Raw genomic sequence first — 230,686 nt, 5'->3', positions numbered from 1 at the left:
ACGATAAATAAACTTTTGATTGGCTGTTAACACTAATCCATCCACTGTGATAAGTCTTGGTGTATTCTTTTTAGTATAGCCAATGTCTTTAATTTCTATTATCTCACCTATTTCAACATTAACATCTGCGCGTTCTTTAAACTCCAGATCTTTATATAAATTGACCTTTTTCGCTATACCAATCGTTATTGGATTATAGGTGAAATATTTATTAGGCGCCTCTGTCTTTCCAGTTTTTTTATCATTCACAATAAATTCAGATTTAAAATTTTGTCTATTAAGTTTGAGCGTCTGCGTTGCGTTAGGTAAATTCATGTTAATTGTATACTTCTTATAGTTATCGTGAATTAAATTAATGTTAAAGTCAAAATTGCACTTACTTAAATCTTCAGTTTTTACGTATAATCGATGCTCATCTTCAGAGAATTCAACTTCGATTGCGTTGAGCTCATAATTAATTTCAGTAAGTAACACTTGATTAATTGTAGTTTCTGAAGCTTTATATACTCTTATAACTTCTCTTAATTCATCATCAATAAGATGCGTGCCTTCATAAACAGCGAATAGTTCTTCTTTCATTGGTAAATAATCTTTTACAGATTCAGGCATTAAAAAGTGAATTTGATTATCTTTCACATATCTATCTGCTTTTCCACCTTTTAATAGCATGCCGATAAAGTCAAAAAGTTTCTCATATTCTTTATTTATAAGCATTTGATAAATATTTTTATATTTATCACCAATGATATAATCTTCAACATTTTTATCATGTTCATTTAAAGTATCTATCATTTGTTGAAATAGACTATAGAATACATCTTTATTTTCACTTTTTACAAATCTTCTATTATTAAATAATCTAGAAACGAAATCTACTTCTACAAGTCGACTTAATGATTGAAATTCTGCTGGCTTAGGTATATCCAATTTCAACACTTCTTGTAGAACCAATAAATTAAAATGTGTTTTTTCTATAATATTTGTTTCGCCTACAAGTGATTGATTATATGAATATCTATTCACATGATAAACAGGCGTTGAATTCATAGAAGCTGTTTTACATTTAGAAATTGCATTGATAAAGAACAATTTATCTTCACCAAATTTCATATGCTTGAATTCAATATTATTATCAATAATGATATCTCTTTTAATAATTTTACCTGGTGGTCCTACAGCTCTAAAAATCTTATTAATTTCATATGGTACTAAATTATTTGCAACTTTATATGAAGTAAATCTTCCTAATTTGCTAATTGCTTTATCTGTATGTTTAATACTGTGTCCAAACGCAACATCTGAATTATTCTCTTCAGCTTGGTTTAATAGCGTCGGCAAACCAGTTGAATCTAACCAATCATCTGCATCAAGAAAAGTTATGTATTTTCCATTCGCATTTTTAATGCCTACGTTTCTAGGTTCAGCAGGACTACCCGTGTTCTCTTCTAATTTAATGAGTTTTAAAAAACTATATTTATTTTTATATCCTTCAATTATTTTTAATGAGTTATCACTAGAACAATCGTCTACAAATATCGCTTCAATTTTATCTTCATTAATATTTAATGCCCCAATTGATTCTATACATTCATTAAGAAATAATTCTTTGTTGTACACTGGTACAATGATAGACAGCAATTTTTCCAATTCCTAATTCCCCTTTTAGATGATTTAGTAATCATTATATAGTATAAATGATTACTAAAGTATTTTTTATAAAAAACAATCCCTACTTATTTCTATAAGTCGTTAAATTCTTAAATATGTATAAAAATCGTTCGTTATGTATTTATTAATATTTTAAAAACTACTACCTAAAAATAACATAAAATGGTAATACACAACACTTTAAATGGAATTATTTTAAAATACTTATCATTCAAGTATTTAATGCAATGGAAATTATAATTGAAATACGCATCCCCCTTTATATTTATAGCGTCTATTATTGTTAATTACTTTACAATATCATCTCCATAATTTGTAAAAAATCCTTTCACTCCTATTTGTTTCAAGGACTTATAGTCATTCCCACTGTTTACAGTAAATGCGTGTACTTGCATAGCATTGTTTTCAACACTTTCTATAAGCTTACGATCTATTTTTTTATGCGAAACTCCAACTGCATAACTATAACTACTTATATTTTCTAACATATTATTATCTAATTTGCTTAATTCATTATCATAAATCAATTTGACCAATGGTATGTTTTCATTCTCATTTTTAATTGTTTTCAAAGCTTTATCATCGAACGCTTGTATAACGATGTATTTAGAGTTAAATAACTTTTTATTTTTTAATTTTTCTACCGTAATATGTGCCATATTAGGATTATCTTTAGCGTTTTTTAACTCAATATAGTATTTAACATTGTTACCATATTGATCTAAAACCTCATCAAAAGTTGGAACCTCCAAATTTCGATTTTTCTTATCTCTTAACTTCAACTTTTTTAACTCTTCAATTGTATAGTCTTCTACCTTGCCTTTTCCATTTGTAGTTCTATCTATTGATTCATCATGCATAACGACTAAATTATTATCCTTAGTTATTTGTAGATCCAGTTCCAAATAGTCAATATTCATTTCATGAATCGCTTTATTATATGCTCGGAAAGCTATGTTCCGGTTCATAACCACTAGCACCCCTATGAGCAATAATTAAAGGTTTCTTTTCAGTGCCTTCATACCCTTTAACTTTTGGTATGAATATTATTATAGATACTATAATAATCAGGATGATTCCAGGTAAAACATATGTATAAAATGATTCTCTCTTAATTGACATCGCCCCATTTTGTTTTAAAAAACTATAAAAAATACTTTTTTCTTAATTCTTTAATTATATTGTATTATCTATATATTTAATATACCATATCATACATTTTTACATTCATTTAGTTACATCTATAATAAATAGCCAATACAATGAGACGATTCATAAAAATTTGATTATTTATTTATATTATGGTAATTTATAGATAGAAAAAGGGCAACACACTATACGTGTATCGCCCTAGTGAGCCCGTTAAAAAGACGGTGGCTTTAAAATGATAATTTATATAAAAATAACCATTTAACCGGCCAAAGTTAGAGATGGTTATTTTTTATGTCTTAATTTAACAATTGTAATAACTAAACCTAATAAGGTAACGATGAAAGTACCGAAACCTAACATTAAGTGCGGCGCTTCTACAATTGAAACCACACAAGGCGTCTCCTTTCTAAAGATTTAAATGGCACTTTCATAAGCACCACCTCACTTTATACTGAGATTAGCCACCATCTACCCAACTCGCTCGCTCTAATTTTACTATATTTTTTATTCTACATACTATTACTTTTGTCGCCCTATAGAATTTGATTATATTTTTATATTGTGGTAATTTATAGATAGAAAAAGGGCAACACACCATACGTGTATCGCCCCAATGAGCCCGTTAAAAAGACGGTGACAGATTATTATAAGTTATTTTAAAAACAACCATCTAAACCGCCAAAGTTAGAGATGGTTATTTTTTATAGCTTAATTTAACAATTGTAATAACTAAACCTAACAAGGTAACGATGAACATACCGAAACCTAACATTAAGTGTAGCGCTTCTACAATTGAAACCACACAAGGCGTCTCCATTCTAAAGATTTTAACGGTACTTTCATAAGCACCACCTCATTTTATACTGAGATTAGCCACCATCTATCCAACTTGCTCGCTCTAATTTTACTATATTTTCTAATCACCTGACCATTACTTTTAATGACCTTTTTTCACTGCGTTATGTCAAAATATTTCAAACTGATAAGTATAGGATTAAAAAAAACCCTGTAGCAACTATCTATTTCAACAAGTTTTATAATACCTATCTTATCGAAAGTACAAAACTTTTAGTTACTATACAAAAATCAATGTGTGATTCTAATACAGTAAGTATAAAAACTGAAAATTTATATATAGAGTCTAAAAAATACAAAAATTATCGTAAAAACTAATTGAACCCATCTATTCAATTAGGTGAGTTTAAAATGATATTTGTCTAGTCATAATAGTAAAGAAAAGCACAAAATCACCAAGGAACAACGCCATTATTATTTGTAAAAGTTATATTTTTAATATTTTTACCTTTTTCTACTAAATCAATAACTCTTTTTATACCTACATCAATTGAGTTTGCTCCCATTTGTTTAGCAGTTTCTGGGTCTAGACCTCCAAATTCCGTGGCTACCATTCCAGGATCAACTAAATCTACAGTGATATCATAGCCTTCTTTTTCTAATTCTTTTGATAATTGAATAGAATACATATTTAAAGCTGCTTTTGATGATTGATAACCAGCGACACTTGCACCATATACGATTGATTCCTTATCTAAAGCTGAATTAAGAGACCCCATCATACTAGACATATTAATGATTTTTGCTTCTTTCACTTTTTTGAGTAACGGCAATATTGCTGAAGTTACATTCATAACTCCAAAAACATTAACATCAAACTCATTTTTCACTTTAGTGACATCAAGTTTAGATGGACTTGACGCTTCTAAAGCTATACCCGCATTATTAATTAAAACATCTAAAGAGTTTATTTCTCGAGCCGCATTCTGTACAGAGTTAATATCAGTAACATCTAGTTGAACTGTAGTCACGGACAAGCCTTTTAACTTTAATTCTTTCACAATAGATTGACCATCTTGTAAACTTCTAGCACCTATGATAACATGATACCCTTTCTCCGCTAATACTTTTGAAATTTCTTTTCCCATTCCTCTAGTAGCACCTGTTACTAGTACTTTCTTTGAGTTATCCATACTTTAAAATCCCCTTTTCATATTAACGTTACAAACATTTAATAATTTCCCTTTTGAACTAAATACAAACATTATCGATTTATTGGCTTTCAGACTAAAAACTACCAACTTATTTTGTTTAGATTTGTGTATTCTTATAGTTCTCAATTTCAATGAATTTATCTTTTCTGATATTTTATTTCCACAATATCTTTCAAATTAACCTTACTTAATACTATATCTTCATAAAAATGTAATATTTGTGTGTATGCATCTACTCTGTGCATATAACCTTCTTTAGTTTAAATATAGCCATCAACAAAATATGGTAATTCTATAGATGGATCATGATACATTTTAAATATTAAAGTATCGTTTAAATCGTTCCACTGCTCATCATTTAGTATATATCTATTTTGTTTTGATCTTGTTTAAAGTGATTTAACATTTCATATTGTTCAGGCATTGTAACGAATGGTGCCCACTTAACCATGTCTTGTCCTTTGGGTATACGTGGTTTGAGATATTCTCTAGATAGATTACAGTAGTTAGATTCATATTTATATTCACCAAGTGTGTTTTGGTTCATAATCATATAAGCACCTTATGAACACAATAGAGCTTATGTTTTATTGTGTAAACAAAAATTAAACTTAATACTCTTACGATTACTATTACTTTTGCATTCGTACTTTTTCCTCCTTAAAATAAAAAGCCGACATGACTATGCCGACTTAAACAATTGATAATATTTTTGTATTGTGGTAATTTATAGATAGAAAAAGGACAACACACCATACGTGTATCGCCCAACTGAGCCCGTTAAAAAGACGGTGGCCTCTGTATCTAGTTATAGTATAACCTTCTACTGCCGACCAAAGCGAATAGAAGGTTATTTTTTATGGCTTAATTTAACAATTGTAATAACTAAACCTAATAAGGTAACGATGAAAGTACCGAAACCTAACATTAAGTGCGGCGCTTCTACAATTGAAACCACACAAGGCGTCTCCTTTCTAAAGATTTAAATGGCACTTTCATAAGCACCACCTCACTTTATACTGAGATTAGCCACCATCTATCCAACTTGCTCGCTCTAATTTTACTATATTTTTAATCTATAGACTATTACTTTTGTCGACCTATAGAATTTGATTTAGATAAAATTTATAATTCCAGCCTTTATTTCATTATCTCGTTGCATTATTTAAAATTAAAATATACAATAAAAGTATAAAATACATTAAAATAATTAAGGAATATAAGTTGAATTAAATAGCTGGTCGTATGTTAGTTAATGAAGGACTTAATGTTGGATAAAGATAGCTACTCTTTTCATTAATAAGCAAAATCAAGTTATTAACAATACCATTGCTTTAGTCCTGTTAAATAATGCGGCATTAATTAACAAAGTCGTATTTAATAATAACACTAGAAATTGGTATCTTTTAATCCTTATTATGAGTACATCTATGTAAAAGATAATAACAACTTTAGAGTTATTGGGAGAATTGTTCTTTAATACTCAGCATATTTTATGCTTTAGTATATATTTTAGAAGCAAAGGAGCAACTTAGAATGAAACAACATCAAGAAAAAATATCTCAATCAGAATGGGAAAAATACCAAGCATTTCAGAAGTACACAGCTAGTAAAAAAAGAAAAAATTGGCTTATTGGTTGTGGAGGATCTCTAATTTTAATTGTTTTAATTATTATTGGAATTTCAGCATGTACAGCCATTTTTGTAAATAATGATGAAAAAACAACATCTAGTGATAATAGCGATAGCGATAAAAAACAAATATATAAATTAGGAGAAACTGTTAAAAATGGAAACTTAGAAGTAACAGTTAATAATGTTGAAACTGCTAAACAGGTCGGTCCTTCTATTTTACCTACAACACCTAAAGATACTTTTATCATTGTAGATGTGAAAATTAAGAATAAAGGGAATACTGCTTTAACTATTGATAGTAATATGTTTAAGTTAAAATCAGGTAAAAAATCATTAGAAGCAGATTCTCAAGCTTCTATCTCTGCCAATCAAAGCGAAGATGGATCTATACAAAATTCTTTCTTCCTTGAACAGGTAAATCCAGATAGTATCACAGAAGGAAAAGTAGTTTTTGATGTTTCTTCTGAAATTATTAAAGCTAAAAACAATAAATTAGAAGTCTCTTCTAGTTTCTTCAGTATTAAAAGCGTAATTTTTGATTTGGGTAATATTAAAGAAATCGCAATGAATAATCAAAATGAACAGGAATTAAATAATTCAGTTATGAATATATCTAATGAAAGAAATTCACTAGTCCAAACTACCAACAATAGAACCTTAGATTCTGATATAACCTCTGATAATAACTCACGTAGTCAAGTCGAAAGTCCTACCAAAAAAGAAAACAATAGTTTTAACTCAGAACTTAACTCAGAACTTAACTCACAATCAGAACAAGATAAAAATAAGACTGAAGTAGATGAACGCACAGATAATTTTTATAATCAAGAACTAGATGAAATTAACACATCATGGATTGACGAAGATACTAATTTTTATGATGATTTTCCTCAGTCGAATTATGAAAAAACAGATATGCAATCAAATGAATTAGAATAATATTTAAGGGAAGTTCTTAAATCCCTATATATTTTTATTAAAAAGCACCTAGTGATTTAAATATAAAATTAAATATGCTTGAAATATTTGATATATTATAAGTAACAATTCGTAATAACCATTCCACTTCTCACTCTATAAAGTAACTCATTTCAAATTAAATCCCACTATACCAGATGTTAATTCATCTGGTATTTTTTTGGTCATTTATCGTATCCCTATATATATATTATCTTTTTAGCTCTTTGAAAAAGAACCTAAAAAAGAACCCCGTCGCAACGGAGTTCTTTTTTGAATAATATGTAATTTATTCTCTTAGTGTCCTGGGAGACCAAAGTTAAACTTTAGAGGTTAGACGAAAAGCGCATAACTAAAGCATTTCGCTACCTTTACTTTCGGAGCAAACAGAAAGAAACCGAACTATTTTGACACGTATTTGACACGTGAGCCCATCCACCTATTCATATAAATGAGCGGGTGGGTTGTTTGTTAATATACTTTTTCATATAATTAGTATCAACATAAGAAGAACTCATTTACACGCTTTTCAAAAAAAGAAATTCGGGGGTACATAAATTTGAATAATTTAGGAACTTTATATTTTTTATCAGGGAAAATGGGAGCCGGAAAATCTACTAGATCTAAAGAAATAGAACAAACTGAAAATGCAGTTTTATTGTCTGAAGATGAATGGTTAGAAAAATTATATCCAAATCAAATAAATGATTTTGATGATTACTTAAGTTACTCAAAGTTAATAAAACCATTATTGAAAGAGCACATCCAGCCGAATTTTAAAAGTCGGTAGTAATGTAGTATTAGATTTTCCAGGTAACACTAAAACTCAAAGAAAATGGCTATTAAGTGTAGCTTCAGAAATTAATGCAAATCATCAATTAATTTTTCTCAATATAAGTGATGATAAATGTTTGAAACAAATTAATATAAGACGTAGTGAAGAACCAGAAAGAGAACAATTCGATACTAAAGAAACTTTCGAATATGTTTCTAGTTTCTTCGAACCCCCTGAATTTTCAGAAGGTTTAAATATTATAGAAATCAAATAGTTAACCCCATCTATTCATTTAGGTGGGCTACTTTATATCCACTATATCCTTTAAATTTATCTTACTTAAACTAGTTTCTTCATATAAATAGAGTAATTGTGTATGAACATCTACTTTGTGTATGTAACCTTCTATTGTTTGTATATACCCTTTCACAAAATACCTAACTTCTATCGTCGGATCGTTATACATTTTAAATATCAATGTATCATTTAATATATTTAATTGGTCATCGCTTAATTCGGGCTTTTCTATTTTATTTTGGTCTTGCATATATTCTTTCAAACGCTCATGTTGTTCAGGTATTGTGGAAAATGGTGCCCACTTAACTATGCCACGCCCTTCAGGTATACGTGGATTTAAATATTCACGTGGTATATTACGATAATCGGATTCATATTTATATTCATCTGGTGCATCTTGGTTAACAATCATTTTAATCACCTCATGAATATAATAGAACACTTGTTCGCATTAATCAATTTAATATCTATTTTTCTTAAAACCAATTATAATTAATCGTTACACAAATTCAGACAATCGAGGAGAATACATATGGATTATAAAAAAGAAATTGAAAAAATAGGTTGTAACACAAGAGAAGTAGCTAATCGAGTTGAAAAAGAAAATAATAACCCAATACTCAATGTGTTTTTAAATAAATAAAAACAGCCTATCTAATCAGATAGGCTGATTTATTAAACTTTGTTAAGCGTTCCACGTCGCTTGATAATTAAATACCCCAATTTTCTTATTGGAAACAAATTATAGATAAAAAACTTATATAAATTGTAGTTCATATATCTCTTTATTTTCATAAGTATTAAAACTATCAATATGACCTTTTAATACTACTTCTTGTTTCTTTCTACTCACATTGTGATAATATGTTAGCTTAATATTCATATCTGATTCGTAACCATTATTTTGAATAGTATCATCCAATTCATCGAATACAGTTTTATTAATAGGTAACATATAACTTTCCTTACTAGGTAACATATTTATATATTTCTTCTGAATTACATTATCTTTACCTAACATAACTTCAACAGTTATATTTTTAGCGAGCTCCTCCACCAAGGTTATATAACTTTAAATAATCCTCATGTTCCTCAGTGTTTGAAGTTGTATTTCTTAAATTCAAATTTTCATCTTCATCTTTCTCTAAAAGGATTTGATTAAACCCTAAAGCTGGTATAAAACTAATTTTCATTTGATAAAGTTGAACTGATACCGATACAAAATAAAATAACGCCATAATAAAAGTTCCTAGTGATCCAATTGCTGAAATAATATTTATCATATTAAATCTCCTTTTTTAATTTTTAGGAGACAGTAGTAGGGATTTAATTATAGCATTTAAGGTGACTTTTTTGTACATTTTTAACGTTTCGCCCTATCTTACGTATAAAATCATAAAAAACACCCAGTGACATGTGTGGGTGATTAGCTTAAGTATATATGAAAAAATAGGACTGATTATAGTTAATTCAAATGTTCTTGTACATGTTATTATATTATACCACAAAAAAACACCCACTAGTTGGTGAGTGTTAAGGGGATTATTCGGAAAGTAATTTTTCCATATAGTCATTTTTTATTTCATAAATCACTGGATTGCTCTTCAATTTAATAAATTTATCTTGATGATTTTTTATAACTTCGTTTATTTTATTCCTTGAGAATCCAACAATTTCTTGAAGCTCTTTTAAACTAATTCGTGAATATTTGCTACCGAACACTTTATCTTGCAATAATATAAATAATATCTTGAATTCGTATTTATTAAGTTTCTTAGATTCAAGTGAATTACCTAATCTTGTAATGACTTCAATATTATTTTCAAATGTCTCAATAACACTTTCTTGACCTTCGATAACAATACTTAGCATTTCTTCAATAAAATTAGTTAATTCACCCATATTATAAAAATTAGAAGCATTTTCAAACGCTTTGTAATATTTGTTTTTTTATTATTTACCACATAGGAAAACGTCAATGCTGTAAATGAATCTAAATGGTCATTTAATAATTTGGCTAAAATATATCTTCCTACCCTTCCATTACCATCATAAAATGGATGTAAGTATTCAAACATAAAATGACTTGCCATAATTTTATAAATTTCTGGAGCATTGTAATGTTTAATAAATTCTAATAATAGAGTTAGATATTCAAATATCTCTGCTTCGCTAAATTCGTTTCTATGGATCCATTTTGATTTAGTTTGGTCATATACGCCTATTGATTTTTTTCGAAACATATCTCCGTCTGGTAAATCTTTTTCCTTAATTTCGTCTGAAACCATTGTATCAAATATTCTACGTATATCAGAAATTTTATTAAATTCCATTTCATTGTTTTTCAACATTAAATATTGATTTACAAGTCCATCAAAACGTTTATTAGTACCTTTATGGCTATTGATTGATCTTGCTATTTCTTTCTTTGTACTTCTGATATTCTCTGTTTCGTTAGTGCTCTGCAATTCATTAATTAATAAATGCTTAATATATGCATCATTTGCTATTCCTGGCAAACTTGATGACATTTGTTGGATTTTCGCACTGTTTTTCAAGACAGTTTCAAGTTTCAATACAAGTTCTTTAGTTATAACAAAAAACAATGGATATTTAACATTACGGTGTTGTATTTCATTCTGTATAGGATTTATAACAATATCCGTAACAAAAGAAGAATAATTATTTCTTCGCATTTCGTATTCAGTTTCCATATTGTCCCAACCATACATATGAAATAGCTTTTTTAAAGGTTTATAATCCATAACACCACTCCTTATTCATCATATATTTAAATATGATGTCTATAATAAATAATTATAACTTATAAACAATATATATGGAAGTGGTATTATTTATAACAAAAATAGGGAAAGCACATGAGTGCCTACCCTACAAATATTAAAACGTAGCTACAATATGCCTAACAACAATTGTAAATATACATTACCACATTATATTATTTATTAAACAAAAAAATAACCACCCCGAAGGGTGGTTGTAATTAGAAATAAAATTTGATAGTTGTTAAACCATCTATTTCTAGGTTAACACAAAATACTACATGGACAGAGTAGTATTTTCACATAACAAAAGGAAGCGTTGGAATGTTACACTTCTATAATATTATTTCCCATTTTATTTATATTCAAACGTTATAAAGGCAAATAAAAAAGACACCTCTTAAAGAGATGCCATAATAACACTTGGTGGGTAAATTTATGACAGAAAATACCTATTACACATATTATCAAAATATTTTGTATACTACAACCAATAATAAAAAGCCACCTCAATAAGAGATGACCTACAGTGGTTAGAATGTTTGTAAATATTTTTGGCACAAAATATCTAAGTCAACGATATCATCTATTTCCACACAATGCTACCCCAATACTTTTCATACTTAATTCTTTCTTGTTTATCTGTAATCTTACATACAGCTAAATAGAAATAACCAGCATTAGGATTAGTAGGATATTTAAACTTAATCCACCAATATCCATCCTTTTTAGTAACACTCACAAAGTCTACCCATTCATTCGCATAAATCCATGAACTAGTATCAACAATCTCTCCACTTAAACTAGGAGTACGCCTTACTTTAATAGTTGTGTTAGCAGTAAAACGCCCTGCCCAATTCCATGTTATTTTCTGGGGAACTTTAAAATTAGGGCGCACAAAGTACATATTAGGATCATAAGGATGTGTACGTTGAGTTACAGTTTCCCAACCTGTGCCCCCTTGTTCTGGACCTTCTGTCCAACCGCCACCTAACCAATTCTGTTCTAAGATAGTTAGTTGATTTAAAGTAGCTGAAATGACATAACCTACATGACCCGCACCATCTCCAAATGTATATGGGAAAATAACCATATCACCAGGTTGAGCCAAAAAGTCTAGCGTATTTTTATAAACTGTAGCTTTGTCTTTCAACATTTCTTTATTATCTATGTGTATATCTTTGGCGTAATCCCCTTGTAAAGATGTACCAGGAAATAGTTTGACCCACCCTGCGTTTGCATAATCATAGCATTGATAACCATACCAACAATCAAAATCATATTGCTTACCTATTGTATTATTTAGCCAAACTAAAAATTCATTTTTTGTCATTTCTGCATTTGCCATTATATTACCTCCAATTAAATTAAAAAGCCGACACAATGTGCCGACTTAATTCATATTTATTTCCAAGTGATAGTTCCCCAGTATTTTTCATTCTTAATTTTTTCTTGTGGATCAGTAATTCGACATACTGCACAATAGAAATAATCATCGCTTGAACCTGGTGCTACGTATTTAAAACGAATCCACCAGTAACCATCAGCTTTTATAATTTGGTCAAATGGAACATAATCGTTTTTATCATATAACCATGAGTTTTTATCGACTAATGTTCCACTTGTAGTTGGTGATTTACGTACTTTAATCCCTTTATCATTTGTAGGTTGTGGGTAATAAGTACCTGCCCAATTCCACTTCGTTTTTTCATTTGGTAATTCAACTTTTTTATAATACTTAGCTACGATATTATCTAAATTAGATGTAGCTCTACTATATCCAGCTGCTTGTAAAACGTTACCAGGGTCTTGTTTATCTGCTTGGATATCTTGGTGTCCTGGCATCTCAGTTTTATAATCAATATCCCAATATTCAGCTAAGTAAGCTAATACGCGCGCCCCATTATCTAATGCTTTTTGTGAGCGTGTTTTATTTGTGAAATAGCAAATCTCAATGCCTGCGAGCACCATCATTTGCATTTACGCCATACCATGCATTGTCAGTTGGTGTACTTGGTAATACGTGATAAGCTACTTCATCTACAGGAATACAAATAATCGCTTCTTTTTCATCTACAAAAATATGCGCTGACGCAATACCTTGTTGAATGTTATGCGTATTTTCGTAATAATCTACATTATTCTGTGCTGTTGAATTTGGGTTCCCTGTATCATGGGCTACTAAAAATTCCGGTTTACCTTTTCTTAATTTCTTACCTGGGCGTCTTGTTCCTATTGTTAATAATTGGTATCTAACTGATACACCATTCCATGTTTCTGCCATATTAAATGACCTCCTAATATAATTTATGGCCATGACTACTCTGTCATGACCACATGTAATTATTGATTTGATTGTTTATTATTTTTATTTTTGAACGTTTCCCAAATACCTGTTGCCATTAAGCCACTAATTAACCCAGCTAGTAATCGACCAGCTATTGATAACTCTGTGACGATTTCAGGTATAAATATTGTGATGCCACCTATGACTATTCCAATTACCATTGAAACAATCGGTATAAAGTTCTTAGGTATTGTCTTCGTTCTTTTGATAACTTCTGTTAATGCGATTGTGATAACTGAGATAATCCCAGCAAATGCGATAATTTGTTCCATATAAAAACCTCCGTTAATTTAAAATAAAAAGCCGACTCAATGAGACGACTTAGTTGTTATTATCTTGTTTGTCATAAAATCTATTTTCAAAGTTTTCAAAACGTGAATTTAAAGTGTCAATCTTTGAACTAATTTGCAATATTATTTTAATTTCTTCTCTTTGTTGTCTTTGTTCGTCTTTCACTTCTTTAATATCTTCAGTATTTCTCGTCACTTCGGATTCAATTCGAGTAATACGATTTTCATTATCTTTCTTATCCTTACTTATCTTCCATGCAAAAGTCGCTATCGCTATAGCAATAGGCAGAACAGAGAAAATAAACCAAGTTGTTAATTCATTTTCATTCAACGTTGAACCCCCGCTTGTTATTCGTCGTTATAGTCTTGCTGATTTTTGTATGCCTCTAGCTCTCTGTAGGTTAGTTCTAAATCAGCCTGTAATTTAGTGCTACGTTGAATTTCTTCAAATAACCTACTTTGTAATACTGCTTTTTCGATATCTTCTTGATTATTGTTGTTCATTTATAATTACCTCCAATTTGTCATTTCTTTCAATTTGTTCTTTTAATGCTTTGCCTATGGTGGAAACTAGCTCATACATAGTCAATGAGTCACCATCTTGCGTGAGATGCTCAGGCGTTTCTCTTTCAAGAATGACCCCGTGACTTTTTTGAGTTACACCCTCCTCTATATCAGTTTTATAGTTATACTCATAAAACTCGGTATTCCTCAACATCTGTGTAGCGTCTGCGTTCCACGGCTCTATATTCGTTTTATATTTCTCAGAAGAATTCGACCTGTTTTCACCGTATAAAATTGATGCTCTTAAAGGCTTATAGCCATTGGTCAATAGATTATTAGTTACACGCACTTCACCTGTTGATGTACCTAAATATAGGTTGTAATCACCATTCACTCGAATAGAGTTAGCTTGAATTTTATCAGCCTGAATATCTTTATAGTTAGGATAGCCGTTGTTATAACCTCTTTTATCTGTAACTCGCAAAGCACCATCTACACAAGCGTAAACGTTCGTATTCTTGGCCAACCAATCCCCCTGAAAGCCCGCGCCGTAAAAGTAGCCACTGCCCATATCACCATTCTCGTTAGTGGCGTAAATTACTGGTAGCTCTTTGCTGAATCTGATACCTGACCCCATTCGAGTACCTGAGCCGGTCAAGTTACCATATAGCAACGCGCCGTCAGTCGCTAGTGCGCTTGGATTGTCCTTAACGTAAAATTGAAACTCATTTACGCCCATACGCGTTGATGTGAAAGGCCTCATATAAACTGAGTATTTGTTACTGCCTATGTTGACCGTATCATCTGCCTCAATGACCATTCTGTTTGCGTCTGACCTCAATGCCACTACACCTAAACCTGATTGCGGCGTCACACCACGCGCGCCACTGTCGTATGTGTAATCGAAAAACTCGAGTGTTCCTGACGCGTCGTGAGCATTACCGTCAATGTAGGTTGATATACCAAAGTCTGATACATAAATAGAGCGATTTTCATTATTATTTCTGAAACGTAAATGTCCATCTTTGAAACGGGTATACACGCCGTTTGTAGTAACATTGCCTTGCCAATCTCTTGTATAAGTACCGTATAGCGTCATTTCATCATTTTTCATAGTGATGTATTTGTCGCCATCGCCTCCGACCACATTGACAAGGTTAGCGTCTAATGTTCCACCTCTAATGTAATCAGCATTTAAGGAGCCGGCTGTAATCAAGTCAGCGTTTATCTGACCGCGTGTAATCGCGTTGTGGAACGTTTGGCCACCGTCCTTACTGACACCTAAACCACTTGAGTTTAGCAACGTCACATAGTTAGGATTGTCTTTATCCACGGCCATGATGCCTTGTTCGCTGAACGACAACTCACTTGCTGTATCCATTAACATTTGAGTTGACTCTTTGATTGCTGCAGGCAGCACTGATTCTTTTATTTTCGTACGGCCTGCCATCAAATCATTAATCGCTGACACTGCACCGGATTGATCTTTTTTATATCTGACTTCACGTCTAGGGTCGCCTACGACGATTGTCTGCTTAATGATTTTATGGTGAGCGTCACGCGTTGTTTTGATTTCTTGGATTCTTAACACTCGATTAAAATTGATAGTATCATCAATAACCGGAATCTCGTCACCAATCTCAGGTCTGCGCGAAAGGGTAATTATGTCCTAACGTTACGAAATCAAGCTCAATACTCATCTTGAGTGACTGCTCAACTTGTTTCTCAAGCATTTCGTCCATAAGTTCTTTATCTGTCACACGCCCGTCAGTAACTGGAGGCGCCTCTCTAACACCGAATAACTCAATCATTGGGCTAGATTTACCTTTCGGATATTCCCTCACATGATTGGCAGCATGAATGTTATCCGCACCGTCGTAATCAAAAAAGCCTCGAGCGTAAGTATAGAAACTTGTTGCGTCCTCCTCAAAACTTATATCGTTAGCGTTTAGCTTTTTAGAAATATAGTAAGCCGGACGACGCGAAATGCGCGCGCCCAACTTGAAAGTTTTTGAGGTTGGCTCATATTGAAATTCAAAACCATAACGCTCTAACCAATTTAGGAACATTTCAAAACGTGACTGGCCATCGCCTGCGTTTTCCCACTCTTTAGCATATACGCCCTCTAGCGAGCACATAACTGTAAGGTGTATCATCAAATATCAAGTTTAAGAAGTCTACGCCTGTACGGCTCCCTGTGATGTTCTCGTATACCCTGTGAGTTTCTAAATAGTCGAATTGCTCCTCTTTAGCTGTAACCTCGATATATTGTTTATGCTTAGTAGCTCTACGCTTAGCAATAACTACAACGTAAGCCTGTGATTCAGCCTGCCCTGTCACATTCTCAACACGCCACAATTTAGATATATCATTGATGAAGTGTGACGTTTGATCATTCTCAATCACATTAAATGTGAGCATACCGTCGCTGTTCATTCTGACAGTGTGGTTGGTTACTGTTTCCACTGGGTAGGCGTTACCGTCTAGGTCTTTAAGAATTAAAGCCATGTAATGCACCTCTTAACTGTATTTTTAAACTGTATCGACAATAGGCTTAAAGTTAGGGTTTTCTGATATAACATCATTTTTATAAAGAAAATAGCCTTTTTGAAAATCAGTCATAAAGTTCTCAGGCGCCACTTCGTAAGATACGAAAATACCATCGTCACCAACACCGCCCACAATTGCGAATGAAGTAATTTCATCATTCTCATTAATTCTAATGTTTAGCATGTCATTAACAACGCCGTCTGTGTCCATCTCCATTATTTAACACCTACAATCTTTGTGATACTTGCTGTCGCTGATTCTGCTGACTCATCTGTGTGGATTCTATAGAATAAGCTATTAAATATCTCATATTCCGTCGGTGTAGCACCTTGATGGCACTCTATCTCATACAACATGGCGCCGTCAGCACCTGCGAAAATACTTAAATCCTTAGCGAAAAAATGCCCGTCAATGTAAGGAGCAGCGGGGCTGATATATGTTCCGTCGCCATTTGTGCCATACACCACGAGGTATGTGTATTTTGACGGGTCATCATTTAAATTAAATTTTGAGCCGACACCTGATACTCCGCCCTCATACAGTATTATTTGAGACCCCTCTACCGGTTCCCAATCGCTCCACGTGTCATACAGTCTTTTAACAAATTTCTGTGTAGAGTTGTAAGGTCTGAACTCAATGCGTCTTAGCCCTGAATATGAATCTCTTTCTTCGACTGTTGTGAAACCTGCTGAGGAGGACGCCATTTCTATCGGTGTGCTTGTTGTGTAAAATCTACCGTTGGGCAGGCTGTGCGGCTGTTCAATATCATTATTTAGGCCAATAGTTTCACTTGCGCCTTTTTCATCTGTAAGCTTGTACTTTTGCCAATTAGATGTGTCGGTATTGTTGAAATCCTCAAGGGCTGTGATAGCTGCCTGTTTAGCACTGTCCACCTCAGCAAGTGCGGTATCTTGTTTGCTAGTAAGCTTATCCATTGAGTCGTTAAATAATGCTGTCAGCTCTGAGGCTTGTGTTGACATTTCATCACGAATAGCGCCTATGTTACTCTCAGCCTCTGTCTGCGTTTGGTTAATAGAATCATTAGCACTTTGTTTCGTCTGAGTAATACTCGCCTCAGATTGCGTCTGTGTACTTTGTATAGAGTCAATGGCTGAGGTCTTAGTATTCTGTACCTCAGTAGTGATACTCTGTATCTGCTTTTCATAAGCGGCAACGATTGCGGCTAGCTCATCTTTGAAAGGCTCGAACGGGTCGAGGTCTATCTCGCTGAAAGGTTGCCACTCACCATTTACAAAGACATAAACACGCTGCTCGTCAATGACTGTAATGAGTGACTTGTCAGCCGCCTCACTTGGCAGCTCAGCCGCTGTCTGTACTGGCTCAAGCATTTTCATCGTGTTGGCGTCTTTGATTTCTTCCCACATATCCTCGCTGATACGTCTGTCAGTTTCATCAATCAGCCCGTATAACTCATCATAGTTTTCGTTATGGTTTTCAAGGTTTTTCAGGTCTAATGGTGTTGTAATTTCTTTTCTTGCCATATTGTCTGACCTCCTATAGATAGTAAAAACGACACTCGACCTCAATTGTCAGGTCATACGTGCCGTTAAACATTAATTTATTTAATCCCTCTTGTAACTCGGGTATTTTGTAATTTGTTGCATTTAAGATACTTAAGCCATTATTGAAATAACCACCCGTTTCATAAGTGATAATGTCACCTGCGCTGATATTGGCTTTTGGGCCATCAAGGTGTATGTCAGTGTCGTTAAAACCAAATTTCAAAGTGTCGTCTAAGTCTTGATTGAATTTAAGCCTTAAAATTAAATGTTGATTAAATTGGTCAATAGGTACATCACCAAAATTGAATACTTCGAATGACTGCCCTGCGCTCACATCAAAGGTGTATTGTCTGGTTGCAGGGTCATTGTTTAGCCCCATGCCATAAGACCAAATAGGGTTTTCCGTATAGTGTAATCCGTCACGCTCTAAATCTGTTGATGTGCCAATACTTTCAGCAAATGGCAGCTCTGTCGTATGAAACGTTAGCTCGCCTTTGCCTTTAGAGGTATGAGCTGATTGCTCTATCTCAGTAGCGCCTGAAAGCCTTACAAGGTAGCGTTTTCCTGTGCTGACCTCGTTCTCTGATTGCGTTTCGTCGAATACTGTATCTCTACCGTACTGATCTTGGGATACTGCATTTGAGTTCTTCACATCTTTGAATGTATAGCCTGCTATTTGCGGCCTGCGTAATTCCTGAATGTAATAAGATTCAGTGCTGGTTGTGAGTTTATAAATTAAATCTCTGAAAAGTGGATAAGAGGCCAAATTCTGACCTTGAAATGAAAAAGGCACGGTTATTTCGCGCCCTTTGTATGTTGCGCCCATGTCAAAAGCACCGTTTAGGCCTTGAATGTCACGGGTTTGTTCCTCCATTTCAATACCACTAATCACAACGTCAGTGACGTCCACACCGTACTCACCTAGTGTGAATGATTCGCCATTCTGTCTTGTGATTTTTAGGTCGATAAGTCATACCTCCTAACTAAAATGATAGTACCTCGCCATCGCGTGCGTTTACGCCGTTTACCTTAGCTGTTAGAACTTCATCATCTGTATCAAGCTGTATACGTAAGTTCATTGTGCTTGGCTCGGCCTTAACTCTCGTCGAGTGGCTAGCTGTTACGTGTCCTCGGTTAGATAGGTTGTTCAATTCGCGATTGATACCTTGAACCATAGGGCGTGCTTGCAAGTCAGGTCTGAATCCTTGTGTCATTTGTTGTGCAATTCTTCCTGTATCGCGAACAACTTTCTTGCCGCGGTCGTTTAAGCCTATCTGCATACCTTGCATTGTGTATTGTCCGATTTCTTTAAACACTTTAGACGGTGAATGTATGCCTAGTAATGACTTAGCGCACTGCAACTGCGTCGCCTACAACGCCTTTAGCTGCACTTATCAATTTACCGGCCATCTGTTTAACACCGTTTATCATGCCTTGAATCAAGTAAACACCTGCTGACACCATGTCGCCAACGAATGACTTGGCCGCACTCACTGCGTTTGATACGCCTGATGTCACTGCACTGACCACACTGCTAAATCCTGATACGACGGCGCTGATAATGCCGCTCATAGCTGATGAGATAGCACTTAGAACATTATTCCAACCGTTTGACACTGTGCTGACGATATTTGAAATGAATGAGCTGATTGTGCTGACGATAGATGACCATATGCTCGAAACCGTTGAGGCTATTGAGCTTAGGATTGATGAAATCGTACTCATCACGTTATTCCAACCGCTCGAAACCGTACTGACGATATTAGATATAAAGGACGAAATCGCACTCACGATTGACGACCAAATACTCGAAACCGTTGAGGATATTGAGCTAAAGATTGATGATGTCGTGCTTGAAATGCTCGACCATGCCGAACTAACAAAACTGACAATACTATCAACAATTGAGCTTATAGTATCAACGATAGACCCCCATATGGAGGACGCTATGACCACCAATGATGACCACATGGACGACGCTGTGCTGACAATTGACGACCATATGGACGACAATATGCCAACGAGTCCTTGAACTACGGACTGTATTCCGGAAACAATACTCTGCCAAATACTAGACGCCTGACCTTTGAGCGCGTTCCACGCTGTGACGGCGTTTTGCTTGATTGAGTCCCACAAATTCGATAGCCATTCTTTTAAAATATTAAAAATATTCTTAGCTGCCTCAACGATAGCCTGCCAAATATTCTCGCCTGCTGATTTGATAGTCTGCCACGCGCCTGACCAATCGCCTGATAAGACTTGAAGTAGCGCCGTTATAGTGCTGACGACGACCTCCATTGCGACTGTGATGACTAGTTTGATAAGCTCCCACGCAACCTGCGTCGCTGCCTTGATGGTATTCCACGCCTGCTGCACGATTGGTGAAATTAAATTTACCGCTGTTTCCACTACTGAAACTATATCGTTCCACGTTTGTTGGAAAATCGGAACTAAAGGCGCTACAATTTCTTGAATTCTAGTGATGAGCTGAGATATAAATTGAATGATTGCTTGAACGGCTTGCATCACTGCCTGCTTAATTGCCTCCCATGCTCGCAATCATTTGCGTTCTTAATTGCTCTGAGCTGTTCCATAATGCAACGAAAAAGCCTATCAAAGCGACGACTACGCCAATAACTGCCCACACTGGAGCCGTCACTGCGCCAAATGCACCTGCAAGGGCTGATAACGCACCCTGAACTAATGTGCCTATACCTAGAAAAATAGAAAATTGAGAAACTAACGGAATGATCACCTGTATCACGAACTGGATTGCAGGCCATAATGCCATGAACATGCCCGCAAGTGATGCCACAACACCGATTAATATTCCGACTATAGGGTGAGTCGCTGTCAATTGTGCAAGCCACTCAGCAAATGCGTTTGCGACTTGTAGCACCTTAGCCCCTAGTGGAGCCAACGCTATGCCTATGTTGACTAATACGCTTATGATATTGCCTATCAAGCTGATAAGAATTGGCCCATTTTCTTGCACGTATTTCACGAATTGTTGGAAACCGTCCGACTCAGCGATAGTGGCGCTCCATTGCTCGAATCTGTTTGCCATTTGTGCCAATGACTCAAATATTACTTGTGAGTTAGGTGCAAATGCTTTCATCAAGTTGAAGATGCCTCTAAATGTTGAACCGAATATCTCACCTATGAGAGGTAAGTTCGTTTTTACATAGTCCGTGAAATCCTGAATGGCTGTGCTGCCCTCAACACTAGTTGCCCACTCATTGAATGATTTGCCCATGTTCTCGAAACCTTTAGACACCCATTCAGTCAGTGGTGCAAGGTTGGTAATTAAAGCAATTAAACCACTACCAAAGTTGCCTGCTGCACTTAGCATATTGTTGAAGATTCGCACGCCTGTAGTTCCCATCATGTCAAAGAAGTCTGTCGCCACTTGTGAGTTTTTAGCCCAATTCAAAGTAGCTTTACTTGCTGATTCCATGCCTTGAGCCACACCATCAAGAAAAGGCGTAAGCCCTGCAAGTGCGACCTTTGCCGTATTCACTGCATTGGCTAGCGTGTTGAATATCTCTGACTGATTCTGAGCGACAACACCCTGCCATGCTGATTTGAGGCTATTTACTGCTGAGCGGTAGCTTTCGACCTCACTCGTCACTGCAAGTGTGCCGTCCTCGACCATCTGCAATGCGCTCATCGCCATTGCTCCGAATCCCACAACACCTGCGCCTGCTGTAGCGAACGCGCCAACCATTCCGATTGCTCCGCCGCCTACTACTGCCGTTGCGTTGAGTACGGCCATAAGTGCAGGTACAACTGCGGCAATTGCAGGAACTAATGCTGTGATGCCTGAAAGCATCGAGCCTTTGAACACGTTACCTGCTACAGTTCCAACCGTTCTGATATTGCCTGCTATTGTACTTAATGTACTTTTAAAGTTATTCATTGCTCGCTGTAATAGACCTAAAAGCACTGAGTGCGGGTCTGCTGTCTACGTCTAGCCGTGTACGGTGTTTGTTCGGAATTGATTTCAACATGGCTTTGAAACGAGCAATTTTAGCTGATGCTCGCTGAGCTGTTCACGTCTAGTGTCGACTTAGCTCTCATGCGGCTGAATGAGTCCATTGTGTTGCTTGTCTGCTCTCATCTTGGCTCTAAATCCTGACGTGTCAGCATCGACCTCTGTGTCTTTCATACTCTCAGTAGAGGCTTTGAAACGTTCAGCTATACGTTTAGCCTTATTAAAGGCGTTTCTGAATTTTGAGGTTTTAGCATCAATACTTGTACTAATCTTATAATCTGCCATGAATTCCCTCCTCTACTTTGATTTATTGTGATTTCTGATTTGTCTCAACACATCAATTGGCGGCTTGTCATCTTCTTGCTTGTCTGAGTCGCCCATCTGAACGGATTCACCTCTGTTGAGTCTTTCGAGGTTTTCCTTATAGTTGATAATGTCGTCTGCACCGTTATATTTGAATTCGTTCTCGCCTTTTTTGCCGCCTTTTTTCTTTTGCTCAGCTTTAGCATCACGAATCGCAAAGGCTAAACGGTAAATGTCATATTCTTCCTTGAGCATTTCGTATTCTCGGGCGTACATGCGATAGTTGAATTCAGTCAGTGTCATGACCTCTATTTCTTTCAGATCATATATGCCTAGCTCACTCATGCACAACACGATAACGCGGTCATAAGTGAGCGGCGGCTGCTTTTCTATTTCTTGGCTTTCTTCACTTCTCTGTATTCTTCCGGTACGAGGTTTCGGGTCATAGGTCGCTTTCCCAACTCCGTGATAACTTGTTCGGCAAACTCATCGAAACCTTGTTCGTCAGCGATTTCGTCCAATACTGCTGAGATTTCTTCGTCTGATTTAGGGGCTTTCTTGTTATGAGAAGTTGCGGCAATAATTGTGTGACCAATTGCCACTGGGTTGCCGTCTTGCAAGTTAGGTATTAACATTTGAATACCTTGACCAATGCTCATCTGTTCCATTTCCATGCCTAGTTTCTTATCAACGTCGTTCATAAATTTAAAGCCGAATGATAGCTCGATATCTTTGCCGTTATGTTTAATTTCCATATTGTGAATACCTCCGATTTTTTATAAAGAAAAAGACGGGCTATTTGCCCGCCTATGATGTTTTTCCGTCCCCTATTCAGCCGAAATCTGTACACTATTTTGAGTAGTTACTGTTTCAACATTTTGGGGCGTACTAGGGTGTAGTCTGTTCTGTGCCATCGCCTGTGCTGTCGTCAGGTTGAGGGATTGATACAAGACCATCGTCTGCAACGTCCTCAGCTGTAGTGTCATGGAATCCGTAAGCTGTTTTATTTTCTTCAACGATTGTTGGTAGCGTTGCATAGCCGCGTACTTTCTTAGCGTAAACTGCAAATTCAGTCTCGAATTCTGCAATAGAGTCAGCCTCATTTGTACGTGTAATGCTGTTCCATGTACCTTGACGGTATTCAGCTTTATACTGCCCTTGTTCATTTTTAACTTTTTTATTAATAACCCATAGCTCGTATGCCTCGCCATCTTCGGCGAGCATCTTCAATCTCGTCACTTAACTCGTCATCAACGTCCATATAAGATGTGATAGTTACAGTTGACTCTAATGTGCCGCCTGAGCTAACCGAGCCGTCAATTGTTGCCTCTTGGTCTGAGTCGCGTTCTGTTTCACGCTCAAGCTCAGTAATCCACATGATTTTATTTGCCTCTACGGCCTCGCCTGCTTTACGAACTAATGCAAGTTCGTCAGTACCTTGTTTAATTGCCATAATGTCATGACCTCCTGATTGAAATATAAAAAGGCACACCTGCTATGAGGCACGCCTAGAGTGTTTGAAATTCTGAATCAATGATGCTGTGCTTGCAAATGTGTGTTTGTCGTATCGTCATTTATGTCATTTGTATTGATGCTGTCCAATGAAACATGATAGGAGGGTAGCTGCTCAGTTTTCATGAGAATATCTTGAATCTGAATATAAAGCCTGTCATGCGTCTGTAGATCGTCCGCGTCGCTCCATAAGTGAATACGTGCTTTTGGCTCACCGCCATAATTGTCGAATGATTGAACTGATACAAGGTCTTGTATTTCTTCAATTGCAATGAACGGATAGCCTAACTCTGTGTATTGGTCAACTCGTCTAACGACTGGAACGCCTAGCTCGCTGAACGCTTTATAAAGATAATTAAATAGTTCATATTTTATTGATTGCTTAGCCACTGTCTTGCCTCCTAACTGTTTATGAGTCGCTCAATATCTGCTTGAATTTGTTTATCGTATTTCTGATAAATCTGATACATGAAAGTTTCAGGCTCCATGAAACGCGTTCCGTACTCAAGAAAGCCTGAGTAGTGTGCGTTAGAGGTGATGAGATAACTCAGTTTACCCTCTTTGGTGTCTTTGACCATACGGGCTAGATTGCCCGTCCAATATCCTTTGGTCATGACACGGCGTGCCTCTTTCACAGTATCAACGCGAAATTGCTCACTTCTTTTCTTGAGAATGAAATCCACATCGTCGTCAATGCTATCCTCAGCATCACTCAACGCCGCTATTAGCTTGCCTAGCCCTTTAACCTTTGCCATCGTTTACCTGCTCTAAATACATTACTGTGGCGTGTCTGTAGTAGGTGTGGCGTACGACGATATATTTGCGGCCATTCATATAGGCATGGCTGACGTTATCCATTATTTGGCCTCTCAGCCTTATGATGCTTACATCACGCCGCACATTACCGAATTCAACGGCTGTGCGCTCAGGTGATAGCGGCGACTTGTGACAAGGTATGCCTGTGTAGAAAATTTGCTCATCTTTTTCGGTCTTACCTGTGTCAGGGTTGTACCGCTTATCACCCTCATACACAAGTTTAGCGCGTTGGTCGTACCTCAATAGAATGTCACACTGCCTGTGCGGCCTTTGCCTTGTTCCGGTGGATATAGACGCTTAATGAAACTCAGGAACTCATCAAAGTCATCATCTTGAAACTTTGTCGAATGTCCGTCGAGCGTTTCTGAGGTCATACCCTCAGCACCGACACGGTTATATCTTTTGACCGCTACCTCCTCGACAATGAAATCAAGCCTTTGCGGTATAGCTTGTTCATTGAGAGGTAGGAAAGTAAGCAAACGCTTTTCAGTGTTATCTATAATTTTCTTGAGCAATTCGTCCTGCTCATTATCCGTGATGGATAACAAGGTCTTAACATCTTCAAGGTTAGCCATTCGCTATGCCTCCTTATTCAGCGTTTACGTCTGCTGTGTTCTCAGTTGTTTCAGTAGTCACGTTTTGAGGCTCAACCGGTGCGCTTTCCTTAGTAGTGAAAGCAGGAACATCAACTTTTTGTGACTCGCCCGCATCATTACTGAAAGCAGCTTGATAAGTACCTGCTGCATATTCAGTGCCTGCCTCTAGGCTGTCAATCGTAACTGACGCTGTGCCGTCTGTTGCACGTTCTGCTTGTCCTACAACTGTTTCACCTTGATAAACTTTTAAAATGTCTGCCATTATATAGCCTCCTATTTAGCTGTTATTCTGACCGATTTGATATTTGGTCTCACGGTTATGCCCTCAGGCTTAACTGGGTGTAGTTTCGCCGCCATCTGCTGCAGGTTCTTCAATAGATACTGATACAACTGCGTCAACGTTTTCAGGGAACATTGAGATTGCTGATGCGAATACTGTATCTGCTGTTAAACGGTTTGCTTGGATATCATGCAATACGCCTACAAAACCTGTTTGGTCTGATGCAAAGTTGAACGCTCTGCCCATTTCGCCTTGAGGGTTTGCGTACGCTACGTTTAAGTTTTCTGCTGTAGTCATGTACACGCTGCCTTGAGGTACGTCTGCGAATTCGATTACTTGCACACCTACATATGGTGTTAATAAGTTTAATCCGAATTGAGAACCATTTGAGTTGATGAAACCATCTGCTAAATGACCCGCTACATCGTTAGGGTTTGCTAATGCGATTGGTGTTACTTCATCATCTAATAATACTGATAAGTTAGCACGGCCTCTTGATAACGCACCTTGTAAATTCTTGCCTGTTAACACTTCTGTATTCGTGCGGTCAGGGTTGTTTACTGCGTCCTCAATAGTGTTGAAGAAGTCTGTACGGAATTTCTTCTGCACATAGCGGATAAGCTCAGCGTCTGTGCGGTTAATTGCTAGATCATAACCGTGTGACTGAATAGACTCTGCTGATGTTGATTTACGGAACTTACGGAATTGCAATTCTGTGATGTTCACAAGTTCACGTTCAACTTTAGTTAATGGAATGATGTCGCCCTCAGCAACGTCACCGTTTGGCGCCTCTGATTCAATAACGTTAAAGCGGTATTGTTTTAATGCCGAACCAACGTTCATAGGAATTTTATTCGTGATGCCTAATGCTGTGAATAATTTATTTAAGCGTTCGCCCATTTTGTTTGCGAAATCAATCGACTTTGCCTCACCTAATGCCTCAACATCAATCAAGTTAGGTTCTGCTCGCAAAGTGTTGTAAGTTTAATTTAAGTTTGTTGCCGTCTGTATGTTTAATATTCATATAGATATACCTCCGAAATTTTAGTTAAAATAAATGCCTGTTCTGCGCAATGGCTTGCTGTCTTTGTGAATCATCTGCAATATTCATGATTGATTCACGTGTAACGCCGCCACTGCCGTTTGAGTAATTCTTTGGTGTGCCTTGATACAATTTAGCCTGTACCTGCTCTTTGACCATGTTATTAAGCACATCATTGAAAGCCTGCACATTGGCTTGAGTTTGGTCTGCTGTATCTGCTGTGACTAACTCAAGCGGCTCGTCATTTGGTGTAATTTCATTTTGTTTGAACACATCATCTGCATGCTTTTTCATTTCGTTGCGTGCCTCTTTAGCTTTGTATGAATCAAGCTCTTTTTGCATTTGCTCGCGTTCGTACTCAGCTTTTTGGTCTTTGTTCATCTTGGCCAATTTCTCAGCCTCTTTTACTGCGTCCTCTTTGCTTTTCTTCTCACGCGCCACACGGTCTTTTATAATTTGGTCAACATCTGCCTGTGTGAACGTTTTTTCGTTGTCGCCCTCAGGGTTTTCATTGTCTCCCTCAGGGTTTTCATTGTCGCCCTCAGGATTCTCAGCAAAGTGTTGTAATCTTAATCTTAATTTCTCTGGCATAATAAGTACCTCCGTTTAGAGTCTGTCGACTGTCGTTTTCCATACATGCTTTTAACGCCCTCAGCACGTTTTAGGCATAAAAAATAGCCACTCACAAATTAATGTGAATAGCTTAAATGAAACCTTTTGGGTCTAACTCTCTTGTGTTTTTGGGTTTATCTTCTTTTTTGGCTTGTTGGCTCGGGTTTGATTTGTTCAATATTATCAGTTCTCTGTGTATGCCGTGTAGGCTCTCAGCAATACTGGCCATATATTTAATCATTCTATTCATGAAAGGGAATCCTCCTTATAAGCCTATTTGTTTAAGCATTTGTTTTAATAAGTCAATTTTGATTGAGTAACTTTTAGGTAATGATTTTCTGTTGATATATTTTTGCTGTTTGTCTAGTAAATCATAAAACTTCGATGCTGACTTATTATCTTTGACTTTATCAAAAGTTTTCTTAAGCTTTTTAGCTCTACGTTTGCCTATGCCATCTTCGAGACTGACGATAATATTATTCACGTCAGTTCTCAGGTCTTCTAGGCTTTCAGTATCAATACTCTCATCGGTGTTCGTTGATTGCTCAAGGTTTTCATTTATATACTTACCCTCACGCTCTTTGAAGAAAGCCTCTAGCTCGTCCTCAATCTCATCAACTGCGGGCACTGTTGTCGACCTGCAATAAGGGTGGAGCGGTGGAACGTTCACGCCTACAACCATTTCAGATACTTTAATCTTATTGCCGTCAGCGTGTCTGCACTCATCGGACGTGCGGTCGTCTAGCTTAGCCACAAACTCAATTGTAGCATCACCGCCGATTGTTTCCATATAGTGCAGCTTTTGTGCCTCTGTCTGAACTCTAGCCGTTTCTGTGATAAGCAATCGTTTAGCATCTGAGGTCGTAACACCTAATTTCTTTTTAAGCTCAGGAACAAATTCATTTGGGTGGCGTCCACGTAAAAGCGTATTTTGTACTGTCTTGAGTACGGTCTTTCGTGTCTGTTCCATATCTGCCCAAAGTCTATTGCTCCACGTTTCACCGTGGAAATCAGCGTTTACGATAGCCCTCACACCATTCGGATTGATGAGTGCTGATTCGCCTAATATGCCGGCTTGTCGTTCGACTTCTCTATCAACTGATTTACTCAGATATTTGTTCAACTCGACCTCAGTGAGTGCTGTGCCGTTCACCATGATGGCTGAAAGCTGCTGCAATAACATGCGTTCACGGCTTACATACATTTTAGTGTTGTACTGTCTGAGTTCAGCATTGGCTTTCTCGCTGAAATCTTTATTCTTAACATACTGAGCGACTCTATCCTCAAACTCTTTAATATCAGTCTTTTGTATTTTCTTCTTAGCCTCAGCAACAGTTAAGCCCTCAGCTTTTGCGTATTTAGCATAGAAACTGTATATCTCATTTGCTAACTGGCTCATCGTCGAGCTTGTAATCTTACGGACTTCTTCAATGACTTCATCATCTTTTTTAGCCTCAACTGCTATGATGCGCTCTGCACGTTCACGCCAATATTTTTTACTTGTTAGGTCTGCCATTTAATCACTCTTTCGGTTCGTCGTCGAAACTGTATTCGCGATTGTCCGCACGTGTGAGCTGTTCGTCCTCCTCTTGCTGCAGGCGTTCAATCTCAGCATCAGGGTCGTCAATGAAGTCCAATAATCCTAAACGTGTTTTTTCTGATACCGTACCTGCTAGCAAGTTGACTACTTCCACATTATCTTTCATGGATTTAGGCAGGTTAGGCGTAAAGGCTATGTCTATTTCTTCATGATCATGCGTCTTAGTGCCTAGAATGTTTAAGTTATTGAATAGCAGCTTGTAGCGTTTAGATAATCCTTTTTTAAATAAGCGCTCCTTAACAGCTCTAGCTTGTTCTAATCCGAATAACTTATATTTCATAGCCTCACCGGATTGCGTACCTGTGAAATTCTCATCTGTCAGGTCAGGCGTGTTGGTGAACTTGTGAATATCATTCTGCAATCTTGTTTTATAGGCCTCTGAGCCTTGTACATCGTATTGCTTGTAGATGTATTTCACATCGGCTTTGCCCTCGCCACCGTTTGCATTCATTTCAGGCTTAACGTGAATCATGTTTGCGTCTTTAAATTTCTGTGCATCGTCGCCGTCCATTTCAACATTACCGACCACTGCAAGCATTGCATCGTTCGTATCAGTCATATAGTTCGCTGTGTCTGACTGTGCGACATCATACAAATCAATTAAGCTGAGGACGTTCTCGAAATCACCTTGCTTAAATTTGTTATTCAGATACTCAATGATTGGCACATCGTTGTAATGATGCTCAATGTCCTGTACGCTGCTTAGCTCACCTTTACGGATTACATAGCTGTGCAAGTGTGTTGCTGTGTACAACTCAATATGATTGACTCTGTACCCCTCAGCGTCCACTGTGTCGTAATATCGTACGCCTGCAATGATTTTCTTATCAATGTCATGATTGTAAATTACAAATGTGTTCTTAGGGTCGAGTGTCAGGAATCTATCTCTGTTGAACTCGTCTCTGAATACAATCTCATATGCACGGCCATATATGCTTAAGTCAAGCGCAATATCGCTATTGACTGCATCTGCATCGTTTAAATCGTTTAAGTCGTATATGGCTTGCTGTGTGCTCGCTGTCATCGTGTGTGAATGTCAGCGGATTGCCTGTCAGGTATCCGACAATAAACTGTGAAATGTATTTCGCAAAGTTATGCACTGCACGGTGGTCAGCTTTCTCAGCATCTTTTCTGCGCTCACCGGTTAATATGTTTGTGTTATCACTTAGGAAATACTGCTCTAACATTATAAGGCGTGATGCCTCGCTCTGTTTTATGCTGATTAACTAAATTCTGTAGCTTAGTATAGTCGCCAACAATCTCGTCTGCATCTTCCGCCAATATATCAGCATTTGCCCTCGGGCTAAACTTCTTTTTCATTTCACTCAAGTGCTACACCTCCTAGAATAATCGTCTCATTTTGCGTAAATCGTTCGCATCTTTTTTATCTTCACGGTTCTGAATCATAAGCTCCTCAACTGCATATCTTAGTGAGTCAATACAGTGATTGTAGGTATCAACTGGCTCGTTGTAATACTCATCTGTTTGCTTATCCTTTTTCCACGTGTAATTGTCTAGCTCCTCAATTGTCTTGTAGCGACGCTCATCAACTATGATGTCAAACTGGCTTATGAACTGTATGCCGGCCATGATGCTGTCCTTGCCTTTCATTGATGGCTTGATGCGCTCAATGCCCTCACGTTTCATTTCAGCAATGGATTTCTTCTCAGCACTGTCTGCTGTGATGCGTTCCTTAGCATAGCCTAGCTGCTTGATGACATTTGCTAGCTCATCGTTTAACATGCCTGTCTTAACATATTCTTCTAATATATAGAGTTTCTTATTTTTCTTATCTACTTTGACATGTATAAATGCACTCGGGTCATTCACATAACCATAATCAAGCGCAAAATAAGAGGGTATGTACCTTAAATCTTCTTTATTGAGAATCCCAACTTCATATTTAGGTAATACGCGCTTGTCGAGTGTCGCAAACTCACCTAATGCGTATATTTTGTAATAGGCAGGGTTCCTGTTTGCTAGATCTTCAAGGTTATCTCTTGTCATTTCATCAAGAAACTTATTATCTTTATAACTTGATTGCTTAATTAATGTATTTTTGTGTGGCTCGCCCGCAAAGAAATATTTGTATACCCAATTCAATTTGCTCACTGGGTTAAACATCAAATAAATCTGTTTGTAGAGGTGTTTCTTCTCTCTCAGACGTAAAGTAAGCTGTGTGTAGTCATTCAGATTGAACTCTGATGCCTCCTCCATCACAACGTCACTGATGCCTTTGATTGATTTAATCTTCTCTGAGTTATCCATGCCCTTGAATAGGAACACGGCACCATTTGGCAGTGTCACACGATTGTCTGTCTTGTTCCATTCGCAAAGCTCCCACACCTTAAAGTCGATTAAGGAACCTTTCACATCTTGGAACAAACTATCTGCAATCGTTGCACCAACTTTTCTGAGCCACAATATCTTTCGGGGGTGGTTCCAATCCTGCGGCGCTTTGAGTACCACCTTTTGCACAACGCCGTGTGACTTGCCACTTGAGCCGCCACCATAATGCACCTCTGTAAAATGGCTATAATCTGTCAGCACCTCAAATATGTTGCGGTTAAATACTCTGTGAGGCTTTGAGATGTTCAGATTAACTGTCGCTGTCGTCATCATACTCACCTATATTTATATCAATATTGCGCTGTGTTACCTCTTGTTTATCGGTCCACATTGTATGTCGCTTACCTAATAATTCAGCAGCTTTAGTTCTTGCGGTAGTATCAGAACGTTTCTCTATTTCTTCTACTTCCATTTCGCCACGTCCTACTTGTATAGGTATCAACTCTTGGTCTGATACTTCACCACGCATTACAGAAGTTAGATATTGAAGTATCTCATCTTGGTCTGCAATTGTAGCTTTCCTATGTTCTTCCAGTCGCTTATCTAAAGCTTGTTTCAAACTAGGTTTGACTAGGGCTTTATGAACATCTACTTTTGCATAACTATCACTATAACCTGCGTTTTTTGCAGATTGATAAGCATTTCCTGTTTTAATGTATTCATCTACTAATCTCTGCTGTTTCAATGTAAGTTTCATCGTATATTACCACCTCATTATGCTAATAGCTTGTTAAATTTGTGTATAAAAATAGCACCTCAACGGGAATGGGTGCTTGGGTAAAGATTTCTAATTAATGCTTATATTCTAATTCTTTATCAAAATTTTTAATATAAGATTCTACTTGGTTCTCAATATTTTCATCTTTGTCTAACGGAAACATAATTTGATTTTTATTTTCTATGATAATAGCGTACTTTTTGCCACAAAAGCGACTATATTCCTCTGGATTGATAATAAACACGTGATATAATCTGTTTTCGTACAATTTAAAATAATCTTCGTTAATATCTAATCTATCCATAACAATCCCCCATTTTTATTTTGATTAATATTTTATCATAAAAATAGCCGACTGAGTTAGCTCTCAGCCGACCTAAAGGAGTAAAAATGCGTCAATACTAATTGTAGAAAAGGAAAATTCCATGCACTAAAGAATTGTAACCACCAGTAAAAGAAACGTATGTTGTTCAATTAAGAACATAATATCATATTACATCGGTTTCACGTGGACTTCAACAGCAGTAAAAGTCCAAATTTAAACGTAATTAATTTCTTGTGACAATTTTTCTAATTGAACATCTCTGTATCTCAACATACTAGATTTACTTGTGTAATATCTATCTGCCACCTCATTCCATGTATTACAATCATATGGTTTATCCCAATATATCAGTCTAAATATTTCAAGAGTTTCATTATCACATTGCTTTAAGAACCTTTGTGTCCCTTCAACAATATCTTTTAATTTCTTATACTTAGGATCTTGTTCACACTTTATGACTTGTCGTTCAACTGGATTGCTAATTAGATTTGCTTTTCCACCTTCTTGATTTTCAGAATCATGATTGCTTAACAGTTCATACTCTCTGAATTTCAAATCTTTTTTATATTTATTGATATGCTCAAGATAATCTTCTAATTTAGCATAATCTATTCGCTTCAACTCTTGCATGTTCATCCCCCTATAATATTAATGAATATATATTTTGTATACCTAAGATCATTAAACCTAATATGATTGTGCTTATACCTACTACAATAGCTGTGAACACAGTATAAATAATAAATTCGATTACTTTTCTATATGCTTTCATTCTTTACGATACGCTCCTTTAAAAATGACATCCTGTGACACCATAATGACTTCATCATAGGAATATATTATACTTTGATATATTTCTTCTATATCTTCTTGGCTTGCTTTCTTCTGAGGTGCAATAAAAGCTATTTTGTTTGTTTCATCTACATACACTTTGATTTGTTTATTGCGTTCTTTCTTTAAAAGAAATCCATCTATAACTGGATGCAAAAGAAACAGAAAACTTATCGCGTAAATACTTATCATTGCAGTTATCATTACAAACCAACCTCCTTAACGTTTTTTAGCTACCTTTTCAGCTTCTTCCTTACTATCCGCACTCACAATCTCGTAACACTCATTCTCACGTGGCTTAATAACTTCTACAAACGGATGACCTGTAGAGTCGGTTATGTGTCGGATTAAATAATTAGTCACGCTGTAACACCTCTTTAACTTTTTGTAAAATGTCTATATCTTTACAAGTCTGATTCTTTGATGAACGTTCCATTGATTGTCTTTCCTTTTCTTCCTTTGATTTCGTCATACGCGTACTGTAAACACTCCTCTAATGTCATTCCATGTTGTTGTGCCAATATAATTAAAGTTACGACTGTATCGCCTATACCGTCTTTTAGATCATCCATCTTGTTACGTGATAATGCTTGCACCAACTTCGCCAGACCTCTTCATAGAATTTCAATGCTTGTCTATCTGAATTACCTTTGTGTAAGTTTTTACCTATACTCCATTGTTCTACCAATTTGATTAGTTCATTCATGTTATTTGTCCTCCCTGATTTTCGTTTTTATAATATTATTGACTTCATTGCTCGGACTATTTTAAAATTACTTTCTTGATTCTATAAAAGGGGTTGAATCTATGAGTGACGAAATTAAGGGATTTATTTATGTGTTATTTACAATATTATGCTTCATGGCTTATCTTGCACCTTTCATTTCAGCTATTTTCGGTTAATAAACTGATTTAGCTTTTTTCTCTTTTCTCATCAATGTTCATCCCATGATGTTGTCATCATCTAATCTATCTATATATTTTATTGTGGAATCATTGTTACATTCAGTATTTTTTATAGCTTTACAAATATGATTAGTTCCTAATGTTATCGGCGCAACTATCAGTAAAGTATCGAATTTAAAATCGTGAAATTTACTCATTCCTTCTTTGAGGCTGGCATATACATTTTCAAGTTCTAATAAAGAATACATTTACTCGTCCTCCTTAATTTCCAACGCGTCCAACTTCGCTCTAAAATACTTATACGTCGTTGCTCGATGGTTTGTTGCCGATGTGTTGGGAGAATTCGGATAGAAGGGTTTTATATTCATCACTGTCTCCCTTGTACATGTCCGCATATCCTTTTAATTCCCAATTGAGTGTCAATTTATTAGCGTTCTCAATTTCCAAAGTCTTTACACCATCTGTCAACCTATCGTTATTTTCTTCCAACCTACTAACCTTTGCTTTATACCAAGATAGATCGTCGATTAAAGTATCTCGTTGTTTTGTCATATCATGCAATTGACCTTCCAATTTATAGCCACATTCGCATTCTTTATTGAGCATTTTTTCGAATTTGTCACGTTCTGCTTTTAGCTTTTTATTTTCTTGTTCTAAATTATTGCAAGTAACTGCCCAAGCTAAAACATCATCTTTCAATGTATCTCGTTCTGCTTTGTAATCACGTTGTTCTCCGAAGTCTACATATTCATAACTCACTCGCCATCACTCCTCATAATTTCTTGAGTTCCAAATATTAACTAGTTTATTTACACTATCTGTTTTTACATATAACCATGTAGAAGGTTGTAGTTTACACTTTGTATTTGTACACTCAATCAAAGCTTTGTCAAAACTATATCTCATATCTGCTTGACCACCACAAAACGGACAGGGTTTTAATAATTTCACTCGCCATCACTCCTTATTGATTTAAAATACGTTCATACTACCCCGCATCATAATGGTTATCTTCTATATCAGATTCTACTTTTTCCCAATCTACATCTGCTTTAAATTTAGGTCGAAAATCTCCATCACCATCTGAGTAGATAGAAACATCTCTGGAAGCTCCTAAATTACCGAGGTGTTCCATTTTATTTAACATCGACATAAAACAATCAATCCATCTTTCTTCCATTTCAACTTCAATTGTAAATTTCTTCTTCACCCTCACCACTCCCTTACATAGTTGTCCACATTATCAATAGCACGATTGTCAGTATGATTACGACTGCTAGCCAAACTGTGAATTGTTTCATATGCGCAAATCCTCCATTATCTTCCTGTTCCGTTTTATATCCTCACGTGGTACTGCTACGATTACATTTCTATCATTCGAAGATATTACGAATCCTTTAACACCTTTATCACGTAGTAACTTTGCAATTTCATGTGTCTGTAGCCCACATGTATTTAATTTATATTTAGCTTTTATAGTATCTGATAGGATCATATCGCTAGCTCTTTCTCTATCTCAGATATCAATACTTTCTCTGCTATTAACCTAATGCTATTCGGTCTGTTACTATTCGCCGCACGTCTCTTATTTACACCAGAAGATAAGAAACCAACTGTCTGTTCACTAACCTCTAGCTTCTCGGCACATTCTTTACGTGTGCCAGCACATATAATTTCATCACCCTTGTATATCACGTATTCATAAAGTTGTTTCTGCCCCATACTGTTCACCTCTTAACACGTTCAGTCTTATTAGCAATGTAATCTTTCCATAGTTCAAAATTGTTATCTTCTGTAATTTCATATTGATGTTCAGGTATAGATTCTATAATTGCACTCTCAATCTCTTTGTCGAAGTTGTAACGTAATTCAATCACTTTACCTATCACTCTCATACCATAGCTATATTCACTTTTACCTAAGTCATGTACAATAATGTATTGTGCTTTGTTAGGATCTAATTCTCTAATCTTCATCTACTTCACCACTTTCGGAAATATACTTGTATTCATTAAATACTTGCACCACTTCCCTCTATTGTGTTTTTGTGGGGTTCCATCATAAAGCCAAGGTCTATCATTTCTATGTTTCTCTTCCGAATATTTTTCTCTACCTAAATCAGTATCATAATTAATAGCTTTCAATTTTTGTTCAGTTCTGAAATCATCTAATCTACCACCTTTCGGAACTTGACAAGCTTCATGCAATGTCCAACCTTTAGTTAATCGATTTCTCAAAGTAGTGTGATTTAATCCGTATCTCTCAACGCATTTTAAATTTTCTCCTAATATGTCGTAATCTTTACCAAATACATGTATTGTTATCATCGTTATGTCCTCCTAGAATCCTCTATCTATAATTGTCGGTTCTTCAAATCTAATCACTTTTGCATCTGTATATTCATCTTCTTTAGTCGGCATTTCATAGTAGATCTGTTCCTCTATCTGACAATCCTCATGATTAGCATGTGCTAGAACTTTTAACGACTTCTCGTATGTCACGTTGTATCTAATCTTGATTGTTTCTTCATTCATCGGGATCACCTTCTATATCTAAATGCATGATTATCTTTGGTTCTTCTGCATACTTCTTAAAGCTTGTAATCTCTACTATTTGATTATCGTCATTCCATAAGTGACCATTAGCGAGCATCTAACACTGTTTTGATTAAGTTATCTATATCTGGTTTCGTACGTTTATACTGTCCAACCATCGCCACATGTTTCTTCTTACTCCATGACTTCAACAATGGGAAGTGAAACTCTATTGTTAGTTTGATTGGTTCATCTATCATTAACATTGGCATTTGCCACTGTAAGTCTTTTTTATGGTCTGTATACTTCTTAGGCATGTATGTCTGTACAAACTTGCCAGTGTTCCTAAATCGTGGTCTAGGTGATGACATAGGCGCATCAACTTTTAACTCGATTGTTTCCATGTCCTCACTCCTGTATGAAATCAAATATACTTGTTTGATCTACTCTAGTTAAATTGAAATGTTTCTTTATTTTTTTAACCTGTTATCTGTAACGATGAATTCATCTAATCCATATCGTTTATACAATCCAAATAACCTATTCGTTTTATTGTTAAGTGGTATAACAGAACCAACTACTTTACTTGTACTATCTTTCAAATCATATTCAGTGCTTAATCCCAATTACCTTACCTCCACAATAGCCACTCGTCTTTGGCGTTCATTCAACTTTTGGATAAATAGGTTATACAATGTATTATTGTCTCCCTGTGACGCTTCAATAAGTTTCTGAGCATATATATCAGAACACTCAAGTTTTTGTTTGATAAATTTCTTAGTTATCAAAATTTGATACCTCTCATTCGATAATCTTCACCGTTCATTTTGATTAATGTTGTGTTAGACATCATTCGGCTAAATATACGTTGTGCGTCTTTATTCTTGCTTAGTTCCTGTGCATTTAAATTAGTAGTATATATGTTATGTTTGCCAACTCTTGATTCAATAAGTTCAAACATCTTACCTGTAGCAAACTCATTCATGTTAATCCCGAAATCATCAAACACCATTAAATCTACTTCACTAATAATTCTGTTTAAGTCTTGTTCGGTTAGATTAGTATTTTTGTTATAAGTTCCTTTGATAGTTGATATTAATTGTGGAACGTTCATGTAAAGGACTGAGTATCCTTTTTCTCTCACCGTCTTGATAATAGACATGGATAAATGTGATTTACCTGTACCAAAGGAACCTTGCGACAGTAGTGACTGTTTATTATCAAGTGTGAAGTTTTCTACATATCTTTCACATAATGCTTTAGCTCGTGCTAATTCTTCATTAATTGCTTTATAGTTATCAAAGGTACATTGTGATAGATCATCATTGATAATTGATTTCTTGAATATGCTATTAGCTTTAGCTAATTTGTTACGCTTATCAAACTCTGCTTTCTTTTGTTTAGCTAGAGCAATCATTTCGCAGTCACAACCATCTTTAACTATTTGGCCATTATCAAATTCATAGTAATCATAAGTACGTCCACACTTTTCACATTTCAACTCATTCTCTTGTTTAACTATCTTGTTCTTAAATCCTACTTTACTTGCGATATTCTCAAAGGGATTCATTTACTCACTCCCTAAAATAGATTTGCATAAGGGTTATCATTTGATTCCTTATTGCTTACTTGTTGATTACGGTAACCTTCGAATTTAGTTCCGAATAGTGTTTCTGGTCTTAAGTACTTATCTTGTTCGGTACCTTTCCATTCTGCTACTTTTACATCAACAACTTTTTTAAAGTCATCTTCTCTAAAATCTTCATTCCATCTAGCTTCTATAAATGACTTCGTTTTTTTAGTTGTATGTTTGTAATGTTTACCAGTCTTTTCGTTTAGATATTTAACGATTGATTGATAAGGTATAGTCGGGTTGCCCGACAATGTATTATCATTATTAGTATTGTTATTATTAGTTAAATCATTCTTAGTTCTATTATTATTAGTAGGGACGGATTCTCCGTTACCGGTTTTTCCGATGTTGGATTTTCCGTTGTCGGATAATCCTAGGTAGGAATTTCCGCTCTGGATAGGGTGCTCATATACTAAGTATTCGTAACCGTTAAGATGCCCTTTATCATTACGTTTTCTAGTTCTTACTACATATCCTATTTCTTCAAGTTCTTTAATGCCTGATTTCAAGCTATCCTTACCATCATTAGTATGTTTTAATATTTCAGATTCATATATCTGCCAATCATCCGGTCGACTCAATAAATAAAGTAGAATCCCTTTAGATTTGAACGTAAGATTGCTATCGTGAATAAAGTTTTTGTGTACTGTTACGAAATTGCCACTTTCTTTTATAGCTCTAAATGTTGCCATTCTTCTCACCTTCTCCATATAACAGCCATTTAAGTGTTATATTGAATATTTGTTCCATCTGTCTCAACCTGTCCATACTAGGTAAATGAATACCTCTTTCCCATTTGCTTACAATACTTTTATTTGCTTTGAATATATTTGCGAATTCTTCTTGGGACCAATCATCACCTGCTCTAAGTGATGCGATTCTATATCCTATAGCTTTTCTGTCTATTGGTTTAATCATTCTAGGCATCATCATTGTTTTTCACCTCGTAACATACTGTTTAACTTGTCATCTACTGATATCCAACTATTGTGTAAGTGATATAAATCATCGAATGATTTAACACCTATCGAGTGCTGTTGATTGTGGTGGCGCCCGCATAATGCAAGAACATGTTTACCGTGATGATCCATTGTTTTACGGTTCATGCCACGACCTACTGATTCATAATGTGCGAGGTCTGCTTTCTGCTCCCCACAAATTACACAGTTGCGATTAACAGTTGCCCAATACAACATCGCTTTATCACCTTGTAATAGTTTGCTTGTTTCAATTCTCATTGGTATTTGATTGTGGAATATGAAAGTTATGATTAGTTCGATTAATTCACCAGCTATCTTCCTTGTGCAGTCACTTAAACTAATACGTTCATAGCCATTCATAATTTCTAATTCACTTTGAAATCTTTGTCTCAATGCTTCAACTGGTTCTCCCCAGTGCAATTCAATATCTCTACACATCGCAAATATCTTTTTACGTTGGTCAATTGAAATCAATTTATTGTCTGGTACAGTTACATCAGCGTTTAGATTGTATCCATTTTCGATTAATTCAATATGGCTATTTTCTAATTCAACACCAGTGGCAACGACGGAATAAGTGCCGTCGTTATCCAATTGGTATCTAGTAATTTGTTGCATTTCATCACACCCTAGAATGGAAGGTCATCATCATTTATATCAATAGGACCATTAGCATTTGCGAAAGGATTACTTTGATCACTTAATGAATCTTTTTGTTGTCCTTGTCCGTTCGCTTGTTGTTCTTCACGTTTCATTTCGTCAGTTTTAGGTACTGGTTTATTAACTACTTCATCGCCTTTATTCCAAACTTTTACGAATGAAAGTCTTACAAAATATTTACCTTGATCTTCATTTAATTTACGTTTTAAAACTATAGTTCCTGCCTTATTAATTAATTCATCTGTGTTAAAAGATAAGTCTGGTAAGTTTAATTTGATACCTAGTCTACTTAGGAACTCTACATATTGTTTTTCTTGGAAATCTTGTTGGAATGGTGGTACAAACTGATTGTGTTTATATTGCTTACCTTCAGCATTTTCAAATACAACTGTAAAATATCTGTTTTGACTATCATTAAATTCAACGTCTTTAACTTTAACTGTGAACTCTCCGGCTCCTAAGAAGTCGCCGCCTTTTAAAAATGCCTCTTGGTTAGTTTCTTTAATGTGTTTAGCTTGTCCTGTAATATTCATAATTTATATACCGTCCTTTTAATTTTTAGTTTAGTTTCCGTTTCTAATTGCTTGTACAACATCGTTAATACTTGGGTTAATAAATCGTTTGTCACTTATTGTCACGTTTTGTGAATGTCTAATTTTTGTTTCATATAAGCTTGATGGTTCTGCATTCAGTACATAATCAAATTGCTTTTGACCATCTTGTTCAGTTTCTTCTATAGTCATCCTTGCTAGTACATCTGATTGGCTTACTACTGCTTTTTTAATCTGTTCTTGCGCTTCAATTGTGATAGTAGGATTAATTGTTCCACCCTCATCATCTTTGTCCTTATTGATGCCTTCATGACCACTAATAGCTAAATGGAATTGGTATTGTTCTTGTAGCTTAGAAATGTATCTATACATACTTACTATTCGAGTAGCTGTTTCACCCCAATCATTGAATGTGGCTTTACGTGTCTTACCAGCCATTACATCGTCCATTGTTATATCTCTAAGTTTTTGTATTGTTTCAATAACTACTACATCAATTTGCTTACCATTATTTCTAAGCTGTTCTAATATCTGGGGAATCATTCTTATTACATAAGAGAAATGTTTATAATTCTTAACCGCCACTACTGCACCATCCTCTGAAACTGTCGTACCATCTTCGTTAATATCAAGTACAAGTGCGTTGTTATCTTTAGTTAAAAAAGTAGTTTTCCCAGTTCCAAACTTTCCGTATATCGCAAACTTATAAAACTTATTCGCATTCTGTTGGCTAATATCCTTAACACCTAGTTGAGTTAAAAGATCTACTTGTTCATTGTTTTGTTCAGTCATTTATCTCAACCTTAAACTTTGAGTTTGTTTAATTTCCACACCATCAACATCGTTGTTTTCTTTAATGTGTTTCAATAATGATTTTTTATCTAACTTAGGCGCTTGTGAAAGCCAAAAGTCACTTGGTATGTGTTTTTCTTCAATTACATTTAAAGAAGGTGGATTGTTTTGAATGTTGTAACTGTTCAATGCTGTTTTAAATTTAGTCTTACCTGTTGATTCCATAGACTCTTTCAATGATTTTTTCAAGCGATCAATACCATTCTTGTTAGTTGTCTTACGTTGTTGTAGCCTTTTGATTTCGTCATCTATGGCTTTGTTGTCACTCTCTAGTGATTTAACAACTGATACATAACCATCTGCCTTATCTTCTAAAGCGTCGTTTATGCTATCTAGTGTGTCGTTTAATAGTTGTTCATCACCTTGTTCTGCTATTAAGTCGTAAACTTGTTTATAATTGTCAGTTAGATTAAATAATGTACTCATTTATATTCCTCCTACCATGTCATCACAGCGCTCATTACTCTATCTGCTTCATCTGTGTTCTCATCTATCCATTTGAATACGGATTGTTCTAAGATTTCTCTTGCAGTGTTTAAGCCTAGTTCTTCATCAGATACTAAAATTTCATCTATAAATAAGTTGTCTAATGTTTCAACAGATATATTCGCTTCAAATTGAGTCTTCTTTCTAACACGTAAGACGAATTGGAATCCTTGAACATTGATTACCTTCTTGTTTTCATCATTGATTCTGTAATACATTTGACTACCTCCGTTATTTAGGTGTATATTTAAGTTGTATATTTTGTTAATCGTTCCTGACTGTTACTTGCTGGTACAAGTTTCAGTCTTTTTTTCTGTCTTTAGATAGTTAATCCAACTGTCCCAAGCCATGTAGCTAAAGCAAACGGCTATCCAATAGATTAGAAACAAGTGGATAAAGTCTTTCGTGAATATCAAAGCTATGAAGAATACGACTATAGCAGTTGACAATGCTAGTAAACCTCTCATTTAATCCCTCCTTATAAATTAGTTTCTTTAATGAATATTTTCTGTTCTATAAAATCGATTGTTGGTCTTACTTTGATGTAACGTTTGTTTCCTTTTCCAAATCGGTACATACATGCTTCTTGGAACTCTTTGTTTGGATATACTTTATCTTCAAGGTCGTCCCTAGAAATACCACTGATATTTATAAACTCTTTTGCATCTGCAAATCCGATATATTCCATTTAAATCGACTCCTTTCTGGTATAATTTATTTATCTGTGTGCAAAGGTGGTGAGAAATATGAAAGCAAAAGATAAAGTTTCTGCATTTGGTGAATTTTTTTAGAAGCTTACGAAAGTGATAGTGATTTGTTTTTAATTGTTAATGGTTCATTTGTTACAGGTGCACCTTACCTGACAACCGAATCTGATAATTCGCTTCAACGTGAATTACATTCATTAACAGATGATTTAGTTAATGATGAAGAACCGTTTCAAGGTTTACATTTAAAAATGTAACTGTAACCTCTGGTTCTACAACATTCCCATTAGATCACTTGTTTGTTTATTTCGATTCGATTGATGCTTTTTCTTTGATGGAAAAAGAAAGTTAATATTCACTTCACGTTCAAGCAATTGTTCTATTATTGTTACGGCAGTATATAGTATGATTGCTGTTTTTATTGTGTTTAATGTGTTCATTCCGTTTCCTCCTATTGTTCGATTGTTGGTAATACGTCATTTTCTTTTAGCAAGTTGTAAATGAACAAACGCCCTTTTTGCGTCCACTTAGTATTCATTCTCACTGATGTACTTCCATCTTTATGTTCAATTTCTGTAGTAGATGAATGTGTATAACCTTTATCATGTAAATTTGAGTAAAGCGACCACTGTCCAGATTGTTTGTACTGTACTTTTAAATCGTGAAGTAGTTTGTTCAATCCTTGTGCAGACATGCCATAATCCTTAGCTATCTGTCCTACTGTTACTAAACTCTTATTTTGTAAAATTGAATCAAGGTATGATGCTTTAGGTTCAAATTCTGCAATTTTTTGTTTACTCATATTGTTTTCAAGTTGTAACTTTTCGTTTTCTTCAACTTTCACCAGTAATTCAGTTAAAGCTTCTTTATAAGATCCTGGCAATTTGTTTTGAATTTGTTCTTCCATTTCGTTAAAACGACTAACGTAAGCCAACTTGAAATCGTTATGACCTTGAATGTTAAACATATATATTGTGAAACCATCTTTAGTTAAAAGGTATTCTTTATAACTTCTTCTTTGTCCCTCAACTTTGTAGTCGCTTGGTATAATTAGAGAACGAACATTTCCGTTTTCTAAAATCATTGTTTCCAAACTGTCTATTACATCACCGTGTCTTCTTCCTAATTCTTCTGCTACTGTTCTACTTGAAACTACTGGACCTAATTCTGAATTACTTTCGATATTGATTGTTTGTAATTCTTGCATTTGTTTTCCTCCTATTAAGTTGATTGTTTTTCTTTTGAAAACAGGTATTCTATTTCGTACTCTGGAAAAAATTGGTTCTTAATAAGTAACGCCTCTCCAAACTTAAAATCTGAAATTCCGTTAATCTTATCTGAAACTGTTTGATATCTTACTTCTAATAAATCAGCGATATCTACCAGAGATACTTTTTTTGTTTTCTGACATCTTCTAAGTTCGACAACATAGTACCTCCTCCTTAATACGAATTTTCGTACTAAAGTTTAAAAATTTTAGCAACCTTGTCGATTGCTTAATTACAATATATACGAATTTTCGTACTAGGTCAATACTAATTTTCATATTTTTATTCAAAAATTGACTTGATATACGATTTTTCGCATGTTATTATATAGGTACAAATTAGAAATGAGGTAAACGAATATGACTAAAGAAAAAGATTTGAAACGTCTAATGGAAATAAAATCAGGTAGTGTGAAGGCTTTTTCAGAAGAAGTCGGTTTAGCTTATACAACAGTTAGATCTATTTTAGAAAGAGGAGTATTTAACGCTAAAGTAGAAAACGTCATCAAAATTTGTAAAGGATTAGATATTAAACCAGAAGATTTAATGGGAATTGAAAAACCTAAAGCAGAGTCTTCAATAGAAACTTTACCAGTTAAGAAAATTCCAGTTGTATCTCAAATTTCTGCTGGACTTCCAATATATAGTGAAGAAAATCTAATTGATTACATATACTTTGCAAAAGATAAAATCAGTTTAGATAAAGAAGAATTTGGATTGAAAGTTTCTGGAGATAGTATGAATAAGATTTTCGATGAAGGAGACGTTGTAGTAATCGAAAAAGATTCAATTGTAGAAAATGGTCAGCTAGGAGTAGTAATGATTAACGGATATAACGCGACGGTTAAAAGAATAAGATATAACAAAGATCAAATTATCTTAATACCTGAATCTAACAACCCCAATCATTACCCACAAGTATATAGCGCAAAAGATGAAGTTAAAATAGTTGGTAGAGTTGTAGCGAGTCAAAAATTATTCTAATACTAGCGACCTTCGTGGCGCTTTTATATAAAAGTTATTATTAAGGAGAGTGTATGATGGACAAAGATTTGAAAAATTTAAATAGTTTGAATAATTCGAGTTATAAAATTAAATGGTATGAACGTAATTGGGTAATAATTTTAGCGCTCATATTCATCTATCCAGTAGGTATTGCTTTAATGTGGAACTTTAAAAAATGGTCATTTTGGTTAAGAGTGCCTATTACCGCTTTATTTGTAATAATTTATTTTGTTAGTTTTGGAGGTGCCGATGAAACCAATGATGAAACTAACGATGAAGATTTAAAGACAGAACTAGAAGCAACTAAATCTGAAAACAGAGATTTAAAGAGTGATATAAAAGATTTAGAAGATAAAGAAAATGATACAACTAATATAGATGAAGAAACTAGTGAAGAACATAGTCAGCAAGAAGAAGTAACAACGACTGAAGAATCAAAAAATGAAAATGATACAGAAAAAGATACAGGCAAAGCTAGTCGTGAAGAAAAAGCAGCTTTGAATTCTGCTGAAACATATTCAGATATGATGCATATGTCAAAAGCAGGTATCTATGACCAATTAACTTCTTCTGCTTGGTGATAAATATCCTAGTGATGCGGCGCAATATGCAGTTGATAATTTAGAAACAGATTATGAAGAAAACGCATTGAAATCTGCTGAAAACTATATTGATATGATGGATATGTCAGATGATGAATTATATAATCAACTTACTTCAGATGCTTGGAGACAAATTCACAGAGGAAGAAGCACAATATGCAATTGATAATATAGAAGATTAACTTCACGGGCAGTCACCACTGCGCTATATATTTTTGTCTAAAATTTGATATTGTTTTTTATAAACTGAAGTTATTATTTAGAATTTCAATATAAATGATTAGGAGAAAGTAAAGTGAAGAATAAAGATAACAGTGCAAAAGCTCTTCTTATCATATTACTACTTGGTATTATAACTGCTTTTTTTGTATAAAGAATATTTAATATTAATAGATCGACTATTAAAAATCATCCTATAAAATCTTTAATTTAAAAATTACGCTAGACGTGCAAACTACCTTATTACGCATAATTATAGAAACATATCATTATAAAATAAGTAATTCACATAAATTATCAAAACATGTCGAGTTAGTTGAAAAGTAAGTATTTAAAGTTATAAAGTATTATAAAAAGCAGTATGTAATCAAATTCTAACTATTGGAATTTTTCAACATCATAATGTAGTTTGATACAGCTTAAATTATAATAATTATTAAGGAGAATGTATGATGAGAAGAAATGAAAAGGAATATTTGAAAGAGCATTTTTCAGAAGCAGATGAATTCATTGAAATATCTATGCAAAATGGAAAAGAAACTGTATTAATTATTGAAGATAAGGCATTTAAAATCTTTAATTTATTCATAAAAAAAGATAAAATAAAACAAAAATATGTTGAAACACACGAAATAATCGATGAATTTATATTAATCCCTAATGAGAAAGTTGTAAAAGATGATTTTGTCTTATCTAGCAAATATAATTCAAACGGAAAAATAATTCGTATTACTAGCAAAGAAAGCCAAAAAAATTCGAAGAAATTTTAGAAAAAAATGGAAATATTATTGAAAATACAAACAGAAGTTTCTTTAATAAAATTATTGGGTTTAGAACTAAAAATATTGGAAGATAGTTATTACTAGTATCACATATTTAATATTAATAAAAAACAAGAAACTGCTACTAAATAAGAAAAAATAGTTAAAGAAGACGATTTAGACAAGTCAAAATTCGGTTTAGATATGGCTAACTTAGGGCATTTAACTATGCCCTATATATTTTTATCTTTTTTAGGAGGAAAGTAATGAAAAAGTCCATAAATATAAACTTTGAATTGCCAGATGATTATTTAATAATAACTAAAGATGAATATGATTATCTATTAGGGAAAAATAAAATTACAAATAAAACTTGGTGGAATATGGAAGACTTGATGTACGAAACCAATGAGAGTAGAAAGTGGCTTATGAACAACTTAATCAAAAACGAGGTTATTTGGCCAGAAATAGAACCATTCACTTATCTACCAAAGCACAACAATGAGGAATACAGGTTTATAAGTCGTGAGATGCAAACTTACTTAATAGAAAATTTCAAAAGATTAAAGGAGGATTAAGTAAAATGGCAACTTTTACAGTGACAAAACGAAAAAATAAAACGTCTACTTCGTGGCAATACGATGTGAAAGATTCAAGTTTTAAGTCGGGTAAAAAACGTAAGTCTGGCTTTAAGACCAAGGCAGAAGCTACTTATGCGGCGCAACAATTGATTAGAGATATTGAAGACGGGAATAATATAGAGGATAACAAAAGGTTTGAAGAATATTATAGAGATTGGTTGTTAGCGAATGGGAAAAATAAACTTGGTGAGAAACAACAATATTGGTATGATCATGCACTTGATTTATTTCTAACTCATTTTGGTGAAGATATTCTAATTAAAAACATTACTAGAAATGAATATCAAAAGTTTATTTCTAATTATGCAAATGGCAGAACATCAGAAACAGTTAGAAAAGTACATTTGTATATATCTAGTTGTATTAAAGATGCTATATATGATGGCTATTTGAAGAAAGACCCAACTTATAAAGTGAATTACAAAGGTACTAAATTACCTAAAAAAGAAAGTGTTAAGTTTCTTACAATATTAGAGTATGAGCAGTTAAGAAAATATTTCAAAAGGAAAGATGATAAAAGCACACTTGTGTTATATATTCTTTTGATAACTGGTGCGAGGTTTTCAGAAGTAAATAGAATGACTTATAAGGACTTATATTATAAACCTGGTTTAATTCATTTGCCTGGAACTAAAACAGAAAACGCAGATAGAGAAATAGAAATATCTGACATTGATTTAAGCTACATTAAAAAAGCAATTTCAAAACAACCACAAAAGATTAATGGTGATTTATTTGGATTATCTCAAACTGCTATATCTAAAGTGTTTAAAAAAGCAAAAAACGAATTTAATATCAAAGATGAAATCACACCTTATTCATTAAGACATACGCATGCTAGTTACCTTATTAGTAAAGGAATATCGATTGAATATATTAGTAAAAGATTAGGACACGCAAGCATAGCCATTACACTTGATGTTTATACACATTTACTTGATGAACATAAAAAAGAGCAAGGTCAACGTGTCAGAGAATTATTCTCTTGACACATATTTGACACTCACTCTCTTGAAACGTTGTCACAACAACGGGTTATAGTGTCCTGGGAGGGATTCGAACCCCCGACCGATGGCTTAGAAGGCCATTGCTCTATCCAACTGAGCTACCAGGACATAATCTTTTTGAACACAAGAATAATTATATCTAACTTAGCCTAATAAAGCAATACTCCAAGCATTAAAAATAAATATGATTTTTCACTATAATAAACCTTTTATCTCATTTTCATACTTTTTTTGAAATTTAAATTAAAACAACCGCTGAAACTGCCATATTAATTATTTATTCTTTTTAATAATATATAGGAGCGCATATCCATAATGACTCGAATATGCGCTAATCATATTATATACTAAATGTTTCACTATCAATTATATCGTGATTTCGATTACGGAAATTTAATTTTGCGCTTTGTTCTTCTTCATTGATCAATAGCTCTGCATAAGTTTCTTCAACTCGGCTTCGTGATTGTGAAATACTACCAGGATTGATAACATGAACGCCGCCAATATTTTCATATTTTGCTACATGTGTATGACCATAAAAAGCAAATTTACAACCTAGCGCCGTAGCCTTTTCAGCTAATTTCATTCTTGTACGATTAACGCTATATAGATGACCATGCGTGGAGAAAGCATGAATGCCATTTTTTTCTATTTTTTCTTCATTTGGAAATTCTGGAGAAAAATCTGTGTTTCCTTTCACTCTATGAAAATGACTTAGTTCACTATCATCATAAGCAAATTCAGAATCGCCTAAATGCAATGCAACATCTGCATCTTCATGATGATTGATGACATCAAAAAGCACGCCTTGTTCAGTGTGATTGTCACTGACTATAATCCATTTTGTCATTAAGCATCACCTTCTAAATAGTGTCGTAACTTCTCTATTGCTCTACCTCTATGACTTATTTCACTTTTTTCCTCAACAGTGAGTTGAGCCATTGTTTTATTCTTGTCATCTATATAAAATATCGGATCGTAACCAAATCCATTTTCTCCAATTTTATTTAATGTGATTTCTCCTTGTACTGTGCCTTTAAATTGAACTGTTTCTTCATTCGGCGTACTCATGCTAATTACACATACGAACTGTGCACTACGATCTGTTTCCCCGCCTAATTTGGAAAGCACTTTCTCTATATTAGCATCATCATCTTTAGCTGTGCCGGCATATCGAGCCGAATATACACCTGGCTCTCCATTTAAACTAAATACTTCAAGTCCACTGTCGTCTGCAATCACACGTTTGTTTAATGCTTTTGCCGCTGCTTCTGATTTTAATTTTGCATTGGCTTCAAAAGTATCGCCAGTTTCTTCTACATCAAAATCTTCAATAATTTCAGAAATACCTATGACATTAAAATCTGGGAAAATAACTTTAAAATCATTTATCTTACCTTTATTATTTGATGCAATTACAATATCTTCCACTATGATGTTCCCTCTTTCTATACTTCTATTTTTTCTACTTTCGTTTCCATATTTAACCATTCTTCAATTATACGCTCGATATGCTCTGTTTCACCAGTAGCAAAAAATCTATGCTCTGGGTGGGCTGTATAAGCGACATGTTCATTACTAAACGTTAATAGTGCACTTACTTCACGTGCTGTCTCTAAACCAGAAGAAATTACCACTTTTTCGCCACCAAAATAATCGTTTATTGGCTGATAGAGTAACGGATAATGCGTACAACCTAATATAACAGTATCTGCATTACTATTTCTCCAATGTTTCAATGTTTGATGCACGATAATACTTGTTATTGTAGGATCTTTATAACGCATTTCTTCAACTAAAGGAACAAAGCCAGGACATGCGATACCAGAAACCTCTACATTAGGATTAATATTTTTAATATGATATCTATAAGCCTCAGATTTAATTGTACCTTCTGTACCTAAGATTAAAACATCATTATTTTTCGTTGTCATAATTGCCGTTCTCGCACCAGGCTCAATGACACCAATGACTGGAATAGCTAATAATTTTTGTAAATGTTTTAAAGCAACTGCAGTAGCAGTATTACAAGCAATAACAAGCATTTTTATATCAAATTCCATCAGCTTTTCAGCTAATTCTGTTGTGAATTTCCTAACTTCTGCGCCTTCTCTTGGGCCATAAGGGCAACGTTTAATATCACCCAAATAATAAATTGTTTCGTGTGGTAGTTGGCGCATGATTTCTTTTGCTACTGTTAATCCACCGACACCCGAGTCTATTACACCAATTGGTTTCTCCATATTCAATTACATCCTTATTCATTTGCTTGTCCTTTATTGTAGCATAGCCTTGATTTCAAAATCATTTATCAAGACTGAAATACAATATTATTTTTTGTTATACAGATATAATTATAAGATTAGTAATGATCTGACCACTCGTAGAATAATATGAACGAGAGATAAAAGACTCTAGCCATATTCCATGTTTTTTCAAAATCCGAAGATTCTTAAAATAAAAAAGACTTAACATCTGTTTTAAATAGATGCTAAGTCTCTTGTTTATATTATATGTTATTAATTGACTTGGTGATCTGAACCAAAGAATGATTTAAACATATGGAATGATGTTTCTCTATTTAATGCTGCAATCGATGTTGTTAAAGGAATACCTTTAGGACATGCATTTACACAGTTTTGAGAGTTACCACATGCTTGTAAGCCACCGCCACCCATTAAGGCTTCAAGACGTTCATCTTTTGTCATTGAGCCTGTTGGATGTAAATTAAATAATCTAACTTGTGAAATTGCTTGTGCGCCAACGAAATCATTACTACTTGTAACGTTAGGACAAACTTCTAAACATACACCACATGTCATACATTTTGATAATTCATAAGCTGTTTGACGTTTTTTCTCAGGCATACGAGGTCCAGGACCTAAATCGTAAGTGCCATCAATTGGAACCCAAGCTTTCATACGTTTCAAGTTATCGAACATTCTAGTACGGTCAACTTGTAAGTCACGAACAACTGGGAAAGTACTCATTGGTTCTAATTTAATAGGTTGTTCTAATTGATCAACAATTGCAGAACATGATTGTCTTGCTTGTCCGTTAATCACCATTGAACAAGCACCACATACTTCTTCCAAACAGTTCATATCCCAGATAACCGGTGTTGTTTTTTCACCTTTACTGTTAATTGGGTTACGTCTGATTTCCATTAAACATGCTATAACGTTTAAGTTTTCTCTATAAGGAATTTCAAACTCTTCCTCATAAGGTTTTGATTCTTCTGTATCTTGACGTTTGATAATTAATTTGATTGATTTTTGGCTTGGTTGTTGGTTTTGTTCTTCTTGCGTTGCTGTTTCATTTACTTCTTTTGTATCTGCCATAATTATTTACCTCCTTTAGACGTCGTAGAGTAGTCTCGTTTACGAGGTGGAATTAAGCTTATATCAACATCTTCGTAAGTGAATTTAGGCGCTTCTGTTTTTCCTTGATATGTTGCTAAAGTAGTTTTTAACCATTCTTCATCATTTCTATCAGGGAATTCTGGTTTGTAATGTGCACCACGAGATTCATTTCGGTTGTATGCACCGATTGTAATTACACGGGCAAGTACAAGCATGTTCCATAATTGACGAGTGAAGAATACTGCTTGGTTACTCCAAGTTTGAGTATCTTCGATATCAATATTGTTATAACGCTCCATTAATTCTAAAATCTTTTTATCAGTTTCTAATAAAGTTTTATTTTCACGAACAACGGTTACGTTGGCTGTCATAACTTCTCCGAGCTCTCTATGCAATTTGTACGCATTTTCTGAACCTTGCATATTGAGTAATTTATCAAATTTCTCTTGTTCTTCTTTCACGCGTTTTTCAAAGATACTATCATCTAAATCAGTGTAAGAAGATTCGATATTAGAAATATATTCGATAGCATTTGGACCTGCAACTGTGCCACCATAAATTGCTGACAATAATGAGTTGGCACCTAAACGGTTACCACCATGTTGTGAATAATCACATTCACCGGCTGCGAACAAGCCTTTGATGTTTGTCATTTGGTCGTAATCTACATAAAGTCCTCCCATTGAGTAATGTACCGCTGGGAAGATTTTCATTGGAACTTTACGAGGATCATCACCTGTGAATTTCTCGTAAATCTCAATGATACCACCTAATTTTACATCTAATTCATGTGGATCTTTATGTGATAAATCAAGGTATACCATGTTTTCACCGTTGATACCTAATTTTTGGTTAACACAGACATCAAAGATTTCACGTGTAGCAATATCACGCGGAACAAGGTTACCATAATCCGGATATTTCTCTTCTAAGAAGTACCAAGGTTTACCATCTTTATAAGTCCAAATACGTCCACCTTCACCACGTGCTGACTCACTCATTAATCTGAGTTTATCATCACCTGGAATTGCTGTTGGATGGATTTGAATAAATTCACCGTTTGCATACATTGCACCTTGTTGATAAACAATTGATGCTCGCTGAACCAGTATTAATCATTGAATTTGTAGTTTTACCAAAGATAATACCTGGTCCACCTGTAGCCATGATAACTGCATCAGAACCAAATGATTCAATATCAGAAGTCGTTACGTTTTGAGCAACAATACCTCTAGCCATGTTGTCATCATCTTTAACTATGCCTAAGAATTCCCAGCCTTCGTACTTAGTAACCAAACCATCTACTTCAAAACTACGAACCTGCTCATCTAAAGCGTATAGTAGCTGTTGACCAGTCGTTGCACCGAGCATATGCTGTTCTGTGATGCATTGTTCCACCAAAACGTCTGAAATCTAATAAACCTTCATTCGTTCTGTTGAACATTACACCCATACGATCTAATAAATGAATAATTTGAGGTGTTGCATCTGTCATCGCTTTAACTGGCGGTTGATTTGCTAAGAAATCTCCACCATATACTGTATCGTCTAAGTGGACTGTTGGTGAATCGCCTTCACCTTTTGTATTTACTGCTCCGTTGATTCCACCTTGTGCGCACACAGAGTGTGAACGTTTAACAGGAACAAGTGAGAACAAGTCGACATGTGCGCCTTGTTCTGCTGCTTTAATTGTTGACATTAGACCGGCAAGTCCTCCACCGACAACAATTACTTTTTTCTCTGCCATAAATAGTCACTCCCCTAAATATAAATCTGAAACTTATTTTTTTATCTTATAAAAACGCAAGAATAGCACTTATACCAATGTATGAAACTACGATAAATACCACTAAAGAAACCCATGTGAAAATTTGTTGCGATTTTTGTGATTGTAATACACCCCATGTTACTAAGAATGACCATAAACCATTCGCAAAGTGGAATGTAACAGCTAATAAACAGACAATATAGAAAACTAACCAAAATGGGTTAGTAACGATGTCATGTACCATGTCAAAGTTGACCTCATGGCCTAACGCACGTTGAATACGTGTTTGCCATACATGAATAGCAACAAACACAAAAGTGATAACACCTGTTATACGTTGTAGTAGGAACATCCAGTTTCTAAAAGCTGAATAATGTCCTACGTTCTCTTTTGCCGTAAAGGCAATATGTACACCATAAACTGCGTGATACAGAATTGGAATGTAGATCAATACAAATTCCAATACAATTAAGAAAGGTAAGGATTCAATGAATCCAGCCGCTTGGTTAAATGCATCTGCACCTTTCGTCGCTTGGTGGTTTACGAGTAAATGGAATATTAAAAATCCACCTATAGGTATGACACCAAGTAAAGAATGTAAACGTCTTAAATAGAATTGATTTTTCGAGTATGCCAAAAGGAAGTTCCCCCTGTGAAACAGTTGATTTTTTTGAAATTCTTTCTTAGAAATATATAAAGCGATTACATAATTTCTTTCGAAAACAAACGTACAACACTAAATTATAATATTATATGTTTGTTGCAATATAATATTATGCCGTATAATTCTAAACATTTAAGTGAATCCTTAATTGAATATTACTCATTGTTTAAAAGGTTTGATTTCAAATGATAATTTTTCTCAATTAGAAAACGCTTCCACATAATTTTAAAAAAAGAATTCCTCTTATTTGCTATTGTAACACTAATTAAAAACAATTTGGGCATGAGAATGATTCTCATGCCATAAACATTTTATTTTTTATTGTGTAAGGCTTGATGTAAATTTTGGGCTACATTTTGTGGTAAGCCTGATGCTTTCAAATCATCAATACTTGCTTCTTTCATTTTCTTTATTGAACCAAACGTTCGCAACAATTTCGTTTTACGCTTGGCACCAATACCATCTACTGTATCTAATACTGATTGCAAACCTGTTTTTTGGCGTGTTTGTCTATGGAATGTAATAGCAAATCTATGCACTTCATCTTGTATCCTTTGTAACAGATAAAATGCTTGGCTATTTTTTTTGAGCGGAACGATTTCAGCACTTTCTCCATATAATATTTCTGACGTTTGGTGCTTATCATTTTTACGAAGACCTGAAACAGGGATATCTAATCCTAATTCATTCTCGAGTACATCTATTACACCACTCATATGGCCTTTACCACCATCTACAATAATTAAATCTGGCAATGGTGTGCCTTCATTTAGGACACGCGTATAACGTCTACGTACCACTTCACGCATCGATTTATAATCATCTGGCCCATCTACTGTTTGAATTTTATATTTCCGATAGCCTTTTTTATTTGGTTTACCATCAATAAACGAGACCATAGCAGAAACTGGATTCACACCCTGTATATTAGAATTATCGAACGCTTCAATTCTAATTGGTGTTTGAATACCCATACGGTCACCAAGCTCTTCAATTGCTTTAACTGTTCGGGACTCGTCTTTTGCGATTAACTCGAATTTATTTTCAAGCGTCACTTCAGCATTATGATTTGCTAAATCTACCAATTCTTTCTTTTTACCTTTTATAGGTTGCACAATTTTTGTATCTACCACCGAACCAACCATAGCTTTATCTAGATGTTGGGGAATGTGCACTTCTTTAGGTAACAAATGTTGATTCAAATCATAAAATTGCCCGATAAAAGTATAGAATTCTTCTTCTTCTGTTTGTTGTATTGGTATCATCGTCGCATCACGTTTAATCATATTACCTTGGCGTACGAAAAACACTTGTATACACATCCAACCTTTAGATACGCTATAGCCAAATACATCTCTAATTGTATAATCTGATGTTGTGATTTTTTGTTTTTTAGTTAAATTATGAATATGTTGTATTAAATCTCTATATTCTTTTGCTCTTTCAAAATCCAATGTTTCACTAGCATCTTTCATATTTTGTTCTAAATTACGCAAAATCGTTTTATCTTCACCATTTAAGAAATCTGAAACCTCTTTAGTCATTTCTGCATACTTTTCTAATTCAACTGGATAGACACATGGCCCTAAACATTGACCAATGTGATAATATAAACACAATTTGTCAGGCATTTTATCACATTTTCTAAAAGGATAAATACGATCAAGTAATTTTTTAGTCTCTTGTGCAGAATACGCATTAGGATATGGTCCAAAATACTTACCAGTGCCTTTTTTAACTGTTCTTGTAACAATTAACCGTGGATATTTTTCTTTAGTAATTTTAATAAATGGATAACTTTTATCATCTTTTAATAAAATATTATATCTTGGTTGGTATTGTTTGATAAGGTTAAGTTCCAATAACAGTGATTCTGTCTCACTAGACGTGACAATAAATTCGAAATTTCGGATCTCTCCAACTAAACGTGTTGTCTTTGCATCGTGAGCACCAGTAAAATAAGACCTTAATCTATTTCTTAATTTCTTCGCCTTACCGACATAAATAATTTGGTCATTACGATCTTTCATCAAATAACAACCTGGTTCAGTTGGCACAACTGTAAGCTTCTGTTTGATTTGTTCTTGATACGTCTCCACGTTAATGTCTCCTCCTTTCACTTCATATTCCCTTTAAATCTATATAATATAACGACATGAAAGTAAATATACATCATGTTTCAGTTAATAATTTTTAATCATATATACATCTCATTATTTGAGTTTTAAATATTACCTACAAACTATTATAAATAGTACCGAGCGCATTAAACAATCTATTGAAACGCTAATAAATTGAAAACTGGGACATTAAATAAATTAATGTCCCAGCTTTGCTAATGATTTACTATAAATGTTTCTCGATTACTTCTGCTAAGTTTTCTTTAGGTTGGAAACCTACTACTTTATCTACTGGTTCGCCATCTTTAAATACGATTAAAGTTGGGATACTCATAACTTCAAATTTAGCAGCTGTTGATGGATTTTCATCTACATCAAGTTTTAAAATATTAGCTTTGCCATCATAGTCACCAGCTAATTCTTCTAATACTGGAGCAATCATCTTACAAGGGCCACACCATGTTGCCCAAAAATCTACTAAATTTACACCTGATTTGATGTTTTCATCAAAGTTTGAATCTGTTGCTTTTACGATTGCCATAACTGCCAATCCTCCTTAAATTTCAAATGATGAAGAAATTATAACAGACTTTATAACATTCTGCATATCTCTTGCTCACGTTTATTTTAATTCTGCCACGGTAACGCCAAATCCACCTTCACTTGGCATTCCGTTTCTATATGATGACACACTTTTATGTCGTTTTAAATGTTTTTGCACACCTTTTTGCAAAGCGCCTGTTCCTTTACCATGAATAATATAAACTTGTTCATAATTACTCAACACAGCTTGGTCTAAATATTGATCCACAGCCACCATTGCTTCATCATATCGATAACCACGTAAATCGAGTTCCATTTTAATACTTTGTCGATTTTCTCGCTTAATCATCTTGGCAGGAGCTTCTTTGGTTTTCTTCGTTTTTTCTAAATCTTCTAAGGGTAATTTCATTTTTATGATACCCATCTGTACTACAGCTTCTTTATCACCAATAAGTTCTAACACTTCACCTTTTTGGCCATATGTCAGGACTTTTACTTCGTCTCCAGCCTTAATCTCGTCCCATTTTTGCTTTTGGACATTTTGTTTCAGTGACTTAGCTTCGTACTGATCTTCAAGCTGTTTCTTCTTATCGATTAATTCATGCTCTTTAACATCGGCGCCTTTTTTATCTCTAAGTTCACGTAGCTCTTTAAGAATGTCATCTGCTTCTTTCGTAGCTGATTTCACACGTTGATTTGCTTTCTCTTTGGCTTCGCTTAAAAGTTGTTTTTCATAATTCTGATATTGTGCGTACTGTTTAGCAAGTGCGTCACGCGATTCTTGTGCTTCTCTTACTAATTGATCTAATTCGATACGCTGTTCGTCAACTCGTTTAGAATTATTTTCTAATGATGCAATCATTTCATTAATTTCTTGTTCATCTTGTCCAATCATAGATTTGGCTTTTTGAATCACTTGCATATTAAGTCCTAATTTTTTAGAAATATCAAACGCGTTTGACCGTCCAGGAACGCCCATTAATAATTTATAAGTCGGACTTAATGTATTTACATCAAATTCCACACTGGCATTCATTACGCCTTCCCTATTAAAGCTGTATGCTTTTAATTCAGGATAGTGTGTCGTAGCCATTACAAGTGAACCAATTTCATGTACATGATCTAATATACTCATTGCTAAGGCGGCACCTTCACTTGGATCTGTTCCGGCGCCCAATTCATCAAATAAGATTAAACTATTTTTAGTCGCATTTTGAAGTATTTCAACAATAGTTTTCATATGTGAAGAAAACGTTGATAATGACTGTTCAATGGATTGTTCGTCCCCGATGTCACAATACACATTTTCAAAAATACTTAATTTACTGCCATCAAGTGTAGGAATTAGCATACCTGATTGAGCCATAGCTATAATTAACCCCAGTGTCTTGAGGGTCACCGTTTTACCACCCGTATTTGGCCCTGTTATAATCACAGTTTCTATATCTTGAGCAAATTCAATCGTATTCGCAACAACAGAAGTTCTATCTAGCAACGGATGAAATGCTTTCGGTAAATAAACAGTTCTATCCGTAGTAAATTCTGGTTTCGTGCCTTTAATTGAACGTGCATAACGTGCTTTAGCTGTTAAAAAATCAATTTGACCCATAATAGATTCTGAAATCAAACAAGCGTCTGCTTCTTCAGCAACTTGTATAGTTAGTTCAGTCAATATACGTTCACGCTCTACAGCTTCATCATTACGGAAACTACTAATTTGATTACTCATTTCTACTATTGAAGAAGGTTCAATATACAATGTTTGACCAGATGCAGATTGGTCGTGCACAATCCCGTTGAAATCTTGACGATACTCTGCTTTCACTGGTATAACATTACGATCGTTACGCACTGTCACAATTGCATCAGATAGTTTTTTTTGATTGCCTTGATGCTTTACAATTTTATCTAAATTTTGTTTTATGCGTTGCGTTGTTTTAGAAATCTTACTTCTAATACCTTGTAATTCGTAACTAGCATCATCAAATAAATCATAGGCATCACATTTTTGATGTATATTTTGATACAAGTCTGATAAAACAGGTAGTTGTTCCATTCTATCGTTTAGAATTGGGTAATTAATTTCTTCTTCTTCGTTCAACAAACTATTATAAAATGTTTTATATTGATTTTGTATTTGTATTAAGCGTTTAATTACATTTAATTCGCTAACATTGAGTACGCCACCAATTGTCGCTCTATGAATAAATGAAGATATTTTTGCTAAACCACTTAAACTTGGCATGCGATGCTTATTATAGATTTGAGCTATTTCATCTGTTTCATTCATTTGAAATTCGACGGTATTAAAATCAGTTGTTGGTGTCATCGCTATAACTTTTTCTTTACCTAAATCACTTATTGTTTCATTCTCTACAAGTGCTTTTATTTTGTCGAATTCCAGGACATTTAATGATTTCTGCCTCATATAATCCCTCTATTTCTTCAATTTAATATTATTTTCTATAAGCGATTTAAACGCCTCTCGTGACATCGTATTGATTACTCTGTCTTTTTTTACGAACCCTTTTTGTGCAGTCGCCACACCGTACTTCATGAATTCAAGATGATCTACATGATGGGCATCCGTATTAATAGTTAATTTAACATTCGGATGTTTTTTAACTGTTTCGGCATTTAAATCTAACCGTTTAGGGTTTGCATTAATTTCTAAAATCGTGTTTGTCTCTTCAGCAATTTTACATAATCTATCAATATCTGGTTCATAACCTGGACGTTTACCAATAATACGACCTGTTGGATGTGCAATATGTCTGACATATGGATTGCGACATGCGTTTTCTAAGCGTTTCATAATGTCTTCCTGTGATTGATTAAAACTTTGGTGTATTGTCGCAATGACATAATCTAATTGCGCCAACACTTCGTCATCATAGTCTAAACGACCATCAGGAAGTATGTCCATTTCAATACCTGAGTAAATATCAATTTCTTCATATTTATTATTCAAAGCTTTGATTTCTTCATTTTGGCGTAATAGGCGCTCAACTGACAAACCATTAGCAACTTTTAAGCTTTGAGAGTGATCTGTAATCACCATAAATTGATGACCTTTAGCAATGTTTGCTTCTATCATTTCTTCAATACTGAATGCACCATCGCTATACGTCGTATGCATATGAATATCTCCATTAATGTCATCTAATTTAATAATATCTGACAGGTCTTTATCGAACTCACTTCCATCTTCACGCATTGCTCGGGTCAATCCAATTCACACCGAAATGTTCATAAATTTCTTTTTCACTTTGATATTGAAGCAATTCGCCATTTGCTTGTTCGATACCATATTCACTCACTTTTTCATCATTTTCTTTAGCTAACTGACGAATACGAATATTGTGATCTTTAGAACCAGTGAAATGCTGTAGTGTGTGATAGAAAGCTGAAGGTTCGATTAACCTGAAATCTACACCTATTGTTTCATCATCATAAGTTACTTCTAATGATACTTTTGTTTGACCAACAGCTACTTCTTTAACTTTATTAGGAATATCAAGTAATGCTTGTTGTACCTTTGTCGGTTCATTTGTACTTATAATATAGTCTAAATCTTTACTCATTTCTTTAAATCTTCTGTAACTACCCGCTACTTCGTATTGTTCAATATCTGCAATTGAGGCTAAATGTTCGTTAATTTCAATGTTTAAGCCTCTCATTTGGTCAATCGGGTATTTATCTTTTTTCGCACCAAGCGCTTTAACTGCCTCTAAGATATTTTGCTCGGTTTTTTTAGCAAAGCCGCTTAATTCACTCACTTCACCTGCTTCACAAGCTTTTTGTAATGCTTCTTTGCCATCTATATTTAATTCTTTATAAAGTTTAGCTATTTTCTTACTGCCTAATCCTTGTATTTTCAATAAAGGAATTAACCCTTCTGGCACTTCCTCTTGTAATGACGCTAAAGTCGAAGAATTCCCCTCTTGACGATATTCTTTAATTACATCTCCTACACCTTTACCAATGCCTTTTAATTCTGTAACATCCTCAATTTGATCAAGCGGACGTTCATCTATTTCAAGGCTTTGTGCGGCTTTTCTATACGCTGAAACTTTAAATGTGTTTTCACCTTTTAATTCCATATAAGTAGCTATTTTTTCTAATAATTGAATAATATCTTTTTTTGTCATTACTTTCACTCCATAAAAAAAGGTCAAGACAGATTACTGTTATGCGTTCATCAGTAAATTGGTTATGCCCTGACCTCCTGTATTTTAAAAATCTATATATTTTACGAAAATTATGCTAACTATATGTTTAATACGAATGTCGATACATAAGTAATATGTAATAACATATATTCGGCAATCATCGAGCTTGAGAGTTGCTGTTGGATAAATTCTAATGGATAAAGTGCTCGCACTATACAATAATGTTGTGCAAATAATAATTGAAGATATTATTCCCATTAACATACCAATAAATCGACTTATTAAATTGAGCCCTTGGTATTGAATCACTTTATCAAAGACTACAATAACCCCATAGCAAAGCATTTTGGTAATTGTCGCTACGATTAAAAATGCAATAATGTGGTCGAATCGCTGTTGTAGATTATCAAATTGAAAAGCATAATTCAAATCGTAAGCCTGTGTTTTAGGAAAAGGTATAAATAATTCCAATCGTTGAGATATTTGCAAATAAAATCGTTGTGCTACCCATAATGAAAACAGCGTAGCACCTAGATGCAATGCACTTAACCATACACCTCTTCTAAATCCAATCATTCCTATGTATATAAAAACAATTACTATTAGTATATCAAAAATCATTATTCATCACTGTTTTTCAGTTGTTTTATTTCTTGTTGTAGACGATGATTTTCCTCTTCTAATTGTACTTTTTCATGCATGATATTTACCGCTGTTAATATTGCTTTTCTTGTCGTGTCTAGACCCGCACTTTTACTGCCCAATTCCTTAATCCTTTCATCAACGAGATGTGCTACATAACGGATATGCTCAGGATTGTCCTCTCCGACAATTGTATAGCGCTGATCATTAATAGTGACGTTAATCCGATTTTTAAACTCTCCCATATAATAACTCCTGACTTTTGTTTATATTTCCGAATTCCTTCTCTAATTGATTCTTTTAAGTGTTTAATTTAGTAATTCATACTATTTATTACGAACCATTATACACGACAAAATATTATTTTGTAAGAGGTGTGATTTGTAATATTTGAAATATTTGTTATTTATAACATTTTTGACAATGTAAACGAAAATGCCTCTACATAAACTTTTAATAGATGGTACTTTCACAGGTAGCTCGGTTATTTATACTTGTGATATGATGTTCAGTGTCGAAATATAAATATTAGCAATCCATATAAAGTGAGGCCAAAAAACATGACAAATGTTGTACTTAAATTAACAAATCAAGAAATCCAGCAATTAATGTCTAAAATTCAATTTGATACATCGAATGTTTCTCAGGGAATGAAAGGCAAAACTAAATATAAAAGCACTTCAATTTCAATTTATAATTCAAATAAAGTCATGTTTCAAGGTAAAGATGCAGATAATATAGCATCCCAACTCTTACCTAATACAGCTAAACCCGCAACATCTACAACGAATTCAGCCAAAAAAACTTCTAGCACTAAGCAAACTATTCGATATAACAATTATCAATGTATTGGTAGTGATGAAGCGGGCAGTGGTGACTATTTCGGACCACTTACTGTGTGTGCTTGCGTATGTTTCTAAGAAAAATGTTCAAATTTTAAAAACCCTTGGCGTCGATGATTCTAAAAAATTGACTGATGCAAAAATCGTAGAATTGGCTGAACAGCTTGTGACTTTTATCCCTCATTCTTTGTTAACTATGCACAATGAAAAATATAACGAAAAACAAAAATCTGGCTGGTCACAAGTTAAAATGAAAGCAGTATTACATAACGAAGCAATCAAAAATGTAACGCAAAAGATAGATACTGATGAAATAGACTATATTGTCATTGATCAATTTGCTGAAGCCGGTGTATATAAACGCTATGCGCTAACCGATTTACCCTTCAGCACTAAAACAAAATTCGAAACAAAAGGTGAATCTAAATCTATAGCAATTGCGGCAGCCAGTATTATTTCACGTTATGCCTTTGTTAAAAATATGGATAGCCTCTCCCGTGTCGCTAAAACAGAGATTCCTAAAGGCGCTAGTAATAAGGTCGATCTTGCAGCAGCTAAAATCATTGAACGCAAAGGCATTGATTACCTAGACTCTATCACTAAAAAGCATTTTGCCAACCGTGCCAAAGCAGAAAAATTAGTACAAAAGAAACATCGTTAGAAAATAAAAATCTTGATAGTCCATTTGCGATGATCTACCAAAATTTCATAACGAGACAAACCAATTGCCATAAAAGCATTTGGTTTATTTTTTTATAAGTATTTATCATTGAGACAATCTTTGTTTAATAATGAAATTATTATTGTTTAAATAAAGTCAGTGATTTGTGCCGACTCCTCGCGGTAAAAGCGCTAGCCTAAATCTACAGTCTGAGCCTATGCTCGCGGAAAGCGTGCACAAAAAACTGCCACCACATGGACTTTATCGACAATCTAAAAACCTTGGCAGTCCATAATAATGGTCTACCAAGGTTTTTAATCACACTATTTTATCTAATTGTTGCACCTTCTGCTTGTAAAGCAGCTAAGATGTCTTCATGTACTGCATTTACTTTGTCATCTGTAAGTGTTTGCTCTGTATCTAAATAAGCTAAACGAATTGCAATTGATTTCTCATCTTCAGCAATATGTTCACCCTCATAAACATCAAATACTTCGGCATTTTGTAAAATATCTCCACCATGGTTTTCAATGACTTTCACTAATTTTGCTGATGGTATTGTACGGTTGATAACTAAAGCAATATCTCTTGATACACCTGGGAATCTAGGGATAGGTTGATAATTAATATATCCTACTGTGACAGCCATCAATTTTTCATAATTTAATTCAAAAACGTATGTGCGTTTTAAGTCATGCTCTTTTTCAACTTGAGGATGCAATTCACCCACAAAGCCAATGATTTCATCGTTTAATTTAACCATAGCTGTTCTACCAGGATGTAAGCCATCAATTTCTCCAGACTCATAGTCAAATTGGATATCTAATTTTTCAGCAATGCGATCTACGATTCCTTTGACAACAAAGAAATCAATTTCTTCTTTCTTACCTTGCCAAGCATTAACTGTGTAATCACCTGTTAAGATACCGCTTAAATATTCAACTTCATCTGGTAATTCACCTTCACCATTACCAAAGAATACGCGACCTAGTTCATACAAGCGCACATTATTATTTTTACGTGCGACGTTATAAGAAACTGCATCAATTAAATGAGGTACCAAACTTTGTCGTAAAGTAGCATGCGCTTCACTCATCGGCATTAATAAATCAATTGTAGCGCGTTCTTGTAGCGCGAAATCTTGTGCTCTTTGTTTGTCTACCAATGAATAGTTAATTGCTTGGCTTAATCCAGCGCCTTCTAGTGTTGCTTTCACGACACGAGACTTACCTTGTCTATCAGTTAAAGCACCATGTGTGACTTCCTCAAACACAGGTAATGTTGATGGGATTTCGTCGTAACCATAAATACGTGCAATTTCTTCAATTAAGTCTTCTTTTATTGTAATATCTTTACGACGAGAAGGTACCCTAACAGTTAAGATATCTTTATTTCTAGTTGTTTCAAAGCCTAATTGTACAAAAATCGCTTCAATTTCTTCCGCTGATAGTTCAAAACCTACTGTTTTATTTACTTTATCTATAGAAATTTCAATTGGAGTAACAAATTGACCTAAATCACCTTCTGCTACACGACCTTGTGTTACTGAACCGCCCGCATAAGTTTGAAGTAAATAACACGCTCTATCCACCGCTTCATCTACAAATTCTGTAGCAATGCCTTTTTCGAAACGACTAGAAGCTTCACTTCTTAAGTTTAATCTTCTTGAAGTATGTCTAATAGAAACAGGGTCAAAAATTGCGCCTTCAATCACAACATTCGTTGTTGATTCAGTCACTTCTGAGAAATCGCCACCCATTACACCAACAATTGCTATTGGATTTGTGCCGTTTGTAATAACGATATCACTGTCTTTCAATGTTCTTTCTTGATCATCTAGTGTAGTCATTTTTTCATCAGCATGAGCTTGACGTACTTCTATTTGACTTGAACCTATTTGATCTTTATCAAACATGTGTAGCGGTTGTCCGTATTCTAAAAGTACATAGTTTGATATATCTACGACGTTATTGATTGGACGAATACCTGCTTTGATTAAACGCATTTGCATCCACTCTGGAGATGGTGCGATTGTTAGACCATTCACTACTCTTGCACTATAATATGCAACTTTATCTTTATTTTGAATGTTCACGCTGATTTCATCTGATGCTTGTCCAGAAACCTCTTTACTATTTGTTTTTGGTTTCTTCATCGACACATTGTATAATGTCGCTGTTTCATAAGCTGTACCAATCATACTTAGTGCATCAGCTCTGTTTGGTGTTAAATCAAATTCCATCACTTGGTCATTTAAATATAACGCAGTCATAGCATCTGTACCTGGCGTCACTTCTGATGAAAAGACATAAATACCATCTTCAAATTTTTTAGGGACAAGATTGCTTGGCACACCAATTTCTTGAAGCGAACAAATCATACCCTCTGAACGTTCTCCACGTAATTTAGCACGCTTAATTTTTATGCCGCCAGGTAATCTACCACCTACTGTTGCAACAATGACTGTCTGACCAAGCATCAACATTAGGCGCACCACACACGATTTGTACCGGTTCTGCTTCACCAATGTCTACTAAACATATATTTAACTTGTCAGCATCTGGATGAGGCGCTTTAGATTGTACGTAACCGACAACTAAATTTTTAGTTTCTTTTGTATAATCTACAACATCATCTACTTCAATCCCAGTACGTGTAATTCTTTCTGCAAGTGCATTTACTGGTTCATTAATATCTACGTAACTTTCTAACCATTCTTTTGAAATAAACATTACTTTTCACCTCTATCTTCTACAGCTTTAAATTGATCTAAGAAACGTACATCATTTGTATAGAAATGACGTATATCCTCAATACCATATTTCAACATTGCAATTCGATCAGGCCCCATACCAAATGCAAAGCCAGTATATTTATTTGAATCGAAACCTGCCATTTCTAATACATTAGGATGTACCATACCAGCGCCTAGAATTTCTATCCAACCTGTTTGCTTACAAACATTACAGCCTGCACCTTCACATTTGAAACATGAAACATCTACTTCTACTGAAGGTTCAGTAAATGGGAAGTAACTTGGACGTAATCTAATTTCTCTATCTTCGCCAAACAATTGTTTAGCTAATAATTCTAACGTACCTTTTAAATCGCTCATTTTAATATTTTCATCTACAACTAAACCTTCAATTTGAGTAAATTGATGACTATGCGTTGCATCATCAGAATCGCGTCGATAAACTTTACCGGGGCATAAGATTTTTACAGGACCTTGACCATTGCGTTCTTCCATCGTTCTCGCTTGCACAGGAGAAGTGTGTGTACGCATTAATATTTCATCTGTAATATAAAAGCTATCTTGCATATCTCTTGCTCGGATGTGATTTAGGTAAGTTTAACGCTTCAAAGTTATAGTAATCTTTTTCTACTTCAAAACCATCAACAATTTCGTAACCTAAACCTAAGAATAAATCTTCAATCTCTTCAATCGTTCTTGTTAAAGGATGTTTAGAGCCTATTGAAATTTTACGGCCAGGTAATGTGACATCAATTTGTTCTTCTTTTAATTGTTGTTCTAATTGTTCATGAGCTAAAAGTTCTTGACGTGATTCAATTTCACCTTCAATGGCTTGTCTCACTTCATTCACTTGTTGACCATAGGCTGGTTTTTCTTCGTTTGATAAATCTTTCATATGTTTCATTAAACCAGTAACTGAACCTTTTTTACCTAAATATTTAACTTTTACGTCTTGTAATTCTTTTTCATTTTGAGCTTCATTAATATCAACTAATGCTTGTTGCTTAATCTCAGTCATCGCTTCTGTTTGTGCCATACATAGTCCTCCTATATTAAAATCTAAATGTATAATGATTGTTTGTAAAAATGCAAAAAAGACTTTCATCCCTTGAAACTGGGACGAAAGCCTTCCGTGGTACCACCCAAATTTATGCCTAAGCATACACTTGTTGTCATTGATAACGGAAATGAAGTCCGACTTAAATTTCTTTAAGTAACCAAAAAGGTGAAAAAAACTAAATACAGTGGATTATCTTGCAGTCTTAGGATAATCTCCCTTAAGCAACTGTATGAAAATAGTCTACGTCTTTTTAAAGGTTAATATTTATTTTGTAATATCATTAACTATATTATATACGATAATTGATTAAAGGGTCAACCTTTCAAGTGATACATCACGATACTACCGGCTATTGCTACATTTAAGCTTTCAGCCTTGCCATATATAGGTATTGTTAAATTTTGAGTCGTTTTACTCAACAATTCAGGGTTTACACCTTCACCTTCATTACCTAAAAGTAACGCGAACTTTTCTTGGCTTTGTATTTGATTATAGGCTACTGCATTATCCAACGCAGTACCATACACTTCACCTTCAAATTCATCAATAAATTCACTTAAATCTTGTGACACAATTGGAATATGAAAGACACTGCCTTGACTCGCACGCATAACTTTATCTTGATAAGGGTCTGCTGTGCCTTTTTCAAGAACAATTAAATCTAATCCTGCGAGCATCAGCGGTACGGATTAGTGTTCCTAAATTACCTGGGTCTTGAATACAGTCTATTAATAGCACTTGTTGGGCTTTCCGTGTTTCATGAACAGGTTTTTCAATCACTGCAAAGAACCCTTGTGGCGTAACTGTACCTGATAATGCTTCAGCAACTTTTAAATTGATTTCAAATACTTCTTCAGCATAATTAATCATATCATCATCGAGTCTTTCAATATCAACGACATACAATTGTTCAATTTTTAAATTGCTCTTATAAGCCTCTTCAATCAAATGATAACCCTCGATAAGTGCACGTCCTGTTTTATCTCTTTCACGTTTCTTTTTTAATTTAATTGCATTTTTAACTTTACTATTTTGAGCCGAAGTAATCATTTCCATAGCATAGCCTCTTTATTTTAGTATTTTTAACTTTTAAATTTATGTTTAATATTTGTACTAATATTTTTAAAAAATGTAGAAAAATGACTTTCACTTTCCACTAAAATATTATCTCCTGTATATGTTACTATATCACCTTTGACTGGGGAAGCGTTATTGAGAAATCTAATTTTCAACGTCTGAGTTGTTTGTATGTTTTTATGATTCATCACTTGAAAATGTACATGTGGTTCAGCAACATTTCCAGAATTACCTACATTTGCGATATGTTGTCCACGCAACAACGTATCTCCTTTGTTAATTTTAAATGAATCCGGTTTGATATGTGCTATCATACTATATTCATTACGTCCGTGTTTAATAATTATATAATTACCTTCAGGATGCATTGTATTATATTCACCAGGTATGCAATCAGGAATCCCGTCTACAATTTCTTCTACTACTCCGTTTGCTCGGAGCTAAAATAGGCGCATTATAACTAAAATAATTCTCACACAGCGTAGGATCACCATTATATGTAAAACCTTCAATTACTTTCACAAAATCAAAAGCATTGCGTTGGTTTTTATATCGATAGTGATGATTTAATAATTCATTCGAGCCACCAGTATGAACAAGCCAATCTTCTTGTAAAGGGATGGTATAGCTACATTTAGAGAACTTAATCAAATGTGATTGCTTAATCGGAATTAGCGCCATTCCAATAATTTCTTGATATTTATTTAAAATGACACTTGCACCTGATTCCATATTACTGTCAAACCAAATGTACTCATCTTGACGATTTATATGTAAATGTTTATACAACCTGTTTGTTCCTCTGATACCATTATATGCACTCAACAATTTTTTGAATTCTTTATAAGAAGAAACGTCTTGAAAATAATCACTAAAATGCTCATAAAGCCAAATCGCATCACTATTTTCTATTTTATCTATAATTATTTGTGCATTCATTGTTTCCATAATTTTACACAACCTATCAGTTGAATATAAATACTATCTATCTCTAACATAAAAAATCGCTCAAAAATTATCAAGTGAATAATTAGTGAACGATTAGAATAGGCTATTATTAAGCCATTTAATTAAATGAAATTATTTTGATACAACGTCTTCGCCATTGTATGAACCACAGTTCTTACAAACGCGGTGAGATAATTTATATTCTCCACAACTTGGGCACTCTGTCATACCAGGTACTGAAATTTTGAAATGCGTACGACGTTTATTTTTTCTTGTTTTTGACGTTCTTCTTTTTGGTACTGCCATGATATATCCTCCTTATATTCAAACACTAAATAGAAATTTTCAGATTCAATAATCCATTATACTATAGATTATTAAAATCCGCTATTACTCTTCGTCATATAATTGTTGTAGTTTTTGAAGCCTAGGATCAATTTGCTTAGATTCAGATTCTTCCTTATCTTTTGCAAGCTCAACCGCTTCTTCTTCGTCAATAACTTCCCAACCATTGCCTTCACTTAACATCTGATCGCTTTCGCTTGAAAAAACACGCATTGGCTTTCCAATGATAACTAGTTCTTCAGTAATATCTTTTAGATTTATCATACCGTTTGTTGCATCATGGTAATGTTCATCTTTATCTTCGCCATTACTATACTCATCATATCCTTCTAAATCAAAAATCTCTTGAGATTTAATATCTATAGGAGTTTCTACAGGAACTAACGTACGTGCACATGGCATCGTATACGTTCCGGTTATATGCATATCTGCAATGACTTCATTTGATCTGACGGTTAATTCACCTTCAACATCAATATCAGATAGATCTATTAAATCTAATGATTTTACTAAATGATCAAAATTAACCGTTTGATGAAATTCAAATGGTTTATCTTGGAATTTTCTTAATTGTGTTATTGACCATTTCATAGGGCTTCACCTCTAACAAGCACAAAATTTATTTTAACTTTATAGACATAAGTTGTCAAGATTTTTCTTAACACATTTACATCTGTTACAATATATATAATGAATTCTGAAAGGAAGAATTGCAAATGAAAAGCGTTGCACTAGTCACAGAATATAATCCTTTCCACAATGGTCACTTATACCATGCCCAGAAATCAAAGTCAATTACCGAAGCTGAAGTTTCTGTCGCAATTATGAGTGGAAACTTTGTAATGAGAGGCCAACCGACAATTTATAATAAATTCACTCGAACACAAATGGCGTTAACCGCTGTTGACTTAGTTATTGAATTACCTGCCTACTCTGCTATATCTGCAGGACAGTATTTTGCAGAAACTGCAGTTCAAGTAGCAGATTATTTAAATATTAATCATTTATCATTTGGTAGTGAATCTGGTGATATAAATGCATTTCTATCACTTGCTCAAGAAATGAATAAAGTAGAAGATTCCCCACAATTTTCTGAGAAATCTAAAGAAGGTAAAAGCTACCCACGAATAATTAGTGAACTTATCTCTGATCATTCGTTACTTTCATCACCTAATAACACTTTAGGGATATCATATGTGCGTGCGATTCAAAAATGGGCACCATGCATCCAACCTTGGACGATACCTCGAGAACAAAGCGCTCATCATGATGATTTGATTTCAAACTTTGCTTTTGCGAGTGGTACTTCGATTCGTAAATCGATTCAAACAGGTGATGAACAATGGAAAAAGGTTGTTCCTGAATCTACTCAAGCACTTTATGGAGTGCCTCACGTCTCAATTGAAGACACCTTCACTTATATAAAATACGCAATTTTAAGTCAAGATGTGCAAGCTTTAGAACAAATCCACTTAATGAGTGAAGGCTTAGAACATCGTTTAATACATTTAATCAATGAAGCGACTTCTTTTGAACATTTAATGAAATTAATTAAAACGAAGCGTTATACATATACGCATATCCAACGTTTACTTATGAACATTTTACTGAATTTCAAACAACAAGATAAACCTTCAACAATTAAAGCCGTTAGAGTATTAGGCATGACACAAAAAGGACAGCAATATTTAAAATATTTAAAAAACGCTTTTCCAGAACGTAATTATATAACACAAGTCAATAAACAAAACGCACATTATTTTACGAATGAAATACACGCCACTCAGATTTATAATTTTCTTTCTAATAGCACCGCTACCGACTTCAATACACCTGTGATACGTGTTTAAGACAGTATATATTAACCATAAATTAAAAAGGGCTGACCGCATACCTAAAAGTATGAAGTCAGCCCTTTTTAATTATCCATTTGCCTATTTGCCTAGATACAGTTCAACGATTTTGTATACAGTCTAGAACCACTATTCAATTTGTTAAGTATCGGTTCTTTATAGTTATTTTCTAAATTTTTTGTTCAATGCTTTTTCCACATGTACTGGGACGAAGTCTGAAACATTTGCCTTATATGCGAGCAACTTCTTTAACTACACTTGAACTAATAAACGAGTAATTTGTACTTGTCATCATATACATTGTTTCTACATCACTATTTAGCTTCTTATTCATTGAAGTCAGTCTCAATTCATATTCAAAGTCACTTACAGCTCTCAAACCTCTAATTATTGTCTGTGCGCCAATATCGTCACAAAAATCAACAAGTAAACCATTAAAGTGATGAACTGTAACGTTATCCAAATGTTTCACTGATTCTTTAATCAATTCTATGCGTTCTTCAATTGAAAATGTTCCTGCTTTACTACTGTTTTTTAAGACACAAATGTGAAGCTCATCAAAGCGATCAGCACTTCTATCTATAATATCTATATGCCCATATGTAATTGGATCAAAACTTCCGGGAATAACTGCTTTAGTTGTAGACATTTTAATCTCCTTTTTCTAATAACAAAGTGTCTGTCAGTCCATAATGATAACGCTTTATCACATGGAAAGGGTCTGTATTAATTTTTTCGTGATGATTGAACTCACAAACGATAATACCACTTTCTTTTAATAAATTAAACTTTGCGATTTCTTCCAACGCTTCATCTATAAGTCCTTTTTCATATGGTGGGTCCAAAAAAATTACATCAAATTGAATATCACGTTTCGAAAGTGCTTTCAACGCACGGTCTGCATTGTTTTTATATACTTCAGTTTGCGATTCTATATTTAAATTTTTTAAATTTGCTTTAATCACTTTAACAGCTTTAAAATTTTGATCTACAAAAATCATTTTATCAATACCACGAGACAAAGCTTCGATACCTAAAGACCCACTACCCGCATATAAATCTAAACCTATACCTGAAACTTCATGAAGACTATTAAAAATACCCTCTTTCACTTTATCCATCGTAGGTCTTGTATTGCGCCCTTCTAAACTCTCTAGTGCTTTACTTTTATGTATTCCTGAAATCACTCTCATATTATTAACACTTCCATTCTTAAATCAAATTTTATATAATGCATACTGCACGATAGGAGGTTACAATATTGAAACAATCATTTATAAAATTAGGCGAAGGCCTCACAGACTTATTCGAATTTAACACTTTAATAGCATATAATTTCAAACGTATCGACCATATTGTGTATTTCCACACTGCTACTTTCGAAAAAAAGCCTTCTTCAGTAGCAATCATTATGCATCCTACAAGTGAAAATCACTTCCAAGCTATGTATATCATGGTTAATGCTTTAAATTATCCCTATCCTAATTCAAACAAAAAGTTTGAATTAATCAATGAGCAAGCAAGACTATACAATATAGATATCAAAGAGGTAGATGTACAACCAAGTGACACTTTCCACGACATCGATTTATATTTTAATTACTTAATCAGCGTTTTAAGACTGCAACGATGGATTCCACCATTGCAATAATTGAATAAAACAAGCCACTGTAGACTATAATTGTACTATTGTGGCTTGTTTAACTGCCCTATATTAAGTCATTAGCTAGATTTCTATCGATTGGATACAAAAATAAAGCTTTTAAAACTTTTGAATCAAGATATTTCATGCTGTTCTTTTTCATAAACCTTTTTTAAATATTTATAGGGCGAACCTTCAATATTTTTCACATATTTAAGCTTCATTAATTTCTCAACAATTTGATCCGCTTCTTCTTCATTTATATACATTACGACATAGCGTTGTTGTCTATTTACACTTACGATATGACCAAATTTCCTTACTTGTCTTTCGTGTTTCATATGTTTTAAATAAATTATCAAACTTGTTCTAGCTATAGTGTTCATTTTTTTCACTCCAATTATTAGCCATTATATAATATCATGTCTTTTTCTTTTTATAAATAACAATTATTTTGATGTATCACAAACATTTGCTATATTACTTTATATACTCAAAACTGAGGAGGATTGCTCGTGACAAAAATTAATAAATTAATTAAGGGCGGATTTTTAAGTACGCTAGGTTTAGTCGGTAGCGTGTTATTAATTACTAAATATAAAGCTAAACCGAATAATCAAAGTATACCATCTTTCTTTTCTAAACCTGCACCATATATATTTGCCCATCGTGGTGGTATGGCTGTAAGACCAGAGCAAACTAAACTTGCTTTTGATAATGCAGCAGAGACACGGGATTGATGGATTTGAAACAGATGTGAGACTTACAAAAGATCGAAAACTCATCGTTTTCCATGATGTAGATGTGGATCGTACGACTAACGGTTCAGGTAAAGTATCAGAACATACTTTAGCAGAGATAAAACAGTTAGATTCAGGATATCATTTTGTAGATATAAACGGTCATAAACCTTATCGAGGTCACAAAGATGCTTATATTTTATCTTTTGATGAATTACTTAAATTATATCCAAATCAATTGATTAATGTTGATTTAAAAGACGATCCTGAAAGTGAACATGGTCATCTTGTACCAGAAATTATATTTGAGGATATTGTTGCTAATAATGCTCAAGATCGCGTATTAGTAACAAGTTTCCACGGTAAACAAATTGAACGGTTTAATATAATAAGTAATGGCACTGTAGCTATTGGCGCAGGCCAAAATGAAGTGGCAGAAGGCTTCTTAAAGTTCTATTTAGGTCTAGGCGATACCTTTCAGCCACGTGCGCACACTTTCCAAATGCCTGTTTCTTTCAAAGGTATTAAACTAACTTCACCAAAATTCATTCAGTGGCTTAACACGCGTGATATCATCCCAGGTTATTATGGGGTGAATAATCTCGACTTAATGAATGATTTGATTTTTAATGGTGCGCATACACTTGTTACTGACAGACCCGATTTAGCAGAACGATTTAAACATACTTATCAGTAGCAACGCATGCGTCATAATAAAGCTGGGAAACCTCAATGAGGCGTCCCAGCTTTTTCAATATTTATTATTAATGACTCTAAAAATTCAGCTTAAAGTGAACAGCTACATGATCCACCTGTAGCACAGCCACTTGCATCTTTTTGGAAAAATGGATTGCCTGTTTCAATTTTTACATTTTCAGAAACAGCGTATGCAATTTTAACAATCACCTCATCTATTAAATCCTGTAATAAGACTTCTTTTTGTTTAAAATCCATTACAACTGGCGACATTTCATAAGCCCGTTTACGTTTACGTGTATCTAGCATCACCGTTTGGTAATCAGGGTGGTATTTACCAAAACGCATAATTTCATCATACTTATCTTTTGATTTCAAAAATGCTTGGTATAGTAAATGTGCTTCATCATTATCCGCTAACTGTTGTTCAGCCTCTTTATATTCTTTATATAATCTTGATTCAAGTATTTTATCACTAAGCGCTTCAATTTCATCAAGCACTGTTAATGTTTCTTCAGTAATCATCGTTACAAATCTCCTTTCTATTTATCTTCAACAAAAATAATTGTGTAGTAACCATTTGTTACTTCGCCACCCATTTCATTATATTTAGAGTTTAACATCCTTGATCTATGAATATCTGAGTTGAGCCAACTATGTATTAACGTTGGCACTTCGTTGAAGTCATAGCCAACATTTTGACTAGCAGATACAAATGGCACCTCTTGCTCATTGAGCTGTTGTTTTAAAGCATCTTCAGTAAATTCAACACTATCAGTACCAATTGCTTCATACAAGTTAAATGAGGCAATATGCGTTAAATGATTATTAACTTTTAATGGCTTGGCATCTTTTAACTTTCTCATTTCATTTGTAATTTCATAAAGTGTTGTCAGCTGATTTGAGTTTTGCTCATAAGTGATATTACTATATTTACTTTTAACCTCTTTATCTTCTTTGGTAGATAACATTTGATAGGGTTTAAATGCTGCCAGAGCTTCACTATCTAAATATCTAACTGCTACAACCTCATTAGATTGTTGATCTATGTAAACTTGCGCATACATATCTTCAAATTTAATTAATGCTTGTGTTTTCATATCTGAATCAGATAGCTCTAATTCATATTGCTTACCATTAACAGAAATCGTTGGTTCTGGATTAATACTATATTTTTCAAAAACGTGTGACGCATCGTCCTGTATTTTTATTGGATTTACATTAGCATCTTTACCTGTTGCATAAACAGATTTAATGATCCCTTTTTTAGTAGTAATCAAATAATATTTATCTTTTTGCTTAAACACATAGTTTTTAAAATTATTTTTATATGGATAAACTCGATCAGCTTGACCATATTTATCAGTTAATTCATCTAAGCTTTGACCAACCCACGTACTCACACCCTTTTTAGGTTTCGGGTTTTCAGCGTTTGTCTCAGTTTTTTGAGCATCCTTATTTTGTGTCGTTTTAGTTGAATCTTTATTAGGATTTTCGAGTACGTCAAACTTTAAACGCGGTGAGTAAAATAGATAAATTAAAAAACAAATTAATAATAATACACCAATAATTTTAATTATTAGTTTTTTCATCGCTCACCCACCTATATATTACTTTCATTTATTGTACATGTTTCATTATGTCACAAGCAAGGTATGTCGTTGTAAATTCTTTGTTAAGATTAGCACAGGTCATTCAAAATACACATTTTTACGATTCAGCGATACAAGTGATACATCATCTTTTTTCGGGTATAGTTATAATTGAGAGGTGAAAGTCATGACAACAATTCGTATTCACGGCGCAAAGCAAAACAATTTAAAAGATATTTCTGTCGATATACCAAAGCATCAAATAACGGTTTTTACTGGTCGCTCAGGTTCAGGAAAATCTTCATTAGTATTTAATACAATTGTTGCCGAGTCAGAACGTCTTTTAAACGAGACATATTCTACATATATACAACATCAATTAACTCAATATTCAAAACCAAAAGTAGATTTGATTGAACACCTACCAGTTGCGATGATTATCAACCAAAAACGACTAGGTGGTAATTCACGTTCAACAGTAGGAACAATATCTGATATATACGCTTCAGTGAGATTATTATGGTCTCGAATCGGAGAACCTTTTGTGGGTTACTCTGACATATTCTCATTTAACAATCCTAAAGGAATGTGCGATACATGCTCAGGTCTAGGATATGTGGAGGACATAGATTTAAATGAGTTGTTAGATTTTAATAAATCTTTAAATGAAGATGCGATACGATTCCCCTCTTTTAGACCAGATAGTTGGAGAGGAAAGCGTTATTTATATACAGGGTTATTTGATAATGATAAAAAATTAAAAGATTATACACAAGCAGAACTTGATACGTTGCTGTACACAAAGCCTACTAAACTGAAAAACCCGCCTGATAATTGGCCTAAGACAGCCAAATTCGAAGGTTTAATTCATCGCTTCAGACGTTCTTTTTTACTCAATGATAATTTTGAAAAAAATAAATTTAGAGAAGCCATAGATCGTGTCGTGACTTCAAAAGAATGTCCGAAATGTCATGGAAAAAGATTACATCCAGATATTTTAAAATGTAAAATTAATGATTTTGACATCGCAGATTTCACTCAATTATCCATTGATGATGCATTAGATTTCATTAAAAACATTCATTCAGATAAAGCGCGTGTCATCATTAAACCACTACAACAACAGTTACAATCTTTAAGTTATATTGGGCTTAATTACTTAACTTTATCTAGAGAAACTACCACGCTTTCAGGTGGTGAATCACAGCGCATTAAATTAATAAGACACCTTAATAGCCCTTTAAGTGATTTAGTGTACATTATAGATGAGCCTAGTGTTGGTTTACATCCTGATGACATACAACGTATAAATGAAATCATACAATCTTTAAAAGACAAAGGTAATACTGTGTTGGTCGTTGAACATGACCCTGATGTTATACGTATTGCTGACCATGTCATAGATTTAGGCCCACTTGCTGGAAAAAATGGTGGCGAGATTACATTTACTGGGTCTTATAATGCTTTATTAAAATCAACTACCAGTACAGGCGTTGCCTTACGAAGAATGCATAAGCTTAAATCACAACCTAGAAAGCGCCAACATTTTATTAAGCTATCTAATATATCTCGTAATAATTTGAAAAATATTTCAACTCAAATACCAGAAGAGGCTATGACTGTAGTGACTGGTGTCGCAGGTTCCGGCAAAAGTTCTTTAATTCATGAAGGATTAGAGCAGTTACAAGACACTATTTTTATTGATCAAAAACCTGTGCATGCTTCAAGTCGTTCTAACTTACTCACTTATTTAAATATATTTGATGAAGTTCGAAGCTATTTCAGTGAAGAAACAGGATTAAAAAAATCTATGTTTAGTTATAATTCAGAAGGCGCTTGTCCAGAGTGCCATGGTAAAGGTATTTTAAAAACCGAACTTGCATTTATGCCAGATTTCACTCAAACGTGTGATGTTTGTAACGGACTAAGATATAAACCAGAAGTGCTTGACGCTAAAGTAGCAGGTTATTCCATCGCAGATATTCTTGCGCTAACTGTAGATGAAGCAATTGAATTTTTCCATTCAAAACACAATATCTCAACACCTTTGAATGCTTTAAAATCCACAGGTCTTAATTATATGACATTAGGTCAAACGTTAAATACCTTGTCAGGTGGCGAAGTTCAACGTGTGAAACTAAGTAAATATTTAACACGTACTGTAAATCACCACACTTTTGTCTTCGATGAACCTACAACAGGATTACATGAAGATGACATACCTATATTATTAGACTGTTTTAATCAACTCATTGATGACAACAACACAGTAGTAGTTATAGAACATAACCTAACCATGATGACGCATGCAGACTGGATTATTGATATCGGTCCTTATGCTCGGTGGCCAAGGCGGACAATTACTATATGAAGGACAACCAAAAGGATTATTAGATACTAAAGATTCTGTAACTGCTAAACACTTAATACGATACTTGAATAATTAGACTGAATCTCTAGTATTATTGTTTATTAACTATATCACTGTAACTAAAAAAATGGTAAGCAATCAAAATTTGATTGCTTACCATTTTTATTATATGCCGAAAATCTTTCCGTAAAATGACTAACAGTCATTTAAACATTAGTTATAATCCAAACGTTGCTTTGATTAGCGATGTTGTTTCTCCGCCAGGATAGATTACATAAAGTAATGCGTATACTGCTAAACCAGTGATTGCAGTGAAGAACCATACAATTGATGCAATTGGACCGACAAATCTATGCACTTTAAATTTCTCTTTAAAGGCCGTGATAATTTGTGATACACCTAAAATTGCGCCAATTGTTGCTAAGTTGATATGGAATACTAAGAATATAGTGTAATAAATCTTCATTGAATCAGGACCGCCGAAAGCAGTGTTACCAACGAAAATCGTTCTCGAAGCATAAATGATAAAGAACGCGAGTGCAAAAAATGCCGCACTTAGCATTACTTTTTTATGACTTTCGATTTCTCTTTTCCAAATTTTGCGCCAACCTATTGCAACTAAGATAGCACTAATAACTATAAAACTTGTACTTAAAGTAGGTAAAATTGGTAAATTCATATATTACATCCTCATTATTAATTATTAGAACATTTGAATTAATGACACGACGACAACGAGCACAAAGAATACTACTAAATAATTCAATGAATAAACGAACATTTTTGTCGCCCATTTCGTTTGATCTAAATCTTTCTTAAAGCTTGTTAACCACATATATACCCAACCTAAATTTAACAATGTTGCTATCACAATAAACGTTGTGCCTAATGTGCTAAGTAAAAATGGTAGTGGTAGTAAGAATACAAGCCATATAAACATGCTCACTCTCGTACGGCTAAACCCTTTAACAGATGGTAGCATTGGGATATTTGCTAATGAATATTCATCTTTACGTTTAATTGCTAACGCATAAAAATGAACTGGTTGCCAACAGAATACTACTAAGAATAGTGCTACTGCTACCAAACTGAGGTTTCCTTCGATTGCAGTCCAACCAATTAATGGTGGCACTGCACCTGGAAAACTACCAATGACTGTATTCCAAACTGTATGACGTTTAGACCAAATAGAATAAAATGAAACATACCCAACGATGCCTATCAAGCCAATTACTCCCGAAGGTATGTTTAACGCAAATAGTAATGCCTCCCCTATAAGCATCATTCCAAAACTGAGAATCAATAAATTTCTTTCTGAGATTCTCTCATTAACTGTTGGTCTCTGTTGTTTACTTGGCATGATACTGTCAATATCTTGATCATAGTAATTATTTAAAGCACATGCGCCCCCCATAATTAACGTAGAGCCCACCAACATCATTAAGATTTGTGGTATTGACGAGAGGAAGGAATGATTCGCCAACACAATTGCAAGCCATGAACCAGACAAATGCGGGTAGTAAGTTTCCTTGTACAAGCCCCATTTTGATGATTTGCTGTAACTCTTTAAAAGTTACACGACTAGAATTATGTGACAAAGTTTGTTCTTTGTTCATAATTTCCCTCCTATTTTTTTCATATAATACAATGATATATTAAATTTGTGTTATTGACTACATTTATGTAAAGTTATTTGTGACACTTTAACGACTTTCACAAATAGTCATTTTTGTGACACAATTTAATCTATATTTCTTGTTATAATGTTAGTTAAGATTTATTTAAATTTTATAAGTATGTCTTTTCGAGATTAATAATTACAATAATTACGACAAATGATGTTACAACTGAATGTAATTTAGTGTCTCAAGAGTTTTACATATAAGTGGGGGGTTAATTCTTGTTTAGCAAAAAAAACCTAAAATGGTTATCTGTTTTAGCAACACTCATTATGGCTTTTGTTCAATTGGGTGGTGCCTTAGTTACCAAGACTGGTTCAGCAGATGGATGTGGCTCTGACTGGCCATTATGTCATGGTGCATTTTTACCTCAAAATTTACCAATTCAAACGTTGATTGAATTAAGTCACCGTGCAGTTTCAGGCATATCCATGCTTGTTGTCTTATGGTTAGCGATAGTTGCTTGGAAACATATTGGTTATATTAAAGAAGTAAAACCGTTAAGTATTATAAGTGTTGGATTCTTAGTCATCCAAGCGCTTGTTGGTGCAGCAGCAGTAATGTGGCAACAAAATTCTTATACGTTAGCTTTACACTTTGGTATTTCATTGATTTCATTCTCATCAGTGTTTGTCTTAACTTTAATTATTTTTGAAATTGATCGAAAATATGAAGCTGATGAGCTATTTATCAGAAAGCCATTAAGAATTTATACATGGATTATGGCAATTGTTGTATATTTAACTATATACACGGGAGCACTAGTAAGACACAAAGAAGCCAGCTTAGCATATGGTAAATGGCCACTGCCATTTGACGATATCATACCGCATAATGTACAAGACTGGGTAAACTTTACGCATAGAGGTATGGCTTTAATTGCTTTCATTTGGATATTACTTACATTTATCCATGCAGTAAAAAATTATAGCCATAATCGTACAATACGTTTTGGTTATACAGCTGCCTTTGTCTTAGTCGTTTTACAAGTTATTACAGGTGCTTTATCTATGATGACAAATGTTAATCTATTCATTGCTTTGTTACATGCGCTATTTATTACTATATTGTTTGGCTTAATCGCATACTTTATAGTACTAATGCTTCGAACAATTCGAAGTGGCGGATAAATAATTTTTATTGGTTAATAAACAAAAAAGTACTTAGACAAACCAAATGCTGAAATGGCATTTGGTTTTTTTTATAGATATTATTCATTAAGTACACCTTACTGCATTGATATCAATATCTATTCCTTCTTACAAATAGCGTTTTTTCATTAATTGCGTTACATATATTTATTTTTATTTGTGCTTACATTTTAAAAATTCCAACATAAAACAGCCGTCAGATTCCTATTTAGGGGAACCTGACGGCTGTTTAATTGTACAATAATTAATTTAATCTACTGGTTCTTTTTCAATTTCAATCAATAAGTCACCTGTTTGGATTGCTTCTCCACTTTGAACTGTAACCTTCTTAACCACACCATCAAATGGTGATTGGATTGTTGTTTCCATTTTCATTGCTTCTGTAATTAATAAAGCTTGACCGCTCGTAACAGATTCGCCTTCTGAAATTTTGACTTCAGTAACTGAACCTGGCATCTGAGCTCCGATATGATTTGGATTTAATTTATCTGCTTTTGGTTTCACACTTTCACTTGCCTTGACGTTTTCATCTTGAATGAAGATACGACGTGCTTGACCATTCATATCATAGAAAATTGTACGAATACCTTTTTCATCTGGCTCTGTAATCGTCTTAAGTGTGATGATGAGTCTCTTACCTGTATCAATTTCAATTTCTACCGTCTCGTTAGATCTCATACCAAAGAAGAACGTTGGCGTATCTAATAATGATACATTACCAAATTGTTCTCGCGTTGAGATAAACTGTTCATAAACTTTTGGATATAACACATAACTGATTATATCTTGTTCTGTAACTTCTCTTTCTTGTTTCTCTTCTAATTCTTTTCTAACCGCTTCAAAATCAACAGGCTCTAGGTATTCACCTGGTCTATCTGTTAAAGCTGTTTGACCTTTTAAGATGACTTTTTGCAATTGTTTATTAAAGCCACTTACTGGTTGGCCAATTTCCCCTTTAAAGAACGATACAACAGATTCAGGGAAATCTAATTTATAACCATCATCGATGATAGTTTGTTCATCTAAATCATTTTGTACCATGTATAGAGCCATATCACCTACTACTTTAGAAGAAGGTGTTACTTTTACAATATCGCCAAATAAGAAGTTGACACGTTTGTACATTTCTTTCACTTCATTAAATCTATTGCCCAGCCCTAAACTTTTAGCTTGTTGACTTAAGTTTGAATATTGTCCACCTGGCATTTCGTGTTGGTAAATTTCAGTATTAGGTGATTTAATATCACTTTCAAAATCACTATAATACTGACGCACTGTACCCCAATAATGAGATAATTCTTCCATGCCATCAATATCTGCACGCACATTTCTACCAAAACCGTTTAATGCATAATATAACGAATTAGAACTTGGTTGACTTGTTAAGCCACTCATTGACGCTACAGCAGTATCAATGACATCTACGCCAAGCATCTATCGCTTGTTTGTAAACAAGTATGCCATTGCCACTTGTATCATGTGTATGCAGATGGATAGGTAAATCTACTGCAGCTTTTAATTCTCCAATTAACTCGTTCGCAGCTTTAGGTTTCAATAAGCCGGCCATATCTTTAATCGCTAAAATATGGAATCCTTCTCTCTCAAGTTCTTTCGCCATATTCACATAATATTCTAACGTGTACAGGTCAGAACGATTCGGATTCAAAATATCGCCTGTATAACAAATTGCACCTTCCGAAATTTTACCTGCTTCTTGTACTGCTTCGTTTGCTATTTTCATTTGATCTACCCAGTTTAATGAATCAAATATGCGGAATACATCAATTCCAGCGTCTGCACTCTCTTTGACAAACTTTTTAATTACGTTGTCAGGGTAGTTTTTATAACCAACTGCATTAGAAGCACGTAGTAACATTTGGAATAGTACATTTGGAACAGCTTTTCTCAATCTTTCCAATCTTTCCCACGGGTTTTCTTTTAAGAAGTTAAATGCGACATCGAATGTTGCACCACCCCACATCTCTAATGAAAAGCTATCTTTCATTACATCTGCAGTTTTAGAAGCAATGTTCATCATATCTTTCGTACGTACACGAGTAGCAAGTAATGATTGATGTGCATCTCTAAATGTTGTGTCTGTAATTAATACGTCTTCTTGTTGTTTTAACCAATCTGCAACTGCTTTAGGTCCTTGTGCGTCTAATAGTTGCTTAGTACCTTCTAATTGATCAACTTCTTTTTTAGCAATCTTCGGAATTGGAGATACTTCGTAAATTGGCTTTGGTCGTTTTTCGACATTAGGGAAACCATTTATTGAAACATTACCTATATATTCTAGTGTTTTTGTACCACGGTCAAGTGTTGGTGCTATATCAAAAAGTTCTGGCGTTTTCTCGATAAATTTCGTTGTATAATCGCCTGTTTTAAATTGTTCATGTCTCATCACATTAATCAAGAATGGCACATTGGTTTTAACGCCACGTATTCTCATTTCTTGTAACGAACGATCCATTTTTTCATTTGCTTGTTTAAATGACATCGCATGCGTAGATAGTTTCACAAGTAATGAATCATAATATGGTGAAATTTCTGCACCTTGGAAACCATCACCAGCGTCTAATCTAACCCCAAAGCCGCCACTTGAACGATAAGCTATAATTCTACCCGTATCAGGCATGAAATCATTTGTAGGATCTTCAGTAGTAATACGACATTGTATAGCGTATCCTAACGTTTGAATATCTTTTTGTTTTGGCATACTAATTTCATCATCAAATAATACTTCGCCGTCTGCTACAAGTATTTGAGTTTTAACAATATCCACACCTGTAACCATTTCAGTAATTGTATGTTCAACTTGCACACGTGGGTTCACTTCTATGAAATAGAACTCATCTCCTGATACTAAGAATTCTACAGTACCTGCGTTAACATATTTTATATTTTCCATAAGTTGGATCGCGAGCATCAGAAATTTGTTCTCTTAAATCATCAGACAATGCAACAGAAGGCGCTACTTCCACTACTTTTTGATGACGTCGTTGCACAGAGCAATCACGTTCATACAAGTGTACGATATTGCCATGTTCATCTCCGATAATTTGAACTTCTATATGTTTTGGATTATCAATGTATTTTTCAATATATACTTCACTATTACCGAATGATTTTTCAGCTTCAGACTTAGCACGGTGGAATGCGTCCTCTAATTCATCTTCTGCATGGACGATACGCATGCCTTTACCACCGCCACCACTTGTTGCTTTAATCATAAGTGGATAGCCTGCTTCATTTGCAAAAGCTATAGCATCTTTTTGATTATCAATCGGTCCATCAGTACCTGGGATAACTCTTAAATCTGCTTTAATTGCTGTTGATCTTGCTTTAACTTTGTCCCCAAACATATCTAAATGCTCCACACGAGGCCCAATAAATTTGATGCCTTCTTCCTGACATCTGCGTGCAAATGTTTCATTTTCACTTAAAAAACCATAACCAGGATGAATTGCATCTACATCGGCACGTTTCGCCACTTCTAAAATGCGTTCAATATCTAAATATGATTCTGCAGGACCTAAATCTTCGCCTACTAAGTATGATTCATCCGCTTTATATCTATGTAAAGACCCTTTATCTTCATTTGAATAAATCGCAACTGTTTGTACATTTAACTCAGTTGCTCGCTCTAAAAATCCTTATTGCTATTTCTCCACGATTGGCTACCATAAGTTTATTTATTTTTTTCACAACATGGTCCCCCTTAAAATTTGAATTTTCTAAAAAGTTTGATATAGAAACCATTATAGCAAAATGCGAACAATGTATACAAATAAAAGTTTGTTCGTATATTCTAGAATAACTACTTAAACGGTTGAATTGTGATCACTGATAGATAAAATTTTATCCGTCTGTGATAGTCTCTAAACACTGTAGTATACGCGCATTTCTATGGAATTATATCATAGCTTAACTATAATAAAAAATTATTAAAATTGATAACTTTTTATTATCATTAACTTTAAAAACACTAAGTTTTTCAAAATTAAGATGTCTAATTATAAAAATAAGCAAACGTTTTCAACATTTTACTGTTGTAACGTTTGCTTTTACAAATTACATTTTTTATATCATAACTACCATAACAAACTAACTTATGATTTTCTGGAGATCCCTGGATTATTGTTAATTTTATTTGCTTTTTTCTTTCTTAATTCTTCGATTTTAATTTGTTTCGCTGTAATTAGCAGTAGACCCATAGCGATACTTAAACTAATCATTGAAGAGCCACCAAAGCTTATGAATGGTAATGGCACACCTGTTAACGGAATTGTACCTGAAATACCACCTAAGTTAACAAATGTTTGACTACCGATATAACTTGCAATACCTACACAAACCAACTTGTAAAAGTAAGAGTTAGTTTTATTTGCTAGTTCAAATGCTCTGTAAACTATAAAGAATAGTAAGCATATCACGACGACGCGACCTACCAAGCCTAACTCTTCAGCAATAATCGAAAAGATAAAATCAGTATGTGGCTCTGGTAAGTATCCTAATTTCATAATACTATTACCTAACCCTCGTCCAAACAGTCCACCATTTCCGATTGCAATCAAGGAGTTAGAGATATGATACCCAGTACCTTCTTCATTACTAAATGGATTTGTTAATGTACTAAAACGGGCAGTCAAGTAATCTGGAACTAATCCTAATAGTAAGAACAGTGAGCCTATAATAACTACACCGAACAAAATCATCAAACCATATTTGAGTGATTTTTGAACACCAATACCTGCATAAAATATGATTGAAAAGAAGATAATTAAAATTAATAGCGTTTGTCCTACATCTCTTTGTAAAAGTACAAGTGCTATACAAATTGATGCCAAAATAATCGGTGATGCTAATATTTTTGGTTCTTTAAAAACTTTCGGTCGTTTCTTTTCTATCATATAAGGTATATATACAATGATTGCAATTTTCAATAGTTCCGAAGCTTGTAGGTTCATAAAACCTAAATTGAGCCAACTTTTCGAACCATTAATATTACTTCCTACAAGTAAAGTGGCTAAGAGTAAACCAACCATTATCATCATCATCCATTTCTGAAATCTGATGGATTCAAGGAATTTGACATTCATAAAGAATGCCATGAAAAAGACAAGAATTAAACTCATGATTACATACATTAATTGTCTTGTATAAAAGTAAGTCCCAGTCACTGGAACGCCACCTGTCAATGAACCTTTTGTAGCCGCAACCATACTTGCGCTATATACCATTACTAAGCCTATTAGACATAATAAAATATATGTAATTACTAACGGATAATCAATAAATTTGGCATTTCTACCAATATATCGAAAAAATTGTTTTATGTTATTCATTTGACATATCATCCAATTCTAATTATTAATATCATTTATCATTACCAGCTCAAATTCGTAACTTTAAAACGATATTTATTGTTGTAAATCGTCTTAAGATATTGGGTCTGTTTCATAAAAAATAAATTACACTTTTAACATTATATCAAACATTACTCTAATATTTCGAACAAATATAACACTAAATACCATTATTTTAACCATTAATTTCGTCATTTGTCTATTTTAAACAAAAGAAAATGGTCGCGATGCAATCAACAATATATTGATGTCCCAGCCACTCTGAAATATGTTATGTAGTTTTGAAGTTACTACTTATACAAGTTGTGTGTAATTTTAAAGCTGGTTAAACTCTTTCCAGCTAAAAATTCTATTTATTTAACCATATTAAACATTAGTAAATGCGTCATGCAATTTAGAAAGTTCTTTTTCTAATCGTAGCATTAAATCTTTGCCCACTTCTATATCGACTAAACCGAGTTGAACAGCAAAATCTACTTCTTTTTGCAATCCAAACATTTGAGTATCGAGTACTTCTTCATATAACGGGCATTGAGGTAACGTCAGATTATCCATTTGTACTTTTATAAGTTGGAGAATCCTATCAGCATCTTTATTCAATTGGTCATATGCCGCACTGTTCATTTTTTGGTTCTTTACCATGACATACTCCCCCCTATCAATTGTAACTTTATATGTAGAAGTGTATCTTACTGATTCATAAAAAGCAAGTGAATTCCTTAATATACTAAACCGTGTTATTTGTGATAATATTGATATTAAAGAAATCTTTATCTCAAATATATTTATTTATGGAATCGTCAGCCTGCCGGCATCTGTTGTGTAAACGTTTTATTTCAACACGAATTTTATAGTACAATGCGTATATGAAATGTTCACTTACAAGTGAAAAATATTCACAAAAAATTCATTTTTACATATTTTTGTTATAAAGATAGATAAGATATACAAATAGGAGTGGGACTATGATTCAAATTAAGGGCGCAGTTAAATTTCCAATATCATTAGATAGTACAACTTGGATTTTTGATGATAGAAAAGTACAAATTGAAGATTTAGAAAAAGGTGTATTTGACGGTACAAAACCAATCAATTTTGACGATAACCGTGAATGGAATCGTGCAATTTTGGAAGGTCAAACTAATCCACCAACTTTAAATTCTGAAATAAAATATAAAAGACGTGCAGTATTGGAACAATCATTTGTTATCAATATGGCACCTTTTTTCAAAAATGCTGAACCACATGATTCGGCAAAAGCAATCCGTTTATATAATGAAAATGATGCTATCGAGGTTCCGATTGACTTATTACCTTACCTCTTTTTCCAATTCGCTAAAGATGGTAAAAGATTATATGATGACTATAGCGTAGATAGCTTTGTTTACATTCCAAATGAAGGTTATTCTTACCAATTTGCATATGTTACTCATATTGAGGTGATCTAAATATGAAAAAAGTTCAATGTATTATTTGTGATATGGAAGTATTTATCGATCAAAATACATTAGAAGCGAAAAGACTTAGAAATGATCCGATGCACACATTTATGTGTGATGAGTGTAAAAGTAGACTTGATACACCTAAACAGCGCAATCAAGTAACGACTTATAATCATCTTTAACACATAGTTTTCTATCACATCAATTTAATAAACTAACTTTATAATTATAATAGCTAATTATTCAATAATTATGAGCCGTAACAAAATGCGACTCAAATTGTTAAATGATTAGCTATTTTTATATGTTATAAAACATCATGTACATATGTTGTTAGTAACAATATATATTTAATTTACTTAATCGTGGTATCTTAGATGCCAATTCTAAAATAAAAGAACCAAACTAGAAATTATTATCTAGTTTGGTTCTTTTATTAAATCTTATTTAATTATTCATTATCTTGCATCATTTGTTTGACACGTTTAGATTCTTTTTCACGTGCTGATTTTTCTAGAACTGTTTTTCTAATACGGATATTTTCTGGTGTAACTTCTACAAGTTCATCGTCATTGATAAATTGTAATGCTTCTTCTAAAGTTAAAATTCTTGGGCGTTTCATACTTACAGTTTGGTCTTTATTAGCAGAACGTACGTTTGTTTGGTTTTTTTCTTTTGTAACGTTAACTGTTAAGTCATTATCACGGTTATGTTCACCAACAACCATACCTTCATATACTTCAGTACCAGGTTCCATGAAGTTTGTACCACGGTCTTCTAAGCCCATAATTGCATAAGCACTAGCTTTACCTTGATCAAGAGATACAAGTGCACCGTTTCTTCTGCCACCGATACGACCTTTAACACGTGGTCTGAATTCTTCAAATGTATGGTTAATAATACCATAACCACGAGTTTGAGACATAAATTCTGTAGTATAACCAATTAAACCACGAGCCGGAACCATAAAGAGAATGCGTGTTAAGCCATTATCTGTTGTAACCATATCAAGCATTTCACCTTTACGTTGGCCTAATGACTCGATTACAGGACCTGTATACTCTTGCGGCACTTCACATTGTACACGTTCAAACGGTTCACATTTCACACCATCAATCTCTTTTAAAATAACTTGAGGTTTAGATACTTGTAATTCAAAGCCTTCACGTCTCATGTTTTCTATTAAGATTGATAAATGTAATTCACCACGACCCGCAACAATCCATTTATCTGGAGTTTCAGTAGGCGTAACTTTTAATGAAACGTCTGTTTCTAATTGTTGATCAAGACGTTCTTGAATTTGACGAGATGTTACATAATCACCTTCACGGCCTGCAAATGGTGAATTGTTAACTCTAAATGTCATTTCAAGTGTTGGTTCATCAATTCTTAATACAGGAAGTGCATCTTGGTGGTCACTTGGCGTTACTGTTTCACCAACGTTAATATCTTCCATTCCTGAAACAGCAATTAAATCGCCAAGCATATGCTTCCTCAACTTCTTCACGTTTTAATCCGAAGAAACCAAAGATTTTTGTTACACGGAAGTTTTTAACAGTTCCGTCTAATTTAATTAAAGATACACTGTCACCTACACGCATTGTTCCTCGGAACACACGACCTACACCAATACGTCCTAGATAATCACTATAGTCTAATAGCGCGATTTGGAATTGTAATGGTTCGTCTCTGTTATCAACTGGTGCTTGGTACATAATCGATAATTGTTTCGTATAAAGATTGCATGTTTTCATCTTGTTTTTCTGCATCTAAACTTGCAGTACCATTTACAGCTGACGCGTAAACGACTGGGAAATCTAATTGTTCGTCAGAAGCTTCTAACTCGATAAATAGGTCTAATACTTCATCTACTACGCCTTCTGGACGTGCTTCTGGTTTATCAATTTTATTTACAACTACAACTGGTTTTAAGTTTTGCTCTAATGCTTTTTTCAATACGAAACGTGTTTGTGGCATCGTTCCTTCATAAGCATCTACTACAAGTACAACACCATCAACCATTTTCATGATACGCTCTACTTCTCCACCGAAGTCAGCATGTCCTGGTGTATCTAAAATATTAATTCGATTGTCTTTATAATTCACTGCTGTATTTTTAGCAAGGATTGTGATACCGCGTTCTCTCTCAATATCGTTAGAATCCATTGCTCTTTCATCTACTTGTTCATTTTCACGGAATATTCCTGATTGTTTTAATAACTCATCTACTAGTGTTGTTTTACCATGGTCAACGTGAGCGATGATAGCTATATTACGAACGTCTTCTCTTCTATTAGTCATTTATACAAATTCCTTTCTCGAGTAAATTCCCACTTTTCTTTGCAACTTTTTTATTATATCATATAATTGGTTAAAGAAAACTATAAAGGTGTGGTAGTATGCAACAAAAAAATCGAAAGCAATATTCTGGGTACTTGCTGTAGTAGCTGTAGTATTCTTGCTTTTATTTAGCTTTAGTTTAGTCGCAACAAATGTTCCATTGATGATTTTAACACTTATATTATTCATTGCAACATTTGGTTACGGTTTCACTTTAAAAAAGAAATATCGCGAAAACGATTGGCTATAATCGAGTCAAATTTTATATACAATCTATAAAAGCGTCTCAATTCTAACAAATAGGATTGAGGCGCTTTTCATAGGTTGTTTTTTCTTCTAAAATGCTCTTTTATTATTTGTTTTTTAAACGTTGTTGCAATAATCCAATGATTTCATTATTTTTTTGAAAATGTTGTTCAATGAGTTCAGCATGCAATTGTTTATTCGCCATTACAATCGAACTAGGTTCATAAATTGATAATGCGTCTCCCATTAAATCTGTACCTTTTCCACCTACTTCATTTAAGACAATGAGTCCACCTGCAAAATCCCAAGGTTGTAATCTAGGTGTAATATATCCAGCTAATTTTCCAGTTGCGACATGAATAATTTCTAAAGCGACTGATCCATAAGCTCTGGCACTCCTGGATTCTTCTACTATAGGTTTAAATAATTCTCCTAAACGTGGTTTGGTTAGCCAGTTAGGATTGATACCGATGATACTTGTACTTAAAGGCGTCGATTTTATTTCAGGAAGTCGATTTTCATTTTCGAATGCTCCTTCCCCAGTCTTAGCATGATATAATGCATCGTTCATTACATCATATACAAATCCTGCATAAGGTTGTCCATCATTATAAATACCAATGGAAATTGCGAAATTTTCTTTTTGATGAACAAAATTCAATGTGCCATCAATTGGATCTACTACCCATACAACACCTGACACATTATTCAGGTCATGGCCATGACCTTCCTCACCAATAACGTGGTGGTGAGGATATGTCTGTAAAATATTTTCAAAAATATAGTTTTCTGTAGCTTTATCTACATTTGTCACTAAATCATTAGGATTTGATTTCGTTTCTATTTCTATATCTTCTTTCATTATTTTTTTTACATTATTCCCTGCCTCTAATATGAGACCTTTAGCAAACTCGTAAACAGTCATTGTATCAGCTCCTTATTCACTTCTCATTATACAGTAATTAATACTCAAAAAGTTAATGCGCAACTTTTCTATTTTCTAATAATAATATGTATAAAAATATATTTTGAATATTTTATGGTTTCTTACATGTATACCCTATTTTATCTTTTATACACGCGCACTATAAAGTTATGTTTTAGGTGCACATAATGGGCAAAGACAATGTTAATCCAATTATATTATGCTACAATACAGACGTATATAATGTTTACAGGAGGCCCCAATGACTAAGTACATATTTAAACCTAGAGATTTCAAAGCATTCACAGTTGATGGTCTTGATGCAAGAATGGAAGCGTTAAATGAACGTATCCGACCACAGCTGAATGAATTAGGTGATTATTTTGCACAATATTTAGAAACAGTAACCGGTGAAAAATTTTATCCACACGTAGCTAAACATGCGCGTCGAAAAGTTAATCCACCAAAAGACACATGGGTCGCATTCGCTACAAATAAACGCGGTTATAAAATGCAACCACATTTTCAAATAGGTCTGTTTGAAAATCAATTATTTGTCATGTATGGTATCATGCATGAAACAAAAGACAAAGCACAACAAATAAAAGCTTTCGAGGACCAATTTGAAACACTTAAAAATTTACCAAATGACTATAGCATTAGTCCTGATCATATGAGCCAAGAAAAAATTTACATTCATGAAATGTCAGATGAAGACATTACAAAAGCGCTCAATCGCGTTAAAGAAGTTAAAAAAGGTGAGTTCTTTGTAGCTCGTACATTGTCACCAAATGCCGAACAATTAGAAAGCGACAAAGTCTTTTTAAACTTCCTCGAAGAAACATTCGAACAATTACTCAAATTCTATAAATAATTCATCTGAATATCTAAAAAGCACGCGACTTAAAATGAATTTAAGTCGCGTGCTTTTTCTATTATTACTTATTTATCTTTATAAATGATTGCCAGGAACATTTAATAAATGTACGGGTCATCATCTTTTTTTCGTTTCATTTCTGCCTCAGGATCCATGTCTTCTTGCTTGGGGCTTTTGTTTTTCTTTTTCGTTATTATAAATATTATAATTTGGCATCTGATTAATTTGATTACCTTGTTTCGTGTTATCTTTTTTCGCAAATAACATAATACCTACAATTAACCATAAAATCATTGCGATAAAGTTTCCACCAGATATACCAATAATAGCCGAAACAATAAATAAACATCCTGCTAGTATGCGATTACCTTTAATTGTAAAGACCGCAATAATAGCCAAAATCGTTGAAATAAGTGTAAAGATACCTTGTAGTACGATAGAAGCTTTAAAAGCTCCTGGGGTAATTTCTGTCCCTTGTTGTTGGTTCATTTCATTAAATACTTCTTTAAATTCTGGTACGTTGATGAAATTATATGCAATAACCATAAATAATAAGTATATTAAACTAAGACTAATTGCTATCCATGCTAGGGTACGTTCTGCTTTCCTACTCATATGCTTCCTCCTATAAATTCATTAATTACATCATAGCAAATTTATGAATAATTAAAAATAACCACGACCTATCGCTAAATTATATTGTATTAGAGCGATATAAATAAAAACCCGATTGTCTCACATTATGTGAGCAATCGAGTCTAGTAGTTGAATACCAAATTGAATTATTATAAAACAACACAACTTTTATTATGATTTGTCTTTTGTTTCAGAATCATTTTGTTCTTCAGATGTTGTATCTTGTGTTTCTTCAACATCTTGTGAAGTCATTTTCTTACGTTCTTCAAAATTCTTTCTACGCTGATTTGCTTGCACTCGGTTGTTGTTTACGTTTTTCTTTTTCACGTTTTCTGCGTTCTTTTTTCTCTTGTTTAATACGTGCTTTTTCTTCAGCTTTTTCTTGCTTCAATCTAGCGGCTTCTTCAGCCTCTTCTTGTTTACGGCGTTGTTGTTCTTCTTGCTCAGCTTGTTTTCTTTGTTGCGCTTCATACGCTTCTTGTTTACGGCGTTGTTCTTCTTCCACTATACGTTGATTTTCTAATTCTGTTTCTTTAGCTTGTTGTTCTTGTTGCTCCTTCGTTACTGCATCTTTGCTACTTTGATCTTCGTTGGCAACTGCTTCACCATCTTCATTATATACATTGCTAACTTGACCGAAATCATCTTCTGTACTTTGACTGTCATCATCAACATTATTGTGTTTTCTTTGCTTATAATTATACTTTGCTTGTCTAGAAAGTACTTGTGGTTCTTCATCAGATGCATTGTTTTCAGAGTTTACTTTTTCTGCAACTTCAGAGCTATAACCGCCTCTTCTTAATTGATTATCATTACTTTGTTGTTCTACGTCAGAAGTTTGTTGCTTTTCAATATATTGAGGTGAGTTTGGTTCTGATTGTTGCTCATAGTTTGAATAACGCCCTTGGTACCCTTCTGCATAATATGCGGGCACTGTTTCTACTTTTTCTTTTCGTGCAAACATCATGATTGCCACGATTAAAAATAGGATAGGAATAATTAATGGTACAAATAGCAACACTAATGGCAACGTCACTATCGTTGCGATTAAGAATAAGAATCCTGATAAAATTCTTATATTCATTGAAATTAAGGCTAAAAATGATAAAAGCAAGCAGACAATGAAATATACTATAATCGCCCACACGCCATTTTGTAGCCAAATTACAAATTGGATTGTGTTTAATCCATTATTCGCTAATATTTGTTGAACAAAATCATTGCCATTCAATGAAGTCTCCAAATTTTGTATTGATGCTTCACTACTAAAAGATACTAGTGCAATAAACATCGTAATAATGGTTAGTAATAATAAGAATATCCAACTCAACCAACCTAATACTTTTTCTGCTAGTCGACTCACCGGACGTCTAACTTGAGTATATTGCTCTCCTGACATGTCTTTACAACTCCTTATATTGCTTGTCAAACTATTATATCGAATTAACGATCAAATAACTACTAACTATGACTTATTTTAATGACATTTTAAAATTTAAAAATCTTTCATTATATTCACTTAACGCCTCTTCACCTAAATCTTTATAAACTTCTAAATTGGCTTGTTCTTCCTTTGTTGGATAAAACCGTTCATCATTTTTTATGCTTTCAGGCAATTGAGTTCTTGTCTGCCTTATTAGGTGTCGCATAGCCCACCCATTCTGTATTTTGTTTACTATGTTCAGCATCTAATAAAAAGTTCATAAACTTATAGGCACCTGCTTTATTTTGTGTGGTCTTAGGTATAACCATATTATCAAACCACAGATTTGAACCTTCTTTTGGAACTACATAATCAAACTCTTCATTTTGTTGTACAATTGGAGCCGCAACACCGCTCCATACCACTGCAATATTTGCTTCATGCTGTTCTAACATCATTGAAATTTCATCACCTACCACGCCTTTAACATTAGGTCCTAAACGCGTTAAATCTTTCTCAGCTTCTGCTAAATATGACGAATGCGTCTCATTTATACTATAACCTAATTTATTTAAAGCTACACCTATCATTTCTCTCGCACCATCTACTAATAATATATCATTTTTATATTTTGCTTTATAAAGCTGATTCCATGACTCAAAATTATCATTTGGATATACATTTTTATTGTAAATAATACCTACAGTACCAAAAAAATAAGGTATTGAATACGTATTATCTTCATCAAATGGCATATCAAGATAATCTGCATCAAGATTTTTCATATTAGGTAGTTTCTCATGATTTAGAGGTAATAACAATTGTTGTCTTTTCAATTTTTGAACTGTATAGTCACTCGGAAAAGCAACATCATAATGAGTGCCACCATTTTTAATTTTGGCTTCCATCGCTTCATTTGAATCAAATGTTTCATAAACGACTTCTATTCCTGTTTCCTTTTGGAATTGTTTTAATAAACTAGGATCAATATATTCTCCCCAATTATAAACATAAATTTTTTCACCAGTCTCAGAGTGCTTGCTTTGAAGTGAATCTTTGGCTGATAAATAAACATATCAAACCAACGACAATAGAAATTATAATTAACTGTAAAAAACGTTTCATTATAATATACCCCGTTTCACTTGTTTTTTATGCTTAAGTATTTTTTTAATAAAATAATACCCTAGTATACTTAACATAATACCAACAAATAAAATGGTAGATATTGCATTAATTTCCATGCTAATACCTTTTCTTGCCATTGCATAAACTTCTACGGAAAGCACACTAAATCCATTACCAGTAACAAAGAAACTGACAGTGAAATCATCTAATGAATAGGTCAACGCCATAAAAAAGCCCCCGGTAATTGCTGGCATTAAATGAGGCAACATTACCTTATTCAATACTTGAAACTCCGTGGCACCTAAATCACGAGCCGCGTTTAATGTATGATTATTCATTTCATACAATTTAGGTAACACAATGATTACCACAATAGGAACACAAAAAGCAATGTGTGAAATAAGTACCGTTATCAACCCAAGACCTATACCAGTAAAATGTCCTATAGCAGTAAACATAATTAAAAATGAAGCGCCAATAACAACATCAGAAGATACCATTAAAACATTATTTAATGTAAGTAATGAAACTTTTAATTTCTTGTTTTTTAAATGATATAAGCCAATTGCACCTAATGTTCCTATTACAGTAGCACATCCAACGGCTAATAATGCTACACCAATCGTATTAAAAATGACAGACATTAATCGGTCATTATTGAATAACGATTGATAATGTTCCAAAGTAAAGCCATCAAAATGAACCATATTACCAGCGAGCATTAAACGAATAAACCATTAAAAATAATATTGGAGCATATAAAATAGTAATTAATATACCGATATATAATTTGCCATACCATCTCATATGATTCACCTTTTCCTATTCGTAACATTAGTATTCGTAATAATTAAGATGAACGCCATAAATACGATTAAAAACAACGCAATCGTTGAACCCATTCCATAGTTTTGTATCACTAGAAATTGTTCTTCTATGGCTGTCCCAATATTAATCACTTTATTACCTGCAATAAGTCTCGTAATCATAAAAAGCGACAATGCTGGTATAAACGTGACTTGAATTCCTGTCAGTACACCTTGCTTCGTAAGTGGTAGGATGATTTTTCTAAATGTTGTTAGCTTATTCGCACCTAAATCACTTGAAGCTTGCAAAATATTTTCAGGAATATCCTTCATACTATTAAAAATAGGTAAAATCATAAATGGAATATAAATATAACTTGCTACTATTAAAAAAGCGGGAACAGTAAATAACAATTCCATTTTAGGCAAATGTAAAAAATTCATTATTTGATTGATAATACCATCATGACTGAAAATGCCTATAAATGCATAGGTCTTCAGTAGTAAATTAATCCAAGTTGGTACGATGAGTATAAGTAACCATATATTTTGATGTTTAGATGAACTTATAAAATACGCAGCTGGATAGCTTATAAGTAGCGTTATACACGTAATTGCTGCAGCAAAACATACCGAGTCCCAAATCATCGTGAAATATTTCAATGAAATCATCTGTTTATAATTTTCCAATCCAAAATGCCCTTGCATATCAATAAACGAGAAATAAACAAGAAGCATCACAGGAACAACGATAAATAAAACCATCCACATTATATAGGGTATAAATAAAAATATATTAATCTTGCGCATAATCGATTTCCTCGTAACTTTCAATACGCTTATCAAATTCAGCTTCACTTTCACCTGGTACCATAATATGAATTGCTTCTGGTTCAAAGTATAAACCAACTTTACTATTAAGTTCTGCTTTTTTAGTAGAGTGAATCAGCCATTCGTAACCTTTACTATCAATGCAATTGATTTCATAATGTACACCTCTGAAAAGCATAGAAACAACTGTCACTTCGAATAAACCTTGCTCCAGTTGAATCAAGGATATATCTTCCGGCCTAATCACTACTTCTACATGCTGTTGTGATGGTATACCCATGTCTACACATTCTAAATCTTGACCGTAAATATTCACAATATAGTCCTTTATCATTGTGCCTACAATAATATTTGATTCTCCTATGAAATCGGCAACGAAACGATTTACTGGTTCGTCATATATATCAGTTGGCGTGCCAAATTGTTGTATTTTACCATTTTTCATTACAAATATATAATCACTAAGCGCTAACGCTTCTTCCTGATCATGTGTAACAAAAATAAATGTTATACCTAATCTAGATTGTATTTCTCTTAATTCATACTGCATTTGCGTTCTTAATTTTAAATCAAGTGCTGATAAAGACTCATCTAATAATAATATTTCTGGCTCATTCACGATTGCACGTGCAATTGCAATACGCTGTTTTTGCCCCCCACTCATACCTTCAATTGTTCTATTTTCATAGCCAGTGAGTTTAACAAGATTTAATGCTTCTTTCACTTTTTTATTAATGGCACTTTTGTTCATTTTCTTTAATTTTAATCCAAAAGCAACATTATCATATACATTTAAATGCGGAAATAATGCATAGTCTTGAAATACTGTATTCACCTTGCGTTTGTTTGTTGGTATATGATTAATTGACTGATTTTGATATATAATATCGCCTTCATCGGCTTGTTCAAATCCTGCGATAAGTTTTAAAATTGTTGTTTTACCACAACCAGAAGGCCCAAGTAATGTATAAAAATGACCTGACTCAATATCTATATTAATTTTATCTAATATGGGTGTATCATCATAAGCTTTACTTACAGCATTAAACGATAATAACGGATTCATTTGTGCTTCCTCCTATAAATATGATGCGGTTGCAACAATCATAACTCGAGCTTCATTTGGTGTAGAATTAATTAATCTATGTTCTTGCTTTGCTTTAAAATAAAGCGCATCTCCCATTTCAGCATGAAACGCATTACCACCTAACATTAATGTAACTTCACCCGCTAAACAATATATAAATGTATCCGAATTTGAAGGTTCAAAATTTTTATATGCAGTATTTCCATTTAAAGTAATTATAAGTGGTTCCATTTCAAACTCATTAGATTGCGAAATTGGCCAATGAAGTATATAGCCTTTGTCATGTTCATCATAAGTAACTTGTGATGCCTTTTTATATAATACTTTCGGTTCTTCAGGCTCTTTGAAAAAATCACTTGCGCTTGTACCTAAAACATCTAAAATATTCAAAAATGTTTCCATACTTGGTGAAGCATATTGATTCTCAATTTGAGAAATATAGCCTTTTGATAAATCTGTGCGTTCAGCTAAGTCTCCTTGAGTGAGATTTTTTATTTGTCTTAGTGTTTTAATCTTCTTACCTATATTCATCATGACATCCTTTATATAAATTAACTTTTTAGGATTATACGGCATTTTATGATGTGCACTACACTAAAATTTCGCAAAAATAAAAAAGCTATATACTGTTTACTTTTATCAAACATTTTATTTAATGCTTAATAAAAATATCAGAATATAGCTTATATGACAATAGTTATTTTTTAGTTGCACTAAAAAACTTTTGACTGTTGTCAGTTTGAACTGTTTTTACTGCTTGGTAACTATTATATCCACTACTTTTTTCGAATTCTTTAAAAATCTGTTTTTCTTCTGCTTTTCCAGGAACGATTGTTTTGAATTGTCTGTAACGATCTAATAATAATTTACCTTCTACTTTTGATTCATAAAAAGATTCTACAGCATTGAAAAATGATACAACTTGCATCATTTCATCATTTGACCAATCAAGGTCTATCGGATATTGATACTCCATATAAGTATCCCTCCTACTTTTCATCAAATATTTTAGTTTCTTTTAGATGTTATATTTTAAAATAAAAAAAGGGAGCGGGACAGAAATCAAAATTTGATTTCGTATTCCCGCCCCCACAAGGCTATCGTTATATCTGTTACAACAATGAAATTACATTGTGTGTACTGGTAAACCTATAGCTTTTTCAGCAGCTTCCATAGACATTTCACCTAACGTTGGGTGAGCGTGTACAGTTAATGCTAAATCTTCAGCATTCATTCCAGCTTCGATTGCTAAACCTAACTCAGAAATAATATCAGAAGCGCCAGTACCAACTACTTGGGCACCTACTAATGTATTATCTTCTTTAAGCGTAATAAGTTTAACAAAACCAGTAGTGTCATCTAATGATAACGCACGGCCGTTAGGCTGCATAAGGGAATTTAGAAGCAGTAATTTTTAATCCTTCTTCTTTAGCTTGAGCTTCTGTATAACCTACTTGAGCAAGTTCTGGCTCAGTGAAACATACAGCAGGCATACCGATGTAATCTACTTCTGATGCTTCACCAGAGATTACTTCAGCTGCTACTTTAGCTTCATAGCTTGCTTTATGCGCAAGTGGTAAACCAGGAACGATATCACCAATTGCAAAAATGTTTTCGATTGAAGTACGGCTTTGTTTGTCTACTTCGATTAATCCACGTTCTGCAAATTTAAGACCTAATTCTTCTAAGCCTAATTCATCAGTGTTAGGACGACGACCTACAGTAACTAATACATAATCAGCATCGATTGTTTGTTCTTCGCCATTTACTTCGTAAGTTACTTTAACGCCGTTTTCAGTTTCTTCAGCAGATTTAGCCATAGCTTCAGTTACAATGTCAACGCCTTTTTCTTTCATACCTTTTTTAACAGGTTGCGTCATTTGTTTTTCAAAACCGCCTAAGATATCTTTAGCGCCTTCTAAAATAGTAACTTCTGAACCAAAGTTTGCAAAAGCAGTTCCAAGTTCAGAACCAATATAACCGCCACCAACAACTACTAATTTACCAGGAACTTCTTGTAAATTTAGAGCGCCAGATGAATCAATTACACGATTTCCAAACTCGAAGTTAGGGATTTCAATTGGTCTTGAACCAGTTGCAATAATCGCGTTTTTAAAGTTATATGTTTGAGCACTTTTCTCATCCATAACACGTAAGCTATTGTTATCAACAAAGTAAGCTTCGCCTTTAACGATTTCTACTTTATTACCTTTTAACAATCCTTCAACGCCGCCAGTTAATTTTTCAACTACTGATTGTTTGAATTCTTGAACTTTATTAAAATTAAGTGAAACACTTTCAGCAATAACACCTAAATTTTCTGAGTTCTTAGTTTCATCATAACGGTGTGAAGCGTGTAACAATGCTTTAGAAGGAATACATCCAACATTAAGACATACGCCACCTAATGTGCCTTTTTCAACGATTGTTACTTTTTGACCTAACTGTGCTTGCACGAATTGCTGCAACATAGCCTCCTGGTCCTGCTCCGATTACAATAGTGTCTGTTTCAATTGGGAAATCTCCAACTACCATATTTTACCCCTCCATTAATAATAATTCTGGATTATTCAATAAACGTTTGATATGATTCATAGCATTTTGGCCAGTAGCACCATCAATTTGTCTGTGGTCAAAGCTTAATGATAATGATAATACTGGTGCGGCTATTATTTCTCCATCTTTAACAATTGGTTTTTGTGCAATACGGCCAATGCCTAATATAGCTACTTCTGGGTGATTGATTACTGGAGTGAACCATTGTCCACCAGCAGAACCGATATTACTAATCGTACATGTAGCATTTTTCATTTCATCTGCAGCTAATTTTCCGTCACGTGCTTTAACAGCAAGTTCGTTAATTTCGTCTGAGATGCTGAACATTGATTTACGGTCTGCATGTTTAACAACAGGAACTAATAATCCTCTGTCAGTGTCTGCGAGCAATACCGATGTTCCAGTAATGTTTGTGTACAATCTCGCCAGCATCTTCGTTAAATGAAGTGTTAAGCGCTGGATATTTTTTAAGTGCAGAAACAAGTGCTTTAACAACATAAGGTAAGAAAGTTAATTTAGTACCTTGTTCAGTTGCAACTTCTTTGAATTTTTTACGGTGATCCCATAATTCTTGAACATCAATTTCATCCATTAATGTTACGTGAGGCGCAGTGTGTTTTGAGTTAACCATTGCTTTACCAATTGCTTTACGCATTGCAGGTATTTTCTCAGTTGTTTCTGGGAATTCGCCTTCTGTAGAAACTGGTGTTGATTGTCTTGCACTTGAAGTTTCTTCAGTTGTTGTAGCCGCACTTTCATTTGAAGCTGCTTCTCCGCCACCATTTAAGTATGCGTCCACGTCTTCTTTAGTTGTACGGCCATTTTTACCTGAACCTGAAACAGCTTTAATGTTAACGCCATTATCACGAGCATATTTACGAACTGAAGGCATTGCTTTAACACGTTTGCTTTCATCTATTTCTTCGTCTTTAGAAGCTTGTGCGAGTGCTTCTTCTTTAGTGCTTTCTTCTGCAGGTACTTCTGTTTCTTCACTTGCTGAATCGTCACTTTCACTACCTTTGAATTGCATTTCTTCTGCATCTGGTGAATCGATTTTTACGATTGTGTCACCAACAACTGCTACAGTACCTTCATCTACTAGTACTTCTTCAATAGTACCTGAAACAGGTGATGGGATTTCAACAACTGATTTATCGTTTTGTACCTCAGCTAAAATATCGTCCTCTTCAATTGTATCTCCAGATTTAATAAACCATTTTACAATTTCACCTTCGTGGATACCTTCACCAATGTCGGGTAATTTAAATTCAAATGCCACGTTATTATCCTCCTAAAAATTCATATTAAGTCAAAAATTAGAAATTGAGCGATGAACAATTAAGTCACTATCTCATGCTATAAATATAAATTTGGATGAAGTAGGTGTATCAACTAAACTGATATCATCCTACTTCATTAAATATATATATTAAAATTCTAAAGTTTCTTTCGCTTTTTCAATGATGTCGTTTTTGTTTGGTAACCAAACATTTTCAGCTTGTGTAAACGGATAGACTGTATCTGCCGGCGCAACACGAGCGATTGGCGCTTCTAATGAAAGAATAGAGCGTTCTGCTAATTCAGAAACAACTTGTGCTCCAACACCAGCTTGACGTTGCGCTTCTTGGATTACTACAGCACGTCCTGTTTTTTCTACTGAAGCAACAAGCGTTTCGATATCGATTGGTTGAACTGTACGTAAGTCAATAACTTCTACTGAATAACCATCTTTTTCTAACTCTTCTGCTGCTTTTAATGACTCTTGTACCATTGCACCATATGCAATAAGTGTAATGTCATTACCTTCTTGTTTCACACTTGCTTTACCAATTTCGATTGTGTACTCTTCTTCAGGTACTTCATCACGGAAAGAGCGGTATAATTTCATATGTTCTAAATATACAACTGGGTCATTACTTCTGATTGCTGAGATTAATAATCCTTTAGCATCATACGGATTAGACGGAATTACAACGTGTAAACCTGGTGATTGAGCTAAAAGACCTTCTAAGTTGTCAGCATGCAATTCTGGTGTATGAACGCCACCACCAAATGGTGCACGAACAGTAACAGGTGATTGTTTAGAGTTACCAGAACGGAAACGCGTACGCGCAATTTGTCCTGCTATAGAGTCGAATACTTCAAATACAAATCCTAAGAATTGTACTTCCATTACTGGACGGTATCCTTGAGTAGATAAGCCTAAAGCTAGACCACCAATACCAGATTCAGCTAAAGGTGTATCAAATACACGGTCTTCACCGAATTCTTTTTGTAAACCTTCAGTTACACGGAAAACACCACCGTTAACACCGACGTCTTCACCGAAAAGTAAAACATTTTCATCGTTTTGTAATTCGGTTTTAAGCGCGTTGTTAATCGCTTGAACCATTGTCATTTGTGCCATCGGTTACTTCGACTCCTTCTCTTTATAGATTTCATATTGCTCTGCTAAATGTTGAGGCATTTCTTCATACATGTTTTCCATCAAGTCAGTAACTTTTTGTTTTTCAGTATTATCTGCCTCTTTAATAGCAACTTTAATTTCAGATTTTGCACGTTCGATAACTTCATTTTCTTTATCGCCAGTCCATAAACCTTTATTTTCAAGATATTTTCTGAAACGAACTAATGGATCCTTTTTCTCCCATTCAGAATCTTCATCAGATGTTCTGTATTTCGTTGGGTCATCTCCAGCCATAGTATGTGGACCATAACGATAAGTGATTGTTTCAATTAAAGTTGGACCTTCACCATTAACAGCACGATCACGCGCTTCTTTAGTTGCTTGGTATACTGCTAAAGCATCCATACCATCAACTTGAATACCTGGGATACCAACTGCAATAGCTTTTTGAGCTAATGTAGTAGCGACAGTTTGCTTGCTACGTGGCGTTGAAATCGCATAATTGTTATTTTGTATAACGAAAATTGCAGGTGCTTTATATGCAGAAGCAAAGTTAATACCTTCGTAGAAATCACCTTGTGACGAACCACCATCACCAGTATAAGTAATTGCTACAGCACTTTTACCACGTTTTTTAATACCAAGCGCTACACCGGCAGTTTGAACATACTGTGCACCGATAATAATTTGTGGGCTTAATGCGTTAACGCCTTCAGGCATTTGATTACCTTTAAAGTGTCCTCTTGAGAATAAGAAGGCTTCAGTTAAAGGTAAGCCTTGCCAGATTAATTGTGGAACATCACGATAACCTGGTAATATAAAATCTTCTTGTTCTAAAGCGTATTGTGAAGCTAATTGCGAAGCTTCTTGTCCTGCTGTAGGAGCATAGAAACCTAATCTCCCTTGTCTATTTAATGAAATAGAACGTTGGTCAAGAATACGTGTCCAAACCATTCTCTCCATTAATTCAACTAATTGCTCGTCTGATAAATCTGGTACTAGATCTTCATTAACGATGTTACCATCTTCATCCAAGATTTGGATCATTTCAAATTGAGATTCAGTATCTTTCAATACTTTCTCTGCATCGAATTGGGCTTTTAATTTCGGAGCCATTCAATTCACCATACCTTTCCCGTATAATAGAAACTTATTTTATCCTTCAATATTGTACCACAAAACTGTTACACTGTTAAATAATTTGAAAAAGTTCTGTAATACTTAAGACAAGTACAGTTTTTAATCTGTACCACTGTTTTTCATAGCGCTGTACTACTCCAAAACCGAGTCACTATAAAGTAATTTCCTTAAAATTGTAAGCGCCCTCATATCATATGCTATAACGTAGCTATTTAAAATTCAAATTTATCGCTTTTAAATTTAAGAAAGATTGTCTACATCTTCTTTTTCTTTGTTCACTTTATTCATTGCATCCGAGTATTTTTCAAATGATTTATTCATATTTTTATATGATTTCGAAACCGCTTCTGCTTTATTGTCTATTTGCTCTTGACTCACTTCGTCACCCGAAGTGTATCCAAACATATCTTTTTCCTTATTCAAAATGTTTTTATATGCTTTGGCGTATTCATCATGTGCTTTGTATTTATCTTTAAGCGCTTGATTCAATTGTGTCACTTCTTTTTTCTTATCTTCATCGCTTATATTATCAACATGCTTTTCAGCTTTTTTAAATGCTTTTTCTGAGTTATCTAAAGCTTCTTCTTCTTTTTTAAATGTTTTTTCTCTTTCTTCAACATTGTCCACGACTTTTTTCGAGGTATCTTTCACTTCTGCTTGGTCTTTACCATTAATTTGCTCAACTAATTTTTGCTTGTCTTGTTCAAGACTATTTAATTTCTTCCCTACTGAAGATACAGGTTTCTCTTCATCAAATGCTTTTTGTACTTTTTCATTATAATCTTCTATTTCACCTTTGTCTGTTGTACACCCCGCTACTAACATTGTAGAAGCGAGTATTGCACCGATGCTATACTTTAATTTCATTTTTTGAGAAATCCTCCTTTATTTGTGTGTTATATTATATAATATTTTATAAGAAATCAAATGTATCACTGTATTTTAAGCGTTAAACTTTGGTATATTTTATATTAAGGAAGGTGTATGAACAAAATGATAACAATGAAAGATATTATCCGAGATGGTCACCCCACACTTCGTGAAAAAGCAAAAGATGTAACAATACCGCTTTCTGACGAAGATCGTGAAACTTTAAAAGCTATGCGCGAATTTTTAATTAATAGCCAGGATGAGGAAACAGCTAATAAGTATGGACTTCGCTCAGGAGTTGGACTTGTCGCTCCACAAATTAATATTGCCAAAAAAATGATAGCAGTTTATTTACCAGATGATGGTGATGGCAAAAGTTATGATTTAGCATTAGTTAACCCTAAAATCATGAGCCACAGCGTTCAAGAAGCTTATTTACCAACTGGCGAAGGTTGTTTAAGCGTAGATGAAAATATTCCAGGACTCGTCCACCGTAAATATCGAATCACGGTAAAAGCTACAGATATAGATGGTAATGACGTGAAATTACGTTTAAAAGGTTACCCGGCTGTTGTCGTTCAACATGAGATAGACCATATTAATGGCGTAATGTTTTATGATCATATTGATCCAAACAACCCACTTACGCCACATGAAGATGCAGTAGAAGTTTAAGCTATTAAAAATAATATGCCGTTAGCACATTGAGGATTTCTCAAAGCTAACGGCATTTTTTACATAAAGTCATCTCTTCGTTCAGTAAATGGTATATCTAATTTTTTGAGTTCTGTCTTTAAATCGTTTAATTCTTTAATGTCTATAAATTCTGGGTCATGATTATGTTTAACGTAATTTTGATCACCATTTACAGTATCAATTATTTCATTATAATTAAAAAACATGATTACTTGTTCTGTACGGATTTCAAAAGTGATATCTTGAAATATTTTATCGTTTCGATTTTTTTCTTTTTTAACATCTTCTATAATTCTATTCACTCGATCCATTTCTACCACCCTTACCCATCTATCGTTTCTATAATTTAATATATTACTCTATGAAATATTAAATAATAACTCTCTTTCATCATAATTAACTTTCAACGCACACTCAAGTTTTATGATGATTTATTACAGTATTTTACATAACTAAAGATTTGAATTTGCTGATTAAATATTAATTATAATAAAAATGAAATTATTTGTACTTATTAAAAGAGGCACTAAAGATAAAACTGCTTTATTTATTCTACTACATCATGTAAAATGAGAAATAACTGAAAACATATGAAACATAAGTGTTTGTAGTTTTCTAAACGAACGAACTGAAGATCTCCCTAGAAACATACTGGGCAAAAAAACTAGTATGTTCTATTTATATACAGTATCGGCGTCCATGCATAATTAGAAGTGCAGTTAATTTCAAATAACCAATGGATACTTAACACTTTTATATTACTAGGGTTTTACTATACAAAATTAAAAATCACACATGATTTTAGGAGGAAATATATAAAATGGCAGTATTTAAAGTTTTTTTCAAAAAACAAAAGAAGAAGTAATAGTACGTGAACACACACAAACAATTTACGTTGAAGGACAAACAGAAGAACAAGTAAGAAGATATTTAAAGGATCGTAACTTTAACATTGAATTTATTACTAAATTAGAGGGCGCACATTTAGAATACGAAAAACAATCAGATCACTTCAATGTGGAGCAAGCTGAATAATGAAACAAATTCACAAAAATGAAGTTGCGGTTTATGCGCTTGGTGGCTTAGGCGAAATTGGTAAAAATACTTATGCCGTTGAGTATCAGGACGAAATCGTTATTATCGATGCGGGTATCAAATTCCCTGATGATAATTTATTAGGTATCGACTATGTCATTCCTGATATTACTTATTTAGAACAGAACCAAGATAAAATTGTTGGTCTGTTTATCACTCACGGACATGAGGACCATATAGGTGGTGTGCCCTACCTATTAAAGCAAATTAATGTGCCTATATATGGTGGACCATTAGCTTTAGGTTTAATCAGAAATAAATTAGAAGAACATCATTTATTAAGAACTGCAGAACTTATTGAAATTGATGAAAGCAGTGTCATAAAATCTAAGCATTTTGAAGTTTCATTCTATCTAACTACACATAGTATTCCAGAAGCATATGGTGTTATCGTTAACACGCCAGAAGGAAATATTGTGCATACGGGTGACTTCAAATTTGATTTCACACCAGTTGGTGAACCTGCAAATATAGCTAAAATGGCAAAATTAGGTGAAGAAGGCGTACTTTGTTTGCTTTCTGACTCTACTAATTCACTTGTACCAGACTTTACGCTAAGTGAACGTGAAGTGGGTCAAAATGTTGAAAAGATATTCCATGATTGTAAAGGTCGAATCATATTTGCTACATTTGCATCAAACATTTACCGTGTGCAACAAGCAGTTGAAGCTGCAATTAAACACAATCGTAAAATTGTTACATTTGGTCGTTCAATGGAAAACAACATTAAGATTGGTATGGAATTAGGCTATATCAAAGCACCACCAGAAACGTTTGTTGAGCCGAATAAAATCAACACCGTACCTAAGCATGAATTATTGATTCTATGTACAGGTTCTCAAGGTGAACCAATGGCGACATTATCTAGAATTGCCAACGGGACACATAAACAAATTAAAATCATCCCTGAAGATACAGTTGTATTTAGTTCTTCACCTATTCCAGGTAATACGAAAAGTATTAACCGCACAATAAATTCACTTTATCGTGCAGGTGCTGAAGTTATTCATAATAAAGTATCTAATATTCACACTTCTGGCCATGGTTCTAAAGGCGATCAACAATTAATGTTACGTCTGTTACGCCCTAAGTTCTTTTTACCAATCCATGGTGAATATCGTATGCTAAAAGCACACGGTCAATCAGGTATTGAGTGTGGCGTTGAACCAGATAATGTGTTTATCTTTGATATAGGTGATGTCTTAGCATTGACACATGACTCTGCTAGAAAAGCTGGTAGAATTCCATCAGGTAATGTATTGGTTGATGGTAGTGGTATTGGCGATATCGGTAATGTAGTCATTCGTGATCGTAAATTATTATCAGAAGAAGGTTTAGTGATTGTCGTTGTAAGCATAGACTTCAAAACAAATAAACTACTTTCTGGACCTGATATTATCTCACGTGGTTTCGTATACATGCGCGAATCTGGACAATTGATTTATGATGCACAACGTAGAATCAAAACGGATGTTATTTCAAAATTAAATCAAAATCCAGAGATTCAATGGCATCAAATTAAATCATCAATCATTGAAACGTTACAGCCTTATCTATTTGAAAAGACTGCACGTAAACCAATGATCTTACCAGTCATTATGAAAGTAAATGAAGATAACAACCAATCATTTGCTAAGAAACCTAGCCCTAAAAATGACAAACCTAAAAACAACAACACGAAAGCACCAACAAAAAATCCAAAGCCTAACAATCAAGACAAGAAAAAAACAATAACAATCCAAAACCTAAACCTAAAAAAGATGAAACAAATCAATCATCCGAATCATAGGTATTATAAAACAGTCCACACAATGTTTTGACATTGTGTGGACTGTTTTGCTATGACTAATCTATTTTATACAAATTGATTATTTTGCTGTGTAAAAGAGTTCTATAATTTCGACTGCTTAAGATGGTACTTTTTAAGTCTTGTACCATTGATTAACATACCTCGTTTAATTAATAGTATTTTAATGATTCCGCAACCGAAAAAGTATTGTTTTGTATTTGTTTTACATTAGAAAACGATAGCATTTCTATATTATCTCCTACGCAATAGGATTTTTGAGCATGCTTGAGTAATTCAAAATCATTTATATCATTTCCGTATGCTATATATGGTTTTGAACTAATAATCTTTATTAAAGTTGTATACTTGTTTATTTCTTTAGCTGTTATATCGATGTTATTTTCAACATTATGATAATTTATAGATAAACTATCCTCATATTTTTTCAATTGTATTTTTAAACATTCAAATAGTTTATCTGATAATCCAATTAAGATAATCTTAATTGGATTATCTATTTCACTCATCTTTAATCTTTTTGCCATTCTATCGGGATCTAACTGTTTAAATATTTTGCTATTTTCATTTACATTTGCGGCGTAATCAAACGATCCATCAATTATATAATTCAAACTATTTTCATTAATCATATTTTTTAAATGTTCGTACTCATTAGAGGGGATATGTTTGATTACTGAGATGATTTTATTCTGAGAAATAATTGACCCATTACCACCTATTAAAGTTTTATTTTCAAAACCTCTAACTACAGGTAGTAAATCTCTAATTGGACGAGCAGATGCGAATATTATTTGATGCCTTTCTTCTAACCTTTTTAATTCACTACGTATGTCTGTATCTATATCACTACCATTAAAACAAATTGTTCCATCTACATCCATGACAATAATCATATGCACACCTCCTATATTTTCGATAATATATTACCATATAACACCCTTTTATTAAAAAGAATTTATTAAAAAAGAATTTTTTCCATTTCTTAGTTTACTCAAATAAATTACTTATTATGCATCAACTAAGCAGTATAATAATCGAAACAATAAAAAAGAAGCCTCCTGTTTTGGAGACTTCTTCAATATTACTTATTTATCGAACCACTTTTTTCTCAAAACGATTTAAGTCATTATCATGCCCTATCATAATTAATATATCACCGATTTCAATACTAATATTAGGGTCAGGAGAAACTAATATTTCTTTACCTCTTTTTATAGCAATAATACTTATCCCGAATTGTGCTCGAATATCTAATTCTATAATGGTTTGGCCAGCCATTTTTTCGCTCGCTTTAATCTCTACAATTGAATGTTCATCTGCAAGTTCTAAATAATCTAACACACTTGCACTTGCGACATTGTGAGCAATTCTTCTTCCCATATCTCTTTCAGGGTGAACAACCGTATCCGCACCAATTTTATTTAAAATTTTTGCGTGATAATCATTTTGCGCTTTAGCTGTTACTTTTTTTACACCTAACTCTTTTAAAATTAAGGTTGTTAACGTGCTTGATTGTATATTCTCACCTATAGCTACGATGACATGATCAAAATTTCTGATACCTAAACTTTTCATAACAGCTTCATCTGTTGTGTCGGCAATGACAGCATGTGTCGCAATATCACTATATTCGTTTACACGTGCTTCATTCATATCAATTGCCATAACATCCATATCTAATGCGTTAAGTTCTCTTACTATACTGCCACCGAATCGACCTAAGCCGATAACCACATACTCTTTGTCCATATGCGTCCTCCAATTTAAAAAATCACGGATAAGATAGCTATTCATCAGTCTAGACGAACTAGTGAATAACTATCAATACCTCATTTTAAAAAATAATTTATTTTTTTCCTTCGACATAATCTTTGTCGAAAACAAATAATCTTAATAATAATATTAACGATGGAATGAGTAAAAGTAAACCTAAAACAAATGCAATAATTAAAGCAATGGCCATGCTACTATTAACAACGCCTTCATCTATACGAACATATGGGTATAGAATGTATGGCATTTCTGTCGGCACCATATCCGAAAAATGCAAATCCCATTTGTAGTATAACAAGGATAAATGCAAATCCGTGCCATTTTTTCATTAACGTAAGTACCATAACACCTATAAAGCTTATAAAGCTTAGTAGGAACATCCACCAATAATCAGTTACTGCGCTTAAGAAATGCGCTTCGTTTTGTAGTCTTAACGATACAAATACGAATAATGAAATTGCAATCATCGGTGGCCCCCAGAACAAGAACCAATATCTTAATAAATCATATGCTTGGTTTGTCTTTAGCTTTTGAAGCATAGTACGTAAGGAAACCTGAAGAAATGTATAGCACTGATATAACAGCTAAGAATACGACAGACCATGAATAAGGACTCAAGGCTAATTCAAGCCAGTCCAAATCTATATTATCACCTGAACCTGTGATAAAGCCCCCTTCTGATATTGTTAGCGTTGTAGCAAGCGCCGCAGGTATAAATAATCCTGACAAGCCGTACATTGCTAACCAAATGAGTTTTGAATCAGGTCCATAATTTTCAAATGCGTAAAAACTACCTCTAATTGTTAGTAATATTAATGCTATTGAAGCCGGTACGAGTAGTACCGTACCAAAGTATTTCGCCGCATCAGGGAAAAATCCTACGATGCCAACGAAAAAGAATACAAAGAATACGTTTGTTACTTCCCACACAGGATTTAAATAACGACCTATTAAATGGTTTATTTGTTTATCTTGTTTAGTTACTTTTGCGTGAAGTGTAAAGAACCCAAGCACCAAAATCAATAGAGGCGATAATAATATAAGAGAATAAAAATATTCCAAGTACTGTAATACCTATATAAGCAAATATCATTACTCATCACCTCTTTCTGGTGTATTTTCTTCTACATCTTTATATGCTGGTTTATTTCTGAACATACGAATTAATACATATGCGGTAGTCACGATTAAAATCATATATAAGATACCGAATAATATTGTCACGAGTGTTAAACCACCTGCTTGAGTTGCGAGCATCAGCTACTTTAAGGTAACCACGAACCAACCATGGTTGACGACCTTGTTCAGTTAAGAACCAACCAGCTTCTATTGCAATCATTGCTGCTGGTCCAGTTAATAATGCACCATACAATATTGGTTTTGAATAAGTGAATTTGCGTAACTTCTTAAATATAAGCGTTAATATAAACGCACCTGATATAATCAAGCAGAATACACCCATTGAAACCATAATATCAAAGTAATAGTGTACAATCATCGGTGGATGCAGTTCTTCTGGAAACTCATTTAATCCTTTCACTTCAGTGTTTGTATTATTGTCAGCCAAGAAACTGAGTATACCAGGTATTTTTATGGCACCTGATACTTCTTGTGTTTCTTCATCTAAGCTACCAAAGAATATTAAATCTGCATTGGACTCTGTTTCAAAGTGCCATTCATAAGCGAGCAAGTTTTTCTGGTTGCTCTTGATGTAGAAACTTAGCTGATAAATCTCCAGCTAACATAGAACCTAAAGTAAATACTACGCCAAGAATCATTGTTAGTTTCAATGCTTTTTTATGATATTCTGTATCTTTCTTGAATTTGTTTTTCAATAATTTAAATGCGGCAATTGCGGCAAGTACAAATGCCATCGTCATAAGTGCTGTAGCAACAACGTGGAACGATCTAATTAAGAACGATTCGTTAAACATTGTTGCCCAAGGTTGGACGTTAACCATTTTTCCATCTTTCATATCGAAGCCAGCTGGTGTATTCATAAATGAATTGACCGCTGTAATGAAAAATGCTGAGAATGTACCACCTATAATGACGGGAATACTAATAAGGAAATGGGTCCATTTACTCTTAAATCTATCCCATGTATATAAATAGATACTTAAGAAAATTGCTTCAAAGAAGAAAGCAAATGTTTCCATAAATAATGGTAATGCAATAACGTGACCACCCATTTGCATAAATGTTGGCCATAATAGTGATAATTGCAGTCCAATAATTGTACCTGTCACAACACCAACAGCTACCGTAATGGTATATCCTTTAGACCATCTTTTGGCTAATGTTATATATTTTGGATCATTTCTTTTTATACCTAAAAATTCAGCAACAGCAAACATTAATGGCACGCCCACACCAATCGTTGCGAATATGATATGAACCGCGAGTGTCATCGCAGTTAAAAAACGGGCTAATTCAACTGAATCCATAATATCACCTTTTTTATTTATTTGTGACAAAAATCACAACGTTTATTCATTATAAACTGCTTTACGTTGTATTGAAATAAGTTGCGTTCAAAATATAGTGACAAATTAATGACCACTTGCATGTAAGTCAAAGATTTGTAATAATTTAAAAAGTTTCTTATATTAAAGTATATCGAATTTAAAATAGGAAGGATGAGTTTTAATGGATCAAATAATTATTTATACGCAAAATGAATGCCCACCTTGTACTTTTATTAAAAACTATTTGTCAGATAAAGGCGTGTCATATAGCGAAAAAAACATCTCAAATTCCAAATATAGAAATGAAATGATAGACTATGATGCTTTCGCCACACCTTTTATCTTGTTGAATAATGAGCCGATGTACCAAATTGACATTGATAAAATCAACCATACTTTAAATATAGAATAATCATCAAGCAATGTAGCTATTCTACATTTGAATGAGTAAATCTTTCACTTCCTAAACTATATGATTTTTAGTGTTATTACAAAGTTACTGTTTAACAACATGCAATGACTTACTACGTTAATTCTTAATTTTTTTAATTCATAGCAAAATAAAAAAGCTGATAGCGCCACTATAAATGGTCTATCAGCTTTTTTCGAACTCAAATGTTCAATTATTATTTATTATTTAGCATATTGCTCAACTAGTTCTTGTACTTCTTCAGAAGTTGCACAATTAATTGCTCTTTGTGACAATTCTTCCATTTCATTTTGGCTTAAACCTTTGATTTGACGACGCGCTTTAAGTACTGATGTAGCACTCATTGAGAATTCATCTAATCCTAAGCCTAATAGTAATGGAATAGCGATTTCGTCGCCTGCCATTTCGCCACACATACCAGTCCATTTACCTTCTTTATGTGATGCTTCGATCACTTGTTTTACTAAACGTAAAATTGAAGGATTGTATGGTTGATACAAGTATGAAACGCGTTCAGACATGCGGTCAGCCGCCATTGTATATTGAATTAAATCATTCGTTCCAATACTGAAGAAGTCAACTTCTTTTGCGAAGACATCTGCTAATGCGGCAGTTGAAGGAATTTCAACCATGATACCTAATTCAATATCATCAGAAACTTCTGTACCTTCTTGTTTTAAGTTTTCTTTTTCTTCAAGTAATAATGCTTTAGCATCACGGAACTCATTGATTGTTGCAACCATTGGGAACATGATATTTAATTTACCGTAAACAGATGCACGTAATAATGCACGAAGTTGCGGTCTGAAAATATCAGGTTGGTCTAAACATAAACGAATCGCACGATAACCTAAGAATGGATTCATTTCTTCAGGTAGATTCAAATATGGTAACTCTTTATCGCCACCGATATCTAATGTACGTACAACAACACGTTTATCTTCCATCGTTTCTAAAACTTTTTTATAGGCTTCGAATTGTTCATCTTCAGTAGGCATTTCATCTCTACCCATATATAAAAATTCCGTACGATATAAACCAATACCTTCTGCACCATTTTCAATAACACCTTTTAAATCATTAGGTGTACCGATGTTTGCAGCTAATTCAGCATGTTTACCGTCAATTGTTTTTGTTTCTTCATTGCGCAATTTTTGTAATTCTTTTTTATCTTCGAAGAAACGTTCACGTTTATTTTCATAAGCGATCACTTCATCATCTGTAGGATCAATAATTACTTCACCAGTTAATCCATCAACGATAATCATATCGCCTTGTTTAACGTCTTTAGTAATAGATTTTGTACCTACAACTGCAGGAATCTCTAAAGAACGGCTCATAATTGCTGAGTGTGATGTTCTTCCACCAATATTTGTTACAAAGCCTTGCACGAATTCTTTATTTAACTGAGCAGTATCTGAAGGTGTTAAATCGTTTCCGATTATAACAACGCTTTCATCAATGATACTTGGGTTTGGTAACTCTACACCTAAAATATGTGCTAACACACGTTTAGAAACGTCACGGATATCAGCAACACGTTCTTTCATGTATTCATTATCCATATTTTCAAATATAGTAATGAATTGTCCAGTTACTTCAGATAATGCAGTTGGTGCGTTAACTTGGTCATTTTTAATCTTGTCTTCAATCGGTTGAATTAACTCTGGATCATCTAAAACTAATAAATGAGCATCAAAAATTGCTGCTTTATCAGCACCTAGATTTTTTTCAGCGTTATTTCTTATTTTTGTTAATTCAACTTTAGATGTTTCGATGGCATCATTGAACTTAGCAATTTCAGCGTCGATATCTGTAATCTTTTCACTATTATATGAAAGATCTGGTTCAACTAATAAATATGCTTTGGCAATCGCTACACCATCAGATGCGAGCAATACCATTTATATAGTTAGACATATTATTTAGTTAATCCTTCTTTAGATAAAATCTCAGTGATTGCTTCGATTGCGTCTTTTTCATCGCTACCATCAGCGTAGATAGTGATTTCAGCATCTTTACCTACACCTAAACTCATAACACCCATGATTGATTTCAAGTTAACTTTTTTACCGTTATATTCTAATTGAATATCTGAATCAAATTTTGAGGCAGTTTGAACAAGCATTGTCGCTGGACGAGCGTGAATACCTGTTTCATCGATAATTACATATGATTTTTGTTCCATAATTTATTTCTCCTTCGTATAGTTAGAATCGTTAGTTTATTATAAAACCTAACATAGTTTTATATAATAAGATTACCAAATTATATATATAAATTCAATTCCTTGCACCCATGTCATGACAATATTCAGCGATTATTTAACAATTTGTGAAAACGCTGTAGTTTTACACGAGTGATTTAACAACTTTTTCACATTTTTGGATATGATCATTGCCTATTTTTTTCATGAAATAATAACTTATAGAAGCAGTGATTGCTTGACCTACTACTGGGAACCATTTCGTTTGTTTCTGTCGCAGTACGTTTCGCTACATCACGAATAACTACTTTGAGGATAGCACTAGATACTTTTTTACCGATAAATTGGCTACCTTGAATTGCCGCCGTAGTTAGCACACGTTCTTTCATGTCGTCTCCCATTGTATTAACTTGTTTATGATCAAGACCATAAATCTTATTTACGTCTTCAATAACATCTTTCATAAGTTTAATATCTACACTGAAGCCTAAACCTGGAATAGGTACTACACTTACGCCAGATGATAGCATTGATTTTTTCTCACTAAAGCCTCTGCACGTTGGCGACGCTCTTCAATTTCGTTATATGTTGTTGGTATACTACCTTTATTTTTTATATCTTCTATATTTAAAACTTTGTTTCCTACTTTTTGTGTAACGTTATTTGTGATTTTATTTTTAAAACTCATTATATTCACTCCTTAGTAATTTCTATACACTAAGAATAATACCCGTTTTTTCACACTTTACTGTATTTTTACAAAAATCGCTTTTAAATATTTTGAAGGTTTGTAGTGTGCATGCGTTTTAAAATCTTTTGGTAAGCCCATGACATCAATGATTTCAAAGTCCACTTCTTCTTTAGTTAACGTTTCCGTAACTACATTTTTAAATGCTTTTAATGAAAATGTACTGTTGTTTGTACATAATAGTAATGTACCTTCAGGACCTAGTATATCCAGTGCACCAACGATTAATTTATCGTAGTCTTTTAAGACAGAAAATGTTTTTTTCTTGTTTCTCGCAAAACTTGGTGGATCAATCACAATTGTATCGTAGAAGAAATCATGACGACGTGCATAATTATAGAAATTAAAAGTATCCATAACATAAATATATTGTGACGCCGGGTCTATAGAATTTAAACCGAAATTACTTTCAGTAAGCGCACGAGAGCGGTTAGCTAAATCAACACTTGTTGTCATCTCTGCATTATCTGCAGCTACAACTGAGAATGCCCCTGTATAACTGAATAAGTTTAGTAAATTTTTATCTTGCGCGTATTGCTCTTTTAATTTCTTTCTTACTTCTCTTTGATCTAAAAAGATACCTGTCATAGGTCCATCGTTTAAATGTACATTGTAAAATGTGAAGTTTTCTTCGATGACAATTGGAAATTCTGGTGCATCTCCGTCAACGAAGCCACCTTCTACAGCGGCATCTTTAAAACGTAATTTTTCAAAAATTGACGTATAACCGAATATTGCTTTCAGTGCACTCAAAATATTATAACGGAACTTATAGATTCCTTTAGAATACCATTGAACTAAGTAATGACCATTGTAGTTGTCGATTGTGAGACCACCAACACCATCACCTTCGCCGTTAAATACTCTAAATGCATTTGTGCCCTCTACATTATAAAAATATTCACGTTCTTTTTTCGCAATATCAAATAATTTTTCAAAAAATTGTGTATTAACCACTTCATCACGTGAGTAACTCAATACCCAACCGATGCCTTTATGTTGACGTCCAACATACGCAGTTGCGATATACTGATCTTTATCATTTAGTAGCTGAAATAAATCTCCTTCATGTAAGTGATCATGTGCGTAAATATCATCTTCACTTACCAATGGATATTCATTTAAATATTTTGTTTCTTTACCTCTATTTAATGTGGCAGTTTTCATAAAATTATGTCAGCCTTTCTACTATTTTTTTATATTTATCTGTCGCTTACCTATTTTATCATTTCAAGTACATCGTAACATCATTAATATTCATTTAACTCAAACGTTTTGACTAAGTATTTGTCATTCTTAAACTTTCTTAATAAAAAAACCTATCTTCCAACCGATTGGAAGATAGGTTCGTCAAACAACATTATTAAGTTTTTAATCTCTAGAAGGTTCTCGTAATTTAATTATAAACGCTACTACAACTGCAATTAACATCATAACTAAAATCGGTGTAATGAAAATTGAAAGCAATAATCCGTGAACCATGATATTCATAAATTCAGTAAATAATTTAAAGAATAATAAACTTACCATAAATAATTGTAGATAATAAAATCGGCCTTTCAAATAATTCGTCAATGTCGTTAAAATATAAATAATGATGATAATCATTAAGATGAACAACGTTATCCATTCAATGACATATTGCGTTTGGCCAATCTCCCAATTACCAGAAACAAATAATGAATTTCTATTATTAAATTCAATCAATGTGAAGAATAATAAAACCGCGCCACAAAATAATTCTACATAACTAGGTTTAATCCATTTTGGTTTCTTCATCCAATTTGGAACATCATCATCTTGTATATCAATAATATTCTTCCATTTTTCAATAAATTTATCTTTCTTATCTCTTGCTTTCTGAATATCTACACTTCTACGAGTCTTACGCGTAAATTCTGTCGTTTTGTCTTGTAAAGTTTTCCAACGTTCCATCGTTTGGTTCGTTACAGTGTCTTTACTCGTTCTAGATAATTCTGGTTCTTCTTCGCCTAATTCCTGTTTTGTTAATGGTAATGATCTTCTTAAGAATAAGAAATTCCAAATTGACATTTGTCCCAGTAACCACATAATTATGAAAAATGTGTTAACGCTTAAGATGTCAATTGGTATAATTTCATCACTCTCAATTCTTCCATATAACACCAATTGTGTTATCAAATAACTAAACCCATAACTGAAAATAATCCATAAATAATGATATTTTCTATGTTCTTTATTTAACTCATCTTTATAAACGATATAACCAATGTGAATCACAAATGGTATTACGAAAATAATAGCGAAAAAACTATAAACTTGGGTCATCAAGATTAGCGTTATGATAAAGAAGAGAATACCAATAACTAAAAAGAATATTGAAATATCGTAGTCATATCGTGTTGTTCTAAATAAAGTCATTCCTAGCATAATTAATCCAATGCCAAATATAATTATTAAAATGGCGCTAACTACTGGAAAATTCCCTATGTAATTGCTCATTACCCTAATTATTTCAGCAAAAAATGCGTTTATAAAATCCCATACATTATGAATGTGTAAATCAATTTTACCTTTGCCATTTAATTTATGAATCATTGGTAAATTAATTAAAATGATGAGACCTGTGAAAAGCGAAACGATGCCTATAATATAACTATATAATATCTCAGCGTGTTTCTTCATAAAAGACATACCATTCACCTCAAAGTTATTATATATTAACATTTAGCTCTTGTCTTTAATAATCTCAATAAATAAGTCTATAGTATGATATAAATTAGTTGTATAGTCAAATTTCCACATATACCTTTACTCTAAACAATTTATTTAATATTACTTTTAATTTTACAGTTTTCTCCTCCATTTTTTAAGTACTTTTGTTTAGCCCTTTGCTCTTCGTGGTATTTAGGTTGTATAGATGATTAAACATGAAGGAGTGTTTTGTTTATGAGTAAAGAAGAATTAAATAAAAAAGCAGCTGAAAAAGCTAAAGAAACTGAAGATAAATTAAAAGATGAAAAAGATTCATCTGAAAAAAATAGCGAAGAAACGCAAAAAAATATTCAAGATACTTTTGATTAATAAAAGTATCACTTAGACATAAATACCTGTGTCAGGCTTAATTATTATACTAGTAGTAGCTATTTGATAGCTATTCTACTTTGTGGGAGCGAAAATGCAGAATCAAATTTTTGATTGCTGTTTCGCTCTTTTTTTAGTTTTCTGCCATATTCCCTCACTTTCCGCCTAACATGAAACATATAGCTATTTTAATATAGTAGAAGGCTAAATATATCTTGAAATACATAATATTTTTTATTAGCTTCATTTACAACCTTGACAGAAGTGATTAAAAATCATACATTAGAGTTAAATTAAATAATCATTCGCACTAGGGGTGTTTAGTGACTGAGATGAGGTATACCCTCAAACCCTTTGAACCTGATCTAGATTAAACTAGCGTAGGAAAGTGTACTGCGATACTTATTAAAAAATGGTATCCGTATGCCTGTATTTAACGCGCACCTTTCTAGAAGGTTGTGCGTTTTTTTATATAGGAGGAGTATATATGTCAAAAGGATTAAAACTTTCTGAGATACTAGTAACTGTATTAATAGCAGTAGTTTTCGCCGTCATTTATAACATTTGGAATTTTGTCTATAAAGCACTACAAGTTACAGGGCTTCATTTTGAAGAACTAACTTACGGAGCCTGGTTTATGGCAGCTATTGTAGCTTATCTTATTATTCCAAAAGCAGGTATCGCTATTTTAGCCGAATTTGCTGCAGGTGCTTGGTGAAACGATTGTCATGGGCCGTTTTGATATTGCTACAATGGTTTATGCTTTAATACAAGGATTAGCATGTGAACTCATCTTTGCGCTTTTCAGATATAAATCTCGCTCAGCAATGGTTGCAATGTTAGCCGGTTTCTTGGCTTCAGTATCAACATTGCCATTAGATTTTGCTTATGGTTATCTCGGTGAAATAGCTGGTTGGAACCTTACATTATATATAGTATTTAGACTTATAAGTGGAATTGTCGTAGCAGGCCTTTTATCTTACTATATTGTGAAAGCCTTAGATCAAACTGGTGTCACTAAATTATTCAGACCTGCAACTCAGAGCGATTACGACAATTTATAAGGAGCAATAAACTTGATAGTCACAAAAAATTTACGTTTAAAATACCCTAACGGTCATAATAAAATATTTGATAATTTAACACTTCATATAAAAGACAAAGAAAAAGTATTGCTCTTAGGTCCTTCTGGTTCAGGTAAAAGTACGTTATTAAACGTTTTAAGTGGTATCGTTCCTAATCTTATAGATTTACCTATGAAATATGATGAATTACAAATTGATGAGGATTGTGGCGTTATTTTTCAAGATCCAGACACTCAATTTTGTATGCCAAAAGTATATGAGGAACTTGCTTTTGTTTTAGAAAACTTGCGTGTACCACGCGATGAAATGGAAAGCCGTATTCAATCTGCCTTAGCGACAGTAGATTTAAATGTCGATGAAAATCAACATATTAATCAATTAAGCGGTGGAATGAAACAAAAATTAGCAATTGCAGAAACTTTGTTACAACAAGCAAACACCCTATTCTTAGATGAACCAACAGCAATGCTAGATGTGGATGCAACTGCGGATTTATGGCAAAAAATAAAAGCATTGTGGCATGACCAAACTGTATTAATTGTAGAGCACAAAGTAGAACATATTTGGCAACATGTTGATCGTGTCATTCTATTAAATTATGATGGTGCCATAATAGCCGATGCACCTCCTAATAAGATATTGCATGACTATGAGCATCTATTAACGGAATATGGTGTGTGGCATCCTAATGCTTGGCAATCCGCCCCACCATCATTAAAAACACAACATGTTTCAACTACACAACAATCAGATGATACCTTTAAATTTAAAAACGGCTTGATTAAACGAGGTAAACAGCAACTAATCAACATATCAGAATTAAACATTTGTGCTTGGCGAATGGATCACCATCACTGGCTCAAATGGTAGCGGCAAAACTTCCTTAATAGAATCGATGATGCAACTCATTAAATATGATGGTAAAATGTATTTTAACAATCATGCATTATCAAAAATTAAAACTGCCGCAAAGCATATGTATTTAGTTTATCAAAACCCCGAATTACAATTTATTACTCATTCTGTATATGATGAAATTTATATTCAATATAAGAATAAAACACGTTCAACTGTTGAAGCTGAGCGAGAAACACAGAATATGCTTGAAATACTTAATTTACAAGCAGTTAAAGCACAACATCCATATGAACTGTCTATGGGTCAAAAAAGACGTCTAAGCGTTGCAATTGCACTAAGTTCATCTTCTGACTTTATTTTACTTGATGAACCTACCTTTGGTCTCGATAGTCATAATACATTCAACCTTATTAAATTATTCCAATCACGTGTACAAAATGGACAAACGATTGTAATGGTAACGCATGATTCAGAAATTATTGCACGGTATCCAACCCGAAGACTTCATGTCAATCAACATCAATTAACTGAACTAAAGGGTGATACTTATGTTTGAGATATGGAAAAAACACTATTCATTTGTTGACGACGTCAACATTATTACTAAATTAGCAATGGCAGTCATTTTGTTTTTCTTTGTTATCTTTGTACATCAATTTGATTACATGCTCTATATAATGTTATTAATGTTGATATTTTTACTTTTATTTAATGGATTGCAATTCAAAATCACTTTTATTTTCATACTCTTTACTATCACTTTTAGTTTGATATCTGCTTTATTCATGATTTTCTATGGTGATGGCACACATACAATATTTAAATTAGGCTTTATTCAAATTACTACCGAAAGTTTATATCGTGGTTTGCACTTAGCAATGCGTACGACAACTATTTCTCTTTTTGGAATTTTAATTGCCTTCACATCACAAATTGTCATGATTTTTTATAGTCTTATGCAACATCTTAAAGTTAAACCTAAAATAGCATATGCATTTATGGCGGCAATTAGAATGGTTCCTTTAATGTTCACTTCATTATTTCAACTCAGAAAATCATTGAAAATGCGCTATCAAATGATTGATTCACGTAATTACAGAGGCTTTAAACGTTTAAAACATCTTGTAATACCACTACTAAGTCAAAACATTAGAAAAGCGCATCAATTATCAGTTGCTATGGAGAAGAAAGGATTTAAAGACGGACCTAGAACATACTATTATTATGCACCTTTCTCGTATAAAGATCTTTTATTAATCGTAGTTGTAAGTTCTATTTTAATTGTTGCATATTTCCTAGCACAATATGTTCAAATCACAGGAATTAATGATGTGCGTATTTCAAGTATTTACTAAATTACATTACTGTCCATGTAATTTAAACACAAAAGCGTTAAGACAAAACTTAAACCACTTTGTCTTAACGCTTTTTTGATAACTTATTCAATTTATATAATTCAAAATATCTATATATAAATTACTTTAATTGTTATATAAGTGCTTTATCACTAATGTCCTTTCGATAAAACAATGCATTGCTTTTGATTTTATCGACCGCCTCATATGCTTTAGCTTTAGCACTTGCAATATCTTTGCCTTCACCTAAGGCCAGAATAACACGCCCACCAGATGTCACATATATATCTTGTTCTTTTTTTAATCCACTCACAAAGTATTGACCATCTAAATCGAAACCTGAAACAGTTTTACCCTTTTCATATTTTGCTGGATACCCTTTAGATGCAAGCATAACGCCTACTACAGAATCGGCTTTCCATTGAAAATGAATTGGTTTTTTAGCTTCTAAATCTAAAATATGCTCGCATTAAATCACTTTCCATACGTGTTAAAAGTACTTGAGCTTCAGGATCACCAAAACGGGCATTAAACTCAATTACTTTTGGTCCTTCATCAGTAATAATTGCTCCAATGTATAGTACACCAAAAAATGAATAGCCTTCACTAACCAATGCTTTGGCAATAGGCTGCGCAATTTCTTCATTTGTTCGTTTGATAATAGCATCCTCAATGTGAGGCACTGGACAATACGCACCCATACCTCCGGTGTTCGGACCTAAGTCACCATCAAATGCCCGTTTATGGTCTTGCGCTATACAATCAAATGGCACAGCATAGTCATTATTTACGAAAGTCATTAACGAGAATTCTTCACCCTCAAGAAATTGTTCGAAAACCACAATGCCTTCTTCTTCCGGGTAAAGTTCTTCTACACCTGATAATGCTTCCTCATAGCTTTCCGCAATGATAACCCCTTTACCTGCTGCTAATCCATCTTTTTTCAATACAACTGGATACTCACATGATTGAATATAAGCTAATGCATCTTGCTTATTTGTAATTTCTGTATATTCAGCAGTTGGAATACCATATTTTTCCATTAATTCTTTAGCAAATAATTTTGAACCTTCGATTTGTGCAGCTGCTCGATTAGGTCCAAATACTTTTGTTTGTCCAGCTTCTAATTTGTCAGCTAATCCATCTGTTAAAGGTTGCTCAGGGCCAATGATTGCCCATGTAATATCATGTTGTTGTGCAAATGCTACAATTTGTTCATGTTCTGTTTCTGCTATTTCACTATGTACCTGTGCAACATTCGACATTGCGTCATTACCTGGGATTGCAAATATTTCATTAACAAGTGGTGATTGCTTCAATTTGTGCGCTATAACGTGCTCTCTGCCACCTGCACCAATTACGAGTACTTTCATAAAGTTTATTGCCTCCAATTCCCTTAATGTTTAAAGTGTCGAACGCCTGTAGTTACCATTGCAATACCATATTTATTTGCCATATCTATAGATGCTTGATCTTTAATTGAACCGCCTGGCTGAATAATCGCTTTGATACCTGACTTAGCTGCTAATTCAACTGTATCATCCATTGGGAAGAAACCATCTGATACCATTGCAACTTGATCATTCATTTCTATCGCACGTTCTATGGCGATTTCTGCTGACCCAACACGGTTCATTTGTCCTGCGCCAATTCCGACTGTTTGTTTCGCATTACTGAGAATGATTGCGTTACTTTTCACAGATGCAACCACTTTCCATCCTAATAACATTGCATCCCATTGCGCTTCGGTAGGTTCAACTTCTGTGACTACTTTCATATCGTCACGTGTTAATTTCACATTATCTTTATCTTGTATTAAATAGCCACCTGAAACAGACACGACTTCTTGTTCACTGTTATCAATCGTCATATCAATTTCTAAAAGTCGTATATTTTTCTTTTTACTTAAAATGTCTAATGCTTCTTGTGTGAATTTTGGAGCAATAATAACTTCTAAGAATATTTCATGTAAAGTTTCTGCCAACGTGCTATCTACAGATCTATTTAAAGCGACAATTCCACCAAAAATAGATTGACTATCCGCTTCAAAGGCATATTGATAAGCATCATTAATTGATTCTCCAACACCTACACCACAAGGATTCATATGTTTTACTGCTACTGCCGTCTGGTTGTTCAAATTGCTTAACAAGTGATAAAGCCGCATCTGCATCTTTAATATTGTTATAGCTTAATTGTTTACCATGTAACTGTTTGGCGCCTCCAAGTGTGTGCGGCTGCAGTAGATGTACGAATAAACTGTGCTGATTGTTGTGGGTTTTCACCATAGCGTAGACTTTCTTTATTATCTTTAAAGAATTCAACAATTGCCGCATCATATTGATTTGTGTGATCAAACACTTTGATCATCAGTGACTTACGGTATGCTTCATCCAAATCGTCATTTTTCAGTTTTTCAATAACTTCATTATAATCTGCTGGATGTACGACTGTCGTGACATGTTTAAAGTTTTTAGCTGCGAGCACGTAACATAGTTGGTCCACCGATATCGATGTTTTCGATTGCATCGCTTTCTGTAACATCAGGATTCGCTACAGTTTCTTTAAATGGATATAGATTAACTACCACCATATCTATAAGATCAATATCTTGCGCTTTTAATTGTTGCAAATGTTCTGGCTTATCTCGATCAGCTAGTATACCTCCATGAACAGATGGATGTAATGTTTTAACTCTTCCATCCATAATTTCTTCAAATTGTGTTAATTCTGAAATTGATTTTACTGGAACATTCGCTTCGACTAAAGCTTGCATCGTGCCACCTGTAGAATATAACTCATACCCTAATTCGTTTAAGGATTGGGCAAATGCCACAACACCACTTTTATTAGACACACTTAAAATTGCTTTTTTCATTTTGTATTGGCACCTCTTATTTAATGATTTTGGATATCACTTTCGGATATAATTCATGTTCCATCACTTTAATTCTTTCTTCTAGTTGTTCTTTCGTATCGTCCGGGTATATATCACATGTCCATTGTTCGATAATTTCTCCTGTGTCCATCCCACTGTCCACATAATGCACTGTTGTACCTGTAATCGTATCACCGCTCTCCAGAGCTTGGCCTACTGCGTCTTTACCTTTATATTTAGGTAACAGTGAAGGGTGTATATTAATAATACGTCTATTGTATGCTTTTAATATATTTTCACCGATCAGCTTCATATAACCTGCTAGAACAATCCATTCTACTTGCTCTGAAGTAAGCCATTCGATAATTTTACGCTCATAATCTGCTTTAGAAGGAAAATTTTTAAGTTCATTGATGTGAACATCTAAATTATATTTTCTAGCACGTTCAATACAATAAGCACTTACTTGGTCTGTGTATAAGGCAGTGACTTCTATATGAGGTAAATTACCTTCTTCGATTTGAGTCATGATGCTTTCAAAGTTACTACCTGATCCTGACGCAAAAATAGCTATTTTAGTCACAGTTATACCCCCAATAATTGAATTGGTTGATCACCTTTAACGATTTCACCAATTTGGTATGCCTTAACTTGTTGTTGTTCCAATATATTCAACACTGTCTGCTTCATTTTCTTTGTCTACAATTAATGTAAAGCCAATGCCCATGTTAAAAACATTATACATTTCTTCAGTTGAGATTTCCCCTTGTGTTTGTAACCAGTCAAATATTTGCGGTGTTGGGAATTTTGACACATTAATTTTTGCTGTAACTCCTTCAGGTAATGCTCTAGGAATATTTTCATAGAAACCTCCACCAGTAATATGCGTCATTGCATGGATTTTCACTGCATCTTTTACAGCAAGCACTGGTTTAACATATAAACGTGTAGGTTCTAAAAAGACATTTAAGAATGTGCGTTGTTCATCAAACTTATCATTTAAATTAATTCCTGATTTGTTAATTAAATTTCTAACTAAACTATAACCATTTGAATGAATACCACTAGATTCAAGACCTATAATAACTTGTCCTGGTGCAACTGAAGTGCCATCGATATATTCATCTTTTTCTACAGCGCCTACAGCAAAACCTGCTAAATCATATTCTCCTTCGTGATACATTTCTCCCATTTCAGCTGTTTCTCCACCAATAAGTGCAGTGTTTGTTTCTTCACAGCCATCGCTTACCCCTTTGACAATCTGTTCAACGACTTCTGGAATTACTTTATGTGTTGCAATATAATCTAAGAAATAAAGTGGCTCTGCACCGGTTGTTAAAATATCATTCACACACATTGCAACGGCATCGACACCTATTGTATCGTGCTTATTGTTATCTATAGCTAATTTTAACTTTGTTCCAACACCATCAGTTCCTGAGACAAGTAAGGGCGCTTTCATATTCAATTGCGACAAATCAAATGTTGCACCGAAACCGCCAAGTCCACCAAGTACTTCCTTACGCATCGTTCTTTTAACATGACTCGACATACGTTCTACCGCTTCATAACCTGCGTTAATGTCGACACCTGCTTGTTGGTATGCTTTAGACATTTAAATTCCCCTCTTTATCAAAGTATTGTGTATGATTTGCTAAATATTCTTTTTGACGTTCACTTAAATGCTCTAGATAGTCTGACTCATAGTCATAAAGTCCAGCTGGGTAATCTCCAGTAAAACTTTCTACACATAAACCACTGTAAGGTGCATCTTCATTCAGACCAATAGATTGAATAAGCCCATTGACAGTTAAGTATGCTAAAGAATCTGATCCAATATGGTCACTAATTTCTTGAGGCGATTTATTCGCAGAAATCAGTTCAGCTGTTGTCGAGACGTCTATGCCATAAAAACTTGGAAACATAAACTCTGGCGAAGCAATACGAACGTGCACTTCATTAGCACCTGCGTCTTTTAGCATTTGTACAATGCGTCTACTTGTCGTACCTCTTACAATGGAATCATCTACAAGTACAATATTTTTATTATGAACGATATCTTTAACTGCAGACAGCTTAACACGTACGCCCTGCTCTCGTAATTCTTGTGTAGGTTGAATAAATGTACGCGCTACGTATTGATTTTTAACAAGTCCCATCTCATAAGGTAATCCGCTTTCCTCTGCGTAACCTGAAGCCGCAGATAGAGAAGAATTAGGCACACCAATGACCATATCCGCATTGTCAGCTGGACTTTCTTGAGCAAGCTGTTTACCTGATTGTTTTCTAATTGCATGAACATTTTTACCAGCAATCGTAGAATCAGGTCTTGCGAAATAAATATATTCCATTGCTGAAATTGCAGTTGTCGTATGTCTTGTATAAGACTCTACTCTAATACCCTCGTCATTAATCACAACATATTCACCTGCATGAATATCTTGCACAAATTCTGCACCTAGTACATCAATCGCACATGTTTCACTAGCAATGATATATGCACCAGTCTTCATTTTGCCTACAACTAACGGGCGAATTGCATTAGGATCAACTGCACCATACAACGCATCTTTTGTTAATAATGCGAAAGTAAAGCCGCCTTTGATTTTTCTCAAGCTTTCTTGAAGCGCATCTTCAAAGGTTGGCGCCTTACTTCTACGTATTAAATGCATAATTACTTCTGTATCTGATGAAGAATGGAAAATAGACCCCTGATGCTCTAACGATCTTTTTAAACTTTGTGCATTAATTAGATTACCGTTATGACAAACTGCGGCACTCATATCATAAAAATGATATAAAAATGGTTGGATATTTTCTATTCCTTTATTACCAGAAGTGGCATAACGTACATGACCGATTGCATGTTTATAGGATTTAAAAGATTCAAGTTGGGTATCTGAAATTGCTTCAGTAAGTAAACCCATACCGCGTTGCCCAACAAGTGATTCGCCATCCGAACACACGATACCAGCGCCTTCTTGGCCACGATGTTGTAAACTGTGTAACCCCATATATGTTAACTGTGCGGCTTCTGGATGATCCCAAATTCCAAATACACCACACTCTTCATTTAATCCACTGTAGTCATACATTTAGGAATAGCCCCTTCCCATAATTCATTCAGATTTTTAACTTCTCGCGTTACTTGAACTTCCTTGTTTGATACGAGGAATTGGCCGTCTTGAGTTAACTTACCAATTTCTACTGCGTTTTCTACATCGAACGATTGACCTTCTTTAACTGCAACAACATAACGTCCTTGAGTTTCACTGAAAAGTTGTTCGTTTGTAACATCTAAATTAACGTTCATACCTAATTGATGATATGCACTTATCCGTGCCAATGTCACTAATAATCCACCCTTACCAACTGTTTGTACGTGTGACGCAACACCATTACGAATTGTTTGTTTAATAGCTTCGCCTTTACGTACTTCATCTGATAAATCAATCGTTTCAAACTCATGATTGACCTCTTTGTAAAGTAGTTTCTCAATTTGACTTCCGCCAAAATCATCTTTTGTTTCACCAACAATGTATAAAGTATCTCCTGCATGCGGCGTAAATTCATTTAGATATTGAATATCTTCAATTAATCCAACCATACCTACAACAGGTGTTGGGAAAATAGATGCTTCTCTATTTTCGTTATATAATGACACGTTACCAGACACGACAGGGGTGCTTAAAACTTCACAAGCTTCTGCCATACCTTTTGTTGAGTCTGCAAGTTGTTGATAGATTTCTTTATTTTCTGGAGAACCATAATTCAAACAATCTGTCATAGCTAATGGTGTAGCACCTACAGATATTAAATTGCGATATGCTTCAGCAACGACCATTTTCCCGCCTTCATATGGATTATTAAAGACGTAACGTGCTTCGCCATCGATTGTTGATGCGATAGCTTTATTTGTACCTTCAACACGTACTACAGATGATTGTAAACCTGGTTTAACAATAGTATTTGCACCGACTTGTTGGTCGTATTGTTCGTATAAATAACGTTTTGATGCAATCGTAGGATGTTGTAGTAATTGGTCAAACACATTTTCTACATCAATATTGCTATAATCATTTTTTGCTGTATTATATTCTGGCGCTTCACCTTCTAGAGTGTATACAGGTGCTTCGTCTGATAACGGTTGTACTGGTATGTCAGCATATACTTCGCCTTCATAAGTAAGAACAAAGCGATCTGTATCTGTTACCTCACCAATTACTGCGCTATCTAGTTCATGTTTGTCGAATAATTCTAAAAATTTATCTTCTGTACCTTTTTCAACAACAAGTAGCATACGTTCTTGTGTTTCAGAGAGCATCATTTCATATGGTGAAATGCCTTCTTCTCTAGTCGGTACATTTTCAAGTTTAAGATGTAAGCCACTGCCACCTTTTGCCGCCATCTCTGAAGATGAGGACGTAAGTCCGGTTGCGCCCATATCTTGTATCCCTACAAGTTCATCAAATGTAATTGCTTCGAGCGTTGCTTCCATTAATTTTTTACCAACAAATGGATCACCAATTTGAACAGATGGTCGTTTACTTTCACTATCATCACTTAGTTCTTCAGAAGCGAATGTAGCACCATGAATACCATCACGGCCGGTTTTTAATCCAACATAGATGACTGGGTTGCCTTCACCTTTAGCAGTCCCTTTTTGAATCATATCGTGGTCAATAACACCCACACACATAGCGTTAACTAAGGGGTTACCATCATATCTACTATCGAATTCAATTTCGCCTGCAGTAGTCGGGATACCAATACAGTTACCATAACCGCCAATACCGGCGACAACACCACGTAATAAACGACGATTTTGTTTCTCTGTTAATTCACCGAAACGTAAACTATTTAATAAATTGATAGGTCTTGCACCCATAGAAACAATATCTCTAATGATACCGCCAACACCTGTAGCTGCGCCTTGGTAGGGTTCTACTGCTGAAGGATGATTATGTGATTCAACCTTGAATACTACTGCTTGATCATCGCCAATATCTACAACACCAGCGCCTTCACCTGGTCCCATCAATACATGTTTACCAGAAGTTGGAAATTGTGTTAAAAATGGTTTTGAATGTTTGTATGAACAATGTTCACTCCACATTACAGAAAAAATACCTATTTCAGTAAAATTAGGTTCACGTCCTAAGATTTCACAAACTTTATCGTATTCTTTATCAGTTAAACCCATATCTTTATATAAGCGCTCTAATTTAATTTCCTCTGAACTTGGCTCTAAAAATTTAGACATTTTGTTCCCTCCAACTATTTACCATTGCTTCAAATAATTTCACTCCACTATCAGTGCCTAAAATTGACTCAATTGCGCGTTCTGGATGTGGCATCATACCGCACACATTTCCTTTTTCGTTAATAATTCCGGCTATGTCATTATACGAACCATTCGGATTGTCCAGATATTTTAAAATAATTTGATTGTTGGTTTCTAATGCTTCATACATTTCTGGCGTACAATAATAGTGACCTTCACCATGTGCAACTGGATAAATTACTTCTTCATTCGCTTCATATAAATTGGTATACATCGTTTTATTATTTACAACTTTTAAAGTTTCATTACGGCTAACAAATAAATGAGAATCGTTATGCAATAATGCACCTGGTAACAATCCAATTTCAGTCAAAATTTGAAAACCATTACATACACCTAAAACCGGTTTCCCTTCATTTGCAAAACGTTTAACTTCTTCTGTAATCGGTGCAACACTCGCCATCGCACCTGAGCGTAAATAGTCCCCGAATGAGAAGCCACCAGGTATAAGTACACCATCAAACCCTTCTAAAGAAGTATTTCTATAATCTACAAATTCTGCTTGGACACCAGATTTCACTGCCGCGTTATACATATCTCGGTCACAGTTTGATCCTGGAAATTTCAACACTGCAAATTTCATTAAGCTTTCTCTCCTTCATCCAAAACTTTGTAACTATATTCTTCAATTACAGTGTTAGCAAATAATTTTTCACTTAGTGTTGTAATTACATTGTGTACAGCTTCGTCAGTTGCTTCATCAATTGTCATATATAAAACTTTACCTACACGAATATCGTTTACTTGTTTATATCCTAAATCATGTACTGCGCGGTTTAACGCTTGTCCTTGTGTATCCAGTACTTGCGGTTGTAAAGTGATGTGTAATTCGATTGTTTTCATTTTTATAATGCCTCCAATTTATTTAAGAAAGTTTGATATGTTTCAATAATTGATCCCGTGTCCTCACGATATACATCTTTATCAAAATTTGTATCGCTATGTTTATCCCATATGCGACAAGTGTCTGGTGAAATTTCGTCAGCTAATATTATTTGACCATCTGTCGTACGCCCAAATTCGATTTTAAAGTCTACTAATCTTAAATCCATTTTATCCATTAATTGAACAAGTATCGCGTTTATGTCTTTAGCCACTTCTTTTAAAATAGCAATTTCATCATCTGTTGCTATGTGTAATAACTTAATATGATCTTCAGTAATCAATGGATCATTTAAATCATCATTTTTATAGAAAAACTCTACGAGTGGAGCATCAAATTCATGGCCTTTTTCAAAACCTAATCTCTTTGTTATAGAACCAGTTGCAATATTTCTTACTACTACTTCCAAAGGAATAATATCTACCGATTTCACAAGTTGTTCAGTTTCAGAAGTTTGTTCAATAAAGTGACTATTCACGCCTTGAGCTTTTATAAAATTAAAAATTCTAGAAGTAATTTGATTGTTTAATCGTCCTTTACCTTCTATGAAATCTTTTTTAGCCCCATTTCCAGCTGTCACTTCATCTTTATATTCAATGCGTAGTATTTCAGGTTCTCCAGTTGAAAAAATTCTTTTCGCTTTCCCTTCATATAACAAAGACATTAGTTGTATCTCCCTTCAAATGTGTTTAACAATGTTTCTTCAGAACGAGTCACATCATCAGTTAAAACTGTTAAATGACCCATTTTTCTATCTGCTTTACGTGTGTTTTTACCATATATATGCACATGCCAGTCTGGATGATCAGCAAATTGATCTTCTAAAAGATCTAAATCTCTACCTAATAAATTCATCATTACTGCAGGTTTTAGCAATTCAATAGATTGCGGTAATTTTTGTCCTGTAATCGCTAATATATGTGTGTCAAATTGAGAGTAATCACATGCTTCTATAGAATAATGTCCCGAATTATGTGGTCTCGGTGCAATTTCATTAACATATAAATGATTCTGTGCATCGATAAAGAATTCCACTGTAAATGTGCCTACAAAATGGATGTGGTCAATAATTTTTTTAACTTCATTTTGTGCTGCCTGTTCTTTTTCGTTATCTGTACGGGCTGGTACAATTGTTTTAAATAGTATTTGATTTTGATGTTCATTTTCTTGGAGTGGAAAGTACATGATTTGGTTATCATTGCCAATCGTCACTGTAAGTGAAACTTCTTTTTTTAAGTCTAGAAATTGTTCGGCTACACATTCTTGTTTATCAACAAGCAACTTTGCTTCATCAATATGAGTTGCGTCTTTAACCAAAACTTGGCCTTTCCCATCATAACCACCGAAACGTGTTTTTACGATAAATGGATAACCAATGGTTTCAATTGCTTGATTCAAATCACTTGGTTCAGATAATTGAACGAATGGTGCAATTTGAGTTTGTGCTTGCTTGCAATGTTTGTTTTTCAGTCAATCGGTCTTGTAGCAACTGAATTGCTTGATAGCCTTGAGGAACATTGTATTTTGAGACTAGTGTTTGCAGTTGATTAGCTGAAATGTTTTCAAATTCGTAAGTAATGACGTCCGATGATTCACCAAGTTGATTTAAAGCTTCTTGATTATCATAAGCGGCATTAATAAATTCATGGGCAACATATTGACATGGGCACGCTTGATCAGGATCAAGTACAATAACTTTAAACCCCATTTTTTGTGCAGATTGTGCCATCATTTTACCCAGCTGACCTCCGCCAATAATACCAATAGTGGAACCGAATTTTAATTTACTGAAGCTCATGTTGCATTTCACTCACTTTCTCAACTAATGATTTTTCGAAATTTTCCAAATTCTTTTCGACTTTTTTATTGCCAATGCTTAAAATCCTAGCCGCTAACACGCCCGCATTCTTGGCACCAGCTTTGCCTATTGCAGTTGTTGCTACTGGTATACCTCCAGGCATTTGAACGATAGATAATAGCGAATCTAATCCTTTTAAACTTTTTGACTCGATTGGCACCCCAATCACAGGTAATGTTGTCATTGATGCTACCATACCTGGTAAATGTGTCTGCACCACCTGCTCCAGCAATAATGACGTCGTATCCTTTGTCTCTTGCTTCTTTAGAAAATTCAAACATTAATTGTGGCGTACGATGCGCTGAAACTACTTTTTTATCGTAAGGAATTTCTAATTGATCTAGCATAAGACAACTTTCTTTCATTGTCTCCCAATCTGAAGAACTCCCCATTATAACTACCACTTTCACAATGAACACCCTTTCAGAAATTTGAAATGTTACTACTATTAGATGTATATTACAGATATAGCATAACAACTAAATGATGGTTTTTCAATCAAAAATCGAACTTTAAATCAAAAAAATGATTCAATCTACGTCTTTTGGTTGTTATTCATCAAGTTTTTTATGTTAAAGTTAAGTAAAGTACACACATTGGAGGAGGATTTTTTCATGGTCGCTAAAATTTTAGACGGAAAACAAATTGCAAAAGATTACAGACAAGGTCTTAAAGATCAAGTTGAAGCATTGCAATCTAAGGGTTACACACCTAAATTATCTGTAATACTTGTAGGCAACGATGGTGCAAGTCAAAGTTATGTAAATTCTAAAAAGAAAGCAGCAGAAAAAATTGGTATGATTTCTGAAATCGTACATTTAGATGAATCAACATCTGAAGAAGACGTTCTAAACGAACTTAAACGTTTAAATGATGATGATACTGTGAGCGGTATATTAGTGCAAGTACCTTTACCAAAACAAGTAAGCGAACAAAAAGTTATAGAATCTATAGATCCAGCAAAAGATGTGGATGGCTTCCACCCTGAAAATATTGGTAAACTTTATATAGACCAACAAACTTTCGTTCCATGTACACCATTAGGTATTATGGAATTATTGAATCATGCTGACATTGATTTAGAAGGAAAAGATGCAGTTGTTATCGGACGTAGTCATATCGTAGGACAACCTGTATCTAAATTATTATTACAAAAAAATGCTTCTGTTACGATTCTTCATTCAAGAACTAAGGATATGCACAGTCATTTAAAAAATGCTGATGTCATCGTTAGTGCTGTCGGTCGTCCAGGATTAGTTACAAAAGAAGATGTCAAAGAAGGCGCAGTTGTGATTGATGTTGGTAACACGCCAGACGAAAATGGTAAATTAAAAGGTGATATTGCTTACGATGAAGTAAAAGAAGTTGCAGGTGCAATTACTCCAGTTCCTGGTGGCGTTGGCCCAATGACTATTACTATGGTTTTAAATAATACACTTATGGCGGAAAAAATGCGTAGAGGCATTGAATAGTCGTTCGAGAATGATTAGTGCGTATTGTTACTATTAATATATGAATAAAGAGAGGTTAGATTGCACTTTGTGATATCTAACCTCTCTTTTTTATATAATATTCAAGATTCAAATGCTTCAACTAAATAATACTTACACAGCAACAATTATTTTAGGTATAAATAATTCAACATGTATTTTCGATTCATCGACGTCTATTTATCGTAAAGTTGTGATAATAGATTTCAAGAAAAAGCTTCCTCTATATATTTCTAAATCTCTTTAAAAAAACTATTTCAGTTAAAATTTTGCTATATAACCTTGTGCAGTTTTGTTAAGAATAATATATTCAACTTTTTCTTCCACTGTCTGCTATGCTTTCTAACTTACTATTCATTTATTATGGTGTAGATAAATGAATAAAGTCATTTTCATTAAGCCCATCATATATTATTGAAGAAACTTCACATTCATAATCTCTATTATCATCTCTTTTGACAGTATAAGTAAGTGATTTAAGTCATCTCCTACTATTAAATAGTGTCTATTACATGATAGTGTCTATTACATGACATTCCAATTTTCCACTTTCTACAATAATATATCGCTTCAATCACTTCGATAAAAAATTAACTGAGATTTTCCGACGATATCTTTTCATTTTCAATTAAACCCCCTACGCTACTTTTGAATAAAATTTAATATCATTTGAAGTTTGTTATGTCAAAATTCTCAGAACGTTCAATTTACTAAATGTTAACTGAAAATTACAGCTAGATTCAAAGTCATAAGTTATATTAGGACTATAGTACGATGTATTCTAAACTCATTTAAAGTATAGTATAGTTGAATAAAACAAATGACGGTCATACGGAGGTTAACGTTATGAACAAACTAATACAGTCATTATCAGCCATAGGCGTATCTGCTACACTTGTGTCACCTAACTTAAGTGCAGAAGCTACTGATAATTCAACACCAGAACTAAAAGGTACTAATGATACAATCATCGAAAAAGGTGACGATTACAATTTACTTAATGGTGTAAGTGCCTTTGATAAAGAAGATGGCGATTTAACTCATAAAATTACCGTTGATGGAGATATAAATACAAATAAAACTGGAAAGTACAAAGTTGAATATAAAGTTGAAGATTCAAATGGCGCTATAAAAAAATCAATACGTTATGTTGAAGTTAAGTAACACATAGATTTCATACATAGTCTCAAGAAATCGTAAATGATAACGATTATCACAGTTTTTAAGACAAAATTACTCTTTCGACTTAATTATGACACTTTTCACAAAATGTACACATAATTTTAACAAATCTTTAAAAGCCCGTCAGACATTGGTTCTGTTGGGTTTCTTTTAATTTTACAATAATTTTTTTCGCACAAACACTTGTAATAATTGCGTAATATCTTAAAATTGATGTTAAGCCCTACAATTGTAGTATTAGGAGGTCAAAAAAGTGTCAAAATTTAAGTCTTTGCTTCTACTCTTTGGCTCGCTAATTTTACTTAGTGGTTGTGAGAATGTAGAAGTTTTAAACCCAAAAGGGCCAATGGCAAGTGATACGAAGTTCTTGATTATCTATTCAATCATCTTCATGCTTGCTATAGTTGTCGCTGTAATTCTCTTGTTCACAGTCTTTCTATTCAAATATAGAATGGGCAAGACAGAGGAAACAGGAAAAATGCATCATAGTTTTTTACTTGAATCGATCTGGTTCATTATTCCAATTCTCATTGTAATTGCTATAGCCATTCCAACGGTGAAATCACTTTACATGTATGAGGAAACACCAGACAAAGAGGATGATCCAATTGTAGTTTATGCTACAAGTGCTGGTTACAAGTGGTTCTTTAGTTATCCTGAAGAAAAAATTGAAACTGTTAATCACTTAACAATACCGAAAGATCGTCCAGTTGTTTTCAAACTCCAATCAATGGATATGATGACAAGTTTCTGGATACCACAACTTGGTGGTCAGAAATACGCGATGACAGGTATGACGATGGACTGGACATTAACATCCAGTGAAGAAGGTACGTTCCGTGGACGTAACTCAAACTTCAATGGTGAAGGTTTTTCTCGTCAAACTTTCGATGTTAACTCAGTAAGTCAAAGTGAATTTAATGATTGGGTCAAAGATGCTCAAAGTAAAAAAGAGTTAGATCAAGATACATTTGATAAGCAACTTTTACCAACTACTGAAAATGAAGAATTAACTTTCAGTGGTACCCATCTAGCATTTGTTGATCCTGCAGCAGATCCTGAGTATATTTTCCACGCTTATGATCGCTACAATTACGTACAAAAAGATCCGAACTTTAACACTGAAGAAGAATTAACTGAAGATGTGTTAGATGAACCTGATCAACCCGCACGTAAACCGCAAATCACAAATGCGAACTATGAGAGACATGGTATGAAAGCCATGATTCTTGGCAACGATGAACCATACAACAGTGAATTCAAAGACGAGGAAACACATAACGTCGAGGAAATGGACAAAATCTCTAAAGGTGCTAAAGACGAAAAAGTATCTGAAATAGAGAAAAAAGAGCATGAATCTGGAGGTGGACATTAATGAATTTTCCATGGGATCAATTACTTGTTGAAGGTTCTTGGATGATTACAATGGCACAAATCGGTGCTCCATTTGGAATCATTGGACTAATCGCAGTAATTACTTATTTTAAATTATGGAAATATTTATACAGAGAATGGTTCACATCTGTCGACCATAAGAAAATCGGGGCAATGTACTTAATCTGTGCTGTATTAATGTTCGTTCGTGGTGGTATTGACGCATTAATGATGCGTACACAATTAGCGATTCCTAACAATACGTTCTTGGACTCAAATCACTATAACGAAGTTTTTAGTACACACGGTGTTATCATGATTATCTTTATGGCAATGCCTTTCATATTTGGTTTATGGAATGTCATTGTACCTTTACAAATTGGTGCTCGAGACGTTGCATTCCCTGTATTAAATAGCGTAAGTTTCTGGTTATTCTTCTCAGGTATGATTTTATTCAACTTGTCATTTATAATCGGAGGCTCACCCGCAGTTGGTTGGACTAACTATGCACCACTCGCAGGCGAATTCAGTCCCGGGCCAGGTGTCAATTATTACTTAATTGCAATACAGATTTCTGGTATCGGTACACTGATGACAGGTATTAACTTCTTCGTAACTATACTTAGAATGAAAACACCTACAATGAAATTTATGGAAATGCCAATGTTTACGGTTACTACTTTCATTACAGCTTTAATCGTTATCTTGGCTTTCCCAGTACTAACAGTAGCATTAGCACTATTTACAACCGATAATATATTCGGTACAGCATTCTTTACAGTTGCTAATGGCGGTATGCCAATGCTTTGGGCTAACTTCTTCTGGGTATGGGGGCACCCCGAAGTATACATCGTTATCCTCCCGGCATTCGGTATATACTCTGAAATCATTCCAACGTTTGCGCGTAAACGCCTATTTGGTCACCAAAGTATGGTTTGGGCGACTGCGGGTATCGCATTCTTAAGTTTCTTAGTTTGGGTTCACCATTTCTTCACAATGGGTAATGGTGCATTAATTAACTCATTCTTCTCGATTTCAACAATGCTTATTGGTATACCAACCGGTGTTAAAATATTTAACTGGTTGTTCACGCTTTACCAAGGTCGTATTACCTTTGAATCACCAATGCTATTTGCATTAGGATTCATACCTAACTTCTTAATTGGTGGGGTAACTGGTATTATGCTTTCTATGGCGGCAGCAGATTACCAATACCACAACACGTACTTCTTAGTAGCCCATTTCCACTACACATTAGTAGCGGGGGTTGTATTTGCCTGTCTAGGAGCTTTAATATTCTGGTGGCCTAAGATGACTGGATTTAAGTTGAACGAGAAATTAAATAAATGGTGTTTCTGGTTCTTTATGATCGGTTTCAACATTTGTTTCATACCTCAATTCATACTAGGTCTTGATGGTATGCCACGTCGTTTATACACTTACATGCCAGAAGATGGTTGGTGGTTACTAAACGTAATCTCAACTTTCGGTGCCCTATTAATGGCATTAGGCTTTATGTTCTTAGTCGCAAGTATTGTATACAGTTTCTTCAAAGCACCACGTGAAGCAACTGGTGATAACTGGGATGGCTTAGGTCGTACATTAGAATGGTCAACTGCGGGAGCAATGCCACCTAAATACAACTTTGCTATCACGCCAGACTGGAACGACTATGATACATTTGTTGATATGAAAGAACATGGTCGTCATTATTTAGATAACCATAATTACACAGATATCCACATGCCGAATAATACGCCAGTTGGTGTGTTCATGGGAATATTCTTCACTATTGGTGGTTTCTTCCTAGTATTTGAAACAATGCTACCGGCTATTCTTTGCTTAATTGGTATCTTTGGCACTATGATTTATCGTAGTTTCCAAGTAGATCACGGTTATCATATACCAGTTTCTGAAGTAGCTGAGACTGAAAAACGTTTACGTGAAGCACGTATAAAAGAAAAGGAGGCTGTAAGTCATGAGTCATGATGCAAACACAATTGATCAACGTTCGCATGAAGGTGAATTAAATAAGCTTGGCTTTTGGATTTTCCTTACAGCTGAATTCTCATTATTCGGGACGTTATTTGCGGCGTTACTAACACTGCAACACGGTGGCGATTATGCTTGGTAAAATGACTACCGAGTTATTTGAATTACCGCTCATATTGATAATGACATTTGCTTTATTAATTAGTTCTTATACATGTGGTATTGCAATTTACTACATGAGAAAAGAGAAAGAAAAATTAATGATGATTTGGATGATTATCACTGTATTATTAGGTATCGTGTTCGTAGGTTTTGAAATCTATGAATTCACGCACTATGTACATGAGGGTGTTAATCTTTCTATTGGTTCTTATTGGTCTAGTTTCTTTATACTATTAGGAACACATGGTGCCCACGTATCGTTAGGTATCGTCTGGATTATCTGCTTATTAATTCAAGTAGCCATGCGAGGATTAAATAAAGACAATGCTCCTAAATTATTTATAGTAAGTTTATATTGGCACTTTTTAGATGTTGTATGGATCTTCATCTTCACTGCCGTATATATGATAGGGATGGTGTTTAGCGGATGAATACAATAGTAAAACACACAGTAGGTTTTATTGCCTCAATCGTTCTGACAATATTAGCAGTGTTTGTAACTTTATACACATCTATGGAACTTAACGTTAAGATTACCATCATTTTTGGTTTTGCTTTTATACAAGCCGCAGTTCAATTATTAATGTTCATGCACTTAACTGAAGGTAGAGACGGAAACTTACAAGCATTTAAAGTTATATTTGCGATTATCATTACTTTAATTACTGTTATTGGTACTTATTGGGTAATGCAAGGTGGACACTCAGCTCACTTATAATCCAAGAAAAGACTTCTCTTTTAGAGAAGTCTTTTTTTATTATTAATTAAATGATAGAAGTTAGTTCCCGTTAAATTTTATGTTTCTTCCCTACTTTTATGCTCAATATAAATACACATTAATTTATATACAACACTTTTAAAAGAAAACAATGTAAAATGGATCCATACAATAACAAAATGATTTAGGAGGACTTAACAATTATGAAACAACCAATCATTATAGATACCGATCCTGGTATTGATGATGCCGTCGCTATAAGCATTGCGCTGAATCACCCTAACTTTGATTTACGAATGATTACGACAATTAATGGTAATGTTGGAATTGAAAAAACAACAGCGAATACATTGAAACTTAAGCAATTTTTTGCAAGTGATGTACCCGTTCATAGAGGTTCCTCTCAACCATTACTTTCCGATATTGTAAATGCAAGCAAAGTTCATGGTGAGTCAGGTATGGATGGTTATCCATTTCCTGAAGCAAATGAAAAAGATTTAGCTTCAACACATGCTGTCGAAGCAATGCGAAAAGCTTTATTAAATAGTGAAATTCCTATAACACTTATACCTATAGGTCCATTAACGAATATTGCCTTATTACTTTCTACTTATCCAGAAGTAAAAGATTATGTTAAAGAAATTGTGTTAATGGGAGGAAGCGCAGGACGTGGTAATGTCACCCCTTTAGCGGAATTCAATATTTATTGTGACCCTGAAGCCGCACAAATTGTTTTTAATTCTGGTTTGCCTTTAACTATGGTAGGACTTGATGTAGCAAGAAGTTCAACTTTAAGCCATTCATTTGTAAATAATCTCCAAACACTAAATGAAACTGGTGATATGTTGCATCAAATCTTCAAGCATTACAAAGGCGATGATTTTGAAAAAGGGATTAATGTATACGATGCATATACTGTGCTTTATTTGCTTCATCCTGAAAAATTCAATGTACAGGAAGCTGATGTACAAATAGAAACGAGTGGTACCTTTACAAAAGGTGCAACAGTAACTGATTTCAAATCTCGCTTCCCTAATTGTTCAGTGGTCATGTCCATTCATCCAGATACGTTTGAGGACATGTTCGTCAATGCACTAAAATACTGTAAATAAGTTGAATATGATTTGTAGCATAATATGACTATTATTTATACTTAAGAAAAAACACTCCTAATACTGTCATCAAGTTAAAGGTTATACCTTTACACTTTGCAGTTAGGAGTGTTTTAAATTACTTCACTTTAGGTTACTACAATAATCAAGTAATTAATAACGTTGCCCTACTATATTATAAGGCTTGTCTTGTTTTAGTAATTTATTAAAAATGTGTTTTATCTTTTCCTCATTATTCACATCATTATCTTCATAATTTGTCCCAAGCACCACAATATAGTCGTCATTAAAATATGCCGTAAATACTTGTCCAAAAAAACCACCATTAATTCGATTTTTATTAGGAAGTGAATAAAAACCATAACGATACGCTTTTGGATAACGTGGCGTTAAACTTTCATGTAGTAAAGGCGTTGTTATATTATCTTTGAACAGTTCGTTGTTTTGTAGAGTTAATATCAATTTCCCCATATCATGAGGGGTCATATATAAATTACCAGCGCCGTAATATTGGTTTAAAACATTAGGCTTCTGCTTAACCGGTTCACCTGTATTTTCATCTTTTTTATAGCCTTCCGCCATATCTTTTTTGAAAGTTTCATCATTAAAAAATGCCGTATGCTCCAATCCGTATGGCTTTGATAATCTGTTTTCGAAATTCTTTGAAAAAGATTCACCAGTTACTTCTTCTATCACACGAGATAAAACTAAGTAATTAGCATCATTATATCTATTTTTATTATAAAATTTAGGCTCAATCCCTCTCTACTGTATTGACTGTACTGCACTATCTAAATTTTTATAAGAGGTTGAAGCTTTATATTTATATAAACCGCTTTGATGAAGCATAAGCTGATTTAATGTAATAGGTTTAGATGTTTTGAACCATGGCAAATATTGATTAACCACATCATTCATATTAATTTTTTGCTCATTTTCTAATTGCTTAAGCATTAATCCTGTGGTGAATTTTTGAGAAGATCCGATTAAATATAATGTGTCTGCCCTATTCTTTTCATCTGTTTCAAAATTTTTGAAACCATAGCCTTTATTTAATTTAAGTTGACCACGTTCAAAAACAGCTACAGTGCCGTTAAAATTAACTTTTTCTAAATATTGATGAATCGCGTTTATTTGTGGGTTGTTTTTATCCATTACTGTTTTTAAATTATTCGTATGAATACTTTGGTATTTCGTGTCTTGTTTATTATCTTGATAATATCTGTATCCAATTGTAAAAGTGATTATTGTTAAAATAAAGATTAAAAAAATCATAAGTTGTTTTAGTTTTTTTGATGTCATCTTGTCGCCTCTACATAAATTAATCTATATTTTGAATATAGTCTTTTTCAAATTGATCTGTAATTGCATCTATATCTTCTACATTCAGAGAGAAATAGAGTTTAATTTTTGGCTCTGTTCCAGATGGTCTAAGCGCGATAAATCCATTATCAAAAATAAATCTAATTAAATCCGTTTTCGGTAACGTTAATGCTTCAGTTGTACCCTCTATAACATTTCTATTTTCACCTGTATGATAGTCTTCTATTTGTTTTACATCCATACCACAAATTGAGAATATATCGTTATTTCTAAATTGACTCATTATATTCGAAATCTTTTCTACACCTTCGGCTCCTTCAAATGACGGTGCGAGTGTTCTATCTTTAAATGCACCAATATTTTGATAAATATCTTCCATAGTGTCTTTAAATGTTAAACCATTTTTAGATAATAGATTTTTATATTTAACTAATAAAGGTACCATTTGAATTGCATCTTTATCTCTAGAAATTGATTTCGCTAAATAGCCGTGGCTTTCCTCAAATGCGAGTAATAATTGCGTCTCATTGTCTGCACCTTTTTGCTCAATTAAATCAGAAATATATTTAAATCCAGTCAGCACATTATTAACTTGTACATTTAACGCTAATGCTAATCTTTCTGCTAACTCACTTGTGACGATAGATTTAATAATGTAAAGTGGTGCGCCTGCTTCAACTAATTCTTGGAATCTCAATTTCATAAACAGTAACCCAATTTCATTACCATTAAAATATCTATATTCATTTTTTCCATAACGCTCAATAAAACCAAATCTATCTGCATCAGGGTCTGTAGCTATGATCAGTTGTGCATCTGTTTTTTCTGCAAGTGCTAGGCCGTAATTAAAAGCAGTTTCATCTTCAGGATTAGCAATTTCTACAGTTGGGAAATTACCATCCGGTGTAGATTGCTCTTCTTCTATCACAAAATTTTGGTAATCCAATTCTGTTAATATATTTGAAACTAACGGTAAACTTGTACCATGTAAACTGGTTAATACTACTTTTGCACCTTTTTCATCAATCGAACCTACTAAATCTTTAACTTCACTTTTATATTTTTCAGTTACTTCACTAGTAATATATTTAATTCTATTATTTTCTTTTAATACTTCAAAATCGCCCTTTTTAATCGATAATGGAGATTCTATCGTATTAATATAATTACTAAGTTGTTCGGATTCATCAGGTAATAATTGGCCGCCTTTTTCATCATAAATTTTTATACCATTATAATTTTTAGGATTATGACTAGCTGTTATCATCACACCTGCATCTGCATTCAAATGTCTAACGGCAAATGATAACTCTGGAGTAGATTTATAATCTTCTGACAAAATAGGTATAACATTATTATTAGCTAGCACACTAGCCATTTCTTGTGAAAATGCTTTAGATAAAAATCTCGTATCAAAGTGTATTACTACAGTTGGTGAATCAATTTTACTTCTTAAAAATTGAGCTAAACCTAAAGCCACTTTGCGAATTGTAAATGCATTTAATCTTCCTGGTCCTAAGCCAAAAGTGCTTCTAATACCCGCAGTTCCAAAAGCTAAACTTCCTTTGAACCCTTCTTCTTTTTCTGTTTCTGTTTGTATTTCATAAAAATCTTTCACTAAACTCTCATCTATTTTATCTAACCATTCTTGCTTCATACTCGCTTTTCCTCCTCATATCTTTTGCTAAAGATATATCCATTTCAATTATTATTTTAAAAATATTTTATAGAAAGCATTGTTCTTAAATTATAACGTAGCAAAGCCCTTTTTTCTTATATTTATAATTATTTTGTCATTTCCTTGAAACACAGTTATTGTTCACAAGATGATATTTCTATTATATATTATAGCTCATGTATCGCTATAAATCATTTCTAAGCAAATGACAATTTTGTTAGTTTCTACTGATAAATTCCAATATATAAGCATTATACTTCACATACCCTGATTTAATTTTACTTTAAACTTGAAAATAACACATTCATAGTTGATATTTACTAGCTATAGTAATAAAATTATAAGTTATAGTACATTTTCTTCTTTACAAATATTTAATATAGTTAAAAGAGCTATAACATTTAACGATAATATAGTAACATGTACAAAATCATATACATGGGGAGCTTCAAACATGAATAAATTTTTAAAATATTTTTTAATATTTCTATCTTTAGTTCTTGTCGTTGTTCCGGTTATATTTGCTATCATTCTACTCAAATCATCTCAAGGCGCTTTTGAGAATTCTTTTAACGATGGTGACTCCTCTAGGAAATCAAACATTCGTGAATCTAAAGTCGATCCTTCTAAAGATCCTATTTCTATCTTATTTTTAGGTATTGATGGAAATAGTGGACGAGAAAAAAATGGGCAAAGTACTGAACAATCAAGAACCGATGCAATGATTCTTTCAACATTTAATTCCGATAAAGAACAAATAAGAATGCTAAGCATTCCACGTGATACAATCAGTTATATTCCAAAAGTAGGTTATTACGATAAAATCACGCATGCACATGCTTATGGTGGACCTACAGCTTCAATGGATTCTGTAGAAGCTACTTTAAACGTACCGGTTGATTATTATGTACGTATTAATATGGATGCATTCGTAGATGCTGTTGATGAACTTGGTGGCATTGAATATAATGTCCCTTATGACATCAGTGAACCAAATACTGATGACAGTGGCAAAATAAAAGTTGAAAAAGGACATCAAAAACTAAATGGCGACGAAGCATTAGCAGTCGCTAGAACACGACATCATGATTCTGATTTAAAACGTGGTCAAAGACAAATGGAGTTAATTAAAAAACTCTTTGCTAAGGCACAAAATGCTCGGTTCCTTTAGTAAACTAGATGATGTTATTGAAATAGTTGGGAATAATTCAAAACATAATTTAAGCTATGATGAGGTAAAAGCTCTTGCAACATCTTATTTAAAAGATGATGTTGAAATCAAAAGTAAACAACTTGAAGGTGAAGATGATTACTTAAATGGAATCTATTATTACAATCCAGATATTAATAGTATTCAAGACACTTCAAATTTACTACGTGATGATTTAAATTTACCTAAGATTGAAGATACAAGTGATTTCTTAAATCAACGTGTCACTGATTTTTATGGTACACTCGTACCACAAACAGAGTTAGACAGTAGCCTACTTAGAAAAAATCAAAATGATACTACCAATGATGAAGATGAAGACAATTCATCTGAATTAAATAACACTGAAAACAACGATAATTCACAACAACAGAATAGCGACCAACAACAGACTGATCCTAATCAACAACAAGTAGACCCTAACCAACAACAAAACAATAATAATCAGCAACAACAGAATAACAACATGCAACAAACTGATCCTAATCAGCAACAGGTAGATCCTAGTCAACAACAAAATGCTCAAGAAGTACCAACTAATCAATATTAACTGTGGAGAGGAGCTCACTATATGTCACGCAAAACATACGAAAAACTTGCTCATGTAAACGGAATGTTTAATGTTTTAGAACAACAAATGATACACAGCAAAGATATGGCGCTTTTTAGAAATGAATTTTTCTATGTCAATCATGAACACCGTGAAAACTATGAAGCTTTACGCATATACTATAAAGATAGTGATAACAACCCTATCATCGATGGTGCATGTTATATTGTTGGACTTCCAGAAATATTCGAAAAAGTTGATGTTTTTGAATCAGAATTACCGTTTTCGTGGGTTTATAATCAAAATGGTATAACAGAAACAATGAAAGAAATTAGCGTACCTATCCAATATCTTATTGCGGTCGCATTAGAGGTTACAGATGTTAATTTATTCAGACCGTCTGGTTTTACTATGGGTATGAATAATTGGAATATTGCTCAAATGCGAATTTTTTGGCAATATACTGCGATAATTAGAAAAGAAGCACAATAATCAATAAATTAACGCCCTATCATATTAAACTTTGATAGGGTCTTTTTTTAACCAAAATAAATGAAATGAGGAATTGTTATGTTTAAAATTGTTACCACGCCTTCCATGATGGAAGATGCATACAGTGTTCGAAAACAAGTATTTGTTCTTGAACAAGGTGTACCGTTAGAAAATGAAATAGATCAATACGAAGCTATTGCTACGCATATCATTGGATATGATGAAAACAACATCCCCTTCGCCACTGGTAGATTTCGTCCTTATGACAATGCCGTTAAAATAGAAAGAGTTGCTATTATTTTATCTCATAGAAAATCTGGATATGGCAAACTACTCATGCAATTTTTAGAAGAATCCGCTAAAAATCAAGGCCATCATTCCTTAATGCTAAATGCACAATGCCATGCTCAAACTTTTTATGAATCTCTAGGATATAAACCTTTTGGAAAGATTTTTATTGAGGAAAATATTGATCATATTGCTATGACAAAATCAATTTAACCCAATTTAATATGTTTTTGTATTTATATTGCAACTATCTTTTGTAATATTTCGATTTGTGTAATATTTCAATATTTTCAAAATTAAGCTTTATAACGCATTAAATCAGATGTTATAACTTTTCCAAAACTTAATTAGATTAATTTTATATTACAAATCAGTAAAAAGTAAACCACTCCTCCAAAAGTCGTATTATAATAGACATTAAATTATATAGTTAAAGGGGCAGTTTAATGACTAAGAAAAAGTTTACTTATAAAGTACCGTCGATGGTAGCACTAACGTTAGCAGGTACAGCTTTAACATCTCATCAAGCACAAGCTGCAGATGACGTACAAAATAAATCTACAAACGAGAATGTGTTAGATGATAAGAATACACTTAAACAAAGTGAACAAATCAAATCTGAAGTTAGTAAACCTACCACTAATATTTCAGGTACACAATCATACCAAGACCCTACACAAGTTGAACAGACCTTAGCAAACGAAGTTAATACTTACGATGCAGAATTAGATGAGTTGAACTCTGAGCAAACACCAAGTCAAGATACATACAATCAACAAACTTCAGGCCAAGAAGACCAAGCGAATACGCAATCTGAGGCTAATGAAGTAACTGAAAACACTCAGGATTCTGAAGATGCTCAAAGTATTGAACAAGAGCCCGCTCAAAACAATACTTCTTCTGACCTAAACCAACAAGATTCCGAAGAGACTCAACAATCTGTAGAAGATACTTCTAATCAAAATATTCAACACAACGAAGGCAATTCAACTGATGATGCAACTACTGCAGTTGATAACAGTCAAGCTGTTGAAAATACGCAAACTACTGAACAAAATACAGCTCAGGACAACACTTCTTCTGACGTAAACGAACAAAGTTCTAAAAATGCTCAACAATCTGAGGAAAATACTAATGTTCAAAATAATGAAGATAATTCAACTGATGATACAACAACTCCAATTAATAACAATCAAACTGTTGAAAATACGCAAGCTACTGAACAAAATACAGCTCAAGATAACACTTCTTCTGATGTAAACGAACAAAATTCTGAAGATACTAAAGCTACTGAAGAAGACACTTCTAATAAAGACGTTCAAGACAATCAAGCTAATCAAAATTCTGAACAAAATAAAGAGGACAACACTTCTTCTGATGTAAACGAACAGAATTCTGAAGATGCTAAAGCTACTAAAGAAGATGTTTCTGACAAAGAGGTTCAAGATGATGAAACTAATCAATCTACTGAACAAAATAAAGAGGACAACACTTCTTCTGACGTAAACGAACAGAATTCTGAAGATGCTAAAGCTACTGAAGAAGATGTTTCTAATGAAGACGTTCAAGATGATGAAACTAGTCAATCTACTGAACAAAATAAAGAGGACAACACTTCTTCTGACGTAAACGAACAGAATCCTGAAGATGCTAAAGCTACTGAAGAAGATGCTTCTAATGAAGACGTTCAAGATGGTGAAACTAGTCAATCTACTGAACAAAATAAAGAGGACAACACTTCTTCTGACGTAAACGAACAGAATCCTGAAGATGCTAAAGCTACTGAAGAAGATGCTTCTAATGAAGACGTTCAAGATGGTGAAACTAGTCAATCTACTGAACAAAATAAAGAGGACAACACTTCTTCTGACGTAAGTGAACAAGATTCTGAAGATACTCAACAGTCTGAAGAAGACGCTTCTGATAAAAACGTTCAAGATGATGAGGATGCTACAGCTTCTGAAGATAATAAAGAAGACAACACTTCTTCTGACTTAAACGAACAAGATTCTGAAGACGCTCAACAATCTGAAGAAGATACTTCTTCTGACTTAGACGAACAAGATTCTGAAGATACTCAACAATCTGAAGAAGATACTTCTGATAAAGACGTTCAAGATGATAAGGATGCTAAAGATTCTGAAGATAATAAAGAAGACAACACTTCTTCTGACGTAAGTGAACAGAATTCTGAAGATGCTAAAGCTACTGAAGAAGATGCTTCTAATGAAGATGTTAAAGCTTCTGAAGATAATAAAGTAGATGCCTCTTCTGACGTAAGTGAACAAAGCACAAGCGAAGATAGTAAGGCAACATCAACTGCAACTAAGCCTAGTACGCCAAGTACTACTGCGACAACAGTAAGTACAGAAGCTACTCCTAAATTAAGAGTAGCATCAGCTAATGTAAATAATACGCTTTCAACGCGTTCTGCAATAACAAGAGAAGCAGGCACAACAAGTTCTCTACCAAGATATAGTCCACAAGTGAGTTCATCACTTAATAACTATATTCGTAACAATAACTTCCAAGCTCCAAATTATGAACAAGATATTGCAAGTTATTTACCGCAATATAATTATCGTTATGGTAAACCAGAAGGTATCGTTTTACACGAAACTGCAAATGATAACTCAACTATTACTGGTGAAATTAACTACATGAAGAATAATTATAATAGTGCTTTTGTTCATGCATATATTGACGGTAATCGTATTATTGAAACTGCAAATACTGACTATCTTGCTTGGGGCGTTGGTCCAGTCGCAAACGATCGATTTATTCATGTTGAGTTAGTTCATACACATGATTATGATTCATTTGCACGTTCAATTAACAATTATGCTGATTATGCGGCAACAAACCTACAATATTATGGTCTTTCACCAGATAGTGCTGAGTACGATGGACAAGGTACAGTTTGGACTCACCAAGCCGTTAGTACTTTCCTAGGTGGTTCTAATCATACGGACCCTCATGGTTACTTAGCTTCATATAACTACAGTTATGATGAATTATATGACCTAATCTATGAAAAATATTTAATTAAAACTGGTCAAGTAGCACCTTGGGGAGCAACATCTTCAGGTAGTACTAGTGGCAAAGACGAATCTACAAATACAGATGGTTCTAGCAATACTGGTGGCTCAGGTAGTACGGGTGGTTCTAGTAACACTGGTAGTACTGTTACCCCACCAAAAACAGGTTCATTAACAGTAGAAGCTAATAATGGTGTTGGCCGTATTAATACTACGAATGATGGCTTATATGCAACAGTTTATGACCACCAAGGTAAAAAAACTGATCGTACAAATCAAACACTAAAAGTTACAAAATCAGCCAAAATAGGCAACGAAAATTTCTATTTGGTAATTGATTATAATAAAGGGAACTTAATTGGTTGGGTTCACCAAAATGATGTGGATTATAATACAGCTAAACCTGTTACTGCGATAAATAAAACTTATAATATTAAACCAGGCGAAATTTTATATACAGTCCCTTGGGGTACTAGCTCTCAAAAAGCTGGAACTGTTTCAGGTAACGCTAACCAAACATTTAAAGCAACGAAACAACAACAAATTGGTAAAACAAACTATGTTTATGGCTCTGTAAATGATTTATCTGGTTGGGTAAGTTTAAGTAAGTTGTCTTCACCAAGTTCAACTGTTGCCCCACCCGCAAATACAGGTCAATTATCAGTAACTAATCTTACTAACCAACAAGGTACTGTAGCCAAAACAAATCATGGTGTCTACACTTCAGTTTACGACAAACAAGGTGTACAAAAACCATATGTGAATGGCAATACTTATAAATTAAGTAAAAAAGCTACACTTGGAAGTAATAGTTTCTACTTAATAACAGATAACAAAACGAATAGTAATATAGGTTGGATGCAAACCGGTGATATTACAGTTAATGAAGCCGCTACTAAAAATACAGCAAACCCAACTCAATCAGTAAGTAAAATTGGTCAATTAAATAATACAAATTCTGGTATTAAGACTAAAGTTAATGATACAAAAGCCAAAGATGCATCTAAATTATCAGGCCGTACATTTAACGTTACAAAAAAACGTACACAAGGCGATAACACTTACGTATTAATTCAAAATTCTAACCAAAACACACCATTAGGTTGGGTTAATACAAAAGACATCAATACACGTGATTTAAGTAAAACATCTGCTAAAAATGGTCAATTCACAATTAAATCTACAAATAATGGACTTTATGCAGTACCTTGGGGTACAAAAGCTCAACAATTAGACTCATTAAAAAATGTGAAAAACAATCAATTTAATGCTTCTAAATCAGTTAAAGTGGATAAAGATGAATACGTGTACGGTAATGTTAATAACAAGACTGGATGGATTGCGGCTAAAGATTTAAATACAAATACAAATAATAAAGTTGCAACCGAAACTCAAACATCTGACGTAACTAAATCGGCAGTTACACCTTATAAATTTGATTATGTTATTTATAATGCTGATGGTAGTTATTACTTAGATCCAACTTCTAATCAACCAGCAGGCTCATTAAATGATTTCTATGAAAGTATCTTTACAGTATTCGAGAAACAAGTTGTCAATGGTGTGACTTGGTATCACGGCAAACTATCTAATGGCCAAATGGTTTGGATTAAAGAAGAAGACTTACGCAAAGAGTTAATCAAATATTATCAATCTGGTCTAACGCTAGATGAAGCTGTTGCAATTCAAGCAGGTTTAAAAACCAAACCTCAAATTCAACACACACCAGGTAAATGGGAAGATGCTACACCTATCGAAATAAAAAATGCTATGGATACTGGTAAATTAGCACAAGACCCTACTCAAAAATATCAATTCTTACGTTTAGATAAATCTCAAGATATTGCTTCAGCAGATTTAGATAAACTTTTAGTTGGTAAAGGCATTTTAGAAGGTCAAGGCGAAGCATTCAGTGAAGCGACTAAGGCTTACAATATAAATGAAGTTTATTTAATCTCACATGCTCTATTAGAAACAGGCGATGGTACTTCAAAACTTGCTAACGGTGGCGATGTAGTAGATGATAAAGTCGTAACAGATGGTCCAAACAAATATTATAATATGTTTGGTATCGGAGCAGTTGATAGCGATGCAGTTAAACAAGGTTTCGCTACTGCCAAATCTAACGGTTGGGATACAGTTAAAAAAGCAATCGTTGGTGGCGCTAAATTCATCTCAAGTTCATACATCAGCCAAGGTCAAAATACACTTTATAAAATGCGTTGGAACCCTGAAAATCCAGGTGAACATCAATACGCAACTGACGTAAGATGGGCAGAGCACAATGCCACACGTATTAAAGGGTTCTATGATTCAATGGGTAAATTAGGTAAATATTTTGATGTAAATACTTATAAAGCTTAATTTACACCTACAATACTATATTTTCTTTTATACAATTAAAATAAGAGTACATGATCACTCAACAGATATTTTCTATGAGTGATACATGTACTCTTAAATTTTTATTTATTGGTGCTTTCATATAAATTAATCAGCCCCAATAATCTAACGTAAATAAGCATGACGAACGTTTAATTTATATAGCAAATGGTTTAAGTCTTCTATATCTTGTGAAGTTAAATTTTGGCAGCGCGCTTCAATTAAAGCTACCCTTACCTCATTAATTTGTTGTACAAGTTCCTTTGTCTTATCCGTTACCATTAAATCTTTACATCTCAAATCTTTATTAGATTGTTTACTAGTTATGTAACCCATTTGGCAAAGTTTTTTTATCCAACGTGATACAATTGATTGTTCTTTATTAATTTTCATAGTTAAGTCATATTGAGATAAAACTTCATAATTGTATAAAATTCTTAACATTTCTAATTGCTCTGAAGTTAAATCTGTACGTTGGCCAAACCTTCTACTTACTAAGTTCAAATCGTTACTCGTCAGTGTAATTAATTGTTCTAGTTGTTTGTACATGTTGCTTCATCTCCACTATGTTAATTTACTTGTTACTACCAATCAAATGACACTATTATATTTCTTAATATTATAATGTCATTCTACATAATATACAATAATAAAATACAAATCGATCTATTTTGTTGCATTTCTCATATGATTTATAATAAATTAGTATCAGTGATTATAAAATTCACCCGGCACTTTTAAAGGAGAAAAAGCATGGCACAATTAAAAAAGAGAGATTACTTTTTTGACAATGCAAGAGCAATATTGATTTTTCTTGTTGTCTTTGGGCATTTATTACAACCTTACAATGAAGCGAGTACATATCTATCGTCGTTGTACTTAACAATATACAGCTTTCATATGCCGACATTTTTATTTATTTCTGGTTACTTTGCAAAAAAAGCAGGAGAAGCTGGTTATTTAGAAAAAGTCTCTAAAAAACTATTAATACCTTATATTATTTTCTTTGGTTTTTTCTCTATATATTATTATTTAACTGGTAAAGAAGATAGCGTTCAATTCGATCCTTTCGATCCAGTGTTCGCACTTTGGTTTTTACTTACATTATTCTTCTTTCATGTGATTTTAGTAATTGTTAAAGACTATAAACCTTATTTTGTCTTACCAATAGCAATCATTTTTTCATTATTTGCTGGTTATTCTGACAATATTGATAATTATTTGAGTTTTTCAAGAACGATTATGTTCTTTCCGATATTTTATTTAGGTTATTTATTTACAAGTAAACATACTCAAATTTTACGAAATAAAAAGTTCGTCCCTATTGCTTTTATAATTTTAGTGACTTTCTATATAATCTATACCATTCATCCAATCAATTCAGACTGGTTGTTAGGTGATTCGCCATATATGTCATTAGAAGGGAAACAAGATCTTTACAGTCCGTTCAAAAGATTACTCCTTTATTTTATTATTTTAGCAACAATGTTTTCTTTCTTGAATTTAATACCTGAAAAAGAAAAATTCTTTACTTATATAGGACGTAGAACAATGCATATCTATTTATTACATGGTCTTGTAATCGGAGTGGTTCGTGGTTTCGGTCTTCATCCGTTTAAAGATGAAATATCTGTTTTAACTTATATTTATCTTTTAAGTGCAACATGTTTCATTGTTTATATTTTATCGACACGTTTTGTATCAAAATGGACAAACCCAGTTATTAATTTGCAGTCACCTTCTAAATTCAAAGGTTAATAAAAGCTTTTACCGAATTGTATTTATTTTAAATATGTTATGATAGAAATAATTTGATGATATCTATTAATCATACATATAAAAATACAATTCGGTATTTTTAATCTCGAGGTGAAATAATCAATGAAACTTTCTTTAAACAATAATGCTAAATATTTAAGCGCACCAAGCATACGTCAATTTTCAAGTCGTATTAAGAACATTGATAACTGTATCAATTTAACAATTGGCCAACCAGATTTTCCTATGCCAGATGTAGTTAAATCTGCATATATTAATGCGATAAATGAAGATCAAACAACCTATTCGCATAATAAAGGATTATTTGAAACAAGAAACGCTGTAAGTGAATATTTTGAGCAACGCTATCATTTTAAGTATAGTACTGAAGAAATTATTATTACTAATGGCGCTAGTGAAGCATTAGATACAGCATTACGAAGTATTATTAATCAAGGCGATGAAATTATTGTTCCTGGCCCTATTTATGCAGGATACATTCCTTTAATTAAAACACTGGGTGGCGTTCCAATTTTCATAGATACAACTCAGTCTCAGTATAAAATCACTCCTGAGGCCATAGAAGCTCATATTACGAACAATACAAAAGCAATATTACTTAACTATCCAACTAACCCTACTGGCGTCATATTATCGTATGATGAGGTTCAAGCAATCACTGAGACCTTGAAAGATAAAGAGATATTCATAATTAGTGATGAAATTTATGCTGAAAACACATTTAGTGGAAAACATACTTCTTTTGCAGAATTTGATGCTATCCGCGATCAACTTTTACTCGTAGGTGGTTTAAGTAAATCACATTCTGCAACTGGTATCCGTATTGGATTTTTAATTGGACCTGAGTACTTAATTGAAAAGTTAACATTTATGCATGCTTATAATTGTATTTGTGCAAATGTACCGAGCACAAATTGCTTGTATTGTCGCTTTAAATGAAGGCTTAGAAGCACCACAATATATGAATAAAGCTTATATTGAACGTCGTGATTTTTTAATTCAAAAATTAGAGTCTCTCGGATTTGAACTTGATGCTAAGCCAGAAGGTGCTTTTTATATCTTCCCTAGCATCAAAAAATTTACTGATGACGATTTTGAATTTTGTATTAATGTACTTGAAAAAGCACATGTAGCAATGGTACCAGGTTCAGCTTTTACTGATTTAGGTAAAGGTCATGTACGTATATCCTATGCTTATGAACTTGACGCCTTAAAAGAAGGTATGAGAAGACTTGAAGAATTTCTTAAGAAATACTATCAACAATAATTTTTTATTATAGACACAAAAGCACCCGCTAAATGTTGAATTATCTTCAATGTTTAGCGGGTGCTTTATATTTATAAATCTTCATTTTTCTTAAAAACATTTTTCTCAGCAAACGCTTTTAAAATTTGATAATAAGTAACTGACTCTTCACCTTCCATATCAAATTGTTGAATAACATCTTCGGAGATTTTGCTGAATTCTTCTTTAAGTTTCAAACCTTTTTCTGTTAATCTCACTTTAACTCTACGTTCATCTTCTTCTGTTCTGATTCGATTAATTAGGTCTTTTTTTTCTAAACGTTTAATTATAGGGCTTATAGTACCAGAATCTAAATAGAGTTCATCACATAACGTTTTAATATAAACATTTTTATCGTTTTCAATATAAAGTAATACAATATAGTTAGGAAAGCTTATATCATACTGTTTTAAGTAGCGATTAAAACGATTTACAACTTCTTTACTCGTAATATAAAATAAGTAGCACATTTCTTTTCGTATTTGGTCGTTAGCGTCTGATGCCATTGTTCTCCCTCATTTCTTTTCATTATAATATTAATATATTTTTAAATTATAGTCAAATATATTATAACTATTAAAAGAGTTTTTTAAACAACGTATTTCTAACTATAAATTGATACACTATCTTATTTTTATATAAAAATAAAATCTATGTAATGATTCCAGTTATTCATCTTTTTTATTCTTTTACTATGGGCAAAATCACTGAATAAAGTCACAATAATGGATCGAAATCATATCTTAGATAATTCCGTATAAAGATACATAGTAAAGTCGAAGTTGTACTTGCGCAAAAGCGCAAAAAAATGTCGACAAAGTCTGATACTTTGTCGACAGTATATGTTAACCTCTCAATAACGGTTAATATAATAATTCCTTACGGGAATTTAGGGAATTGATCAAAATCAGGATCACGTTTTTCTTTAAACGCATCTCTACCTTCTTTTGCTTCATCCGTTGTATAGTAAAGTAATGTTGCATCTCCGGCCATTTGTTGAAGTCCAGCTAAGCCATCTGTATCTGCGTTCATAGCAGCTTTTAAGAATCTTAAAGCAGTTGGTGAATGTTTCTTAATATCTTCACACCATCTAACAGTTTCATCTTCTACTTCGTCTAGAGGTACTACTGTATTAACTAATCCCATATCTAATGCTTCTTGTGCATTATATTGGCGACATAAATACCAAATTTCACGTGCTTTTTTATGTCCTACGATACGAGCTAAATAACCAGAACCGTAACCGAGCATCAAATGATCCTACTTTTGGTCCAGTTTGACCAAAGATGGCATTATCTGCAGCAATTGTTAAATCACATACAACGTTTAATACATTGCCGCCACCTACTGCATAACCTCTTACCATTGCGATAACTGGTTTTGGAATTACACGAATAAGTCTTTGTAAATCTAATACGTTTAAACGAGGAACTTGATCTTCACCTACATAGCCACCGTGGCCACGTACTGACTGGTCTCCACCAGAACAAAATGCTTTATCTCCCTCACCTGTTAAAATAATAACAGCAACACGTTGATCATCACGTGCTTTAGTAAATGCGTCCATCATTTCTTGTACCGTGTTTGGTGTAAAAGCATTACGCACTTCAGGACGATTAATTGTTACTTTAGCGATTCCATCGTAATATTCATACTTAATCTCTTTATATTCTTTAATTGTTTCCCACTGTCTAGTCATTTTGCTCCTCCTTTTGAATAAAACCTAATACTATTCTATCAAATTCTGCCATTTCTTCCACATGAACAGTATGTCCACTCTGTGCTATTTCAAAAAGTTCAGTTTTCGGTATAATTGAAACTATTTTTTGAGCAATTTCACAAAATTTACCATCTAAAGTTCCAACAATAATACATGTCGGGATTTGTATTTGATTCAATTCCGACCATAAATTAGGCATGTTGCCAGTACCGTAATCTCTCAAAGCTTTTGCTAATCTTGATGCGTCTTGGCGCATTCTCATGTTACGAATACTTAATTTAGTAATCTTATCTAAGTCATGTTGTGTATAAAATAGTGGCAGTTTTTCCCAATCATTAACAAAAACTTCTAATCCTGCAATTTCTAATACTTGGGCACGTGCATAATCAACTTGTTGTCTTTCTATCTGTGCTGTTTGATCTTCAATGCCTGGAGATGTACTTTCCAAAACAAGACCTGTCAATTTAGTGTTGCCATGAATTGCATGATACAACGCTATTCTACCACCCATTGAATAGCCATGTAAAAATAATTGATATGCACTAAACACTTCTAGCGTTTCATCTAACTGTTGGCTAATAAAAGGAAAGTCCCATTCTTGATTAAATGGAGATTCATCTACACCATGTCCAGGCAAGTCAATTGTTACGATATTTACGCTTTCTTTCAACATTTGAATATGATTATCAAATGCGTGCTGATCACTAATAAATCCGTGTAGCATCACTATTAATTGATTGGTTGATTGATTCGCTCGATGAAATTTATAATGTAACATTGATAATATCACTCAACTTTTTATAGAGTTTAAGATGTTGTTGTAGGTTATCTTCTCTATGCGTCATAATTTCATAAATATGTGCGCCAAATTTGGATAACTCAGTGTATTTAAATGCTTCAATAGATTCAAATCGTTTAAATGTAAAGTCGTAAAGTAGCGCAGTATGTTCAAAATCCAATCCTGTTGGTGTGCCAAATAATCTTTCGAAATATGCATCAGCTGTATCTTTCTGTGGTAAATATGAAAAGATTCCCCCACCATCATTATTTAATAACACTATATTCAAGTTGATATCATTTAATTTAGACATGAGTAAGCCATTCATATCATGATAAAAGGCTAAATCACCAATCAACAATGTCACTTTCTTGTGCACCGCCATGCCTAATGCTGTTGAAGTAACACCATCGATACCGTTAGCTCCACGATTTGAATAAATCTCTGCTTCACAGTCAGTAAACAAATTATCTACATCACGAATTGGCATACTATTACTCACAAATAATGCATCAGCTGTTGTTAGTTTGTCTAGTACATTTGCTACGTAAGCCGCTTCATCTGTCGCAGTTCTCACATAATCTTTAATTTCAACTTTGGCATGTTTCTCTAATGATTGCCATTTTTCTAACCATTGCTTCCGTTCAACTGTCGTCGTCTCAGATAATTGTCTAAAGAAATCATTTGCAGACATCTCGTAAGAAACATGAGGTGTTATTGGAAATGCATCTGGTCTATCGTTATTCTGCACTAAAATTTGAAATGCCTTCGTCTCTTTTAACCATTGGTTTATTTTTTTGGAAATAACTGGTTTACCTACTCGAATTATAAAATCAACATCCACTTCCAACCCTCGCTCTAAATAAAAGATCATAGGTTGTTATTACATTAGGATGATGCTCACGACGTAATTGACTTAGTGGGTCAGCAAGTATAGGCATATCATGTATCGTCGCAAATGTGAGTATTTGATCTACATCTTGATGCTGCATATCGCCAACGATAATAAGACCTTTGCGTTTTTTAACAATTACATTTATTTCATTGAGACTCGTCGTTTTTTGGTAATGTGGCATAATCTTCGTATCTGAAGTTAACCATTCAACTTTTTCTAAATCAGGTGTCAGTGGCTCTCTAAATGGTAAATTCAGATGAATTGGACCTCGATGCGGGCCATATAAATACTGACTCGCTTTTTGTAATTGGAATTTAACTGTATTCGTCATAAAGTCTTGGTCATCATTACTATCAGCAATTGGGAAATCAAATTGATATTGTGTATAATTTGCAAACATATTTGTTTGATCTATTGCTTGTGGTGCCCCAATACCTCTGAGTTCATGTGGACGATCACTTGTTAGTACCACAAGTGGTAAATGACTCAAGCTACTTTCAGAAATGGTCGGTGTATAATTCGCAGCAGCGCTACCAGATGTACAAAGAATCGCAACTGGTCGCTCACTGCCTTTCATTAATCCCATCGCAAAGAAAGCGGCACTACGTTCATCTGGATGAATCCAAGATTTCATTTTAGGGTGTGCTTCAATTGCAATTGCCATTGGTGTTGAACGAGATCCTGGACTTATCACTATTTCTCTTATTCCGTATGCATATAGTTCTGAAACAAAAGTAAATACCTGTTTTGTTAATGCAGTTGTATGGTTATTCATATTTCTCGACTCCTAATGCTTTCATCATTGGGCTAAATTTAACAGCAGTCTCTTCTACTTCACTATCCGCATCAGAATCACTTACAATTCCACAACCAGCAAATAATGTTGCTTGATTTTTCTTAATCAACATAGATCTAATTGCAACGATAAATTCACAATTATCATACATGTCAATATAGCCAACTGGCGCGCCATAAAGCCCACGTGTTCCAAACTCATTTTGTTCAATATATTCAATTGCTTCCTCTTTTGGGTAACCTCCAAGTGCCGGCGTCGGGTGAAGATTATCTAATAAACCAATGTAAGATTCACTAATCAATTGTCCTTTAATTTTCGTATACAAATGATACAAATGATCATTTGTTAAAATTTGTGGCTTTTCATTGTAAGTAATATCTTCTACATACAATTCAATGTCATTCAATATGCTATCTACTACAAAGCGATGTTCATTTAAGTTTTTTTCATCATTTAAAAATGCATTTATATTTTCATTATCCACATCATCTTGATGTGTACGTTTAATCGTACCCGCAACTGCTTTTGTAGATAATATTTCATCATTAATTTCCATTAATTGTTCAGGTGTTTGTGAAAAGAATACACTGTCTTGTGATTCTAATACAAATAAGTAACTATTATGTTCACCTTGTGTTGCTTGGTTTAAGATATAAGGGATGTTTATATTTTTATCAAACATAATCAATCGTTTTCTTGCAAGCACAATTTTTTTGTTTTCATCTAATATATCTATTGTATCTTTAACTAAATCACGCCACTCATCTTTATAAATATCCTCAATGCGTTTAATTTCACCTTTTTCAAAATCTGGGCTAACATTTTCTTGAGTTAACTTATCTATAATCGTTAAAAATGAGTCAATTTCAAATTGATCTGCTTCTACAGTATAGGTAATATACGTGTTTCCTTCTTCCATAGTTACCAATACTTCAGGTAATATAAAATGATTAATACCAAATTCACGCCACTCATCTCCAGATTTATGTGTTGAAAATTGAAATCCGCCACAAATTTTTAAATGATGTCGTTCTGAATTTGGATGAATTAAATCAATATCACTTTTATATTTTTCCCATTCTCGGAAAATAGATTGTTTACTTTCAAAGTCATTTTTAAATCTTTTAATAGCATGATAGCCAAAGAATGAAGTTTTGTTGTCATTTTTTTTAAAATAAAAACGGTCTCCTGCACTGTCTTCCGTAACATGGAATAATACAGTAGGATCTAATTCATAATTTAATTTTGCTTCTACAGAAACCCAAGTATGATTACTTTCGTATACCGCTTCGACAATTTCACTTTCCTTGACGTCCAAAGTCATCTATTTCACTTCTTTCATTTATCAGTTTGCACTCATTATAATATTGTACCACTTTTCACAATATGTGTATGGTATCTAGCCTATTTCATTTATATAATTTTCACGTTATTTGACCTTTACAAGTTCTTCCATTAAAATAAATTTGATAAAAAATATTTTAATATAAAAGAATTCGAGGTATAAAATTTTATGGCATCTCAATATCAACAATATTCTACTGTCAGAAAATACTGGCACTTAATGAGACCACATACTTTAACCGTCGCTGTGGTACCAGTACTTGTTGGTACTGCTACTGCAAAAATATTCCTACTCGGTAGTGAAGATCATCTAAGTCTTGCTTTGCTTTTAGCCATGTTAATCGCTTGTTTATTAATTCAAGCCGCAACAAACATGTTTAATGAATACTATGATTTCAAAAAAGGATTAGATGACCACACTTCTGTAGGAATAGGTGGTGCAATCGTTCGAAATGGCATGAGTCCTAAGTTAGTCATGAATATAGCCATTGCATTTTATGTCATTGTCGCTTTACTAGGTCTATTTATAGCCATCAACAGTTCGTTCTGGCTCATACCAATTGGACTCGTGTGTATGGCAATCGGCTATTTATATACGGGTGGGCCGTTCCCAATTTCTTGGACTCCTTTTGGTGAAGTATTCTCTGGAATTTTCATGGGTATGATTATTATTTTAATTGCATTCTTCATTCAAACAGGTAATTTACAAAGTCTAGCTGTTTGGATCAGTCTTCCAATTGTTATAACAATCGGTTTAATCAATATGGCTAATAATATTCGTGACCGTGTTAAAGATAAAGAAAGTGGTCGTAAGACATTACCTATTTTATTAGGTAAAAATAACTCTATACGCTTCTTAGCATTAATGTACATTGTCGCGTATGCATTAGTTATCTATATTACGTTCTTCCAACCTGGTGGTTCAATTTTCTTTTTACTTGCTTTACTGTCATTCCCGCTACCTATCAAGGCTGTACGTAGATTCAAAAAGAATGACACGCCGACAACTATGATGCCGGCAATGGTCGCAACAGGAAAAACGAACACATTCTTCGGTCTACTGTATGCACTTGGTATTTATATTAGTGCTCTGCTCGGTGGTATTTAATATATTTCTCAACAAACAACTTTAACCAAGCAATCAAATAAAGTAAGTATTACTTTTTCGATCTTCATACTCATGAAGATCGATTTTTTTACTTTTTAAACGAATAAAAATAAAAGCTCAGGCTTTTACATGAACCATGTGATAATGCATATGACCATATAAATCAAATTCACTTGTAGGTTGGAACCCTAATTTTTTATAAACATGTAACGCTCCATCATTGAGTAAATCACAATTTAAGCTCCATTTTTCTTCTGGATACGTCTCTAATACATGTTTAATTAATTTAGTAGCGACACCTTGCCCTCTGAATTCTGGAAAGGTAGCAACAGTTTCTATATACCATTCATCATCATTAGCTTCTTTCATTGGCATCGGCGTTCCATAAACTCTAATATCTTCATCTAATTCCATATCTAACCAAGCCTTTTCAAGCTCTAACTCTTTATCACCAGGGTATGCAATTAAGCAACCCGCAATTTCACCATCGATTTCGTATATCCAAGTGTTACTATAATGGCCTCTATATTGTACATCCACCATACTTTGTTCCATAATTTTTAGTAATCTCTCTTTTTCAGTATATTCCACTAAGTCAATGTCTAATTGACTCCAAATGATATAACATAATTTTGCAATTTCATGCTTATCGTTAGGTTTAGCTTTTCTAATCATTTGTATGCTCCTTATTATGTTTATTTAACTATATTATATATGAATTAAATAAAAAGTTCGAAACAATAATTGGCTTTTTACGAGAATTCGTTTTTCATTAATTGTTTTCGATTGTTGAATCGCTTAATATAAGAGATAATTAAGATAATAATTTTAAAATGAAAGGACTAGACATATGAAAGTAAATAAAGTCATTTACGTTATACTTGCATTTATACTCGGTTGGTGTGGCATTCATAAATTTTACTCAAATCAACTTTTACAAGGTATTGTACATTTAGTGTTCTTTTGGACAGGCATTCCATACGTTATCGCTATCATTAGTGGTATCATTACGATTTTCTTTAACAAAGCAGATGAAGACGGTCTTATTTCTTTTGGAAAATAAGCATTATTTTATTAAAAGTTAAAAATTTTTCTATTTTCTCCAATATTCCATCGAAAATTGGGTAAAGAAACTATACAGCAAATTAAGGAAATTTGAATTGTAACTTAGGAGGATTAATAATGAAAAATATTATATCACGTGTTTTCAGATCTGTAGTAGTAGGCTTTATTATAAAAGGAATCAAAAACTTAATAAGTAAAAAATAGATTTCACATACATTGAAGTTTACGAAAAAATAAAAAAAGCTAATCGTTTCTAAAATAGAAAACGGTTAGCTTTTTTATTTGTACAAAGACGTATCAATATTATCAAAATTTAAAAAACACCCACCAAATGGTGAGTAACAGAGTGTCGACAAAATCTATGACTTTGTTGGCAGTTTTTTGTGCACGCTTTCCGCGGGCACTGTCTCAGCCTGTAGTCTTCGACTAGTGCTTTCCCGCAGGAGTCGGCCCAAATCACTACTGTTTTTAAAACAAAAACAATATCATCAATTACAATTATTCATTGACTGCATTCATATAAAAGCAAAAACACAAAATAAATATATAATTGAAGTAGAAAAAATATTTATTCCATTTCATGTAAGAATTAAACAATGAAATGAATGAACAAATATCCCCTCAAGGAATAGTATCTATTAAAAAAACCAAATGCTTTATAGCAAATGGTTTGTCTAAGTACTAACACCCACCAAATGGTGAGTGGTTATATACTATTTTCTAATTGCTTTCATAATAAGTGAAACAATTAGGATTAATACGATTGCCCCGATTAATGCTGGTAAGATTGGAACGCCACCTAAAACTGGACCCCAAGTGCCTAATAATCTACTACCTATAGCTGAACCGATTAAACCTGCAATAATATTACCAATAATTCCACCTGGAATATCTTTACCTAAAATTGCGCCGGCTAACCAACCGATTAAACCGCCTACTATAATCATAATAATAAAGCCCATATATATCTCTCCTATTTTCTTAATTTACCACATTGCATAGCTTACCACTTTTTTTGTTTGTATACAACATCACAAACAATATTTATTGTAAAAACAAAAGAATTTTGCAACACTTTCCATAAATGACCTATCTTCAAATCTGCTATAGAGGCGTTTTATAATATTTTTATGTTTTTTTACAACATCAAGTATATTAATCATGCAATATCTTGAGTTAAAATCAAAAAATTATTGCCTCGTATTATTGGTAAAGATCTAAGCATATCTAATTTTTATAATCTTATTGCTTATAATATACTTTTTCCCTAGTTAGTTCTTAAAAAACATTACTATTATTTAAAACTTAAATTCCTATCTACTGTAATTATTAATACATCGCTATTTTGACATAAAAAAACTTCAAAGTTTTCACTTTTAGTGTCTACTTTGAAGGTTTTTATTATTTTTCTGATTTATTTCATACTCATTTTTAAGTTTTTCATTTAAAAATAACAAAATAAATTTAAATGCTTATAGTTCATTAAATCGTTTAATTGTATCGCCTATTTCATCTCTTACACGTTGAAATTCTGACCATGCTTTACCTGCTGGATCATCAAAGCCCCAATGTTCTTTTTTTACATTAGGTGGGATAACTGGACAATTATCATCAGCATCACTACAAAGTGTAACAACGAGGTCCGACTGTTTTAAAATATTACTATCAATCATATCGGATGTATGATTTGAAATATCAATGTTTACTTCTTTCATCGCTTCTATCGCCTTGGGGTTTACGCCATGCGTTTCGATACCTGCTGAGTAAACATTCCATTCTTCGCCGAGTATTTCTCTTCCCCAGCCTTCAGCTATTTGACTACGACAAGAATTACCAGTACATATAAAGTAAATTGTTTTTTTATTCATCTATTACTACCTCTCTTTTTAGAAAATAATTAGTGTTAAATATAAACCTAATAGGGTTACAAATAAAACAGGGATTGTGATAATAATTCCTGTTTTGAAATATACACCCCAAGATATTTTCACTCCTTTTTGAGTTAACACGTGTAACCAAAGAAGTGTGGCTAAAGAGCCGATTGGTGTTATTTTAGGTCCTAAATCAGATCCAATAATGTTGGCATAAATCATGCCTTCTTTTAATAATCCTGTGGCACTCGATTGACCAATTGCTATTGCATCTATTAATACAGTTGGCATGTTGTTCATAATGGATGAAAGAAATGCAGCTATAAAGCCCATGCCCATGATACTACTAAACAAACCGTAACTTGAAACATTTGTTAGTACATCTCCAAGTAAAGTCGTAATGCCGACATTCTTCAAACCAAAAACGACGAGATACATACCAATGGAGAATAAAACAATATTCCATGGCGCACCTTTAATTACTTGTTTCGTATGTACCGCTTTAGATTTACGCGCTAATAATACAAATATTAAAGCAATGATACCGACTATAATAGATACTGGAATATTTATAAACTCGCTTATTAAATAACCAACGAGTAAGAAAGCAAGTACGATCCACGAGATGTTAAAAAGTTTTTTATCTTTAATCGCTTCTCTTGGTTCTCTGATATTTACTTCGTTAAATTTGCCAGGAATAGATTTTCTAAAATACAACCATAAAACAAGAATGCTTGCAATTAACGAGAATAAATTAGGTATGATCATTTTACTGAAATATTCAATAAAACCTATATCGAAATAATCCGCAGAAACTATATTAACTAAATTACTAACAATAAGTGGTAATGAGGTTGTATCTGCAATAAAACCACTAGCAATGATAAATGGAAATATTGCTTTTTTATCAAAGCCTAAATTACGTACCATTGCTAATACAATAGGTGTAAGTATTAAAGCCGCACCATCATTTGCGAAGAAGGTCGCTACAACTGAACCCAAGAGCATGATAAAGATAAACATCTTCAAGCCATTACCCTTTGATGCTCTAACCATATGTATAGCAGACCACTCAAAGAACCCAATTTCATCTAATATGAGTGAAATTAGAATAACAGCAACAAACGTTAAGGTCGCATTCCAAACGATTCCAGTAACTTCCAGTACATCTGAAAAGCTCACAACGCCGGTGATTATAGCAACTACAGCACCTATTAATGCAGTAATACCAATATCTAAACCTTTAGGCTGCCAAATAACAAAAATTAACGTTAATACAAAGATTGTGATTGCTAATATCGTCATCATTAACACTCACCTGACTTCATATCTTTACAAACACATAATTCATTTGTAGTATTTATTAGATTTAAACTTTGATTAATTTGTTCAAATACATCGTGGTTAAGCTGATACATGCGCTTATTCCCCTTTTTTCGTGTAGTAATTAACTCACACTCTACTAACGATTTCATATGATGACTTAACGTTGGCTGAGAAAATTGAAAATGTTCCAATACATCACATGCACATAACTCACCACAAGAAAGTAAATCCAAAATTTCTAACCTACTAGGGTCAGATAAAACTTTTAATACGATCGATATTTCTTTATATGACACGTTTATCTCCCCTCTCACAAGTACATAGAATATCATCTATATAGATGGTTGTCTATATGATATTAATAATGTTATAAATTGAAATTTGAAATAATCGTCATGATATATTATAATTAATACATCAAAAAAAATTGATTAATTAGAAAGGTGTAACTTATGAACATTATAAAAAATACGAATCATTTAAATGAAGATGACAAATTAACCTATTATGAAAATATGTTCAACGCACTCGCTGACAAAAACCGCTTAAAAATACTTAATCAAATTAGTCAGAGCCCTAATAAATCACTATGTGTATGTGACTTAGAAGCGCTATTAGATTTAAAACAATCTAAACTTTCTTATCATTTAAAAAAATTAGTCGATGCACAGATTTTAATTCTTGAAAAGCACGGTACATGGAACTACTACAAAATCAACGAAGCACAAATCCAAGTCGTATTAACTGAAGATACTTGCTGTAACATATTGTAGTTTTCACCTTATTTCACATTGTATTAATCAACTTTTTTTGATTAATACATCAATAAAAGTTGATTAATATATTTAGAGGAGCTTCACTAATGACAGAGTTAATCTTTGAATTCATCAAAACATTTTTAATGTTATTTTTTGAATTGTTATCACTATTTATAATTGTAAGTTTTATCGTAAGTTTAATTCAACAACTCGTTTCGGAAGATAAAATACGAAGACTGTTGAGCAAACCTAACAAAGCAACAAACTATGTATTGGGTATGGCTTTTGGAGCTATTACACCGTTTTGTTCTTGTTCCACTATTCCTATTCTTGCCGGATTATTAAACTCAAAAGTTCCATTTGGTCCGGCTATGAGTTTCTTAATCGCTTCCCCACTCATGAATCCACTCATGATATTTATGCTTTGGCTTCTATTAGGTTGGAAAGTTGCTGTTGTTTATTTTATTGTCTTAGCATTTTTCAGTATTTTAACAGGTCTTGTATTTTCAAAAATGAATCTGGCAGAGAGTTATAAAGGCGTTACTGTTAAAGGCGATGGTTTCTTCTCAAATAAATCGGGATCTCGTGTTAAGCAAGCGTTAAATGATGCTTGGGCTTTCCTATATCCAATGTTGCCTTATTTAATTATTGGTGTATTTATAGGAGCATTTATTTATGGATTTATTCCTGAAGCATTTATAACTCAATATGCAAGTGGCGATGGTATTATCTCAGTTGTTATTGCTTCTGTTATTGGTATTCCAATGTATATCAGACCAGAAACAATGCTGCCTATAGCTGAAGCATTAGTATCTAAAGGCATGTCATTAGGTACGGTGGTGGCGTTAATTATAGGTGGTGCGGGCGCAAGTATTCCTGAAGTCATATTGTTATCCAAATTATTTAAAAAGAAATTTGTAATATCTTTTATTATAGCAATTTTAGGCGTAGCAATTGCTACTGGTCTAATTGTTAACTTAATTATTTAAGGAGGTGTAGTAATTGGGTATCAAAGATGCATTAAAAAAATTAAAACCACAAGAACAATCATGTTGTTCAGTAGAAATTGAAGAACATACGGATAAAAAAGAAGAAAATAACGAAAAAAAGAAGAAGACAATAAAAATTGTTGCTAGTTTTCTCAAGTTTTAAAAATTAAAAAAACGTACACCCAAGGAATCTTCCATAAAATCAGAAGATTCCTTGGGTTACATATATCTATTACTCACTTTAATATTATTAAATAATAATTTATGGATTTACAAATTTTAAAGTTTCAAAACAAAAAATACCGAAATCCTGTTAAGGACTTCGGTATTAAAAATCTTGTTTTTATTAACGGAAACGGAGAGATTCGAACTCTCGCGCCGCTTGCGCGACCTACACCCTTAGCGGGGGCGCCTCTTCAGCCAACTTGAGTACGTTTCCAATGGCTCCACAGGTAGGACTCGAACCTACGACCGATCGGTTAACAGCCGATAGCTCTACCACTGAGCTACTGTGGAATAATTGATATCTCAATCAAGCACAAATACTATTATATCAACTACAGAGAAATTTTCAAGTACCTTTAGCAAAAAAATATGCGGAATATTTACACTAAATTAATATAATATTCCACATATGACATTTTTACATTTATATTTCAGAAATGTTTTGCTATTTATTTTCAAATAGAGAATATTTTGCTAATGCTTCATAAATATTTAATTGTGGTTTCGTATAGTCTATAGGAGATTCAGGATCAAAAGTAGCCACCCTAGTCGCTCTATCCATCATATAGTAATAATATATGCCATTTAAGTATTGATGATGCATACTGTGCGCTGAAATATTAACAACTATAGTTTGGTTATCGACAAATGTGACTTTACATTTTTTATCTTTTAAAGCTCTTATCGTTTGTACATAATGAATATTAATCCAAGTGTTTTCTTCTTTTCGGTCTGAATGTGTAGGAAAAAAGTAAGTAGGAAATAATGGAGTGAATAAAATTGGGGGTTTACTATTAATGCCAGTAATTCTCATTGTGTCTTCTTTTTTAAATACATAACTACTACCATAAAATCTACATGAACGATCTATAATTTTATGTGTCCGTTCCTTTACGATATCACGCTCCTCTTTGTACTTTAATACACAAGTACCTTCATTTAGTCCTATAGATAAATTACATGGTTGAAGAACCATATCACCTTTTTTAATAATGTATTGTTGAATCATAGCTGACGCCTCCTTAAAACTTATGGTGATACTCAAATAATATAACACAAAGATTTTAAAATCAACTTATATAATAAAATATTTTATAAGTTTCCTACAATTGATTTTCAGTTATTATACTTTTGCATTTTCTTATTTTTTGAAAAGTTGCAAATTACACTTATATTTTCGGAAAAGTCTGACTATTTATTGATTTCAAAAATAAAAGGCTGTATACTATATGTAAATATAGATAGAGGGGCTGTGTTGAAAATGAAAAACAATACAAATGTTAAATACAATTCATTAGAATCTTTTGTATCAACGATTAATGATTTAGGTATTGAGTTAATCATTGATGAGTCGTTAAGAAATGTCCGTAAACAGCAGTTAGAACACCTCATTGACCACGCACTTAAGAATAAAAACGAGCAGGATTTCAAACGATATACTGAAGAATACAGAAACCTGGAGGAATTTCTCGTTGGATAATTTAATAGATTGTTATTTAAAATAAGGTCTATTCCCTACTTACACCAATAAGTTAGAGAATAGACCTTTTTGAGTTTTATGCTTATTAATAACACTTACTTATGACATTAATCTAATGAGTTCATGGCGGTCGATATCGCCAAAATAATGATAAATATCGTAGTTTGAAAATGCTTCTTCAATACTATCAAATTCGTGTAACGTACCTTCTAATGCTTTTTCAAGTTCTGTAATATCACCTTCACCAAAGAAATCTCCAAAAATTCTTGCATGCTCAATACGACCTTGTTTAACATCTAATTTAATTTGAACGAAGCCTTTTTCAAACTTCTCTTCTCTTTCAAAGTTATATTTTGGATTTCTACCATAATTCCAATCCCAAGTACGATATTTCTCGTTACTCAATTTTTCAATATTTTTCCAATCTTCATCTGTGAGTTGATACGTTTCGACTTGATTTGCTTCTCCAAAAATAGTTTTTAAGATAATTTCTTTAAAGTCATCAATATCAATAGGTTCTTCAAGAAATTCTGAAATATTTGCGACTCTACTACGTACAGATTTAATTCCTTTAGATTTAATTTTTGCAGGATTTACTTTTAATGCATTCTGAACTTCGCTCAATTCACTATTTAACATTAATGTCCCATGGCTAAACATACGCTCTTTCACTTTTACCATAGCATTACCTGAAATTTTAGCTTTACCTACTTGAATATCATTTCTACCAGTCATTTCAGCATCAACACCCAACGATTTTAATGCTTCAACAATTGGTTCAGTGAATTTTTTGAAATTATGGAAACTGTTACCATCATCATCTGTTATGAAACTGAAGTTTAAATTACCTTCATCATGGTAAACAGCACCCCCACCTGAGATACGTCTCACAACATCAATATTATGTGCATCAATATATGGTTTGTTAACTTCTTCAATCGTATTTTGGTTTTTACCAATTATAATAGACGGTCTATTCACATAAAATAGAAAATAGCTGTCGTCTTTCGGCATATTTTTTAAAACATATTCTTCCATTGCTAAATTTAATGTTGGATCTGTAATATCATTATTATTAATAAACTTCATCTATTGCACTCCTTTTCCCTATAAATATACCCTTATCTTATTTATGCTATATTTCCTCTAAAAATGCCAATCATTTACTTTAAATATGATAAAAAGTTTCAAAATCGGCTTATATCACACAATTTAATGGTTATTTGTTTATTTGTCCTAATTTTTTTTGTATAATACTATCTAGTTAGCATTTCTAGGGAGGACTAAAAATGACTGTTGCAGAAGTTGGAAATATAGTAGAATTTTATGATGGTTTAAAAGGCCGTGTAGAAAAAATTAATGATAATTCAGTAATTGTTGACTTAACAATTATGGAAAATTTCAATGATTTAGACTTGCCTGAAAAAACCGTTATTAATCATAAGCGATATACAATCGTTGAACAAGAAGGATAGTAAAAAATGCATAGAATTTCAAAGGCTTTAATCTGGTTTCTTTTAAGCTTTATTGTATTCCACATCATCCTCTTCATTATGTGGGGAGAAAAACAAGAGTATTGGTATTTATATACTGGCATTATGCTTATAGTCGGTATTAGTTATATCTTTTATCAAAGAGATATAGAATCTAAGAGATTACTTACTTCTCTAGGTGTTGGAATTATTACTGGTATCGTATTAATTATTATTCAGCTGATTATTGCGACAATTTCTTCGGATATAAAATATCTTGAATTAATTAAAGAATTAACACGAACTGGCGTATATTTTAAATGGCAAATGTTAATAACATTAGTCTTTGTTATACCTTGTCATGAACTCTATATGAGAACAGTTTTACAAAAAGAATTGATTAAATTAAACATACCAAGTTGGCTTAGTATTATAATTACGGCGCTTTGCTCGGCTTCATTATTCTACTATCTAGATAATTTATGGATTGTTTTCTTCATCTTTATCGTACAAATTGCACTCTCAATAAGCTACTTTTATACGCGTAGAATTGCTACCACTGTAATAGCACAAATCGTTGCAGTAGTAATTCTATTAATATTCCATGCTTAACTTATTGTGGAACTTTATACGTTCTATTAAAAATTAAAAACTGGAAGATGCTCATTAAAACAATGGTCATCTTCCAGTTTTTTTGTATTATATGAAATAAATATATTAGCAGAGTAAGCATTTTCAATAATTTCAACACTAAGCCATACAAACGCTAGCCGAACAATACAGGCTGAGACTGATGCCTGCCTTATACTAGCGCGTACGAAGTCGTATTTATATTACAATCTTTCAAACTATGTTATTACATTAAAGCTTTGTTTTTGATTTATCTTATACTGCTCATTTTTCAAATTCCTAGATATTAATTCTACCATTGTTATTTCGCCAGTTTCATGAATAACTGCATTTTCTAAATACTGTCTATAATTTCTATAACAATAATCTGTCATACTTACACGATACATATGATTCAGTCTAATGTTTTTTAAATTAACACGGTTAAATGGTGCAACATTCATATCAATAGTGTAATCCACGCCTTGCCAAAACGTACATAATGTTTCATCAATAATCGTTAAACTGAGTTCACCCTGGCTAAATTCTATATGTGAATAACCATATTCTAGAATATCTTTAATCTGCTGTCCTTTTATAGTTAAATCGACTGGCACGTCAGGATGTGGGTACGCTTTATATAATGCTTCATTGGTTACTGTTGCCTCTAAGCCCTCTTCTCCACTGGTAGGTAGATGTACACATGAAATATCATAATCAAACTCTGAGCGAATACCGTCGTGTAAAAGTTGTGTGAAAGGATGAGGTTTTGTAATAACATCTCCTAAACCATTTACTTGAGCAGAAACAGGTGTAACATTTAAAACTTCTTTGCCCCAATGTTCAACAGTTTTTCTATCATAAAATGTTAAGTTTAATAAATCCTCATCTTCCTTATACTTATTTAAATCAACAATTTGTGACTCCACATCGTCTAACTCATAAGAGGTAGTTCTTTGCTTAAAGTTAATTTTCACATGAACTAATTGTTCCGCATTTTGACCTGCTTGCACATACAATGTTTGATCATCTCTACCAATAAAGGTTTGATGTTGATGACCAGTAATCAGTAAATCAATCACACCTAGCGATTGCATAATTTTTTCCGCTTCATTCACGTTTTGCTCGCGTTCATTTGCGGATTTATTAAGTTGGTTTATACCACCATGATATATGACTATGAGAAAATCCGGCATTTCAGTTTCATGAATAAAACGAATCCACCTTTTAGAAGCCACTAAAGTTTTATCAATTTGCAGCTCATTCTCCATTTCAAAGTGTTCGCGGTTCATCAATCCGTCCGAAGTCAACCCAACAATAGCTATCTTGACGCCTTCTATCTCTTTTATCGTATATGGTGTAGAAAAATAAGGTTCTCGTGTACGCTTATATTCAATATTCGCTGATAGCCATGGAAACCTAGATAAAGAGACTGCTCTTGAAAAGAAGGATAAACCGAATTTAAATTCATTAGGACTGATACCACTTGCATCATATTGCATAGCATTCATCAACTTTATCATAGGGTGACGCTTATACGGCGCAACAACAGCATAATAAAATGCAGCCAATGAGCCTGCCAAACTACCGCCACTATCTAACAAAATCACATGTTCATTTTCTTTTCGTTTCGTTTTAACGTAAGTACCTGCTCTATATATATTAGAACCATGATCCCCGTTTAGAAAATGACTGTGCATATCTGAAGTTGTGATAACATCTATTGTAATTCTCTCGCTTTTTTTCATATGCCTCTCCCCTCATTTACCTAAGTTTAACATGTTTCTAAATACCCATGATAGCAAAAGGAAATATTACATTCTAAGAATTTTAATAATTAAAAACCCCTCTCTTGCACTATCGTTACAAGAAGGGGTTAACTTTATATTTAATCATCATACAATTATCAAAATGGAGTTTTAGCCAATTTGAATGCGTTCTTTCGGATAATGGTATTTGTCTGGCTCTCTACGGCCACCAATCATAATAATGAAACTAATAAGCCCTACACGACCAATAAACATCAGTATCATCAATACGACCTTACTCATCCCGCTTATATCATCAGTAACGCCTAACGATAGTCCACATGTTCCAAACGCTGACATCACCTCGAAAAATGCTTGTAGAAATGATAGTTTGCCATTTTCAACTACAAGTATCGTAATCGTACCCGCAAATGTAAGGATTCCCGCCATTGTAAAAACAGCAAATGAGCGTTGTACATCTGTCGTATGAATTTCACGATTAAATGCTTTAATCGAAGTTTTTTCATTATTATTGCTAAAGTTCAATAAGAATAAAATTAAGATTGCGAAAGTAGTCGTTCTGATACCACCGCCTACTGAACTCGGAGAAGAACCAATAAACATTAAGATACTCATAATTACATTCGTACCTTCTCCAAAATCACTTACATCAATAGTTTGTAACCCAACACTTCTCGTTGTTGCAGATTGGAATAGCGCATAAAATAACGATTTATGCCATGTCATATTTTGAAAAGCATGATTATGTTCAAATAATAAAATAATTATTGCGCCAAATACAAACAATACTAAGTAAGTCATTGTTGTAATTTTTGCAAATAATGAAAATCTAAAATTAGGAATTCTATTTTTAATATATGCTTTAACTTCAATTAATACTGGAAAGCCTATAGATCCTAAAATGATTAAAAACATAACTATAGTTTGAACAAAATAATCATTGGCATAAGGAATTAACGATTGTCCTGTAATGTCTAAACCGCCATTTGTCGTTGCGGATACAGCTACAAACATGCCCTGCATAATTGCATATTGCAAATCTGGATTATCTCTATAAAAATAAAATGCTAATAATGAGGCACCAACAAGTTCTATAATTAAAATTGTACGCACAATATCTAGAATCAGTTTAACTGTACCGCTCATAGTATCTTTATTATTATCAAGCATAATAAGCTGACGTTCACGCATACCAATATGTTTTCCTAAAAACACCCATAGCATTGTACCTATGGCCATGACACCAATACCACCGATATTTAGAATAATCATAATTATGATTTGTCCAAAAGTAGTATACGTTTCGACGATATTAACAGGTGATAAACCAGTCACACTCACGCCTGAAACTGCTACAAACAAGGAATCAATCGGGTCAACATTAACCCCAGATTTATGAACAAATGGTAAATTAAGCAATAAAAATGCTACGATAATTGCAACAATATAATACATCACTATCCCTTGTTGAGGGCTTGATTTTTTTAACAATTGATTGAAAATGGACAACGTTTATTCACCTCAACGCTACTTCAATTTAATCTTGATATCCTTAAGCTTACCGTCTCTGTATATTTTAGTCGGTAATGTATCCAAATCATCTTTATGTTTAAAAATAATTTGTCTATATCTTAGATTATCTTCTAATTCTTTACCATCTAATTCTACTATGACATCATTTTTTTGCAACCCAGATTTTTCACCTGTTGAGTTTTCTTTAACATCACCAATTAATACACCTGATTTCACATCTTCAGGTAGTTGTAATGATTGACGTGTTTCATCATCGATATCGGCAACATTCATGATACGAATACCTGTATTAGGATATTTGACTTCACCCTTAGCTTCAAGTTCTTTTGCTATTGATTCAGCTTGATTTACTGGAATTGCAAATGCAATACCTTCTACATTATCCATATCGATCTTCAACGATGCAATACCTATTAATTTACCATCTCTATTAATCACGCCGCCACCTGAGTTACCAGGGTTTACCGGCGCATCGATTTGAAATGCATCCATTAACACATCATATTGTTCATCTTTATCAATATCTACAGGTATATGACGATTAAGACCTGAGACGATACCTTCTGAAACGCTACCTTTAAAATCAACACCCAATGGATTCCCTACAACGATAATCGGTTCCCCTAATACTAAAGTGCTTGAATCACCCATTTTGATTGGTTTAACGTCGCTCCCAGACTTAACTTTGGCTTTAACTACTGCAATATCAGAGTATTTGTCTGTGCCAATGACTTTTCCTATTGAGTAGTCTCCATTGCCATATGTAATCTTCTGTTCTTTCTTGTCTCCTACTACATGCGCATTTGTCATGATAAAAATAGAGTCGCCTACTTTTTTGTAGACGACACCTGAACCTAGCTCATTTTCTTTACCTGCTTCTTGTGTCTCTTTCTCTGCAGAAGAACCTTTGTTGCTTGTATCATTCTCAACCGTTACTACTGATTTTGTAGCACTATTTGCGCTCTTCATCGTTGTTGTATATGACTTTTCTTTATCATTATTACTTTGGAAAATACTATCTTTATCATTACCGTTTTGATCAACGTTAGTAAATATTGCGTTCATCAAAGTTAATAATACTATAACTGCAATAACGATAAGTACTTTCGGCCAATGTTCCTTAAAGAAATATTTAACTTTATCAACACCACTTAATTGTCCATTTTGATTGGCGTGACTTGGTTCTTGTTGTTGAGTTGCATGCTTATTACGTTCTGTTGTTTGCTCTTTTTCCTGTTCTTTTGCATCTGCATCTGCATTTTGATTTGAATTTACATCTTCATCTTCAACGTATGCTTCAACTCGCGATTGTTGTGCTTCTTCTGAATAAAAATTATCTTCTTCATCAATTGTTGACGACTGATCGTTTGATAATGTGCTCTGGTCAGTAACCACAGTATCATTTTCTTTATTGTCTCGACGATAATCAGTATCTTGCTCAGACTTACTTTGAGAATGATAATTAGCATTTTGCTTCTGTGGGTAGCTTGAAGACTGTTCGATATCTGATGCCTGTTTATCACTTGATGTATCTATATCTTCTTTAGAACCACTTTGTTTAGCCATCAAAGCCTGTTGTTGCTGTATCTCTTCTTGTGTTAGCTTTTCGATACGTGCTTTTCTTAAATTTTCTTTCACACGTTCCTCATTATTTTTGGCTAATTTTTGCGCTTTTTCTTCACGCTGTTCTCTGGCCTCATGCTCTAAATGTACACGTTGTTCACGTTCTTCATTATGAAAAAACTCACGTCGTTTACGTCCGTATTTTTCTTTAGGAATGACGTGTTTTTTATTTTGAGTCACCTTAATTCCCCCTAATCTTACATAAATCTTCACACTCTATTATGACATATCATAATAGATAATTCTTCTTTATTTTGTTTTATAAAAATAGATACATTCTGATTATAATCACTTTCTTACAAAATTTCTAACTTTAAATGATATTATCAAATTTTTTGACATATCCTTGCTCAATTTTAGTAAACGACACTATTAAAATTCCAAGAAAATACCTTATTGTCTCCACATATTTTTCCATAAAAAAACTGGAAAAACTCTATGAGCTTTTCCAGTTACATTAATATTTACTTTTGTTTTTCTTTTTTCTTGTTATTTCTTAATGAAGTTAACCAACCAATAACTACTAATAATATCATGACAGTCCAGAAAATAGATTGCCATAACGTACTATGTGGGAAGTGTTCAGGTAAAACAGCGATTTTTTCATGTGCGAGCACCATAACCACCAATTTAATTCCTACCCAACCAACAATAGCAAAAGCGCCGCCTTCTAAACCTGGGTATTTGTTTAATAAATTTACAAACCATGTTGCAGCGAAACGCATAATTACAACTCCCAACATACCACCTATGAACATAACAGCAAACTGACCTAAGTCCATGCCGCCGAAGTGGATGCCAACTGCAGGTAATGTCACTGCAATTGCAAGAGCGACAAGCATTGAATCAATAGCAAATGCGATATCTGCGAATTCAACTTTTAATACAGTGCCCCAAAACGCTTTAGGACTTGCGTGAATCTCTCCACCATCTTCATCAAAGTGGTGGTCATCTCCAGCTTCTTGTTCTTCTTTGTCTTTATTTTTAAAGAAGGATATTAAATTGCTAATGGACATGTATAGTAGGTATAGCGCACCAAGTGCTTGTATCCACCAAAGATTTGCGATAATACTGATTAAGAATAAAGAAATAAAACGGAATACTAATGCACCTAACAAACCATAAAACAAAGCTTTTTTACGTTGCTCAGGCGGTAAATGTTTAACCATAACTGCCATAACTACGGCATTATCTGCAGCCAATAGTCCTTCTAAAAATACTAGAACAACGAGCACCCATAAATAAGGTAAAATCATACTTGGATCCATATAGGACAACTCCTTAATTTTTTAAACATAAAAATAGAGACCTAAGCTAAGTTAGTGTATTGCCGCTATTTAATTTAGTTCACTTAGTTTTTTACACTAAAGAACAAATCGATCGCGTTATTCACTATTAGCAAAGGTCTCACTCGACAGTTTGTATCTGCCCATTTTACCGGAAGCAATTAAGCTTCGTAATGACGATAAAATGACTATGTTAAAAAGATATATAAAGTATTTTCCTTAAGCATATAAATGCATGCTTCATATATCTTTTTAATAACAGTTGAGTTACTCCCCTCTGACTACAAAGTCATAGGTATTCTATTAATATCGTTATTATACACAAATTATAGTTTTATAACAAACCATATAATTTAATTTCTGGAAACTTCTCTTCAAACCATCTTGTTGCAAATTCATTATCAAATAAAAATACATAATTTTCATAAATATCTTTAACTAAAATTGAACGCGATGTACTCATCTTATCTTTAACTTCTTCTTCATTTTCTATCCAACGTGCAATTTTCGGACCGACTGCCTCCATGACAACATCGACGTTGTATTCATTTTTCAAGCGATGTTCGAACACTTCAAATTGTAACTGCCCTACTGCCCCAATAAGAATTTGGTTTGTGTGTAGTGCTTTATAATATTGAATCGCACCTTCTTGAACTAATTGTTCAATACCTTTATGGAAGTGCTTTTGTTTCATAACGTTTTTAGCTGAAACTTTCATAAATAGTTCTGGTGTAAATTGTGGCAGTTCTTGGAAACTAAATTTTTGATTACCGCCGACTAACGTGTCACCAATTTGGTAATTACCAGTATCATACAAACCAATGATATCTCCAGCTACCGCATGGTTTACTGTTTCTTTATCATCAGCCATAAATGATGTTGAACGTGTGATTTTTTGTTTTTTCTTCGTACGTTGTAATGTAACGTCCATGCCACGTTCAAATGCACCACTCACTACACGCATAAAGGCAATACGGTCTCTATGTTTAGGGTCCATGTTCGCTTGGATTTTGAAAATAAATCCTGAAAAATCTAAATCATAAGGTTTTACTTCAACTTCCTCTTTTGTTTGACGACTATGCGGCATTGGTGCATGATCCACATAAGCGTTTAAGAAGTTTTGAACTCCAAAATTAGCTAATGCCGAACCGAAAAATACGGGCGTTAATTCACCATTTAATAATGCTTCATTATCAAAGTCTTCTCCCGCTTCTTCTACTAGCATCAATTCCTCAATAGCTTGAGAAAACGCGCTATCATTTTTCATCTTGTGATCTTCTTCTAATTCAAAATCATCATTTAAGTGCAGTGTATTTTCTTCATCTCTAAAAGGTTCAATTGTATGTGAATCGCGATCAATAATACCAAAGAAATTTTGTCCCATTCCTATCGGCCAATTCATTGGATATGTTTCAATTTCTAAAGTAGATTCAATTTCATCTAATAATTCAAAAGGTTCTTTACCAACACGGTCAAGTTTATTAATAAAGGTAAAGATTGGAATACCTCTCATTTTACACACTTTGAAAAGTTTTAGTGTTTGTGGCTCAATTCCTTTTGCACAGTCAATTACCATAACAGCACTATCTACTGCTAAAAGTGTTCTATATGTGTCTTCTGAAAAATCTTCGTGTCCTGGTGTATCTAAAATGTTGATTTTATAGTGATCATAATCAAACTGCATCACTGAACTTGTAACTGAAATACCACGTTCTTGCTCAACTTTCATCCAGTCACTTGTTGCAAACTTCCCACTTTTTTTACCTTTAACAGTTCCTCGCTTCTCTAATCGCACCACCAAATAATAATAACTTTTCAGTTAATGTGGTTTTACCGAGCATCAGGATGAGAAATAATTGCAAAGGTTTTTCTAGATTCTACTTCTTCCTTTATACTCATTTTTAATCTCCTTTAATCCTCAAGTATCAATCTGACAATGTCTGTAGCAACCTTAGTTGCTGTAGACTCATCAAGTAACGTAAACAAGTGTATCACAAGTTCATCATTGATATCATCTTCATTTAATGTTGTATCTATTTCTAATGACCAATTTAATTCTGGGAGCGCAATTAAATAAATTTCCGCTTTCGTATCTTCATAAATATATAAATTTGAATGCACATCATTACAATTTATATTGCTAATCTTCAACGGACCCACCACCAAATTTTTTATATGCCGCTTCTAAACCAATTAAATCATCTCTATGAGGTACTTTTACATGGCCAGGCATAATTTGATACGGTTCCCTACCTTTCGAAGCTAACACTACGGTATCTCCAGGCTCGGCGATATCAATCGCATGGCGTATTCCTTCTGCACGATCCTCAAATTCGATGTAATTATGATGTGTCGCACCTTGTGCCAGTGCTTGTGTTAACACTTTAGGATCATCGTTAGCTGGATTATCTGGTGTGAAAATCACATAATCTGCACGGCATGCAATGCGTCCCATTTCAGGCGCTTTGCCCATATCTCTTTCTCCTGCCAAACCACATAAGAAAATTAATTTTTGTGAAGTAAAGGGCTGAACCGCATCGATTAATTTATCCATACCATCTGCTGTATGTGCATAATCAATAATCAAATCAATTGGTAGCGCTGGGTCTAATACTTCAAGTCTGCCTTCCACTGGTTCTAAGCTTTCAACTGCTTTTACAATTTCACTTAGCTTAACACCCTTACTCCAAACAGCAATCATTGCGGCCATAATATTAGAAACATTAAAGCGTCCAACATAAGGTGATTTCACATAAAAATTACCCTCTGGTGTTACGAAATTAAAAGTCACACCTTGTAATGATTCATTTATATCTTCAGCCATAAATTGTGCTTTATTATTAATGCCGTAAGTAAACGCTTCAAACGGTGATACTGATGCAAGATATTCAGAAAATTCATCATCTTGATTTAACACAACAAATTTTTCTTGAGACAAATCTTGGCCAAGTTGACTAAATAATAGTGATTTTGCATGTCCATATGCTTCCATTGTACCGTGAAAATCCAAATGATCTTGTGTTAAATTTGAAAAAATTGCCACATCGAAGTTAACACCGCTTAAACGCCCCAATGACAAACCATGGCTTGAAACTTCTAAAGTCATAGCCTCTGCTTTCTTTTCAACAGCCTCATTGATTTTTTTAGTTAAAGCTACAGTTTCTGGTGTAGTATTAGAGCCTTTTGATTTATCTTCATTAATCTGAAAACCATTTGTGCCTAAGTAAGCACTGCCTTTACCTAATTTTCTATAGATATGGTGTATCATTGTAGCGATTGATGTCTTGCCATTTGTTCCCGTGACACCATAAGTTACAAGTTGTTTGCTTGGATAATTAAATAACTGATTTGCTAATAGACTTGCCGCGCGTAAAGTATCAGGTACTATGATTTGTGTCACGTTACCGTCTAATGCTTGCACCTGACTTACAACGACGATTTGGCAGCCTTGGTTTACTACGTCTTGACAGAATTTGTGACTATCAACGGTATAACCTTTTGATGCTACAAAAACGCTGCCTTGTTGTGCAGTACGAGAATCAGTTGTGATATCTGTTACATCTCTCTCTAACGTACCGACAACCTGTTTTACTCTAATTTTTTCAAATAACAAATTTGCATCCAACATTTATCGCTCCTTTATTTCCAATACTTCTATTATACACATTTTTCTTTGATTTTATAGAATCTAATATCTAGATTTTAATAATTTCTTCCTATTATATGTGTGTTTTTATAATATGAAAATTACATGATTTTTTTGAGTTTAAATTAGCTTTAAATTGCTTTGTTAATTTTATGTAACACGTTTGTTAATATTTTTTATATATTCGCTTAATTTTTGCTTTTCAAGCATACATTATATTAAGCGTGGTAATGTATTAATATACAATGACTTAATTTTCTGCATACACATTTCTGAATTCAGTATGAATCATTTCATATCAGTATGTAAAATGATATAATCTTTTGTAATTATGTTTTTTCTTTCGCATGTCAAGAAAATGCGTTAAACTTAGCATGAGCTAAATTTATACTATTGGAGGGTGGCTTAAATGGTTACTCAAAACAAAAAAATACTAATCCTTACTGGATCCTTTGGTAATGGTCATTTACAGGTTACTCAAAGTGTAGTGAACCAGTTTAACGAAATGAATCTAGACAATTTAACAGTTATTGAACATGATTTGTTTTTAGAAGCTCACCCAATACTGACTTCTATATGTAAAAAGTGGTACATTAACAGTTTTAAATATTTCAGGAATATGTACAAAGCATTTTACTATAGTCGTCCCGACCAATTAGACAAATGTTTCTATAAATACTATGGACTTAATAAATTAATAAATTTACTGTTAAAGGAAAAGCCTGATTTAATCTTACTTACTTTCCCAACACCAGTAATGTCTGTTCTGACAGAACAATTTGACATGAACATTCCAATTGCAACTGTAATGACAGATTATAGAATGCAAAAGAATTGGATAACTCCCCATTCTCAAAGATATTATCTAGCTACTGAAGATTTAAAAGAGGAGTTTGCTAGCATAGGTATTCCTAAATCGCATTTAAAAGTTACTGGAATCCCTATTGCAGATAAATTTGAAGAGGATATTGATAAAACATCGTGGCTTCGTCAAAATCACTTAAACCCTGACAAACCAACTATACTCATGTCTGCAGGTGCCTTCGGGGTATCAAAAGGCTTTGATCAAATGATACAAGAGATATTAAATCGAAGTCCACACTCTCAAGTCGTAATGATTTGTGGTAAAAATAAAGAATTGAAACGTACGTTATCTGCGCAATTTAAAAATTACGACAACGTGCTCATCGTAGGTTATACTAAGCATATGAATGAATGGATGGCTTCAAGCCAATTAATGATTACTAAACCAGGCGGCATCACAATATCCGAAGCCTTGACACGTCAGACCCCAATGATTTTCTTAAATCCTGCTCCAGGTCAAGAATTAGAGAATGCAAATTACTTTGAAGAAAAAGGATTTGGTTTGATTGCCGACACACCTGAAGAAGCAATACAGCAAGTTGCAACATTAACAAATACACCATCAAAAATAGCAGAAATGACTCAGTCTATGAATGAATCTCGAATTCCATATTCAACTTACAAGTTGTGTAATGACTTGTTAAATTTACTAGATCATTCATCTCGCTATGAAGAAGTTTACGGAAAGGTTCCTTTATATGCAAAGCTCTTCGTTAAATAAAGACAATTATCATTCAAATAAAAACTTTATAATCTTGTTAGTAATTTTGTTCTTAATGGAATTTGCCCGAGGTATGTATATATTAAGTTACTTAGCATTACTTCCAACAGCAACCTCAATTGCGGTAGGTGTCACATCTATCGCTATTTCTGCTCATTTTATAGCTGATGCAACAACCAACTTCGTGATTGGTTTTTTACTTAAACGATTAGGCACAAAACTCGTACTCACATTAGGTTTCCTACTTGCATTCGGTAGCTTATTCTTAGTCATTTGGTTCCCGACTTCTCCGATTGTTCTAATTATCAGTGCAGTACTACTCGGTATAGCAGTTAGTCCTATTTGGGTCATTATGCTTGCAAGTGTTGATGAAAAAAATCGTGGCAAACAAATGGGTTATGTTTATTTTTCATGGCTCCTCGGTTTACTTGTCGGCATGGTTGGCATGAACCTTATCTTCAAGTTCCACCCGACGAAATTTGCGTTTATGATGTCATTGGTTGTACTTATTGCTTGGATTTTGTATTACTTCGTGAAGATAAGACTGACGAATTATAATACGCGACCAGTCAAGCAACAATTAGGCCAAATCGTAGACGTTTCAAAACGTCATTTGATTTTATTCCCAGGTATTTTGTTACAAGGCGCTTCAATCACGGCATTAGTACCTATCCTACCTACATATGCAACGAAAGTTGTCGGAGTATCTACTGTAGAATATACTATGGCGCTTGTCTTTGGGGGTGTTGGTTGTGCGATCTCGATGCTCTTCTTATCAAAAATCATTGATAGACATGGCACATTATTTATGTACAGCGTCATTTTTGGTGGTTTTCTACTATATACGATAATGATATTTGCTTTATCACTGATTACAGATATTACACTTGTATGGATATTGGCAATCTTTATTGGTCTGATGTATGGTATATTACTACCCGCATGGAACACATTTATGGCAAGCCATATACATATAGATGAGCAAGAAGAAACTTGGGGCGTATTTAACAGTGTACAAGGTTTTGGTTCAATGATTGGCCCACTTGTCGGTGGTTTAATTACTCAATTCACAGCTTCTGTAAATAATACATTTTATTTCTCAGCACTATTATTCTTATTCTTAGCTATATTCTATGGTTTGTATTTTATTAAAAAAAGAAAATATTATCTAAACTCATAATATTTTCAATGAGATTATAGCCACAAAATAGGGAGCCTGGGACATAAATATCCTATTCTCAAATTAAAACAGCAATCTATTAGTTTCTAATGGATTGCTGTTTTTCTATGTTAAAATCTCCGATTTTGAAAGCGCATGCTTGCCTGGGGTATGGGAGTGGGACAGAAATCTAATTTTTCTAATAAGATTTCGTCGTCCCACCCCGCCAAAGATGACTAGAAGTGAAACAAGCTTAATATTATGCGCGTTTTCACTTCAGTCATCTACTGCCAATATAGCAATAGAGTTGAGATATTATTTGTTTTACAAACTCATACTATTCCCCTAGGCGTCAGCGCTTTACAAAATCGGAACAATTATATAAATTTATACAAAAAAATAAGCCACTTCGTATAATAAAGCTACTCTAACATAATTTTAAAACGAGGTGTCTTATGTATAAAAATTATAATATGACTCAGCTAACACTACCAATGGAAACTGAAATTTTGATTCCTAACAATGATATCGCACACGCAGTTAATCAAATTGTTGAAACAATTCCAGAAACAGAATTCTACGAATTCAATCACTTAAATGGTGCATCCTCTTATCACCCTAAAATGATGTTGAAAATAATTCTTTATGCTTATACACAATCCATATTTTCTGGACGATGAATTGAAGCCGCACTTTCAGATAGTATTCGTATGATGTGGTTATCTCAAAATCAAAAACCATCATATAGAACAATCAATCGTTTTAGAGTACATCCAATCATGGATAAATTATTAAAGTCCCTATTTGTTAATTATAGAACCCAACTTATAGAACAAAAACTCATTGATAATGAGTCCATATTTATTGATGGTCTTCCATTATCAAGACAATATTTGTCTTCGACAAGTTCATAAATGAAATTTAAATCCAATATATTATCTACTCTACGTAATAAGTGATTACTAGGAACTAATTCCAATATTGAAATCATTTCATATTGATCTCTCTTATCGATTGATTTATCCAACATTACAAACACCACCACTGTTTAATTTAAATATATTATATTATTTTTGTTTAAAAAATGGCAGTAATTTGTGCCGACTCCGCGGGGAAAGCACTAGCCGAAGACTACAGGCTGAGGCTGTGCCCGCGGAAAACGTGCACAAAAAAGCGCCAACAAAGTCGGAGACTTTGTCGACACTCTGTAAGGAGTCACTAACAACTTGTTAGTGACTCCTTTTTTAATTCCATTTTTTATCGTAAGCAACCATAGATGCTACTAATGGGCATTGTTTAAGCTAAGTTAAAGTTATCTAATACTTTCCATTTTTCATCTTTCTCATCGTAATAAACTAAAGAAAGTTGTTCAATTGTTTCTTTATAATCAATACCCGCTAATTTCAATTGTCCATAAATATCTTCGAACTCTTGGCTTGTTAGTCCTTGCGCAATTGTGAAATGTGGTACAAATGAATGATCTGGCACGCCATGGAAATCACCATTGTTAAATTTGTAGAATAATTTTTCTAAAGTTTCAGTTTTTTCAACTTTAAAATAAATGACATTGGTAATCGGCGCGAAGTTCGATGCTTTTGTTGCATGAACATCAACGGTTGGTATACCCTCAAGTCTAGATTTAATTGTCTCTTTGACAGATTCTAAATCGCTATCGTTTATTTTAAATTGCCCCTTAATCGTGATATGCGGCATAATTGACGCATAATGAGCATCATAACGCTTACGATATGCATTCACTTCATCTTGAAACGCTTTTGACGGAATTAATGCTAATCCTAAAATCATTTAAATTCCTCCTTTGTTTAACATAATTACATTATATCAAATTTCTGAAAAATTCGTTACTTTAAACTAAATTTTATTCAGATTATTAAAATGAAATATTATCTGACAAAAAATACTTTAGCAAATCATCGAGTAAATGCTTCCATGATTTCCATCTATGGCCGCCTTCAAACTCTATGTAATGGTGCGTGAAGTTATTTGCTTCAATAATCGATTTCAGTTCACGGTTAGGCGTTAGAAAATCTGCACGCTTACCATTTGTTGGTAACTCAAAGTCTGCTTCTTCTAAACCAACCGCATGCCATATTGTTAACTGTTCTTGAAATTGACATCGTTCAATTAAAGTTTGAATCACTTCATCATGTTGTGGACTTAATAAACCAACTTGACTAAAAATTCTTGGATACGATAAAGCTGTCATTAAAGCTACGCTTCCGCCTAAACTATCTCCAAGTACTATACGCGCATTACCTACTTTATATGTAGGAAACGTTCGATCAATAAAAGGTAAAATTTCGTTCGCTACTGCTTTAACTGTTAAATGTGTACGCGCACCTTGTGGATGAAATTCTGCACGTCGTTTATCAACGTCTTCATAATGAAAGCCAACAAAGATTGCTTTTTCAATTTCATTCGCTTCACGTAGACTTTCATAACTTCTATGAATTCTTCCAAAACTAAAAAATCTAAACCATCAAAACAAAATACAACTTTATACTTAAATAATTCTGAAAAATCTTTTGGTAAATAAATAGATAATGTGACATCTCGTTCTAATAATTCGCTAGGAAAACTAATTTTATTAATTCTTCCTGGTTGAAAATCATACATAAATAATGCGCCCCCTAGTAGTCTTAATGACATTGTACCAAGAGACGCATTATTTTAAAATATTTCAACTTAATTTTTTATAAAATGAATACTGAGTTATTCCTCAAACTTTTCTTCTTTTAGTCGTTTAGGATAATCTTTATGCCAAAAGACAGCATTAGGCAACTTCTTAGGATCTGGTTTATAAATTGCTTTTTTACCTGATCCAAGGTCTTTCTTCTGTTTCTCATAATCTTTCAACGCGTTAATTGCAGGCTTATGCAATATCCAAATTGCAATGATATTTAGCCAAGCCATCATACCTACACCTAAATCACCCATCATCCATGCTACATCAGCAGTTTTCACTGCCCCATACACTGTAGCCGCAATGAGAACAATTCTAGTGATATTAATATAAACAAAAGTCATTTTTTTCGAACTTTTTCTAGTTAAATACGTAATATTGGTTTCAGCAATATAGTAATATGCCAATATTGTTGTAAAGGCAAAGAAGAATAGTGCAATCGCAATGAAGTATGACCCTATTCCTGAGAATGCAAGATCGAATTGATAACCACTTCCTTGGAATGCTTTATCAATACCAGCTTGCGCGTACATTGCTGTACCAGAATAATCTTTATCTCCATTCGACATCTCTACAAAAATACCACTATCTTTAATTAAACTGCCTTTACCATCTGACATGTCAGCATTACCAGTGACATTATATGTACCTGAAAGTAAAATGATTAAACCTGTTGCCGTACACACAAAAAGTGTATCAATATATACTGAGAATGATTGTACTAACCCTTGTTTAGCTGGATGAGATACTTCTGCTCGCAGACGCAGCATGTGGTCCCGTCCCTTGACCTGCTTCATTGGAATATAGACCTCTTTTAACACCAATTTCAATCATTGCCCCAACGATCCCACCAAATGCTGCTTCAAACCCAAATGCAGATTTGAATATTAAAGCAAATAGCGCTGGAACTTGTTCAATATTAATAAATATAATAACAACTGCCATTAAAATATATAAAATTGCCATAAACGGAACAACTGCAGTCGCAGCGTTTGCAATCCATTTAATACCACCGAATATAATTAAAGCAATTATTACTGCCAAAAATGTTGCGACTATCCAAGGTTCAAAACTGAACGCATTTTTCATTGAACTAGAAATTGCATTGGATTGAACACCTGGTAATAATAAACCTACTGAAATTACTGTTACTACAGCAAAGATTAAACCATAAATTTTACCGAGTTTACCTTTGATACCATATTCGATATAGAATGCTGGTCCACCTCGATACTGCCCCTTTTCTTCCCTTTTATAAATCTGACCGAGTGTAGATTCAATAAATGCACTACCGACTCCTAAAAACGCTGATGCCCACATCCAAAATATCGCACCAGGACCACCAATGAATATGGCAGTCGACACACCTACAATATTACCAGTACCTACACGACCTGCTAATGATAGTGCAATCGCTTGGAAACTGGATATACCTGTGGGTGATTTCTCCCCTTGAAACATTAGACGTATCATTTCTTTAAAATGTCTAACTTGGAAAAAGCGCATCATAAATGAAAATAATACCCCTGTAAGTAACAAACCATAGACTAAAGGCTTGCTCCATACAATATCATACAACCACGTAAGTAAACTCTCTAACATAACGTATCCCCCTTGTTGTACCATTATGTATAATGATATTTTTTATCATTATACACATATAAAATATTCCGCGCAACGCATTTCATAAGTTATCTTTTTCACAATTTATATATTTCTAATTGCGAATTAATAATAAAAATTTTTAATAACTTAAATTTTCCAATGAAATAATTTTACACTATTTAATGCATTATGTAACTTTAGTTAATATTCTATAAAGTTATTTGAATCGATTTCATTATTCATCGAATTGACATCAATTTTTATCTTTTGTTCTGTAGCTATTTGAGATATACTGAATAGTACTTCAAATACGATTTTTAGGAGGAAAAGTCCTATGCTTAATAAGGTTTGGTTTAGAACAGGCGTTGCCTTACTTATCCTGTTTTTACTAATCAAATTAGTAATGGAAGTCCATAGTGTCTTCACACCATTTATTGTTATTATTCAATCAGTATTGTTACCACTGTTACTTAGTGGCTTCTTATTCTATATCTGTTTACCTTTTCAAAAAATACTTGAAAAAAACAAAGTTCCACGTTGGGGTAGTATAACAATTATCTTGATTGCGTTAGTTATTATTATAAGCAGCTTTGTAGGTTATATTGCACCGCTGATAATAGAACAAATTTCAAGATTAATTAAACAAATCCCAACGCTACAAAATGAAGTTCAACACATTGTTAATTTTGCTTTAGATCAAATGGAAAGATTGCCAACAGATGTAACAGATAGAATTAATAATATGATTAAATCAATGAGCGATGGCGCTACTAGCATATTATCTAATTCATTAGGATTCGTGACATCATTTATTTCTACTATGTTTCTACTCATCATGGTGCCATTCTTCCTAATTTATATGCTAAAAGACCACGAAAGATTTATTCCTTTTATTGCAAGATTGTTTAAAGGGGATAGAAAAGTATTCGTAGTTGAATTATTAAAAGACTTAAACGAAACAGTTAAATCTTATATTCAAGGTCAAGTAACTGTAAGTATTATTTTAGGTGTCATTTTATATATTGGTTATTCTATTCTAGGACTTAACTATACATTATTACTTGTTATGTTTGCCTGTCTTGCCAATATGATTCCATTCCTAGGCCCTTGGATGGCATTTGTGCCTGCTGGAATCATTGGCATTATACAAAGTCCAACGGTATTTATTTGGGTCTGTATCATTACACTGATTGCACAACAGCTAGAAGGAAATGTCATTACACCAAACGTTATGGGTAAATCTTTAAACATCCATCCATTAACAGTCATTGTTGTGATTTTAGCAGCAGGTAACCTTGGTGGTTTTGTACTCATCCTTGTTGCTGTGCCACTATATGCTGTTATTAAATCTATCGTCCGTAATGTATTCCGGTATAGACAACAGCTTATTGAAGCGACTAATAGTGACGTCAAAGATTAGCTCGTTTATAAAAATTGTTATTTAACTAAAAAAGCTGAAAGATCCTTTACATTAATAAGGATCTTTCAGCTTTTTAGTTTGTCATCATAGTGCCACTTTTTATAGTTTTTAAAAAATACCTCTAACGTGCAATGTTAATTACTACACATTGCGTATTAGAGGTGTTTGGATTATTATTTAACGATATGATAACCACTGTCAACATGAATGTTTTCACCAGTTACTCCACTAGAGAAATCACTTAATAAGTATGCTTGCAGTTTTACCTACTTCTTCTTGATCAACATTACGTTTTAATGGGGCACGTTCTTTTATCTCATTTAAAATCGTATTGAATCCGCCTACGCCTTTTGCACTTAAAGTACGTATTGGACCTGCTGAGATTGCATTTACACGAATATTGTCTTCACCTAAATCTAATGCTAAATAACGGACATTTGCTTCTAAACTTGCTTTAGCAACACCCATAACATTATAATTTTGAACAGCAAATTCTCCACCTAAGTACGTTGTAGCTACGATACTACCACCTTCAGGCATCAATTTTTTAGCTTCACGTGACACGATTGTTAATGAGTATGAACTTATGTCTTGCGCTAATAAAAATCCATCGCGAGAAGTATCTATGAAACGACCACGTAAATCTTCCATGTTTGCAAAAGCGATTGAGTGATAAACACCATTAATGTTTCCAACTTCTTCGCCAATTTTAGCAAAACCGTCGACAACATCTTCATCTTTTTGAACATCAATTTGATACATATGATGTGTTTCTTGATTCAATTGTTCTACTAATTTTTCTAACTCTTTTTTACTTCGCTCTTTACGATATGTAAATACTAATTTTGCACCTAATTCATCTAATACTTTAGCTACACCAAATCCGATACTACGTTTATTAGCAATACCCATAATGACAAACGTCTTATTTTCTAAATTAAACATGAGAATAACTCCTTTATTAAAGTTTTCATTTCAAACCGGTTCGAGAAATCATCAAAAAGCTTTGACTCATTGACTCGATTCCAATTCCAATATCCCTTATTTTAACATTGGTTTGATTGTTTAAACAGTTTTTTTACTATCTATAATCTATTTAATTAATATCTACGCTTTCTATCAAATGAAAGTCATTTTAAACCTAATTATAAAAGTAAGCGTCAGAGGTACATAAAAATCATTTTTTTAACTTAACGCTATACTCGTTGCTAATAATAAAATTCTAATTCACGTTTCAATTCATCTACATATTCTTTAGAGCCAGTTACAATCACTCTATCTCTATAACGTAATTGTGTATCACCATGAGGCACGATAGACTCATTATTTCTAATGATACGTACAAAAATAATATCACCATCGAATGGGAAATTACGTAATTGAATTTGGTCATATTGATGATTTAACATTGCGATTTCATATAATGAAGTTTCAACATTACTTAAAAGATTAAGCATGTTTGGTGTTTCAATTAAACCTTTCAGTAATATTTTGTTACTCAAATAACTACTGAATACTTCTATGCCTTCTTTTTGTAGTTCAACATCACTAGAGCTTGATTCTAACCTACAAATTACACGTTTAACACCATGTGCTTTAGCCATCAAAGCAACTTTTCGGTTAATATCATCATCATTAGTTGAACAGACTACAATATTTCTTTCAAATAACCCTAATCGTTCCAATAACTCTTCTTCATAATCAGCAATTTCAATCATAGAAATGGCATCAGATAGCTTGCGTTTATCACTTAAATCATTTCTATAATAAAGTGAAACTTGATAAAGCTGTGAAGTTAAATTCTGAGCGATAGGTATTGTTAATTGGTTTTTACCGATTAAGCTAACTTCAATTTGTCTTGTTGCTTCATCTGGCATTGGGAACATCTTTTTAAAGACAATAGGTACAAATACACATGTAATAACTGAACTTAGTATTAAAATACCTGATATTTCACTAGAAATAGTACCTAATTGTTCAGCGATTTTCGCCGATGCGATTACTAAAGATAGTGTTGAAGTTAGTAGAAAGGCTGAAGAAATCGTTGTTTTCATATCGAACCATCTACGTATGTAAAACACAGGAACTAATTTCGAAATTAAAAATGCTAATATTAAAAAGGGTATAATTAATAATAACGATGGTTCTTTAATTAACTCTGGAATATTTAAATCTACCCCTACCATTATAAAGAATATAGGAATAAAGAAACCATAACCAAATGAATCTAATTTCTCTACCATATCTTCATCTGGACCTAATAATGATACAACGACACCTGCTAAGAATGCCCCAAGTATATTTTCAGCTCCTACGCCTTCTGCTAATGCTACTAACAAAATGATCAATGCAAAGACTGCACGTATTCCAATTTGTGTCGTACCATCCATCAACATTTGCGGGAACTGCGCTTTCTTGAAGATACCTCCTAAGAAATAAAAGATAAGTGTAAATACAACTAAACTACCAATTAACCAAAGTGATGTGCTGCCAGAAGCATGCATCGCGCCATAACCTGTAAGAAGTATCATTGTCACTAAATCTGCTAGTACAGCAACAAGTAGGATAAATTGTCCTATTGTAGTGCGCATAATGTTCATTTCTTTTAAAGTTGGTACTACTACACCTAAAGAAATTGTGGAAATAATAATTACCATAAGTAAAACATCATCTATTAATCCGAACCATTTAAACATATAAGCAAATACAATTGAAATAATCATAATAGCCATAAATACAATAACTGCTAATTGTAAATGCCCAGGTTCTTGTTTTTTAGATTTTTCTTCTTGTGTAGTCGAACTTTTATCTTTTTTAAATGCTTTAAAATCTATTTCTAAACCACTTAAAAACATTAAAAAGATAAATCCTAAAGTGGATAAAATATTAAGCATCGCATCGCGTTCTACTAAATTTAAAAATGAGTGACCAATAACGATACCCATTAATATTTCAGCAACTACGACAGGTAAAAAACTAACACGTAGTCTATTGACTAAAATTGGTGTTAAAAATGCCGCTAATACAACGACAACAAGCGATAGAAATTCCATATAACCCTCCTACGTTAAATAAGACATAAATGACGTTGCTAAACCAAAATAAATTAACATACTTACGATATCATTAATTGTTGTAATAAAAGGGCCACTCGCCACTGCGGGGTCGATTTTCAATTTATCCATAACTAACGGAATCATTGAGCCTACTAATGTACCGACTGTCATTGCTATCGTCAAACTAGCGCCTACAATCACTGCTAATATCGGTTGACCATAAAGTATCATTATAATTAAAAATAGCAATATTGAGCAAATTAAACCACTTAAAAACCCACTTCCAGTTTCTCTCAGTGCTACTTTGAATTTACTTTGCTCGTAAATTTCACCAGTTGAAATATTACGCACAGAAACGGCAAGCGATTGTGTACCAGAATTACCTGACATCCCACTTATAATTGGAATAAAGGCAGCTAATAATGCCACTTGCGATAAAGTATCTTCGAAAGAGCCTAAAATTGTGGCAGTAATCATACCTAGAAATGTTAATATAATTAACCAAGGCAAGCGTTTTCTAGCTGTTTTTATAATGGAATCGTTCGTCGCATCAACATCTGACACACCGGCTAAGCGTGAGTAGTCTTCGCTAGCTTCTTCATCCATAACATCTAAAATATCATCGATAGTTATAATACCAAGTAAATGATCTTGATAATCTACTACAGGCATCGCAATAAAATCATAATCTCGCATTTTTTGAGCAACGTCTTCTTGATCATCTGCCGCATTTGCACTGATTACACGTTCACTCATAATATCTTCAATATATGCATCATTTTCAGCCACAATTAAATCTCTTAACGAAAGTACGCCCGCAAGTTGTTTATTATCATTTACTGTGAAAATAACATAAATTGTTTCGGCATCTGGTGCTTGTTCTTTTACGTGCATCATTGCTTCTTTAACTGGCATTGTCGCTTTTAAAGAAATATACTCTGTCGTCATGATACCACCAGCAGTATCTTCTTCGTAGTGTAGTAATGCTTTGATTTCTTTAGCATCTTCACGTTTCATTAATGTGAGTAAGCTAACAATTTTTTGCTTAGATAACTGATTCATTATATCTACAGCATTATCATAAGACATGTCTTCTAGCACTTTACTCGCATATTCGGCATCCATAGTGTCAAAAAGTGATTCATATTCATCTTCGTCAATTTCTAGTTGTTCAAAGAAATCAGCTACTTCTTCAGGTGATAATACTTCAAATATTCTTTGTCGAATTTCTTCATTGCTGTCTTCAAAGTATTCACTTTGTTCATATGTATGCATCGCTAAAAATTCATTTCTAAATTCATCGATATGGTTTTCAAGCAACAAATTATCTAACAACGCTTGATCATATACTTGTTCGTCCTCTAAAGTGATTGAATCCTTTTCATTAGCCAATGGCCCCACCTCCATGAATGTTAAAAATTATATCATATTAAATATAGATTCTATTGCGCTATACTCATCATTTATCTCAATCTTTTTATACGTGATTGGATGAATAAAAGTTACGCGTACACAGCGTAATAATTGATGTGTATATATTGGGTGCTTTTCTCCATATAAATCATCGCCCACGATTGGATGTCCTATATGTTGAAAATGCACACGTATTTGATGTGTTCTACCAGTTAATAAATGTACTTCGCTCAAACTATAATCTTCAGAACGTTGCGGCATTTAAAACGTGTTCTCGCTTCTTTACCCTTTACGTTAACTTGGCGTTGAATAATACTAGATGGATCTCTTGCAATAGGTGCATCAATCAAGCCTTCATCTTTCAAACTCCCATGGCATATACATAAATATCGTTTATCAACCTGTGTCTGAGACATTAAATGATGGATAAATCCATGTTTGGTAAATAGAACGATGCCAGATGTATTACGATCTATCCGAGTAACGATATGAGGGGTAATTGAGAGAGATGACTGTTTAAAATAGCCTAATACTTGCTCGACTAAGCTCAAATGTTTATGATCTCTCGAGGGTGCACAATTTTGAAGTGCAGGTTTCGATACAACAAGTAAATATTCGTCTTCGTATAAGATATTCAATCTATCCGTAAAAGGCAGCAAATTCGAACTTGGCGTTTCATGCCCTAAATGAACTTGAAGCACATCGCCAATTTCTAACTGTTTTCTAACTGTAACTGGCTGTCCGTTAACAACTAAAGCGCCATTATGTTTAATGGCGCTTATAGTCCGCTTAGAATAATGGTTTTTTTGTAAAAATGTTCTTACCATTTCTGGACATTCAATATCATATGTGAATTTCATTACTCATCTTCCCCACTAGAGATAAAGGAATCATGTACTCTTTTCCAGAAAGGAAATGGTCTAAATCTAGCAAACCTTACTTTTTCATTAGCTACTCTAAATTGTATAGCATTAACATTTTTATGTTTAATACTTACATGATCAATAGTAGTTAATATCGTGTCATGGTTAACAGGTGTTATCAAACAGGTATGGTGTTTAGGCAATACTAAAGGCGAGCCTACTGTTCTAAACACTCTATTATTAATTGATGCAATTTCTGCAATTTGCATTGCTTCTAGAGATGGATGAATTAACGCGCCACCTAAGGCTTTGTTATACGCCGTTGAACCTGATGGTGTAGATACACATAAACCATCACCTCTAAATCGTTCAAATTGATTACCTCGTATGTTCACATCGACCACTAAAGTAGAACCATTTTCTGTTTTCATAGTTGCTTCGTTTAAAGCTAAATATCTTGTTTCGTAACCATTATCGTTATAACGCACAATAATTTCTAACAAAGGATATTCTATGACTTGGAATTCTGAATTATTAATTTCAATAATTAACTTTTCTACTTCATGTGGTAACCAGTCCGCATAAAATCCTAAATGACCAGTATGTACCCCTACAAACGCACAACGAGATAGCATGTGGCTATATTGATGGAAAGCTTGTAACAATGTCCCGTCACCGCCCACTGATATAACTATCTCAGGATTATCTGGGTCTTCAACCATTTGAAAATCCTTCATATGGTTAATCATTTTATGTTTCAGTGCATTCGATTTCGAATCACCTTTAGATAGTATCGTATAACGCATGATTACACCCCCTAATCATTATTATGTTTCTTAGAGCGTTTTTTAGAATAATATTTTTGTGCTTCTTGAATTTCTTCTTTAATTTCTGACATTTCTTCATCAAGTAAAAACGCTGCTTCTGTCGCCCGTTCAAGGCGATGTTGAATCTCAGGTGGGTAATCTCCATCATATTTATAACGTAATGTATGTTCAACAGTGGCCCAAAAGTTCATGGCTAGCGTTCTGATTTGAATTTCTGCTAATATTTTCTTTTCTCCTTTTAGTGTTTCAATAGGATATTCAATAATAACATGGAATGAACGGTAACCACTTTGTTTGGTATTACTAATGTAATCTCGTTCTTCCACAACTTTAAAATCTTCACGTTGTCTTAATAAATTAACTACAACTTCAATGTCATCAACAAATTGACACATTAAGCGTAACCCTGCAATATCATACATTTCTTCATGTAATCGATCAAAAGAAATTTGACGCTTATTTGCTTTATCAATAATGCTAGTCATTGGTTTGACACGGCCAGTTACGAATTCAATTGGCGAAGCATTGTCTTCTACTTCATATTGTTTTCTAAGGCCTTTTAATTTAATTTTCAATTCGTCCACCGCTTGTTTATATGGAGATAAAAATTGATCCCATTGATTCATAATGCCTCACTCCGCTTCACTCTAGTTCGAAAGTATCTTCTACAACGGAAACAAACGCTTTACCATAATTTAAATTACCTTGTATGTTATCCAATATGTAATTAAATTCCCTTTCGAACTGCTGTAATTCTAATTTATCATTTATTATTATTTTCTTACCTTTATTTTCATGTAGCATAGACCAAGTTTCTTGAACAAAAATTAAATATGAATACGATTGTCCATCATCCAAGATGTAGGCAAAACTATAATTATCACTGTCAACAAGCATTTGTCCTGCTTCTTCTAGACCTTCTGTAGACGCTTCTGTATAACAATTAATACTATCTTCTGTTACTTTAATTTCATTTACATAAATACGCATGCTTGTTCCTCCTTATTCTCCCTCATTTTAACATAATTCTATCGCACATAACACGTTACAAGGCTAATGTTACGACAACAATTTAGCATAATACCTAAAGTATTTTAAATTTTAAAATGCAGTTCAATTTAAATTATGTCGTAAGTGTTTTAGAATAAATCATTATATGCTTTAAAGGAGTGTTTCTCGTGGCAACTAACAATGAAATTGAATTCAAACAATTATTATCTCAATCACAGTACCAATCTATATATAATAAGTATTTCCCAGACATGGAACCCTTCAGTCAAACAAACTATTATATAGATACTGAGCAATTTGATTTACGCTCACATAAGTCTGCACTAAGAATACGCGTAAAAGATGAATACTATGAAATGACCTTAAAGATACCTGCCGAAGTTGGCTTAATGGAATATAATTTTGAAACAGATGTTATACCCGAATTAAATAAAAAATTAGTCGCGAATGATTTACCATTAGAAATCACCGAACAATTAACTAAAATGAATGTTGACATTAATCAGCTTGTTATTCTTGGTGCTTTGACTACTTCGCGTTTAGAAAAAGAAATCCAAGGCAATTTACTCGTTTTAGATAGAAGTGACTATTTAAATTATCAAGATTATGAATTGGAATATGAAGTTGAAGATTATGATGATGGTTTAATTCAATTTGAAATGATTCTTGAAACATTCGACATTAAACACGAAACACCCGAAAATAAAGTACAAAGATTTTTCAATCGCAAATCAAATTTGAACAACAACTAATTGCGCACAAGTTTAAAAAGTCGAATTACTTCCAAATGTAAATATTCGTGTTATATTAGTTATATATTAAGAGAATATGGTGATAAAATGACACAGACACCTTACGAAATCATTGGACATGAAGCATTATATAAGATGATTGACCATTTCTATTTTTTAGTGGAAAAAGATGACAGAATTAACCATTTGTTTCCTGGAGATTTTCAAGAAACAAGTAGAAAACAAAAACAATTCTTGACTCAATTTTTAGGCGGACCAAGCCTTTATTCAGAAGAACATGGTCATCCAATGTTAAAAAGACGTCATATGGAGTTTATAATAACAAACAACGAACGCGACGCATGGCTTGAAAATATGTATAGTGCTATTCAGCATGCAGATTTCCAAGCAGGTGTCGGCGATTATTTGTATGAAAGATTGCGTTTAACAGCGAATCATATGGTTAATACCGAAAACTAATTGTAGGTGAAATGTACATGACTGAAGAATTAAAATTAATACATGCTAATAGTCGTGAAGATGCGAATCTTTCACCTGTGAGTAAGATAGAAATTTATTCTTTTTTCGACCCATTCAGTAAAGATTGCTTCAAATTATCAGCAATTCTCTCTAAATTGCGTATAGAGTATAAGCAATATATCAGTATAAGACATATATTAAATCCATCTTTACGTGTCTTAACAAAATGCCAAGCGCAGAGCACATCGGACTTAGATAATATTGCACTCGCATATAAGGCTGCTGAACTTCAAGGACGCATACGTGCTGAACGTTTTATACACCTTGTACAAAATGAAATTATACCAAAAAGAGATATAATCACTGAATCAATGGTCAATAATTGCATAAGTAATGCGGGGTTAGATTATGAAGTCTTTAAAGAAGATTTGCATAGTAGCTATTTAAAAGAAAGCTTACAAGTAGACTTGCATATTGCACGAGAAATGGAGATTGAAGAAGCGCCTTCACTTGTATTCTTTAATGAAGACGTTCACGAAGAAGGATTGAAAGTTGAAGGTCTCTATCCTTATCACATCTATACGTATATCATAAATGAACTAATTGGAACACCTATTGAAAAAAAATTACCGCCTACACTCGAAGGTTATATACAACAACAGCAATTAGTTACTAAAGAAGAGTTACTTACCATTTATGAATGGCCTGAAAAATTAATGAATAAAGAACTTAAAAAATTAGCACTGCAACAAAAGATAGAAAAACTTAAATCTCCAGATGGAAAATTTTGGAGATCTAAAATTTGAATGTGAAATAAACAGATAACCACACTTTTTAACAAATAAAAAGATAGCCCTAAAGGCTATCTCAGAATGCCAACAAAGTCACAGGCTTTGTTGGCATTTTTTGTGCGTACTTTTCGCTAGTACAGCTTCAATCTATAATCTTCTTCTAGTACTTTTCCACAAGTATCGGTCCAAATCACTATTTATATTTCAGGGTTGAGACATAGTCTCATCTTACTAAAGTTTTCATTATTATTTTATTTCGCAAATACTGCAAAACGTTGTTGGATATGTTGTGCATCTACTACTTCATCTACCATTGCTTGAGCAAAATCTGCATAACTTACATTTGAACCAATAACTTCGTCTGCACTCAATTTATATTCTCCAGTTTTCTCACCATTATATTGAAAATCTGGCGCAGGACAAACAAATGTCCATTTTACATCTTTTCGTTTTTGTATTTCTTCTAGTGTTTTGATTTGTGCTTGGCTAATCTTTTTAAATTGGTCAGGAAAATCTGGTGCGTCTATCAACTTCAGCGTATGTGCTTCATCTACATACAAACTACCTGCCCCGCCAATAATTAACAAACGCTTGCTCGCTGTTACTTACTAAATCACCTAGATGTTTCATTGATTTACTATGTTCATCTAATTTATTTTCATCAGGTTGTCCAAAAGCATCGATAACTACATCAAATTCTGCAATGTCAGCCATTGTTAAATAGAATAAATCTTTTTGAATCACTTGATCTGCTACTGTTTTATTTGAACTTCTTACAATGGCAGTCACGTCTAGCCCTCTATCATAGGCTTCTTTTGTAATGAGTTGCCCTGCTTTACCATTTGCTCGCTACAACTGCTAATTTCATCTATACAACCTCTTTCTTGTATTTATTTTAAGTACAAGTTAATTCTATAACTTTAATTTTTTAAAGTCAAACGAATAGTTATTCATATTTTTGAATTTAATTAAAAAAGGATATAAAAAAACGCCGTGTCTGATTACACGGCGCTAAACAAAGGGGATGGGAGAAATTTTCTCACTTCAAACAAAGGGGTATGTTTGTTATGTGATTAATTTCATGTTTATAATATAACACGCTAAAATGCGTCTTTCAACCTTTTAGTTTAAATAAAATCACTTTGTCACAAACTTGTCATATTGAAAACGAATACATTCACACTAAGCTTTCATAAGCTTTTCAAAAGCGTCTAATTTTTGTTCGAATACTTGGCAAGCTTGTTCAATTGGTTCAGGAGTTGTCATATCTACACCTGCATTTTTAAGTATTTCAATTGGGTAATCTGAGCTACCTTTTTTCAAGAATTCATTAATATATCTGTCCACTGTCGGTTGGCCTTCAGCCAAAATTTGACGACTTAAACTTTGAGCCGCACTATATCCAGTTGCATATTGATACACATAATAATTCATATAGAAGTGAGGAATTCTTGACCACTCTTTACTAATATCTTCATCTGTTTCGACAGAATCACCAAAGTATTGTCTATTCAATTCTGCGTATTCTTCATTCATACGATTTGCTGTAAGTGGTTCTCCTGCCTCTTCGATTTGATGAATCTTATGCTCAAATTCAGCAAACATTGTCTGTCTAAATAATGTTGCACGGAAACGTTCAAGTTCTTGATTAAGTAATAATAGTCTACGTTCATCATCTAAATGTTTGTCCATATAGTCGCTTAACAATGCTTCATTACATGTAGAAGCTACTTCTGCTACAAAAATTGTATAACCACTTGAATTGGTCTGGTTGGTTTTGACGACTGAAATAACTATGTGCAGAGTGACCAAATTCATGCACTAATGTATATAAATCACTCACTGTATTGGACCAATTTAATAATATAAAGGGATTAGTTAAATGCGCACCTGAAGAATAACCACCTGAGCGTTTACCTTTATTTTCGTATACGTCTACCCGACGATGATTTAACCCTTCTTCAACAACTTTCATATATTCTTCGCCCATAGGTTGTAAAGCTTTTACCATCCAATCTTTAGCTTCTTCATACGGCATTTCAAATTTCACATCTTTAACTAAAGGTGTATAAAGATCGTACATCTTCATATCTTCTAAACCTAATAAGTCTTTACGTAATTTCGTATAGCGATGTAATAATGGTAAGTAGTTATGCACAGTTTTAACTAAATTATCATATACTTCTTCTGGTATATGATTATTACTTAATGTCAGCTGCTCTTGCAGTTTCGTAATTATGTGTTTTGGCATTAAACACATTCTTTTTCACTTCGCCGCCTAAAGTTGCGCTTAATGTATTGTTAAATGCGCCATAGGCTTTATATAAATTTTCAAATGCAGATTTACGTAAAATACGATCATCTGATTCTAAACATTTTATAAACGTACCTTGAGTTAATGAATGATGATTCCCATCTTTATCAATTGCATCTTCAAATTCTAAATCAGCGTTACTAAACATACCATATACATTATCTGATGTTGCTAAAGCATCTTGTGCCTCAGTAAGTAATTTTTCTTTATCTGCACTTAAAACATGAGGTCGTTTTTCATTAATCAGTTTCAAATCAAATGCATAACGTTTTAAATCATCATTAGATTCAATGAAATTTTGGATTTGTGCTTCATCAATTTGTAAAATTTCTGGAACTAAGAAACTCCATCCAGAACTAAATTTAATAATAAGTTGATGTGCACGTGACTCGTATCCCGTGTACTTATCATTTGCAGTATCTTGATCTTGTTTTAGATGAGCATATACGTATACTTTTTCTAATTGAGAACCCAGTTCGTCTTCTAAAGCTAATGCGTTATAAAGTGTTTCTGCACTATCAGCTAAATGACCTCTAAATTGTTCTTCTTGTCCTATGTTATTTTCCACTTCTTTAAATGCTCGCTTCAAAAGCTTCATCTGATTCGAAAATAGTAGTTAAGTCCCAAGTATATTCAGGGTATTTACGTTCTTGTTCTTCTCTTGTTAATTGTTCAGTCATAATATTAAGTAAACCTCCTATAAAGTTCATTATTATAATTTTCTCACGTAACAATCATTTTTGCACGTTATTACGTCCAATGCTATAATTCAATTTCTGAAATTTTCTAACCATTTCCCTAGCAATTTCTTCCTTATTAACATCCCCTGTATAAAATTCATTATACTCAATTAATTTTATAAAATCACTTAACTTATATTGTACATGCTTTAACATAAATAGAAGTTGTAATTGCCAATATACTGGATGAGATTTAACATATAATTGTTCTGGGAAAATGATACCAAGATGTTTACTTACCCATGACTCTGATAATTGTAATTGGTACATAACGCTAAGACTCGGCTCAAGTACCGAACGCCTATTACGACAATGCTTCAAGTATTTAATAATTGCAGTTTCACTTAACTTTAATGTTAAATTGTTATATTGCATATCTACATGAGTCGAGGTATGTACCAAAGCATCATTTGAAACAATCTCTCTTTTCGCAACATATCGTTTGCCACCAAGATATTGTAATATCTTATATTTGTACAGTTCTTGTGTGTAATCATTCCAAGCAAATAAGTGGTGCTCTTTTAAATTAATATAAGTCCGTTCACAAGTTGTAAGCATTAAAATTTGTGTTATCTTATCATAACTTGGATTATTAATAACCCACACAACATCTAGCCCACATTTTTGTAAGGATATACTGCGTTTTTTTATATTTGATATCGTAATTCGTGAAAATTGTATTTCAATTGCTACACTGTGATTTATGATTAAATCAGGATATTGATAACATCCTGTTATATAAGGTTCTATGGCAACATTATAATTATATTTTTCAAACCATTGAGCAAGTTGGTATTTAAGACAATAGTGTTCATAAGTTTCTCCTTTATTGCATGTAAGCATCCTTTTACTTACATGAGCAAAATGTGGTGCAATGAATTGGCCTTTTTTAAATATAACTTTATTATTACAATGCGGACACGTATATTGATGTCCTTTTTGAGCAATCATTGCTGATATGATTTGGTTACTTTCATTTCTTGCACATAACATAATTTTACCACCTCATTTTATTACACTGTTACAAATGAATCATTACTTTTAAAATATAGTAATGATAGCAAATGATTTATATACCACTGGTAATTGAACATAAATAAAATAAGGCACACAAAAAGACCTGCTGAAAATTAAATTTCAACAGGTCTCAATTTTAAATTAAAAATTTTATATTATTCTGTCGCACTTGGGAAATAACGACGTACTTGTGACGCAACATTATGACTCATAATAATTTTTGCATAGTCGTTTAAATATACTTCTGATTTGTCAGTAGGATATGCGAATTCAAGTAATTGACTATAACTATCATTAATTGATTCTTGATCCACTGTTTCATCAAAATGAACAGCATAGTAGTATATATTATTAAAACTGTATAATAAATCTTCAAAGTCATCTACTGATTGATTGTTGTGGTGTGCATAATCAATCACTTCTTCTAAATCGTTAAATTTAACAATTACTGTACGTGTGCTTTGTTGTTTATGGTCATTATTATCTTGATTGTGGTTGCTTTCTTTTTGTTGTTGACGTTGTTCAAATAAATCTTCTAAACTATCATCTTGATCAAACGTCTGTGATAATAAATCGTTCACTTGATAATCAAGTTGTTCGTTATCACCATTCTCTGACATATTAATAAGGTCTTCATTTTTAGATTTAGATATCGTTACTTCAACACCTTTTTCAAAAGCATGTACTTGTATCCATAAAGGACCTTCAACTACAAAATCTTCTTCTTCGTTGATTTCTTCCATCATGTTCCAAAAGAACTCTTCACCACGCTTACGATTTGTCCACAAATCCTCACGTTTAAAACCTCTAGCCTCTATATCACTATATGTTATAAATAATTTAACAGTAGTATCGTCAACACGCTCTATTCTCATATCATCTCACTCCTTACAGTCGATGAATAGTAATCATTATTGTATTAGAACGTAGTAATAATTACAATTGATTTGTTTCATTAATTTTTACTATTTCCTAATTGGTCTCTTATATTAACACATACCCTAACATAAGCCAAAAAAACAGCACTAATTACCAAGTGTTGTTTCACTTTTATCATTCTTCAATCAAATGGCTCATTGTTTTTAAAAGTCTTGAACTATAAAATAATCGGTTCATTTGACTTCACTCTGAGTCTATTTGTTATGCTAAATATAATAAAGCCACAAAGCAACATCATAAACATGCTACTTTATGGCCAATATTGTAAATTATGATTTGTTTTAGTCAACCATACGTTGCGCTTCTTGTAATTGGAACGTACGTACTTTTCTTGGTAAGAAACGTCTGATTTCGTCTTCGTTATAACCAACTTGTAAACGTTTTTCGTCTAAAATAATTGGACGACGTAATAAACCAGGATTATCTTGAATAATTGAATATAAATCTTGAAGCGGCAATGCGTCTATATCAACGTTTAGCTTTTGGTAAGTCTTAGAACGTGTAGATATAATTTCATCTGTTCCGTCTTCAGTCATTTTTAAAATTTGTTTGATTTCGTCAATTGTTAAGTGTTCTGAAAAAATGTTACGCTCCGTATACGGAATGTCATGTTCTTGTAACCATGCTTTCGCTTTACGGCAAGATGTGCAACTTGGTGAAGTAAATAATGTTACCATACATCTCACTCTCCTATTTTTCATGAATTTAAATTCATTAGATTTCAATATTTATATGATTAAGAAACTTTCAAGTAAACTTCGTCTTCCTTAACCTTACAATCAAAGTATACCCTTTCAACATTAAAATTAAATGAGAATTCTTTAATTTTTATCAAAAAATTTAAAATAAAAGCAATTCTCAATAAATTCGGATAGAAATATTGATATGTCTATAGTTTAACATAAATTACAAATGATTGAAATACTGTTATAATGTAGGTAATATGTATTAAATTAAATTTTAGAAGGTAGGCATCTAAAAATGGAAACATTATTTTCAGGTATCCAGCCCAGTGGTATTCCAACACTTGGTAATTACATTGGTGCATTGAAACAATTTGGTGAAGTCCAAGACGATTACAATTGTTTCTTCTGCATCGTGGATCAGCACGCAATTACTGTTCCACAAGATCGTTTGAAGTTACGTAAACAAACAAGACAGCTTGCGGCGATTTATTTAGCCTCTGGTATCGACCCAGAGAAATCCACATTATTCATACAATCAGAAGTACCAGCGCATATACAGGCGAGTTGGATGCTCACTTCGATCTCTTCTATTGGAGAATTGGAACGTATGACACAATTTAAAGATAAAGCTACTAAACAGACTGAAGGCGTTCCAGCAGGTTTACTTACATATCCACCGTTAATGGCCGCAGACATCATAATCTATAACACGAATATTGTCCCTGTGGGCGACGACCAAAAGCAACACATGGAATTAACAAGAAACTTAGTAGATAGATTTAATTCTCGTTTTAACGATATATTAATTAAACCCGAAATACGCATACCAAAAGTGGGTGGTCGTGTGATGAGTTTACAGGATCCAACTAGAAAAATGAGTAAAAGTGATGATAATCAAAAGAATTTCATTTCCTTACTTGACCAACCAAATACTGCTGCTAAAAAAATCAAAAGTGCAGTAACTGATTCAGATGGTATTATAAAATTTGATAGAGAGCACAAGCCAGGTATTTCTAATTTATTATCCATTTATTCTAGTTTAACGGATGAATCTCTAGAATCATTACAACTTAAATATAAAGACTCTAATTATGGTGTGTTTAAATCAGATTTAGCAGAAATCGTAAAAACATTCTTAACAGATTTTCAAGAAAAATATGAGTACTACTTTAATTCAGATGAATTAGATACTATTTTAGATAATGGTAGAGATAAAGCTCAAAAAGTTTCTTTCAAAACATTGAAGAAAATGGAAAAAGCTATGGGCTTAGGCCGTAAAAGATAATTATAACGGGCACATTCTATTTAATTAGAATATATTAAAATGCCAACAAAGTCAGTGACTTTGTTGGCATTTTTTGTGCTTGCTTTCCACAATTACAGTCTCAGCCCGTAGTCTTCAGCCAGTGCTTTAAATACATGTTTAACTAATTGAGCAAGAAATGTTTTCTCAATTTCATATAGTACTAACTAGTTTAGTTTAATATGAAAAATAAACAGCACACCAACCTTATGTTGATGTGCTGTTTGTAATATTTATTTTATTTTTCAACCTATACTAACTATTCTTTCTTTTCACCAGTTTCTCTATCAATACTCTTATCTATTCTCACATTTTTCAGAGATGTATCTCCTCCAATTTGGTGATAGATTAAGCCTTTAACTTGTGGATTTGTTAAGTGCGCTTCCCCTTTTTGATATATCGGTGCAACTGGTGCATCTTCCAACATCATTTCTTCTGCTTTCTTCATAGCGAGCATTACGTTCTTCCGGTTTTTTCAATAATTTGCCATTAGCATCTTCAATTAATTGATCATATTCTTTACTACCCCAACCAGTATTATTCTGAGCAAGCACCTGTTGTCATAATACTTAAGAATGTTAATGGGTCTGGATAGTCTGGTCCCCAACCAGATAATGAGGCTTCGTGTGTTTCAGAAGACTCTTGATTCAAACGTTGTTTAAATGGTAATTGTTTAATTTTCATTGTGACACCAGGCAACGTTTTTTCTACTTGAGCTTTGATATACTCAGCTGAAATTTTTGAACTTGGTGTATCTTCAGTATTCATCGTGAATGTCAGATCTTTGATACCTAAATCTTTTTTAGCTTTTTCATAATGTGCTTTAGCGACTTCTGGGTTATATGATAATGGCGAATCAATCGTTTCCGCAAAATCTTTACCATCAGGTGTTTCTGCTGTTAATTTAGATGTGAAACCGTCTGTTGCTTCCGAACCATCATTTTTAACAGCATCTACATAGCCTTCTTTATTAATTGCTTGTGAAATTGCTAGTCTCATATCTTTATTTTTAAATGCTTGGTACAGTTTTTTGATTTAATTTGATATAAAATGTACTTGCTAATAAACGTTTTTTCAAACCTGCATTATCTTCATATTTATCAACCTGATCCGCTGTAATAACAGTATCATCAACAGAGCCTGTATCATATAAAGACGCACCCGCTTGTTGGTCTTTTAATACTTTATAATTAACGCGATCTAAATGAACCGCTTCTTTATCCCAATAATCTTCGTTTTTTACAAGTTGAATTTTATCTTCAACCCTCCATTGATCTATCTTGAAAGGTCCATTAAACACTGTTTTATCAGCTGTAGTACCATATTGCTGACCATGTTTTTTCACAACTTTTTCATTTTGTGGCATAAATGTACCAAAAGCAAACATTTCATTAATATACGGGATTGGTTTATTTAATTCCACCTTCAACGTATGATCATCTAGTGCTTTTACACCTAATTCATCTACATCTTTTTTACCCATATTAATAGCTTCCGCATTTTTCAAATCGTACATAATATAGGCATACTCAGATGCTGTTTCAGGATTCACTACGCGCTTCCAGGCAAACTCGAAGTCATGCGCAGTAACTGGATCCCCATTCGACCATTTTGCGTCTTTACGTAATTCAATTGTTAAAGTTTTACCGCCATTACTTTCTTTAGGCAATGCTTTAGCCACACCTGGTTGCGCTTTATCATCTTTATCTAATGTATATAGACCTTCATAAATTTGGTTATACATATCAAATGACACTGTATCCGTTGCCAATGCTGAATCCAATGACGTAATATCTTGCGATAATACTTTTCTGAATACTTGTCCTTTATCTGAATATATACCTTCAGCACTACCACAACCTGCTAATACTACTGTCAGCGCAATAAGTATCGTAAATAACTTAATTTTTTTCATCGTAATCCCCCTTTCCCCTTTTATACAGACGTTTCATGTGTTTCAGATTGCAGTGCTTCCGCTTCTTCATCTGTTGTAAATACATAATGGTTTGGTCGTACTTCATGCAATGAACGTTTGTCATTGTTTTCTGCGTCTTCTTTAAAAACTGTTCTCTTTCTCACTCTTTCACTTTCAGGGTCTGGCTGAGGTACAGCAGAAAGTAAAGATTTGGTATAAGGATGCATAGGATGATGATAAATTTCATCAGCACTACCTAACTCAACGATTTTACCGAAATGCATCACTGCAATTCTGTCAGAAATGTATTTCACCATTGAAAGGTCATGGGCAATGAATAAGAATGTAATACCTCGCTCTTTCTGTAATTTTAATAACAAATTTACAACCTGTGCTTGGATAGAAACGTCTAATGCAGATATCGGTTCATCAGCGATAATAAACTCTGGCTGAACTGCTAATGCACGTGCAATACCAATACGTTGACGTTGTCCCCCAGAAAATTCATGCGGGTAACGGTTGGCATGCTCTTTACTTAAACCTACTGTTTCCAATAAGTCATAAACACGTTTCTTACGATCTTTAACACCGGAAGCAAGTTTATGTATATCAATACCTTCAGCTACGATATCCATAACTTTTAAACGTGGATTTAATGATGCATAGGGATCTTGGAAGATCATTTGTATTTTTTTATTAAATTTCAATGAGTCTTTACGATTTTTAATCTTTTGAATATCTACGCCTTCATATAGAATTTCTCCATCTGTAATATCATTCAATTTAATAATGGCTTTACCTGTAGTTGATTTACCACAGCCTGACTCTCCTACTAAGCCAAATGTTTCCCCTTTAAACACATCGAAAGAAATATTTTCGATGGCTCTAACTTCATTTCGCTTACCTTCATTAAAATATTGTTTTAAGTTTTTCACTTGTAATAGCACATCTTTATTATTCTCCATCGAACGACACCCTTTCTACTTGTTGAGGTTTATCGTAATTATTCGGCATTTTACGTAAACGCTTTTTCACCATTTCTGGTGGCTCGACATGAGGGGAACGTTCGTCCAACAACCACGATTTCACAAAATGTGTAGGCGATACTTGAAACCAAGGAGGTGGCGTCTTAAAATCTATATCTAATGCAAATTGACTACGCTCTGCAAAAGCATCTCCTTTAGGTGGATGTAATAAATCTGGCGGTGTTCCTGGAATAGCTAACAATTCTGTTTCTGAACCTGTAGTTAAATCTGGCATTGATGATAATAATCCCCAAGTGTATGGATGTTTAGGATCATAGAATATTTCATCTACATCTCCGGTCTCTACCATCTGACCACCATACATTACTGCGACACGATCTGCGATATTCGCAACCACACCTAAGTCATGTGTGATGAATATAATTGATGTACTAATTTTATCTTGGAGCTCTTTCATTAACTCTAAAATCTGTGCCCGCATCGTTACATCTAAAGCAGTTGTTGGTTCATCAGCAATTAATACTTTAGGTTCACATGCAAGTGCTGTTGCAATAACGATTCTTTGTCTTTGTCCACCTGAGAATTGGTGCGGATAAGCAGAGAAACGTTTTTCTGCATTGGGTAAACCTACTAAATTTAATATCTCTAAAGCACGTTTTTTCGCATCTGTTTTATTATAATTTCTATGCTTCATCAATGGTTCCATAACTTGTTTGCCAATCTTCATCGTTGGGTTTAAAGAAGTCATTGGATCTTGGAAAATCATAGATATATCTTTACCTCTAAGTTTAATTAATTCTTGTTCTGATTTCTTTGCTAAATCTTCACCTAAGAAATTAATTTCACCTTTTTTAATTCTCCCCGCATCACCTTGAAATAATTTAGTGATTGCTTTCGTTGTTACTGATTTCCCCGAACCAGATTCACCAACAATTGCTAGCGTTTCACCTTTATCGACAAAGAAATCAACACCTCTAACCGCTTGCACTTCCCGAGCGTCGATATCAAAGGAAACATGCAAATTATTCACTTCTAATACTCGTTCTGACATAAATGTTGCCCCCTTTTATTATCTGCGCATTTTAGGATCAAATGCATCGCGTAATCCATCACTAAATAAGTAGAAGAATAAAATTAATAAACTTAATACTACTGTTGGTATAAATAATTCATGCGGATGAATTAACAGCATTGCTCTACCTTCATTTACTAACGAACCTAATGACGTCTTAGGTGCTGGTACACCAATACCAATGAAACTTAAGAACGCTTCGAAGAATATGGCATTTGGCACTGTAAACATTGAAGTTACTACGATAACGCCAAGTGTATTAGGTAAAATATGTTTGAATATTAATTTTAATTTTGATGCACCTAATGTTGTAGATGCCAAGACAAATTCTTGTGTTTTTAACTTTAAGAATTCACCACGTACCACACGACTCATACCAATCCAGCCGGTAAGTGCCATGGCTAAAATGATGGTCCAAATAGATGGCTCGAAAATTAATACGAATAAGATAACCACAATCAGTGTAGGTATCGAAGCAACTACTTCTATAATACGCCGCATGACATTATCTATCCGTCCGCCAAAGAACCCTGATATTGCCCCGTACACAACACCTATAAATATATCGAGCAAAGCTGCTACTACACCTATAAATAAGGATACTTGCGCGCCTTGCCAAGTTCTTGACCATAAATCTCTACCTAACTGATCTGTACCAAACCAAAAGTTTTCTGTAACGCCTGCTTCTTTATAAGCATCGACACCTTTTGCGCCTTCACCATCAAATGGCAAGAATGGTATTTTATCTAGCACAGGTATTTTAGCTGGTAAGTTACGTCTATCTACATCTTGTTCAGCAAAATCGTGTGAACTTATTAAAGGCCCAATTAATGCGAGTAGTACGATAAGGATTAAACCAATCATCCCAACTACCGCTAGTTTATTTCGTTTCAATTGCGTCCATGCATCTTGCCAAAAGTTTTTACTTTCTCTTTGCATTTCCGGTTCTTTTTCAATGTCATTCTTGCTTCTAATAAAATCAGATGCTTGGTATACCTTCTGAAGTATGTGTCATAACTGCATTTGAATGATCATCTGTTAATTTTTCATCTCTTTTATCAGCCATTATTTTTTACCCCCTTGTACACGGATACGCGGATCAATTAAACCGTATAAAATATCTACAATGAAAATGGAGACAATAAACAATGTACTGAATAAAATTGTCGTCGCCATGATAACTGGGAAGTCATTCGTAGTGATTGATCTCACGAATTGGTCCCCTAACCCTGGCACACCGAAAATATTTTCAATTGTCAAAGTACCAGTTAAGATACTTGCTAACATCGGCACAATAATCGTAATAACCGGTATCAATGCATTCCGTAATGCATGTCCAAATAGTACTCTCATTGTTGAATTACCTTTTGCACGTGCTAACAAGATATAATCCGAACTTAAAACTTCTATCATCTCTGCTCTTATGTATCTTGCCACCGTTGCTAATACTGCTGCCGATAGTGCTAATGATGGCAGTATCGCGGTCGATATGCCTTCCCAACCCGCAACCGGTAACCACTGTAATCTAACTGCAAATACGTATTGTAGCAATACTGCTAAAACAAATGATGGTACTGATACTGCAATAACCGAAATGACGGTGGCTGTATAGTCGACCCAACTGTTTTGCCGTACTGCTGCTATAACCCCTAAAATCAACCCTAATATCACACCAATAACCATAGCTGTCAGTCCCATTTCAAGCGATGGTAATAATCTTGGTTTTATTAAGTCCCACACAGGTTGGTTATCATATTGGAATGAGTTACCAAAATCCCCTGTAACGACATTCTTTAAATAACTTGCATACTGTACTGGTACAGGTTCATTCAAACCATACTTTTCATTTAAAATTTGCTTCTGCTCTTCATTTAATTTTTCATCATTAAATGGTGAACCTGGCATAAGCTTCATTAAGAAAAATGTAATCGTAATGATTATGAATAATGATAAAATCATATATCCCAAACGCTTTAAAACATACTTAAGCATATTTTATCCCCCTTTAAATTCAGAATAAACATTCCCTTTAAAATATTCAGAATATTTATTAACATTATACTTTTCCTTTACGCGTAAAGCAATATTGTTTTGCTTTACATTATTAAAGAATTTTTAAACAATTTATTTTATAGTCTTATACAAGTGTTGATATAATTGAATTTATAGAAGTTTATATTCATTTTTTAGGTTTATTAAGTTACAATAAATTTATTGTATAATTGGAGGAGTTAATATGAAATACATAAGAAGTTTACTGATTTGGGTTATTTTTACACCTATACTCTCTTTATTAGTCTGGTTATTTACTTCACATACGTTAGTACTTTATATCAATACCTTTTTCTATATTTCCATTGCATTGGCTATCATCTTCTTTATCGTTATCGTTGTTCAAGAAGGTATTTTAGATCCTACAAGTTATGGTTTTAGAAGACTAAAATATCAACTTACTAACAAAAAACATAAAGACACACTCGAAAATGATGAGTTTTTCAAACCGACGCAAGCAAAAAAAGAAAATTATTTTGTTACGCCATGGGTTAAAATTGCATTTGTATGTAATTTATTTTATTTATTACTCTCTATCGGTATTTCTTTTGCAATATAAAAGACTGCATTAGATATTGTTCATTTTTCCACAATACTCTAATACAGTCTTTTTATTATCTTGTTTCTATATTGGGGTTAAAGAATAAAGCATAGTAAAGTAAAACAAAACCGATTAATACAACTACTGCAACATAGACTGACATCATCCATGGCAGTAAAAACGCACCCAAAATTAATCCGAATCTAGATAATACATTGGCACCATAATATGAGACCATACCAAATGTAGAATACGTACTGCGCTTGTCATCAGGTATCATTAAAAAGCGTTGCGCATTTTGAATTGGTGAATAAATTAATTCTCCTAACGTGGCAATGATTGCAAATAAACACAATATCCAAAACGCACTGGCTGACGTCAATACACTATAACCAACCGTATACAATACTATACCGATGATAAAGACCGCTCTTTTAGAAGTTTGCGCTATAAGTCGATTCACTGTAAAAGTTAACGTCGCTACCACGATCGTATTGATAATCATAATGACAGTAAACATCCTTACGCCATCTATGTAAAATCCTAAAAAATGAAAGGCTTCAAACTCATCTTTCAATCTTACTACGACATACGAATTTAAACTGAGTTCTGCCATAAAAACCAAGCATCATTCCTAAATTAAAAATCATATAGTATTTATCTTTTAGCACAACATGATAACTATTCACAAAATGTTTAAAGCGAGAGGTCAGTGGCTCTTTTTTATTATAAATTTGTTCTACATCATAATATTTTTCAAATAAATACCAACTCACTAACATAGCGAAGAAGAACATAATAAATAATAAATGCTTGTGACCTAAGTATAGTAATGCACCTAACATCATTCCTATCGCCGTACTAATATTAAACATCCAATAATTAACTTGATATACATATTCCCTTACCTCTTCGTATATCGCATCCATGATAGCCGCTTCAAAAATAGGTTGACTCGCCGCAAATAAAATTTCAAAAATAAATACAGTAGCACAAAAAATAATTAAACCGATACCGTCCATAGTTACAGTTATACTTAATATAATTAAGCATATAGCATATAAGAAATGTATATAATTAACGACTCTCTTCCTATTATAATTGTCTCCTAAGTATCCACCTAGAAAAGACACGAAAAAACTAACAACAATATTTGTCATTAAAAAGGCACCGGCAAAAACCGCATTTGTTTTGCTCGTTAGATATAAAGCCATAAAGGGTAAAATCGCTTGACTTGCTACATTCAAGATGAAATCCGCTATTAGTCTTGTTTTCAAAGTGATTGATAACGTCATAAATTTCTTCAAATCTCATCCCTCCTGACTCCGAAATTATTCCTATTATACATTAATTGTTTGTTGTGTACATACAATTTTCAAAATCAATATTTTTTCATCATAAAGTTAATAATGATAAATATGTATTCTAAGTGCAATTATCGGAAACATATTAATACTGAAAAAATAAAAACTAAACCTAAAAAAACAGCCAGAATTTTAAATTCCGACTGCTTTCATTAATTTATATATATCTTGGACATATTCATTTTAACTCGTTTAAAATGAAAGTTTATAGATTTAATCAGCAAACTTTTTCAATACGATTACGGCATTGTGTCCACCGAAACCTAAACTATTACTCATTGCATAATTAATTTCTAAGTCTTCCGCTTTGTTTGGTACAATATCAAGATCACATTCTGGATCTGGAGAATCTGCATGAATTGTTGGCGCTATGCGACTATCTCTAATAGAAAGTGCAGAGAATATCGCCTCTAATCCACCTGTCGCACCAAGTAAATGACCTGTCATAGATTTCGTTGAACTTATCTTTAATGATGCTGCAGCTTGTCCAAACGTATTTTTAATTGCTTGGATTTCTGTTAGATCTCCAACTGGTGTACTTGTACCATGTGCATTAAGATATTGCACTTCCTTAGCTTCTATACCAAGCATCATCTAAAGCAGCTTGCATTGCACGTGAACCACCTTCGCCCTCTGGTGAAGGTGCAGTAATATGATGTGCGTCGCCACTTGAACCATAACCTACAACTTCAGCATAGATTTCTGCGTCACGCGCTTGAGCTGACTCTAGAGATTCAAGAACTACGACACCAAGCACCTTCGCCCATAATAAAACCATCACGACCTTCTTGGAATGGTCTACAAGCTGTTTCTTTATCATCATTTGTAGATAAGGCACGACTTGCACTGAAACCTGCTAACGCCATATGCGTTATAGGTGCTTCAGCTCCGCCTGAAATCATTGCGTCTGCATCACCACGTTGTATAACTTTAAATGCTTCACCAATTGAATTCGTACCTGTCGCACATGCAGTCACTGTCGCACCATTAGGTCCTTTAGCACCTAAATCAATTGATACTTGTCCTGCTGCCATGTCTGGAATAAGCATTGGTACAAAGAAAGGACTCACGCGTCTAGGGCCACGGTTTAATAATTGGCTATGTGAAATTTCAAATGTTTCCATACCGCCAATACCAGACCCAATCCATACACCTATTCTATTAGCAGTTTCTTCGTTAATAACTAATTTAGCATCTTGTACTGCTTCTCTAGTCGCAACCACTGCGTACTGTGTAAATCGATCCATGCGTCGTGCTTCTTTTTTAGGCATATGGTCTTCTATATTAAAATCTTTTAGCTCACTCGCTAAATGAACATTATAATCTGTTGTATCTACACGTGTAATCGTATCAATACCACTTACACCGTTTAGAGCATTATTCCATGATGTTTTTGCATCATTACCAAGAGGTGATAATGCTCCAACTCCTGTAATTACAACACGTTGTTCTTTGGTCATATTTTATCCTCCTATTTTCCCCATCTTAAAGTTACAGCGCCCCATGTAAGACCGCCACCAAATCCTACTAATACTAGAACATCATCATCTTTAATCTTGCCATTTTCTAATTCTTGAGAAATGCTTAACGGTATTGAAGCCGCTGAAGTATTCCCATATTTATCTACTGAAACACTCATTTTTTCTTTTGGAATGCCTAAGCGTTCTCGCGCTGATTCCATAATTCTTATATTTGCTTGATGTGGTACAAACATGTCAACGTCTTCAGGAGTTAAATTTGCTTTGGCTACTGCATTGTTAGACGCTTCACCCATAATTCTTACAGCAAATTTAAATACCTCGCGTCCGTTCATGGATATTTTTCCATTTTCAGGATTTAAATATAGATACTTACCACCTGAACCATCTGAACCTAATTCATAGCTTAAAATACCACGTCCTTCAGATACTTCTCCAATTACAACTGCACCAAGCACCATCACCAAATAAAATTGCAGTTGAACGGTCTGTAAAATCAGTGATCTTAGATAATTTATCTGCACCAACAACAAGTATATTTTTATAGTCTCCTGATTGAACAAATTGCTTAGCATTTATCATGGCATACATAAACCCACTACATGCTCGCAAGTTGATCCATTGAAGCAACTTTGCCAACGCCTAATTTTTCTTGTAATATGTTAGCAACTGTAGGAAATGGAAAATCCCCAGTTGATGTTGCAACGATAATCATATCAATTTCTGATGCTTCGATATTCGCATCTTCTATCGCTTTTAAACTTGCATGATAAGCTAAATCTGAAGTTTCTTCATCTTCATCTGCCCATCTTCTTTCTTTAATGCCAGTCATTTGTGAAATCCATTTATCTGAAGTTTCTAAAAATGATTCAAAATAGGTATTGTCTACAACATTTTTAGGTGTGTATGCACCAAAACCTTTAATACCCACGTCCATGGTTGTACACCTTCTTATTTTTGATTTTAATTTTAATACCAGGTATTAATTTAACATAATACACATTTCAAATACAAGAACAACAGCTAACTTATAAGATGTTTTACAGATTAATTATAATTTAAACCTTCTATTATAACAATGTAAAACTATGAATCTAACTTTGCTACTATACAAATAGCGCTTTCTTATTTATAATGAACTTATATATATTATATTGGAGGCATTACATAATGAAATACCTCGCAACTTTATTTTGGTCTATTGTCTTATTGCAAATGATTAACTTTGTGCTTAATAGTTTAGCAGGTGGTGGCGAGCTTAACCTCATCACACCTATTGTAGGCGCGATATTTTTCACTATTATTATTGTTTTATTTGAAATGGTTATTAAAGGCAATAATGATGATACAAAGGAACAACATTAGAGCGCGTCTATAATTAGACTCGTATAAAATGCCAACAAAGTCAGAGACTTTGTTGGCATTTTTTGTGCACGCTTTCCACGGGCACAATCTCATCCTGTAGTCAGCAGTCGCATCAAATCACTGTCAGCTTTTAAATCTTGATTGCTAATTTCTTCATTCATCTCTAATTTGAGCTTAGGTAAAATCTCTGTTTGTATGAGTTCTTCATAAAGTGATTTCGACTTTTCAATCACATTTTTATACTTCTTATACATAAGACACCTCGTTTTAAAGTTATGTTAGAGTAACTTTATTATACGAAAGTGGCTTATTTTTTTGTATGAATTTATATAATTGTACCGATTTTAACATAGAAAAGCGAGCAATCCATTAGAAACTGAACTGCACCCAGTCAAGTAGACAAGTAAATAATTAAATTTTAGGTTGATCTCGTATTAAGCGAGATCAGCCATTTTTAATGTGATGCGCTCATTATTAAAAAAATGAATATAATCATCTATAATAATTTTAGCTCTTTCTATATTCTCAAATAAATAATGTTTATTTCCTCTATAAATCTCACTTTTAATAATCCCCCAAACACTTTCCATTGGTCCATTATCTATACATCTACTAACACGCGACATACTTTGAATTACGCCAAAGCGATTTAATTTATCTCTAAATCGCCTAGATGTGTATTGGTACCCTCGTTCACTATGCAAAAGAATACCTTCGGTAGAGTCCATATTACATACTGCTTTATCAAAAGTGTTAAATACGAGTTGATTATTATTTGAAGCACTTGTTTCATAACTAACTATTTTATTTGTACCTAAATCATAAATAGCACTTAAATATACTTTGTTTCCAGCTTTAAGTCGAAACTCAGTTACATCAGTTAACCATTTAACGTTAGGTTTATCTTCTTGAAATTCACGATTCAATATATTTTCAGCTGTGATTTGAGGCGTTGAACGTTTATATGGTGTTCTCTTACGACGTATGACAGCAGTTAGCCTCAGTTTTTTCATTAATCGATAAATACGCTTCTGATTCACTTTTTTACCTAATTTAATTCGAATATAAATGTAAATACGTCTGTAACCATAAATGCCTTTATATTTATCATATATTTCTTGTATGTCTTCCATTAAAGATTCGTTTTCTACATCTCTTTGTGTAGGTACGCGATGAATCCATTTATAATAACTGGATCTTGAAATTCCAAGCGTTTGGCATAGTTGTTGAACAGGATATTCTTCTTTTAGCGTTTGGATCGTTTCGTATGCCGTGATTTGTTTGATTTTTGATTCATCATCTCTCTTTCTATTTCTTGATATTTTTTTAAAACTTTATTTTCCATTTCTAAAATTTTATTACGTTCTTTTAATGCTTTAATTTCAGCTTCATTAACTTCTTCAGAAGTTAATATTGATTGAGGTTTACCTTTACCTCGACCATCGATTAGACCGTCGCCGCCATGCTCTTTATATTTTTGTATCCATTGGTACACTTGACCGTAAGTAACATTAAATCTTTGGGCTATTTCTTTGTAACTTAATTCATTATCCAGATAAAATTTAACGATATTTAATTTTTCTTCATAAGTCGTTTTTTTCGCTTTCATTATATACACCTCAGATATTGAAGAATAATTTTGGTTCTCTTTATCCTCAGTATAACGTTTTGTCCAATTAATTATAGTCTTATGTGATGGCACGTTGTATTTAATCGCTAAATCTCGATAAGATAACTCACTATGAAAATATTCATCAACAACGTTCATTTTAAATTCTTTTGAATAACTATTGTTATTTGATTTTGGAATCAACGATTCCATACCTTTATCTAAATATTGATAGTATTTATCTCTTAATATACCTGTATGAATATCTAGGTTTAATTCATCTACAATATTCGCAAAACTCATGCCTTCTTCATATTTGTCAAAGGCAATAAGAAGTGAATTTAAATCTACTTTAAGTTTTTGAGACACAAAAAAACTCCCTTCAAAGTTTTTACTTTTTAAGTGTCTACTTTGAAGGGAGCATATCAAACTAATAGATTGCTCGCTTTTAATTTGAGAATGGGATATTTATGTCTCAGACTCTTATCTACGTGCTACACCATTCCTGTTATTGGGTTCGTATTATTATTTTAAGGTGACGCTCTATTTAAATGTTTTACTTATCAGAAGCTTGTTAATTAAAATTATACTTATTCCGTGTCTGGTTTAATTTCTTCAAATGTCAAACCATCATCCGATAAGTCTATGTTTACTTTCGTGCCTTCTGTTAAGTTTTCTTTAATCATTTTACGTGCCAATGGTGTTTCAATTTGTCTTTGAACAAAACGTTTCAATGGTCGAGCACCAAATTGTGGTTCATACGCTTCTTCACCTAGCCATGCTTTTGCTTTATCAGACACATCAATTGAGAGTCGTTGTGACATAAGTCTGATGTTCAATTGTGCTAATATTTTATCTACAATTAAACTCATATCTCCAATTGTTAATGGTTTAAAGAGTACAATATCATCCATACGATTGATAATTTCAGGTTTGAAGTATTGGTTTAAGCTATTCATCACAGCTTTTTCAGTTGCATCTGTGATGACACCTGCATCCTTAACGTTTTCTAATAGCACTTGAGAACCTATATTACTTGTCATAATAATAATTGTATTTTTAAAATCAACTTCTCGCCCTTTAGAATCCGTTAAACGACCTTCTTCTAATATTTGTAAAAGCACATTAAATACATCTGAATGCGCTTTTTCAATTTCATCTAACAATATCACTGAATATGGATTACGGCGAACAGCTTCTGTTAATTGTCCACCCTCATCATGACCTACATAGCCTGGAGGCGCACCAATTAAACGTGAAACTGAGTGTTTTTCCATATATTCACTCATATCAATACGAATCATATGTTTTTCAGAATCAAATAACGTTGATGCTAATGATTTAGCTAGTTCTGTTTTACCGACACCTGTTGGACCTAAGAATAAGAAACTACCGATAGGTCTATTTGGATCTTTAATACCTGCACGTGCTCTTACAACAGCATCTGCAACTAAATCTACTGCTTTATCTTGTCCTACTACACGTTCATGTAAAATATCGGATAGATTTAATAATTTTTCTCTTTCAGTTTCAACAAGTTTAGATACTGGTATACCCGTCCAAGAACTAACGATATCGCCAATTTCTTCATCTGTTACTATTTCACGAATAATGCGATCATTATCACCGTTTTGTTCGTTTTGGAATGCATCTTCAAGTTCACGTAATTCTTTTTCTAATTCTGGAATTTTACCATGTTGTAATTCTGCTGCTTTTTCTAAATCATAATTGTTTTCAGCATCTTCTAATGCTTTTCTACTTTCATCTAACTCTGTACGTTTTTCTTGTAGTTTTGCTATTTTACTTTTTTCTTCTTCAACACGAGATTGTATCGCATTTTGTTTTTCTTTTTCATTAGATAATTCTTGTTGCAATTCTTGTAAACGCTGTTTACTTAAATTGTCAGATTCATTTTTTAAGGCACTTTCTTCTATTTCTAATTGCATCACTCGTCTATTGACTTGATCTAGTTCAGTAGGATTAGAACCCATTTCAGTACGGATTGTTGCACAAGCTTGATCCACTAAATCAATCGCTTTATCAGGTAAGAAACGATCTGTGATATAGCGATCTGATAATTCTGCAGTTGCTACGATTGCTTTGTCTTGTATACGGACACCGTGATACACTTCGTAACGCTCTTTTAGTCCACGTAAAATTGAAATTGTGTCTTCTACATCAGGTTCAGATACATTTACTTTTTGGAAACGACGTTCTAAAGCCGAATCTTTTTCAATATATTCTCTGTATTCATTTAACGTTGTTGCACCAATACAATGTAATTCACCGCGTGCAAGCATAGGTTTCAACATATTACCAGCGTCCATAGCGCCTTCTGTTTTACCCGCACCAACAAGCATATGGATTTCATCAATAAATAATAAAATTCTGCCATCTGAATCTTTCACTTCTTTTAATACTGCTTTCAAACGTTCTTCAAATTCACCACGATATTTGGCACCTGCTACAAGTGCACTTAAATCTAATTCAAAAATCGTTTTATCTAGTAAAGATTCAGGCACATCTTTACGTACAATACGTTGGGCCAGACCTTCAACAATAGCTGTTTTACCAACACCAGGTTCACCAATCAATACTGGGTTGTTTTTTGTTTTTCTACTTAAAATTCTGACTGTATTTCTAATTTCTTCGTCACGACCAATGACTGGGTCCATATTACCTTTACGTACTTCTTCAACTAAATCGCGACCATATTTTTCTAATGCTTCATAATTTGATTCTGGATTTTGTGACGTCACGTGATTACCCCCTCTTATTTTTTTAATAATTTCTTCGATGACCTCTTTTTTGTTACCGATAAACTGTTTTGTTGTTTCATCAATTTCCATGGCAGAAAGTATAAGATGTTCCATAGATATATATTCATCTTCATAGGACTTCATATAAGATTCTGCTTTATTTATAAGTTCATTTGCTTTAGGACTGATGTATTGCCCATATTGAATGTTTTCTCCTTGAACCGATGGATAACTTTTTAATTTTTCATTATATGCTTTAACAAGTTGTTCTGTATCAATATTTGCTCTTTCTAGAACACTTTTAAATAAGCTTTCATTTTCTTCAAGTGCTTGCTTTAAGCACAGCTTCAATTTCTATATTTTGATTCTCATTTTCTTTTGCCAATTCAACTGCTTTTTGTAAAGCACCTTGAACTGCATAGGTCATTTGATTAATATCCAAAATGATTCACCTCACCATTAAGAGTTTGATCAAAACAAATCAAGTTTGACTTTGACTTTCTTTGACCTTAATTTAATTATAGTCCTTTTCATTTAAATAATCAACAAATTAGTCTACATTTTAAAATTTATTTTATTCTTTTATAAGTCAGTGTATATCAGTGTTTTGCCCATTTTCTACTACGCTTAAACACTGTTTTTATACTTTTAAATGACATTGTAAAAATTGGATTAAAATATATACTCTGCTAGACTGCTTGTAACTTTACAATAAAGGATGTGTCCAAAATGACCGAAGAAATGAAAACGCCTGTGCCACCTTTCAATGCGCAGACCGCCTTACAAAAAGTGAAAATGGCAGAAACTGCATGGAATACTAGAAATCCAGAACAAGTGTGCTTAGCATATACAGAAGACTCAGTTTGGAGAAATCGTAGTGAATTTTTCGAAGGTCGTGAGCAAATAAAAGCATTTCTTTATAGAAAATGGGATAAAGAACTAGATTATAAATTAATGAAAGCATTGTGGTGCTATACTGACAATCGTATATCTGTTAGATTTGAATACGAATGGCGAGATGCAAGTACAAATCAGTGGATGCGTACACATGGTAATGAACATTGGAAATTTAATGCCAATGGCCTCATGACAAGACGTGATATGAGTGCGAATGACTACCCTATTCATAAAGAAGATAAAAAATATTAAAGAATAAAGGTGCAATTAATCATATTGCTACTTTACGACCACTCTTGACTAGTAAATACAGCAATAGACAAAGACTACAGTTTGAAGCTATTGCCTTGGAAAACATGCATAAAAATGTCGACAAAGCATAAGAATTTGTTGATATTCTGAACGTCCTCAAAAATTGGGGGCGTTTTTATATACTTTTAATCACAAACTTTCACATATTACTTTCTACATTATGCATAATTTTTTAGATAGTATATGTTTTAATATTTCATCAGTCATAGCTTCAATACCTGACTTTTCTAAATGAATACCATTTGGTGCAAAGTATTCAGAGTGACCCTCAAAACGTTTGTACCAATCGATGAGCGTGACATTATCATGCTTTTCAGCCGCATTATTCATCGACACATTAACGTGTCTCTCATACTTTCTTAGTACACGCGTGTTTTTCAAATAAACTTTAGCGCTACTAAAATTACCAATTAATTCATCTAATTGTTCTTCAGATGGTATGGTATGTACTAAATTTTTCTCAATTTTTACTGTATTAAAAGTTGTTTTTTATTAGAATCTGTATTTTTACCTCAATGTTCAAAGGTTCCTACAAAAACGAATAGCGTTGGAATCAAAATAATAATCAATATTACAGTTCTAATAAATATACCCTTGTTAAGCTTATTTAACGTAAATATTTTGAAACCATTCTTTCTAAACGGTGTCTTAATATAACGATAAGATAATTCTGCGTAGCAACCTATTACCACAACACTTTTAATGAATTGAACAATATAAAAATAAATACCTTAAATTGCTCAAAGTTTTCAAACAAAAAAACTAGCCTAAGTGAAAGTACATTTAAAAACGTACTTACTAGACTAGTTTTCATTCTAAATATTAAAGCTTAGCTTACACCTAAAGCAATTTTAGCGTAACGAGACATCTTATCTTTGCCCCATGGTGGACTCCAAACGATATTAATCTCTGTATCCTTAACTTCCGGAACTTCAGCTAATACTTCTTTCACTTGATTCATAATCTGCGGCCCCATTGGACAACCCATAGAAGTCAGTGTCATATCTACTGTGCATAAGCCTTCATCATCAACATTCACATTATATATTAAGCCTAAGTTCACAATATCAATTCCTAACTCAGGGTCAATTACCATTTCTAAAGCACCTAATATGCTATCTTTTAAATCTTCCTCCATAAATTTCACCTCTTCGTATTTAATCTTATTAACAATATATCAAATATCTTACAAAACGCCAATAAAATGCTATGATATTCATACATCAATTATCAAAGATTAAGGAGATTTACATGAAACCTTATTTAATTTGTCTAGATTTAGACGGAACACTTTTGAACGATGAAAAAGTGATCACACCATATACCAAAGAAGTACTAACAACTTTACAAAATCAAGGTCACAAATTAATGATTGCTACTGGTCGACCTTACAGAGCAAGCCAAATTTATTATCATGAACTTAATATGAATACACCTGTCGTTAACTTTAATGGCGCATTTGTACATCATCCAAAAGATGATCAATTTGAAACAATGCATGAAAGATTAGATTTTGATTTAGCTCGAAATATTATTCAATCTTTAAATGATTTTGGCGTTACTAATATTATTGCGAAGTGAAAGATTATGTATTTCTTAATAGCTATGATCAAAAATTATTCGATGGTTTTTCCATGGGTACGCCAAAAATTGAAACAGGCGATTTACTTACTTGTTTAAATGAATCACCGACTTCAATTTTAGTAGAAGCAGAAGAATTTATGATCCCTAGAGTTAAACAAATGCTTACACGATTCTATGCAGAAAATATTGAACACCGTAGATGGGGTTCACCTTTCCCAGTTATAGAAATTGTAAAACAAGGTATCAACAAAGCACGCGGTATTGATTATGTTAAAACACATTTAGACATTGATAGAAATCATATTATCGCATTCGGCGATGAAGATAATGATTTAGAAATGATTAAATACGCAAAACATGGTATCGCAATGGAAAATGGCTTGGATGAGTTAAAACATATTGCAAATGAAATCACGCATTCAAATAATAATGATGGTATTGGTCGTTACTTAAATGATTACTTCCAATTAAACATTCCGTATGAAGTAACTGTAAAATCTTATATTTAATATGAGATTTACTCACTAGGAGGCAATTTATTATGAATAAAATCGTAGTCGTTGGTGCTGTTGCTTGGTGGTGCGACCGTTGCCGACCAAATAAGAAGATTGGATCAAGAAAGTGAAATCGTGGTCTTCGAAAAAGATCGTGATATGAGTTTTGCGAACTGTGCATTGCCCTATTATTTAGGAAATGTCGTAGCATCAAGAGATCAAATATTAGAAGCAACACCAGAATCATTTTACGATGCTAAACAAATTGTAGTGAAACCTTATCATGAAGTAACCTCAATCAATGATACTTCACAAACCATAACTGTTTACGATTACGTACAAGATAAAACCTTTGAAGAACGATATGACACATTAATTCTAAGCCCTGGTTGTAGCGCTAATACGTTAAACTTAAACAGCGATATGACATTCACTTTAAGAAATATGGAAGATACAGATGCAATTGAATCCTTTATAGAAGCAAACCAAGTAAAAAAAGCACTCGTAATCGGCGCTGGCTATATTGGTTTAGAAATTCTAGATAATTTATATGAAAGAGGTATCGCACCTACATTAGTCCATCGTTCAACACATCTCAATAAATTAATGGACGAAGACATGAATCAGCCAATTATCGATGAAATTGAGAAAAGACATATAGACTATCGTTTAAATGAACAAGTGTCCAAAGTCATTGGTAATGAAGTACACTTTGAGTCAGGTAAAGTCGAAGATTACGACCTTATAATAGAAGGTATCGGAGTCAAACCAAATTCAGCATTTATTGAGTCATCCAATGTCATTCTTGATGACAAAGGCTATGTGCCAGTGAATGATCAGTTTCAAACTAACATTCCTAACATCTATGCTTTAGGCGATATTATCACTTCACATTATCGCCATGTAGATTTAAATGCACATATCCCGTTAGCTTGGGGTGCTCATCGTGGTGCAAGTATCATTGCAGAACAATTAGCCGGTGACCCATCTATACAATTTAAAGGCTATTTAGGTTCAAATATTGTGAAATTTTTCGATTATACATTTGCAAGTGTCGGTGTATCTCCACAAGAACTTTCGAACTTCGACTATGGAACTGTTGAAGCCAAACAAGGAGAACATGCCGGTTATTATCCAGGTAATTCAAAGTTACATTTACGCATTCATTTTGACAAAACGAACCGACGTATTTTACGTGCGGTCGCTGTTGGAAAGAAAGGTGCAGACAAACGTATAGATGTGCTCTCTATGGCAATGATGCATAAATTAACTATAGACGAACTAACAGAATTTGAAGTTGCTTATGCCCCGCCCTATAGTAGACCTAAAGATATCATTAATATGATTGGTTACAAAGCGCGTAATAAATAGCACTAATGATTCAAACTAAAAAGGGATCTTCCAAAATTGGAAGATCCCTTTTTAATTGAACTTGATTTATGTTTTAAATTTTTTATAAACCAAATAGTTGCGTAATTGGTCCCCATGGCAAGATAACACCTAAAAGCATAGTAATTAAAATAACAATAATCGTTGTCCACAATAAACTATGACTTGATTGACCTTTTTTACGTTTTGCAAGTGACACTTCCATGAGTGCAACTACTGCTACGCCACCAATCATTTTCAATGTAAGTAACATATGCCCACCAGCGTTACCAGATGAAAATGCTTGAATCCACGTCCAAAAACCTGAAATTAAAACTAATACCATAAACACTCTTAAGAGCATATGAATCGGTTTAAAGTAAGGTGATGCGCCTTGTTTTACTGAAAAATTAAAATAAGCGACAAAGAACAAGATTATTAATAACACCCAACTTGCAATATGCATGTGTAACATAATATATAACCCCCACACAATTTTTACTTCAATAATATGTAAAACAGAAGTATGTTGCACCTTTTAATTAGTAAAATAAAAGGTGCCTTTCTTAATCATACTCAAAATAAGTATATTTTTCAAAAAAGAAATTCTGCACTACTTATTTTATTTGAATATGCCCATTATTGCAATGTTAATTCTATTTTTCGCATATTAAAACCGGGCATCACATACGTTAGCCCGGTTAATATATATCGTTTATTTTTCTGCGATAAAATTAGTCAGTGTACCAATGTTATCAATTGTAACTTTAACTTCATCACCTGGTTGTAAAAATTGCGGAGGATTCATTCCTGCGCCTACGCCAACAGGTGTGCCAGTTGCAATAATGTCACCTGGATGTAAAGCAACATATTTAGAAATTTCTTCAATTAATTCATCTATTTTAAGAATCATTGCACTCGTATTACCATCTTGACGAATATCATTGTTTACTTTTGTAACAATATTTACGTCTTCAGGTGTAGGTAATTCATCTTTAGTTACGATGTAAGGTCCAACTGGGCATCCGCCAGTTAAACTTTTAGATAAGAATGCTTGATCTTGTGCATCTTGAGCTTTACGGTCTGTAATATCATTAATAATTGTATAACCGTAAATGTAATCTAATGCTAAGCCTTTTGGTATTTTTTCACCAGATTTTCCAATAACAATACCTAATTCCCCTTCATAATCTAATTGATCTGTAATATCTTTATGATTAGGAATTGTACTATTATCTCCAGTTAATGAAGAAGCGGCTTTAGTAAATACGTACAAGCGTTGAACTTGGTGATTTAATTCGTTAGCATGATCTTGATAATTACGTCCAAAGGCAATGACATTATTAGTTGGTGTTACTGGTGGTAAAAATTCAATGTCAGCAAATTGTACTTTATAATCTTCGCCTTTACCACTATCCTCTGCGGCAACAACTGCTTTACGAACTTCTTCTTGAAAATCTACGACTTGGTTTTGTTGAAGGCCGTCTAATAACGTTTTAGGATGGAATGTGCCCTCAGAAAAATCTGCAAAAACTTTTTGTAAGTCCCACGCAGCTTCTTCACGTTTTACTTTCACACCATATGATGTCTGTCCTTCATGTCTGAATGATAGGAATTTCATTCAATATCAGCTCCTCATCTATATCTTATTACATATTATAACTATATTTACTACTAAATAACAAATAAATAACTAGAATTTTCAAAATTCTATTGTTTTGTCTCTAATGTGTCTTATTTTAAGTAAGTAATTTTTCGCCATAACCACTCGATGGGTCCATATTTAAAGAATTTCAAATAATAATAACAAGCTAAAAGTTGCAAACTATATACCACTACTACAATAATATAAGATTGATAGAGCGGTAACTTGTTGTATAAACTTAAGCCTACGTCATAATAAATGAATGTGAAAATGATACTTTGTGATATATAAACTGATAAACTGAGTTTTCCAGGATATTTAAAAATGTCTAGTACTTTCGCAGTTTTGGCATATTGACATAAACGAACAAAGATCAAAATGTATCCCATCGCAAGAATCGGACCGCCAACCATTGAACTTATGATTGAAAATGTATTGTTTGCATAATCTAAAGCAAATGGAAGTTTAATAAAATAACCGATAATAAATAAAGTACTGCCCCAAGTCATGGCACTGCGTGGGTTGTTTTGAATCTTAGTTATTAAACTTAATTTTTGTGCGGCAATACCTATAAGTATGTAAGGTAAAAGATCAAGATATGCGGCTCTTGTAACAATATCTATAACACTATATTTACTTTCCAATCCATTAACTTGTAAGAATTCAAAGTAATGACCGTTTTGTTTGATATCAACCAATTGTGCGAGTGACTTACCTGAATAATTACTCGCTTCATGTCGTCCTTTATTCCAGTACGCTAAAGAAATTGGAATCACCAATATGACAATTTTCATTATAAATAAACCAACAGCTGATTTAATTAAAGTCTTAGGTTTCAATTTGATAAATAACACTGCAATCATACCGGTAAAACCATAACCAAATAAAATATCTCCATTAAATAAAAAATAGCCATGTAGTACACCAAAAATAATTAAAACTACTAATCTTCGATATATAAAAGGATAATAAGACATCCCTCTACGTTTACTATTTTCATACATAATGGCTAATCCATATCCAAATAACATTGTAAATATTGGATAAAATGAACTGATAACGAAAAGTGTAACAACGCGGAATAGCCATTCATCGGCGCCGTGCAATACTCCAGGTAGATATGTTTCCTCATAAGGAAAACTAAAAACTAAAATATTCATTAATATGATGCCAAACAAACTAAAACCACGTAATGCATCTAATTCAAATAATCTGCGTTGCGGTGACACAATATAGCACCTCTTTTGGAAATTTAAGTATCAATTGTAAGTTGACCAAATTTAAAGAAATATAAATATCCTTTAACTTCGGTTTTTAATATTGTTTCTAGTGTGGTGCGGTAATATTCCATCTGTATCTTATAACGCTGTCTTAATTGAGCACCAATTTCTTCATCTGACATATTTCGACGTCTATTAAATGCGTCTGTCTTATAATCTACAAAATAATATTGATTATCTTTTAAAAATATAAGGTCTATCATACCTTGAATGATTGAAGCATCTTCGTCAACTGTTTTTAAATGATCCACATTGGATTGATTCACAACGAATGGTAATTCACGATATATTTCATCACTGGATGCAATGGTTGCATAGAGTTTACTATCAATAAAAGTGTAGATATCCTCATAGCGAATATCGTCTTTCGCATCTTCCGGTATGATATGTTTTTCAATCATGTGATCAATATGTGCATGTAATTCACTTTGTGATAGGCCGTCGCGTTTAAATGGTAGATGTTGCATCACTGTATGCATCAGTGTACCAACTTCATTTGCTTTCCTTTTAGAGCTATGACTTAAAAAGCCAGGTCTTTCATAAGACGATGTTCCTATACGATATTGTCTCACTCTATCATAATTTGTATCTGCTTGTTCCGTGTCTAATTGACGTTTTAATTCAGATACGGACTGCTTCGAAGGTTTATCGATAGCATCTTGATACGGATACGTATAGCTCAGCTGTTGATGAATTTGTGATTTAATTGCTTCATCATTCGTATTCATTGTCTCAATATCTTCTATCGTGCGACGTTCACTTTCTTCTACTACCGCTTCTGATGCAATATCTTGATAAAAATCTGTATTCAATTGAACATAGGGTTTCATCGTTGCATCGATGTCACCAATTGAGCGTTCAAAACGCAATTCAATCGGTAAAGCAGACGACTGATGTTTTGACAATATTGGGTAAATCATATCAATCGGTCTTTGCGCAGTTAGTCGATAACTTACAGGCAAATGGGTATCCGACACAGAAACTTGTTCAAACTGAGTTAATTCCTTCTCATCCTTAACACGTCCAATTAAAAATAATTGTTCTTTTGCACGTGTGAGCGCAACGTATATGAGTCTCATTTCTTCAGAGACCATTTCTTTTTCTGCAATGGCTTTATACGTAACGGATGATAGCGAAGGGTATGATAAGTTACTTTCCACATCGTAATAAGTCATTCCTAAACCATAAGTTTGATTTAAGATCACTGGTCTATGTAAATCATCTCTTCTGAACTTACGAGATAACCCAGAATATATTACAAATGGAAATTCTAACCCTTTACTACTATGAATCGTCATCATTCTAACCACATCATCATTTGGACCAATAACGTTTTCTTCTCCAAAATCTTTACCACGTTCTATTAATTCATCTATAA

General features: G+C 33.5%; 199 protein-coding genes, 3 tRNA genes, 61 pseudogenes and 2 riboswitches (2 of these 265 running past the window's edge). Of the genes and pseudogenes, 62 read left to right on the top strand and 201 right to left on the bottom strand.

Annotated features, from left to right (window positions below):
* The 7 genes from ABLV95_RS03625 to ABLV95_RS03595 all read right to left on the bottom strand — a co-directional run.
* Positions 1-1,647, bottom strand: partial view of a DUF5776 domain-containing protein gene (locus ABLV95_RS03625; RefSeq protein ID WP_427704848.1) — the 5' portion only. 237 nt of this gene lie to the left of the window's left edge; the window shows 1,647 of its 1,884 coding nt (coding positions 1-1,647); the start codon lies at positions 1,645-1,647; the stop codon falls past the left edge of the window.
* A gap of 308 nt (positions 1,648-1,955) precedes the next feature.
* Positions 1,956-2,636, bottom strand: coding sequence for a glycerophosphodiester phosphodiesterase family protein (locus tag ABLV95_RS03620; RefSeq protein ID WP_460876430.1), 681 nt, complete (start codon positions 2,634-2,636; stop codon positions 1,956-1,958).
* A 466-nt stretch (positions 2,637-3,102) separates the two neighbouring features.
* A complete protein-coding gene (locus ABLV95_RS03615; RefSeq protein WP_460872574.1) occupies positions 3,103-3,210 on the bottom strand; it encodes a putative holin-like toxin in 108 nt (35 codons plus the stop codon).
* Between the two features lie 304 nt (positions 3,211-3,514).
* Positions 3,515-3,622, bottom strand: coding sequence for a putative holin-like toxin (locus ABLV95_RS03610; protein WP_427704856.1), 108 nt, complete (start codon positions 3,620-3,622; stop codon positions 3,515-3,517).
* Positions 3,623-4,067: 445 nt separating this feature from the next.
* Positions 4,068-4,808 (bottom strand): SDR family NAD(P)-dependent oxidoreductase, encoded by a 741-nt coding sequence (locus ABLV95_RS03605; RefSeq protein WP_427704858.1) that lies wholly within the window; start codon positions 4,806-4,808, stop codon positions 4,068-4,070.
* A gap of 379 nt (positions 4,809-5,187) precedes the next feature.
* On the bottom strand, positions 5,188-5,376 hold the full coding sequence (locus tag ABLV95_RS03600) for a hypothetical protein (RefSeq protein WP_427704860.1): 189 nt from the start codon (positions 5,374-5,376) through the stop codon (positions 5,188-5,190).
* Between the two features lie 303 nt (positions 5,377-5,679).
* Positions 5,680-5,787 carry a putative holin-like toxin gene (locus tag ABLV95_RS03595; RefSeq protein ID WP_460872573.1) on the bottom strand — a complete coding sequence of 36 codons (108 nt, stop codon included), beginning with the start codon at positions 5,785-5,787 and terminating at the stop codon, positions 5,680-5,682.
* 578 nt (positions 5,788-6,365) lie between these two features.
* Between ABLV95_RS03595 and ABLV95_RS03590 the strand changes: the two genes are divergently transcribed.
* Positions 6,366-7,403 carry a DUF4352 domain-containing protein gene (locus ABLV95_RS03590; RefSeq protein ID WP_427704862.1) on the top strand — a complete coding sequence of 346 codons (1,038 nt, stop codon included), beginning with the start codon at positions 6,366-6,368 and terminating at the stop codon, positions 7,401-7,403.
* Positions 7,404-7,980: 577 nt separating this feature from the next.
* A pseudogene (locus ABLV95_RS03585) lies at positions 7,981-8,470 on the top strand (AAA family ATPase).
* Positions 8,471-8,497: 27 nt separating this feature from the next.
* On the opposite strand, the gene ABLV95_RS03580 reads toward ABLV95_RS03585, so the two are convergent.
* From ABLV95_RS03580 to ABLV95_RS03490, 19 genes and pseudogenes are all read right to left on the bottom strand, one after another.
* The gene (locus ABLV95_RS03580) at positions 8,498-8,905 is read right to left on the bottom strand and encodes a YolD-like family protein (protein ID WP_460876428.1); all 408 of its coding nucleotides are present in this window, start codon (positions 8,903-8,905) and stop codon (positions 8,498-8,500) included.
* A 345-nt stretch (positions 8,906-9,250) separates the two neighbouring features.
* Positions 9,251-9,776: pseudogene (locus ABLV95_RS03575) on the bottom strand (hypothetical protein).
* A gap of 259 nt (positions 9,777-10,035) precedes the next feature.
* Complete coding sequence (locus ABLV95_RS03570; protein WP_460876426.1) at positions 10,036-10,395, bottom strand: hypothetical protein; 360 nt, start codon at positions 10,393-10,395, stop codon at positions 10,036-10,038.
* On the bottom strand, positions 10,383-11,258 hold the full coding sequence (locus tag ABLV95_RS03565; protein ID WP_460876424.1) for a Fic family protein: 876 nt from the start codon (positions 11,256-11,258) through the stop codon (positions 10,383-10,385). The genes ABLV95_RS03570 and ABLV95_RS03565 overlap by 13 nt, the downstream gene beginning before the upstream one ends.
* 604 nt (positions 11,259-11,862) lie before the next feature.
* Positions 11,863-12,624 (bottom strand): CHAP domain-containing protein, encoded by a 762-nt coding sequence (locus tag ABLV95_RS03560; RefSeq protein WP_427704869.1) that lies wholly within the window; start codon positions 12,622-12,624, stop codon positions 11,863-11,865.
* Positions 12,625-12,680: 56 nt separating this feature from the next.
* Positions 12,681-12,983: pseudogene (locus tag ABLV95_RS03555) on the bottom strand (SH3 domain-containing protein); the annotation flags it as partial.
* Between the two features lie 150 nt (positions 12,984-13,133).
* A pseudogene (locus ABLV95_RS03550) lies at positions 13,134-13,247 on the bottom strand (N-acetylmuramoyl-L-alanine amidase); the annotation flags it as partial.
* On the bottom strand, positions 13,228-13,560 hold the full coding sequence (locus tag ABLV95_RS03545; protein ID WP_460876421.1) for an N-acetylmuramoyl-L-alanine amidase: 333 nt from the start codon (positions 13,558-13,560) through the stop codon (positions 13,228-13,230). The gene ABLV95_RS03545 and the pseudogene ABLV95_RS03550, both read right to left, overlap by 20 nt.
* 59 nt (positions 13,561-13,619) lie before the next feature.
* A complete protein-coding gene (locus ABLV95_RS03540) occupies positions 13,620-13,895 on the bottom strand; it encodes a holin (protein ID WP_411039098.1) in 276 nt (91 codons plus the stop codon).
* Between the two features lie 49 nt (positions 13,896-13,944).
* A complete protein-coding gene (locus ABLV95_RS03535; RefSeq protein WP_411039099.1) occupies positions 13,945-14,244 on the bottom strand; it encodes a DUF7365 family protein in 300 nt (99 codons plus the stop codon).
* A gap of 17 nt (positions 14,245-14,261) precedes the next feature.
* Positions 14,262-14,417 (bottom strand): hypothetical protein, encoded by a 156-nt coding sequence (locus ABLV95_RS03530; RefSeq protein ID WP_411039100.1) that lies wholly within the window; start codon positions 14,415-14,417, stop codon positions 14,262-14,264.
* On the bottom strand, positions 14,404-16,008 hold the full coding sequence (locus ABLV95_RS03525; RefSeq protein ID WP_460876418.1) for a hypothetical protein: 1,605 nt from the start codon (positions 16,006-16,008) through the stop codon (positions 14,404-14,406). The genes ABLV95_RS03530 and ABLV95_RS03525 overlap by 14 nt, the downstream gene beginning before the upstream one ends.
* Positions 16,009-16,057: 49 nt before the next feature.
* Positions 16,058-16,555, bottom strand: coding sequence for a phage tail protein (locus ABLV95_RS03520; protein WP_460876416.1), 498 nt, complete (start codon positions 16,553-16,555; stop codon positions 16,058-16,060).
* Positions 16,527-16,925: a hypothetical protein gene (locus ABLV95_RS03515; protein ID WP_460876414.1), complete on the bottom strand. Its 399-nt coding sequence runs from the start codon at positions 16,923-16,925 to the stop codon at positions 16,527-16,529. Before ABLV95_RS03515 ends, ABLV95_RS03520 begins: the two co-directional genes overlap by 29 nt.
* Before the next feature lie 24 nt (positions 16,926-16,949).
* Positions 16,950-17,183 carry a DUF2977 domain-containing protein gene (locus ABLV95_RS03510; protein WP_253345325.1) on the bottom strand — a complete coding sequence of 78 codons (234 nt, stop codon included), beginning with the start codon at positions 17,181-17,183 and terminating at the stop codon, positions 16,950-16,952.
* Positions 17,183-18,469, bottom strand: coding sequence for a hypothetical protein (locus ABLV95_RS03505; protein WP_460876412.1), 1,287 nt, complete (start codon positions 18,467-18,469; stop codon positions 17,183-17,185). Before ABLV95_RS03505 ends, ABLV95_RS03510 begins: the two co-directional genes overlap by 1 nt.
* 13 nt (positions 18,470-18,482) lie before the next feature.
* Positions 18,483-19,445: a phage tail domain-containing protein gene (locus tag ABLV95_RS03500; RefSeq protein ID WP_460876731.1), complete on the bottom strand. Its 963-nt coding sequence runs from the start codon at positions 19,443-19,445 to the stop codon at positions 18,483-18,485.
* 28 nt (positions 19,446-19,473) lie between these two features.
* On the bottom strand, positions 19,474-19,851 hold the full coding sequence (locus ABLV95_RS03495; RefSeq protein WP_460876410.1) for a hypothetical protein: 378 nt from the start codon (positions 19,849-19,851) through the stop codon (positions 19,474-19,476).
* Complete coding sequence (locus ABLV95_RS03490) at positions 19,838-20,062, bottom strand: hypothetical protein (protein WP_460876408.1); 225 nt, start codon at positions 20,060-20,062, stop codon at positions 19,838-19,840. Before ABLV95_RS03490 ends, ABLV95_RS03495 begins: the two co-directional genes overlap by 14 nt.
* On the opposite strand from ABLV95_RS03490, the gene ABLV95_RS03485 reads away from it, so the two are divergent.
* The gene (locus ABLV95_RS03485) at positions 20,052-20,522 is read left to right on the top strand and encodes a hypothetical protein (RefSeq protein ID WP_460876407.1); all 471 of its coding nucleotides are present in this window, start codon (positions 20,052-20,054) and stop codon (positions 20,520-20,522) included. The two genes, ABLV95_RS03490 and ABLV95_RS03485, sit on opposite strands and share 11 nt — an antisense overlap.
* A gap of 504 nt (positions 20,523-21,026) precedes the next feature.
* Here the strand turns inward: ABLV95_RS03485 and ABLV95_RS03480 are convergent.
* From ABLV95_RS03480 to ABLV95_RS03275, 42 genes and pseudogenes are all read right to left on the bottom strand, one after another.
* Entirely contained in the window at positions 21,027-22,436 is a 1,410-nt protein-coding gene (locus ABLV95_RS03480) for a hypothetical protein (RefSeq protein WP_460876405.1), read from the bottom strand.
* A 123-nt stretch (positions 22,437-22,559) separates the two neighbouring features.
* Positions 22,560-22,769 carry a hypothetical protein gene (locus ABLV95_RS03475; protein ID WP_460876403.1) on the bottom strand — a complete coding sequence of 70 codons (210 nt, stop codon included), beginning with the start codon at positions 22,767-22,769 and terminating at the stop codon, positions 22,560-22,562.
* Between the two features lie 12 nt (positions 22,770-22,781).
* The gene (locus ABLV95_RS03470) at positions 22,782-23,090 is read right to left on the bottom strand and encodes a hypothetical protein (RefSeq protein WP_411039105.1); all 309 of its coding nucleotides are present in this window, start codon (positions 23,088-23,090) and stop codon (positions 22,782-22,784) included.
* Positions 23,091-23,176: 86 nt separating this feature from the next.
* Entirely contained in the window at positions 23,177-23,542 is a 366-nt protein-coding gene (locus tag ABLV95_RS03465) for a tail assembly chaperone (protein ID WP_411039106.1), read from the bottom strand.
* A 133-nt stretch (positions 23,543-23,675) separates the two neighbouring features.
* A pseudogene (locus tag ABLV95_RS03460) lies at positions 23,676-24,240 on the bottom strand (phage major tail protein, TP901-1 family).
* Positions 24,241-24,317: 77 nt separating this feature from the next.
* Positions 24,318-24,689, bottom strand: a complete 372-nt coding sequence (locus ABLV95_RS03455; protein WP_460876400.1) for a hypothetical protein — start codon at positions 24,687-24,689, stop codon at positions 24,318-24,320.
* 11 nt (positions 24,690-24,700) lie between these two features.
* Complete coding sequence (locus ABLV95_RS03450) at positions 24,701-25,054, bottom strand: HK97-gp10 family putative phage morphogenesis protein (RefSeq protein WP_411039107.1); 354 nt, start codon at positions 25,052-25,054, stop codon at positions 24,701-24,703.
* 300 nt (positions 25,055-25,354) lie between these two features.
* Positions 25,355-25,690, bottom strand: a complete 336-nt coding sequence (locus ABLV95_RS03445) for a phage head-tail connector protein (protein WP_411039108.1) — start codon at positions 25,688-25,690, stop codon at positions 25,355-25,357.
* 13 nt (positions 25,691-25,703) lie between these two features.
* Positions 25,704-25,973 carry a fibronectin type III domain-containing protein gene (locus ABLV95_RS03440; protein WP_411039109.1) on the bottom strand — a complete coding sequence of 90 codons (270 nt, stop codon included), beginning with the start codon at positions 25,971-25,973 and terminating at the stop codon, positions 25,704-25,706.
* A 69-nt stretch (positions 25,974-26,042) separates the two neighbouring features.
* Positions 26,043-26,963, bottom strand: coding sequence for a capsid protein (locus ABLV95_RS03435; protein WP_460876396.1), 921 nt, complete (start codon positions 26,961-26,963; stop codon positions 26,043-26,045).
* 76 nt (positions 26,964-27,039) lie between these two features.
* Positions 27,040-27,624, bottom strand: coding sequence for a DUF4355 domain-containing protein (locus ABLV95_RS03430; protein ID WP_460876394.1), 585 nt, complete (start codon positions 27,622-27,624; stop codon positions 27,040-27,042).
* A 112-nt stretch (positions 27,625-27,736) separates the two neighbouring features.
* A complete protein-coding gene (locus ABLV95_RS03425) occupies positions 27,737-27,895 on the bottom strand; it encodes a hypothetical protein (protein WP_411039112.1) in 159 nt (52 codons plus the stop codon).
* Between the two features lie 15 nt (positions 27,896-27,910).
* On the bottom strand, positions 27,911-29,161 hold the full coding sequence (locus tag ABLV95_RS03420; protein ID WP_411039113.1) for a minor capsid protein: 1,251 nt from the start codon (positions 29,159-29,161) through the stop codon (positions 27,911-27,913).
* Between the two features lie 4 nt (positions 29,162-29,165).
* Positions 29,166-30,565: pseudogene (locus tag ABLV95_RS03415) on the bottom strand (phage portal protein).
* 21 nt (positions 30,566-30,586) lie between these two features.
* A complete protein-coding gene (locus ABLV95_RS03410; RefSeq protein ID WP_460876391.1) occupies positions 30,587-31,864 on the bottom strand; it encodes a PBSX family phage terminase large subunit in 1,278 nt (425 codons plus the stop codon).
* Complete coding sequence (locus ABLV95_RS03405; RefSeq protein ID WP_411039115.1) at positions 31,845-32,291, bottom strand: terminase small subunit; 447 nt, start codon at positions 32,289-32,291, stop codon at positions 31,845-31,847. The genes ABLV95_RS03410 and ABLV95_RS03405 overlap by 20 nt, the downstream gene beginning before the upstream one ends.
* 94 nt (positions 32,292-32,385) lie before the next feature.
* On the bottom strand, positions 32,386-32,616 hold the full coding sequence (locus ABLV95_RS03400) for a hypothetical protein (RefSeq protein ID WP_056935523.1): 231 nt from the start codon (positions 32,614-32,616) through the stop codon (positions 32,386-32,388).
* A 234-nt stretch (positions 32,617-32,850) separates the two neighbouring features.
* Positions 32,851-33,267 carry a transcriptional regulator gene (locus ABLV95_RS03395; RefSeq protein WP_103169997.1) on the bottom strand — a complete coding sequence of 139 codons (417 nt, stop codon included), beginning with the start codon at positions 33,265-33,267 and terminating at the stop codon, positions 32,851-32,853.
* Positions 33,268-33,277: 10 nt separating this feature from the next.
* Positions 33,278-33,409, bottom strand: a complete 132-nt coding sequence (locus ABLV95_RS03390) for a hypothetical protein (RefSeq protein WP_277583628.1) — start codon at positions 33,407-33,409, stop codon at positions 33,278-33,280.
* Positions 33,406-33,672: a hypothetical protein gene (locus tag ABLV95_RS03385; RefSeq protein ID WP_002512144.1), complete on the bottom strand. Its 267-nt coding sequence runs from the start codon at positions 33,670-33,672 to the stop codon at positions 33,406-33,408. Before ABLV95_RS03385 ends, ABLV95_RS03390 begins: the two co-directional genes overlap by 4 nt.
* A gap of 15 nt (positions 33,673-33,687) precedes the next feature.
* Positions 33,688-33,831, bottom strand: coding sequence for a DUF1381 domain-containing protein (locus tag ABLV95_RS03380; protein WP_141714480.1), 144 nt, complete (start codon positions 33,829-33,831; stop codon positions 33,688-33,690).
* A gap of 41 nt (positions 33,832-33,872) precedes the next feature.
* A pseudogene (locus ABLV95_RS03375) lies at positions 33,873-34,174 on the bottom strand (MazG-like family protein).
* 235 nt (positions 34,175-34,409) lie between these two features.
* A complete protein-coding gene (locus tag ABLV95_RS03370; RefSeq protein ID WP_460876386.1) occupies positions 34,410-34,622 on the bottom strand; it encodes a hypothetical protein in 213 nt (70 codons plus the stop codon).
* A gap of 49 nt (positions 34,623-34,671) precedes the next feature.
* Entirely contained in the window at positions 34,672-35,133 is a 462-nt protein-coding gene (locus ABLV95_RS03365) for a hypothetical protein (protein WP_460876384.1), read from the bottom strand.
* 6 nt (positions 35,134-35,139) lie between these two features.
* Positions 35,140-35,325: a Lar family restriction alleviation protein gene (locus tag ABLV95_RS03360; protein ID WP_069812647.1), complete on the bottom strand. Its 186-nt coding sequence runs from the start codon at positions 35,323-35,325 to the stop codon at positions 35,140-35,142.
* A gap of 37 nt (positions 35,326-35,362) precedes the next feature.
* Complete coding sequence (locus tag ABLV95_RS03355) at positions 35,363-35,584, bottom strand: hypothetical protein (RefSeq protein ID WP_040762774.1); 222 nt, start codon at positions 35,582-35,584, stop codon at positions 35,363-35,365.
* A 281-nt stretch (positions 35,585-35,865) separates the two neighbouring features.
* Positions 35,866-36,096: a hypothetical protein gene (locus ABLV95_RS03350; RefSeq protein ID WP_056935517.1), complete on the bottom strand. Its 231-nt coding sequence runs from the start codon at positions 36,094-36,096 to the stop codon at positions 35,866-35,868.
* Between the two features lie 5 nt (positions 36,097-36,101).
* On the bottom strand, positions 36,102-36,350 hold the full coding sequence (locus tag ABLV95_RS03345) for a hypothetical protein (RefSeq protein WP_056935516.1): 249 nt from the start codon (positions 36,348-36,350) through the stop codon (positions 36,102-36,104).
* Positions 36,351-36,701 carry an SA1788 family PVL leukocidin-associated protein gene (locus tag ABLV95_RS03340; RefSeq protein WP_046465223.1) on the bottom strand — a complete coding sequence of 117 codons (351 nt, stop codon included), beginning with the start codon at positions 36,699-36,701 and terminating at the stop codon, positions 36,351-36,353.
* 12 nt (positions 36,702-36,713) lie between these two features.
* Entirely contained in the window at positions 36,714-36,908 is a 195-nt protein-coding gene (locus ABLV95_RS03335; protein WP_046465222.1) for a hypothetical protein, read from the bottom strand.
* Positions 36,901-37,312, bottom strand: a pseudogene (locus ABLV95_RS03330) (RusA family crossover junction endodeoxyribonuclease). The gene ABLV95_RS03335 and the pseudogene ABLV95_RS03330 overlap by 8 nt, the downstream one beginning before the upstream one ends.
* Positions 37,313-37,378: 66 nt before the next feature.
* On the bottom strand, positions 37,379-37,534 hold the full coding sequence (locus tag ABLV95_RS03325) for a hypothetical protein (protein ID WP_427704885.1): 156 nt from the start codon (positions 37,532-37,534) through the stop codon (positions 37,379-37,381).
* Complete coding sequence (locus tag ABLV95_RS03320) at positions 37,535-37,696, bottom strand: hypothetical protein (RefSeq protein WP_046465219.1); 162 nt, start codon at positions 37,694-37,696, stop codon at positions 37,535-37,537.
* Positions 37,693-38,478, bottom strand: a complete 786-nt coding sequence (locus ABLV95_RS03315; RefSeq protein WP_460876379.1) for an ATP-binding protein — start codon at positions 38,476-38,478, stop codon at positions 37,693-37,695. Before ABLV95_RS03315 ends, ABLV95_RS03320 begins: the two co-directional genes overlap by 4 nt.
* A gap of 11 nt (positions 38,479-38,489) precedes the next feature.
* Positions 38,490-39,233 (bottom strand): conserved phage C-terminal domain-containing protein, encoded by a 744-nt coding sequence (locus ABLV95_RS03310; protein WP_427704887.1) that lies wholly within the window; start codon positions 39,231-39,233, stop codon positions 38,490-38,492.
* Positions 39,220-39,474, bottom strand: a complete 255-nt coding sequence (locus ABLV95_RS03305; RefSeq protein ID WP_427704890.1) for a helix-turn-helix domain-containing protein — start codon at positions 39,472-39,474, stop codon at positions 39,220-39,222. Before ABLV95_RS03305 ends, ABLV95_RS03310 begins: the two co-directional genes overlap by 14 nt.
* Positions 39,471-40,139: a putative HNHc nuclease gene (locus tag ABLV95_RS03300; protein WP_460876376.1), complete on the bottom strand. Its 669-nt coding sequence runs from the start codon at positions 40,137-40,139 to the stop codon at positions 39,471-39,473. The genes ABLV95_RS03305 and ABLV95_RS03300 overlap by 4 nt, the downstream gene beginning before the upstream one ends.
* Before the next feature lie 11 nt (positions 40,140-40,150).
* Positions 40,151-40,714: a single-stranded DNA-binding protein gene (locus ABLV95_RS03295; protein ID WP_427704894.1), complete on the bottom strand. Its 564-nt coding sequence runs from the start codon at positions 40,712-40,714 to the stop codon at positions 40,151-40,153.
* Between the two features lie 30 nt (positions 40,715-40,744).
* The gene (locus ABLV95_RS03290; RefSeq protein ID WP_427704896.1) at positions 40,745-41,524 is read right to left on the bottom strand and encodes an ATP-binding protein; all 780 of its coding nucleotides are present in this window, start codon (positions 41,522-41,524) and stop codon (positions 40,745-40,747) included.
* On the bottom strand, positions 41,525-42,010 hold the full coding sequence (locus ABLV95_RS03285) for a siphovirus Gp157 family protein (protein WP_427704899.1): 486 nt from the start codon (positions 42,008-42,010) through the stop codon (positions 41,525-41,527).
* A gap of 11 nt (positions 42,011-42,021) precedes the next feature.
* Positions 42,022-42,288: a DUF1108 family protein gene (locus ABLV95_RS03280; protein ID WP_427704901.1), complete on the bottom strand. Its 267-nt coding sequence runs from the start codon at positions 42,286-42,288 to the stop codon at positions 42,022-42,024.
* Between the two features lie 260 nt (positions 42,289-42,548).
* Positions 42,549-42,758 carry a hypothetical protein gene (locus ABLV95_RS03275; RefSeq protein WP_460876372.1) on the bottom strand — a complete coding sequence of 70 codons (210 nt, stop codon included), beginning with the start codon at positions 42,756-42,758 and terminating at the stop codon, positions 42,549-42,551.
* 126 nt (positions 42,759-42,884) lie between these two features.
* Here ABLV95_RS03275 and ABLV95_RS03270 point away from each other — a divergent pair, with 126 nt between their 5' ends.
* Positions 42,885-43,034, top strand: coding sequence for a hypothetical protein (locus tag ABLV95_RS03270; RefSeq protein ID WP_460876370.1), 150 nt, complete (start codon positions 42,885-42,887; stop codon positions 43,032-43,034).
* A gap of 15 nt (positions 43,035-43,049) precedes the next feature.
* On the opposite strand, the gene ABLV95_RS03265 is transcribed toward ABLV95_RS03270, so the two are convergent.
* From ABLV95_RS03265 to ABLV95_RS03255, 3 genes and pseudogenes are all read right to left on the bottom strand, one after another.
* On the bottom strand, positions 43,050-43,217 hold the full coding sequence (locus ABLV95_RS03265; protein WP_460876368.1) for a hypothetical protein: 168 nt from the start codon (positions 43,215-43,217) through the stop codon (positions 43,050-43,052).
* A gap of 11 nt (positions 43,218-43,228) precedes the next feature.
* On the bottom strand, positions 43,229-43,984 hold the full coding sequence (locus ABLV95_RS03260; RefSeq protein WP_460876366.1) for a phage antirepressor KilAC domain-containing protein: 756 nt from the start codon (positions 43,982-43,984) through the stop codon (positions 43,229-43,231).
* 14 nt (positions 43,985-43,998) lie between these two features.
* Positions 43,999-44,207: pseudogene (locus ABLV95_RS03255) on the bottom strand (XRE family transcriptional regulator).
* 197 nt (positions 44,208-44,404) lie between these two features.
* On the opposite strand from ABLV95_RS03255, the gene ABLV95_RS03250 reads away from it, so the two are divergent.
* From ABLV95_RS03250 to ABLV95_RS03225, 6 genes are all read left to right on the top strand, one after another.
* Positions 44,405-45,028 carry a helix-turn-helix domain-containing protein gene (locus ABLV95_RS03250; protein WP_427704913.1) on the top strand — a complete coding sequence of 208 codons (624 nt, stop codon included), beginning with the start codon at positions 44,405-44,407 and terminating at the stop codon, positions 45,026-45,028.
* A gap of 56 nt (positions 45,029-45,084) precedes the next feature.
* Complete coding sequence (locus tag ABLV95_RS03245) at positions 45,085-45,630, top strand: Ltp family lipoprotein (protein ID WP_460876364.1); 546 nt, start codon at positions 45,085-45,087, stop codon at positions 45,628-45,630.
* A 110-nt stretch (positions 45,631-45,740) separates the two neighbouring features.
* Positions 45,741-45,833: an Ltp family lipoprotein gene (locus ABLV95_RS03240; RefSeq protein ID WP_460876362.1), complete on the top strand. Its 93-nt coding sequence runs from the start codon at positions 45,741-45,743 to the stop codon at positions 45,831-45,833.
* Between the two features lie 489 nt (positions 45,834-46,322).
* On the top strand, positions 46,323-46,640 hold the full coding sequence (locus tag ABLV95_RS03235; protein WP_460876360.1) for a hypothetical protein: 318 nt from the start codon (positions 46,323-46,325) through the stop codon (positions 46,638-46,640).
* Between the two features lie 257 nt (positions 46,641-46,897).
* Positions 46,898-47,209 carry a DUF771 domain-containing protein gene (locus ABLV95_RS03230; protein WP_427704921.1) on the top strand — a complete coding sequence of 104 codons (312 nt, stop codon included), beginning with the start codon at positions 46,898-46,900 and terminating at the stop codon, positions 47,207-47,209.
* A 5-nt stretch (positions 47,210-47,214) separates the two neighbouring features.
* Positions 47,215-48,261 carry a tyrosine-type recombinase/integrase gene (locus ABLV95_RS03225; RefSeq protein ID WP_427704923.1) on the top strand — a complete coding sequence of 349 codons (1,047 nt, stop codon included), beginning with the start codon at positions 47,215-47,217 and terminating at the stop codon, positions 48,259-48,261.
* A gap of 52 nt (positions 48,262-48,313) precedes the next feature.
* Here the strand turns inward: ABLV95_RS03225 and ABLV95_RS03220 are convergent.
* The 13 genes and pseudogenes from ABLV95_RS03220 to zapA form a co-directional block, all read right to left on the bottom strand.
* A tRNA-Arg gene (locus ABLV95_RS03220) sits at positions 48,314-48,387 on the bottom strand.
* A 232-nt stretch (positions 48,388-48,619) separates the two neighbouring features.
* A complete protein-coding gene (locus ABLV95_RS03215; protein WP_069816314.1) occupies positions 48,620-49,129 on the bottom strand; it encodes a YfcE family phosphodiesterase in 510 nt (169 codons plus the stop codon).
* Complete coding sequence (locus tag ABLV95_RS03210) at positions 49,129-49,710, bottom strand: XTP/dITP diphosphatase (protein ID WP_427704926.1); 582 nt, start codon at positions 49,708-49,710, stop codon at positions 49,129-49,131. Before ABLV95_RS03210 ends, ABLV95_RS03215 begins: the two co-directional genes overlap by 1 nt.
* A 17-nt stretch (positions 49,711-49,727) precedes the next feature.
* Positions 49,728-50,522: a glutamate racemase gene (gene racE, locus ABLV95_RS03205; RefSeq protein ID WP_460872544.1), complete on the bottom strand. Its 795-nt coding sequence runs from the start codon at positions 50,520-50,522 to the stop codon at positions 49,728-49,730.
* Positions 50,523-50,798: 276 nt separating this feature from the next.
* Complete coding sequence (sdhB, locus tag ABLV95_RS03200) at positions 50,799-51,620, bottom strand: succinate dehydrogenase iron-sulfur subunit (protein ID WP_460872543.1); 822 nt, start codon at positions 51,618-51,620, stop codon at positions 50,799-50,801.
* Positions 51,621-51,622: 2 nt separating this feature from the next.
* Positions 51,623-53,388, bottom strand: a pseudogene (gene sdhA / locus ABLV95_RS03195) (succinate dehydrogenase flavoprotein subunit).
* Between the two features lie 46 nt (positions 53,389-53,434).
* Positions 53,435-54,046 (bottom strand): succinate dehydrogenase cytochrome b558 subunit, encoded by a 612-nt coding sequence (locus ABLV95_RS03190; RefSeq protein ID WP_065337764.1) that lies wholly within the window; start codon positions 54,044-54,046, stop codon positions 53,435-53,437.
* Between the two features lie 338 nt (positions 54,047-54,384).
* Positions 54,385-56,172 (bottom strand): excinuclease ABC subunit UvrC, encoded by a 1,788-nt coding sequence (uvrC, locus tag ABLV95_RS03185; RefSeq protein ID WP_427704928.1) that lies wholly within the window; start codon positions 56,170-56,172, stop codon positions 54,385-54,387.
* A gap of 247 nt (positions 56,173-56,419) precedes the next feature.
* Positions 56,420-56,734 carry a thioredoxin gene (gene trxA / locus ABLV95_RS03180; RefSeq protein WP_002507961.1) on the bottom strand — a complete coding sequence of 105 codons (315 nt, stop codon included), beginning with the start codon at positions 56,732-56,734 and terminating at the stop codon, positions 56,420-56,422.
* Between the two features lie 81 nt (positions 56,735-56,815).
* Positions 56,816-59,164 carry an endonuclease MutS2 gene (locus tag ABLV95_RS03175; RefSeq protein WP_460876356.1) on the bottom strand — a complete coding sequence of 783 codons (2,349 nt, stop codon included), beginning with the start codon at positions 59,162-59,164 and terminating at the stop codon, positions 56,816-56,818.
* 9 nt (positions 59,165-59,173) lie between these two features.
* Positions 59,174-60,887 (bottom strand): annotated as a pseudogene (gene polX, locus ABLV95_RS03170) (DNA polymerase/3'-5' exonuclease PolX).
* An 84-nt stretch (positions 60,888-60,971) separates the two neighbouring features.
* Positions 60,972-61,529 (bottom strand): CvpA family protein, encoded by a 558-nt coding sequence (locus ABLV95_RS03165; protein ID WP_460876354.1) that lies wholly within the window; start codon positions 61,527-61,529, stop codon positions 60,972-60,974.
* On the bottom strand, positions 61,529-61,795 hold the full coding sequence (gene zapA, locus ABLV95_RS03160) for a cell division protein ZapA (protein ID WP_002507965.1): 267 nt from the start codon (positions 61,793-61,795) through the stop codon (positions 61,529-61,531). The genes ABLV95_RS03165 and zapA overlap by 1 nt, the downstream gene beginning before the upstream one ends.
* A gap of 315 nt (positions 61,796-62,110) precedes the next feature.
* Here zapA and rnhC point away from each other — a divergent pair.
* Positions 62,111-63,053, top strand: a pseudogene (gene rnhC / locus ABLV95_RS03155) (ribonuclease HIII).
* 328 nt (positions 63,054-63,381) lie between these two features.
* On the opposite strand, the pseudogene pheT reads toward rnhC, so the two are convergent.
* From pheT to ABLV95_RS03120, 7 genes and pseudogenes are all read right to left on the bottom strand, one after another.
* A pseudogene (gene pheT, locus ABLV95_RS03150) lies at positions 63,382-65,785 on the bottom strand (phenylalanine--tRNA ligase subunit beta).
* Positions 65,785-66,844 (bottom strand): annotated as a pseudogene (gene pheS / locus ABLV95_RS03145) (phenylalanine--tRNA ligase subunit alpha). Before pheS ends, pheT begins: the two co-directional pseudogenes overlap by 1 nt.
* A 338-nt stretch (positions 66,845-67,182) precedes the next feature.
* Positions 67,183-67,924, bottom strand: a pseudogene (locus ABLV95_RS03140) (TrmH family RNA methyltransferase).
* A gap of 26 nt (positions 67,925-67,950) precedes the next feature.
* Entirely contained in the window at positions 67,951-68,313 is a 363-nt protein-coding gene (locus tag ABLV95_RS03135; protein WP_460876352.1) for a M23 family metallopeptidase, read from the bottom strand.
* A 25-nt stretch (positions 68,314-68,338) separates the two neighbouring features.
* The gene (locus ABLV95_RS03130) at positions 68,339-68,893 is read right to left on the bottom strand and encodes a hypothetical protein (protein ID WP_460872536.1); all 555 of its coding nucleotides are present in this window, start codon (positions 68,891-68,893) and stop codon (positions 68,339-68,341) included.
* Positions 68,894-69,025: 132 nt separating this feature from the next.
* Positions 69,026-69,199 carry a 50S ribosomal protein L32 gene (rpmF, locus tag ABLV95_RS03125; RefSeq protein WP_002507971.1) on the bottom strand — a complete coding sequence of 58 codons (174 nt, stop codon included), beginning with the start codon at positions 69,197-69,199 and terminating at the stop codon, positions 69,026-69,028.
* Positions 69,200-69,283: 84 nt separating this feature from the next.
* Positions 69,284-69,829, bottom strand: coding sequence for a YceD family protein (locus tag ABLV95_RS03120; protein ID WP_057511870.1), 546 nt, complete (start codon positions 69,827-69,829; stop codon positions 69,284-69,286).
* Positions 69,830-69,954: 125 nt separating this feature from the next.
* Between ABLV95_RS03120 and ABLV95_RS03115 the strand changes: the two genes are divergently transcribed.
* Positions 69,955-71,088, top strand: a complete 1,134-nt coding sequence (locus ABLV95_RS03115) for a nucleotidyltransferase (protein ID WP_460876350.1) — start codon at positions 69,955-69,957, stop codon at positions 71,086-71,088.
* Positions 71,089-71,253: 165 nt separating this feature from the next.
* On the opposite strand, the pseudogene coaD reads toward ABLV95_RS03115, so the two are convergent.
* Together coaD and rsmD are read right to left on the bottom strand one after the other, a co-directional pair.
* Positions 71,254-71,740, bottom strand: a pseudogene (gene coaD / locus ABLV95_RS03110) (pantetheine-phosphate adenylyltransferase).
* Position 71,741: 1 nt separating this feature from the next.
* Entirely contained in the window at positions 71,742-72,284 is a 543-nt protein-coding gene (rsmD, locus tag ABLV95_RS03105) for a 16S rRNA (guanine(966)-N(2))-methyltransferase RsmD (RefSeq protein ID WP_427704948.1), read from the bottom strand.
* 68 nt (positions 72,285-72,352) lie between these two features.
* On the opposite strand from rsmD, the gene ABLV95_RS03100 reads away from it, so the two are divergent.
* The gene (locus tag ABLV95_RS03100; RefSeq protein WP_285322980.1) at positions 72,353-72,742 is read left to right on the top strand and encodes a DUF7147 family protein; all 390 of its coding nucleotides are present in this window, start codon (positions 72,353-72,355) and stop codon (positions 72,740-72,742) included.
* A 125-nt stretch (positions 72,743-72,867) separates the two neighbouring features.
* On the opposite strand, the gene ABLV95_RS03095 is transcribed toward ABLV95_RS03100, so the two are convergent.
* Positions 72,868-73,119 carry a YlbG family protein gene (locus ABLV95_RS03095; protein WP_065337752.1) on the bottom strand — a complete coding sequence of 84 codons (252 nt, stop codon included), beginning with the start codon at positions 73,117-73,119 and terminating at the stop codon, positions 72,868-72,870.
* 129 nt (positions 73,120-73,248) lie between these two features.
* On the opposite strand from ABLV95_RS03095, the pseudogene ABLV95_RS03090 reads away from it, so the two are divergent.
* Positions 73,249-74,170: pseudogene (locus ABLV95_RS03090) on the top strand (glycerophosphodiester phosphodiesterase).
* Positions 74,171-74,259: 89 nt separating this feature from the next.
* Here ABLV95_RS03090 and ABLV95_RS03085 read toward each other — a convergent pair.
* The gene (locus tag ABLV95_RS03085) at positions 74,260-74,694 is read right to left on the bottom strand and encodes a YlbF family regulator (RefSeq protein ID WP_460872534.1); all 435 of its coding nucleotides are present in this window, start codon (positions 74,692-74,694) and stop codon (positions 74,260-74,262) included.
* 17 nt (positions 74,695-74,711) lie between these two features.
* The gene (locus tag ABLV95_RS03080) at positions 74,712-75,761 is read right to left on the bottom strand and encodes a CAP-associated domain-containing protein (RefSeq protein ID WP_427704953.1); all 1,050 of its coding nucleotides are present in this window, start codon (positions 75,759-75,761) and stop codon (positions 74,712-74,714) included.
* A gap of 187 nt (positions 75,762-75,948) precedes the next feature.
* On the opposite strand from ABLV95_RS03080, the pseudogene ABLV95_RS03075 reads away from it, so the two are divergent.
* Positions 75,949-78,208: pseudogene (locus ABLV95_RS03075) on the top strand (ATP-binding cassette domain-containing protein).
* A gap of 141 nt (positions 78,209-78,349) precedes the next feature.
* Here the strand turns inward: ABLV95_RS03075 and ABLV95_RS03070 are convergent.
* Both ABLV95_RS03070 and cyoE read right to left on the bottom strand, forming a co-directional pair.
* Complete coding sequence (locus tag ABLV95_RS03070) at positions 78,350-78,811, bottom strand: DUF420 domain-containing protein (RefSeq protein ID WP_069816359.1); 462 nt, start codon at positions 78,809-78,811, stop codon at positions 78,350-78,352.
* A 24-nt stretch (positions 78,812-78,835) separates the two neighbouring features.
* Positions 78,836-79,748 (bottom strand): annotated as a pseudogene (gene cyoE / locus ABLV95_RS03065) (heme o synthase).
* A gap of 284 nt (positions 79,749-80,032) precedes the next feature.
* Between cyoE and ABLV95_RS03060 the strand changes: the two are divergent.
* Positions 80,033-80,941 carry a COX15/CtaA family protein gene (locus tag ABLV95_RS03060; protein ID WP_427704959.1) on the top strand — a complete coding sequence of 303 codons (909 nt, stop codon included), beginning with the start codon at positions 80,033-80,035 and terminating at the stop codon, positions 80,939-80,941.
* A 270-nt stretch (positions 80,942-81,211) separates the two neighbouring features.
* On the opposite strand, the pseudogene ABLV95_RS03055 reads toward ABLV95_RS03060, so the two are convergent.
* The 3 genes and pseudogenes from ABLV95_RS03055 to ABLV95_RS03045 form a co-directional block, all read right to left on the bottom strand.
* Positions 81,212-84,670, bottom strand: a pseudogene (locus ABLV95_RS03055) (pyruvate carboxylase).
* 404 nt (positions 84,671-85,074) lie between these two features.
* Complete coding sequence (gene ftsW, locus ABLV95_RS03050; RefSeq protein ID WP_460876347.1) at positions 85,075-86,310, bottom strand: cell division peptidoglycan polymerase FtsW; 1,236 nt, start codon at positions 86,308-86,310, stop codon at positions 85,075-85,077.
* 387 nt (positions 86,311-86,697) lie between these two features.
* Positions 86,698-86,973, bottom strand: a complete 276-nt coding sequence (locus ABLV95_RS03045; protein WP_069832442.1) for an Fpa/YlaN family protein — start codon at positions 86,971-86,973, stop codon at positions 86,698-86,700.
* A gap of 323 nt (positions 86,974-87,296) precedes the next feature.
* Between ABLV95_RS03045 and ABLV95_RS03040 the strand changes: the two genes are divergently transcribed.
* Entirely contained in the window at positions 87,297-87,779 is a 483-nt protein-coding gene (locus tag ABLV95_RS03040) for a hypothetical protein (protein WP_285322970.1), read from the top strand.
* A 2-nt stretch (positions 87,780-87,781) separates the two neighbouring features.
* Positions 87,782-87,955 (top strand): DUF2197 domain-containing protein, encoded by a 174-nt coding sequence (locus ABLV95_RS03035; protein WP_081325282.1) that lies wholly within the window; start codon positions 87,782-87,784, stop codon positions 87,953-87,955.
* Between the two features lie 269 nt (positions 87,956-88,224).
* Here the strand turns inward: ABLV95_RS03035 and typA are convergent.
* Positions 88,225-90,074 (bottom strand): annotated as a pseudogene (gene typA / locus ABLV95_RS03030) (translational GTPase TypA).
* Positions 90,075-90,180: 106 nt separating this feature from the next.
* On the opposite strand from typA, the pseudogene ABLV95_RS03025 reads away from it, so the two are divergent.
* Positions 90,181-90,363, top strand: a pseudogene (locus ABLV95_RS03025) (DUF5325 family protein); the annotation flags it as partial.
* Positions 90,364-90,465: 102 nt separating this feature from the next.
* Here the strand turns inward: ABLV95_RS03025 and ABLV95_RS03020 are convergent.
* Positions 90,466-91,284: an inositol monophosphatase family protein gene (locus tag ABLV95_RS03020; protein ID WP_460876344.1), complete on the bottom strand. Its 819-nt coding sequence runs from the start codon at positions 91,282-91,284 to the stop codon at positions 90,466-90,468.
* A 262-nt stretch (positions 91,285-91,546) separates the two neighbouring features.
* Here ABLV95_RS03020 and ABLV95_RS03015 point away from each other — a divergent pair, with 262 nt between their 5' ends.
* Positions 91,547-92,158: a YktB family protein gene (locus ABLV95_RS03015; RefSeq protein ID WP_427704966.1), complete on the top strand. Its 612-nt coding sequence runs from the start codon at positions 91,547-91,549 to the stop codon at positions 92,156-92,158.
* Between the two features lie 147 nt (positions 92,159-92,305).
* Here the strand turns inward: ABLV95_RS03015 and ABLV95_RS03010 are convergent, their stop codons facing one another.
* The 14 genes and pseudogenes from ABLV95_RS03010 to ABLV95_RS02945 form a co-directional block, all read right to left on the bottom strand.
* On the bottom strand, positions 92,306-92,776 hold the full coding sequence (locus tag ABLV95_RS03010; protein ID WP_460876342.1) for a DUF4064 domain-containing protein: 471 nt from the start codon (positions 92,774-92,776) through the stop codon (positions 92,306-92,308).
* Between the two features lie 192 nt (positions 92,777-92,968).
* The gene (locus ABLV95_RS03005) at positions 92,969-93,124 is read right to left on the bottom strand and encodes a hypothetical protein (RefSeq protein ID WP_460876341.1); all 156 of its coding nucleotides are present in this window, start codon (positions 93,122-93,124) and stop codon (positions 92,969-92,971) included.
* Positions 93,075-94,196, bottom strand: a complete 1,122-nt coding sequence (gene auxB, locus ABLV95_RS03000) for a lipoteichoic acid stability factor AuxB (protein WP_460876339.1) — start codon at positions 94,194-94,196, stop codon at positions 93,075-93,077. The genes ABLV95_RS03005 and auxB overlap by 50 nt, the downstream gene beginning before the upstream one ends.
* A 73-nt stretch (positions 94,197-94,269) precedes the next feature.
* A pseudogene (locus tag ABLV95_RS02995) lies at positions 94,270-95,345 on the bottom strand (ABC transporter substrate-binding protein).
* Positions 95,345-96,155: pseudogene (locus ABLV95_RS02990) on the bottom strand (ABC transporter permease). Before ABLV95_RS02990 ends, ABLV95_RS02995 begins: the two co-directional pseudogenes overlap by 1 nt.
* Positions 96,156-96,160: 5 nt before the next feature.
* Positions 96,161-96,964: an ABC transporter permease gene (locus tag ABLV95_RS02985; protein WP_427704976.1), complete on the bottom strand. Its 804-nt coding sequence runs from the start codon at positions 96,962-96,964 to the stop codon at positions 96,161-96,163.
* Positions 96,951-98,051, bottom strand: a complete 1,101-nt coding sequence (locus tag ABLV95_RS02980) for an ABC transporter ATP-binding protein (protein ID WP_460872528.1) — start codon at positions 98,049-98,051, stop codon at positions 96,951-96,953. The genes ABLV95_RS02985 and ABLV95_RS02980 overlap by 14 nt, the downstream gene beginning before the upstream one ends.
* A 12-nt stretch (positions 98,052-98,063) precedes the next feature.
* The gene (locus ABLV95_RS02975; protein WP_427704980.1) at positions 98,064-98,603 is read right to left on the bottom strand and encodes a helix-turn-helix domain-containing protein; all 540 of its coding nucleotides are present in this window, start codon (positions 98,601-98,603) and stop codon (positions 98,064-98,066) included.
* A 166-nt stretch (positions 98,604-98,769) separates the two neighbouring features.
* Complete coding sequence (locus ABLV95_RS02970; RefSeq protein WP_427704983.1) at positions 98,770-99,048, bottom strand: UPF0223 family protein; 279 nt, start codon at positions 99,046-99,048, stop codon at positions 98,770-98,772.
* Between the two features lie 150 nt (positions 99,049-99,198).
* A pseudogene (lpdA, locus tag ABLV95_RS02965) lies at positions 99,199-100,607 on the bottom strand (dihydrolipoyl dehydrogenase).
* Between the two features lie 3 nt (positions 100,608-100,610).
* Positions 100,611-101,907: pseudogene (locus ABLV95_RS02960) on the bottom strand (dihydrolipoamide acetyltransferase family protein).
* Positions 101,908-102,057: 150 nt separating this feature from the next.
* Positions 102,058-103,035 (bottom strand): alpha-ketoacid dehydrogenase subunit beta, encoded by a 978-nt coding sequence (locus ABLV95_RS02955; RefSeq protein WP_460876336.1) that lies wholly within the window; start codon positions 103,033-103,035, stop codon positions 102,058-102,060.
* Between the two features lie 3 nt (positions 103,036-103,038).
* Positions 103,039-104,151, bottom strand: coding sequence for a pyruvate dehydrogenase (acetyl-transferring) E1 component subunit alpha (gene pdhA, locus ABLV95_RS02950; protein ID WP_460872526.1), 1,113 nt, complete (start codon positions 104,149-104,151; stop codon positions 103,039-103,041).
* A 264-nt stretch (positions 104,152-104,415) separates the two neighbouring features.
* Positions 104,416-105,042, bottom strand: a complete 627-nt coding sequence (locus tag ABLV95_RS02945) for a YkyA family protein (RefSeq protein WP_069816410.1) — start codon at positions 105,040-105,042, stop codon at positions 104,416-104,418.
* A 126-nt stretch (positions 105,043-105,168) separates the two neighbouring features.
* On the opposite strand from ABLV95_RS02945, the gene def reads away from it, so the two are divergent.
* A complete protein-coding gene (def, locus tag ABLV95_RS02940; RefSeq protein WP_460872525.1) occupies positions 105,169-105,720 on the top strand; it encodes a peptide deformylase in 552 nt (183 codons plus the stop codon).
* Between the two features lie 59 nt (positions 105,721-105,779).
* On the opposite strand, the gene ABLV95_RS02935 is transcribed toward def, so the two are convergent.
* Complete coding sequence (locus tag ABLV95_RS02935) at positions 105,780-106,052, bottom strand: hypothetical protein (RefSeq protein ID WP_285322953.1); 273 nt, start codon at positions 106,050-106,052, stop codon at positions 105,780-105,782.
* Positions 106,053-106,561: 509 nt separating this feature from the next.
* Between ABLV95_RS02935 and ABLV95_RS02930 the strand changes: the two are divergent.
* Both ABLV95_RS02930 and rnjA read left to right on the top strand, forming a co-directional pair.
* Positions 106,562-106,776, top strand: a pseudogene (locus tag ABLV95_RS02930) (DNA-dependent RNA polymerase subunit epsilon).
* Positions 106,776-108,656, top strand: a complete 1,881-nt coding sequence (rnjA, locus tag ABLV95_RS02925; RefSeq protein ID WP_460876334.1) for a ribonuclease J1 — start codon at positions 106,776-106,778, stop codon at positions 108,654-108,656. The pseudogene ABLV95_RS02930 and the gene rnjA overlap by 1 nt, the downstream one beginning before the upstream one ends.
* 139 nt (positions 108,657-108,795) lie before the next feature.
* Here rnjA and ABLV95_RS02920 read toward each other — a convergent pair whose 3' ends face one another.
* The 4 genes and pseudogenes from ABLV95_RS02920 to ABLV95_RS02905 form a co-directional block, all read right to left on the bottom strand.
* Complete coding sequence (locus ABLV95_RS02920) at positions 108,796-109,539, bottom strand: HAD-IIB family hydrolase (protein WP_427704987.1); 744 nt, start codon at positions 109,537-109,539, stop codon at positions 108,796-108,798.
* 196 nt (positions 109,540-109,735) lie between these two features.
* Entirely contained in the window at positions 109,736-110,395 is a 660-nt protein-coding gene (locus ABLV95_RS02915; protein ID WP_002508010.1) for a potassium channel family protein, read from the bottom strand.
* 97 nt (positions 110,396-110,492) lie between these two features.
* Positions 110,493-111,512: pseudogene (locus ABLV95_RS02910) on the bottom strand (cytochrome d ubiquinol oxidase subunit II).
* Positions 111,512-112,866: pseudogene (locus ABLV95_RS02905) on the bottom strand (cytochrome ubiquinol oxidase subunit I). The pseudogenes ABLV95_RS02910 and ABLV95_RS02905 overlap by 1 nt, the downstream one beginning before the upstream one ends.
* A 202-nt stretch (positions 112,867-113,068) precedes the next feature.
* Between ABLV95_RS02905 and ABLV95_RS02900 the strand changes: the two are divergent.
* Positions 113,069-113,299 (top strand): glutaredoxin family protein, encoded by a 231-nt coding sequence (locus ABLV95_RS02900; RefSeq protein WP_285322949.1) that lies wholly within the window; start codon positions 113,069-113,071, stop codon positions 113,297-113,299.
* Between the two features lie 221 nt (positions 113,300-113,520).
* Here ABLV95_RS02900 and ptsP read toward each other — a convergent pair.
* The 5 genes and pseudogenes from ptsP to auxA all read right to left on the bottom strand — a co-directional run bounded on the left by ptsP (position 113,521) and on the right by auxA (position 118,944).
* Positions 113,521-115,237: pseudogene (gene ptsP / locus ABLV95_RS02895) on the bottom strand (phosphoenolpyruvate--protein phosphotransferase).
* Position 115,238: 1 nt separating this feature from the next.
* A complete protein-coding gene (locus ABLV95_RS02890) occupies positions 115,239-115,505 on the bottom strand; it encodes a phosphocarrier protein HPr (RefSeq protein ID WP_069816423.1) in 267 nt (88 codons plus the stop codon).
* A gap of 163 nt (positions 115,506-115,668) precedes the next feature.
* A pseudogene (locus ABLV95_RS02885) lies at positions 115,669-116,211 on the bottom strand (DUF697 domain-containing protein).
* 57 nt (positions 116,212-116,268) lie between these two features.
* On the bottom strand, positions 116,269-117,438 hold the full coding sequence (locus ABLV95_RS02880; protein ID WP_285322947.1) for a class I SAM-dependent rRNA methyltransferase: 1,170 nt from the start codon (positions 117,436-117,438) through the stop codon (positions 116,269-116,271).
* Between the two features lie 204 nt (positions 117,439-117,642).
* On the bottom strand, positions 117,643-118,944 hold the full coding sequence (gene auxA, locus ABLV95_RS02875) for a lipoteichoic acid stability factor AuxA (RefSeq protein ID WP_427704992.1): 1,302 nt from the start codon (positions 118,942-118,944) through the stop codon (positions 117,643-117,645).
* A gap of 255 nt (positions 118,945-119,199) precedes the next feature.
* Between auxA and graF the strand changes: the two genes are divergently transcribed.
* The 4 genes and pseudogenes from graF (at position 119,200) to ABLV95_RS02855 (ending at position 122,632) form a co-directional block, all read left to right on the top strand.
* Positions 119,200-119,334: a glycopeptide resistance-associated protein GraF gene (graF, locus tag ABLV95_RS02870; protein WP_218086511.1), complete on the top strand. Its 135-nt coding sequence runs from the start codon at positions 119,200-119,202 to the stop codon at positions 119,332-119,334.
* Positions 119,335-119,636: 302 nt separating this feature from the next.
* Positions 119,637-119,738, top strand: a riboswitch (TPP riboswitch).
* A gap of 83 nt (positions 119,739-119,821) precedes the next feature.
* Positions 119,822-120,398: pseudogene (locus ABLV95_RS02865) on the top strand (ECF transporter S component).
* A 12-nt stretch (positions 120,399-120,410) separates the two neighbouring features.
* Positions 120,411-121,833 (top strand): annotated as a pseudogene (locus tag ABLV95_RS02860) (ABC transporter ATP-binding protein).
* Positions 121,826-122,632 (top strand): energy-coupling factor transporter transmembrane component T family protein, encoded by an 807-nt coding sequence (locus ABLV95_RS02855; protein ID WP_427704997.1) that lies wholly within the window; start codon positions 121,826-121,828, stop codon positions 122,630-122,632. The pseudogene ABLV95_RS02860 and the gene ABLV95_RS02855 overlap by 8 nt, the downstream one beginning before the upstream one ends.
* Before the next feature lie 133 nt (positions 122,633-122,765).
* Here ABLV95_RS02855 and purD read toward each other — a convergent pair.
* The 14 genes and pseudogenes from purD to purE all read right to left on the bottom strand — a co-directional run bounded on the left by purD (position 122,766) and on the right by purE (position 134,005).
* A pseudogene (gene purD, locus ABLV95_RS02850) lies at positions 122,766-124,005 on the bottom strand (phosphoribosylamine--glycine ligase).
* 23 nt (positions 124,006-124,028) lie between these two features.
* The gene (locus tag ABLV95_RS02845) at positions 124,029-124,784 is read right to left on the bottom strand and encodes a hypothetical protein (RefSeq protein ID WP_460876331.1); all 756 of its coding nucleotides are present in this window, start codon (positions 124,782-124,784) and stop codon (positions 124,029-124,031) included.
* Positions 124,702-124,920 (bottom strand): hypothetical protein, encoded by a 219-nt coding sequence (locus ABLV95_RS02840; protein ID WP_460876329.1) that lies wholly within the window; start codon positions 124,918-124,920, stop codon positions 124,702-124,704. Before ABLV95_RS02840 ends, ABLV95_RS02845 begins: the two co-directional genes overlap by 83 nt.
* Complete coding sequence (locus ABLV95_RS02835) at positions 124,832-125,119, bottom strand: hypothetical protein (protein ID WP_460876327.1); 288 nt, start codon at positions 125,117-125,119, stop codon at positions 124,832-124,834. The genes ABLV95_RS02840 and ABLV95_RS02835 overlap by 89 nt, the downstream gene beginning before the upstream one ends.
* Entirely contained in the window at positions 125,106-125,510 is a 405-nt protein-coding gene (locus ABLV95_RS02830) for a hypothetical protein (RefSeq protein WP_460876325.1), read from the bottom strand. The genes ABLV95_RS02835 and ABLV95_RS02830 overlap by 14 nt, the downstream gene beginning before the upstream one ends.
* 16 nt (positions 125,511-125,526) lie before the next feature.
* Positions 125,527-126,093 carry a phosphoribosylglycinamide formyltransferase gene (purN, locus tag ABLV95_RS02825; RefSeq protein WP_069816441.1) on the bottom strand — a complete coding sequence of 189 codons (567 nt, stop codon included), beginning with the start codon at positions 126,091-126,093 and terminating at the stop codon, positions 125,527-125,529.
* Positions 126,094-126,095: 2 nt separating this feature from the next.
* Positions 126,096-127,125 (bottom strand): annotated as a pseudogene (purM, locus tag ABLV95_RS02820) (phosphoribosylformylglycinamidine cyclo-ligase).
* Positions 127,118-128,605, bottom strand: a complete 1,488-nt coding sequence (purF, locus tag ABLV95_RS02815; RefSeq protein ID WP_069816445.1) for an amidophosphoribosyltransferase — start codon at positions 128,603-128,605, stop codon at positions 127,118-127,120. Before purF ends, purM begins: the two are co-directional and overlap by 8 nt.
* A complete protein-coding gene (gene purL / locus ABLV95_RS02810; protein ID WP_460876323.1) occupies positions 128,584-130,773 on the bottom strand; it encodes a phosphoribosylformylglycinamidine synthase subunit PurL in 2,190 nt (729 codons plus the stop codon). Before purL ends, purF begins: the two co-directional genes overlap by 22 nt.
* Complete coding sequence (gene purQ, locus ABLV95_RS02805) at positions 130,766-131,437, bottom strand: phosphoribosylformylglycinamidine synthase I (protein ID WP_427705010.1); 672 nt, start codon at positions 131,435-131,437, stop codon at positions 130,766-130,768. The genes purL and purQ overlap by 8 nt, the downstream gene beginning before the upstream one ends.
* A complete protein-coding gene (gene purS / locus ABLV95_RS02800; protein WP_057511817.1) occupies positions 131,437-131,697 on the bottom strand; it encodes a phosphoribosylformylglycinamidine synthase subunit PurS in 261 nt (86 codons plus the stop codon). The genes purQ and purS overlap by 1 nt, the downstream gene beginning before the upstream one ends.
* Positions 131,698-131,699: 2 nt before the next feature.
* Positions 131,700-132,401, bottom strand: a complete 702-nt coding sequence (gene purC / locus ABLV95_RS02795; RefSeq protein WP_460876322.1) for a phosphoribosylaminoimidazolesuccinocarboxamide synthase — start codon at positions 132,399-132,401, stop codon at positions 131,700-131,702.
* Positions 132,401-133,535: pseudogene (purK, locus tag ABLV95_RS02790) on the bottom strand (5-(carboxyamino)imidazole ribonucleotide synthase). Before purK ends, purC begins: the two are co-directional and overlap by 1 nt.
* A pseudogene (gene purE, locus ABLV95_RS02785) lies at positions 133,522-134,005 on the bottom strand (5-(carboxyamino)imidazole ribonucleotide mutase). Before purE ends, purK begins: the two co-directional pseudogenes overlap by 14 nt.
* A 204-nt stretch (positions 134,006-134,209) precedes the next feature.
* Between purE and folD the strand changes: the two are divergent.
* From folD to rihC, 7 genes and pseudogenes are all read left to right on the top strand, one after another.
* Positions 134,210-135,067 (top strand): bifunctional methylenetetrahydrofolate dehydrogenase/methenyltetrahydrofolate cyclohydrolase FolD, encoded by an 858-nt coding sequence (folD, locus tag ABLV95_RS02780; protein WP_427705021.1) that lies wholly within the window; start codon positions 134,210-134,212, stop codon positions 135,065-135,067.
* A gap of 864 nt (positions 135,068-135,931) precedes the next feature.
* Complete coding sequence (locus ABLV95_RS02775) at positions 135,932-136,249, top strand: immunoglobulin-like domain-containing protein (protein WP_427705024.1); 318 nt, start codon at positions 135,932-135,934, stop codon at positions 136,247-136,249.
* 271 nt (positions 136,250-136,520) lie between these two features.
* On the top strand, positions 136,521-137,642 hold the full coding sequence (gene qoxA / locus ABLV95_RS02770; protein WP_427705027.1) for a cytochrome aa3 quinol oxidase subunit II: 1,122 nt from the start codon (positions 136,521-136,523) through the stop codon (positions 137,640-137,642).
* On the top strand, positions 137,642-139,630 hold the full coding sequence (gene qoxB / locus ABLV95_RS02765) for a cytochrome aa3 quinol oxidase subunit I (RefSeq protein WP_460872520.1): 1,989 nt from the start codon (positions 137,642-137,644) through the stop codon (positions 139,628-139,630). The genes qoxA and qoxB overlap by 1 nt, the downstream gene beginning before the upstream one ends.
* A pseudogene (gene qoxC / locus ABLV95_RS02760) lies at positions 139,620-140,226 on the top strand (cytochrome aa3 quinol oxidase subunit III). The gene qoxB and the pseudogene qoxC overlap by 11 nt, the downstream one beginning before the upstream one ends.
* Entirely contained in the window at positions 140,223-140,513 is a 291-nt protein-coding gene (gene qoxD, locus ABLV95_RS02755) for a cytochrome aa3 quinol oxidase subunit IV (RefSeq protein WP_002508041.1), read from the top strand. The pseudogene qoxC and the gene qoxD overlap by 4 nt, the downstream one beginning before the upstream one ends.
* Positions 140,514-140,716: 203 nt before the next feature.
* Positions 140,717-141,625 carry a ribonucleoside hydrolase RihC gene (gene rihC / locus ABLV95_RS02750; protein ID WP_460876319.1) on the top strand — a complete coding sequence of 303 codons (909 nt, stop codon included), beginning with the start codon at positions 140,717-140,719 and terminating at the stop codon, positions 141,623-141,625.
* A 153-nt stretch (positions 141,626-141,778) separates the two neighbouring features.
* On the opposite strand, the pseudogene ABLV95_RS02745 reads toward rihC, so the two are convergent.
* Both ABLV95_RS02745 and ABLV95_RS02740 read right to left on the bottom strand, forming a co-directional pair.
* Positions 141,779-142,927 (bottom strand): annotated as a pseudogene (locus ABLV95_RS02745) (serine hydrolase domain-containing protein).
* Between the two features lie 19 nt (positions 142,928-142,946).
* Positions 142,947-144,605 (bottom strand): phospho-sugar mutase, encoded by a 1,659-nt coding sequence (locus ABLV95_RS02740; RefSeq protein WP_427705032.1) that lies wholly within the window; start codon positions 144,603-144,605, stop codon positions 142,947-142,949.
* A 475-nt stretch (positions 144,606-145,080) separates the two neighbouring features.
* Here ABLV95_RS02740 and ABLV95_RS02735 point away from each other — a divergent pair.
* The 4 genes and pseudogenes from ABLV95_RS02735 (at position 145,081) to ABLV95_RS02720 (ending at position 152,568) form a co-directional block, all read left to right on the top strand.
* Positions 145,081-146,386 (top strand): annotated as a pseudogene (locus tag ABLV95_RS02735) (LCP family protein).
* Positions 146,387-146,407: 21 nt separating this feature from the next.
* Complete coding sequence (locus ABLV95_RS02730) at positions 146,408-146,878, top strand: DUF2538 family protein (RefSeq protein ID WP_460872518.1); 471 nt, start codon at positions 146,408-146,410, stop codon at positions 146,876-146,878.
* A gap of 78 nt (positions 146,879-146,956) precedes the next feature.
* A complete protein-coding gene (locus ABLV95_RS02725; RefSeq protein WP_427705036.1) occupies positions 146,957-147,379 on the top strand; it encodes a GNAT family N-acetyltransferase in 423 nt (140 codons plus the stop codon).
* A 233-nt stretch (positions 147,380-147,612) separates the two neighbouring features.
* Positions 147,613-152,568, top strand: a complete 4,956-nt coding sequence (locus ABLV95_RS02720; protein WP_460876315.1) for a GW dipeptide domain-containing protein — start codon at positions 147,613-147,615, stop codon at positions 152,566-152,568.
* 144 nt (positions 152,569-152,712) lie between these two features.
* Here ABLV95_RS02720 and ABLV95_RS02715 read toward each other — a convergent pair whose 3' ends face one another.
* Entirely contained in the window at positions 152,713-153,135 is a 423-nt protein-coding gene (locus ABLV95_RS02715) for a MarR family transcriptional regulator (RefSeq protein ID WP_002508050.1), read from the bottom strand.
* A gap of 204 nt (positions 153,136-153,339) precedes the next feature.
* On the opposite strand from ABLV95_RS02715, the gene ABLV95_RS02710 reads away from it, so the two are divergent.
* Positions 153,340-154,344, top strand: a complete 1,005-nt coding sequence (locus tag ABLV95_RS02710) for an acyltransferase family protein (RefSeq protein ID WP_460876313.1) — start codon at positions 153,340-153,342, stop codon at positions 154,342-154,344.
* 123 nt (positions 154,345-154,467) lie between these two features.
* Positions 154,468-155,632 (top strand): annotated as a pseudogene (locus tag ABLV95_RS02705) (aminotransferase class I/II-fold pyridoxal phosphate-dependent enzyme).
* A 71-nt stretch (positions 155,633-155,703) separates the two neighbouring features.
* On the opposite strand, the gene ABLV95_RS02700 reads toward ABLV95_RS02705, so the two are convergent.
* The 5 genes and pseudogenes from ABLV95_RS02700 to ABLV95_RS02680 all read right to left on the bottom strand — a co-directional run bounded on the left by ABLV95_RS02700 (position 155,704) and on the right by ABLV95_RS02680 (position 161,163).
* A complete protein-coding gene (locus ABLV95_RS02700; protein WP_002508053.1) occupies positions 155,704-156,156 on the bottom strand; it encodes a MarR family winged helix-turn-helix transcriptional regulator in 453 nt (150 codons plus the stop codon).
* A gap of 373 nt (positions 156,157-156,529) precedes the next feature.
* Positions 156,530-157,349, bottom strand: a pseudogene (gene menB, locus ABLV95_RS02695) (1,4-dihydroxy-2-naphthoyl-CoA synthase).
* The gene (gene menH, locus ABLV95_RS02690) at positions 157,342-158,148 is read right to left on the bottom strand and encodes a 2-succinyl-6-hydroxy-2,4-cyclohexadiene-1-carboxylate synthase (RefSeq protein ID WP_069818229.1); all 807 of its coding nucleotides are present in this window, start codon (positions 158,146-158,148) and stop codon (positions 157,342-157,344) included. The pseudogene menB and the gene menH overlap by 8 nt, the downstream one beginning before the upstream one ends.
* Positions 158,135-159,818: pseudogene (menD, locus tag ABLV95_RS02685) on the bottom strand (2-succinyl-5-enolpyruvyl-6-hydroxy-3-cyclohexene-1-carboxylic-acid synthase). Before menD ends, menH begins: the two are co-directional and overlap by 14 nt.
* The gene (locus tag ABLV95_RS02680; protein WP_069818227.1) at positions 159,811-161,163 is read right to left on the bottom strand and encodes an isochorismate synthase; all 1,353 of its coding nucleotides are present in this window, start codon (positions 161,161-161,163) and stop codon (positions 159,811-159,813) included. The pseudogene menD and the gene ABLV95_RS02680 overlap by 8 nt, the downstream one beginning before the upstream one ends.
* Positions 161,164-161,352: 189 nt before the next feature.
* Between ABLV95_RS02680 and ABLV95_RS02675 the strand changes: the two genes are divergently transcribed.
* Positions 161,353-162,291 (top strand): 1,4-dihydroxy-2-naphthoate polyprenyltransferase, encoded by a 939-nt coding sequence (locus ABLV95_RS02675; protein ID WP_460876310.1) that lies wholly within the window; start codon positions 161,353-161,355, stop codon positions 162,289-162,291.
* 117 nt (positions 162,292-162,408) lie between these two features.
* Here ABLV95_RS02675 and ABLV95_RS02670 read toward each other — a convergent pair whose 3' ends face one another.
* Positions 162,409-162,966 carry a GNAT family N-acetyltransferase gene (locus ABLV95_RS02670; protein ID WP_427705044.1) on the bottom strand — a complete coding sequence of 186 codons (558 nt, stop codon included), beginning with the start codon at positions 162,964-162,966 and terminating at the stop codon, positions 162,409-162,411.
* Between the two features lie 175 nt (positions 162,967-163,141).
* Between ABLV95_RS02670 and ABLV95_RS02665 the strand changes: the two genes are divergently transcribed.
* Positions 163,142-163,354 (top strand): TM2 domain-containing protein, encoded by a 213-nt coding sequence (locus tag ABLV95_RS02665; protein WP_427705046.1) that lies wholly within the window; start codon positions 163,142-163,144, stop codon positions 163,352-163,354.
* 715 nt (positions 163,355-164,069) lie between these two features.
* On the opposite strand, the gene ABLV95_RS02660 is transcribed toward ABLV95_RS02665, so the two are convergent.
* The 4 genes from ABLV95_RS02660 to ABLV95_RS02645 all read right to left on the bottom strand — a co-directional run bounded on the left by ABLV95_RS02660 (position 164,070) and on the right by ABLV95_RS02645 (position 166,849).
* Positions 164,070-164,318, bottom strand: coding sequence for a GlsB/YeaQ/YmgE family stress response membrane protein (locus ABLV95_RS02660; protein ID WP_069818224.1), 249 nt, complete (start codon positions 164,316-164,318; stop codon positions 164,070-164,072).
* 510 nt (positions 164,319-164,828) lie between these two features.
* Positions 164,829-165,224: an arsenate reductase (thioredoxin) gene (arsC, locus tag ABLV95_RS02655; protein ID WP_427705048.1), complete on the bottom strand. Its 396-nt coding sequence runs from the start codon at positions 165,222-165,224 to the stop codon at positions 164,829-164,831.
* An 18-nt stretch (positions 165,225-165,242) separates the two neighbouring features.
* A complete protein-coding gene (arsB, locus tag ABLV95_RS02650; RefSeq protein WP_460876308.1) occupies positions 165,243-166,535 on the bottom strand; it encodes an arsenite efflux transporter membrane subunit ArsB in 1,293 nt (430 codons plus the stop codon).
* Positions 166,535-166,849 (bottom strand): ArsR/SmtB family transcription factor, encoded by a 315-nt coding sequence (locus ABLV95_RS02645; RefSeq protein WP_427705053.1) that lies wholly within the window; start codon positions 166,847-166,849, stop codon positions 166,535-166,537. Before ABLV95_RS02645 ends, arsB begins: the two co-directional genes overlap by 1 nt.
* A 156-nt stretch (positions 166,850-167,005) precedes the next feature.
* Between ABLV95_RS02645 and ABLV95_RS02640 the strand changes: the two genes are divergently transcribed.
* The 3 genes and pseudogenes from ABLV95_RS02640 to ABLV95_RS02630 all read left to right on the top strand — a co-directional run bounded on the left by ABLV95_RS02640 (position 167,006) and on the right by ABLV95_RS02630 (position 168,447).
* Positions 167,006-167,326 carry an ArsR/SmtB family transcription factor gene (locus tag ABLV95_RS02640; RefSeq protein ID WP_285322905.1) on the top strand — a complete coding sequence of 107 codons (321 nt, stop codon included), beginning with the start codon at positions 167,006-167,008 and terminating at the stop codon, positions 167,324-167,326.
* An 89-nt stretch (positions 167,327-167,415) separates the two neighbouring features.
* Positions 167,416-168,300 (top strand): permease, encoded by an 885-nt coding sequence (locus tag ABLV95_RS02635; RefSeq protein WP_427705056.1) that lies wholly within the window; start codon positions 167,416-167,418, stop codon positions 168,298-168,300.
* 13 nt (positions 168,301-168,313) lie between these two features.
* Positions 168,314-168,447: pseudogene (locus ABLV95_RS02630) on the top strand (alcohol dehydrogenase).
* A gap of 203 nt (positions 168,448-168,650) precedes the next feature.
* Here the strand turns inward: ABLV95_RS02630 and ABLV95_RS02625 are convergent.
* From ABLV95_RS02625 to ABLV95_RS02615, 3 genes are all read right to left on the bottom strand, one after another.
* Positions 168,651-168,739: transfer RNA gene (locus ABLV95_RS02625), tRNA-Ser, on the bottom strand.
* A 2-nt stretch (positions 168,740-168,741) separates the two neighbouring features.
* Positions 168,742-168,816 (bottom strand) — tRNA-Asn (locus ABLV95_RS02620).
* A gap of 154 nt (positions 168,817-168,970) precedes the next feature.
* Positions 168,971-169,534: a competence protein ComK gene (locus tag ABLV95_RS02615; protein WP_460876305.1), complete on the bottom strand. Its 564-nt coding sequence runs from the start codon at positions 169,532-169,534 to the stop codon at positions 168,971-168,973.
* 252 nt (positions 169,535-169,786) lie between these two features.
* Between ABLV95_RS02615 and ABLV95_RS02610 the strand changes: the two genes are divergently transcribed.
* Positions 169,787-170,005: an IDEAL domain-containing protein gene (locus ABLV95_RS02610; RefSeq protein ID WP_069818212.1), complete on the top strand. Its 219-nt coding sequence runs from the start codon at positions 169,787-169,789 to the stop codon at positions 170,003-170,005.
* A gap of 99 nt (positions 170,006-170,104) precedes the next feature.
* On the opposite strand, the gene ABLV95_RS02605 is transcribed toward ABLV95_RS02610, so the two are convergent.
* Positions 170,105-171,094, bottom strand: a complete 990-nt coding sequence (locus tag ABLV95_RS02605) for a lipoate--protein ligase (RefSeq protein ID WP_285322898.1) — start codon at positions 171,092-171,094, stop codon at positions 170,105-170,107.
* A 200-nt stretch (positions 171,095-171,294) separates the two neighbouring features.
* On the opposite strand from ABLV95_RS02605, the gene ABLV95_RS02600 reads away from it, so the two are divergent.
* Together ABLV95_RS02600 and ABLV95_RS02595 are read left to right on the top strand one after the other, a co-directional pair.
* Positions 171,295-171,480 carry a YkvS family protein gene (locus tag ABLV95_RS02600; protein WP_002508073.1) on the top strand — a complete coding sequence of 62 codons (186 nt, stop codon included), beginning with the start codon at positions 171,295-171,297 and terminating at the stop codon, positions 171,478-171,480.
* Positions 171,481-171,486: 6 nt separating this feature from the next.
* Positions 171,487-172,089: a type II CAAX prenyl endopeptidase Rce1 family protein gene (locus tag ABLV95_RS02595; RefSeq protein ID WP_460876303.1), complete on the top strand. Its 603-nt coding sequence runs from the start codon at positions 171,487-171,489 to the stop codon at positions 172,087-172,089.
* 236 nt (positions 172,090-172,325) lie between these two features.
* On the opposite strand, the gene ABLV95_RS02590 is transcribed toward ABLV95_RS02595, so the two are convergent.
* From ABLV95_RS02590 to ABLV95_RS02560, 7 genes and pseudogenes are all read right to left on the bottom strand, one after another.
* Positions 172,326-173,834: a bifunctional metallophosphatase/5'-nucleotidase gene (locus tag ABLV95_RS02590; protein WP_460876301.1), complete on the bottom strand. Its 1,509-nt coding sequence runs from the start codon at positions 173,832-173,834 to the stop codon at positions 172,326-172,328.
* Between the two features lie 171 nt (positions 173,835-174,005).
* Entirely contained in the window at positions 174,006-175,364 is a 1,359-nt protein-coding gene (locus tag ABLV95_RS02585; protein ID WP_460876299.1) for a TrkH family potassium uptake protein, read from the bottom strand.
* A gap of 18 nt (positions 175,365-175,382) precedes the next feature.
* On the bottom strand, positions 175,383-177,191 hold the full coding sequence (locus ABLV95_RS02580; RefSeq protein WP_460876296.1) for a trypsin-like peptidase domain-containing protein: 1,809 nt from the start codon (positions 177,189-177,191) through the stop codon (positions 175,383-175,385).
* Positions 177,192-177,475: 284 nt separating this feature from the next.
* Positions 177,476-178,279: a TerC family protein gene (locus ABLV95_RS02575; protein WP_460876293.1), complete on the bottom strand. Its 804-nt coding sequence runs from the start codon at positions 178,277-178,279 to the stop codon at positions 177,476-177,478.
* A 129-nt stretch (positions 178,280-178,408) separates the two neighbouring features.
* Positions 178,409-178,585: riboswitch (yybP-ykoY riboswitch) on the bottom strand.
* A gap of 46 nt (positions 178,586-178,631) precedes the next feature.
* Positions 178,632-180,196: pseudogene (locus tag ABLV95_RS02570) on the bottom strand (peptide chain release factor 3).
* Between the two features lie 12 nt (positions 180,197-180,208).
* Positions 180,209-180,457 (bottom strand): YueH family protein, encoded by a 249-nt coding sequence (locus tag ABLV95_RS02565; RefSeq protein ID WP_427708345.1) that lies wholly within the window; start codon positions 180,455-180,457, stop codon positions 180,209-180,211.
* Positions 180,438-181,922: a UDP-N-acetylmuramoyl-L-alanyl-D-glutamate--L-lysine ligase gene (locus ABLV95_RS02560; RefSeq protein WP_427707062.1), complete on the bottom strand. Its 1,485-nt coding sequence runs from the start codon at positions 181,920-181,922 to the stop codon at positions 180,438-180,440. Before ABLV95_RS02560 ends, ABLV95_RS02565 begins: the two co-directional genes overlap by 20 nt.
* Positions 181,923-182,352: 430 nt before the next feature.
* Here ABLV95_RS02560 and ABLV95_RS02555 point away from each other — a divergent pair, with 430 nt between their 5' ends.
* From ABLV95_RS02555 to ABLV95_RS02545, 3 genes and pseudogenes are all read left to right on the top strand, one after another.
* Positions 182,353-183,528: a diglucosyl diacylglycerol synthase gene (locus tag ABLV95_RS02555; protein WP_069818204.1), complete on the top strand. Its 1,176-nt coding sequence runs from the start codon at positions 182,353-182,355 to the stop codon at positions 183,526-183,528.
* Complete coding sequence (gene ltaA / locus ABLV95_RS02550) at positions 183,506-184,708, top strand: lipoteichoic acid biosynthesis MFS flippase LtaA (RefSeq protein ID WP_427705066.1); 1,203 nt, start codon at positions 183,506-183,508, stop codon at positions 184,706-184,708. Before ABLV95_RS02555 ends, ltaA begins: the two co-directional genes overlap by 23 nt.
* Positions 184,709-185,142: 434 nt before the next feature.
* A pseudogene (locus ABLV95_RS02545) lies at positions 185,143-185,559 on the top strand (transposase); the annotation flags it as partial.
* Here ABLV95_RS02545 and ABLV95_RS02540 read toward each other — a convergent pair.
* The 4 genes and pseudogenes from ABLV95_RS02540 to ABLV95_RS02525 form a co-directional block, all read right to left on the bottom strand.
* The gene (locus tag ABLV95_RS02540; RefSeq protein ID WP_427707079.1) at positions 185,499-185,717 is read right to left on the bottom strand and encodes a hypothetical protein; all 219 of its coding nucleotides are present in this window, start codon (positions 185,715-185,717) and stop codon (positions 185,499-185,501) included. The pseudogene ABLV95_RS02545 and the gene ABLV95_RS02540 overlap by 61 nt on opposite strands.
* 266 nt (positions 185,718-185,983) lie before the next feature.
* On the bottom strand, positions 185,984-186,493 hold the full coding sequence (locus tag ABLV95_RS02535; protein ID WP_460872508.1) for a YjcG family protein: 510 nt from the start codon (positions 186,491-186,493) through the stop codon (positions 185,984-185,986).
* An 85-nt stretch (positions 186,494-186,578) separates the two neighbouring features.
* Positions 186,579-187,324 (bottom strand): annotated as a pseudogene (locus ABLV95_RS02530) (esterase family protein).
* A gap of 96 nt (positions 187,325-187,420) precedes the next feature.
* Positions 187,421-188,993, bottom strand: a pseudogene (locus ABLV95_RS02525) (alanine/glycine:cation symporter family protein).
* Positions 188,994-189,330: 337 nt separating this feature from the next.
* Here ABLV95_RS02525 and cozEa point away from each other — a divergent pair.
* Positions 189,331-190,416 carry a lipoteichoic acid biosynthesis protein CozEa gene (gene cozEa, locus ABLV95_RS02520; RefSeq protein ID WP_460872505.1) on the top strand — a complete coding sequence of 362 codons (1,086 nt, stop codon included), beginning with the start codon at positions 189,331-189,333 and terminating at the stop codon, positions 190,414-190,416.
* Between the two features lie 173 nt (positions 190,417-190,589).
* Here cozEa and fabI read toward each other — a convergent pair.
* The 7 genes and pseudogenes from fabI to ABLV95_RS02485 form a co-directional block, all read right to left on the bottom strand.
* Positions 190,590-191,361 (bottom strand): annotated as a pseudogene (fabI, locus tag ABLV95_RS02515) (enoyl-ACP reductase FabI).
* A 263-nt stretch (positions 191,362-191,624) separates the two neighbouring features.
* The gene (locus ABLV95_RS02510; protein ID WP_460872504.1) at positions 191,625-193,469 is read right to left on the bottom strand and encodes a cation:proton antiporter; all 1,845 of its coding nucleotides are present in this window, start codon (positions 193,467-193,469) and stop codon (positions 191,625-191,627) included.
* 9 nt (positions 193,470-193,478) lie between these two features.
* Positions 193,479-194,879, bottom strand: a complete 1,401-nt coding sequence (gene mgtE, locus ABLV95_RS02505) for a magnesium transporter (RefSeq protein ID WP_285322882.1) — start codon at positions 194,877-194,879, stop codon at positions 193,479-193,481.
* 12 nt (positions 194,880-194,891) lie between these two features.
* Positions 194,892-195,745: pseudogene (locus ABLV95_RS02500) on the bottom strand (RluA family pseudouridine synthase).
* On the bottom strand, positions 195,745-196,554 hold the full coding sequence (locus ABLV95_RS02495; RefSeq protein WP_069818042.1) for an NAD kinase: 810 nt from the start codon (positions 196,552-196,554) through the stop codon (positions 195,745-195,747). The pseudogene ABLV95_RS02500 and the gene ABLV95_RS02495 overlap by 1 nt, the downstream one beginning before the upstream one ends.
* 11 nt (positions 196,555-196,565) lie before the next feature.
* The gene (locus ABLV95_RS02490; RefSeq protein WP_460872503.1) at positions 196,566-197,201 is read right to left on the bottom strand and encodes a GTP pyrophosphokinase family protein; all 636 of its coding nucleotides are present in this window, start codon (positions 197,199-197,201) and stop codon (positions 196,566-196,568) included.
* Positions 197,202-197,217: 16 nt separating this feature from the next.
* A complete protein-coding gene (locus ABLV95_RS02485) occupies positions 197,218-197,565 on the bottom strand; it encodes a UPF0738 family protein (RefSeq protein ID WP_069818041.1) in 348 nt (115 codons plus the stop codon).
* Positions 197,566-197,753: 188 nt separating this feature from the next.
* Between ABLV95_RS02485 and ABLV95_RS02480 the strand changes: the two genes are divergently transcribed.
* From ABLV95_RS02480 to yjbH, 3 genes are all read left to right on the top strand, one after another.
* Positions 197,754-198,338 (top strand): CYTH domain-containing protein, encoded by a 585-nt coding sequence (locus ABLV95_RS02480; protein WP_285322879.1) that lies wholly within the window; start codon positions 197,754-197,756, stop codon positions 198,336-198,338.
* Positions 198,339-198,425: 87 nt separating this feature from the next.
* Complete coding sequence (locus ABLV95_RS02475) at positions 198,426-198,797, top strand: truncated hemoglobin YjbI (RefSeq protein WP_427705075.1); 372 nt, start codon at positions 198,426-198,428, stop codon at positions 198,795-198,797.
* 17 nt (positions 198,798-198,814) lie between these two features.
* The gene (gene yjbH / locus ABLV95_RS02470; protein WP_069833067.1) at positions 198,815-199,603 is read left to right on the top strand and encodes a protease adaptor protein YjbH; all 789 of its coding nucleotides are present in this window, start codon (positions 198,815-198,817) and stop codon (positions 199,601-199,603) included.
* Positions 199,604-199,839: 236 nt separating this feature from the next.
* Here the strand turns inward: yjbH and ABLV95_RS02465 are convergent, their stop codons facing one another.
* The 7 genes and pseudogenes from ABLV95_RS02465 to spxA all read right to left on the bottom strand — a co-directional run bounded on the left by ABLV95_RS02465 (position 199,840) and on the right by spxA (position 205,275).
* Entirely contained in the window at positions 199,840-200,175 is a 336-nt protein-coding gene (locus ABLV95_RS02465; RefSeq protein WP_460876288.1) for an NAD(P)-dependent oxidoreductase, read from the bottom strand.
* Complete coding sequence (locus ABLV95_RS02460; protein ID WP_460876286.1) at positions 200,150-200,377, bottom strand: hypothetical protein; 228 nt, start codon at positions 200,375-200,377, stop codon at positions 200,150-200,152. The genes ABLV95_RS02465 and ABLV95_RS02460 overlap by 26 nt, the downstream gene beginning before the upstream one ends.
* 393 nt (positions 200,378-200,770) lie before the next feature.
* Positions 200,771-201,839: pseudogene (locus tag ABLV95_RS02455) on the bottom strand (M3 family oligoendopeptidase).
* On the bottom strand, positions 201,790-202,470 hold the full coding sequence (locus ABLV95_RS02450; protein ID WP_460876284.1) for a hypothetical protein: 681 nt from the start codon (positions 202,468-202,470) through the stop codon (positions 201,790-201,792). Before ABLV95_RS02450 ends, ABLV95_RS02455 begins: the two are co-directional and overlap by 50 nt.
* Before the next feature lie 166 nt (positions 202,471-202,636).
* Positions 202,637-203,635: a competence protein CoiA gene (locus tag ABLV95_RS02445; RefSeq protein ID WP_427705081.1), complete on the bottom strand. Its 999-nt coding sequence runs from the start codon at positions 203,633-203,635 to the stop codon at positions 202,637-202,639.
* Positions 203,636-203,814: 179 nt separating this feature from the next.
* Entirely contained in the window at positions 203,815-204,534 is a 720-nt protein-coding gene (gene mecA / locus ABLV95_RS02440) for an adaptor protein MecA (RefSeq protein WP_285322872.1), read from the bottom strand.
* A 345-nt stretch (positions 204,535-204,879) separates the two neighbouring features.
* Positions 204,880-205,275, bottom strand: a complete 396-nt coding sequence (spxA, locus tag ABLV95_RS02435; RefSeq protein WP_002483765.1) for a transcriptional regulator SpxA — start codon at positions 205,273-205,275, stop codon at positions 204,880-204,882.
* Between the two features lie 304 nt (positions 205,276-205,579).
* Between spxA and trpS the strand changes: the two genes are divergently transcribed.
* The gene (gene trpS, locus ABLV95_RS02430) at positions 205,580-206,569 is read left to right on the top strand and encodes a tryptophan--tRNA ligase (RefSeq protein ID WP_427705084.1); all 990 of its coding nucleotides are present in this window, start codon (positions 205,580-205,582) and stop codon (positions 206,567-206,569) included.
* A gap of 277 nt (positions 206,570-206,846) precedes the next feature.
* Here the strand turns inward: trpS and ABLV95_RS02425 are convergent.
* The 5 genes and pseudogenes from ABLV95_RS02425 to opp3b form a co-directional block, all read right to left on the bottom strand.
* Positions 206,847-208,502 (bottom strand): annotated as a pseudogene (locus ABLV95_RS02425) (peptide ABC transporter substrate-binding protein).
* Positions 208,503-208,522: 20 nt separating this feature from the next.
* The gene (locus tag ABLV95_RS02420) at positions 208,523-209,467 is read right to left on the bottom strand and encodes an ABC transporter ATP-binding protein (RefSeq protein ID WP_427705089.1); all 945 of its coding nucleotides are present in this window, start codon (positions 209,465-209,467) and stop codon (positions 208,523-208,525) included.
* Positions 209,457-210,539: an ABC transporter ATP-binding protein gene (locus ABLV95_RS02415; RefSeq protein WP_460876281.1), complete on the bottom strand. Its 1,083-nt coding sequence runs from the start codon at positions 210,537-210,539 to the stop codon at positions 209,457-209,459. The genes ABLV95_RS02420 and ABLV95_RS02415 overlap by 11 nt, the downstream gene beginning before the upstream one ends.
* An 18-nt stretch (positions 210,540-210,557) precedes the next feature.
* Positions 210,558-211,626, bottom strand: a pseudogene (opp3C, locus tag ABLV95_RS02410) (oligopeptide ABC transporter permease).
* The gene (gene opp3b / locus ABLV95_RS02405) at positions 211,626-212,552 is read right to left on the bottom strand and encodes an oligopeptide ABC transporter permease (RefSeq protein WP_057512701.1); all 927 of its coding nucleotides are present in this window, start codon (positions 212,550-212,552) and stop codon (positions 211,626-211,628) included. The pseudogene opp3C and the gene opp3b overlap by 1 nt, the downstream one beginning before the upstream one ends.
* A 244-nt stretch (positions 212,553-212,796) precedes the next feature.
* Between opp3b and ABLV95_RS02400 the strand changes: the two genes are divergently transcribed.
* Entirely contained in the window at positions 212,797-213,171 is a 375-nt protein-coding gene (locus ABLV95_RS02400) for a DUF3899 domain-containing protein (protein ID WP_427705097.1), read from the top strand.
* 55 nt (positions 213,172-213,226) lie between these two features.
* Here the strand turns inward: ABLV95_RS02400 and ABLV95_RS02395 are convergent, their stop codons facing one another.
* From ABLV95_RS02395 to ABLV95_RS02380, 4 genes and pseudogenes are all read right to left on the bottom strand, one after another.
* Positions 213,227-213,769, bottom strand: coding sequence for a hypothetical protein (locus tag ABLV95_RS02395; protein ID WP_460876278.1), 543 nt, complete (start codon positions 213,767-213,769; stop codon positions 213,227-213,229).
* Positions 213,720-214,460: an MFS transporter gene (locus tag ABLV95_RS02390; RefSeq protein ID WP_460876276.1), complete on the bottom strand. Its 741-nt coding sequence runs from the start codon at positions 214,458-214,460 to the stop codon at positions 213,720-213,722. The genes ABLV95_RS02395 and ABLV95_RS02390 overlap by 50 nt, the downstream gene beginning before the upstream one ends.
* 270 nt (positions 214,461-214,730) lie before the next feature.
* Positions 214,731-215,977, bottom strand: a pseudogene (gene fabF, locus ABLV95_RS02385) (beta-ketoacyl-ACP synthase II).
* Positions 215,978-215,988: 11 nt separating this feature from the next.
* Positions 215,989-216,932, bottom strand: a pseudogene (locus tag ABLV95_RS02380) (beta-ketoacyl-ACP synthase III).
* Between the two features lie 233 nt (positions 216,933-217,165).
* On the opposite strand from ABLV95_RS02380, the gene ABLV95_RS02375 reads away from it, so the two are divergent.
* Positions 217,166-217,360: a DUF2929 family protein gene (locus tag ABLV95_RS02375; protein WP_002508112.1), complete on the top strand. Its 195-nt coding sequence runs from the start codon at positions 217,166-217,168 to the stop codon at positions 217,358-217,360.
* Between the two features lie 89 nt (positions 217,361-217,449).
* Here the strand turns inward: ABLV95_RS02375 and ABLV95_RS02370 are convergent, their stop codons facing one another.
* From ABLV95_RS02370 to clpB, 3 genes and pseudogenes are all read right to left on the bottom strand, one after another.
* On the bottom strand, positions 217,450-217,614 hold the full coding sequence (locus ABLV95_RS02370; protein ID WP_427705105.1) for a hypothetical protein: 165 nt from the start codon (positions 217,612-217,614) through the stop codon (positions 217,450-217,452).
* A 180-nt stretch (positions 217,615-217,794) separates the two neighbouring features.
* Positions 217,795-219,395, bottom strand: a pseudogene (locus tag ABLV95_RS02365) (IS3 family transposase).
* Between the two features lie 164 nt (positions 219,396-219,559).
* A pseudogene (clpB, locus tag ABLV95_RS02360) lies at positions 219,560-222,170 on the bottom strand (ATP-dependent chaperone ClpB).
* A 287-nt stretch (positions 222,171-222,457) separates the two neighbouring features.
* Here clpB and ABLV95_RS02355 point away from each other — a divergent pair.
* Positions 222,458-222,877: a nuclear transport factor 2 family protein gene (locus ABLV95_RS02355; protein ID WP_427705108.1), complete on the top strand. Its 420-nt coding sequence runs from the start codon at positions 222,458-222,460 to the stop codon at positions 222,875-222,877.
* A 213-nt stretch (positions 222,878-223,090) separates the two neighbouring features.
* On the opposite strand, the pseudogene ABLV95_RS02350 reads toward ABLV95_RS02355, so the two are convergent.
* Together ABLV95_RS02350 and ABLV95_RS02345 are read right to left on the bottom strand one after the other, a co-directional pair.
* Positions 223,091-223,369, bottom strand: a pseudogene (locus tag ABLV95_RS02350) (acyltransferase); the annotation flags it as partial.
* Positions 223,370-223,766: 397 nt separating this feature from the next.
* On the bottom strand, positions 223,767-224,075 hold the full coding sequence (locus ABLV95_RS02345) for a metal-sulfur cluster assembly factor (RefSeq protein WP_002508116.1): 309 nt from the start codon (positions 224,073-224,075) through the stop codon (positions 223,767-223,769).
* 113 nt (positions 224,076-224,188) lie between these two features.
* On the opposite strand from ABLV95_RS02345, the pseudogene ABLV95_RS02340 reads away from it, so the two are divergent.
* Both ABLV95_RS02340 and ABLV95_RS02335 read left to right on the top strand, forming a co-directional pair.
* A pseudogene (locus ABLV95_RS02340) lies at positions 224,189-225,030 on the top strand (Cof-type HAD-IIB family hydrolase).
* Between the two features lie 32 nt (positions 225,031-225,062).
* A pseudogene (locus tag ABLV95_RS02335) lies at positions 225,063-226,386 on the top strand (CoA-disulfide reductase).
* A gap of 82 nt (positions 226,387-226,468) precedes the next feature.
* Here ABLV95_RS02335 and ABLV95_RS02330 read toward each other — a convergent pair.
* The 4 genes and pseudogenes from ABLV95_RS02330 to addA all read right to left on the bottom strand — a co-directional run.
* Positions 226,469-226,858 (bottom strand): YisL family protein, encoded by a 390-nt coding sequence (locus ABLV95_RS02330; protein WP_460872494.1) that lies wholly within the window; start codon positions 226,856-226,858, stop codon positions 226,469-226,471.
* Between the two features lie 240 nt (positions 226,859-227,098).
* Positions 227,099-228,004, bottom strand: a complete 906-nt coding sequence (locus ABLV95_RS02325) for a fumarylacetoacetate hydrolase family protein (protein ID WP_460876273.1) — start codon at positions 228,002-228,004, stop codon at positions 227,099-227,101.
* A 113-nt stretch (positions 228,005-228,117) separates the two neighbouring features.
* Entirely contained in the window at positions 228,118-229,257 is a 1,140-nt protein-coding gene (locus ABLV95_RS02320) for a DUF418 domain-containing protein (RefSeq protein WP_069833049.1), read from the bottom strand.
* A gap of 23 nt (positions 229,258-229,280) precedes the next feature.
* Positions 229,281-230,686, bottom strand: a pseudogene (gene addA, locus ABLV95_RS02315) (helicase-exonuclease AddAB subunit AddA); it runs 2,251 nt beyond the window's last position.

It is taken from the genome of Staphylococcus sp. Mo2-1, assembly GCF_046721385.1.
In the GTDB taxonomy this organism is placed as follows: Bacteria; Bacillota; Bacilli; order Staphylococcales; family Staphylococcaceae; genus Staphylococcus; species Staphylococcus equorum_A.
This window is presented reverse-complemented; position numbering and strand designations above follow the sequence as displayed.

What these genes read in the sequence shown, in the direction of transcription:
- ABLV95_RS03620 (WP_460876430.1), bottom strand. Translation starts at nt 2,636, where the DNA reads ATGAACCGGAACATAGCTTTCCGAGCATATAATAAAGCGATTCATGAA.
- ABLV95_RS03605 (WP_427704858.1), bottom strand. Translation starts at nt 4,808, where the DNA reads ATGGATAACTCAAAGAAAGTACTAGTAACAGGTGCTACTAGAGGAATG.
- ABLV95_RS03600 (WP_427704860.1), bottom strand. Translation starts at nt 5,376, where the DNA reads ATGAACCAAAACACACTTGGTGAATATAAATATGAATCTAACTACTGT.
- ABLV95_RS03590 (WP_427704862.1), top strand. Translation starts at nt 6,366, where the DNA reads ATGAAACAACATCAAGAAAAAATATCTCAATCAGAATGGGAAAAATAC.
- ABLV95_RS03580 (WP_460876428.1), bottom strand. Translation starts at nt 8,905, where the DNA reads ATGATTGTTAACCAAGATGCACCAGATGAATATAAATATGAATCCGAT.
- ABLV95_RS03570 (WP_460876426.1), bottom strand. Translation starts at nt 10,395, where the DNA reads ATGGGTGAATTAACTAATTTTATTGAAGAAATGCTAAGTATTGTTATC.
- ABLV95_RS03565 (WP_460876424.1), bottom strand. Translation starts at nt 11,258, where the DNA reads ATGGATTATAAACCTTTAAAAAAGCTATTTCATATGTATGGTTGGGAC.
- ABLV95_RS03560 (WP_427704869.1), bottom strand. Translation starts at nt 12,624, where the DNA reads ATGGCAAATGCAGAAATGACAAAAAATGAATTTTTAGTTTGGCTAAAT.
- ABLV95_RS03545 (WP_460876421.1), bottom strand. Translation starts at nt 13,560, where the DNA reads ATGGCAGAAACATGGAATGGTGTATCAGTTAGATACCAATTATTAACA.
- ABLV95_RS03540 (WP_411039098.1), bottom strand. Translation starts at nt 13,895, where the DNA reads ATGGAACAAATTATCGCATTTGCTGGGATTATCTCAGTTATCACAATC.
- ABLV95_RS03530 (WP_411039100.1), bottom strand. Translation starts at nt 14,417, where the DNA reads ATGAACAACAATAATCAAGAAGATATCGAAAAAGCAGTATTACAAAGT.
- ABLV95_RS03520 (WP_460876416.1), bottom strand. Translation starts at nt 16,555, where the DNA reads ATGTGCTCGCTAGAGGGCGTATATGCTAAAGAGTGGGAAAACGCAGGC.
- ABLV95_RS03515 (WP_460876414.1), bottom strand. Translation starts at nt 16,925, where the DNA reads ATGGCTTTAATTCTTAAAGACCTAGACGGTAACGCCTACCCAGTGGAA.
- ABLV95_RS03510 (WP_253345325.1), bottom strand. Translation starts at nt 17,183, where the DNA reads ATGGAGATGGACACAGACGGCGTTGTTAATGACATGCTAAACATTAGA.
- ABLV95_RS03505 (WP_460876412.1), bottom strand. Translation starts at nt 18,469, where the DNA reads ATGGCAAGAAAAGAAATTACAACACCATTAGACCTGAAAAACCTTGAA.
- ABLV95_RS03485 (WP_460876407.1), top strand. Translation starts at nt 20,052, where the DNA reads ATGCCGCTCATAGCTGATGAGATAGCACTTAGAACATTATTCCAACCG.
- ABLV95_RS03490 (WP_460876408.1), bottom strand. Translation starts at nt 20,062, where the DNA reads ATGAGCGGCATTATCAGCGCCGTCGTATCAGGATTTAGCAGTGTGGTC.
- ABLV95_RS03475 (WP_460876403.1), bottom strand. Translation starts at nt 22,769, where the DNA reads ATGGCAGATTATAAGATTAGTACAAGTATTGATGCTAAAACCTCAAAA.
- ABLV95_RS03470 (WP_411039105.1), bottom strand. Translation starts at nt 23,090, where the DNA reads ATGACACTGACTGAATTCAACTATCGCATGTACGCCCGAGAATACGAA.
- ABLV95_RS03465 (WP_411039106.1), bottom strand. Translation starts at nt 23,542, where the DNA reads ATGGAAATTAAACATAACGGCAAAGATATCGAGCTATCATTCGGCTTT.
- ABLV95_RS03450 (WP_411039107.1), bottom strand. Translation starts at nt 25,054, where the DNA reads ATGGCAAAGGTTAAAGGGCTAGGCAAGCTAATAGCGGCGTTGAGTGAT.
- ABLV95_RS03445 (WP_411039108.1), bottom strand. Translation starts at nt 25,690, where the DNA reads ATGGCTAACCTTGAAGATGTTAAGACCTTGTTATCCATCACGGATAAT.
- ABLV95_RS03440 (WP_411039109.1), bottom strand. Translation starts at nt 25,973, where the DNA reads ATGGCAGACATTTTAAAAGTTTATCAAGGTGAAACAGTTGTAGGACAA.
- ABLV95_RS03430 (WP_460876394.1), bottom strand. Translation starts at nt 27,624, where the DNA reads ATGCCAGAGAAATTAAGATTAAGATTACAACACTTTGCTGAGAATCCT.
- ABLV95_RS03425 (WP_411039112.1), bottom strand. Translation starts at nt 27,895, where the DNA reads ATGAATAGAATGATTAAATATATGGCCAGTATTGCTGAGAGCCTACAC.
- ABLV95_RS03420 (WP_411039113.1), bottom strand. Translation starts at nt 29,161, where the DNA reads ATGGCAGACCTAACAAGTAAAAAATATTGGCGTGAACGTGCAGAGCGC.
- ABLV95_RS03410 (WP_460876391.1), bottom strand. Translation starts at nt 31,864, where the DNA reads ATGACGACAGCGACAGTTAATCTGAACATCTCAAAGCCTCACAGAGTA.
- ABLV95_RS03405 (WP_411039115.1), bottom strand. Translation starts at nt 32,291, where the DNA reads ATGAAACTTACATTGAAACAGCAGAGATTAGTAGATGAATACATTAAA.
- ABLV95_RS03400 (WP_056935523.1), bottom strand. Translation starts at nt 32,616, where the DNA reads ATGGATAGATTAGATATTAACGAAGATTATTTTAAATTGTACGAAAAC.
- ABLV95_RS03395 (WP_103169997.1), bottom strand. Translation starts at nt 33,267, where the DNA reads ATGCAAGAGTTGAAGCGAATAGATTATGCTAAATTAGAAGATTATCTT.
- ABLV95_RS03390 (WP_277583628.1), bottom strand. Translation starts at nt 33,409, where the DNA reads ATGAAAGCATATAGAAAAGTAATCGAATTTATTATTTATACTGTGTTC.
- ABLV95_RS03385 (WP_002512144.1), bottom strand. Translation starts at nt 33,672, where the DNA reads ATGATAACTGCAATGATAAGTATTTACGCGATAAGTTTTCTGTTTCTT.
- ABLV95_RS03370 (WP_460876386.1), bottom strand. Translation starts at nt 34,622, where the DNA reads ATGTATTCTTTATTAGAACTTGAAAATGTATATGCCAGCCTCAAAGAA.
- ABLV95_RS03350 (WP_056935517.1), bottom strand. Translation starts at nt 36,096, where the DNA reads ATGGGGCAGAAACAACTTTATGAATACGTGATATACAAGGGTGATGAA.
- ABLV95_RS03345 (WP_056935516.1), bottom strand. Translation starts at nt 36,350, where the DNA reads ATGAAGATTAGAGAATTAGATCCTAACAAAGCACAATACATTATTGTA.
- ABLV95_RS03340 (WP_046465223.1), bottom strand. Translation starts at nt 36,701, where the DNA reads ATGATAACAATACATGTATTTGGTAAAGATTACGACATATTAGGAGAA.
- ABLV95_RS03335 (WP_046465222.1), bottom strand. Translation starts at nt 36,908, where the DNA reads ATGAATGAAGAAACAATCAAGATTAGATACAACGTGACATACGAGAAG.
- ABLV95_RS03315 (WP_460876379.1), bottom strand. Translation starts at nt 38,478, where the DNA reads ATGAATCCCTTTGAGAATATCGCAAGTAAAGTAGGATTTAAGAACAAG.
- ABLV95_RS03310 (WP_427704887.1), bottom strand. Translation starts at nt 39,233, where the DNA reads ATGGCAACATTTAGAGCTATAAAAGAAAGTGGCAATTTCGTAACAGTA.
- ABLV95_RS03305 (WP_427704890.1), bottom strand. Translation starts at nt 39,474, where the DNA reads ATGATGATGCCTAGAATGATTAAACCAATAGACAGAAAAGCTATAGGA.
- ABLV95_RS03300 (WP_460876376.1), bottom strand. Translation starts at nt 40,139, where the DNA reads ATGCAACAAATTACTAGATACCAATTGGATAACGACGGCACTTATTCC.
- ABLV95_RS03295 (WP_427704894.1), bottom strand. Translation starts at nt 40,714, where the DNA reads ATGAATATTACAGGACAAGCTAAACACATTAAAGAAACTAACCAAGAG.
- ABLV95_RS03290 (WP_427704896.1), bottom strand. Translation starts at nt 41,524, where the DNA reads ATGACTGAACAAAACAATGAACAAGTAGATCTTTTAACTCAACTAGGT.
- ABLV95_RS03285 (WP_427704899.1), bottom strand. Translation starts at nt 42,010, where the DNA reads ATGAGTACATTATTTAATCTAACTGACAATTATAAACAAGTTTACGAC.
- ABLV95_RS03280 (WP_427704901.1), bottom strand. Translation starts at nt 42,288, where the DNA reads ATGTATTACAGAATCAATGATGAAAACAAGAAGGTAATCAATGTTCAA.
- ABLV95_RS03275 (WP_460876372.1), bottom strand. Translation starts at nt 42,758, where the DNA reads ATGGAATATATCGGATTTGCAGATGCAAAAGAGTTTATAAATATCAGT.
- ABLV95_RS03265 (WP_460876368.1), bottom strand. Translation starts at nt 43,217, where the DNA reads ATGAACACATTAAACACAATAAAAACAGCAATCATACTATATACTGCC.
- ABLV95_RS03260 (WP_460876366.1), bottom strand. Translation starts at nt 43,984, where the DNA reads ATGCAAGAATTACAAACAATCAATATCGAAAGTAATTCAGAATTAGGT.
- ABLV95_RS03250 (WP_427704913.1), top strand. Translation starts at nt 44,405, where the DNA reads ATGACTAAAGAAAAAGATTTGAAACGTCTAATGGAAATAAAATCAGGT.
- ABLV95_RS03245 (WP_460876364.1), top strand. Translation starts at nt 45,085, where the DNA reads ATGGACAAAGATTTGAAAAATTTAAATAGTTTGAATAATTCGAGTTAT.
- ABLV95_RS03240 (WP_460876362.1), top strand. Translation starts at nt 45,741, where the DNA reads ATGATGAATTATATAATCAACTTACTTCAGATGCTTGGAGACAAATTC.
- ABLV95_RS03235 (WP_460876360.1), top strand. Translation starts at nt 46,323, where the DNA reads ATGAGAAGAAATGAAAAGGAATATTTGAAAGAGCATTTTTCAGAAGCA.
- ABLV95_RS03230 (WP_427704921.1), top strand. Translation starts at nt 46,898, where the DNA reads ATGAAAAAGTCCATAAATATAAACTTTGAATTGCCAGATGATTATTTA.
- ABLV95_RS03225 (WP_427704923.1), top strand. Translation starts at nt 47,215, where the DNA reads ATGGCAACTTTTACAGTGACAAAACGAAAAAATAAAACGTCTACTTCG.
- ABLV95_RS03215 (WP_069816314.1), bottom strand. Translation starts at nt 49,129, where the DNA reads ATGACAAAATGGATTATAGTCAGTGACAATCACACTGAACAAGGCGTG.
- racE (WP_460872544.1), bottom strand. Translation starts at nt 50,522, where the DNA reads ATGGAGAAACCAATTGGTGTAATAGACTCGGGTGTCGGTGGATTAACA.
- sdhB (WP_460872543.1), bottom strand. Translation starts at nt 51,620, where the DNA reads ATGGCAGATACAAAAGAAGTAAATGAAACAGCAACGCAAGAAGAACAA.
- trxA (WP_002507961.1), bottom strand. Translation starts at nt 56,734, where the DNA reads ATGGCAATCGTAAAAGCAACAGATTCAAACTTTGATGAAAACATCAAA.
- ABLV95_RS03175 (WP_460876356.1), bottom strand. Translation starts at nt 59,164, where the DNA reads ATGAGGCAGAAATCATTAAATGTCCTGGAATTCGACAAAATAAAAGCA.
- ABLV95_RS03165 (WP_460876354.1), bottom strand. Translation starts at nt 61,529, where the DNA reads ATGATTTTTGATATACTAATAGTAATTGTTTTTATATACATAGGAATG.
- zapA (WP_002507965.1), bottom strand. Translation starts at nt 61,795, where the DNA reads ATGGGAGAGTTTAAAAATCGGATTAACGTCACTATTAATGATCAGCGC.
- ABLV95_RS03135 (WP_460876352.1), bottom strand. Translation starts at nt 68,313, where the DNA reads ATGCATCCTGAAGGTAATTATATAATTATTAAACACGGACGTAATGAA.
- ABLV95_RS03130 (WP_460872536.1), bottom strand. Translation starts at nt 68,893, where the DNA reads ATGGAAACAATGAATGCACAAATAATTATAGATAAAATAGAAAATAGT.
- rpmF (WP_002507971.1), bottom strand. Translation starts at nt 69,199, where the DNA reads ATGGCAGTACCAAAAAGAAGAACGTCAAAAACAAGAAAAAATAAACGT.
- ABLV95_RS03120 (WP_057511870.1), bottom strand. Translation starts at nt 69,829, where the DNA reads ATGAAATGGTCAATAACACAATTAAGAAAATTCCAAGATAAACCATTT.
- ABLV95_RS03115 (WP_460876350.1), top strand. Translation starts at nt 69,955, where the DNA reads ATGAAAAGCGTTGCACTAGTCACAGAATATAATCCTTTCCACAATGGT.
- rsmD (WP_427704948.1), bottom strand. Translation starts at nt 72,284, where the DNA reads ATGAGAGTGATTTCAGGAATACATAAAAGTAAAGCACTAGAGAGTTTA.
- ABLV95_RS03095 (WP_065337752.1), bottom strand. Translation starts at nt 73,119, where the DNA reads ATGAACACTATAGCTAGAACAAGTTTGATAATTTATTTAAAACATATG.
- ABLV95_RS03085 (WP_460872534.1), bottom strand. Translation starts at nt 74,694, where the DNA reads ATGATTACTGAAGAAACATTAACAGTGCTTGATGAAATTGAAGCGCTT.
- ABLV95_RS03080 (WP_427704953.1), bottom strand. Translation starts at nt 75,761, where the DNA reads ATGAAAAAACTAATAATTAAAATTATTGGTGTATTATTATTAATTTGT.
- ABLV95_RS03070 (WP_069816359.1), bottom strand. Translation starts at nt 78,811, where the DNA reads ATGAATTTACCAATTTTACCTACTTTAAGTACAAGTTTTATAGTTATT.
- ftsW (WP_460876347.1), bottom strand. Translation starts at nt 86,310, where the DNA reads ATGAATAACATAAAACAATTTTTTCGATATATTGGTAGAAATGCCAAA.
- ABLV95_RS03045 (WP_069832442.1), bottom strand. Translation starts at nt 86,973, where the DNA reads ATGGTAAAGAACCAAAAAATGAACAGTGCGGCATATGACCAATTGAAT.
- ABLV95_RS03040 (WP_285322970.1), top strand. Translation starts at nt 87,297, where the DNA reads ATGATTCAAATTAAGGGCGCAGTTAAATTTCCAATATCATTAGATAGT.
- ABLV95_RS03035 (WP_081325282.1), top strand. Translation starts at nt 87,782, where the DNA reads ATGAAAAAAGTTCAATGTATTATTTGTGATATGGAAGTATTTATCGAT.
- ABLV95_RS03020 (WP_460876344.1), bottom strand. Translation starts at nt 91,284, where the DNA reads ATGACTGTTTACGAGTTTGCTAAAGGTCTCATATTAGAGGCAGGGAAT.
- ABLV95_RS03015 (WP_427704966.1), top strand. Translation starts at nt 91,547, where the DNA reads ATGACTAAGTACATATTTAAACCTAGAGATTTCAAAGCATTCACAGTT.
- ABLV95_RS03010 (WP_460876342.1), bottom strand. Translation starts at nt 92,776, where the DNA reads ATGAGTAGGAAAGCAGAACGTACCCTAGCATGGATAGCAATTAGTCTT.
- auxB (WP_460876339.1), bottom strand. Translation starts at nt 94,196, where the DNA reads ATGTCAGGAGAGCAATATACTCAAGTTAGACGTCCGGTGAGTCGACTA.
- ABLV95_RS02985 (WP_427704976.1), bottom strand. Translation starts at nt 96,964, where the DNA reads ATGCGCAAGATTAATATATTTTTATTTATACCCTATATAATGTGGATG.
- ABLV95_RS02980 (WP_460872528.1), bottom strand. Translation starts at nt 98,051, where the DNA reads ATGAATCCGTTATTATCGTTTAATGCTGTAAGTAAAGCTTATGATGAT.
- ABLV95_RS02975 (WP_427704980.1), bottom strand. Translation starts at nt 98,603, where the DNA reads ATGAATATAGGTAAGAAGATTAAAACACTAAGACAAATAAAAAATCTC.
- ABLV95_RS02970 (WP_427704983.1), bottom strand. Translation starts at nt 99,048, where the DNA reads ATGGAGTATCAATATCCGATAGACCTTGATTGGTCAAATGATGAAATG.
- ABLV95_RS02955 (WP_460876336.1), bottom strand. Translation starts at nt 103,035, where the DNA reads ATGGCACAAATGACAATGGTTCAAGCGATTAACAACGCGCTTAAAACC.
- pdhA (WP_460872526.1), bottom strand. Translation starts at nt 104,151, where the DNA reads ATGGCTCCGAAATTAAAAGCCCAATTCGATGCAGAGAAAGTATTGAAA.
- ABLV95_RS02945 (WP_069816410.1), bottom strand. Translation starts at nt 105,042, where the DNA reads ATGAAATTAAAGTATAGCATCGGTGCAATACTCGCTTCTACAATGTTA.
- def (WP_460872525.1), top strand. Translation starts at nt 105,169, where the DNA reads ATGATAACAATGAAAGATATTATCCGAGATGGTCACCCCACACTTCGT.
- ABLV95_RS02935 (WP_285322953.1), bottom strand. Translation starts at nt 106,052, where the DNA reads ATGGATCGAGTGAATAGAATTATAGAAGATGTTAAAAAAGAAAAAAAT.
- rnjA (WP_460876334.1), top strand. Translation starts at nt 106,776, where the DNA reads ATGAAACAAATTCACAAAAATGAAGTTGCGGTTTATGCGCTTGGTGGC.
- ABLV95_RS02920 (WP_427704987.1), bottom strand. Translation starts at nt 109,539, where the DNA reads ATGATTATTGTCATGGATGTAGATGGAACAATTTGTTTTAATGGTAGT.
- ABLV95_RS02915 (WP_002508010.1), bottom strand. Translation starts at nt 110,395, where the DNA reads ATGGACAAAGAGTATGTGGTTATCGGCTTAGGTCGATTCGGTGGCAGT.
- ABLV95_RS02900 (WP_285322949.1), top strand. Translation starts at nt 113,069, where the DNA reads ATGGATCAAATAATTATTTATACGCAAAATGAATGCCCACCTTGTACT.
- ABLV95_RS02890 (WP_069816423.1), bottom strand. Translation starts at nt 115,505, where the DNA reads ATGGAACAAAAATCATATGTAATTATCGATGAAACAGGTATTCACGCT.
- ABLV95_RS02880 (WP_285322947.1), bottom strand. Translation starts at nt 117,438, where the DNA reads ATGAAAACTGCCACATTAAATAGAGGTAAAGAAACAAAATATTTAAAT.
- auxA (WP_427704992.1), bottom strand. Translation starts at nt 118,944, where the DNA reads ATGTCTTTTATGAAGAAACACGCTGAGATATTATATAGTTATATTATA.
- graF (WP_218086511.1), top strand. Translation starts at nt 119,200, where the DNA reads ATGAGTAAAGAAGAATTAAATAAAAAAGCAGCTGAAAAAGCTAAAGAA.
- ABLV95_RS02855 (WP_427704997.1), top strand. Translation starts at nt 121,826, where the DNA reads ATGTTTGAGATATGGAAAAAACACTATTCATTTGTTGACGACGTCAAC.
- ABLV95_RS02840 (WP_460876329.1), bottom strand. Translation starts at nt 124,920, where the DNA reads ATGGTGAAAACCCACAACAATCAGCACAGTTTATTCGTACATCTACTG.
- ABLV95_RS02830 (WP_460876325.1), bottom strand. Translation starts at nt 125,510, where the DNA reads ATGAAAAAAGCAATTTTAAGTGTGTCTAATAAAAGTGGTGTTGTGGCA.
- purF (WP_069816445.1), bottom strand. Translation starts at nt 128,605, where the DNA reads ATGTATGACTACAGTGGATTAAATGAAGAGTGTGGTGTATTTGGAATT.
- purL (WP_460876323.1), bottom strand. Translation starts at nt 130,773, where the DNA reads ATGTCTAAATTTTTAGAGCCAAGTTCAGAGGAAATTAAATTAGAGCGC.
- purQ (WP_427705010.1), bottom strand. Translation starts at nt 131,437, where the DNA reads ATGAAATTTGCAGTGTTGAAATTTCCAGGATCAAACTGTGACCGAGAT.
- purS (WP_057511817.1), bottom strand. Translation starts at nt 131,697, where the DNA reads ATGAAAACAATCGAATTACACATCACTTTACAACCGCAAGTACTGGAT.
- purC (WP_460876322.1), bottom strand. Translation starts at nt 132,401, where the DNA reads ATGTCTTTGTTATATGAAGGGAAAGCGAAAAGAATTTTTTCAACTGGA.
- folD (WP_427705021.1), top strand. Translation starts at nt 134,210, where the DNA reads ATGGTCGCTAAAATTTTAGACGGAAAACAAATTGCAAAAGATTACAGA.
- ABLV95_RS02775 (WP_427705024.1), top strand. Translation starts at nt 135,932, where the DNA reads ATGAACAAACTAATACAGTCATTATCAGCCATAGGCGTATCTGCTACA.
- qoxB (WP_460872520.1), top strand. Translation starts at nt 137,642, where the DNA reads ATGAATTTTCCATGGGATCAATTACTTGTTGAAGGTTCTTGGATGATT.
- qoxD (WP_002508041.1), top strand. Translation starts at nt 140,223, where the DNA reads ATGAATACAATAGTAAAACACACAGTAGGTTTTATTGCCTCAATCGTT.
- rihC (WP_460876319.1), top strand. Translation starts at nt 140,717, where the DNA reads ATGAAACAACCAATCATTATAGATACCGATCCTGGTATTGATGATGCC.
- ABLV95_RS02740 (WP_427705032.1), bottom strand. Translation starts at nt 144,605, where the DNA reads ATGAAGCAAGAATGGTTAGATAAAATAGATGAGAGTTTAGTGAAAGAT.
- ABLV95_RS02730 (WP_460872518.1), top strand. Translation starts at nt 146,408, where the DNA reads ATGTCACGCAAAACATACGAAAAACTTGCTCATGTAAACGGAATGTTT.
- ABLV95_RS02725 (WP_427705036.1), top strand. Translation starts at nt 146,957, where the DNA reads ATGTTTAAAATTGTTACCACGCCTTCCATGATGGAAGATGCATACAGT.
- ABLV95_RS02720 (WP_460876315.1), top strand. Translation starts at nt 147,613, where the DNA reads ATGACTAAGAAAAAGTTTACTTATAAAGTACCGTCGATGGTAGCACTA.
- ABLV95_RS02715 (WP_002508050.1), bottom strand. Translation starts at nt 153,135, where the DNA reads ATGTACAAACAACTAGAACAATTAATTACACTGACGAGTAACGATTTG.
- ABLV95_RS02710 (WP_460876313.1), top strand. Translation starts at nt 153,340, where the DNA reads ATGGCACAATTAAAAAAGAGAGATTACTTTTTTGACAATGCAAGAGCA.
- ABLV95_RS02700 (WP_002508053.1), bottom strand. Translation starts at nt 156,156, where the DNA reads ATGGCATCAGACGCTAACGACCAAATACGAAAAGAAATGTGCTACTTA.
- menH (WP_069818229.1), bottom strand. Translation starts at nt 158,148, where the DNA reads ATGTTACATTATAAATTTCATCGAGCGAATCAATCAACCAATCAATTA.
- ABLV95_RS02680 (WP_069818227.1), bottom strand. Translation starts at nt 161,163, where the DNA reads ATGACTTTGGACGTCAAGGAAAGTGAAATTGTCGAAGCGGTATACGAA.
- ABLV95_RS02675 (WP_460876310.1), top strand. Translation starts at nt 161,353, where the DNA reads ATGGCATCTCAATATCAACAATATTCTACTGTCAGAAAATACTGGCAC.
- ABLV95_RS02670 (WP_427705044.1), bottom strand. Translation starts at nt 162,966, where the DNA reads ATGATTAGAAAAGCTAAACCTAACGATAAGCATGAAATTGCAAAATTA.
- ABLV95_RS02665 (WP_427705046.1), top strand. Translation starts at nt 163,142, where the DNA reads ATGAAAGTAAATAAAGTCATTTACGTTATACTTGCATTTATACTCGGT.
- ABLV95_RS02660 (WP_069818224.1), bottom strand. Translation starts at nt 164,318, where the DNA reads ATGGGCTTTATTATTATGATTATAGTAGGCGGTTTAATCGGTTGGTTA.
- arsC (WP_427705048.1), bottom strand. Translation starts at nt 165,224, where the DNA reads ATGAATAAAAAAACAATTTACTTTATATGTACTGGTAATTCTTGTCGT.
- arsB (WP_460876308.1), bottom strand. Translation starts at nt 166,535, where the DNA reads ATGATGACGATATTAGCAATCACAATCTTTGTATTAACGTTAATTTTT.
- ABLV95_RS02640 (WP_285322905.1), top strand. Translation starts at nt 167,006, where the DNA reads ATGAACATTATAAAAAATACGAATCATTTAAATGAAGATGACAAATTA.
- ABLV95_RS02635 (WP_427705056.1), top strand. Translation starts at nt 167,416, where the DNA reads ATGACAGAGTTAATCTTTGAATTCATCAAAACATTTTTAATGTTATTT.
- ABLV95_RS02615 (WP_460876305.1), bottom strand. Translation starts at nt 169,534, where the DNA reads ATGATTCAACAATACATTATTAAAAAAGGTGATATGGTTCTTCAACCA.
- ABLV95_RS02610 (WP_069818212.1), top strand. Translation starts at nt 169,787, where the DNA reads ATGAAAAACAATACAAATGTTAAATACAATTCATTAGAATCTTTTGTA.
- ABLV95_RS02605 (WP_285322898.1), bottom strand. Translation starts at nt 171,094, where the DNA reads ATGAAGTTTATTAATAATAATGATATTACAGATCCAACATTAAATTTA.
- ABLV95_RS02600 (WP_002508073.1), top strand. Translation starts at nt 171,295, where the DNA reads ATGACTGTTGCAGAAGTTGGAAATATAGTAGAATTTTATGATGGTTTA.
- ABLV95_RS02595 (WP_460876303.1), top strand. Translation starts at nt 171,487, where the DNA reads ATGCATAGAATTTCAAAGGCTTTAATCTGGTTTCTTTTAAGCTTTATT.
- ABLV95_RS02590 (WP_460876301.1), bottom strand. Translation starts at nt 173,834, where the DNA reads ATGAAAAAAAGCGAGAGAATTACAATAGATGTTATCACAACTTCAGAT.
- ABLV95_RS02575 (WP_460876293.1), bottom strand. Translation starts at nt 178,279, where the DNA reads ATGGATCCAAGTATGATTTTACCTTATTTATGGGTGCTCGTTGTTCTA.
- ABLV95_RS02555 (WP_069818204.1), top strand. Translation starts at nt 182,353, where the DNA reads ATGGTTACTCAAAACAAAAAAATACTAATCCTTACTGGATCCTTTGGT.
- ltaA (WP_427705066.1), top strand. Translation starts at nt 183,506, where the DNA reads ATGCAAAGCTCTTCGTTAAATAAAGACAATTATCATTCAAATAAAAAC.
- ABLV95_RS02540 (WP_427707079.1), bottom strand. Translation starts at nt 185,717, where the DNA reads ATGTTGGATAAATCAATCGATAAGAGAGATCAATATGAAATGATTTCA.
- ABLV95_RS02535 (WP_460872508.1), bottom strand. Translation starts at nt 186,493, where the DNA reads ATGATTTTAGGATTAGCATTAATTCCGTCAAAAGCGTTTCAAGATGAA.
- cozEa (WP_460872505.1), top strand. Translation starts at nt 189,331, where the DNA reads ATGCTTAATAAGGTTTGGTTTAGAACAGGCGTTGCCTTACTTATCCTG.
- ABLV95_RS02510 (WP_460872504.1), bottom strand. Translation starts at nt 193,469, where the DNA reads ATGGAATTTCTATCGCTTGTTGTCGTTGTATTAGCGGCATTTTTAACA.
- mgtE (WP_285322882.1), bottom strand. Translation starts at nt 194,879, where the DNA reads ATGGAGGTGGGGCCATTGGCTAATGAAAAGGATTCAATCACTTTAGAG.
- ABLV95_RS02495 (WP_069818042.1), bottom strand. Translation starts at nt 196,554, where the DNA reads ATGCGTTATACGATACTATCTAAAGGTGATTCGAAATCGAATGCACTG.
- ABLV95_RS02490 (WP_460872503.1), bottom strand. Translation starts at nt 197,201, where the DNA reads ATGAATCAATGGGATCAATTTTTATCTCCATATAAACAAGCGGTGGAC.
- ABLV95_RS02485 (WP_069818041.1), bottom strand. Translation starts at nt 197,565, where the DNA reads ATGCGTATTTATGTAAATGAAATTAAAGTAACAGAAGATAGTATTAAT.
- ABLV95_RS02475 (WP_427705075.1), top strand. Translation starts at nt 198,426, where the DNA reads ATGACACAGACACCTTACGAAATCATTGGACATGAAGCATTATATAAG.
- yjbH (WP_069833067.1), top strand. Translation starts at nt 198,815, where the DNA reads ATGACTGAAGAATTAAAATTAATACATGCTAATAGTCGTGAAGATGCG.
- ABLV95_RS02445 (WP_427705081.1), bottom strand. Translation starts at nt 203,635, where the DNA reads ATGTTATGTGCAAGAAATGAAAGTAACCAAATCATATCAGCAATGATT.
- mecA (WP_285322872.1), bottom strand. Translation starts at nt 204,534, where the DNA reads ATGAGAATAGAGCGTGTTGACGATACTACTGTTAAATTATTTATAACA.
- spxA (WP_002483765.1), bottom strand. Translation starts at nt 205,275, where the DNA reads ATGGTAACATTATTTACTTCACCAAGTTGCACATCTTGCCGTAAAGCG.
- trpS (WP_427705084.1), top strand. Translation starts at nt 205,580, where the DNA reads ATGGAAACATTATTTTCAGGTATCCAGCCCAGTGGTATTCCAACACTT.
- ABLV95_RS02420 (WP_427705089.1), bottom strand. Translation starts at nt 209,467, where the DNA reads ATGGAGAATAATAAAGATGTGCTATTACAAGTGAAAAACTTAAAACAA.
- ABLV95_RS02415 (WP_460876281.1), bottom strand. Translation starts at nt 210,539, where the DNA reads ATGTCAGAACGAGTATTAGAAGTGAATAATTTGCATGTTTCCTTTGAT.
- opp3b (WP_057512701.1), bottom strand. Translation starts at nt 212,552, where the DNA reads ATGCTTAAGTATGTTTTAAAGCGTTTGGGATATATGATTTTATCATTA.
- ABLV95_RS02400 (WP_427705097.1), top strand. Translation starts at nt 212,797, where the DNA reads ATGAAATACATAAGAAGTTTACTGATTTGGGTTATTTTTACACCTATA.
- ABLV95_RS02395 (WP_460876278.1), bottom strand. Translation starts at nt 213,769, where the DNA reads ATGGCAGAACTCAGTTTAAATTCGTATGTCGTAGTAAGATTGAAAGAT.
- ABLV95_RS02375 (WP_002508112.1), top strand. Translation starts at nt 217,166, where the DNA reads ATGAAATACCTCGCAACTTTATTTTGGTCTATTGTCTTATTGCAAATG.
- ABLV95_RS02370 (WP_427705105.1), bottom strand. Translation starts at nt 217,614, where the DNA reads ATGTATAAGAAGTATAAAAATGTGATTGAAAAGTCGAAATCACTTTAT.
- ABLV95_RS02355 (WP_427705108.1), top strand. Translation starts at nt 222,458, where the DNA reads ATGACCGAAGAAATGAAAACGCCTGTGCCACCTTTCAATGCGCAGACC.
- ABLV95_RS02345 (WP_002508116.1), bottom strand. Translation starts at nt 224,075, where the DNA reads ATGGAGGAAGATTTAAAAGATAGCATATTAGGTGCTTTAGAAATGGTA.
- ABLV95_RS02330 (WP_460872494.1), bottom strand. Translation starts at nt 226,858, where the DNA reads ATGTTACACATGCATATTGCAAGTTGGGTGTTATTAATAATCTTGTTC.
- ABLV95_RS02325 (WP_460876273.1), bottom strand. Translation starts at nt 228,004, where the DNA reads ATGAAATTCCTATCATTCAGACATGAAGGACAGACATCATATGGTGTG.